The following is a 224,558-nucleotide window of genomic DNA, read 5'->3' as shown; positions in this document are numbered from 1 at the left end:
TTCCATGCCCATGCCGCCTATCTCGAAAAAGCAATGCCGGTGGGCGAGCATGTCGTGGTGTCGGGCCGTATGGAATGGTTCAACGGACGCCCGACCATGGTCCATCCCGACCATATCGCACTCGCCAGCGAAGCCGAGAACCTGCCGCTGGTCGAGCCGGTCTATCCGCTGACGGCGGGGCTCTCCGGCAAGGTTTTGCGGCGTGCGATCGGCCAGGCGCTCGGCCGCCTGCCGGAACTGCCGGAATGGCAGGATGGTGCCTTCATGCGCCGTCAGAGCTTTCCATCCTTTGGAGACGCGCTGACCCGCATCCATTATCCCGCCGATCCGATCGATGTCGCGGTCGAAGGGCCTGCATGGCGTCGCCTCGCCTATGATGAATTGCTTGCCGGCCAGGTCTCGCTGGCGCTGGTGCGGGCGAAGGTGCGACGCCTGTCAGGCCGCCCTCTCGTCGGCGATGGCCGCATCGTCGAGAAACTGCGCACGGCCCTGCCCTATTCGCTCACTCCCTCGCAGGAATTCGCGCTCGCCGAAATCAACGCCGATCTCGCTGACCCCGAGCGCATGCTGCGGCTGCTGCAAGGCGACGTCGGCTCCGGCAAGACGGTGGTGGCGCTGCTTGCAATGGCACGCGCCGTAGAGGCCGGCGGCCAGGCGGCGCTGATGGCGCCGACCGAAATCCTGGCGCGCCAGCATCTGGCGACGATCACTCCGCTTGCAGCCAAGGTCGGCTTGCGCGTCTCTATCCTGACCGGCCGCGAAAAGGGCCGCGAGCGAGCCGAAACGCTGGCTGGTCTTGCCAGCGGCGAGATCGATATTGTCGTCGGCACCCACGCGCTGTTTCAGGAAACGGTCAGCTTCCACGACCTGGTCCTGGCCGTCATCGATGAGCAGCATCGCTTCGGCGTCCATCAGCGGCTCGCCATCACCGCCAAGGGCGATGCGCCCGACATGCTGGTGATGACCGCGACCCCCATCCCGCGCACGCTGGTGCTGACCGCCTTCGGCGACATGGACGTGTCGAAGCTGACGGAAAAGCCGGCCGGCCGCCAGCCGATCCGCACCGTCACGCTACCGCTCGAACGGCTCGACGAACTGGTCGGCCGCATGCTCGATGCCGTCGCGGATGGCCAAAAGATCTACTGGATTTGCCCGCTGGTCGAGGAATCCGAGGAGATAAAACTGATGTCGGCCGAGGATCGCTTCGCTTCGCTGAAGCCACTGTTCGGCGATCGCATCGGCCTTGTCCACGGCCGCATGAACGGTGCCGAGAAGGACGAGGCGATGCGCGCCTTCAAGCAAGGCGAGACGCGCATCCTGATCGCCACCACCGTCATCGAAGTCGGCGTCGACGTGCCCGACGCCACGATCATGGTCATCGAGCATGCCGAGCGCTTCGGTCTCGCCCAGTTGCACCAGCTGCGCGGTCGGGTCGGGCGCGGCGACATCAAGTCATCCTGCGTGCTGCTCTACAAGGACCCGCTTGGCGAAACCGCCAAACGCAGGCTGTCGGTGATGCGTGACACAGAGGATGGCTTCCTGATCGCCGAGGAGGACCTGAAATTGCGCGGCGAAGGCGAGTTGTTGGGTACCCGTCAGTCCGGCACGCCTGGTTTCCAGGTGGCGCGCATCGAGGCACATGCCGACCTGCTGGAGGCCGCCCGAGACGACGCCAGGCTGATTCTGTCGCGCGACCCCGAACTGCAATCGGATCGCGGCGAGGCGCTGCGGCTCCTGCTCTACTTGTTCGGCCGCGACGAGGCCGTGCGGCTCCTGCGCGCCGGATGAGGCCCTAGCGGCGGATTGGCCAGGGTTCCGTTGATCGGCTCACCGTTCAGCGTCACCAATTTCGTCTTCACCTCGGGCGCCACCAACCCGGCCGACACGATCAGCTTGGCGCCGTCCTCGATCGTCATGTCGAGCAGCACGATGTCCGACCTCAGGACATACATCAGGAAGCCAGTCGTCGGGTTCGGCGTGCACGGCATGAACACCGCGATCAGCGGATCGCCTTCCCGGTCGAGCTTCAGGTTGATCTCGGTTTCCTTCTCACTGGCGACAAACACCAGCGACCATACGCCCTTGCGTGGATATTCGACCAACCCAACCTGGCGGAACATGTCGCCCTTGTTCGACAGCACGGTCTCGAAAATCTGCTTCAGCGAGCCATAGATGCCGCGCACCAAGGGCATGCGGCCAAGCAGGCGCTCGCCAAAGCCGACGATGGCGCGGCCGACGATGTTGGCGGTCAGGAACCCGATCAGCGTGATCAGGATCAAGGCGACGATCAGCCCGAACCCCGGCACCGGGAACGGCAGGTAGGTGTCGGGGCTGTAGCGCAACGGAATATAGGGTTTGACCCAGGAATCGACCCAGCCGATGAAGGACCAGGCGATGTAAGCGGTGATCGCCAGCGGCGCGCAGACGACGAAGCCCGTGAGGAAATAGTTCCTCAGCCGGGTCATGCCGGAAGTCTTCGGAGCGTCTGACATGGTTCACCGGGCGCGGGTTGCAGCGCGACACTAGTGAACCGGAAGGCGCTTTGGAACTGCGAAGTTTTTAAAAGTTTTTAAAGGTTCTGTTATGCGGCTGCTTCCAGCGGCGCGATCTTCTCAAGTTCCGGCGCCAACTTCTTCGCCTCGGTCTCAAGCTCGTAAGCCTGCTGAAAATTCATCCAGAATTCAGGCGTGGTATTGAAAAACCTCGCGAGGCGAAGGGCCGTGTCGGGAGTCAGGCCGATCTCCTCCTTGACGATGCGTTCAATACGGGTGCGCGGAAGATTGAGCTTTTTCGCCAGCGCGCCTGCACTCATGCCGAGCGGGACGAGATATTCTTCACGCAGGAATTCTCCAGGATGAACTGGACGTGCGAATTTCGATGTCACTCGGCTCGACCTCTCAATTTGGGAGGCAAAACTTACTCCACCGTCACCGATTTCGCCAGATTGCGCGGCTGGTCGACGTCGGTGCCCATGAACACGGCGGCGAAATAGGCGAGCATCTGGATCGGCAGCGCGTAGATGATGGGCGAGATGATTTCCGGCACATCCGGAAGCACGATCGTCTCCATCGTCTTCACGCTCACCTGTGCCGCGCCCTTGGCGTCGGTGATCAGGATGATCTTGCCGCCGCGAGCCGCTACTTCCTGCATGTTGGACACGGTTTTCTCGAAGATGCGGTCGTGCGGCGCAATGACGATGACGGGCATGTTCTCGTCGATCAGCGCGATCGGCCCATGCTTCAACTCGCCCGCGGCATAGCCCTCGGCATGGATGTAGGAGATTTCCTTGAGTTTTAGCGCGCCTTCCATGGCCAGCGGGAAATTGGTGTCGCGGCCGAGATAGAGCACATCGGAGTAGCGCGATATCTCACGCGCGACCCGCTCGATCTGCTCTTCGAGCTTCAGCACCTGGTTGGCATAGCGCGGCGCTTCGGAGAGCTCCCGCACCAGGGTTTTCTCCTGCTCTTTCGAGATCGTGCCGCGTGCCACGCCCGCCCGCACCGCGAGCGAGGCCAGTACTGAGAGCTGGCAAGTAAAAGCCTTGGTCGAGGCGACGCCGATCTCGGGGCCGGCCAGCGTCGGCAGCACGACGTCGGATTCGCGCGCCATGGTCGATTCGCGCACGTTGACGACGGCGCCGATCTTCATGCCGGCCTTGCGGCAATAGCGCAGCGAAGCCAGCGTATCGGCGGTCTCGCCCGACTGCGAGATGAAGAAGGCGGCATCGCTGGCCGACAGCGGCATCTCGCGGTAGCGGAATTCCGACGCGACATCGATATCGACCGGGAGCCGCGCATAGCGCTCGAACCAGTATTTGCCGATCAGGCCGGCGAGATAGGCAGTGCCGCAGGCCGAGATCGCCAGCCGGCCAATCCTTGCGAAATCGAACGGCAGATCGAGCGGTTTGGAGACGCCGGAGACGAAATCCACATAATGAGCCAGCGTGTGCGAAATCACCTCGGGCTGCTCATGGATCTCCTTCTCCATGAAATGGCGGCGATTGCCCTTGTCGACCATGAAGCTGGTCGACAGCGACTGCTGGCGCTTGCGGTCGACCGTTTTGCCGTCGATGTCGAAGATGGCGACGGCGTCGCGGCGAACCACCGCCCAGTCGCCGTCCTCGAGATAGGTGATCGAATTGGTGAACGGAGCGAGCGCGATCGCGTCCGAGCCCAGGAACATCTCGCCATCGCCATGGCCGACGGCCAGAGGCGGACCGTTGCGGGCGCCAACGATCAGGTCCTCGTCGCCCTTGAACATGATCGCCAGCGCAAAAGCGCCTTCCAGCCTCTTCAGCGCCTTGTGCGCCGCCTCGACCGGATTCAGCCCCTTGGCGAGTTCGCGCGCCACCAGATGCGCCACGACTTCTGTGTCGGTCTGCGACGAGAAAGAATAACCGTCGCGGATCAGTTCGTCGCGCAGTTCGGCGAAATTCTCGATGATGCCGTTATGGACGATGGCGACGCCGTCGGAAAAATGCGGGTGCGCATTGGCCTCATTGGGCACGCCGTGGGTCGCCCAGCGTGTATGGCCGATACCGATCGTGCCGTCGAGCGGCTCATCCTTGAGCCGGCGTTCGAGGTTGACCAGCTTACCCTCGGCACGGCGGCGGCCGAGCTCGCCCTTCTCGATGGTGGCGACGCCTGCCGAGTCATAACCGCGATATTCGAGCCGTTTCAGCGCATCGACGATGAGCGGCGCAACCTGCGAGCGGCCGACGATTCCAACGATACCGCACATGCAGACAGTCCCCGATTGCCCATGGAAAACCAGCGTTATTTTAGGGGTAGCCGGCCCGCCGCGAAAGTCACATTGCATTTCGTCCGGTGTAACGGACGCTTGCGCACGCATGCACTATGACAGACCGCTCTTGCAATCCGGTTACTGCAATCGTTCGGTTTTTCGATTGCTCCAACAAGAAAGCAGACCTGTCTACTATCGCTAATTGTCGGCGCCGGCCGCCTTCTTCTTTGCCGCAGCCGCGGAAGCAAGCCGTTCGCGCAGTTCCTTGCCCTTGCCGGGGATCGTCTTCTGGCGAGCCCGGCCGAAGGCCAGCGCTTCGTCGGGTACGCTTTCGGTGATGACACTGCCCGAGGCGATATAGCCGCCATTGCCGATGGTGATTGGCGCCACGAGCGAGGAATTGGAGCCGATGAAGGCGCCCTCGCCGATGTCGGTGAAGAATTTCGAATAGCCGTCGTAGTTGCAGGTGATGGTGCCGGCGCCGATATTGGCCCTGGCGCCGACGCGCGCGTCGCCAATATAGGTCAGGTGATTGACCTTGGCGCCCTCCTCGATAACGGCCTGCTTGACCTCGCAGAAATTGCCGACCTTGGCCTTGGTCCTGAGGTCGGCACCTGGCCGCAGCCGCGCGAACGGCCCGACATCGCAATTGGACCCGATAGTGGCCCCTTCGATATGGCTGAAGGCGTGAATCTTGGCGCCATTGGCGATCTTCACACCTGGGCCGAACCAGACATTCGACTCGACGATCGTGTCGGCGCCGATTTCGGTGTCGTACGAGAAATAAACCGTCTCGGGGGCAATCAGGGTCACGCCCGACAGCATCGCCGCATGGCGTCGGCGCTGTTGCCAGACGGCCTCGGCCTGCGCTAGGTCGATGCGATTGTTGATGCCGAGCGCGCTTTCGAAGCTGGCTTCGGTGGCAACCACATCGAGGCCCTGGGCTCTGGCGATCTCGACAATGTCGGTCAGATAATACTCGCCCTTGGCATTCTTGTTGCCGACGGCGTCAAGCAGCTTCAGCGCATGCGCGCCGGCCACCGCCATCATGCCGGCATTGCAGAAACCAATCTTCCGTTCCTCCGCGCTGCAGTCCTTTTCCTCCCGGATGGCGGTCAGCTTGCCGCCTTTTTCGATCAGCCGGCCATAGCCGGTCGGATTGGGCGGACGGAAGCCGATAACCACGACAGCCGCACCTTCCGCGAGCCTAAACCGCGCTGCCATCAGCGCATCCGCGTCGATCAGCGGCGTGTCGCCGAACATCACCAGCACATCGTCATAACCCCTTGATATCGCTTCGCGAGCAGCCAAGACAGCATGCGCCGTTCCCAAGCGCTTTTCCTGCACGAAGGTCTCTGCCTTCGGCGCAAACTTCGCCGCCGCCTTGCGCATCTCATCCGCGCCATATCCGATGACCAGCGCCTGGCTGCTGGCGCCAGCGGCCTCGGCCGCCCTCACCACATGAGCCACCATCGGCAACCCCGCGATCTGGTGGAGCACCTTCGGCAGCGCGCTCTTCATGCGCGTGCCTTCGCCGGCGGCGAGGATGACGGACAGGCAGGATCTCTGGCTCATGGAAAGGCAACCATATGAAATGCGTTGGGAATCACGACAGGATAGCAGTGGCCCCATGCTGCACCAATGCGGTTAAATTCCGGTGAGATCGGCGGGAGGAAGAGCAACTGACTTTTAATCAGTAGGCCTACCCCAGCCGCCCCAGCACCGGGAAATTCTCCAGCAGCCAGTAGGACACCGTCTGCACGCCGCCGGTGAGGAAAAACACGCCGGCGACCACCAGCAGCGCGCCGATCGCCTTTTCGACACGGCCGAGATGCACGCGGAATTTGCCGAGGAAGCGCATGAAGGCGCCGGAGAACAGCGCGGCGATCAGGAACGGGATGCCCAGCCCTAGCGAATAGGCGGCGAGCAGCAGCGCGCCCTCGCCCACGGTTTCGCGCCCGCCGGCCAGCGTCAGGATTGGCCCCAGTACCGGGCCGATGCAGGGCGTCCAGCCGAAGGCGAAGGCAAGGCCCATGACATAGGCGGCGACGGCGCTGGCCGGCTTGCCCTGCGACTGGAAGCGCGCCTCGCGTGACAACAGCGGAATGCGCAGAATGCCGAGGAAATTCAGGCCCATCAGGATGATCAGCACGCCGGCGCCCATCGCCAGCGGCTCCTGCCAGACGCGCAGCAGCCGGCCGATGGTCGAGGCGCCGGCGCCGAGCGCGACTAACACGGTCGAAAAGCCGAGCACGAATGCGATCGAGGAATAGAGCAGCGCACCGCGTGCGCCCTGACTTGCGGTCGCGCCCGCATTGCCGCGGAAATCGTCGACCGATATGCCGGCCATGTAGCAGAGATAGGGCGGCACCAGCGGCAGCACGCATGGCGACAGGAACGAGATGGCCCCCGCCCCGACCGCGCTGACATAACCGATATCCAATGCCATTGCGAAAGCTCCGTCTGGTTGGCGACGATATAGCGGCACCGGCGTCTGTCCGCCAATCACCATCGTGTGGCAAGTCATCGCGGGCGGGGAAGAAAGCATCCGCGCAGGACGTTGACACAACGAGGCCGCGATTTCCCGCGCGCCTTCGAATATCAGCCACGGAGATTTCCATGAAAACGATAACCGCAGCGCTGGCCGCGCTTCTGCTCAGCACCGCCGCCTCCTTTGCCGCAGAGGCGTGGAAGGAAGCCGAGGTCGGCGGCACCAAGATTTATACCGATGCCAAAGGCATGACGCTTTACACTTATGACAAGGACGAGAAGGGCAAGAGCAATTGCTACGACAAATGCGCCGCCAACTGGCCGGCGCTGAAGGCCAAGGCCGGCGCCAAGTCCGACAATGAATGGAGCGTTGTCGATCGCACCGACGGCACCAAGATGTGGGCCTATGACGGCAAGCCCGTCTACACCTTCATCAAGGACAAGAAGGCCGGCGACATGAGCGGTGATGGCGTCGCCGGTGTCTGGCACGTCGTCAAGGCCAACTAGGCCCGCCCCTGCTCTGCGCCTGCCGTCGGCAAGCTGGTCGCCGCATTCCTCCACGCAGCCGGCGGCCAGCATCGAACGGCGGCATTGCCCGGCGAGGCATTGAACGGCTTCCACGACTCGGCCGGAGTTTGAAGCGGTCGTTTCCGCCGACTCGCGACCGCTGTCGCCCTGACCGAAATTCTGTGATTTTCTCCATACACTCTAAGAGTGTATTGCTGCCGGCGCCCCCGCAATTTGGCTTCTTCCCCTTGACCGGATGCAAAAGCGCGGCCATGTGAGCGACAAACAGAAACGAGATTTCGTCGCGCGCAGCGGAATTCTTCTGGCGCATTACCGCAGATAAGAGACCTCATGGACGTCGTCGTCGTCGAATCGCCGGCCAAGGCAAAGACAATCAACAAATATCTGGGCAGGAACTACAAGGTTCTGGCCTCGTTCGGCCATATCAGGGATTTGCCGGCCAAGGATGGCTCGGTGCGTCCGGACGAAGATTTTGCTATGTCCTGGGCGGTCGACACCGCGTCCGGCAAGCGTCTCGCCGACATCGCCAAGGCGGTCAAGGATGCCGACGGCCTGATCCTCGCCACCGACCCGGATCGCGAAGGTGAAGCGATCTCCTGGCATGTGCTGGAGGTGCTGAAGCAGAAGCGTGCGCTGAAGGACAAGCCGGTCAGCCGCGTCGTCTTCAATGCCATCACCAAATCATCGGTGCTGGAGGCGATGGCCAATCCGCGCCAGATCGATGCGCCGCTGGTCGATGCCTATCTCGCCCGCCGCGCGTTGGATTACCTCGTCGGCTTCACGCTGTCGCCGGTGCTGTGGCGCAAATTGCCGGGCGCCCGTTCCGCCGGCCGTGTCCAGTCCGTGGCATTGCGTCTGGTCTGCGACCGCGAATCCGAGATCGAGCGCTTCATCCGCGAGGAATATTGGCAGATCGCTGCCATCCTCGGGACACCGCGCAACGAGACTTTCGAAGCCCGCCTGACCGCATTCGAGCGCAAGAAGCTGCAAAAGCTCGACATTTCCAACAAGGCGCAGGCCGACGACATAAAGGCGATGCTCGAGGGTGCTACCTTCAAGGCGCTGTCCGTCGAAGCCAAGCCGACCAGGCGCAACCCCGGTCCACCCTTCACCACCTCGACGCTGCAGCAGGCCGCCTCATCGGGCCTCGGCTTCTCGGCCACGCGCACCATGCAGGTGGCGCAGCGGCTCTATGAGGGCATGGAGATCGGCGGCGAAACCACCGGCCTGATCACCTATATGCGAACCGACGGCGTGCAGATGGCCCCCGAGGCGATCGATGCCGCCCGCGACGCCATCGCAAAGGAATTCGGCCCGAAATACCTGCCGGAAAAGCCGCGCCAATACACCACCAAGGCCAAGAACGCCCAGGAAGCGCATGAAGCCATCCGCCCGACGGATTTCATGCGCACCCCGGCGTCGGTCAGGCAATATCTCGATGCCGACCAGATGCGGCTCTATGAGCTGATCTGGAAGCGCGCAATCGCCAGCCAGATGCAGTCGGCCGAGATCGAGCGCACCACCGTCGAAATCGAGGCGCTGAACGGCGCCCGCACCGCCGAACTTCGCGCCGTCGGCTCGGTCGTCCGTTTTGACGGCTTCATCGCCGCCTACACCGACCAGAAGGACGACGACGCCGAAGACGAGGAAAACCGCCGCCTGCCCGAAATCCGCGCCGGCGAGCAGCTTGCCCGCCGCGCGATCAATGCCACCCAGCACACCACCGAGCCGCCGCCCCGTTATTCGGAGGCGTCGCTGATCAAGAAGCTGGAGGAGCTCGGCATTGGCCGTCCGTCGACCTATACGGCGATCCTGAAGACACTCGAGGACCGCGACTATGTCACGATCGACAAGCGCCGGCTGGTGCCGCAGGCCAAGGGCCGCCTGCTGTCGGCCTTCCTCGAAAGCTTCTTCGAGCGCTATGTCGAGTACGACTTCACCGCATCGCTGGAGGAAAAGCTCGACGAGATCTCCGACGGCAAGCTCGCCTGGAAGGACGTGCTGCGCGATTTCTGGAAGGATTTTTCGGGCGCCGTCGCCGACATCAAGGAGCTGCGCGTCACCGATGTGCTCGATGCGCTCAACGAGGAACTGGCGCCGCTGGTTTTCCCCGCCCGCGAGGACGGCTCCAATCCGCGCATCTGCCCGAAATGCGGCACCGGCAATCTGTCGCTGAAGCTCGGCAAGTTCGGCGCCTTCGTCGGCTGCTCGAACTATCCGGAATGCTCCTTCACCCGCCAGCTCGGCGACGCCGCCAATCCCAATGGCGAGAATGGCGGTGGCGAGGACGGCACCAGGGTGCTCGGCAAGGATCCTTACACGGCCGAGGAAATCACGCTGCGCTCGGGCCGCTTCGGCCCCTATATCCAGCGCGGCGACGGCAAGGAAGCCAAGCGCTCGAGCCTGCCCAAGGGCTGGACGCCTGAATCCATCGATCATGAGAAGGCGCTCGCCTTGCTGGGGCTGCCGCGCGACGTGGGCAAGCATCCCGAAAGCGGAAAGATGATCTCGGCCGGGCTCGGCCGCTACGGTCCGTTCGTGCTGCACGATGGCACCTATGCCAATCTCGACAGCATCGAGGACGTGTTCTCGATCGGCCTCAACCGTGCCGTCACCGTGATTGCCGAGAAGCAGTCGAAGGGCAAGGGCGGCCGCAACGGCGGCACACCGGCAGCCCTGAAGGAGCTCGGCGACCATCCGGACGGCGGCGGCAAGATCGTCGTGCGCGACGGCAAATACGGCCCTTACGTCAATTTCGGCAAGGTCAACGCCACGCTACCCAAGGGCAAGGATCCGCAATCGGTGACGATCGAGGATGCGCTGGCGCTGATTGCCGAGAAGGAAGCCAAGGGCGCCGGCGGCAAGAAACCGTTCCGCAAGGCTGCGGCGGCCAAGGCGCCCGCAGCCAAGAAAACGGCGGCCAAAAAGCCGGCTGCGAAGAAGCCGGCCGCAAAGAAGAAAGGATAGGACGGCGTGGCGCGCAGGATCACCGGACGAAGCCACGGCGATCCGCGCACCGCCGACACCCGGGCCAAGGTCAAGGACGACTACCGGCCCTCGCGTGACGAAATCCTGCGCTACATCGCCGAAAACCCGGATCGCGCCGGAAAGCGCGACATCGCCAAGGCGTTCGCGCTGCGCGGCGACGACCGCATCTGGCTGAAGGATCTCCTGCGCGACTTGCAGGACGAAGGCGTTCTGACCAAGGAGCGCAAGCGGCTGGCCCGGGTCGGCGCCCTGCCCCATGTCGCCGTGCTCGACATTTTTGGCCGCGACGCCGATGGTATCTTGCTGGCGCATCCGGCCGAGCCCGTTGGTCCGGGCGAACCTCCCGTGGTCTCGATCCGCGTTTCGCGTGGGGGCAACGGACCGGCGCCAGGCATTGGCGACCGCGTGCTGGCCAAGACGTTTCCGACCGATGATCCATCAGGCCCCGCCTATACCGGCCGGGTGATGAAGATCTTCGAGAAGCGCGCGGACGCCGTCCTCGGTGTCTTCCGCGTGCTTCAGGACGGCACTTTCCGCATCGAGCCGGTGGAACGGCGCCAGCCGGAATTGATCGTCGACAAGGAATTCCAGAACGGCGCCAAAAATGGCGACCTGGTCGAGGTCGAGCCCGCGCGCGCCTCGCGCTATGGGCTGCCGCGCGCCAAGGTGCTCAACGTGCTGGGTTCGCTGACCAGCGAAAAGGCGGTCTCGATGATCGCCATCCACGCGCATGACATTCCGCACATTTTTCCGGCCGACGTCATCGCCGAATCCGAGGCAGTGAAGCCGGCGACGCTTGCCCATCGCGAGGATTGGCGCGACCTGCCGCTGGTCACCATCGATCCGACCGACGCCAAGGATCATGACGACGCCGTCTTCGCCACCCCTGACCTCGACGAGAAAAATCTCGGCGGCTTTATCGCCACCGTCGCGATCGCCGATGTCGCCGCCTATGTCCGCTATGGCACTGCGCTCGACCGCGAGGCACTGAAGCGCGGCAATTCGGTCTATTTCCCGGATCGCGTCGTGCCGATGCTGCCCGAGCGCATCTCCAATGATCTCTGCTCGCTGCGCGAGGGCCAGGATCGGCCGGCGCTGGCGGTGCGCATGACCTTCTCCGCCGACGGCCGCAAGATCAGGCATTCCTTTCACCGCGTCATGATGAAGTCGGCGGCCAAGCTCGCCTACAGCCAGGCCCAGGCAGCGATCGACGGCGTGCCGGACGACAAGACCGGCCCGATCCTCGACACCGTGCTGAGGCCGCTGTGGGATGCCTATGCGATCCTCAAGCGCGGCCGCGACAGCCGCCAGCCGCTCGAACTCGACCTGCCGGAGCGCAAGATCCTGCTCAAACCGGATGGCACGGTCGACCGCGTCATCGTGCCGGAGCGGCTCGACGCCCACAAGCTGATCGAAGAATTCATGATCCAGGCCAATGTCGCGGCCGCCGAAACGCTGGAGGGCAAGAAGCAGGCGCTGGTCTATCGCATCCACGACGCGCCGTCGCTGGCCAAGCAGGAATCGCTGCGCGAATTCCTGCAGACGCTCAGCCTGTCATTGGCGCGCGGCGCCCAGATGCGGCCCAGCCAGTTCAACGGCATTCTGGAGCGCGTGCGCGGCGCCGACAACGAGGCGCTGGTCAACGAAGTGGTGCTGCGCTCGCAGAGCCAGGCCGAATATTCACCCAAGAACATCGGCCATTTCGGCCTCAACCTCAGGCGTTACGCGCATTTCACCTCGCCGATCCGCCGCTACGCCGACCTGATCGTGCATCGCGGGCTTATTGCCGCGCTCGGCCTCGGTCCAGGCGGACTGACGCAAGATGAGGAGGCTCGCCTCGAAGACGTCGCCGTGCTGATCTCCGGCACCGAACGGCGCGCAATGGCAGCCGAGCGCGACACGGTCGACCGGCTGATCTCCGCCTATCTCGCCGAGCGCATCGACGACCGCTTCGACGCCCGCATCTCCGGAGTCACCAAATCAGGACTTTTTGTCCAATTGCCGCAGTATGGCGCCGATGGTTTCATCCCTGTGTCAACTCTGGGCGGCGATTATTATATATACGACGAAACGGCCCGCTCCCTGTTCGGGGAACGCTCGGGCAAGGGCTACCAGCTCGCTGACCGCGTCGAGGTCCGGCTCGTCGAGGTGGCGCCGATGGCCGGGGCGATGCGCTTCGAGATGTTGACCGACCCAAAGCCCCTGCCAGGCTCCAGCAGGTCGTTTCACAAGGCCAAGGGCCGCGCCCGTGCGTCGCAATCGCGACCGGGGTCGCGCGGCAGGAGACGATGATGGAACAACAGGTTTTTGGTGGCGAACATCACTCGGGCCGGATTGCCCGCCCATTGTGGACGGCGATGAAGCGCGGTCTGCTAGGCCGCTGCCCGAATTGCGGCGAAGGCAAGCTCTTCCGCGGCTTCACCAAGACCGTCGAAACCTGCAGCGTCTGCGGCGAGGAGGTTCATCACCATCGCGCCGACGATCTGCCCGCCTATCTCGTCATCGTCATCGTCGGCCACATCGTTCTCGGTGCCTTCATGGGCGTGGAAGCGACCTCGACGCTCTCCACCTGGCAGCACATTGCCATATGGGTGCCCTTGACCATCCTTCTGTCGGTTGCACTGCTGCAGCCTGTCAAAGGCGCCGTCATCGGACTGCAATGGGCGTTCTATATGCACGGATTTGGTGGCGAAAAGGATGTGATCGAGCCGCATCCTGGGGCCTGAGGTATTGGCTGGCGCAACATGCCAATCGTTAAGGCCACTTTCGCATGCAAGAAGTTTCCGCTAGGTCCTGCGCATGGAAGCTATGACCAAGGCGGATGCCGACAAGCTCGACAAGGGTCTTGCCACGCATGGCGGCCGGCCCTTGCGTCCGCGTGACGCCGCGACCCTGATCCTGCTCGACCGCAAGGGCGACGACGTCCTGGTGCTGATGGGACGCCGCCATGCCGGTCACGCCTTCATGCCCGGGAAATTCGTCTTCCCCGGCGGCCGCACCGACCCTGCCGACAGCCGCATCCCGACGGCGACGGCACTTAACCAGCACGAAGAAGCCAAGCTGACGGCCGGCCCCGGCCGCACCAGTCACGCCCGCGCCCGCGCCATTGCTTTGTCGGCGGTCCGCGAGACCTACGAGGAAGCCGGCCTGCTGATCGGCCGCAAAGGCGCCTTTGCCACGACCAGGCGCGACTGGCAGGGTTTCGTCGAACATGGCGTGGCACCGTCGCTGGAGGCGTTGCGCTTCGTCGCGCGCGCCATCACCCCGCCGAACCGGGTGCGCCGCTTCGATACCCGCTTCTTCAGTGCCTGGCGTGGCGACGTCGCCATCGAATTGCCCGATGGCGGCCCGACCAACGAACTGGAGGAACTGGTCTGGCTGCCTCTCGCCAAGGCCAAGCAGGCTGACATACCCGACATCACCCGAATGATCCTGGACGAGCTTGAAAAGCGGCTCGCCAATGATCCACTGCTGCGTCCGGGCGGCCCTGTCCCCTTCTACAGGCTTGTCCGCAACCGCTTCACCCGCGAACTTCTCTAGAGCAATTCCAGGAAAAGTGTGACGCGGTTTTCCGTCCGGAATTGCGTAAGATCAAACAGACAGAGTATTCAGCATCTCATGACGGTCGATACCCAACCAAAGGGCGACGAACGCGTACACTGGCTGCCGATGGTGGCGGCGATCTCGTCGATCAGCGTCGTCGGCATTGCCATCGGCCTCGGCATGCCGCTGCTCAGCGTCATCCTGGAAACACGCGGCCATTCGGCCTCGATGATCGGCCTCAACACGGCCGTCGCCGGTCTCGCCTCGATCGCCGGAGCGCCGCTCGCCACGCCGCTTGCCATGCGCTTCGGCGTCGCCTGGACCATGATCGCCATGATCGCCGCCGGCGCGCTGGCCTTCGTCGGTTTCCATTTCGCGCCCGATTTCTGGATGTGGTTCCCGCTGCGCATCGTGCTGCACATCGCGCTGACCGTGCTGTTCATCCTGTCCGAATTCTGGATCAGCACGTCGGCGCCGCCACACCGGCGAGGCCTAGTGCTTGGCATCTACGCCACCGTCCTGTCGCTCGGCTTTGCCGCGGGGCCGTGGCTATTCGCCCACCTCGGCAGTTCCGGCTTCCGGCCGTTCGGTGTCATCATCGCCCTGGTGACACTGGCCGCCATACCGGTGTTGGCCGCGCGCAACGAAAGCCCCACCATCGTGGCGAACAGCGAAACCAGCCACTTCCTGCGCTACATCTGGCTGGTGCCGACCGCGACTTTCGCCGTGCTGGTGTTCGGCGCCGTCGAGACGGGCGGCTTCGCTCTGTTCCCCGTCTATGGCAACCGCATCGGCTACTCCGAGGCCGATGCGGCGCTGCTGCTGACCATGATCGGCTTGGGCAATGTGCTGCTGCAGATCCCGATCGGCATGATCAGCGACCGCGTCACGGACCGGCGCTATCTGCTGCTCGCATGCGCCGCGGTCGGTCTCGCCGGCACGATGTTCATGCCGTTCTTTGCCGCGAACTGGCACTTGATGGCTGCCCTGCTTTTCGTCTGGGGCGGTTTCGTCGCGGCCATGTACACGATTGGCCTCGCCCATCTCGGTTCGCAGCTTTCCGGCCACGAACTGGCGTCGGCCAACGCCGCATTCGTACTATGTTACGGCGTCGGCATGGTGCTTGGTCCGCAGGCGATCGGCATCGGCATGGACAGTTTCGGGCCTTCCGGCTTTGGCTGGTCGCTCGGCCTGTTCTTCGCCGCCTACATCGCCCTGGTCTGCTTCAGGCTCGTCCGCAAGATCCTCCTGTAGGCCCAACCAATCGTCTATCGGCACTGTGCAGCGGCAGGCTGCTGACAGAACCGTGTCAGCAGCCACCGGTTAAAAGGGTGTCCTAAAACACCCTGAACCGAGGACACTCCGATGATCGACAGCGGCTTTGAAACCACTTCGCTGCGAATGACGCTCCTGCTGCTCGTCAGCTTCCAGGCTCCGGCTGCCGACGTCGACCGCATCATGGATGCGGTGGTGGCGATCGCACCGCTCGCCATGGGCAAGTATGACCGCAATGCGTATCAGTCGGCGCATGGCATCGAGCGCTACAGGCCGCTGGAAGGGGCCGCGGCCGGCGCCGAGACCGAATTGCGCCGCCGCCCGGGCACGGTCGAGGTTTCATTCGAATTGCCTGATGACCAAGCGCTGGCAGCCCGCGTCGTCGAGGCGATTTTCCAGGCGCATTCCTATCAGGAGCCGGTGATCCGCATCCAGCCGATCCTTGCCAGCCGCTCCAAGGGGCTGGACGACCGCGCCAATCCGAATCGCTGGTGGAACACGACCGGAGACTGGAAGAGGGTTGCGGTATCAGAGGTGGAAACCGCCTGATTTATGTTCCCAGCCTCCTTTGGCTGGCGATAAAAACCGGACAACTCATGTGCTACCTAATCCGGACAACTCATGTGCTTACGACAATGGGGGACGCCGGGCTTGACTTTCCAGGCACGTTCTTTATGTGTCGCGCCAAGTTTCCCGCGTCCGGGTGTTTTCCCCGTGCTCCAGCGGCCAAAACTCCACGAACATAACGGACTGAGATCATGGCCAAAGCCGCAAACATCAAGATCAAGCTTCTGTCGACCGCCGACACTGGTTTCTTCTACGTCACCAGCAAGAACAGCCGTACCAAGACCGACAAGCTGTCGTTCCGCAAGTACGACCCGGTCGCCAAGAAGCACGTCGAATTCAAGGAAACCAAGATCAAGTAATCTGGGTTTTTCCTCTGGAATGCCGAAACGCCGCCCATCGGGCGGCGTTTTCGTTTCGTTTGCAAGGCGGAAGGCTGCGGGCTGAGTTCCCTCGGCCCTGGATGAATTCATTCAGCCGATTCGATCGCCGCTTTTCGGATCGAACAGATGCAGCGACGCCGGATCCGCCGCCAGCCGCACCAAGTCGCCGGGCTTCACGGCCGCGCGGCCCATGGCAAAGACGCAAAGCTGCTGGCCGGCCAGTTTGACGTAGAACTGCGTCGACAGGCCGAGCGGCTCCACCACTCCCACCTCGCCCTGCAGGGCGCCGTCATCGGCGAGCCCGATATGCTCGGGGCGCAGCCCGACGGTGATGACGTCGCCATCCCTGAGCGGCAGGCCGTCCGGCAGCCGAAGCTTCTGGCCATCGGACAACACGGCATCCGCCTGGCCGCCCTTCTCCACCGTCGCCGGCAGGAAATTCATCCCCGGAGAGCCGATGAAGCCGGCGACGAACATGTTGGCCGGCCGGTCATAGAGATCGAGCGGCGCGCCGACCTGCTGGATCAGCCCGTCATGCATGACGACGATGCGGTCGGCCATGGTCATAGCCTCGATCTGGTCGTGGGTGACGTAGACAGAGGTGGTCTTCAACTGCTGGTGCAGCGCCTTGATCTCGGCGCGCATGTGAACACGCAGCTTGGCGTCGAGGTTCGACAGCGGCTCGTCAAACAGGAAGACTTTCGGATCGCGCACGATGGCACGGCCCATGGCGACACGCTGGCGTTGGCCGCCGGACAGTTGTCGCGGCAGGCGTTGCAGGAACGTATCGAGCCCCAGCCGCTTGGCCGCGCCATCGACGCGAGCATCGATCGCTGGCTTCTCGGCCTTCTTCAGCATTAGGCTGAAGCCCATGTTCTTCGACACGTCCATATGCGGATAGAGAGCATAGGACTGGAACACCATGGCGATGTCGCGGTCCTTGGGCGCGACATCGTTGACCACCCGATCGCCGATGCGTATCTCGCCGCCCGAGGCTTCCTCGAGCCCGGCGATCATGCGCAAAAGCGTGGACTTGCCGCAGCCGGACGGTCCGACAAGGACGACGAACTCGCCGTCGGCGATCTCGAGATCGACCGCATGCAGGACGCGGACGGCGCCATAATCCTTACGGACCTTTTCGAGCGTGACAGAGGCCATCGATCTATCCTTTGACGGCGCCGGCGGTCAGGCCGGTGACGAGATAACGTTGCAGGAAGGCGAAGAAGATGCAGACCGGGATCAGCGCCAGGATGGACGCCGCCATCATCTGCCCCCAGTCGACGGCGAACTTGCCGATGAAGGTGAGCAGGCCGACCGCGAAGGTCTTCTGGTCGTCGCTGGAAATCAGCATCAGCGCGAACAAGAGCTCGCTCCAGGCGGCGGTGAAGACGAAGCCCAGTGTCGCGCCCATGCCGGGCAGCGTCAGCGGCACGATCACCCGGCGCATCGCTTGCGCGCGGGTACAGCCGTCGATCATCGCGGCCTCTTCGAGGTCCTTCGGGATGCCGTCGAAGAAAGACTGCATTAGGAAGGTGGCGAAGGCGGTGTTGAAGGCGGTGTAGATGATGATCAGCCCGGTCAGGCTATTGATCAGGCCGATCTGACCCATCACGCGATAGATCGGCGGAATGACCATCACCAGAGGAAAGGTCTGGGTCAAAAGCAGCATCAACGCCAGTGCCGCCTTGCCGCGAAAGGTAAAGCGCGACATCGCGTAGCCGGCGAGCGTGGAGATGATCGTCACCAGGGCCGCCGTCGACACCGAGACGATGACGCTGTTGAGGAAATAGCGCGGGAAATCGGTGGCCTCCAGCACGGTGACGAAATTCTGCAACGTCATGTGCGACGGCCAGAAGGTGATGCCTTCGGAATAGAGCAGCCGCTCCGGCGTGACCGAGATCTTCAGCGTCCAGTAGATAGGGAACAAGGCGAAGACCACATAGGCGGCGATCGCGGCGTAAAGGCCGATGCCGCCGAAGAAGCGCTGCGGGGCTGAGCGTCCAGCGATCATCAGACGTGCCTCACAAGGGAGCGGCGGATCGCGATCAGCCCGATCGCATAGGCGATGAGCAGGACGAGCAGCAGCACGGCCACAGCCGAGGCATAGCCCTTGTCCAGTGACTTGAAGGCGCTGACATAGATGTAGACCGGCACCGTGTTGGTCGAGCCGGCCGGTCCGCCCTCCGTCATGACGAAGATCAGATCGGCGAAGGTGGCGATCCAGATGGTGCGCAACATCACCGTGATGGCGATGGTCGGCGCCAGGAACGGCAGCGTGACCTTGGTGAAACGTTGCAACGGGGAAGCGCCGTCGATCGCCGCCGCCTCATGCAGCTCCGAGGGGATAGACTTCAGCGCCGCCAGCAACGTTATGGCGAAGAACGGAATGCCGAACCAGACATTGGCGATGATCGGCCCCCACATCGCGGTGGCCGGATCGGACAGCACATTGGTCGGTTCGGCTTTCAGCCCCAAGGCGAAAAGCCAGTGCGGCAGCGGCCCGACGATCGGGTTGAACAACCAGGCCCAGGTCAGCCCCGACAGGAAGGAGGGCACCGCCCAGGGCAGGAAGACCAGCGCCTGCACGGCCTTGCGGCCCCGAAACGGCTTGTCGAGCAGCAGCGCCAGGCCAAGGCCGAGGAAGAATTGGAAGAACAGGCTGGCCACCGTCCACCACAACGTGTTGATCAGCGCCTGGCCCAGCACCTGATCCGACAGCATCGCCTGATACTGCCCGAGCCCGACATATTCCGACTTGAAGGCAGAGAATTTGCGGAAGGAGTAGCTGATGCCGATGACCAGCGGCACGAGCAGCACCACGACCAGCAGGATGATCGCCGGGCTGAGATAAAGCCAGGGCTCGATGGCAGCGTGTGTGAGCCACTTACGTCGCGGCTTGCCGACAGATCGTATTTCGGACACGGCATAGGTCATTGGCTGTGGAACGTCCTCTGGGAGTGCGGCGTTGGCGACAAGCGTCCTTCTCCCCGTTCAACGGGGAGAAGATGCCGGTCCACCCTCCGCAGCTGCTGCGGAGGACGGGCAGGCAGATGAGGGGCGGCGCTAGGCTGGCAGAACTTGGCGCTGCCCCTCATCCGGCCCTATCGGGCCACCTTCTCCCCGTGAACGGGGAGAAGGGACGAAAAATTACTTCTTGTTCTTCGCCAGCCAGTCCTGCTGCTCCTTTGTCAGGAAGGCAGCCCACTGGTCGGCGACGTCCTTGGCCGTCTTCTGGCCAAGCAGCACTTCCTGAAAATTCTTGATGGCCACCTGGTCGACGAAATTGCCGAGGTTTTCCAGATGCGTCGGAGGCGTCACCATTTCGTATTTGGAACTGTCGCTGAGCTCGGTGAACCAGCCCTTGAACTGCTCGGTCTTGAAATGGGGATCCTGGTCGGCGCCCTTGTGGATCGGCACGACCCCGACTTCCTTGGCCCATTCCAGATTGTCCTTTGGCGACAGAAGGGTCGCCATCAGCTTCCAGGCATCGTCCTTGTGCTGGGAATTGGCGAACATCGCCCAGCCGGCATAGCCCAGCGTCGGATAGGATTTGCCGCTTGGGCCGACCGGCAGCGGCGCCACGGCGAAATCGTCGGCGCTCATCTTGTCGGCGATGCCGAGCAGCGCGTCCGGATCCTGGTTAAGCATGGCGCAAGTACCGGAATAGAAGCCGGTGACGGTCTCGTTGAAGCCCCAGCTCACGGAATCCTTCGGCGCAAGACCGTTCTTGTACATGTCGGCTAGCATCTGCAGGCCCTTGACCGAGCCCTCTTCATTGATGGTCGAGGTGCCGTCTTCGTTGAAATAGCCGCCCTTGCCGGCGGCGATGTTCATGAACATGTGCATGCCATTGAAGGCACCCGGCCCGCCGCGCAGGCAGTAGCCGTATTTGCCGGGAATGGCCGAGATCTTCTTGGAATCGGCGACGAATTCTTCGAGCGTTGCCGGCGGGCCGTCGAGACCGGCCTCCTTGAACAGCTTCTTGTTCCAGAACAGCGCGTTCACATAGTAGCCATAGGGGATCATGAACTGGGTGTTGTTCACGGTCGAGCCGAACTGTTTGGCACGCTCGCCCAGCGTCTTGGCGTCGTCCCACTTGGCCATATAGGGGCCGAGATCCTCGAGCTGGGCATTGTTGGCGTAAAGCCCCATCCAGCGTTCCGGCATCTCGACCACGTCAGGCGTGTCGCCGGCCTGCACCATGGTCAGGAATTTTTCGAAGGCCTGCCCCCAGGGCAGCGAGACGAGCTCGACCTTGACGCCCGGATTGGCCGCCTCGAACTCGGCGATCTGCTTCTTGAGGAATTCGGTGCGTGGCGGGCTGGTGATCACCTCGACCATTTTCAGGGTCGAATCGGCCAGCGCGCTTCCGGCGGAAATCGCCAGCCCCGCAACGGTGGCAAGCATGACGGTCAGTTTTCTCATGTTCAAGACTCCCATTTTGAACCCGCTTGTTATTTTCTGGCTTTTTCGAAGGCCTGAGCGACATCCGCCCAGAGATCCTCGACATTTTCCAATCCGACATTGAAGCGGATGGTTCGGGGGCTGACGCCGAAGCGCGCCATCGAATTCAGTCCCGGCGTCTGCTCTAGCGACGCCTTGGCCGGTACGACCAGGCTCTCATGCCCGCCCCAGCTGACGCCGATGCGGAAATATCTCAGCGCGTCGACGAAGACGGGAATGTCGATGTCGTCCGTCACCTCGAAGGAGAACAACCCGCCATAGCCGGCAAGCGTCGCCTTGCCCGGATGGTTGGAATAGGCGGGGTGGTTGACCCGCTCGACATTGCCATGCGCCTTCAGCCGCTCGGCGATGGCGAGCCCGCTCTTCATGTGGTGCGGCAGGCGCAGCGGCAGCGTGCGCAGGCCGCGCAGCAAAAGCCAGGCCTCGAAAGGCGATAGCTTGCCACCGAGATAGGAATAGGTCTGCTCGTTGATGTGCTTGATATGAGCGGCCGAGCCTGCGACCACGCCGGCGACCGTGTCGCTGTGGCCACCGAGATATTTCGAGGCCGAGTGCAGCACCAGGTCGACGCCGTGCGTGATCGGCTTCTGGAAAACCGGCGTCGCCCAGGAATTGTCGATGGTGGTGACGATGCCCTGCTCTTTTGCCAGCCGGGTCAGATGCGGCAGGTCCTGGAGCTCGAACACCATCGAGGTCGGGCTTTCCAGGTAGAGCAGCTTGGCGCCGGGCAATGCCGCCGCGACCGCGTCCGGGTCGGAGCCCTCGACGTAGTCGACCTTGATGTCGAGCCGCGGCAGGAGGCGTTCGAACAGCCGGTAGGCATCGCCATAACAATTGCGCACCGCAACGATGCGCTCGCCTGCCCCGACAAAGGCAAGCACGGTGGCGCTGATCGCCGCCATGCCGCTGGAGAACCCACGTGCGGCCTCGGCGCCTTCGAGAGCCGCGACACGCGCCTCGAACTCCATGACCGTCGGATTGTCGCCGCGCGAATAGATCGGCTGCTTTCGCTTGCCGGCAAATGTCTCGGCCATTTCCGCATAATTGGCGAAAGTGAACAGCGAGGTCTGGTAGATCGGTGGCACGACGGCGCCACCGGGGAACGGTTCGTCATGCGCCAAGAGCGTCGCCGCCTCGGCGAGATAGTCTTGATCGAAACCGGCTGGCTGCTCGTTCATCTCAGGTCCGAAAGTTTGAGTTTGGCCGCACCGCGCTTCAGGTCGTCCTCGACGGTGGCGATGAGCTTCAGCGCCTCTGCGCGGGCGCCCTGCGGATCGCGTGCCGCGATGCGCTCGTAGATGGTGCGGTGATAGGGAAAGCTGGCATGGCCGAAATCGCGCACACCGAGCGGATGTTCCCAGAACCGATGGAACAGTTCGTGCATGGCGGCGATGATCTGTTCGAACAGCGGATTGCCGGAGACCCGGTAGATCGCCTGGTGGAATTCCCAGTCCTCTTCCGACGACATGCCGTCAAGGGTGCGAAACGCCTGCTCCATGATATCAAGCTTGCGTTCGATCTCGGCAATGTCGGCCGGGCTTGCCCGCTCGGCGCACAGCGCCGCCGCTTCCGCTTCCAGCGCGCGGCGGATTTCCAGCGTCTGCATCAGGCTGGTGAAGTCGTTGCCGCCCGCCAGCGTCAGCGGCAGATGCAGCATGTCGGGCGAGACGGCCGCCTTGAGATAGGTGCCGCTGCCTTGCCGACGTTCGACCAGGCCCAATCCCTCCCACCGGGTCAGCGCCTCGCGCACCGTGTTGCGGCTGACCTTGAGCCGTTCGGCCAGGATGCGCTCGGTCGGCAATCGCTCGCCAGGCTGCAAGGCCTCGGCGCGGACGAAGCCCACCAATGCCTTCAGCACGGCGTCGTCGCGCGCCGTCGTCTGAATGGGTGGCAGGCTGTTCTGGTCCACATTTCCTCCAAGTGGTCCAATGGTCCAACCAATTTCTGCACAGATGAAGCCCTCCTGTCAATCGCATGTCAGGAGACTTTCAGTCTTCGGCCCAAGGAGGTTGTGAAGCGCCATGTTCGGAAGGATGCACGGCAGCCGGCCCAAACCATCTGGTCAACGCATCGGCCAATCCCTGTTGCGTCCCAACTCCTACCCAGGCCACGTATCCATCGGGCCGGATCAAGACAGCGTCGGGCACAGCGACCGTTCCCAGTACGGGAAGCTCCCAGGCGCCGGCATACCCGGCGTCGATCTGCCGAATCCTGTCGGTCCAAGGCGCAATGTCCAGTCTGCCTGGTTCACCGAAATTGAGGAGCACCGGCCGCGCGTCGTGCAGCAAGGTAAACAGCCGCAACGGCCCGTTGGCGGTGAGCAGGTCGAGGTCAGCCATTCGCCGCCCAAGCAGCGCGTGGCCTTCGCCGAGGTCGTAATGGACACCCAGGCCGGACATGTCCGCGGCGATCCGTTTGCGTGGCCCATCCATGGCGAGCAGTTCGGCAAAGGTGTCGCCCAGAGCCTTGGTGCGTGCATCCATGCGACGGAGCGCAACCTGCGCCAGCGCGTTGCGCAGCACGCGGGCGGCGACCGGATGGCGTTCGGCATGGTAGCTGTCGAGCAGGCTGTCCGGTGATATCAGCTTGACCACCTGTGCCAGTTTCCATCCAAGGTTGACTGCGTCCTGCACACCGATGTTGAGGCCCTGTCCGCCCATCGGGGGATGGATGTGCGCGGCGTCGCCGGCCAGCAGAATACGTCTGTCGCGGTAAGCGGCAGCCTGGCGCGTCATGTCGGTGAACCGCGAAATCCAGGTCGGACTGTGGACCCCGTAATCGGTGCCATACACCGCGACGAGCGCCTCGCTGAGATCGCGCAGTGTCGGTTCGCCACCAATGGTCAGTTGTCTCTCGGTCAGCACGACACCCAGCCGGCCACCTTCCTCGACCTTGCCAATCGCATGAATACCATGGGCGTCGCTGCGAAAGCCCAATGCTGGTTCCTCCGCCATCTCGACCTCGGCGATCATCCAGCTCATCGTCGGATCCCATCCGTCCAACGCGATGCCCGCCGCCTTGCGGATCATGCTGCGTCCGCCGTCGCAGCCGACGAGATACTGCGTCCGCAACCGCTGGCCACCGGACAGCTCGACATCGACGCCACCATCATCCTGTGCAAAACCCGTGACGTCCTGTCCGCGACAGATCGGCACTCCCAACTCGCTGATCCAGTCCGCCAATATCCGCTCGATATGGTTTTGCCGCAGCGCCAGCAGATAATTGTGCCGCGTGGGAAAATCGCTGACGTCCAGCCGGATCATGTGGAAGCCGACGGACGGCGATCGCTGTCCCTGCGATAAGAATCGGTCGGCAATTCCGCGCTGGTCGAGAACCTCGATGGTGCGTGCGTGCAGGCCACCCGCGCGCGAGCCGATGAGTTCCTGGTTCGGGCGCCGCTCGACAATGGCCACATCGACGCTTGCCAATGCGAGTTCGCCAGCCAGCATCAACCCGGTCGGACCGCCTCCGACGATCACCACCGCGTGGTCCCGACGCACTTGGCCTCCTGACAACCATTCCGGCATTTCGCCACTCCCGTTTCCGTTAATTTGGGTCGTGGTTTTACGGGAACAGCCAGGTCTTGCCGCAAGCCCCTTGTGCGCCATATCTACGAAATTGAGGGGATAGCTTTTCTCCTTCCCTTTTTTGTACGGCAGTGAAAAGTCGCGGCGCTGCGAAGTGACGGCTCACGCGGGGCGCAACGGAAGCCGTTACAAGCCAGGAAAGCGTTCCTTCAGACCCTGCCGCGCACAAAATAGCCCCGGCACTTCCGGGGCTTGACGCAGATTCCTAATGTCGTGTCGGACAAAGGGGGCCGGTCGGCGTTTGGCAGCGGTACGAGGAGGCCACTATGTGCCAGCGCCGGCCGGCCGACCCCACGGACCCAGGAGATGCGGCGGACCTGAGCATCATGGGGTATTCCTGAGGGACCGAGCCGGCGATCTACCCTCGTGCCGGCTTCGTCTTGCCTGCACATTTGCGCAAGAGCTTATGAAAATCAACAGTTTCTTAACCAAGGCTCGCGAATCGCTTGGATTAAGGTAAATGGGTAACCCTCTTGGGTTGACGGGCCGGCCCGGCCGTCAGGCCGCCTTGGCAACGACGCGGTTGCGGCCGCCGCTCTTGGCTTCGTAGAGCGCGAGATCGGCGCGCTTCATCAGCGCCGCCACCGTATCCACGCCCTTCAGCACCGATGACACCCCAACGCTGACGGTGACCTCGATCGTCTTGCCGTCGGCACCGATGGCGAACGGCATCTGGGCGATTTCGGCGCGGATGCGCTCGGCCACCTTCTCGGCCACGGTGCCGTCTGTGTCCGGCATCACGACCACGAACTCCTCGCCGCCGAACCGGCAGGCAAGATCGATACCCCTGACGTTCTTGCGCAGCCGCCGCGCGAATTCGCGCAACACCTCGTCGCCGCCATCGTGACCATGCGTGTCATTGATAGACTTGAAGCGGTCGAGATCGGTGATCATCACCGACAGCGGCCGGCGGCGCGCCACGGCGCGGTCGAACAGCGTCTGCAGATGGCTGTCGAGATAGCGGCGGTTGTGCAGACCGGTCAGGCCATCGGTCACGGCCATTTCGATGGTCTGGGTGACGCTGGCGCGCAATTGGTCATTGTAGCGCTTGCGGCGCACCTGGGTGCGCAGCCGCGCCGTCAGTTCCTGCTGGTCGATCGGCCGCATCAGATAGTCGTTGATGCCGAGTTCAAGCCCACGGATGATGCGCTCATCCTCGCCCTCCTCCGCCAAAAGGATGATCGGCACGAAACGGGTGCGGTCGAGCGAGCGCAGTTGCGAGCAGAGCCTGAGCGGATCGAAGTCGGCGAAGGCCGTCGAGATCATCACGCATTCATAGGGGGTTTCGGCGGCCTGGAAGAACCCGGCATGCGGATCGCCGGTGACGTCGACGTCGGCACGTTCGCGCAACATCTTCTGGATGCGCTCGACCGACGATTTGCGCTCGTCGATCAGAAGCACTTTCGGCGTGGTATCCTGGGACGCGAAATTGCGGCTCAAAAGTTCTTCGATGCCGATGTTGCGTGTGGTCGAGGCGCGCAGCCGAAGCTCGTCGGTCAGCGACTTCAGGCGGACAAGGCTCTTCACGCGCGTCATCAGTTGCAGGTCGTTGACCGGCTTGGTCAGGAAGTCGTCGGCGCCGGCCTCCAGCCCGCGCACGCGGTCGGAAACCTGGTCGAGAGCCGTGATCATCACCACCGGAATGTGCGACGTCGCCGGATCGCTCTTCAGCCGCCGGCAGACCTCGAACCCGTCCATATCGGGCATCATCACGTCGAGCAGCACGACATCGATTTTGCCGTTCTCGCAGGTCTCGATCGCGTCGGGCCCGTTGGTGGCGGTCAGCACCTCGAAATATTCGGCAAGCAGCCGGACTTCCAGCAGCCTCACATTGGCAGGGATGTCGTCGACGACGAGGATCCGCGCGGTCATTTCACAAGGCTCCGGCTCGGCTGGAAGGGAACATCAGGCATCGCCCAGATAGGATTTGATGGTTTCGATGAAGCGCGGCACCGAGATCGGCTTCGAAATATAGGCCTCGCAGCCACCTTGGCGGATGCGCTCCTCGTCGCCTTTCATCGCGAAAGCAGTCACGGCAATGACCGGGATGACGTGCAAATCGTCGTCCTCCTTCAGCCATTTGGTCACTTCCAGCCCCGAGACTTCTGGCAGTTGGATGTCCATCAGGATAAGGTCCGGCCGGTGTTGGCGCGCCAGGTCGAGCGCTTCCAGGCCGTTGCGGGTGCGCACCGTCTCGTAACCGCTTGCTTCGATGAGGTCCCGAAAGAGCTTCATATTGAGCTCGTTGTCCTCGACGATCATGACCTTCTTAGGCATCGAAATCCCGTCCCGGCCGTCCTCCGCCCGGAGGTGGCCGTCATGCGCTCTTTCCTTGGACGCACCAAACCCTGCTTCACGATACGGCAATATGATTGACGAAACGGAAACCCGCGGCCTGCAAAGCACCACGAATTCCGCCCTCGCCTCCCACGCGTCCAAAAGGCGCGCCACACTCTAATGGCTTGCCGCAAGCAACTCTTGCCATTACTGCGGGAGAGACTCATTCCACACACCGAAGGTAGTGATGGCAAACGCAGCGTCAATGCGCGAAGAGGCCGAAACCATTGCCGTGAAGGCATTGGGCTTCGTTGCCGCGGATCCGGAGCTTTTGCCGCGCTTTCTGGCGATTACGGGAATAGAGGCGCATTCGATCCGCAGGGCGGCCGGCGAGCCGGGTTTCCTCGCCGGCGTCCTGCAGTTCATCCTCGCCCACGAGCCGACTTTGATGCGCTTCGCCGAGGGAACCGGCATCCCGCCGGCGGCTGTCGGCAAGGCGTTGCGCGCCTTGCCGCTTGGCGACGACAATCACGAGCGTTCCACATGAGCGATGATCCCGAAACCGCGCGGCAGATCGAGGAACTGGCGGCCGACGACCGGCCGCTGCTGGTACTCGACGTCGACGACGTGGTGCTCGAATTCATCCGCCCGTTTCCGCATTTTCTCAAGGAGCGCGGCTATGGCCTGACCCTGGCTTCCTTCCGGCTGACCGGCAACATTGCCGAAACGGCCAGCGGTCGCCTGATCGAACAACCCGAGGTCACGGCACTCCTGGGCGATTTCTTCGACGCGCAAGCCGATTGGCAGGGCATCACCGATGGCGCCGCGGAAGCTTTGACGGAGCTCGGAGACCGGGCGGAAATCATATTGCTGACGGCCATGCCGCACAGGCATCGTGGCGTGCGCCGCGCCCGCCTCGACGCCCTCGGACTAAGCTACCCGCTGCTGACCACCGAAATGGCCAAGGGTCCGGCGGTGGCCAAGCTGCGCGGCAAGACCAGGCGGCCCGTGGTCTTCGTCGACGACCAGCCAGCCAATCTGGCGTCGGTGCGGGACTCGGTCGCCGACGCAAATCTTTTCCACCTGATGGCCGACAATTCGCTGCGCGCGTTCCTGCCGCCGGTCCCGAACGATGTCATCGTCGTCCAGGATTGGCACGAAGCCGCGCCTAAGATCGCTGGCGCGCTGGGGTTCTAATCTAAGCGTTTTGGTGCGATCCCGGACGGAAAACCGGGGCGCAATTTTTCCTGGAATTGCTCGAAGGCAGAACCCTCAAGGCTTGAGCTTCGCCCCTGCCCCGCCGTTAGCGCTGCCGCCATTATCGCTGCCGCCATTGTCGCTGCCGCTCTCGTCCGAGCCGTCACCGTCGTCGACGCTGTCGTCCACCGCCGGGTCGGCGGGCTTCAGCATGACGCCATTGACGGCGACCGATCCGTCGGCCTTGGTGTTGATGACCCATTCCAGCTTGCCGTCCGGCAGCGTCTTGGCAAAACCCTTCGCCATGAGGGCAACAGGCACGTACTGCCCGACCTCCGGCTCCGCTTTCGCCGCTTCCTGCAGGTGCTCCATGATCTTGTCGAAGCCGGCGACGTCGACAGTGAGATTGGCGTCGGGTTTCTGGCCGAAGCTTGTCATCTCACCTTCCAGCGCGATCTCCATGTCCTTGTTCTTCACGGTGCTGTGGCCGATGATAACCTTCGGCGTCTTGGCCAGGAAGTCGGCTTTGAGCTGGTCGCCGAATTCGGCCGGCAGCGGCGGATCCTGATTGAGATCAAAGGCTTCGATCGCCTTCTTCGCCATGCTGTCGAGATCGATGTTGGCGCCGCCGAAATTCAGGTCGATATCGGTGGGCAGCAGGGCCACGCTCCAACTCGGCAAGAGCTGCTGCGGCACGGTCAGCCCCGAAGCCTTGATGCCATAGCTGACCTTGCCGTTCTGGGCGACCCCATCGGAACCGAACGCTATGCCGAACTGGGTTGCCCCGAACGTACCGATCGGGCTGTCGACCGCGAAATCCTTGAAGTCATAGGTTCCGTCGATACGCTCCCACACCGGAAGTGCCGCAAGCAGAAGCGACTTGAGCTGCGCCTGGTTTGCCTTCAGCATCTTCTCGTCTTCATTGGCCACGCCAAACGCCAGGAGGTCGAGCAGAGGCTTGGTCTGGACGCCCTTGCCGCTGGCCTCCACAGAAAATTCCGGCGACTTCACGGTAACGGGAAAATTCAGTCCGCTCTCGGGATCATTGAATTTTATCGCTTCGACGAAGTTCGAAATCTTTTGCGATGTCGTGAAATCGACGCCGCCATTGGCCGCCTTGGTCGCGGAAAGCGTCACGGTGCCGGCACCGGCGCTCGCCTCCATCTGCTGCTTGCTATCCTGCGACGACATCGTCATCCCGGCCATCGAACTTGTGGCGCTGGTGAAGGCCGCCAGCTTGGGGTCATAAACGCCGCTGGCCTTGCCGTCCTTGATCGAGAATTGCGTGCTTTGCTTTCCCTGGGGGCCGTTGAATTCGAAGGACGCGCTCTGCGAAAAATCAATCGAGACATCCCAGGACCCATCACTGCGCGGCTTGACCAGGAGGGCGTAGGGCGCAAAGTCGAATTTCATCAGCTTCTGGTCGGGAAAGCTGCTGGCAAGCGCCTTGAAATCGAACACGATCTTGTAGGCGTCGCCTTCGGCCGAAACCTTCAGAATACCCTTGTCGAGCGCCTGTTTGCCGACATAGCGGGACAGGTCATCGGACAATTGCTTGGCGCCCTGGCTGTCGACGGTCTGGCCGAAAGCAGGCGCACTGAGCAGAAGCGCGGTAAAGGCAACTGGCAACATACGGTTCACGGGAATTCTCCGTTCGATCGAAGGCAAAATTCGTCTCGTATCTCTGGTAGGGAAATACCATCACGACTGCAAGACGATGACAGTCAGGCATTCGGCTTCAACACCAGCCGCGCAATCTGGCGCCGCTGCAGAATCAAGGATTCAGTTTCGCCCCGCCCCCACCGCTACCGTGATCGGACGGCTTCAATATGGCGCCATTGACCATCACGGAGCCGTCGGGCTTGGCATTGATGACCCACTCCATCCTGCCGTCCGGCAACGTCTTGGCAAATCCTTTGACGGCCAATGCGAAGGGGAAATATCGGGCCGCTTCCGGTTCGGTTTTAGCCGCCGTCTGCAGGGTCGCAACGATCTTGTCGTAGCCCGCGACATCGACGGTCATGGTTGCATCTGGCTTCTGGCCGGGGAAGGTCACTTCGCCTTCTAGCGCAATCTCCGTGCCTCCATTCTTGAAAAGGCTGTGACCGACGATGAATTTTGGTGTGTTGGCCATGAAGTCGGCCTTGATCTGATCGCGGAACCCCGCCGGCAGCGGTGGGTTCTTGCCGAGATCGAATGTAGCGATCGTCTTTCTCGCCATGCTGTCGAGGTCAAAGTTGGACCCGCCGAATTTCAGATCAAGCTCGGTGGGAAGTATTGCGGCGATCCAGCCGGGTATGACCTGGGGGAAGGTCAAGCCAGAGGCTTTGATTGCGTAATCGAGCTTGCCATTCCGGGCGACGCCGTCGGCCTCGAACGCGGTGCTCAGTTGCGCCGCGCCCCAATTGCCTGCGTATGTATCAAAGGCAACGTTCTTGAACGAATAGGTTCCGGCCAACCGGTCCCAGAGCGGCAGCGCGGCGAGCAGAAGCGCTTTGAGTTCCGCCTGGTCGGCTTTCAGCCGCGCCTCATCTTCATGGGCTACGGCGAAGGCCAATAGATCCAGGAACGGCTTTGTCCGTATCGCTTTGGCGGTTACATCCACGACGAGGTCCGACGCCTTGATCGCTCCAACAGTCCGGTCGTCGATTTTAACCGTTTCGACCAAGTCGGCTATCGCCCGCGTCACCTTGAGATCGACACCACCGTTCGCCGACTTGCTGGCGCCGAACTTGGAAGTGCTCGAGCCGATGCCGAGTTCCGTTACTTGCCTGGGCATGCGCGACGTCACCGTCATGCCTGCTATCGAACTGGCGCCCTCGGCAAATGCCGCCAGCTCAGGATCATAGACACCCGTGAACTTGCCGTCCTTGATGACGATCTGCGCGCTTGTCTGACCATTCGGATCATCTACTTGAATTGACCCGCTGGTCGAAAAATCCGAGGAGACGTCCCAGTTGCGGTCGCCGCGAGGTTTGACCAGCAGCGTGTAAGGCGGGAAATTGAACTTCGGCGGATTCTGTTTCAGCAAGCCGGCGGCGATCGCCTTCAAATCGAAGGTGATCTTGTAGGCATCGCCTACGACCGAGACCTTCAAAATGCCCTCGTTGAGCACCTGCTTCCCGACATAGCGTGACAGCTCATCGGAAAGCTGCTTTGCGCCCCGATTGTCGACGGTCTGCCCCCAGGCAGGCGCAACCAGAGCAAAACCAAGAACAGCTGGCAGAACACGCTTCACTTTAGTCTCCCCCTTATTTCCTGATGAGCAAAAATCGCTTTGCTGTAGAAAATACTATATACAACTATGAGCTGAAGCTTCCTTACAATATCAGCCGCATCAGCGGCCGGCCGGCCTTGCGCTCCACAAGCCTCTCGAACCCGGCCTTCTCGAAAACCCGCGACGAGCCGACGAACAGGCCGATCGAACGCGAATCGCGGGACAGGTCGATCGGGCAGGCCTCGACAAGCCGTGCCCCGTTCCTGCGGGCGAAATCGATGCCGCCTTCGACGAGGCGGTGCGTGATGCCCCTGCCGCGCGCCTTGGTGCGGATGAAAAAGCACGAGATCGCCCAAACGGCCGGATCGGACGCGTCGGCGGGATCGATCGGCGCCGAACCCCTGCCCTTGTTGTTCCATTCGGGCACGTCGGCTCGTGGCCCGATCTGCATCCAGCCGACCGCCTTGCCATCCTCGAAAGCCAGCACGCCGGGCGGTGGGCCGGCTTCGATGCGCGCCTTGATGTGATCCTTGTTGCGTTCACGGCTGCTCTCGCGCCGCGCCGCCGGAGCCAGCCGGAAATGCGTGCACCAGCAGCCGTAGCAGGCGCCCTGCTTGCCGAAAAGATCCTCGAATTCAGGCCAGAGGTCAGGCGCCAGCGGCACTATGGTCGTGCTCATGCGTTCTCCCCAGGCCAGGCTTGTCGCTGGCCTTGCGCTGTCGTACCATTGCTTCTGTTCTCTTTATGTTCGCAGCGATGGCGGCTCCTGTCAACAATCCCGATCACGGTTTTTGTCGTGACTGCCTGACGTTTCAGCGCGGTGAAACGCGCCGCTGCGAACGCTGCGGCAGCCCTCGCCTTGCCCGTCATCCCGAGCTTTACCGGCTGCATCTGGCCCATATCGATTGCGACGCCTTCTACGCGGCGATCGAAAAGCGCGACAACCCGGCTCTCAAGGACAAGCCGCTGATCATTGGCGGCGGCAAGCGCGGGGTCGTCTCCACCGCCTGCTATATCGCGCGCATCCGCGGCGTGCGCTCCGCCATGCCGATGTTCAAGGCGCTCGAAGCCTGCCCCGAGGCGGTCGTGATCGCGCCCAACATGGAAAAATACGTGGCCGTCGGCCGTGAGGTGCGCGCCATGATGCAGGCGTTGACACCGCTGGTCGAGCCGCTGTCGATCGATGAGGCCTTCCTCGATCTCGCCGGCACCGAGCGGCTGCACGGCCTGCCGCCGGCGGTGGTGCTGGCGCGCTTCGCGCTGGCCGTGGAGAAGGAGATCGGCATCACCGTTTCATCAGGCCTGTCCTATTGCAAGTTTCTCGCCAAGATCGCGTCCGACTTCCGCAAGCCGCGCGGCTTTTCCGTCATTGGCGAGGCCGAGGCGGTCGGCTTCCTGGCGGCGCAACCGGTGACAATGATCTGGGGGGTCGGCAAGGCGTTCAACGCCACGCTCGAACAGGATGGCATCCGCACCATCGGCCAGCTTCAGAAAATGGAGCGTGGCGACTTGATGCGCCGCTATGGGGTGATGGGCGAACGGCTCTACCGCCTTTCGCGCGGCGAGGATGTCCGCCGCGTCGACCCCGACCAGGACGCCAAGAGCGTATCTGCCGAAACCACTTTCGACACCGACATCGCCTCGCTGGAAGAGCTGGTCTCGGTACTGAGGGGGCTGTCGGAAAAAGTCTCGGCACGGCTGAAGAAGTCGGGCATCGCCGGGCGCACCGTGGTGCTGAAGCTGAAAACCCAGGACTTCAAGCTGCGCACGCGCAACCGCCAGCTCGGCGACCCGACCCGGCTCGCCGACCGTATCTTTTCGACCGGTGTGGAACTCCTTCGCAAGGAGACTGACGGAACGAAATTTCGGCTGCTCGGCATCGGCATCAGCGATCTCTCCGACGACGACAAGGCCGATCCACCGGATCTGGTCGATGTCCAGTCGCGCAAGCGCGCCATGGCCGAAGGCGCCATCGATGCATTGCGCGACAAGTTCGGGCGCAAGGCTGTGCAAACCGGCTACACGTTCGGCAAGAGCCGCGATGCCCATCCGCCGGAGCCGCTCGAAGATTGAGCCCGATCAGCTGCGTCGAAGATCGATGCGGCTGGTCACCACGTTTTTGCCAGTCTTGGGATCACGGTCGACCACGGTCAAAACGATGCCATCGGCCCCGTTTTTCTCTACGGTAAGTTGCGCGGCGAGGTCGCCATTGACCTCCTTGGCCCAGCGGATGGCGAGGTTTATCGCATTGCCGGAACGGCGTCCGTTCAGCTGCGCCGGTCCGGTGCGCGATCCCACATAGACGCCGCTGTATTTGCCGCCGCTGACCTTCAGGCGAGCGCTGATGGCGCGTGTCACCAGGATCAGGCCGCGGCAGTTGCCGTCGAGCGACAGCGAGGCTGAGGTCGCGTTCGACTTGAAGCTGCAAGAAACACTGACGTTCGGCACATCCGTGGTTACCTGGACAGTGCCCTTGCCAGCGAAATTACCGTTGAACGACTGGAGAAATTTGGTCTCGTCGGCATGAGCCGCGCCTGCGGCAATCACCAGGCAGCCAGCCAGCGCGACTTGCGCGAATAGTCTCATGAAACTCTCCTTGTCGATATGGGAATGCGCGTTTGCCCGGCACGGACAATAAGAGGCTCAACGCCTGTGGCCGTATCAGGTTCCGCTCGCAGCACGACTGTTCTCAAGGCCTTCGCCGCGACTGGCCCAGAAGAATAGATGGACTAGCGATTGCTCCGGCAACCACGGCCTGCGACATAGCTGAATGGCACCCACCCCTTCGATCCCCAAGGCCACGTTCTGGATGGCGCTGTCGATCACGTCGTTCCTGGCGATGTCGGTCGCCGGCCGCGCCACGACGGCCGAACTCAACGTCTTCCAGGTGCTGGAACTGCGTTCGGTGATCGGGTTCTTCATTCTGCTGCCGCTGGTGATGGCGACAGGCGGGCTTGCCGCGATGCGCACGCAGCGGCCGCTGGCCCATATCGCGCGCAATGTCGTCCACTATAGCGGCCAGGCTGCCTGGCTCTACGCGTTGACGCTCATTCCGCTGGCGGTGCTGATCTCGATCGAATTCACCACGCCGATCTGGACGGCGATCCTGGCGGTCACGTTTCTGGGCGAAAGACTGAGCCGGCCGCGGCTCGCGGCGATCGTGCTCGGGCTGATCGGCGTGGTCGTCATCGTGCGTCCAGGCGTCGGCTCGGCGGATGTGGGCCATCTGGTCGTGCTGGGCGCGGCGGTTTGTTTCGGCGTCTCGCTGGTGCTGGTCAAGTCGCTGACGCGCACGGACAGCGTCGTGCGGATCATCTTCTGGATGCTGGTCATTCAGTCAGTGGTCGGCCTTATTCCGGCCCTTTACGAATGGCGCAACCCCTCGCTTGCACTGTGGCCGTGGATCGTCCTGATCGGTTTCACCGGCATGTCGTCGCATTTCTGCCTCGCCCGCGCCCTGGCCTATGCCGACGCGACCGTGATCTCGCCGATGGATTTCCTGCGCGTGCCGCTGTCGGCATTGATCGGCTGGCTGCTCTATCAGGAGCAGATCGACGCCTTCACCGCCGGCGGCGCGTTGCTGATCCTGACAGGCAATCTGCTCAACTTGCAGCGCAAAACCGTAAAGCCGGCCGAGGTCGCGGCGTCATAGCACTGCCGGTCAGTTCCCTTCGTCTGGAATGTTGAGGACATGGCCGCAGGCCTTGCAGTGCACGGCGTCCGGCTCGTGCCGCCGCAGCCCGCATTGCGGACAGGGAAAGAACACCTTGGCCGGCCGAAATATCGCCTGCGCCAGCCTGACGAACAGCGATATGCCGATGATCATGGTGACGCCGTCAGCTTGCCGGCGATGCCCGGCAGCACGATGTCGCCGAAGCCCGTCGTTGTCACGGTGGCGACGGTGAAGTAAAGCGCGTCGACGTAGTTTTCCAGTCCGGCTCCGTTGCGGAAAAAGAACGTGTAAACGAAGCCGGTGATGACAAGGAGAAAGGTCAACAGGTTGATGACCGCGTGGCTTGCCTCGCGCCAGGGTCGCAGCCCGCGCATTTCGAAATGCCGCCAGATCGAACCACTGCGCGACAGCGACCACAACCGAAGGATGCGCAGAAAGCCGAGACTTGCGAGCGCCGTCGGCATCAGCAGCGTCAGAAGGATGAAGGCATCCACCCAGAAGGTAGGCTGCTTCATCAGGCGCAACATGTCGTTGGAGGCCAGCAGCCTGGCAATCAGATCGGCGGCGACGAGAGCCGCCACGGCATAGTCCAGCCACAGAAAAGAGGCCGACTGCTGGATGACCGGCGTGGCGATGAAAAAGGCGATGATGGCGAGGTCGATGATGACAGCCACCAGTTGGAACCGGAACGCCGCCGGCGAGCGCCCATGGTAGAGCCTGCGCAGCATGTCGCGTAGCCGCGCCGTCGCGGAAAGGTCCTGCGACGCGCGCTTCCCCTTGGCCTTCATGCCGGCATGAGCAGCAGGTGACGGCCCGCGGGCAGCCGCCTGGCAAGCGCGCGGATTACACCAGTTCCACTTCGACCACGCCCGGCACGGCGCGCATTGCCGAGGCGATCTGCGGCGAGACGCGGTAGCCGCCATTCAGGGCAATCTCGACCTCGCCCTGCGCCTCTTCCTTGATCACGATGATGCTCACCTGGCTTTCACCGCGCTGGGTAAGCTGGGATTGGATCATCGAGGCAGGCCCATCGTTCCTGACGAAAATGCGCAGGGCCTTCTGAATGCGGCTTGCCTCGTCCTCCAGCGATTGCACGGAGTTGATGCGCAGGTTGACGCCCTCGGGCCTGTCCTCCGCCGCGACTGTGATGACAACGGAGCGGCCCGCTTCGAGGAGATCGCGGTACTGCGCCAATCCTTCTGAAAACAACACGGCCTCGTACTGGCCGGAGGTGTCGGAAAAGGCCACCACGCCCATCTTGTTGCCGGTGCGTGTCTTGCGCTCCTGCTTGCTGGTAACGGTGCCGGCAAGTCGGCCGGCGGAAGCGCCGCGCTTGACGGCGGCCGAGAACTCCGCCCAGTTCTGAACCCGCATCTTCTGCAGCGCCGCCTTGTACTCGTCGAGCGGATGCGCCGAGAGATAGAAGCCGACGACCTGGAATTCGCGATGCAACCGGTCGGCAGCGAGCCACGGATCGGTCGCCGGCAGATTGAGCGCCTGCGACTGTGCACCGAGCGAGGCGCCGAAGATGTCGGCCTGGCCCGAAACGGCGTTCTGCTGGGCGAGCGACGCCAGCCCCATCATCCGTTCGACGCCAGCCAACATCTGGGCGCGGTCGTGGCCGAAGCAGTCGAGCGCGCCGGCCATGATCAGGCTTTCGAATACCCGCTTGCCGACGATCTTCGGGTCGACCCTTTCGCAGAAATCGGCGAGACTCTTGAACGGCTTTTCGCCACGAACGGCGACGATGTGCTCCACTGCGGCATCGCCGACGCCCTTGAGCGCGGCCATCGAGTAATAGATGCGGTTCTCGCCGACCTCGAAGGCACGGAAACTCGTCATCACCGACGGCGCCAGGACTTCGATGCCCAGGCGCAGCGCATCCTGGCGGAAGTCGGCAAGCTTGTCGGTGTTGCCCATGTCGAGCGTCATCGACGCCGCCAGGAACTCGACCGGATAATGCGCCTTGAGATAGGCGGTCTGGTAGGACACGACGGCGTAGGCGGCGGCGTGCGACTTGTTGAAACCATAGTCGGCGAACTTGGCCAGGAGGTCGAAAATGAAGTCGGCTTGCGGCTTTGCGACGCCGCGCTCGACAGCACCCGTGACGAAGCGTTCACGCTGCTTGTCCATCTCGGCGCGGATCTTCTTGCCCATGGCGCGGCGCAGAAGGTCGGCTTCGCCGAGCGAATAGCCGGACAACTCCTGCGCGATCTGCATCACCTGTTCCTGGTAGACGATGACGCCTTGCGTCTCCTTCACCAGATGATCGATCTTGGGATGAATCGAGGCCATCTCCTCCTCGCCATGTTTTCTGGCGTTGTAGGTCGGGATGTTTTCCATCGGTCCCGGCCGGTAGAGGGCAACCAGCGCGATGATGTCCTCGATGCAGTCGGGCCGCATGCCGATCAGCGCCTTGCGCATGCCGGCACTTTCCACCTGGAACACGCCGACCACCTCGCCGCGCGACAGCATGGCATAGGTATCGGGATCGTCGAGCGGAATCGTCGCGAGATCGATGTCTATGCCGCGGCGACGGATCAGCTTCACCGCCGTCTCCAGCACCGTCAGCGTCTTCAGGCCGAGGAAATCGAACTTCACCAGCCCGGCCTGCTCGACATATTTCATGTTGAACTGGGTGACAGGCATGTCGGAGCGCGGATCGCGGTACATCGGCACCAGTTCCGACAAGGGTCGGTCGCCAATGACGATGCCGGCGGCGTGCGTCGAGGCATGGCGGTAGAGGCCCTCCAGCTTCTGCGCCATGTCGAGCAGCGTCTGGACGATCGGTTCCTTCTCGGCCTCCTCGGCAAAGCGCGGCTCGTTGGCGATGGCGTCGGCGAGCTTGACCGGATTGGCCGGGTTCTGCGGCACCATTTTTGAGAGCTTGTCGACCTGGCCATAGGGCATCTGCAGCACGCGGCCGACGTCGCGCAGCACGGCGCGCGCCTGCAGCGTACCGAAGGTGATGATCTGGCCTACCTGGTCGCGGCCGTATTTCTGCTGGACGTAGCGGATCACTTCCTCGCGGCGATCCTGGCAGAAGTCGATGTCGAAGTCGGGCATCGACACGCGGTCCGGATTGAGAAAGCGCTCGAACAGCAGCGAGAAGCGCAGCGGATCGATGTCGGTGATGGTGGTGGAATAGGCGACAAGCGAACCGGCGCCCGAACCACGCCCCGGCCCGACCGGAATGCCTTGCGCCTTGGCCCATTTGATGAAGTCGGCAACGATCAGGAAGTAGCCGGGGAATTTCATCTTCTCGATGATGCCAAGCTCGAATTCGAGCCGCTCACGATATTGCTCGACCGTGTAGCCCGGTGTCGGTCCGTGCAAGGCGAGCCTTGCGTTAAGCCCCTCGCGCGCCTGGCGCGCCAGTTCCTCGGCCTCGGCCTTTTCGGCCGCGTCCTTGTCGGAGGCATCGCCGCCCGTGAACCGTGGCAGGATCGGGCTGCGGGTTTTCGGATAGTAGGAGCAGCGCAGCGCAATCTCGATCGTGTTGTCGATCGCTTCCGGCAGGTCGGCGAACAATTTCGCCATATCGGCCTGGCTACGCAGGAAATTGTCCGGCGACAGCCGGCGGCGGGTATCGACGGCGACGACCGAACCCTCGGCGATGGCGATCAACGCATCATGCGCCTCATATTCGTCGCGCGAAGAGAAGAAGGCCTCGTTGGTGGCAACCAGCGGCAATTCATGGGAATAGGCGAGATCGATCGAGGATTTCTCGATCATGCGATCGTAGCCCGAAACCCGGTCCAATTCGACATAGAGGCGGTCGCCGAACATCGTCTTGAGAGTGACCAGGCGCGCCTCGGCAAGATCGCGGCGATCTTCCTTCAGGGCTGTGCCGATCGGGCCGCGCGGCCCGCCGCTGAGGCAAATCAGGCCGTCACATTGGCCGTCCATCATTTCGGTGGTCAGGTGCACCGCTTCACCGGGCGGTGTTTCGAGGTACACGCGGCTGACCAGCCGGACGAGATTGGAATAGCCGGCTTCGGTGGCCGCGAGCAGCACGATCGGCCGCATATCGGGGCCTTGCCGACGGCGGTCACGCTGGCCGTCGCTGTTTTCGCCGGAGAAGGCGAGTGCGATCTGGCAGCCGATGATCGGCTGGATGCCTTCCTTCACCGCCTTCTGGGCGAACTCCAAGGCGCCAAACAGATTGTTGGTGTCGGTGACGGCGATGGCCGGCGCTTCGTCTTTCACCGCGTGGTCAACGATCTTGCCGAGTTGCAGCGCGCCCTCGAGCAGCGAATAGGCCGAATGCACGCGAAGATGGACGAACGACCGCGCCGGCACCTCCGGCCGCGCGGCCGCAATTGCTGCTTCGCGCTTCAGGGGATCGCGTGGAAGTCTGTCATCCGCCATGGTTTCTCGCGCTGCCGAAGGTCTTTGAGTCGATGGAAATGTATTGTCCGGGACCGGGCGATACCAGTCCAGCACAAACGACTACTGACCACAGGGATCCAGCCCGCTCACGCAAACTCCATGATTATCGCGTCCACGGCCAGGCTGTCGCCCGGTTTGGCGTTGAGTTTCGCCACGACGAGATCGCGATCGGCGCGCAGCACGTTTTCCATCTTCATCGCCTCGACCACGGCCAAAGTCTCGCCGAACTTGACCTCCTGGCCTTCGGCGACAGCGATCGACACGACGAGGCCGGGCATCGGGCAGAGCAGCAGTTTCGATGTGTCCGGTGCCACTTTCTCCGGCATCAGCCTTTCCAATTCGGCGGTGCGCGGCAGCATGGCGCGCGCGGTCACCGACATGCCCTTCCAGGCGATGCGAAGGCCATTGGCGACAGGCCGGATCTGGGCCGCAACCCTGCGCTTGCCGACCGTGCCGCGCCAGATCAGGTCACCCGGCCGCCAATCGGACGAAACGGTCAGCGCCTTGCCGCCATCGATGGACAGGTCGATTTCCATCGGGATCGAAATCATGCCTTCGAGGATCGAAGCCGGCAGATAGTCTTCGCCGATCTTCACCACCCAATCGCGCTTGAGCGCTCCCGAATGCGGCGCCAGCCGTCCGCCCAGCCGGTCGAGGCGGTCGCGGCGCAGTAGTTCCACCGCCGTGACGATCGATGCCAGCACGGCTCTTTCCTCGCTGTTCGGCACGACGGGGGCAAAACCGTCGGGATATTCCTCCGCGATGAAGCCGGTCGATATCGCCCCTTCCCGCCAGCGCGGATGCTGCATCAGCGCCGCCAGGAACGGGATGTTGTGCTCGATGCCGTCGACGACAAAGCTGTCGAGCGATTCCGACATAGCGTCTATCGCCTCGAGCCGCGTCGGTGCCCAGGTGCATAGCTTGGCGAGCATCGGATCGTAGAACATCGAAATTTCCGAGCCTTCGGTGACGCCGGTATCATTGCGGATGACGATGTCGCCGAACTGTCCTTCCTCCGGCGGCCGATAGCGCGTCAGCCGGCCGATCGACGGCAGGAAATTGCGATAGGGATCCTCGGCGTAGAGCCGGCTTTCCACCGCCCAGCCGTTCAGCTTCACGTCGCTCTGCCTGATGGCGAGTTTCTCGCCGGCGGCGACGCGGATCATCTGCTCGACCAGATCGATACCTGTGACGAGCTCCGTCACCGGATGTTCGACCTGCAATCGTGTATTCATTTCAAGGAAATAGAAGTTCTTGTCCTTGTCGACGATGAATTCGACGGTGCCGGCGCTCTGGTAGTCGACGGCCCTGGCCAGCGCCACCGACTGCTCGCCCATCGCCTTGCGCGTCTTGGCATCGAGGAATGGCGACGGCGCCTCTTCCGCCACCTTCTGGTTGCGGCGCTGGATCGAGCATTCGCGTTCGCCGAGATAGAGCGCGTTGCCATGCGCGTCGGCCAGCACCTGGATCTCGATGTGACGTGGGTCGACGACGAATTTTTCGATGAAGACGCGGTCGTCGCCGAACGAACTCTTGGCCTCGGAGCGGGCCCGGTCAAAACCGTCGCGCACTTCCGACCTGTCCCAGGCAATGCGCATGCCTTTTCCGCCGCCGCCGGCCGAGGCCTTGATCATCACGGGATAGCCGATTTCGCCGGCTATCTTTTCGGCATGGTCGGCATTTTCGATGACGCCAAGCCAGCCCGGAACCGTCGAAACCTCAGCCGCGTTGGCGAATTTCTTCGATTCGATCTTGTCGCCCATCGCCTTGATCGCCTTGGGCTTCGGCCCGATGAAGACGATGCCTTCCGCTTCCAGCGCTTCGCAGAACGTGGCTCGCTCGGACAGGAAGCCATAGCCCGGATGCACGGCCTGGGCGCCGGTCGCCTTGCAGGCGGCGATGATCTTTTCAGGAACGAGATAACTCTGCGCGGCGGGTGACGGCCCGATATGCACCGCCTCGTCGGCCATTTCGACATGCACGGCATCGCGATCGGCGTCGGAATAGACGGCGACCGTGGCAATGCCCATCTTGCGCGCCGTCCTGATGACGCGGCAGGCGATCTCGCCACGGTTGGCGATCAGGATCTTGGTGAACATGCGGGCAGAATTCCCCTCCGGCAGACAGTTCAGTTCTATGGACTATGGCGCCATGTCTCAAGTACCGGCATGGCGCCATGAAAGTCGCCGCTACCGACGCACCATCGCGCCCGCTGCCGGGCCGGTTATCGAATGGTGTGCTATCTGCGTCAACAAAGCCGACATTTCGTCTCATCTGACAGTTGATGAGCAGCCCAAAACCTGAAAACTTGGCTACAAAAATCGCCTCTGGAGGAATTGCCCGATGAAAACCCGCGCCGCTGTAGCTGTTGGAGCCGGAAAGCCGCTGGAGATCATGGAGGTCGACCTCGAGAGACCGCGCGATGGCGAGGTACTGGTCGAGATCAAGGCGACCGGCATCTGCCACACCGATGAATTCACGCTGTCGGGCGCCGATCCCGAAGGCATCTTCCCGGCCATTCTCGGCCATGAAGGCGCCGGCGTCGTCGTCGATGTCGGCAAGGGCGTCACCTCGGTCAAGAAGGGTGACCACGTCATTCCGCTCTATACGCCGGAATGCCGGCAGTGCCCGTCCTGCCTGTCCAGAAAGACCAATTTGTGCACCGCCATCCGTGCCACGCAAGGCCAAGGCCTGATGCCGGACGGCTCGTCGCGCTTTTCGATCGGCAAGGACAAGATCTTCCATTACATGGGCTGCTCGACCTTCTCCAATTTCACCGTGCTGCCCGAGATCGCGGTCGCGAAGGTCAATCCCGACGCCCCCTTCGACAAGATCTGCTACATCGGCTGCGGCGTCACCACCGGCATCGGCGCCGTCATCAACACCGCCAAGGTCGAGCAAGGTGCTACATCAGTGGTCTTCGGCCTCGGCGGCATTGGCCTCAACGTCATCCAGGGCCTGAAGCTTGCCGGCGCCGACATGATCATCGGCGTCGATTTGAACAACGACAAGAAGGAATGGGGCGAGCGCTTCGGAATGACGCATTTCGTCAATCCGAAGGAGATCGAGGGCGACATCGTCCCCCACCTCGTCAACATGACCAAGCGCGGTGCCGACCAGATCGGCGGCGCCGACTACACGTTCGACTGCACCGGCAATACCAAGGTGATGCGCCAGGCGCTGGAGGCTTCGCATCGCGGTTGGGGCAAGTCGGTCGTCATCGGCGTCGCCGGCGCCGGCCAGGAGATTTCGACACGGCCTTTCCAGTTGGTCACCGGCCGCAGTTGGATGGGCACCGCCTTCGGCGGCGCACGCGGTCGCACAGACGTGCCGAAGATCGTCGACTGGTACATGGACGGCAAGATCCAGATCGACCCGATGATCACCCACACGCTGAAGCTCGAGGACATCAACAGGGGATTCGACCTCATGCATGAGGGCAAGTCGATCCGGAGTGTCGTGGTTTACTGAAGACGGCCACACGCCGCCGGCCAACCGGCCGGCGACCCCTGTGGTGAAACATGGGAGGAGAGAAAAATGGCGGAGAAACTGCATCCGAAAATCGACAATGGTTTGCCGAAGGAGAGCGCGAGCTTTGCCGGCGGCACATTGGTCTGCGCCTGCACCAGCAACCCGGTCAAGGTGAGGGTCAAGGGCCAGATCGCCCACAACCACGCCTGCGGCTGCACCAAATGCTGGAAGCCCGAAGGCGCTATATTCTCGGTGGTGGCGGTTGCCGGTACCGGCGATGTCACCGTCACCGAGAACGGCGACAAGCTGAAGGTGGTCGACCCGTCAGCGCTGATCCAGCGTCATGCCTGCACCCAATGCGGCGTCCACATGCACGGACCGGTCGAGCGCGACCATCCGTTCAAGGGCCTGTCCTTCATCCACCCCGAGCGCTTCGAGGAAGACGGCTGGTCGCCTCCGGGCTTCACCGCCTTTGTCTCGTCGATCATCGAATCGGGTGTCGACCCGAGCCGGATGGACGGCATTCGCGGCAGGCTGAGGACAATCGGCCTGGAGCCTTACGATTGCCTCAACCCGGGCCTGATGGACTACATCGCCACCTGGACGGCCAAGAAGTCCGGCGCTTTGCCGGCCTGACCGCTATGAGATTTCAGGCAGGGGCCGGACATGTTTCCGGTCCCTGCGCGTTTTCTGGAGAAACAATGCCCGCACCCGCCATCTACGTCGACGCCGACGCCTGCCCGGTGAAGGCCGAGGTAGAAAAGGTCGCCGAGCGCCATGGCATTGTCGTAACCTACGTCTCCAATGGCGGCCTGCGCCCTTCCCGCGACCCGATGATCCGCAATGTCGTGGTCTCCAAGGGCGCCGATGCCGCTGACGACTGGATCGTCGAGAACGCCAAGTCCAACGACATCGTGGTGACGGCGGACATTCCGCTTGCCGCCCGCACGGTGGCGCTCGGCGCGCATGTGCTGGGACCGACCGGGCGGCCCTTCACACCCGAGACGATCGGCATGGCGGTGGCGATGCGGGACCTCAAGCAGCATCTACGCGAAACCGGCGAAAGCAAGGGCTACAACGCCAGTTTTGCGCCGCAGGACCGCTCGCGTTTCCTCGGCGAACTCGACCGTATCTTGCGGCGGGCGCTGAAATCCGCCACATCAAGCTAGCAACAAAGCGCCATCCAGGTGGAGACCGCCATGGCTGCCGAAACCCCGGTCAAGAATCCGATGCAGCGCCATATGCTGTTCGCAGTCTCGGCTTGTATCGGTGCGTTTGCGCTGCTCGTGGCGTTGCTGCTGCACGCCCCGCTCGCCTACTCGATCGGGGCCAACGCATTTTTCGCCGCTTACGTCATTCTTGTCGTCAGCCAGATGCCCAAACTCACCGGCAAATATCTCAGCAAGAATGCACGCGCCACCGATCAGCCGGTGCTGGTCATCTTCGCTGTGACGCTCGTTGTCGTCGGCGTTGCCGTTATCTCCCTGTTCCTGCTGATCAATCGGAAGGACGGAGGTCACCCGATCGAACTCGGCTTCGCACTGCTGTCGATCCCGCTCGGCTGGTTCACAATCCATGCCATGGCGGCGCTCCATTATGCCCATGTCTACTGGATGGACGGCGACGCGGTCGACACCGACACCAATAAGAAGATCCCGGTCGGCGGCCTGCTGTTCCCGGGCGACAAACGCCCCGAGGGCTGGGATTTCCTCTACTTCTCGACCGTCATCGGCATGACGGCGCAGACCGCCGACACCAACATCTCGACGACGCACATGCGTCGTGTCGTGCTTGTGCACTCGGTCCTGTCGTTCTTCTTCAACACGGTCATCGTCGCCGCGGCCGTCAATCTCGCCGTCAGCCTGGGTGGTCCGTAATAAATCCGTGATCGGATGAAACATCGGTTTGGATCGCGACGTATCAGGAGGACAATGAACGCGTAGGCCAAGCCGCAAGGCACGGGAGACCAGACAAGATGGAATCGGTTGCCAGAAGCCAATCCGAAATTGAACCGGGTGTCCCCGCTTCAAAAGAGAAAACATTGATCTATCGCCAGTCGCGCTGGACGCGGCTGACACACTGGCTCTGGGCCATCTCGTTGTTTTTCATGCTTCTTTCCGGCCTGCAGATCTTCAATGCTCGGCCGCAGCTCTACATCGGCAAGCAATCCGGCTTCGGCTACAACAACACCATTTTCGCCATAGGCGCCGAAAACACCAATGCCGGGCCGCGCGGTTATACCGAAATCTTCGGGCACCGTTTCGACACGACAGGTGTCCTCGGCTGGTCGGGTCCGACAGGCAACGAGACGGCGCGCGGTTTCCCGTCCTGGGCGACGATTCCCTCCTACTATGACCTCGGCACCGCCCGCGTCATCCATTTCTTCTTTGCCTGGATACTGACGACGACCTTGATCGTCTGGCTGGTCGCCAGCCTGATCAACGGCCACATCCGCCGCGATCTGGCGCCGCGCCTGGATGATCTCAAGCGCTTGCCACAGGACATCGCCAACCACGCCAGGCTCAAATTCCATCACACGCGCGAGTACAACACGCTGCAGAAAATGGCTTATGGCGGCGTGCTGTTCGTGCTCTTGCCGCTGATGATCATCACTGGTCTCGCCATGTCGCCGAGCATGGATTCGGTGCTGCCGTTTCTCAACGATCTGCTCGGCGGCCGGCAGACCGCACGCACCATCCATTTCAGCGTCATGGTTCTGCTGGTCGCCTTCTTCGTCGTCCACATCCTGATGATCCTTGCCGCCGGCCCGATCAACGAACTGCGCTCGATCATCACCGGCTGGTACCGCACCGATCCTCCCGTGCATGACTCCAAAACGTCCGAGAGGAGTGTCTGACATGGCGAAATTTGAGATCAGCCGCCGAAAATTCCTCACCGCCGCCAGCCTCGGCGCTTCCGGCATCATGCTGTCGGGCTGCGATGCCTTCGATAGCGGCCTCGGCATCGGTGGCGGCTTGCGCAGTTTCCTCGAAAACGCCAATGGCCTGACCCACAAGGCACAACGGTTGCTCGGCGGCGGCAATTCGCTGGCGCCGGAATTCACCGAGGCCGATATCCGTCAGCCTATGCGGCCAAACGGCGTGACCGCGCCGGATGACGACACATACAAAGCCCTGCTCACCAACAACTTCGCCGATTGGCGTCTGGAGGTGTCAGGCCTCGTCGAAAAGCCGTTGTCGCTCACCCGCGAGCAGCTCATGAACATGCCGAGCCGTACCCAGATCACCCGCCACGATTGCGTCGAAGGCTGGAGCTGCATCGCCAAATGGACAGGTACGCCGCTGGCGCTGGTGCTCGACCAGGCGGTGGTCAAGCCGCAGGCGCGCTATGTCATGTTCCACTGCCTCGACACGATCGACCGCAGCCTGTCGGGCGACATCAAATATTACGGCACCATCGACCTGATCGATGCCCGCCATCCGCAAACGATCCTTGCCTATGGCCTGAACGGCAAGCCGCTGCCGGTCGAGAACGGCGCGCCGCTACGCGTCCGTGTCGAACGTCAGCTCGGCTACAAGATGCCGAAATATCTCTACAAGATCGAACTGGTCGACGGCTTCGCCAATGTCGGCGGCGGCCGCGGCGGCTATTGGGAAGACAATGGCTACGACTGGTACGGCGGGATTTGATGGACGCTCGCATTGCGGCCGAGCACGACCTGTCTCCAGTCGAATTGAGTTCGCTCGAGGAGCGTCTTCATCGTGACAACCGGCGTGTAACGGACCGCGACGATGACCGGAGCCTGGCCTTTGTCATCCGTGATGATGCGGGACACGCGATCGGAGTAGCCGCCGGCTACTCCTGGGCTGGCACGTCCGAACTCACATTGATGTGGATTGACGAGGCTCACCGGGGCCGCGGCTACGCAAGGCAGTTGCTCGACGCCTTTGTCGCCGAGGCCGCGGATCGCGGCGTCAAGAAGATCTGGGTCTCCAGCCACGACTTCCAGGCACCAGGCCTGTATGAAAAGGCTGGCTTCGAACGCATGGCCGAACTGGCGGGATGGCCCGAAGGCCATTCCAATATCATTCTTTGCAGAAGGATAGCAGCAGACGGCGCGGCTTAGGCAACCTTGTCGAGCAACGGCTTCAGCGCCGGATGGATTTCCGGCGACGCGTGCTTGATCAAGGTCAGCAGTGCACGCTCATTCTCGAGTAAAGGCCGATTCACGCCGATATGTCCGACCAGCCATTTGGCTTCGCCGGCATCGATCGTCTCGGCGCGGCGGGCCAGCGCCTCGGCTGCCCTGTTCTTGGCTTCCCATTCGGTCTCGATATCGTCAGGAGACCGGTAGGCCTCGATGATGCCGGCGAGGCCGCCGGAGACCATGCGGCTGTAGAAACCGCCGATTTCCGGATCGGCGTGTTCGAGGAAGGTTTCCTGGCGCAGCGCCACGTCGCGGGTGGGCGCCTCGTAACCGGCCGAGCACATGACGAAATTGGCGATCGCCTTGACGAACAGGTCGTTCCAGGACGGATCGTTGTTGGCCTGGGCTGTCCGCTCGTTGATCCTGAACAGCACCTCGGCCTCGGCCCGGGTGATGGCGATGTTGCCGTCGCCGCCATGGGCATGGAGGATACGGCGCAGAAGCTCGACTTCTGCCTTGGCGATCAATCCGGGCACCAGCGCACCGCCGAGCATCAGCGGTCCCTTGCCGTCGACGACCGCATTGGCGACCTGCTCCAGCGCGTAGACGCAAAGCCGGCTCGGGGAGGATTTCGCCTCTTCCAGCACGTGGACCAGCAATTCGAGTTCGGTCCGGCTGTCGACCATGCCGTCGCGCGAAATCGTGCGGACCAGCCAGTCGGCATTTTCCTGTGAAATGTAACCTTCCGGCCTTTCCTGGCGGACGATGTAGTCGGTGACCGCCTCGACGAAGAACGGTGCCCATTCCGCGCACTTGTCCCGCGCCGTCTGGTCGAGCGCGAACAAGGCCTCGGCTTCGCCCCGGGTCACCACGCCGTCCGCGAACACGTCGCGGCGCAGCATCGCCACATCCTCCGAAGCAATGCGGTTCTTCGACGTCAGCCCCGCCACCGGCGCACTCATGATCAACTCGCCCATCCGTCGTCTCCGTCCGCCCAACGCGTCACATCGGCCTGCTATATCAGGAGTGTCTTGAAAAACCGCCAAATGGCGTGGTTAGCGAAGACTTGTCAGCCAATGCATGTCGCCCAAAAGTGTGCAGCGGTTTTGGGAGAACGACATGCATCAACACAAAGATCTAAAGCGCGACGCGCTTAGATGTCGCTGGGAGGTGACAAGGTGTCGCCGACGGGCTATGGATGGCGCGTCGAGGGCTCAGGGTTTGAGTCCTACCTGTTTGCGGGAGAGAGCAGCGAGAGCTGCCGCCGAAGGGGAAATCGCCCGAAATCTCTCAGGCAAAAGAACCGTAGACGGGAAAGACACTCTGGAAAGTCGGGGCTTGCCCCCGCGCCGAAGGTGTAAGCGCCGCTGACAGAGTTCCGGCTGCGCGAGTCTCTCAGGCTTCAGACAGAGGGGCACGGACTGGTCGCCATCAGCGACCGATTGCGTGCGACTCTGGAGACGACATGACGGGCGATGACAAACACCTTCCCCTCGAAGATATCCATACAGCGGCCGGTGCGCGCTTCGGCGCCTTTGCAGGCTGGTCGATGCCGCTGACCTATCCGGCCGGCGTCATGAAGGAGCATCTTCACACCCGCGAACATGCGGGCCTGTTCGACATCTCGCACATGAAGCTGTTCGAGGTCAGCGGGCCGGATGCCGTCACGCTGCTCGACCGCGCCTGCCCGCTAGATGCCGGCGCGCTCGAAATCTCGCAATCCAAGCTGACCTTCTTCCTCAATGAGGCGGGCGGCATTCTGGATGATCTGATCGTCACCCGGCTCGGCGATACGAGGTTCATGGTGGTCGCCAACGCCGGCAATGCCGTCGCCGACGAAAAGCATCTGCGCGCGCTGGCAGCCGATTTCGATGTGAAGGTCGAGCCGCTCGACCGTGTTTTCCTGGCGATCCAAGGCCCGGAAGCCTGGGCGACGCTTTCCCGAGCCGGCCTCGAAACCGGCTCGCTGCTGTTCATGCACGGCATCGAGCCGCGGAAAAACTGGTTCATGAGCCGGTCGGGCTATACCGGCGAGGACGGTTTCGAGATCGGCCTGCCGGTAGCCGATGCAAGAGAACTCGTCGCCAAGCTGCTGGAAGATGAGCGCGTACTGTGGATCGGGCTTGCCGCGCGCGACAGCCTGCGGCTGGAAGCCGGGCTCTGCCTGCATGGCCAGGACATTACGCCGGAGATCGACCCGGCCGCGGCGGCGCTGATGTGGGCAATTCCGAAAGAGATCCGTGCCTCCGGCACCTTCATCGGCGCCGACGCCTTGCGCGCCGCCGTGGAGCGGGGCCCGGCGCAAAAGCGCGTCGGGTTGAAGGCCGATGGCCGCCAGCCGGTACGAGCGGGCGCAACCCTTTTCGATGCCGACGGCAACCCTGCCGGCCATGTCACATCGGGCGGCTTCGGCCCCTCCGCCGGTCATCCAGTCGCCATGGGCTATGTCGCCGCCCCGCTGGCCAAGCCCGGAACACGGGTTTTCGCCGACGTGCGCGGCACGAAGATCCCCGTCGATATCAGTTCCCTGCCCTTCACCCCTCATCGCTACCGCAAAGGATAGACCCCATGGCAAAGATCTATTTCACCGCCGATCACGAATGGCTCAGCGTCGAGGGCGGCGTCGCCACCGTCGGCATCACCAACTACGCTCAGGAGCAACTCGGCGACCTCGTCTTCGTGGAACTGCCGGAAACGGGAAAGAAGCTCGCCAAGGGCGATACCGCCGTCGTGGTCGAATCCGTCAAGGCGGCCTCCGATGTTTACGCGCCGGTCGACGGCGAGATCACCGAGGCCAATGGCACGCTGTCATCCGACCCTTCGCTGGTCAACTCGGCGGCAACCGGCGCCGGCTGGCTATGGAAGATGAAGCTCGCCGACGAAAGCCAACTCGCCAGCCTCATGGATGAGGCCGCCTACAAAGCCCATATTGGCTGATATCAGGACGCATTGACATGACCACTGGACCTTACCCCTTCTCGGCCCGTCACATCGGCCCCGGCCTTGCCGACGTCAGAGCCATGCTCGCCGTCCTCGGTGTTCCCTCGGTCGAGACGCTGATCAGTCAGGCCGTGCCGAGATCGATCCGCCTCGACCACCCGCTGGCCCTGCCCGCGCCGGCCAGCGAAGCCGAAGCGCTCGCCGAATTGTCGACGATCATGGCAAGGAATGCCGTGCTGAAGAGTTTTATCGGCGCCGGTTACCACGGCGTCCACGTGCCGCCGGTCATCCAGCGCAACCTGTTCGAGAATCCAGCCTGGTACACCGCTTACACACCTTACCAGGCCGAGATCAGCCAGGGCCGGCTCGAAATGCTGTTCAACTTCCAGACGCTGGTCACGGAACTGACCGGCCTGCCGGTGGCATCGGCTTCATTGCTCGACGAGGCAACCGCGGTCGCCGAAGCGGTCGGCATTGCGCTGCGCCACCACCGCGACAAGCGCACCAAGGTGGCGCTCGCCGGCACGCCGCACCCGCAGACGCTGGACGTGGTGCGTACCCGCGCCGAGCCACTCGGCATCGAGATCGACGGCGAGGCGATCGACGACAACACCGCCGCCCTGCTCGTCTCCTGGCCGGATACTTTTGGCGTCTATGGCGACCACAAGGCGGCGATCGAAAAAGCGCGCGCCACCGGCGCCCTTGTCGTCTTCATCGCCGACCCGCTTGGCCTGACACTGACCGACGCGCCGGCGAAACTCGGCGCCGACATTGCCGTCGGCCCGATGCAGCGCTTTGGCGTACCGATGGGCTTTGGCGGCCCGCACGCCGCCTATTGCGCCGTCGCCGACAGACTGACGCGGCTGATGCCCGGCCGCCTGGTCGGTCAGTCGACCGACAGCATGGGCCGTCCCGGCTACCGCCTCGCCTTGCAGACACGCGAGCAGCATATCCGCCGCGACAAGGCAACGTCCAACATCTGCACGGCGCAGGCGCTGCTTGCCAATATGGCCACCGCCTACGCCATCTGGCATGGCCCGGTTGGCCTGCAGGCGATCGCCGGGCGCGTCCATGCACTGGCCAACCGCCTGGCGAGCGGCCTCGAGGGGGCGGGTGTATCGGTGCTCGGCTCCAGCCGTTTCGACACGGTGACGGTGGAGGTCAAAGGCAAGGCCACCCGGATCGCGGCCGCCGCCGAAAAGACCGGCAGGCTGCTGCGTGTGCTCGACGCCGACCATGTCGGAATCAGTTTCGACGAGACGTCGACCGATGCCGATCTCGAGGCGATCGCGGCCCTGTTCGACGCCAAGGCTGCTTCTGCCGCCGACAGCACGGTGCCCGGCAAGCCGCGCGGCAAGGAGTTTTTGACCCAGCCGGTCTTCCACGAGAACAAGTCGGAGACCGAGATGATGCGCTTCCTGCGCCGGCTGGCCGACAAGGACCTGGCGCTCGACCGCGCCATGATCCCGCTGGGCTCCTGCACCATGAAGCTCAACGCCGCGGCGGAAATGATGCCGGTGAGTTGGCCGGAAATCGCCAATTTGCATCCCTTCGCGCCCGCAGCGCATTCGGCCGGCTACCGCGCCATGATCGGCGAACTGGAAGGCTGGCTGTCGGAGATCACCGGCTTCGACGCCGTGACCTTGCAGCCCAATGCCGGAAGCCAGGGCGAATATGCCGGGCTGCTCGCCATTCGCGCCTATCATCGCTCGCGCGGTGAAGGCCATCGCACTGTCTGCCTGATCCCCTCCTCCGCGCATGGCACCAATCCGGCGAGTGCCGCGATGGCCGGCATGAGCGTTGTGGTCGTGCGCTGCCTGGAAGACGGCAACATCGACATGGACGATATGCGCGCCAAGGCCAATGAGCATTCCAGGAATCTCGCGGCGCTGATGTTCACCTACCCCTCCACGCATGGCGTCTACGAGGAAGGCGCGCGCCACCTCTGCGCTCTCATTCATGAGCATGGCGGACAGGTCTATTTCGACGGCGCCAACCTCAACGCCCTGGTTGGGCTTGCCCGTCCCGGCGACATCGGCGCCGACGTCTGCCACATGAACCTGCACAAGACCTTCTGCATCCCGCATGGCGGCGGCGGACCGGGCGTCGGTCCGATCGGCGTCAAGGCGCATCTGAAGCCCTATTTGCCCGGCCATGTCAGCGAAGGCTCGGCGCATGCCGTGGCCGCCGCCCCCTTCGGCAGCGCTTCCATCCTGCCGATCACCTGGATGTACATCCGTATGATGGGCGCTTCCGGCCTGAAGCAGGCGACCGAGACGGCGATCGTGTCCGCCAACTATGTGGCGACGCGGCTCGCCCCGCACTTCCCGCTACTTTACAAGGGCAGGAGCGATCGTGTCGCCCATGAATGCATCCTCGATACCCGCGTGCTCAAGGAGAGCGCCGGCATCGGTGTCGAAGACATCGCCAAGCGCCTGATCGACTATGGTTTCCACGCGCCGACCATGTCGTTCCCGGTCGCCGGCACGCTGATGGTCGAACCGACCGAGTCCGAGCCCAAGCGCGAGTTGGACCGGTTTTGCGAGGCGATGATCGCCATTGCCGGCGAGGCGGCGAAAGTGGCCAGGGGCGAATGGCCTTTGGCCGACAATCCGCTGGTCAACGCGCCTCATACATCAGCCGAGGCGCTGGCCGGTCAATGGACCCACCCTTACTCGCGCCTCGAAGCGGCCTATCCCGCCGGCGACGCGGACACAGCGGCAAAGTACTGGCCGCCGGTATCGCGCATCGACAATGTCGCGGGAGACCGCAACCTGGTCTGCTCCTGCCCGCCGCTGTCGGACTATCTGGGTGCTGCCGAATAGCTACGCAGAGCGCAAGGCCGGCTTGACTGGGTCGGCCTTGCCCATCCTCTTGCGACTGATGACGCAATTTCGCCCCGCGCGTTTGGCGGCATAGAGCATGGTGTCGGCCCTGGCCAGCACCTCGTCGAGGGTGCTGCCGTCGGCTTCGCCGAACCCGATCCCGCCGCTGACCGTGCTGCGCAAGGGACCGAGCGGGGTGGGCACGACTTCCGTGCCGAAAGCAACACCGATCTTGCTGGCAAGATCATAGGCCCGCTCGTCCGTCATGCGCGACATGACGATTGCGAACTCCTCGCCGCCCAAACGAAAGGCGTCGACCCCGGTCCTGGCATATTTCCTGATGACGGCGGCAAAGCGGCACAGGACCTGATCCCCGACCGGGTGTCCATAGATGTCGTTCGTCCGCTTGAAGTGATCGAGATCGAACATGACGATCGCCATGAACGGGCTGAAGGTGCGCTCGCCATAAAGCGACGTCAGGCCCCGACGGTTCATCAGTCCGGTCAACGGATCGGTCATGGTCTCAGCCTTGAGCTCGATCTGCGCCTGCAGATGATGGAGCGAAAGCGTCAACGCGCCGAGGCCGGTCATACAGGCCACCGCAACGACCGAGTTGAGGCGCTCGGCCCAATTGTCGGGCGCGACACCGAGCGTCCACTGTCCTTTGGCCATCAGAACCACGCCGCAAAGGGCAAACGACAGCGCACAAGTGCCGCTCAGGAACGACACCACCAGCAGGATGCGGCGATCGTGACTGCCATTGATCCAGAACATGGCCCCGATCGTCGAGAGCAGCGCGGTAACCGTCGCGTAGGTGATCACGAAACCGATGCCGTCAAGGCCCATGAAGGTCACGGCCGCACAGACAGCCATGGCGGCAAGCGTCGGCGCAATCGCACGCCTGTGGTCCGGCACACCGAGATATTGCATGGCCGAAATGCAGATGATCAGAAAACCCAGGCTGAGCAGCGCCAGCGCGATCTGGCAAAGCAGCGGATCGGGCTCCCTTGTGTAGCGCCAGAACAGGATCACATGCGCGACGAGCACGAGAATGCCGCATGCCACCGTCAGCACGAACCTTGCCCGCGGCGCGGTGGCCCAGATCGCGAACATGGTGACGCTGAGACAGATGCCCGACAGCGCGGCTGCGAGCAGGAGCGAACTGAAATCCAGCATATCGGGCGGAGGCCTCTCGAGCGTCGGCGGTTGCGCCGCATTCTAGGTCGGCGGCAGCCCTCGGACATGGTTTTCAGGCGATCTGTCCGCCCAACCTGCGGATAGGGTTTACAAAGCGTCGATGCCACCTGTCCCGAAACCGCACCCCTGGCCGGCCGAGGATCAAACGGCATCAGCCCTTGTTCAGCAGGGCGAGGTTGGCGTCGACGACCGTGGGATCGGCCATGCCGGCTTTCGCCTCGAGCAGCAGCGCCCTGGCTTTCTTCTTGTTGCCGCGCAACAATTGCGAATAGCCCATATTGTTGACGATCCGCGGTTTGCGGCCGGCGACTTTCAAAAGCTGGCCATAGGCGCGGTCGGCGAAGTCGAAGCGGCCGAGTTCGTCATAGGAAGCGGCGAGCCCCATCCAGGCCTCGGCGTTGTCGGCCTTCAGTTCGACTGCCTTGCGGAAATGCTGTTCGGCAAGACCATAATTGGCATCGCGAAACTGTGCCTTGCCTTCCGCCAGGTCGGATGTGTCGACGTCCTTGGCCGCCGGCTGGATCGCGGTGGTCTTGGTCGTATCGACGTTGGTGTTCGTCGTGCACCCGGTGATCATCAGGACGGTTGCCATCGTAGCCACCGCCGTAAATTTTATCTGACGCATGCCCTGCCCCGTCGCCCGATTTGTCGGGTCGTTCTTCAGGGAAAGACACTACAGCACAGCGATTAAGCTTCGGTGCCGAAATGCAGCCAAGATTCGGTTCCGAAAATACCGGCCGTTAACCACTGGGGCGAAGGCTGCGGGCATTCAACATTTCGCGGCCCGCCCAGCGAGTATCGGACGCCGCTAGTGACCAGTCATTTTGACGATGATGGGAATGACGGCGATCATCAGCACCACCGGCAGGATGCAGACCACGACCGGCACGGACATCTTTGCCGGCAAGGCATGCGCCTTCTCCTCGGCCAGCGACATGCGCTTGTGGCGCATTTCATCGGAAAACACCCTGAGCGCACCCGATAGGCTGGTGCCGAGTTCCTTCGACTGCTGCAGGAGCGTGGCGAAGGAGCGTACCTCGTCCAAGCTGAGGCGATCGGCGAGCGCCTTCAGCGCGTCGTCGAGGCTGCGCCCCGCCCGAAGCTCCAACGATACGAGCTGCAGGTTCTGGCTGAGCGACGGATAGGTCCTGGCGAGCTCTTTCGACACACGCTCGACGCCCGCTTCCATGCTCATTCCGGCGTCGGAGCAGACGATCATCAGGTCCATGAAATCGGGGAAGCCGTTGCGGTATTCGCGCATCTTTTCCCGCACTTTCTGGGTCAGCACCAGGCCCGGCAGGAAATAGCCGGCAGCGCCCGACAGGATGATGAAGGTCCACCGGCTGGTCATGGTCGCGTCCGGGCTGGCCATCCACCGGTTGAGCACGAAGACGGCGAATGCCGTGCCGATCATCGCCGTGAACCGGATGAGGAAGAACATGCCGACGGCGCGCGGCTCCATGTAACCGGCCTGGATGAGCTTCAAACGCAGGCGGGCGACGTTTTCCGGATCGCTCTTGGCATAGAATTCCTGCGCCCTCTTCACCGCTTTTTCGCGCACGACGCCGCTGTTCTTCTTCTGCACCGGTTCGGGCTTGGCCACCACCGGACCGTGGTCGACCTTGAGCCGGCGCTTGACCTCGTTGCGGTCGCCCCTCGCCGCCACCATCGGCCAGGCGACCGCAGCGGCTCCCAGGGCCAGCAACAGCACGGCCACCGGCATCAGAGACGTCGGCGCGAGCGAGGCGAGGAATTCGATGACGCTCTGCATGTCAGAATCTGAAGTTCGACATCTTGAACATGATCAGATTGCCCAGCATCAGCCAGGTAACCGAGCCGCCAATCATGTACCATGTCTTCGGCACACCCCAGACGTCGCTGTAATATCCCGGCATCATGGCCATGATGGCTGTGAAGAGCAGCGCCGGCACGGCCGTCAAGATGTAGGCCGACAAACGGCCTTCAGTGGAAATGGCGCGCACCTTGCGGCGCAGCTTGCCGCGTTCGCGGATCGTCGTCGACAACCCATCGAGGATTTCGCGCAGATTGCCGCCCGAGCTGGTCTGGATCGACACGGCGGTGACGAACAGCGGCAGATCCTCATGGCCGACCCGGTCGAACAACGAATTCAGCGCCGAGACCAGGTCGGAGCCATAGGTCACCTCATCGGCGATGACGCCGAATTCGGTGCCGATCGGATCGGGCATCTCGCGCGACACCATGGCGATGGCCACCGGGACCGGATGACCGGCCTTGAGGCCCCGCGTGATCAGTTCTAGCGCCTCCGGCAACTGCATGCCGAAACGCTTCAGCCTGCGCTTGCGCATGGAGCGCATCGCCATGACCGGCAGCAGCGGCACCAGCATGACGAACAGGATGAGCCCCATCAACAGCGGCAAGCCGCGCGAGATGGCGAACAGGGCCACGGCCATCGCCACGCCGCAGGTGATCATCAGGAATTTCGAGAGCGGCATGACCATGCCCGACTGCGTGCGCAAGGCACGGAACCGGTCAGGTGAAAACAGCGACGTTCCCGCGTCGAGGCCGCGCTCCTTGCGCAGTTGGATCAGCACCTGTTCCTGGCTGATCTTGTTTTCCTGCAGCTTCATACGCCGGTTGATGGCGGTGCGCTTGTCGCTGCGGCCGGCATAGAGCAGGTAGACCGCCTCGGCGACCATGATGCCGGTCAGAGCGGCCCCGGCATAGACGACATAGATCGCGCTGAACCCGTCGAACACGCCGGCTACTCCTGCGGCCGGCCGGGTTCGAAATAACGTCCGGGAAACTCGATGCCCATCGCGCGCAGATCTTCCAGGAAACGCGGCCGTATGCCGGTCGCCTCGTAGTAGCCAAGGATCTTGCCATCCGCCTCCATGCCGGTGCGCACGAAACGGAATATCTCCTGCATCTGAATGACGTCGCCTTCCATGCCGGTCACCTCGGCGACGCTGGTCACCTTGCGCTTGCCGTCGGAAAGCCGGGTCAGCTGGACGATGATGTCGATGGCGCTGGCGATCTGGCTGCGGATCGACTGCACCGTCATCGGCATGCCGGTCATGCCCAGCATCTGCTCGAGGCGCGAAATACAGTCGCGCGGCGTGTTGGCGTGGATGGTCGCCATCGAGCCTTCGTGGCCGGTGTTCATCGCCTGCAGCATGTCGAAGGCTTCCTCGCCGCGGCACTCGCCGAGGATGACCCGGTCGGGGCGCATGCGCAGCGCGTTCTTGACCAGATCGCGCTGTTTGAGCTCGCCATGGCCTTCGATGTTGGCGGGACGCGTCTCCATGCGCGCGACATGCGGCTGCTGCAATTGAAGCTCCGCCGCGTCCTCGATGGTGATCAGCCGCTCGTCTTCCGGAATGAAGGCCGACAGCGCGTTGAGCATCGTCGTCTTGCCGGTGCCGGTGCCGCCCGAAATGATCGTCGTCTTGCGGGCATGCACGGCCGCCGCCAGCACTTCGGCCATGTTCTGTGTGATGGCGCCGAATTCGACCAGCCTGTGCAGGCCAAGTTTGTTCTTGGAGAACTTGCGGATCGACACCAGCGGACCGTCGACGGCCACCGGGCGGATGGCTGCGTTGAAGCGCGAGCCGTCCAGCATGCGAGCGTCGACCATCGGCTGCGATTCGTCGACGCGGCGGCCGACGGCGGCCACGATCTTGTTGACGATCCTGAGCAGATGCGCCTCGTCCTTGAACGGGATATGGACCTGCTGCAGCTTGCCCTTCTTTTCGACGAAACAGTTCTGATGACCGTTGATCAGGATATCGTTGATGTCGGGATCCTTGAGCAGCGGCTCGAGCGGGCCGAGGCCGACCATCTCGTCGACGATATCGTCGACCAGCGCGTCGAGTTCGGCGGTGTTGATCGCCATCCGCTCCTGGCGGGTCTTTTCCGAAACGAAATCATGTACTTGCCGGCGCATCTCGTCCTTGGGCAAGCGCTCCAGCGCGACCAGGTTGATCTCCTCGAGCAGCATCCGGTGGATGCGCACGCGAGCATCGAGCACCTTGTTGGCATTTTTTACCGGTGCTGCTTCCGGTTTCGCCGGCAAAGCCTTTCGGCTGCTCGGGATGACGACGGCATGATGCGCGACCGGTGTTGATTCCGGCGGACGCTGCGGGCGCGCGTCGCGGTTCTGCAGGGTTGAGAAACGGCTGGTCATCCTGCCTTCCTCTTCAAGAGGCCCTTGCCGAGGCCGAACAGCGACTTCGACTTGCTCGCGGTCGCCACCGCCTCTTCCGGAAGGATGATCTTCTTCAGATCGTTGACGACATTGGCGTTGGCGTCGATCTCGTGCAGCGGCACGCCGCGGTCGACCGCCTCACGCACCAGCCGGTAGTTGTTGGCGATGCCGCCGACGAAATGCTCGCCAAGGATTTCCTGGACGTCCGCCTGCTTGATGCCGTTGTCGAACATCTTCTGCTCGAAACGGTTGACGATCACGTTCGGCTTCACTTCCTTGCCGGCGGTCTCGTAGACGGCCTGGATTAGCCGTTGCGTATGGCGCAGGCACGGCACCGTCATCTCGGCAACGATGTAGAGCTTGTTGGAGCCGAGCAGCACCGTTTCGGTCCACGGAAACCAGGTGCGTGGCATGTCGATGACGACATTGTCGAAATAGGCCGAAACGAGGTCCAGCATGCGCACCACGACATCGGTCTTGAACGAGCGCATCTCGGCCGGACGCGTCGGCGCGGCCAGCACGCAAAGTCCGCTGGCGTGCTTGGACAGCATCACATCGAGCAGTTGCCGGTCGAGGCGTTCGGGCTGGTTCTCGATTTCGGTGATGTCGAAACGAGGCTCCAGATCGAGATATTCGGCGCAGGCACCTTGCTGGAAATTGAGGTCGACCACGCAGGTCGACGCGCCGCGCGTCACCGAATGATGCAGCTGGAACGCGGTTTGCAGCGCCAGTGTCGTGGTGCCGACGCCGCCGGCGGCGGGCATGAAGGTATAGATCTGCGACTCGGTGTTTTCCTCGCGCCCGGGCCCCTGCAGCGCTCGCACGACCGAACGCACGAGGTCGGCAGTGGTGATCGGCTTGACCAGGAAGTCGGCGACCTTGAGCTGCACCAGGATGCGCACGGCGGCGGCGTTGAACTCCTGGGTGACCACGACCACCGGTGCCTTGCCCTCGAGCCGGCGCATGACGCGCTGCAGTGACTCGATTTCCTCCAGTTTCGCCGCGTCCATATCGACGATAACGACGCCGAACTCGGCCTCCTGGACCTCGCCGCGCAGCTCCGTGACGTTCTTCTCAACCGTCATGAGCTGGATGATCTCGGAGGCGGCAAACGCCGTCTTCGTGTCCTGCGCGAAGGTCCGGTCTGTCGATACGAGCAGGATCTTCTTGGTGCTGTTTGCCATTCTTGCCGCCTGTGAGGTCGATCGCCGTGTGGATCAGTTGCCGGTGGTCGTTTGCGCTGCCTTGGCACCAGCCGCCTGATCGGGTGTGACAGGTCCGGCAGTTCCGCGCTTGGCGGGCACGAGAAGCCTCGTGTTCTGGACGCCATGCTTCCACGGGTCGACCATCTGCATGACGGTGTTGGCGGCCTGCGCCTCACCGGCGGCTGTCGTCACGCCTTCGCTGCGCACATAGTCGTCGCTGGTGCAGCCGCTCGCCAAACCGGCAAGAAGCAGGGCGATGCTCGAACTCAGGACCAAACGCATGGCTTCAGTCCTTCGGCAGGTCGAGGAAATGGCCGACTTTGGTGGCGCCCCGCGCGGCGCTGCCGTCAGCCAACGCCAGCGCACGGTTGGTGTCCGACGCCTTCACCTCCTCGGTGTTGTTGAGGAAATAGTCGACATTGCTGGCAGGCTGCGTGCCATCGGTCGGCTCAGCCATTTTCTTCGACGGATCGACCGGCTTCACCAGATAGGGCGTGACGATGATGACCAGGTCGGTCTCGCGCCGCTGATAGGATTTCGACGAGAACAGCGACCCCAGCACCGGCATCTTGCCGAGACCGGGAATGCGAGACGTGGTGATGTCGTTCTGGGACTGCAGCAGCCCGGCGATCATGAAGCTCTGGCCGTTCTTCAGGTCGACCGAGGTCTTGGCGCGGCGCACGATGAACCCCGGCACCGAAATGTTGCCGATATTGTAGGACGCCGACGCATCGATCGAGGAGACTTCCGGCGCGATGTCGAGGCTGACCAATCCGTCCTTCAGCACCGTCGGCGTAAAGTCCAGGCTGACGCCGTATTTCTTGTAGCTGACGGAGATCTTGCCATTGTCTTCGGAAACCGGGATCGGGAATTCGCCGCCGGCGAGAAAACTCGCCGTTTCGCCGGAGCGGGCGATCAGGTTCGGTTCGGCCAGCCTTCGGGCAAGGCCGCGCTCCTCCAGCGCCTTGATGGCGATATCGATCGAGACGCCATTGGACAGCAGCCGGCCGATGATCTCGCCGGTGCCGGCTGCAGGCACCGAGCCCGGATCGAGAGAGACATCGCGACCGCCGAAGCCGTAGGCGAAATTGGCACTGTATTTCGCACCGAGGTCCTGCCCGGCCTGGCGGTTGATCTCGACGAAGCGGACATTGAGCTGAACCTGTTGCGACGAGGAGATATTGACCGAATTGATCACCTCCTCATTGCCGGAGAAGCGGGTGGCGATCTTGTTTGCCTTTTCGGCGGCGACCGCGTCATCCGCCTCGCCCGAAAGCACCACACGGCCATTGGCCGAGCCGACCTTGATCTTGGCGTCCGGCACGCTGGCACGGATGGTGCTCGCCAATTGGTCGGTGTCGAGCGTCACTTCGATGTCGACGGTGCCGACGAGCTGCTTCTTCTCGTCGAACAGCGCGATGCCGGTGGTGCCGAGATTGTTGCCCAGCACATAGAAGGATTTGTCGGTCAGCGGGTTGACGTTGGCGATCTCCGGATCGCCGATGACGATCTGATAGAAGGCAGCGCTCGTCATGATCGTCTTGGGCTTGCCCTTGGCGACCTTGATCGACGCATTCTTGGTCGACGAGACATAGACGATGTCGTTGTCCGCCTTGGCCGCGCCTGCGAAGGCGAGCATGCCGCTCGCGACCAGTGAAGCCGCCATCGCCAGGGCGCGCACGAAACGCAATCGATCCGTCATTCGAAATTGGGTGTGCATTACCATGATCCCGTCCCGCCCGGTCCCCACCGGTCCTTACTTCTGGTCCCGCGAAGGGACCTTGTATTCCTCGGCCTGCGTGCCGCGCGTCACGATGACCGTCTTGAATTTCGGCTTCTCCGGTTCCTTGGCGATGGCATCGAACAAGGAGCCGGCCGCGGCCTCGGCCTTGGAAGCCACGGACCCGCCGAAGGAAGAGATGGTGGTGACGCCGTTCTTGCCGTCGCCGCCTTCGCTGGCGGAGCGCAGCGACAGCGACAGCGTCCCGACAGTGCGGGCAAGCGCCACTTTCTGCGCGCCGTCGCTCGTCACCTCGATGGTCACGGAATTGGCCACCTGCGGCGTCGTCTGACGCTCGTCGGCGCCTTGCCCGACGCTCAGCACCTTGGCGTCGGCAACGACGATCTCCGAAGTGATGGTCGAACCGGCCGCGCCTTGCGCGTTCTTGGCGACTTCCTGGATTTCGCCGGCATCACGCGTCAGGACGACATCGACCCGGTCGCCCGGCGTGACGAAGCCACCGACGCCGGCGATCTCGTCGGTGCGGATGGTGACCGCCCGCATTCCGGGCGTCAGCATGTTGGACAGCGTCGCACGGCCGTTCGGTCCCGACAGCTTGGTGAGCAGCACCGGCTCGTTGACCTCGATCGGCGACAGCACGACCCGGCTGCCTTCGCCAAGCAATCCATCGACGGTGGCAAAGGCGCCCTGCGGCAGGGAATCCTGCGGCCACGGGATTTCGCTGAGCTTGGCGCGGTCGAGCTCCATGCCATAACGCAACGGCGCATTGGCCACCACAATGGTCTTGAACTCGATTTTGGGTGCCGCCGGAGCGGCGATGGACGCCGTTTTCTCCTGGGCGTCGGCCTTGGCCTGGCTCTTGACCCAGAAATCCGCGGCAAAGATCGAGATCGCGCCGAAAACGGCGGCGATACCGATCATCGTTATGGCCTTGCCCCTCACGCCGAAATCCCTGATGCCCGTCGTTTCTTGTTATGTAGGGCTCACGCTAGTCCGCATTGTTAAAGAATCGGGAATCTTGTGCGGTTGCATTCGACCTATTTCCGCCTGCTTGGTTATCGAATGGTTTTAGGGTAAGAGGGGTTAAATCCCCGAACGTAACAGGAACCTCCGTCGCTTGGCGCTGAAAAGCGTGGCAGTATCGACGGGGTGATTCGCAGCTTGGGCTCTATGGCAGGCATGGACGACAACAACGATCTTTTCGGCAATCTGGAGAAGCAGCCGCAACCGGTTCGCACGTCGGCGCGCCCGGCGGATCCGCTGGTGCAAGCGGCCGCCAGGCGCCCGGCCGCGGCCAAGGATGGCAGCGAGGGTTACAGCGCCGCCGACATCGAGGTGCTCGAAGGCCTGGAGCCGGTGCGCCGCCGGCCCGGCATGTATATCGGCGGCACCGACGACAAGGCGATGCACCACCTGTTCGCCGAGGTCATCGACAATTCGATGGACGAGGCGGTGGCCGGTCACGCCACCTTCATCGATGTCGAACTTTCGGCCGATGGCCATCTCACGGTCACGGACAATGGCCGCGGCATTCCGGTCGACATGCACCCAAAATTCAAGAAGCCGGCGCTCGAAGTCATCATGACGACGCTGCATTCGGGCGGCAAGTTCGATTCGAAGGTCTACGAAACATCCGGCGGCCTTCACGGCGTCGGCGTGTCGGTGGTCAACGCGCTGTCGGATCATCTCGAGGTCGAGGTGGCACGTGGCCGCCAGCTCTACCGCCAGCGCTTTTCGCGTGGCGTCCCGGTGACCGGCCTCGAGCAGCTCGGCGAAGTGCACAACCGGCGCGGCACAAAAATCCGCTTCCATCCCGACGAGCAGATTTTCGGCAAGGGCGCGGCATTCGAGCCGGCGCGTCTCTACCGCATGACGCGTTCGAAGGCCTATCTGTTCGGCGGCGTCGAGATTCGCTGGACCTGCGATCCCTCCCTGATCAAGGAAAAAGATCAGACACCGGCCAAGGCGGAGTTCCATTTCCCCGGCGGCCTCAAGGATTATCTGAAAGCGTCGCTCGGCGACGAATTCCAGGTGACGCGCGAAATCTTCGCCGGCAAGAGCGACAAGCAAGGCGGCCACGGCTCGCTCGAATGGGCGGTGACCTGGTTCGGCGGTGACGGCTTCATCAATTCCTACTGCAACACCATCCCGACCGGCGAAGGCGGCACCCATGAGGCCGGCTTCCGCAACGTGCTGACGCGCGGCCTGCGCGCCTATGCCGACCTCGTCGGCAACAAGCGCGCCTCGATCGTCACGTCGGAAGACGTCATGATCTCGGCCGCCGGCATGCTGTCGGTATTCATCCGCGAGCCGGAATTCGTCGGCCAGACCAAGGACAGGCTGGCGACGATCGAAGCGATACGCATCGTCGAGACCGCGATCCGCGACCCGTTCGACCATTGGCTGGCCGACAACCCGCAGGAAGCCTCGAAGCTGCTCGAATGGGTGATCGCACGCGCCGACGAGCGGGTGCGCCGCCGCCAGGAAAAAGAGGTGTCGCGCAAGAGCGCGGTGCGCAAGCTGCGCTTGCCTGGCAAGCTCGCCGACTGCACGCAGAACGCGGCGGCAGGTGCCGAACTCTTCATCGTCGAAGGTGATTCCGCCGGCGGCTCGGCCAAGCAGGCGCGCGACCGTGCCAGCCAGGCCGTCTTGCCGTTGCGCGGAAAAATCCTCAACGTCGCCAGCGCCGGCAATGACAAGCTGGCCGCCAACCAGCAGATATCGGACCTGATTCAGGCGCTTGGCTGCGGCACGCGCTTAAAATATCGCGACGAGGATTTGCGCTACGACCGCGTCATCATCATGACCGATGCCGACGTCGACGGCGCCCACATCGCCTCGCTGCTGATCACCTTTTTCTACCAGGAGATGCCGGCGCTGGTACGCGGCGGTCATCTCTATCTGGCGGTGCCGCCGCTCTACTCGATCAGGCAAGGCGGCAAGGTCGCCTATGCCCGCGACGACGCGCACAAGGACGAGCTTCTGCGCACCGAATTCACCGGGCGCGGCAAGGTCGAGCTCGGCCGCTTCAAGGGCCTGGGCGAAATGATGGCCGCGCAGCTCAAGGAGACCACCATGGACCCGAGGAAGCGCACGCTATTGCGGGTCGATGTTATCGACGCCGAGGCGGCGACCAAGGATGCGGTCGACGCGCTGATGGGCACCAAGCCCGAAGCCCGCTTCCGCTTCATCCAGGAACGCGCCGAATTCGCCGAGACGGAAGTGCTGGATATCTAGCCGCCGGCGAGTTTAGCTTGCGTTCCTGACATGGAGACCGGCCTGTGACCTGGGCGCGGCTGAAAATCTATTTCGAGACGAGCCTGGCTGGGCTGACGCAACCGACGCGCTCGGACTGGATTTTTGCCCTGCGCACCGTTTCGGCCGGCATGATCGCGCTTCTCGTCGCCTATGCGCTGAAGCTCGACCATCCGCAATGGGCGATGATGACGGTGTTCATCGTCGCCCAGCCGGTTGCCGGCATGGTGCTCGCGAAAGGCTTCTACCGGCTGCTCGGCACGCTTGCCGGCGGCGTCGCGGCAATCGGCATCACCATGGCGTTCGGCACCGGCCCCTGGATTCTGGTGACGGTACTTGCCGTCTGGATTGGCATTTGCACCTTCGTCTCGTCGCTGCTGCGCAATCCCGAAGCCTATGGCGCCGCACTTGCCGGCTATACCGCCATGATCATCGGCCTGCCCGCCTTCGGACAGCCGCATCTGGTCGTTGACCTCGCGGTCGCGCGCTGTGCCGAGATCGTGCTCGGCATCGTTTGCGCCGGCCTCACCAGCCGGTTGATCCTGCCAAAACTGGCCAGCGACGCCATCATCTCGCGGCTGAAACGCTGCATTCTCGACCTCGCCACTTACGCTGGCGGTGCGTTCTCCGGCGGCGATCGGGCAACGCTCATCGGCCTGCACCGGAAGCTTGTCGCCGACACCCAGACGCTTGGCGAGATGCGCGCCTATGCCAGGCTCGAAGCGCCGAGCTTCGCGCCTCGCGCGCATCCGGTGCGACGCACCATCGGACAGCTGCTCTCGGCCCTTTCGGCGGCGCGTGCGCTCTATTCGCATGCCGCTCCGAAAAACGCAGCCCTCATCCCGGTACGCTCGGAGCTGCAGGCCCTTGTCAGCGAACTGGCAGCCAAGCCGGGAGCTCTGGACGATACCTCGCCCTGGTTGGCGCGACTCGACGCGATCTCGACCAGGGCCCGGCAAATGCCCGATACCTCGGCCGACCAAGGTGAGGACAGGGTCGGGACCATCACGCGCCTCACTATAGCGGCCGACTTCGCCGAGGCGCTGAAACAGGTGTTGCGCGGCCTCGACGCCTTGCGCGCGCCGGTCACCCGCCGGCCAGGTCCCGGCAGCCAGCAGCCGGCACTGGTGGTGCATCGCGACTATCCCGGTGCCGCGCGCAACGCCATCCGCGCGGCCGTTGCCACGCTGCTGGTCGCGGCATTCTGGCTGACGACGAAGTGGTCGGAAGCGGCCGGCACCGTCATCCTCGTTGCCGTCGTGTCGAGCCTGTTTGCCGCACGGCCCGACCCCGTGCAGGTATCCTGGGGGTTCTTCAAGGGAACGCTGCTCGCTTTGCCCTTTGCCTTTCTCGTCGGTCAGGTCGCGCTTCCCGCTTTGCCCGGCTTCGGCTGGTTCATGCTGTTCGTCGTGCCCATCATGGTGCCGGCGGCGCTCGCCATGGCCAATCCGCGCTATGTCGGCGTGGCGACCGCCTTCGCCATCAATTTCCTGGCCTTCCTCAGCCCGCATCAGGCGATGACCTACGATCCCGGCCCCTTCTTCGCCGGCTCGGCATCGATCCTGGTCGGCATATTGCTGGCGATCGGCGTCTTCATTGTCGTATTGCCGGCGGATCCATGGCTCGCGGCCGACCGCATCGTGCGGGCCATGCGCGAGGATTTGGCGCGGCTTTGCCTGCACGAGCGCGTGCCGAGGCGTTCAGCCTTCGAGAGCCTCGCTTATGACCGGGTCAATCAGTTGATGCCGCTGGTGCAGAATTCCGGCAGGAAGGGCGAGGCGGTGCTGGGCGGCGGCGTCGCCTCCGTCACGGTCGGCCTGGAGATCCTGCGGCTGCGCACTGCCAGCCAAAACCATGCCATCCCATCGGAAACGGCGCTTTCAATCGCCAACTTCCTGAGGGGATTGGCGCGCGAGCTGCTTTTTCGTGCCCCTGGCGATCCGCAAACAGCAACCATCGCCGTCGCCCGGCAGTATGCGGCAGGCATCGCCCAGCGAAATGCCACCGGCGACATGCTGCAGATCGCAGCGTCCCTGCGCATCATCGCCGCGGCGATGGAGGATTTCCCGGATTTCTTCGCGAGGGACAAAACCTAAGCTGCGGCGATCGCCAGCGCATGGCCACGTGCGTTCTCGCGCAGGGCATCAAGATGGATCGACTTGACCAGGGCGGCGAGATCGCCTTCGGCGGATTGCCCACCCAATTCCTTGAGCATCAGCCAGCTGACCTCCTGAACGCCGGCGACGCGCTTGCCGTTGGCGACCTCACGCCAGATCTTCAGGGCGCGCAGGATGACCGCATGCGTGGCGGCGGCCAGGCCGGCGCTGCGGAACAACGCCTGCAGGGCCACATCGTGCCCGCCGGCCAGCAGCGCCCTCACCCTTGGCTCGGACTGCTGGCTGAGCGCGACCAGCGCCGAGCCGAAGAAATCGACCTTGCCGTGCGCGATGGTGCGGATCAGGAAGCTCGCGGTCAGATCGCCGCGCAGGCGCAGATGCTCGATCAGTGCGGAATGTTCTTCCTGGCGCGTGCCCTCGATCAGGGTCACCGAGGCCTTGACGCAGGCGTCCCGCATGACGCGGTCGGCTCGCGCCGCGCCCATCAACGCCATGACCAGCGGCGACGTCTTCAATGTCTCGCCGAGCTTGATGAGCAGCATATGCCGGCAGTCGGCAGGCAGCCTGATATCCGATATCAGCGCCTCGCGCACCAGAGGCAGGTGCCCGTGGCGTTCAGCCATGCGGCGAAAGCTGAGGGAGGCAATGTCGGCGCCGGTGTTGGCCAAAAGCACGGCGCAGGCCTCCGCCTCGCCGATCTCGGCGATAGCCGCCGACAGCGCCATCGAGACTAAAGGCCGGTCGGCGATCAGTTTCTGCGTTGCCTTCTGGCACGCCGCCACACGGTTGATCAAATCGGCGTCGGTAAGCAGCGGCGAGCGCGCCAGCACGACACCGGCGACTTCCGGCTGGTCGGCGGCGAGCACGCTGATAATCTGCAGCGGCGCGTGGTGGCTCATCGAGAGCGCTTCCGCCATCGCCAGCCGCACTTTCGACGAGGCATCGTCGAGCAGCAGCGTGAGCGCCGCTTCGGCGGCGCAGCGGTCCTCGAATGGCAATTCTGAATTGACATAGGCCCGGGCCAGCGCATTGGCCGCGGCGGCGCGCTCCGACACCCTGGCCGTGTAGATCCATTTCAGGAAATGCGAAACAACAACCATGCCGTCTGCTTACGCCCCTTGCCGGAAGGTTTCCGGCCCCGCTGACGACGGTAGGCAGAAATGGTTTACGAACGGTTCACCATGTTCATTAACTGGCTTGCGAGCGCTGGAGGCAGCGCCTATCAACCGTCAGACAGCGCAGGAGACAGAAATGGCCGGGCTATATCTCGAGGAGTTTGTCGTCGGCCACGTCTTCCAGCACACGCTGCGCAAGACCGTCACTGAAAGCGACAACATGCTGTTTTCGGTGATGACGCTGAACCCGCAGCCGCTGCATATCGACTTCGACTTCGCCGCCAAGAGCGAATGGGGCAAGCCGCTGGTCAACTCGCTGTTCACCCTCGGCCTGATGATCGGCATTTCGGTCAACGACATCACCGTCGGCACCACTGTCGCCAATCTCGGCATGAAGGAAACCGTGTTTCCGCATCCGGTATTTCATGGCGACACCATCCGTGTCGAAACAACGGTGATTTCGGTGCGCGAATCCAGGTCGAAACCCGATCGCGGCATCGTCGAATTCGAGCATCGCGCCTATAACCAGCATGGCGATCTCGTCGCCAAATGCACGAGACAAGCGATGATGCTGAAGAAGGCGGCCTGATGCGCTCGTTGCTGTTCGTTCCCGGCGATTCCGAGCGGAAGCTGGAAAAGGGATTTGGTGCCGGTGCCGACGTGGTCATCGTCGATCTCGAGGACTCCGTGGCGTCGCACAACAAGGCGCATGCACGCGAGATCGCGGCGCGCTTCATCCTCGAACGCAGGGGGCAAACCAGCTCGGCGATCTATATCAGGGTCAACGACCTCTCGACCGGGTTGACGGACGACGATCTTGCCAAGCTCGTTCCGGCAAGGCCGGACGGCATCATGCTGCCAAAATCGAACAGCGGCCAGGATGTGCAGCAACTCGCGGCCAAGCTCAGGGTCCGGGAGGCCGAGAACGATCTGCGCGACGGTTCGATAAAAATCCTGCCGATCATCACCGAAACTCCGGCGGGCGTGCTGGCGGCATCGACCTATGCCGGAGCGAGCGCGCGGCTTGCCGGTCTCACCTGGGGGGCCGAGGATCTGTCGGCCGCGGTCGGCGCGCGCGCCGCCCGCGACGAGCGTGGCCGCTACACGGACGTGTTTCGCTTCGCCCGCACCATGGCCATCCTTGCCGCGGGCGCGGCGGAAGTCGCGGCGATCGATACCGTGTTTCCGAATTTTCGCGACACGGCGGCCTTCGCCGCGGAATGCGCCGAGGCCGAGCGTGACGGCTTCACCGGCAAGATGGCGATCCACCCTGATCAGGTGCCCGTCATCAACACTGCCTTCACGCCCTCGGCCGAGGCGGTGAAGCAGTCGGCGGCCATCGTGGCGGCATTCGAGGCAGCCGGAAATCCCGGCGTCGTCGGCATCGACGGCAAGATGTTCGACCGCCCGCATCTGCGGCTGGCCGAACGCCTACTGGCGCGCGCAAGGGCGGCCGGTATATCCGTCTGACAGCTACTTTTGTTCCCAGCGCGGCCGGCGCATCGAAAAGACCTCATCGACGCTGGCGTACTCCATGTAGCCGAGACGAGCGACATTGCCGGCCTTGGTGATGTCGAACAGGCCGTCTTTCAGGAAAGCATCGTCGATGTGCACGCCGATCACCTCACCGGCGACGACGAAGGCGCTCGTCGACGATCCGTCCAGCGCCTTTGGGCGAAACACTTCCGTCACCCGGCATTCGAGCGCGGCGGGCGCTGCAGCCACACGCGGCGGCCTGACGAGACGCGAGGGCGCCATGGCGAGATCGGCATAGACGAACTCGTTGACGCCACGCGGTGCGTCGACGGACGTGTAATTCATCTTCTCCGCAAGGTCGCGGCTGACCAGATTGGCGACGAACTCGCCGGTTTCCTGCGCAAACGAGGCGCTGTCCTTCTCGCCCTCGGAGGAAAACCAGACGATGAAAGGCCGGGTCGAGACGGCATTGAAGAACGAGTATGGCGCGAGATTGACCTCACCGGCCTTGTTCAGCGTCGATATCCAGCCGATCGGGCGCGGCGCCACGATCGCCTTCGAAGGATCGTGCGGCAGCCCGTGCCCCTTGGACGGCTCGTAGAACATTCAGCCCGCCCAAGGCCCGGCGTAGTCGGCGTAGAGTTTTGCCGGATCGGGCCGTGGCCGCTCCGGTGCCGGACCGGCATAGGAGCCGATATGGACAAAGCCGACGACGCGCTCCCGAGGTGCCAGTCCGAGAATCGCCCTGCCCTCCGGCACATCGGAATACCAGTTGCTGATCATGTTGGTGCCATAGCCGAGCGCATTGGCCGCGATCATCAGGTTCATCGCCGCCATGCCTCCGGACAGGAACATCTCCCATTGCGGGATTTTTGGGTTCTCCCTGGCAATAGACACGACACCGATCACAAGCGGCGCGCGCGAGAAACGCGCCAGTTCCTGGTTGCGACGGCCTTCCGGCAACGGCCCCTCACGTTGTTCGGCCAGGGCCGCCAGCTTTTTGCCGATCTCGATGCGGGCTTCGCCGCGATAGAGGATGAAGCGCCAAGGTTCGAGCCGTCCATGGTCGGGCACGCGTGTGGCGGCGGCAATCATCGTCGCGATATCGGCATCGCCGGGCGCCGGCTCCCTGAGGTCGGGAATCGGCGCTGAATTTCGGGTCAGCAGGAAGTCGATGATCGGCGACGCCATGGGCGCAAGTCTCCTAAAACGTTCTGTTTTGAGCTGAAGCGCACCATCGGGAATTCGGGCGGCTCGGGCAAAGGCGCGCTAGCGCCGGGCTGAAGAGTCGCGCATCGGACTCTTAAGCCTTGAAATTGCCACCGCCATGGGCTTCAACGCAAGGCATGTTTGAGGGGCGACTGCGTCTTTTCCTGGTCCGGCTCTGCGCCGCGCTGTTCCTGCTGCCGGTCTCCATGGCTGTCGCGCAGGAAAAGGACGGCGTCGGCGACCTGAAACTTCCCGGAATTTCGAGCTATGCGACGCCGAAGAGCGAGACCTCGCTGGCGCTTGGCGGCGGTGGCGCCATCACCCTGTCGGCCCAGTTGACCGACAAAGGCACCGACATCACCCGCGGCCTCGTCTGGCGTGTCTTCAAGCCTGAAGCCGTCAACGGCAAATTGCCGATGGTCGCTTCCGCGCATGGCGGCAGCGCCGTCTTCCAGCTCGAGCCCGGCAGCTATCTGGTCCACGCCTCCTATGGCCGTGCCGGCGCCACCAAGCGCATCACCGTCGGCAAGGATGCCAAGCGAGAAAGCCTGGTCCTCGATGCTGGTGGTTTAAAGCTCGACGCGGTTCTGTCCGGCGGCGTGCGCATTCCCCCGAAGAAACTGCGCTTCTCGATCTATGAGGGCACCGCCGAGGCCAATGGCGACCGCGCGCTGATCATTCCCGATGTCGAACCCAACAGCGTCGTGCGGCTCAATGCCGGCATCTACCATGTCGTCTCGACCTATGGCGCGGTCAACGCCGTCATCCGATCCGACATCCGTGTCGAGGCCGGCAAGCTGACCGAAGCCACCGTCGAACATCACGCCGCCGAGATCACCATGAAGTTGGTGCGCGAGGCTGGCGGCGAAGCGATTGCCGACACCTCGTGGTCGCTGCTCAACGAATCCGGCGATCCGATCAAGGAAACCGTCGGCGCCTTCGCCTCTATGGTGTTGGCCGAAGGCGACTACACCATCATCGCCAAGAACCGCGACCGCATCTACCAGAAGGATTTCACGGTCGTTGGCGGGCAGAATCAGGAGATCGAGGTCCTGGCGACCGAAGCGGCGGCGATGGATCCGGAAGAAGGAGCCGATTAGCCTTTATGCGGCGAGCTTGGTTCGGGCCGGCAGGAAGGGAATGCGCCGACGCGGCAGCTCTGGCGCCAGGTCGAACACGCCGCGATACAAGCGATCGAGCAACGCTTTGCGGTCGCGCAACGGTTCCAGTTCGCTCCAGCTGAGTACATTGCCGACACGCACGTCGATCGCCTTGCCGGACAGCCGCGCGAATTCACGGATGAGCAGCGAGGTACGCAAGGTCAGCGAGGCCTTGCCTACGAATTTGGCCACACGCCCGTCGCGCTCGGCCATGTTCATCGGGCCGCTGACCAGATGGAAAAGTCTACCGTTCTGGCCGGAAAAATGCATGGGAATGACCGACGCCTTGGCTTCCTGGACGAGGCGGGCTGGAAACATCTTCCATGGCAAGTCGCGCGCGCGGCCAAAACCGTTTGGCGCCGTGGCAACGCCACCAGCCGGAAACACCACGATGGTGACGCCCTCCTTCAGCAGCCGCACCGCCTCATGGCGCACCGCCATGTTGTTTTTCACCGCGTCCTTGGTCTCGGAAAAGTCGATTGGCAGCGAATAAGGTCCCATCTCGCGAATCCTGAGCAGATCCTTGTGGATCATCACTCGGAAAGGTCGCCCGAGTTGCTCTGCCAGTGACAGCACGGCGATGCCGTCGCCAATGCCGAAGGGATGGTTGGCGATGATTACCAGCGGCGTGTCGGGCAAGTGCGCGGGCGGCCATTGGTCGGGGGTTCGCACGCCCACATCGATGAGGTCCAGCATGCGGCTGAACACACGCTCACCGGTCGGCACAACCTGATGGCGCCAGAATTCATAGAGCGCGGCAAACCGGTCGCGGCCCGAAAGGCCTTCCACCGAATGAATGAACCAGCGCGCCAGAGCCGGCTGGTGCGGATTGGCGTAGGAAAGCTCGGGGAACGGTCGTTCGCGCGATTTCAGCTTGAGCATGAAGGGCTCGTTACAACGTTGCCGTGACAGGGATATGAAAAACGGCGGTGGATCGCTCCACCGCCATTCGATCGAATACGCTCCGAATCAAGCGGCGCGCTTGCGCCGGCGATCAGGTGTGATCGCTTCTTCGGTCAGCCGTTCGATCGCTTCGGCAAGGCCGAGCGATTCCTGGTCGCGCGAACCGAGCCGACGGACATTGACCGTCTGCTCCTCCGCCTCGCGCTTGCCGCAGACGAGGATGACCGGCACCTTGGCCAGGCTGTGCTCGCGGACCTTGTAGTTGATCTTCTCGTTGCGCAGGTCGGCTTCCGCCAACAGCCCGGCGGCTTTCAGCTTCGCCACGACCTCGTTCGCATAGCTGTCGGCGTCCGAAGTGATCGTCGCCACCACCACCTGCAGCGGCGCGAACCACAGCGGGAAATGGCCGGAATAGTTCTCGATCAGGATGCCGAGGAAACGCTCCATCGAGCCGCAGATGGCGCGGTGCACCATGACGGGCTGCTTCTTCTCCGAGTCCGAGCCGATGTAGAAGGCGCCAAAACGTTCCGGCAGGTTGAAGTCGACCTGCGTCGTGCCGCACTGCCATTCGCGGCCGATCGCATCCTTCAGCACATACTCGAACTTCGGCCCGTAGAAGGCGCCTTCGCCCGGATTGATCGAGGTTTTGATGCGGTTGCCGGAGCGCGTCCTGATCGTCTCCAGCACGCTGCCCATGATCGCCTCGGCATGATCCCAGGCCTCATCCGTGCCAACACGTTTTTCGGGCCGCGTCGACAGCTTGACGCTGATTTCGTCGAAACCGAAATCGGCATAGGTCGACAGGATCAGGTCGTTGATGCGCAAGCACTCGGATGCCAGCTGTTCCTCGGTGCAGAAGATATGTGCATCGTCCTGCGTGAAGCCGCGCACGCGCATCAGCCCGTGCAGCGCGCCCGACGGCTCGTAGCGATGCACATTGCCGAATTCAGCAAGTTTAACGGGCAGATCGCGATAAGACTTCAACCCATGCTTGAATATCTGCACGTGACCCGGGCAGTTCATAGGTTTCAGCGCGAAGACGCGGTCATCGTCGGTTTCGTCGCCGGCGACCGTCACCTTGAACATGGCGTCGCGGTACCAGCCCCAGTGGCCCGAAGTCTCCCACAGGCTCTTGTCGAGCACCTGTGGGGCATTGACCTCCTGATAGCCCTGCTCGTCGAGGCGGCGGCGCATGTAGTTGACCAGGTTCTGGAACATCTTCCAGCCCTTGGCGTGCCAGAAGACGACGCCCGGCCCCTCCTCCTGAAAATGGAACAGGTCCATTTCGCGACCAAGCTTGCGGTGGTCGCGCTTCTCGGCCTCCTCCAGCATCGTCTGGTAGGCTTCGAGCTGCGCCTGGTCGGCCCAGGCCGTGCCATAGATGCGCGTCAGCATCGGGTTGTTGGAATCGCCGCGCCAATAGGCGCCGGCCACCTTCATCAGCTTGAAGGCGTTGCCGATCTGGCCGGTCGAGGCCATGTGCGGACCACGGCAAAGGTCGAACCAGTCGCCCTGCGCATAGATCTTGAGATCCTGATCCTCGGGAATGGCGTCGATCAGTTCGAGCTTGTAGCGCTCGCCCTTGTCGGCGAAGACCTTCTTCGCCTTGTCGCGCGACCAGACCTCCTTGGTGAACGGCTTGTTGCGCGCGATGATCTCGCGCATCTTCTTCTCGATCACCGGGAAATCGTCCGGGGTGAACGGCTCGTTGCGGGCAAAATCGTAATAGAATCCGTTCTCGATCACCGGCCCGATGGTCACCTGCGTTCCCGGCCATATCTCCTGAACGGCTTCCGCCAGCACGTGTGCGGTGTCATGGCGGATGAGTTCCAGCGCACGTGGGTCTTCGCGGGTGATGATCTCGACCTTGCCGGATTTGCCCAGGGGATCACTGAGGTCGCGCACGGTGCCGTCGATGGCATAGGCCACGGCCTTCTTAGCCAGCGACTTCGAAATCGATTCGGCAAGGCCGGCGCCGGTCATCGCTGCGTCGTAGTCGCGCACGGAGCCATCGGGAAATGTCAGGGAAACGGAATTCAGCATATGTATCTCCTATCCAGTCCCGCAAACGAGCGCGGGTGGTAAAATGCAGATATCAGCGGTTCGGGAACTGCGACCTGCCAGGGTGCCGGAGGCGTCCGGCGGCGGCAGTCTTTTATGAGCAGATGCCGCCGCCGTAAAGCCCGGCTCACTTAATCAGCTGCGGCAGGTCTTTCAGGAACGCGGCCCGTGTCGCCAACCCCTTCGGCATGTCGGTCCGCTTCGTATCGACGACGAGCCGGGCGAACACGATCTGGCGGCCGTCTTTCCGCGCCCAGCCGACAAACCAGCCGAGCGAGCGCTTGTCCTTGCCGCCCTCGCCGAGCCTGGTGCTGCCGGTCTTGCCCTGAACGGCCCAATCGCCGGCCTTGAAGCTAGGTATGATGGCCCGCGTCATTTCATGCGCCTTGGCCGACACCGGCATTGTGCCGGCGAGCAGTTGCCGCAGGAAGGCAACCTGTTCGACCGGCGTGATCTCGAGCGAAGAGTTGACCCAGGAATGGGTGAGCCCGTCATCCTTGCCGGGATCGCCGGAAACGTCAGTGTTGCCATAGTTGAACTTAGATATATAGCCGGCGAATTTCTCAGCTCCGAGCTTGCGGGTGATCTCGCGTGAGAACCAGATGATGGAATCGCGTTCCCATATCGTCGGATCGACGGTTTTCCGATCCCGCTTCACCGCGTTGAATTCGGGTTTATAGTCCCAGCTTGGCGTGTGCTCGTCGCTCAGGATGCCGGCATCATAGCCAATCAGCGAAAGTGGCACCTTGAATGTCGATGCCGGGCTGAAGCGCTGGTCGCAGGTACCCTCCTGGTAAAGCATCTTGCCGCTCTGGGCATCGGCGATGAGGGTACAACGCACATCCCCGAGCGGCGCCGATTGAGCGCGCATTGGAAATCCCAACAGCCAGGCGAGCAGGAACAGGACTCCGGCAAAGATGAAGGGAAGACGGTCGATGTTGCGCATGGGATGCTCGCTCCAGGAGGGGGTTCGCGAGCTGGCTTAGCGAGGCCTCTTGTCTCGATTTTGTCTCAAATGCGCAGTTGTCGTGCAGGCTGGCGTTAACCCTACCGGATCGTAAACCCGGCGCGGTGCGACCAGCGCCCTCACCCCCGGGCTTCTCCGCGCTTACGGCCAATCCGCCAGTACCGCCAGGGCATGAACCAGACGTAACGGGACGCCAGCACTTCCGGCACGAGGTCGATGCCGTGCGTGCCGAATGGGCCGCAGCGCAGCACGCGGAACAACCCCATCCAGCCGCCGGCCCAAAGGCCATGGCGGGCGATCGCCTCATGCGCGTATTCCGAACAGGTCGGCAGATGACGGCAGGAATTGCCGACAAAACCGGACAGCGTCAGCTGGTAAAGTCGCACGAGCGACGTGCCGAGCAAACGGCCGGGCGTCTTGCGCCACGGACCAGGCCAGTTGCGGCCGCGCCTCGACGCCGTATGCGCATGCTCGTGTTGGTCGCCCACTGCGATCTCCGCGTTTCCAAGGTGATAGATGTGAGCTTGCGCCAAAGAACGCAATCCCGTTCGCCCTGCCGTCACGGGCGGTAACGGCGAAATGGCTGCCGGTCGGCCGGCGGTGCCCACCGGCCAGGGTGAACCCACTCTTCGTGATGCCTTGCATCGCGTCTTTCATCACGCCATTGAAACGTCGCGACCCGCATGACATCGCCGAGAATGTTCAGGAACTGCATCATGGTCGTGTCTCCATTGACGGGATTAGACCGCTGCTGGCCTTCGCCTTCAAACGAGTATAATTTCCGCTTCGGATAATCCTGGGTTATGCGAAAATGAAGCGTGGACGCCTGCCCCTGACTGCATTGAGGAGCTTCGAGGCGGCGGGGCGGCATTTGAGCTTCAGCAAGGCCGCCGAGGAGCTTTTCGTCTCGCAGGCGGCGATCAGCCGGCAGATCCGCGAGCTCGAAACCTTCCTGCGCCAACCACTTTTCGAACGGCACCATCGCCGCGTCGAACTGACGGATGCCGGCCGGCGGCTGCTTGCTCAACTGGTCAGAAGTTTCGATGCGATCGACCGCCTGCTCGGTGACCTGGCCGTCACGCCGGCCCAGTCCGTGGTTCGCGTCAGCGTCGAACCTTCGCTTGCAGCGGTGTGGCTGGTGCCGAGGCTCAACCGGTTCCGGCAGTTGCGGCCGGACATCGACGTCTCTCTCGAAGTCGACCCAAGGCTGATCGAGTTCCGTGGCGACCAGCCCGAACTTGCCTTGCGTTTCAGCTCGAGCGCGGCGTCATGGCCCCGTAGCGAGGCCGAGCGGCTGGCCTCGACAGTGGATTCGCCGGTTCTGTCGCCGACACTGCTTTCATCAGGCCCAGCCCTCGAGAAGCCGGCCGACCTTGTTCGTTTCACGCTTTTGCATGAGGAAAACCGCCAGGGTTGGGCGCGCTGGTTCGAGGCCGCCGGCGTGCCCGCAGATGCCGTGCCCGCGCGCGGCCCGATGCTTGCAGACGCATCGCTCTCGAAGCAGGCCGCGCTGCTTGGGCACGGCGTGGCGCTGGGCGATCTCCTGCAGATTGGCGAAGAGCTGGCAACCGGGACGCTGGTCAAGCCGTTCGACGTCGATGTCGCGTCCGGCGCCTATTGGCTGGTGGCCAGGCGTTTGAGCGATTTGTCTGAGCCAGCCGCAGCGTTCGCCGATTGGGTCAGAGGCGAGTTCGCCGAAAGCAGGCGCGATTCAGGCGGGCGCTAAGCCGCTTCGTCGGCGCGTTTCTTCTCGATCTGGCCGATGGCGTCGACCACGGCGTCGAAGGTCAGCATGGTCGACGCATGCCGCGCCTTGTAGTCGCGCACCGGCTCCAGATAGCTGAGGTCGGCGAAGCGGCCTTCCGGCGGCGCACCGTTCTCCTTCAGCATCTTCAGCATGGTCTCGCGTACCGCGCGCAATTCCTCGGCACTGGCGCCGACGACATGTTGCGCCATGATCGAGGACGATGCCTGTCCGAGTGCGCAGGCTTTCACGTCGTGGGCAAAGTCGGTGACCACGCCGTCCACCATCTTGAGGTCGACGGTAACGGTCGATCCGCACAGCTTCGAATGCGCCTTCGCGGTCGCGTCGGGATGATCGAGCCGGCCGATGCGGGCGATGTTTCCGGCAAAACCGAGAATTTTCGCGTTGTAGACGTCGTTGATCATTATTTTCCAATCTGTCGCCGCCAAGCGAACAGCGATTGCCGTTGTTGCGTCTTTCATTCGCTCGGCACGACCATATATAATGCTGGCAGTCCGGTATCGACAAGGCGGCGAACGCCACTGTCCTTGCCGGGAAGTTCACGCCGCTTACGGGGCTGGAAACGGGGCGAGTTTCCGACACCGAAAGGTCGTGGTCCGTTCAACTCGTTCCTCCTGAGAGAGGGACTACGGGAGACGCCTTTTATGGATGCCGTCATCAAGAAACTCATGCCCCAGTCCGCCTATATGGAAAAGCCGGTCACCGACCGCCCGAGCGAAGCCGAAGTCGAGGCCGCCGTGCGCACCTTGCTGCGCTGGACCGGCGACAATCCCGATCGCGAGGGTTTGATCGACACCCCCAAGCGCGTGGCCAAGGCGTACCGTGAAATGTTCGGCGGCTATGACATGTGCCCGGCGGACGAGCTCGGCCGTACCTTCGAGGAGGTCGCCGGCTACGACGACCTGGTCATCGTCAAGGACATCACGTTCCACTCGCATTGCGAGCACCACATGGTGCCGATCATCGGCAAGGCGCATGTCGGCTATTTGCCGGACGGCAAGGTCGTCGGCCTGTCCAAGATCGCGCGCGTCGTCGATATCTTCGCCCACCGCCTGCAGACGCAGGAAGCCCTGACCGCGCAGATTGCCGGTGTCATCCAGGACGTGCTCAACCCGCGCGGCGTCGCGGTCATGATCGAGGCCGAGCACATGTGCATGGCCATGCGCGGCATCCGCAAGCAGGGCTCAACCACGCTGACCTCCACCTTCACCGGCGTCTTCAAGGATACGCCCGAAGAGCAGGTTCGTTTTGTCACCATGGTACGCGGCGTAAGCCCCTTACCGACGTCATGGTCAACAGGAAAATAGACCGGCAATGTCGGCACTGGAATTTCCGAAAGCCCCATCAAATAAGAAAAATCTGGAGGAAGGCGCGGTGTTCTCGCCGCGCTTCGATGCCGCCGGTCTTGTCACCGTCGTTGTCACCGACGCCGCCGACGGCATGCTGCTGATGGTCGCGCATATGAATGCGCAGGCGCTGGCGCTGACGCTGGAGACAGGCATCGCCCACTACTGGTCGCGCTCGCGCAACACGCTCTGGAAGAAGGGCGAAACGTCGGGCAATTTCCAGCACGTCATCGAGATGCTCACGGATTGTGACCAGGACGCGATATGGTTGCGCGTCAAAGTATTGGGCCACGACGCAACTTGTCACACTGGCCGACGTTCATGCTTTTATCGGACGGTGGGGCTGATTGACGGCAAGGCGACGCTTGCCGACGACGGCAGTAAACCGCTGTTCGATGCGGAAAACATGTATCGGAAGCCACCAGCTTGAACCTTCTGCCTCACACCGACCACTCAGATTCATCATTTCGATACGGCCCATTCGTATATTAGCCTCGGGACAAGGGAGATCATGATGCTCGAATGGGCGTCATCGCGTAACAGACCAGACGTCAGGGAGGCCAACGGCCTGTCCTCGGCCGGCGGCGCATCCGAAGCAAAATCCCCGAAGAAAACCGGCATTTCGCTCGCGCTCGGCGGCGGTTGCGCCAGAGGCTGGGCTCATATCGGCGTGCTGCGCGCGCTCGATGAAGCCGGCATCGAAGTTTCCATGATCGCCGGCACCTCGATCGGTGCGCTCGTCGGCGGCTGTTATCTCGCCGGCAAACTGGATGAGCTGGAAGAGTTCGCCCGCAGCCTCACCAGACGGCGAATCTTCGGCCTGCTCGATCTCAACCTGCGCGGCAGCGGCCTCTTCGGCGGCATGAAACTGGATGCGCGTCTGCGCGAGCACGTGGCCGGTATCCGCTTCGACGATTTGCGCAAGCCATTCGTCTGCGTCGCGTCGGAAATCCGCACCGGCCACGAGATCTGGCTGTCGAGCGGCTCGCTGATCACGGCCATGCGCGCGTCCTACGCGCTGCCGGGCGTGTTCGAGCCGGTCGATTGCAACGGCCGCGTGCTGGTCGACGGAGCGCTGGTCAATCCGGTGCCCGTTTCGGTCTGCCGCGCCTACGAGCAGCCGCTCGTCGTGGCCGTCAACCTCCACTACGACCTGTTCGGCCGCGCCGCCGTGATCAAGCACAGTGCCGGCGAACTGATTATCGAAAAGGATGCGCCAAGGCCCGACCAAGTCGGCGCCCAGCACCAATCGCACCAGACGCGTCTGGGCATCACCGGCGTGATGGTCGAGGCCTTCAACATCATCCAGGATCGCATTTCACGGGCGAGACTTGCCGGCGATCCGCCCGACATGTCGCTGCAGCCCAAGCTCAGCCATATCGGCCTCACCGAATTCCACCGGGCCGACGAGGCGATCCAGCTCGGCTACCAGGCGACGATGGCGCAGATCGGCGAACTGACGCGGCTGCAGACGGTTCTCGCCTAGACTAGTGCCGACGCGGAGCGGTCGAGAACCACATCAAGTCTAGGAAAACGCATCTCGCCGCCGACCGCACATCCTGCACAAGAGCGACGGCCAACCAGTTCCGGTTGTTCCTGCATACCGGCGCCTATTGGCTGATGTGGGGCCTGCGCTGCGATGAGGCTTGCCAAAAAGCACCGCAACGGCGGCCAGATCACCGCTTCAGGCCGCCAAAAGCTCATCGCCGTGAATCAAGGCGGCTAAGTTTGTCCGTCACATCGATTGCGAGATTTCGATCACCTTCTTAGGATCGATGATGTGCCCATCGGAAGTGCCGGCAGCATTTCATCGGCGGCATTTCCATGAGTCTAGCTCGATGTACCGCTCCCTTCCGGCGGTCACTGAGTGGCTCTGGAGCGAGTGTTGCAGAAAAACAATATTCAGTTTCGGCGGCAAGTGTTACAGGCAAAAAGCCTAGTGGGAATTTTCATGAAATCGATTCTGTTTGCGCTATCTTCGGTGTTGCTCGCCACAGGCACGGCGATGGCTGCGGATTTGCAGGCAGTCGCCCAGTCGATACCGGTCGCGTCGTGGTTCGGTTATGTTGAGGGCGGGTACGTCTTTCGGGCCAACAGCCAAACGCAGGAGTTTGAGACCGGCAACTACGACGAAGCACGCACCGGCGACGGCGGTTATGGGGCGGCGAAGTTGGGATACCGCATCAACGATGCCTGGGACATGGCGGCGAGCTACAGCTATTTGGAGCAGTCCGCTGGTCGGATCAACGACGATCTCTATGGCTGGCAGTTCAGCGGTGGGCGGTACTGGAATGCGGACGTTGAGGCAGGATACCACCTGCAGCAGGACGACTGGTCCCTGCGCCCGTTTGCGGGACTGCGTTATCAGCACTATGGCGCGGACTTTACAGACAACGAACCTCCAGTCTTTACCGCAACCGAGACTTCATGGGGCATCGGCCCGCGTCTCGGCATGGATGTGTCCAAACCTCTAGGCGCTCAATTAAGCTTCTTTGGATCGGCCGACGCTTCCGTTCTGTTTGGAAAGATCAAGGCAAAGAGAGACTATGGTAGTGGCTTGGAAGAGTTTTCCGAAAGTCGCACCTTTGCAACCGTCGGTCTCAAGACCGGACTGGCATGGGAGTTCGCTCCTGGGGTAAAGCTTGGGGCAGGTTATCAGCTCGAATATCTGTACGGCGTCGGCTACAAGAACTTCTATGACGCCAACACAGTACCGGCGGGTAAAGCCAGCCAACTCACCCACGGGCCGTTTGCGCGTATTTCGTTCAACTACTGATCGGACGCCGGGGGCGTCGGGGCGCTTTCACTACGAGTACGATTTCGGCGATCTTTGGGAGCACGAAGGCCAACCGAAGCGGAGTTGCCGATAGCCAGGATTGTCTATTCCATGCTGACGTCGTTGGACGGCTATATCGCCCGATCGGACGAGGACATCGGCTTGCCGGTGCCCGAGACGGAGCTGCACCAGCATTTCAACGACATGATGAGACAGGCCTCCGCCGTGCTCGCGGGACGGCGCATGTACGAAACGATGCGCTTCTGGGACAGCCCTGAGCGCGCGACCGGCGCCGACGAGGTCGGGCGGGATTTTGCCCATGCATGGCGCGAAACGCCGAAGATCGTCTTCTCGACCAGGCTTCGGCAAGTCGGGCTCAATGCCCGCCTGGTGAGTGGCGATGCCGAGAACACGGTACGATCCCTCAAGGAGCAGACCGGTGGCCTCGTCATTCTCGGCGGCGCCGATCTTGCAGCCTCTCTGGCACGGGCCGGTCTTGTCGACGAATACCGGCTCTATATGCATCCTGTGGTGCTGGGTGGCGGCAAGCCATATTTCCAACCCGGCCTGTCGCTGGCGCTGAAACCGCTCGGCACGGAAAGTCTTACCCAGGGCGTGACGTTGCTGCGTTATGCGCCGGCCGGCTGAATTGCCCGGTTTCCGCCGCGGCTACGCGCGTGCGGCGTCGATGATGCGAAACTGCACCGTGCGGTTGCCGTTCCAGTGATTGCCCGACAGCGAGCCGGCGACATGCATCGTCTTGCCGCGGTTCTTGAACAGGAATTCGCCAAGCACGGTGTCGACGGCGCGAAAGGCGATCGCCTGGATGCGGCCGCCGCTCTCCGACTGCAAGTCGGCGCGAATATGGTTGGTGCCGACCGGCCTGATATCGACCAGCCGATGGCGTGGCAGCACGAATACCGGCGCGACATGCCCGGCGCCGAAAGGCCCCGCCTTCTCCAGCGCGTCGAGCAGGCCGAGCGTCGCGCCTTCCGCGGCAAGAGCGCCGTCGATCGCCAGGCTCTCCTCATCCTGCAACCGGAAAACGTCGGCGGCCGCCCGCTCCTCGAAGAAGGCCCTGAGCTCGCCCAACCTTGCGCGCTCCACGGTGATGCCGGCGGCCATGCCATGGCCGCCGCCCTTGATGATGAGCCCGGCATTGGCGGCTTCGCGCACCAGCCGGCCAAGATCGAAACCCGACACCGAACGGCCCGAACCGGTACCGGTGCCGTTGGCGTTGAAGGCGATGGCGAAAGCCGGCCGTCGTGCGTGATCCTTCAGTCGTGAAGCAAGCAGGCCGACAATGCCGGGATGCCAGTTGTTGCTGGCGGTGACGACGATCGCCGGGCCGCTGCCGCCCGCGAGCTCGGCATCGGCCTCGGCGCGCGCGGCGGCGAGCATCTCCTGTTCCATCAGTTGCCGTTCTTGGTTCAGCCGGTCGAGCGTCTCGGCGATGGTCAGCGCCTCGACCGGATCGTCCGTTGCAAGCAACCGGCTGCCGAGCGCCGCATCGCCGATGCGCCCGCCCGCATTGATGCGCGGGCCGATCAGATAGGCGAGATGGAAGGTGCCGATCGGTTCGCCGATGCGCGACACCCGCGCAAGGGCAGCCATCCCTTCATTCTTCTGTTGGCGCGCGACTTGCAGCCCTTTGACGACGAAGGCGCGGTTGACGCCCGTGAGCGGCACCACGTCGCAGACGGTGGCAAGCGCCACGAGATCGAGCAAGGAGAGCAGATCCGGCGGCGTGGCGCCGGTCATCGCGCGCAGCACTTTCGCGGTCTGCACCAGAGCGAGAAAGACCACGCCGGCGGCACAGAGATGGCCCTGCCCGGAAAGGTCGTCGTCGCGGTTTGGATTGACGACGGCATGCGCCGCCGGCAGCGCGCCGCCAACCTGGTGGTGGTCCAGCACCACGACATCGGCGCCCGCCTCGTTGGCTGCCTCGACGGAGGCGGCGCTGTTGGTGCCGCAATCGACGGTGACGATCAACGTTGCGCCGCGCGAGACCAGTTCGCGCATGGCATCGGGATTGGGACCGTAGCCCTCGAAAATACGATCCGGGATATAGATTTCGGACGGCACCGAGAAATGCGCGAGAAACCGCTTCAGCAAGGCCGACGAGGCCGCGCCATCGACGTCGTAATCGCCGAAGATCGCTATTTTCTCCCGGGCAACGACGGCGGCGGCAATGCGGATGGCGGCCTTGTCCATGTCGGTCAACGAGGCCGGATTCGGCAACAGGTCACGGATCGTCGGATCGAGAAACCGCTCGGTCTCATCGGCAGCAACGCCGCGTCCGGCAAGAACGCGCGCGACGATGTCGGGCACGCCATGGCCCTGCGCAATGGCGAGCGCGATCATGTCCTGCCGTTCGGTCAGGCGGTGCTCCCAGGAGAGACCGGTGGCCGACTGCCTGACATCGAGGAAGACGCGCCTTTCGCCCATCATACGCTTTGCCAAGTCATGGTTGGCCGCAGGATAATGCATGTCGCCCAAAAGTGCGCAGCGGTTTTGGGATAACGGCATGCACAAACAACACCCTGAAGCGCCGTGTTAACGCGACGCGCTTCAGGGCCAAAGGCCGGCAAAGCCAAGCGGTTAGCGGCAGTAGGCATCGCAGAAGACTTCAAACTACGCTTTCCGCTTTTCAGCCTGGCGCCGGACCCACTCGTCGGCTGCATCTCCCATAGTCTTCTCCCGACGGTCCTCGAGCCAGGCCATGAAGGGTCGGTCGAACCTGAACATGTCGCCGCATTCGCGGGTGAGAAAGCGGCGCACGTTCTGGGTGTTGCGATAGGATTTCGTGACAGGAGTGGCACGCGAAATCGGATCCGCGTGCCAGTCGAACACCTTCATCGTTAGTCCTTGCGCGGCCAGGTTCAGATGCAGCCAATGGCTAACAACTGACGCACGGCTTCGCAAGCAGGTCTAGAACTTATCCAGATCCTGGTGCCGGGCCTTGATCTCCCGCACGGTGCGCGACGAGGAGCGCAAGACGATCGTGTGCGTGGTGATGTATGTGCGGCCGAACTTGACGCCCGCCAGCATATTGCCGTCGGTAACGCCGGTGGCCGCGAACAGCACATCGCCGCGCGCCATGTCCTCGGCTCGATAAACCCGCTTCGGATCGGCAATGCCCATCTTTGCCGCGCGTGCCACCTTCTCAGGCGTATCGAGGATCAGCCGGCCTAGCATCTGGCCGCCGGTGCAGCGCAGGGCGGCCGCGGCCAGAACGCCTTCCGGTGCGCCTCCGGTGCCGAGATAGATGTCGATGCCGGTTTCTTCCGGGTCGGTGGTGTGGATGACGCCGGCGACGTCGCCGTCACCGATCAGCCGGATCGCGGCGCCGGTGGCACGCACGGCGTCGATCAGCTTGGCGTGGCGCGGCCGGTCGAGGATGCAGGCGGTGATATCGGACACAGTGACGCCCTTCGCCCGGGCGAGGCTGGCGATGTTGTCGGCCGGCGTGGCATCGATGTCGATGACGCCTTCGGCGTAACCCGGACCGACCGCGATCTTGTCCATGTAGACGTCGGGCGCGAACAGCAGGCTGCCCTTTTCGGCGATCGCGATCACCGCGAGTGCGTTCGGCAGGTTCTTGGCGCAGATCGTCGTGCCTTCGAGCGGATCAAGCGCGATATCGACCGCCGGGCCTTGGCCGGTCCCGACCTCCTCGCCGATATAGAGCATCGGCGCCTCGTCCCGCTCGCCCTCGCCTATCACCACCGTGCCCTTGATGGCGAGGCGATTAAGCTCCTCGCGCATGGCGTCGACGGCGACCTGGTCGGCAGCTTTTTCGTCGCCGCGGCCACGCAGCCGGGCGGCCGCGACGGCGGCCCGTTCGGTGACGCGCACCAGTTCCATGGTGAGTATCCGGTCAAGGCCGGCGACGATGTTCTGGGCCACATTCATTTCGGCAAATCCTCGTTTGATGCCGCCTCCCGCCGGAGGCGCGCCTGTTTTGTCAAACGAGCATGACAACGGCAAGACCGGCCGGCAGTTTTATCGAAAGGATAGCAATATCAATCGATTGAACCGCATTCTTGAAACAATGCCGGCCCGGCTTGAAACGAGCCAGGCCGGCTCGAAACAGGAAATTGCCGTCCTTCGCGGCCTAGAATACCGCGAGGTATTTGAGCAGCGAAATAATGCCGATGATGATGACTATGATCTGCACGATCTGCCTCATCCTGGCGTCGAGCGGCAGGCGCTGGACGAGATACAGAACCAGGATAATGACCAGGAATGTAATGAGAATGCCGATCAGCATGGACGACGCCATGATACCCTCCCCGAGACGAACATGTTGAAACGTAGCGAGATGATGCGGCCGGCCAATCTGGCCGCCTTGCAGCTAATGGTACCAGCGGCGCGGCGTGTCGTTCATCGACTGGCCGACGGCAATCCCGGCCAGGAAGCCGAGCAGGCCAATCACGCCAATCACTGCGGTCGTCGTGCCGGGATTTTCGCGCGCGGCTTCTGAAACGGACTGAGCCTGGCTGCGCAACTGCTGCGCTGTCCGCGAGGCGCGGGAAGCGGCTGTATCGTAGAAATCCGACGCTTGTTCGCTGGCGTCATCGAGCATTTCCGCGCTGCGCGCCGAAATGCTCTTGTTGATCTTGGTGATCTCCTTGCGCAGGTCGGCGATCTGCTTTTCCAGCGTCTTCTGGATATCCTCGATGTCAGGAGGGCCGGATTTGTTGGTATCAGCCATGAAGCGGCTCCCTTGGTTGCTGACCAAGAGAACGGTGCCGACGCCAATTCGTTCCGGGCGCAGCGGAATCCTCACAGAACGGAGATGCGTCGCCGGTGGTTATGCTCCGCGACGACGAGGCTGCTGCTACCCTGCCCGCTCGATGCGGATGACCTGCGGCTTGTCGGTCAGATGGCCGTCCTTGGTGATGCCGTCGACGGCCTTGCGCACGGCGGCCTCGGTGGTCTCGTGGGTGACGAGGATCACCGTCTTCTGCGCCGCCGCCTCGCCGCTGACCGCGTGCTGGACGATCGATTCCAGGGAAATATCGTTGTCGGCCATGCGCTTGGCGATCGCCGCGAACACGCCGATACGGTCATGCACGGTCAGCCGGATGAAGTAGCCGCCGGCATGGCTGCGCATCTGCGCCTTCTTGTAAGGTTTCAGCTCCTTCGCCGGCCGGCCGAAGACGGGACCATGCTGGAAGCCGGGCCGGCTCTTGGCGATGTCGGCGATGTCGCCGATGACCGCCGAGGCGGTGGCATTGCCGCCGGCGCCGGGACCGGAGAGCAGCAATTCGCCCAGAATATCGGTCTCGATCGCCACCGCATTGGTGACACCATGCACCTGCGCGATGACGGAAGCCGTCGGCACCATGGTCGGATGCACGCGCTGCTCGATGCCGCTCTCCGTGCGCTGGGCGACGCCGAGCAGCTTGATCCGGTAGCCGAGATCGCCTGCCGCACGGATGTCGGCCTGGGTAATGTTGGAAATGCCTTCCATATAGATGTCGTTCGCCGCGATCTTGGTGCCGAAGGCAAGGCTGGTCAGGATCGACAGCTTGTGCGCGGTGTCGTGGCCCTCGATGTCGAAGGTCGGATCGGCTTCGGCATAACCCAGCCGCTGCGCGTCCTTCAGTACGACGTCGAAGGAGACGCCCTCGGCCTCCATGCGGGTCAGGATATAGTTGCAGGTGCCGTTGAGAATGCCGAACACACGGTTGACCGAGTTGCCGGCCATCGCTTCGCGCATCGTCTTGATGACGGGAATGCCACCCGCCACCGCGGCCTCGTAGTTGAGCAGCACGCCCTTCTTCTCGGCGATTTCGGCAAGCGCCACGCCATGCTTGGCAAGCAGCGCCTTGTTGGCGGTGACGACATGGCGGCCAGCTTCGAGAGCCGCCTTCACTGAGGCGCGCGCCGACCCCTCATCGCCGCCGATCAGCTCGACGAAAACGTCGATCTCGCCGGTCTGGGCCATCTCCATCGGATCGTCGAACCATTTTGCGGCGCTCAGATCGATGCCACGGTCGCGTTTCCGGTCGCGTGCCGAAACCGCCGACACGATGATGTCGCGCCCGCATTGGCGGGTCAGCTCCGCCGCCTTGTCGCGCAACACGCGCGCCACCGATGCACCGACCGTGCCAAGTCCGGCAATTCCAACACGCAGTGCTTCAGCCATGGAAAGCGGCGCCCCTCAAATCAGATCGAATTTGTATTTACCGGTGGGCGGAAAGCGGCACCACATTGTTGGGCTGCTTGGCGCTGGTAGACAGGAAGCGCTTGATGTTGCGCGCCGCCTGGCGGATCCGGTGCTCGTTTTCGACCAGCGCCACGCGCACGAAATCATCGCCATGCTCGCCGAAACCGACACCGGGCGCCACCGCAACGTCGGCATGCTCGATGAGCAGCTTGGAGAATTCGAGGGAACCCAGATGCCGGAACGGCTCCGGGATCGGCGCCCAGGCGAACATCGACGCCGCTGGCGCCGGAATTGTCCATCCAGCGCGGCCAAACGCATCGACCATCACGTCGCGGCGCTTGTGATAGATGTCACGCACCTCGGCGATATCGGCGCCGTCGCCATTGAGCGCGTGCGCGGCCGCCACCTGGATCGGCGTGAAGGCACCGTAATCGAGATAGGATTTGACCCGGGTCAGCGCCGAGATCAGCCGTTCATTGCCGACCGCGAAGCCCATGCGCCAGCCGGGCATGGAGAAGGTCTTCGACATCGAGGTGAACTCGACGCAGACGTCGATGGCGCCCGGAACCTGCAGCACGGAAGGCGGCGGATTGCCGTCGAAGTAGATTTCCGAATAGGCAAGGTCGGACAGGATGATGATGTCGTTCTTCTTGGCGAAGGCCACCACATCCTTGTAGAAATCGAGCGAGGCGACCAACGCCGTCGGATTCGACGGATAGTTGAGGATCAGCGCCAGCGGCTTCGGGATCGAGTGGCGGACGCCGCGCTCGAGCGCGGGAATGAAACCGTCATCGGGCTCGACCTGCAGCGAGCGGATAACGCCGCCCGACATGATGAAGCCGAAGGCATGGATCGGATAGGTCGGGTTGGGACACAGGATCACGTCGCCGGGCGCGGTGATCGCCTGCGCCATGTTGGCGAAGCCTTCCTTCGAACCAAGCGTGGCCACCACCTGGGTGTCGGGGTTGAGCTTCACGCCGAAGCGGCGGGCATAGTAGTTGGCCTGGGCGCGGCGCAGGCCAGGAATGCCGCGCGACGAGGAATAGCGGTGCGTACGCGGATCGCGCACGACCTCGCACAATTTGTCGACGATGGCCTTGGGCGTCGGCAGGTCCGGATTGCCCATGCCGAGGTCGACGATGTCGGCACCTCGCGAACGGGCGCTGGCCTTGAGCCTGTTGACCTGCTCGAACACGTAAGGCGGAAGCCGGCGGACCTTGTGAAATTCTTCCATGGCAGTTCCAGACAGCAAGGGAGCGTTGGGCGCGCGCTATATACTCATTTGCAGGTAGGGTCGAGGGCCGGGTCGCATTTGCCTTCGATCTGCTTCAGCGTCTGCGGACCATGTTTCTTGGCGAGATCGGTCAACGCCGCCTGGTTGCTGACGGCCGCGCCGCCCTTGGCGCCTTGCCCGTTCTCGTCGGCCTTCAGTTGGGCGAGCTTGGCGTTCTTCTCGGCCTCGGTGAATTGTTTCGCCGCCACTTGCGGCGGGATGTTGAGGTTCGGGAAGGTGCCGGTATCCTTCGGACCCGCGTCGGTGGCCATCGGCACCGGACCACCGGTATTCGTGCTCGAGCATCCGGCAACGCCCAGGAGCATGACGGCCGCGCCGATGCGGCAAAAGTGGCCGGCACCGAAAAAAACAGTCTCGCCAAACTTAATCGTCATATTGTTTCCTTGGCAGCCGGGGTAAGCGAGATTGGACCCTGTCGGATGTCCCATGTTAATATGTCAAGAAAACGCTTCCGGAGGAACCCCGCGAACCATGTCCAAAACACCCGATTCGGGCAAAGCGGAAGATGGCGGACCTTCGACGGTCGAGCAATATCTGGTGAAGGACCCGGAACGCTTCGCGCTGAACATGGCGCGGATGATCGAGCAGGCCGGTAAGGCGGCGTCCGCCTGGGCCGAACCGCGCGAAAAAGGTGAGGTGCGCGACCATGTCGCCGAGCCGGTCGTCGACATGGTCAAGACCTTCTCCAAGCTCAGCGAATACTGGCTTGCCGATCCGCAGCGAGCGCTCGAAGCGCAGACGCGGCTGTTCGCCGGCTATATGACGGTTTGGGCGAATGCCATCCAGCGCGTCAGCCCCAACGCCGAGGGTGCCGACGATGCCGTCAAGCCGGAGCGCGGCGACAAGCGCTTCCAGGATCCGGAATGGGGCCGCAACGCGTTCTTCGATTTCCTCAAGCAGGCCTATCTCGTCACCTCGCGCTGGGCGTCCGAGCTGGTCGACCACGCCGAAGGCCTCGACGAGCATACTCGCCACAAGGCGAGCTTCTACGTCAAGCAGGTATCCAACGCTATCTCGCCATCCAATTTCATCCTGACCAATCCGGAACTGTTTCGCGAAACCGTCGCCTCCAACGGCGAAAACCTGGTGCGCGGCATGAAGATGCTGGCCGAGGACATCGCCGCCGGCAAGGGCGACCTGAAATTGCGCCAGGCCGACTATTCGCCCTTCGAGATCGGCAGGAACATCGCCACCACGCCCGGGAAGGTGGTCGGCCGCAGCGATGTCGCCGAGATCATCCAGTATGATCCGGCGACCGAGACGGTACTGAAACGCCCGCTGCTGATTTGCCCGCCCTGGATCAACAAGTTCTACATCCTCGACCTCAACCCGCAGAAATCCTTCATCCGCTGGGCGATCGAGCAGGGCCACACCGTTTTCGTCATTTCCTGGATCAATCCGGACGAGCGCCACGGCGCCAAGAGCTGGGAAGCCTATATTAGGGAAGGCCTGCAATACGGTCTCGACACGATCGAGAAGGCGACCGGGGAACGCGATGTCAACGCCATAGGTTACTGCGTCGGCGGCACGCTGCTGGCGGCGGCATTGGCGCTGATGGCTGGGGAAGGCGACGACCGCATCAAGTCTGCGACCTTTTTCACCACGCAGGTCGACTTCACCCATGCCGGTGATTTGAAAGTGTTCGTCGACGAGGAACAGGTCGCGGCGGTGGAAAAGTCGATGAACGAAAAGGGCTATCTCGACGGCACCAAGATGGCCACCGCCTTCAACATGCTGCGCTCGGGCGACCTGATCTGGCCCTATGTCGTCAACAATTACATGCGCGGCAAGGATCCCCTGCCCTTCGACCTGCTCTACTGGAACGCCGATTCGACCCGCATGGCGGCGGCCAACCATTCCTTCTACCTGCGCAACTGCTATCTCGAGAACAACCTCTCGCGCGGGACGATGGAACTTGCGGGCCACACGATCTCGCTCGGCGATGTCACCATCCCAATCTACAACCTCGCCTCCAGGGAAGATCACATCGCCCCGGCGCTGTCCGTGTTCCTCGGTTCAAAGTACTTCGGCGGCAAGGTCGAATACGTGATGGCGGGATCGGGCCATATCGCCGGCGTCGTCAATCCGCCCGCATCCAACAAATACCAGTACTGGACCGGCGGCCCGCCGAAAGGCGACTTCGACCAGTGGATAGCCTCTGCCACGGACCATCCGGGGTCCTGGTGGCCGCACTGGCAAAGTTGGATAGAGGCCAAGGACAACACCCGCGTGCCTGCCCGCAAACCCGGCAAGCATATGAAAACCTTGGGCGATGCTCCCGGTACCTATGTCAAGGTGCGCGTGTAACGGACTGTAATGTCTGGTGAGTTGACGCCCCTCTAAAAGCGGGCGAAATGGTGTCGTCAACCATCAAGCAGCCGCAATTCGGCAATTGCTGCAAAAATACTTACAGGCTTGCTGATTTGACACAGGTCTCGTTTCCGGATCGGAGACAAGGGCACCCTGACGCGGACATACCAGTCAGCGCCACGGATATACCCGACCGGGCATCGAGGGGGAATTTGACTTTGAAATCAGCAGGATGGAGCCTCGCAAAGGGAGAACGCCGCGCCATTGTGGCAGCGCTCTGCTCGATGCTTCTGGCCTCCTGCACATCGGCTGGCGACCCGACAATGTCGGTCGGAATGCCCGGCTACAATGCTTCCGCATCGGACATCCACGCCGCCTCCACGGGCAAGCCTCTTGCCGCCGATTCGTCATCGCAGGTGGCGACGGAGCAGACGACCGTGATGAGCGAAAGCGACACGGCGCTCCCCGAAACAGTTGCCTACGTGCCGATGGCCAAGCCCGGGGCCACTTTCCCGCTCACCATACCGGCCGGCGCGGAAACGATTGCGGGACAGACGCCGCAGTCCTTGCAGCAGCCGGTACAGACGACGCAACAGACCGACGCGGTCGCCCAGAAGATCGCCGCCGCCGATGCCGCCGCGACAGCGCCGAAGCCGGTCGCGGCACCAGTGATGAACAATCCAGTCTATGTGACCGCTGGTGAGGCGCCGCTAGCCGAGGCGCCGAGGAAAAAAGGCTTCCTGGCCTCGATGTTTGGCGCCACCCCAGCGTCGGCAACACCCGCTCCGCTGGTCAACACCCGATCGGGCGAACAGGCTGCCGCGCAGGCCAAGCCCGCTCCGGCAGCGGCAAAGCCGATCATCACTTTGGCCTCGGCCGATTCCACGGCAAAACCGATACAGTTGGCTTCGACCGGCGGTGACGAGGCCGGTCACATCACGGGTAGCGACGCCCTGCCCGGCGTGCGCCAGACAGCCCTGTTCGAGATCAAGCGCAAATCCGGCCTCGACGACGAAAGCGACGTCGACCTCAATGAGGATGAAGGCTCGGGCGGCAGCTATCAGGTTGCGTCCGCCGCCGGCATGGCCCGCCTGGCGCCCAACGGTCTCTTGAAGCAGAATGAGAGTGTGGACGTCGCCTGCCTGAAGCCGTCCCTGGTGCGCGTGCTGAAGACGATCGAAGGCCATTACGGTCGCAAGATGGTCGTCACTTCGGGCTATCGCGACCCGGCCCGCAATCGCCGCGCCAACGGCGCCAAGAATTCGCTGCACATGTATTGCGCGGCCGCCGACATCCAGGTGCCCGGCGTCTCCAAATGGGAGCTGGCAAATTACATCAGGACCATGCCCGGCCGCGGCGGCGTCGGCACCTATTGCCACACCGAATCGGTCCATGTCGACGTCGGCCCCGAGCGCGACTGGAACTGGCGCTGCCGCCGGCGCAGCGGCGGTGACGACGGCTAACAGCGAAATTTGACGGACCGGAACCTGTTGGCAGACCAGAGTCCTTCCCATGTCGTCACCCCTGGGCGAAGCTCCGTCGCCAAGACCCGAGGATCCATGCTATGCCCTTGGTCGAAGGGCGCAACGAGAGCAGAATTCCGCACGCAGCAACGTGTTGAAGTCGCGGCATGGATCCTCGGGTCTGCGCTGCGTCGCTATGCTCCTTGCTCCGCCCGTGGATGACGAAGCGACTAATGTCGCCGCCGATCGCCAAGTCCTGCCGATGCCTCGCGAAATCGCTGATTTGACAGGCTGGAAAAAAGTTGTCCAAGGCGGCACCTAACGGGTTGCCGGCTGCGCGCAACGCCAGTATAAGCCGCTTCGTCTGAGCGCGCCCATCGTCTAGCGGTTAGGACACCGCCCTTTCACGGCGGTAACAGGGGTTCGATTCCCCTTGGGCGTACCAGATCTTTCAAGCACTTAGCTGATTTTCTGTCGATGCGTCGAATAAGCATCGAATATACGCCCGCGAACGATAGCGGACGGAATCAGCGTCGACGCATCTTGGCCATCTGCAAAAGCAGCCACGCCCAGCAAAGTCGGACCAGTGCCCTGATAAGCCTCATTTCCCCCTCGGCGCCGGTTGCCATCGGCAGTGAAGCGGTCAGCAGACTCGCCAGGTTGGCGACTCTGGCTGTGGCCGCCACCAATGGCCCCATGCTTCGTTTCCGGGGCGCACTTGCAACCTCGTAGGTGCGTCCCCACTAGGTTCCCGTTCCCGATTACGCTCAATCCTGCGGCACCAGCCAAGGAATAGGAAAGGCCGGAAGCCGGCGGCCCTCAGCCCTTCCTCTCCATCCTCTCCCGATCGAATCGGCCATAATCCGGGATACAGGTAAAAAACACCGGGCGCTGGTCCCTGCCCGCCTGCTTGCACTTCTCGCACCGGAACACCTTCACCAGGTCATCGTGCATGGCGCCGTGGTCGAGCCCCAGGCGGGCGCCTAGCGCCTCCAGGTCGAGCTGGGTGGAATGATTGCACATGGGATGCCCGCAGGTGACGTAGAACGTCTCACGGCTGCGAATGGCGTCGGCGATGGTCTTGGACATCCTGTCTCGTTTCGGGACCAGAATGCTGGCATCTGTCTTGCACCGAAGAGATTTGCCGGTTCCTCCACCGGCCTCCTGATGGGGATCAGGACGTAACTTCGCCGGGCTTGAGGCTTGGGGGCTTCGCCCGGCGATTTTTCTTCAACACGAGCATCAGATGCGCTCGAATTAGAAATCGCCCGCGCCGGGAATATGTCCCTATTGGCTGAGATTTGGCAAGCGAGGCTGGCTGGGTGAATGGAAGGCGGCAACCGACGCTCTGCGGCAGGGGGGCGCGGGGAAGTCGTCGGTTGCCTGAGACAAAGGGGCCATATCTGGTGGGAAAATGCGTAGGCCCTGACATGAGAACCAGCGTCCTGGCTTCACGTTCCCCCGTCTCACCGCAAGCGTGAAAAAAAGACCCGGAAGCCGAAGCCGCCGGGCCTTGATACGCTGAGATTTTGCCAGTCAGCCACCCATGATCGCCTTGGCATCCGCCATGATAGCCGGGGCGATCTCGTCATCTTCGAAGTTCCAGCGTTCGAAGACTCGCAGCTTCGACATGAGACCGACCGTGGTCTTCGGTCGCGTATCGCGGATTTGAGCAGCAAGGGCGGTGGCCACCGCGGCGCACCTTGCCTCGGCATCCTCGGCCTCGCGTAGCCGGGCCAGGGTTGACGTCCCCGCATCATATTCCAGCTCGACTGCCGCAGTCACGTCTGTCGCCCGGTCCCACCAGTGCAGCGCGCCGATGAACTGCGCCTCGAGCCGCAGAAGATCCGCATCCCGGGTCTCGTCCGTTTCCGGCACTGTGGCGGCCGCGGCTGGAACGATCGCGGCCAAGCTTGCCGCGGGGATGGCTTTCAGGATGTCTCGTCGGCTTGTCATGGTCATGCCACCTTCTTCGGCGCATCGACACGATTGCAGATAAAGCCCTCCAGTTTGTCCTCCGTCATCACCATGCGGCTGCCTTTCCGCCCGTTGTCTGGAGTGGCGTTGACGGTGAACACGCGTTTTCCGTCCTGTAGACCATCCTGGAGCCTGACTTTGTAGCGCCCACAATACTTGGCCTCATAGATCCCGTCGCCTTCGTATCGCCCGGTGCGCCACATGGCTACGATGGCCACCGGGCAGCCGGAGGTGCCGTTCCCTCCAAGGTCGCTGATGTCATCCCAGTAGGCGATCCGGGGATTGATCTCCTCGGCGGCCCTGTGCAGTTCCGCCAGATGGAAGTCGTAGCGCTCGCGCGCCGTCATGGACTTCTCGGGTTTTGCCTCGCCAGATGTGGCGATTGCTGCCGTGGCGGCTCCGGTGGCCGAGATGGAGGCTATTGCGCCAAGGGCGGCGCGGCGTGTCAGGAGCGCGCTCATGAGGTATGCCCCACATTCAATCCCGCTATCATCAAACGCGAGCGGGCGCCGTGCAGGACGTCATGCAGTGCATCGATGCGTTCTGCTGCTTGGGCGATCCGTTCATACATTTCGACAGCCATCGTCTTGTCTTCGTCGGCGCCTTTTTCGTTGTCCAATCCGCCGAGCATTTCGATCAGCTCTGCCTTGGTCTTGTACATGATGGTCCAGGCAATCCGAATGGAGATAAGCGTCGGATTGACCTCGTCGTACCATTGCTGGTTCGTGGGAGGGACGAATTCCCCTTCCTGATGCTCCCATGGTGCCCAATCGAGCGCCATGAATTCATCGTCGGTCATTTCTGGCTCAATGATGGCCGCTGTAGCGCCTCCTATGGCTGGTATGGACGCAAGGCCGGCGAGCATGGCGCGGCGTGAAAATCGTCCGGTGATGATGCCCTCGGCTACGGACGGATTTATGGTATCAGGTCGGTTGGTCATGATCGAAGGTTCCTTCTTCGGTTTGGCAAGTGCCGGTCGGAAGCGCCAACTTCCGACCGGCGCGCATATATAAAATGTTTGCTCGAATAAACGCAAGGTGTATATTGATGTCCTAGTCATTCATAAGGAATACCGACGTTCCATGATCACGCCCCAACAGATTCGCGGCGCCCGGGCCATGCTTGGCTTGACGCAAAAGCAATTGGCCGATGCATCCGGCGTTTCAGAGATGAGCGTCAAGAACATCGAGCGAGGCTCGACGCCCGATCCCAGGGTCAGCACTATGTTGGCGATGAAGAAATCTCTCGAATCCGCCGGCGTCGAGTTCATCCCGGAAAACGGCGGCGGCCCTGGTGTGAGGCTGAGGAAGGTGGAATCATGACGTCCCGCGAATTTGTCGTTTCCGTCCGTCGCCATCCTAGCGATTGGCAGACGGCGAAATATCCATTCCTTTCCGTAACCGGCCTCCATTGGGACTCGGTCAGCGGCGGCGTCGGTAAGAGCACATCGCACGCTGGACTTGCCGGCTACGTCCTGTGCACAGAAGCGATCGAGGGCGAAACCGCCCATTCATGTTCGCATGGCCCGGCGCCGCACCGGATAAAGGTCTTCCTGCCCAAATCGCTCAACGCTGAGAACTGGTCTGACATTTTGGCTTTTGCTCCCCCTAAGCCGCCGTCCGGGAGGGAGAGTGTGGAAGCTTTGGCTAGAGGCCTCGCTAGATCGGGTCCGAAGCGCTAAAGGACAAAGCCCGCCAGCGCGCGTTTCCCGCCGGCCTCTGAAATCGTCTAGCACTCCCTTCGGGGACCGGCTTGCGTTCAGATGGTCCTGAGGTTCTCGAAGAGGACCTCAGCATGCGCTGCAGGCAATACGAAGAGGCCGCCGCGGATCATACTGACCATCGCGGTGGCAATAGTTGTGCTGATGCGATCGAATTCTCTCGCGTCGTCGAGCTCGAACGTAGGATGTTGCACGACCCGCGACAGATCGAGGAAGCAGTCTTTGGTCACCAAAGGATGGCAACCAGCTTTCAGAGGCATTTGATCTTTGCCGTGCGGCCGCGGCTTTGAGTTGATCCAGACAAAGAACCCGTTCGCCGGGCAGACGCAAATGGCGAATTTGCTCTTGGGCGGTTTCGTCAGGACTGTCGGGACAATGTAGACGTGGCCGAGCTTACAGTATGCCATAGGCGGCGAACTCTTCCGCGCTCTCGACAATTTCGGAGCTAGCGCCGTCCAGCATATCGTCGACGGCTATCGGTGCGTTGAGATTCGCCTTTTTCCATCCAGTATGCTGATGCGTTTCGTCCGAGATAGAGCCGAAGGATCTGCCTTTGACATGCTCTATAGCCTTATCCAAGCATTCGATGTCCGACTTGCTGAAGAGACCCAGATTGGGCTCTCTGCCGGCCTTATACTTGGGATAGGTGCCTTGATTGTCGACCACGAAAGCGCCTTCGATTAAGGCCCTGTCGTCAGGCCCTACCGTGCCCTTCAGGGCGTCATAGGCGAAGGATGGCACAGGGCCATTATCCATAGCGATATAGCGGTCGCCGAATACCGGCCTGCCGTAATGGTGCAGGTGATCAAGCTCGGCGAAATAAAGCGCCTTCGAAGCATGGAAGCGACCTATGCCGGGCATACGGCTGGCCACATAGACGAGCGACTCGACCGCCTTCTGCTTGTCAATGTTGAAGTTCATGAGACGCGATATAGCGGAAATCGGTGAATTTTTCCATAGCGTGCATGACGGGGAGACGGTGGACCCAGCGCGCGATTCCCGTTTCCGCTCTCCTACACCGCCGAAGCGCCGTTCGGGTCCTGGCGCCTCGCTGTGGCCGCAAGGCAACGCTCTGTCGCCGCCGCCCGATATCGCGCCAGCGCCTCTTGCTTCACGCGTTCACGCTCGAGGCGATAGACCTCGGGCAAGGGCTGCCAGCCGGCGGGTTTTTTCTTCATCGTCCACTTTTCGGGCCGATATCCCCAATGGATGATGCCGACCAGATCGGAGCCCGAGAAATGGCAGCTGACATTCAGCTGTGCGAAGTGCAAGACCCTGGCATCCCACCACACCTTGTCGATGTGGGCTTCGCCGTCGCCGTCAAACTGCCACGGCGTCCAACCGCGGCCAGGCCGCTCGATAAGTTCATGATCGCGCATGGGACCGATTTTGCATAAGTCTCGGCTTATAGGCAAGATCGGCCCGCTATAGGCCCAAAGCTACCCAGGCCAAAACGCTGCTGTCCCGAAGATCACGGCAATCCCGAGTGCCGCCAATGCCATGATCACGACCATAACGGCCTCGAACAGGCCGCCGCCATTGCCTTTGTCCGACATTATGGATGATCCCCAACCACACACACCAATCGTCGTGCGCCCGCCGCGTGAGGGCACTTACATATGTTAATCCTCTACCCGAAAATCCTGCAGCGAAGCGTGCCGCAAGTCTTCCTCGCCGCGCAAGTGCTTCGCATCGGGGCATGGGCGTATTCGGGAACAATTTCCCGCCCGCGCGAGTTGCTTTCCTGGGAGGACGCGGACCAGATAAGGCGGCCCTTGTCATGCAACACATCGATAGCACCAAAAAGCTGGTTAACCGCTTGGATGAAACGGAGCGTCGCATCAGGGAAACTCAGCAAATCATCGAGCGGAACCGCCGGCTTATTGAGCGGTCCCGTGAAATTCTTTCCAGTGTAGCGCTGCAGCGCTTCCCGCGACCACGCTGAGGCGATAATCCACCAAAGGTGTATTTGCGCTGCGGCTAATATAAGCGCATGGTAAGCCGCCGGGAGGAATACCGGCATGACCCGGCTGCCGTGCATGATCCCCCAGATCCCCCTGGCAGCCGGGTCGCCTCAAAGGCACCACCTCACATTAGCGATCGCTTGACGAAGCCTCCGGCCGCCCCAGACTCATGGGCATGGCAAAGGGCATCAACATCGGCGATGAGGTCGCAATTACCGCAACCGTGCGCAGACGCGTCACTGAGGACCGCGTGAGCGTTTCAATCCCGTCCTATGGGCAGCCGCATTCGATTGTCGATCGAACAACGGAGGTTCGGAAGGGGCAGCACATCGAGCTGATTGGCAACGTCACCCACCTACTCGACAAAAACCGCGTTACGGTGAACTTGGGGATTCCCGTCACCGTAGATGCCGCTGTCGTCAGGCTGGTGAACGCGTACAAGCCGCCGACGAGAAAGAAGCCGCTGGTCGACAAGCCGACATGAGCAGAGCCGCGAAAAAAGCCCGCTACCTTTCGGGCAGCGGGCCAGTCAACAGTCGTGGGAACGCACTGTAATGGGAGTACAACAGTGCAACCGCCTAAGTTTTTCGACGCAACAATGTTCCATGTGCTCCCGCGACGGCTGACGGATCGCGCGCATAGTACGAAAGGCGTTCGTCGCGCCGGCCCTCGTCCTTTTCTGATCAGGTGATCCGGAACTCAGTTTCGAGGTTGATCTGCGTGGACGTCGAGCCCGAGGTCTGCCGCAGCTTGTAGTATCGGTAGGCCGTGGAATTCGACCACGTCACTTCCGTTATCAGCGCACCGCCAAGCGTGAAGCTGCTGCCCTGCCCTGTATAGGTGCTGTCGTCGTTGGAACCTTCAAACACCCAGGTTCCGTGTGACTGGGTGCCATCCTGAAGCCAGTGGAGCCCGGTCAGGATCTTCCCGGTTCCCAGGTCGAACTTGATCTCCTTGGTCGACTCGCCGCCCGAGAATTGAACACCGCCCGACGGGTCTGTGAGGTCACCATTGATCAGGTGATTGATGGCGCCGCCGGTGATCGACGCAGTCGTGGATATGGTGATGAGCGCAGTGCGATCGTCATACTCCCGGGTGTCTCGCGCTGCATCACCAGACGCCGCAATACGGAATTCTATTTCCTCCAACCACGGGATGTTCGACGTCGTCCCGGCGGTCTGGCGCAGCCGGTAGTATCGATAGGCTGTGCTGTTGGTGCCCGTGAAGTCGGTTAAGGGAAATGCACCCAGGGTGAATAAGCCACCGATCTGCGTGTAGGAGCTATCGTCGTTCGAGCCCTCGAACACATAGGTGCCTTGGCTGGTGCCCTGGTTCTGATACCACCGGAAGCCGTCGATGATCTTGGCGGTTCCGAAATCGAATTTAACGACTGTCGCCGTCTGTCCGTTGCCGAAGACGAGTGAGTCCGTGGTGTTGGTCCCCATTCCGCCATTGACAAGATTGCTTATCGATCCGGCGATTATTGAACCCGCCACCAGAGTTGCGGTGATTGAGGCGGTCCGATCGCCGCGCCCGCCGGTGTTGAAATATGAGGTTGGGGAGCCGCCACCGCCGCCAGAGATGGGCGGGCTGGGGACCGGAAAAGGAAACGTCATGCTGCCCTCCTTACGTTATGGCTGAGTGGATCGATCTTCATGCCGACCTTGTCGGGCCAGCGATGCAGCTGGGTGATCGTCACGCCGCTGGGGCTAACGACCGTCATATCGAGAACCCCGCCGATCAGATGCTGCCGATCGGTGTTGTCGTCAAACGGATCGACGGCGACCTTGATGCGACGGAAGTTCTCGAAGATCGCGACCGCGTGGCGGGCAAGCCAGGCCTGCATGGTCTCTCCCTTGCGCGGTGGCGCGATACCCATTGCTTGCAGGCTGATGGCCTCGCCGTTGGTGCCGAACCCCCAATGCATGGGTCCCGGATCGATCAAGGTCGACGGCGCACACCCGAATTCCACCGGCCTGTTCTGGAACATCCGGTGCACCGGGCCGGCACTCTCCGAAACTCCTGCGATCAGGATTTCGAGGTTCGGCGATTCAGGCATGCCGGGCAGCGCTGCATCGAGGTCGAGCAGCATCCGGTCGAAGCCAATGGCCTCGGCTGAGAGGATGATCCTCTGAGAGACGGTCTCCCCGAAGGCGACATTGCCGCGGAAAGCAACGGCCAGCGGCAGACGATCCGAGACAGCGACTTTTCGCTGTACCCCGAGCAGCACACCGTCACGATCGTAGAGTGCCCCATCGGTTAGCACGATGACGGCGCCGCCGTCGAATGACTTTGCGGAGAGAATGCCCGACATTTATGCGGCCTCCATGATTTCGGAAGTGATCTGCGATGCTGCGCAGGACAGGCCGGCCAGCGTGCATTCCTCCTCGAGCACATCGCGCACGGCAACCGGCTGGCGACCCGCCCGCTTGAGGAAGAAGAACGAAACACTCGACACACTCGACACACCAAAGGCGACGCCGAGATCGGGGCCGAGCGCGAGCCCGCTTTCGCTGTAATAGCCGTTGTTGACGTAGCCGACGGCATTCGGCTGGAACGAATCCAGCAATTGCAGATCGCTGATCCGATATATCCACCAGGTCGCCCCGCCTCCGGTGTTGGGCGTCCCGCTGTGCACCAGGATCTGGTCCGGCGCGCATTTCATCCTCCGGTTGAAGGAGCTGCTTGGCAAGACCGTGAGGCTGTGCCCTGTCGAAGAGCGCAGCAGCGTCGACAGGTCCGGCGTGTAGATGAAGACGTCGCCGTTCACGGTCACGATGATGACGCTGTCTGAATCGTCATCGTAGTAGCAGCCGGCGATCGCCGCGGTGAGGCCTGCCGGCGTGATCGATGTATCGACCAGGCCAGCGGCCTCAGTCTCGACACGGATGATCGCTGTGTGGGAACTGGCGACCATGTAGCCATATTGCGGGCCGACGCTGATGCCGTAGGAAACATCAGGCGTATATGCCGTGACCGCCGTCCAAACGATCTCATAGAGCGTGCCGCTCAGGCCGCAGGAAAGCAGCGTGAAGACCTTTGCGCCCGCCTGCAGATATTCGAGGACATAGGTGGTGCCGTTGATCGAGACGTCATCGGAAGGGCTGCCCGCATAGACGAGGTCCGAATAGGTCACCGGCCGCGCGAGTGCCTGCAGGAAGGCGCCGGTCGCGGCATCGAAAATCGAGAACCCGCTGCCATCCGACTTGATGATGTTGTTGCGACCGTCGATCAGAACGGACCTGTTAGACCCAGCCCACGCAAAGGTGCGATGCGTGCCCGACGGAATATCCCAGATACTGTTGACGGCCACGGCATACTTACCGCGGACGTCGACCGGGCATTGCGCACCAATCACCACCGCCGGCGACAGCGCCTTGCTGATATAGCTGTCGATCGCCGACTGGGTGATCTCGCCCTCGATGTTGGGAACGCGAATGCCGAACTCATCGAGTGGCAGGTTCTTGATGACGACGTAAACGATGCCAGGCCATGCCGGGACCATGCCGGCGCCGCGGTCGGCCTCGATATCAGGATCGGGCTTCTGAGTATCGGTGCCCAGATAGACCCGGATGATGGCACCCTTGGCGACGCCGATCGCCGTGCTGCCATGGTCGATGGCGTCTTGCAGTGCTTCGGCGGAAACATCGAAGATCAGCTTGTCGTCGGCCCAGATGCGGATGACACCGCTTGCCGGGCCATTCCAGGCGAAGGCGACGGCGAACGTCGCGGTGTAGGAATATTCGGTGACCTCGGGGCCGAGCGCCTTGCCCTGGCGGTACTTCTTGACGTGTTCGTCGACATGGTCGCCCTTGAGCCAGATCACGGCACCGGCGGTGCGGATCGCACCATGCCAGCGGGTGAGCTGTTCTCCATAGCGTGAGGTCTGTGCCTTGAGGCTTTCGGCGCGGGGGCCCGTGATCTTCTGCGGGAAGAAATAGGCGATGGCGAGGTTGATCCCGATGCCGACCGCGGTCGTCGCGATTGAGCCAAGCAGACCGCCGCCGACAGCGGCACCGACAAGCGGGGCTATGAAGGCCATCTACGCGGCCCTCCGCCCGATTGATTTGGCCAGGCTCGGGCGGCGCCGGAAGATCGCTTCGAGCTCGAGATCATCCTTTGCCTGGGATGCTCGTGTCGGATGCAACAGGGCAGCCCAGGAAGGGCGGCCGAAACGACGTTCGATTTCGGTCTGGTCGAGCGGCGTCCTGCCGCCTTCGCGTGCGGGCCAGAGCGCGTCACGCCAAGCCTCATCAGCGTCGCTTTGGTCGGTTGCCGCGATCTGCTCGACGACTTCCTCCACTTGCGGGAGAGGTTCCTCGAGGCGCTTGGCGCCAGCGAACAGCCGTTGATGCAACCGGCGCCGCTCTGCCACGGCATTGTTCAAAGCCCTGGCCTGAGCAAGCCTGACATCGGCGCTGCCCTTCGCTTGCGGCCGCAGACTGGCGATCGTGGTCTCTGCGTCCACGAAATCGGAGATGAGTTCGGTACGCGCGGAAGGGTCGAGACCATGTCGCACGAGGTCATCAGCCACTCGGAGCCAATGCTCGCGTGCTCGCTTTGACTTAAAGCGCGGTGGTACATGAGGAATTTTCACATTTTTCCCCTGCGAAATCGTACAATCTGTCCGTGCCCCCAGAGCGGTTGGCGCCCATTTCGTCGATTTCCGGACGTTCCGGCCCCCCGGAGGGTGAAGGATTGATCACGATGACACCACGCGTATGCTTTCGCGCCGGTCGGCATAGCTGGCGTTGCTCCGGCCGACTGATGCGGCAAGCAGCCTGAACACCTTGGCGGCCAGCTCATCGATCTGGTGCTCTTTGGCGCCGCCGATGGCCTGCAATGCCGCGGCATGCGCGATGCCGTGCAGTCGGCTGGCTTCGTCCTGGTCCATCATGATCGGCATGCCCTTCGAGGTATCCATCTCGGCCGCGTCGATCGCCTTGACCAGCAACCGACGAATCGAGCTCGGCGAGGTGCCTATTTCCGTTGCGATTTCCTCGATGGTTGGGGTCATCGTGCGTCCTTTCCGTCTCGGCCGCGCTTCACTGCCAACCGCCAGCCTGCGGTGCCGTCACCTGGCACCAGGCCGGTCGCCGTATCCAACTCGCAATGCCACACGCTCCCATCATGGCTCACCATCGCACCGCGCTGATATTGCTGCGCAGCTCGCCACACGCCCTTGTATTCTGGTGTTGGCCTTTTCTCGAGTTCGGCGATGCGCTCTTCTGCCTCTGCTAAGCGCTGGCTGAACCAGGCTTCGATTCCTGCGATCGTACCGATAGCGGTCATAAGCATTTCGGCGGTGATAACCTCGTCAGGGCTGCGGAAGATCTTGGCGCCTAAGCCAAGCGCCTGGTCGATGTGCCAATCCCGCATTGCGACATAAGCCGCTTCAATTTTGGCATGGTCGCCAACCTTGCGGGCACCATGCGGATAGTCTGGCTCTGGGAGATTGCTTGCGCTGGAAGCCGGTGCGTCCTCTTCGACGACGGTGGCGCTTAGATTTCCCGACGCATCGCGCTCGGTATGAATGCGTTTCACTTTTTTGGCCGGTTGCTGCGGGCGTTCTCTGTCCCATGAGCGCATGGCTTTGGCTGCCGGCCTGGAAGTATCGGCTTCTCCGAGTTCGGTCTTGAAGCGGCGCTCCCTCTGCTTGGCGAGCAATTGGTTTATGTCGCTGATCTCGCCTTTGAGGCGCTGCTGCAGGTCGACATTCTGGTCCAATGCGTGCTGGCGCTTGTCGGCATCGAACGCCGATTTCTTTTGGGTCAGCAGCTTTTCCAGCCGCGCGATCTCGGTGTCGATCTTGCCCAGATCGATGGCGAGATGATCGGTGGCAGGATGGGACGGGCGCTTAGCCATGGCTCAGTTGTGGCTCATGCTACGGGTGAGATAGCCGTTGGTCGTCTTCCGGCCGTCGCGGCTCGCCTTCACAGGCGGAACTGTCGAGACGCGGCGCCAGAACTTTTCCGAAAGATGACCGACAGGCTTCAGGCCGCGGGTGAGGTCAAATTTCGCTTCCCAGATTTGGCCGGCGTATCGGCAGCGCTCGTTTTCGCGGTAGCTCACCTGCGAATGCCAATCTTGGACTTTCATGCTCGGGATCCTTTGCCAATCATTTTGTCGATGGTGCTGCCGACGGCGGCTTGGAGAAACTGCTTGGCGGCTGGCGCGCCACTGACAAGGCCGGGCATCTCGACGCGATATTCTCGGGCTTCGGCACCGAGAGCTGAGGCGATGTCGAGCAATTCGAAAACCCGGCCGATGTGACAATTGATCAGCGCGCCAAGGCCTTCGATGTCGGCGGCTAGATAGGTGCGGACGTGCTCGTGATAAGTCGACCGCTTCTGGTTGAACTCGGCGCGTGCATCGCGGTCGAGAGCTTGGGCAGCGACGATCTGCGCTTCAAGGTCCTCGAGCGTGCGGCGGGTAATTTCTGTCGGCTGGATTGTCTTGGTGGGGTTCTCGACGGTGGCTTCGACCCTCATGGTCTCCCGGCGGTTAACCAGGTTGGCCAAATTGGCTGAAGCTTCGCGCGATGCCTTCTCTGCAGCGAGATATTCGGCACCCGGCTTTGGAAGCTTCAGTGCGCGCCGGAAACAGGCGGCATCGGGTTCGGCGGCTTTCAGGCGGGCAAGCATTCGTCGCTCCCAAAGGGTGAAATCCAAATCAGGCGGTGAGTCTAACCCAGGCCAGCTATCCGTAACCGGCGAGGCTGTTACGCTTAGGCGAACCTATCGGCGAAGCTTCTGCACATGGCTTCGAACGCCTCTCTGACCTTGGCCGGATCGTGTTCGTCCTGCATGCTGAGTTCGCCGACCTCGATCAACGCATCACGCATAGGGCGATCGATGACGACATCGGCCCGGATGCTCTCGACTCGGCCCACTTCTTCGCGATGAGAACCGACGCGGCACGCGGCCGAGCAGAACCGCGCATCACGCCGTTTGCCGCTGAGACTGGCACCGCAGCGCCTGCATTCGACAGCCGGCGCCATCATGGCAGCGCTCCGACGACGAGGGCCAGGAGGAAACCGACGGCGGCGATGGTCAGCGCGACTTGACCGGCATACGTCGTTTTGCTGCGCCGGCTATCTGTTTGATGACGTCGTAGGAACGAATGACGTCCGCGCGAGTTGATGCTGCTAAGATTTTCGCTCTCTAAGGAGCCGGCACCATGTTGTTTGAGCCGTTGAATTCGGACGGTCACCTCCGCAGCCTGGTTTACCATGGCGCCCGACTGCAGTTGTTGCATGATCGCGTGCTGAAAAAGTTCGACAAGGTGGCCGCCTCGGCGGACAAGGTGGAGGCCGCGGCAGAACTGTTCGCTAATGCTGCCCGGCCAGCCGAAAGCCATGTGACGCTGGGGATCTGAAGCCATCAGCCAGCGCTCGACCTCGCAGAAAAACCAGATTGACCATCTCAGAACATCAATGTGGTTTCGCGCGAATTTTCGGCCCCAGCGGTCTAGGCGCTTGATCAGGGTCGGAAGCGTCAGCCCCGCCCCGATCATGACGGGTCGTCCTCTCGGCCTTCCGGGAAGCGTCGCCAGTATTCGCGCTCGAGCGTAGCGGCCACCAGATCGCCCGACGGCGACCGCGTCGCGTCGTGCGCGGCCTGGTGCTCAGCCAGGAAGCGATCATCCGGCATCCGCTCGATTGCCTCGGATAGGCAGGCGAGCGCCTGGTCGATCCAGACGGCTGCGGCGCGGAAGGCCAGCGTCATGCCGCGCTGCCTCCCGGCCGCTGGCCCTGACCGGCGAGCGTCCAGAGTTCCCGCTGCACTGCGTCGTGGAAATCGCGCAGTTCGCTGTTGATGGCGTCGTGATCGATACCGGCGCGCTGCATCTGCCCGGCAATGGCAGCGATGGTCTGCTTCCAGTAATTTGTCGCCGCGGCACCATGCTTGGTCGACAAGACCTCAGCGACCCGGCGGACCTTGCCGGAACGCTTTGCCAACGGGAAGGCGACAACTTTGCAGGGTGGGGTCCAATCCAGGAGGCTGAGTTGCTTCACGCTGCCCTCCCCTTGGCTCGCGCGTATGCACTACCTTCACAACCTTCGGAGCCCTTTGAATGAAGGTGTTCTTCTAAGGTAGTTCCCTTAAGGTGTTTGGGTGGTAAGTTTGCCACCTCAAAAGAGGGTGGATTTGCCACCTCAAATCCCCCTCGATTTGCCACCTCAACCGGCTTTTGAGGTTGTAGATTTGCCACCTCAACCTTCTCGTTTTCGAACTCCTCCATGCGCAAATGCATGGCGTCCAGAACCATGTTCGCGCGATCGCCCAGGAAGCTGTATTCGTTCGACGCTCGCTTGTGCGGACGGCTCTTCTGCAGCCACGCCAGCCGCGGGCGACCGTCCCTGTGAGCAACCGCGCAGAGCCGCTTGGTCGTGGCCATGATGGCATCGCGGGAACGAAACAGCTGCGCGGCCAGCCTGTCGACTGATGGCCACGCTACACGAGACACGCTGTTGACGTGTTGCATCACCCGGAAGGCGACACGAAACTCGGCATCGGTCATATCTTCATCGACTGACATGGCGTCGAGCATGTCGAGCTTCCACGAGGTGAACGCGCGTTGGTCGGTGTCTTTGCTCATGCGGCGCGCGCCCGGCGCAGCGTGGTTTCACGGATGACGACAACGGCTTGGTGCGACGTCAAGCCGAAGCGTTGCCGCAGAGCCGGCACGATCGGCCGCTCACAGGTGCCATAGTTTGCGCAATACCATTCGACGGCATGGTCGACCGCCGCTGAGTGCTCGTGTTCTGCCGGCGTGAGGTCGATCATGCGGCCGCCCTCCCGTCCGGCAAGGCGTCACGCCATGCAGCCGCATCCTTTGCCAGGATGATGGTGCGGCGCCCGACCTTCCGACATTTCAGCCGGCCGGCCGCAATTTCCTCATAGACCAGCGACCGACCAATGCCATGGTCAGCGCCGAATTCCGGTATTGTATAGGCGGCCTTTTCGGGCCCTACCGTTGCATGTCCTACCTCGCTCATCCTTCACTCCTTTCGAAATCGAGGCATAAAAAAAAGACCGCGCCGAACACCCTGCGTTTGACAGGGAATCCGGCACGGTCTTCGGATTGGTTACGACTTCAAACTGTTGCTTGTTTCCCAACCCAAGGAAACGCGCAGCCTCCGGTCCGTGCAACCTTTGGCCCAGCTCTCAGTCGTTATCTAGCGATAGTCAGGTTCGTCGGCCTGTGTGAGCCCCTCTTGGGCTCGCCCCTTCCGTGTCGAGTCGATGCGGTACCCGACGGCGCGACTTGCTGCGATCTCTTAGGGGAATCTAATTCGCTTCGGCTTGGTCCGCAAGTGTCCGTCAACGGCAGTCAACGGTTTCACAGGGTTAAAATGAGTTTTCCCCCAAACTTGCTTTCATCTCTGGCCGCCCATCTGAACAATGTTGCTGCCTTCCTGCGGAACTAGTGGCACGACGGCCGCAGCGGCGAGATCCTCAAGTCCGTCGACAATCCACCGGCCATAATGCCTTTCTATCATCGGAACAGAGGTGTCATGGAGAGCAGCAACAAGCCTGATCGGCAGGTTCGCCCGGATGCCTCGCACGATCGAACTATGCCTCAGGCCGTAGGGGATCACCGCCGGCATTCCTGCGCGCTGCCGGACATCGTTCCAAGGCCGCTGTAATTCGCTCGGCGACTGCCATCCAGCACGGCCAGCGCGTTCCCAGCCAATCGTGCCGGCAACCTGTTTGCTGCGCCACCGCTCTAGCAGCGTCTCACCATCCATACGGCCCGCCGTGGCCGGCAAGAGCGCGTCCAGCACGTCCTTGCCGACTGGATAGGGCACGCTGGCAATCTTGCCTCCCCTACCCTTGCGCGAGCTTGGGATTATCAGGCGCCCTTGGGCTCGCTGCACGTCGCCAACCTTCATGCGGGCAATCTGCGAAAACCTCGCTCCGGTCGCCGCAAGCACCACGACGAAACGATATAGGTCACCATCCCAATCTTGTTCGGCATCGATCTCACGGGCGGCGCTGATCACCGTCCCCACTTGGGCGGCGGTTAAAATCTGATTGTCGCGCGCAAGCGGTACAGCATCGTCACTGTCCGACTTTTCAGCCTTAAGGCCATGCTTGATGATCGCCGGCAGTGTCGGATCCAGCCGCTCCCGATGCGTGGAATATGCCCCGTTGAGCGCCGCCTTCAGATCATTGATCAGCCGCTGTTCGGTCGATCCTTTCAATTCTTGTGGCAAGCCGCCCCGCCACGTCAGAAGGTCGCTTTCCTTCAGCATGTGCAAGGTCACGGTGGCCAGCGCCTCCTCGGGAACAGCCTCCTGATTGCCGCGCTTGTCCTGCCCTAACACATACCGCCGCAACCGCTGCCCGGCATCGGAACGCACTGTGCGGCCTTTCCTGCGGCTGTCTCTGGCGTCACGTTCGGCAACGTAGGTTTCCACGGCAAGGCGAACGGTGAGCACCGGCCCGGCGCCGGCGGCCTTCGCATCCTGCCTGGCCTTGGCGACGATCTGGCGAGCATTAGTTTCCGCCTGGGCGAAAGTCAGCAGGCCGTCAGTCGACTTGTCGTTGACGTCGTTCGCAGGGCCGACGGGCGATTGCAGGTAATTGGCGCCTTCTCCCCAATTACGCCAGCGGGCAAACCAAACCCCTCCCCGCTTGCCGCGCCGATACCAGATTGCGGCGTCTGCATCGAGCCGGCGTGCGTACTCCCCGGCCGGCAGCTTGGAACGCGCGCTTGCCGTAGTGATTGGAGCTTCCTTGAGGGTCTTTGCCATCGTGCTTTCCCGCCTTCCGCTTGGAACACGTCGAATATACGTCGAATAAACGTTCGTGTACACCAGCGGACGTTAGAGAACGAAAGCCTTGCGCTACATGGATTTACACGGACAACAGCGGACGCGAGAACGTCGAAAAGCCAGCCCTTTCACGGCGGTAACAGGGGTTCGATTCCCCTTGGGCGTACCAGATCTTTCAAGCACTTAGCCGATCTGCATTTCCCGTCCAACGTTTGGCCAATATCTCACAGCGAATCCGGGCAGTGTCTCCGTGCGATACCGACCAGGAGCTGCCGCCAGCACGATCGCTAACAGACGGCTGGTGGCCGCGAGCAATGTCGTGGCCGCCGCTTTCGGAGTTTTTGTTGGTCTGACCTTGGTGGACTTCCCAGACTTCCATGGACACTGATGATGTATCAGAAGGGCGAGCTTCTTGGAAATCAACTTGCCCCCTTTGAGGAGCGCCTTACGAAGTGAACACTATCAAGGGCTGGTGGTCGACTGAGCGCCTTTAAGGTTTTTTCAATATAGCTAAATTAGCATTTGCGAATGCGCTTCTCCGTTCTGCTGTTATGCTGGGCAGGATTCTTCGGTTGGGACTTTGCTACCAACGAAGGAGAGTTCACGATTGGTCTTGGTACGCGAGTTGCCCACCTGATCCACATGATTTCGCGACTTCTGTGAAGACGTGTGCCTGGCCGGCGCCAGGATGACTGGCATGCGGTCGTGGATCGGCGCCACGTCTCCTTCATCACCAGCCCTTTCCGCCTCTGCGCGAAAAGCGGTGGACCGTAACCAACCGTGATCTTCATGCATACGCACTAATGTAGTCTTTGTTTCAGCCGGCTCCCCACCCGAGTCGGCTAGGCCCGGCGGTTCATCCCAACACTACCCCAACGAGGAACTGTCGGGCCGCTAAGGGCAAGTGTCCAGCCTTCCGCTTCTCAGGCGTCAGCGCGTGGTTCGTGAACCGCAGGTTTCGTCATCGCGGCTGGCTGCACGGCATTCGTGACAGAAGACTCCCTTGATCAATCCCCAATGCATGCAGGAATGATCCGGCCCGAGCCTCCGACCATGACCCAAGTTGGGTCCGTTTGTTGGCCCCGGAATTGCAAGTCCTTATATTTATCGGACGGAAGGACAAGAGATGAGGATTAGGGTGGTCCCGCTAAGCGGGAAGGCGATTCACGGACAATCTTTCATCGACCTTTGGGTTCTGGCGATTTCAAATCCGGAACAAACGGAGGCGTTACCCACCTAATCGACGGAAACCGCGTGACGGTGAACCTGGGCATTCCCGTCACCGTAGATGCCGACACCGTCAAACTGATGACGCCCTACAAGCCGCCGACGCGGAAGATACCCCTGGTCGACAAGGCCACATGAAGCGCCCCACACGCGCTATCTTGCGCTAACGGTTAGATGACTGCCGGCGTCTAATTTAGACGACGCTTGCACTCCTCCCTTGATCACGCGATGCTCAGTTTGGGCAATAAAGGGGCGGGGTTTTGCGTAGATACCGACACGTCGTGTCATCGCGCACCGCATGGAGCGCATGATCACAGACTTATTTCTCGCTGGCGTCGCCGGTTTCTCAATCCTCATTCCGCTTTACTTCATCCTCAAATGACAACCCGCCTGGCTCTCTCGGTCATGTCGGGATCGTGGATCGGCGCGACGCAGGCTGATACAACGCTGAGAGACAGGGGGTCGAGGGGCGGCACCGCGTCGGCAATATTGCGGGATGCGGCGCCCACTGCAGCCGATGCATATGCCTTTCACCAGCCGCTCGGCTCCTCGATCTTGTCGAGCAGACGGGCCGGTGGTTAAATGGAATGCGAAGGGAGCGCTAATATGGCATTTGACCTTTCGGCGAATACACGCGCTCCTGCGGCAACGCCCCCGAAATATCTCTTTGGTCCGCTCGCGGACTTTCTGATGCTTGGCGGCAGCGCGTTCCTGATCTTGCCGGCGCTGTACTTCGTGCCACTGAGGTACGAAGGGCTGGTGGCGGCGGCGATGCTTTTCCTGGCTTATCTGATCAACTATCCGCACTTCGCCCACTCATACCAGCTCTTCTACCGCAATTTCGGGCGGAAGTTGCGCGGCGACGGATACGACAGGACCCTCCAGATCCGCTACATCTTCGCCGGCATCGTCGTTCCCCTGCTCATGGGCGCATTTTTTGCCTACAGCTCGATAACGGCGGACGCCCGGCTGCTGGGAAACGCAACCAATGCGATGTTCTTTTTCGTGGGCTGGCACTACGTCAAGCAAGGCTACGGCATATTGATGGTGGATGCCGTCCTGAAGCGCAGGTTCTTCTCCGATCCGGACAAAAAAATCCTGCTGATCAACAGCTATGCCGTCTGGCTGTTCGCATGGCTTCAGACGAACACGGCTGTCAGCCAGGGAAAATACCTGGGGCTGGAATATTATACGTTTGCCACCCCTGCATGGCTCAATACGATTGCGCTGTCGGCCGCGGCCGCTTCCACGGCAGCCGCTGCCGTGATGCTGATCAATCGTTGGAGCAGGAGTGGCGGCAGCCTGCCGTATAACGGCATCATCGCCTACATCGCGTCGCTATACCTTTGGATTCTGATCGTAAGAACAAATCCACTCTGGCTGCTCGTGGTGCCGGCGCTCCATTCCTTGCAATATCTGGCGGTGGTCTGGCGTTACCAGAGCAATGTCGAGCGTGACGGGCGTGGTGCCGAAGAAGTGTCGCCATCCAGAATCCTGTCCATCCTTGGTCCGGCCTACAGGGTGCGGCTTCTGGAGTTCATCAGTGCTGGCCTCCTCCTTGGCGGTCTGGGTTTCTGGCTTCTCCCGACCGCGCTGACGGCCCTTGTACCCTATGACCGGGACGTCCTGGGATCGTCGCTGTTCTTCTTCATCGTGCTGATTTTCATCAACGTGCACCACTACTTCCTGGACAATGTGATGTGGCGCCGCGGCAATCCCGAGGTGTCGAAATATCTGTTCCGTTAGAGCTTTTTGCGCTCAAGCGGAATCGCCTGGCGTAATGCGGAAATGGACCGGGGAAGGGATCCAGTCCCGCCCGATCCACCGGTCCATCAGCTTTGGAATTTTGGAGGCCTCGCCTCGGAATCGAACCGAGGCTTCCGAGATTTGCAGTCTCTAGCGTAGCCGCTCCGCCACGAGGCCATACGTGCTTTGGTAACGGGCGAAAGTTTAAAGATTCTTGATGTCTTGGGTAAAAATTTCGACAACAACCGTTGCGGAAAAGAGCCGGCCCAGGACCCCTTTGCCAGATTTGAATTGAATGCCCTCGACGAGGGGAACTCATGCAGCCTGACCACGGACCTCGAGGCCAGCAGATTCTCGGCCTGGCAGACTACGTGGCTAACTGCCGACCAGTGGCACGGTAACGGTGGTCGCGTAGTTGATCGGGTAGGCGTTGAAATATGGGAAATCTATCACGAACGCATAGGCAGCGGTCAGGTGCGCCATGCGAAAGCCGCCGCTCGCCGGGTCGGTGGCGATCGTGACGTTCACATTCCTCAGACCCAGCGCAAGCAGTTTCTGCGTCGCGATCGCCTGGATGTCGGCCTGGGTCAGCGTGTTGTTAAGCTGCAGGGACCGTGCGGACGCCTCCAGCGTGTAACGAACGCTGGAAGCCGAATTCATAGACCAGCCGAAGGCGAAGATTCCGAATAGCAGCATGATAAGGAACGGTGCGATCAGCGCGAATTCGAGCGCGGCTCCGCCCGATCGATCGGCCCTGAAGCCTCCCGCATTACCGAACACGGATCAGCTCCTGCTGGCCGATCGTGCTGGGGGCGGAAAAGACGCCGAAGGTGAAGGGCGGAGTCCACGTCGCCGATGCGTCGATCTGGACAAAGACCGACGGTGCCTTCGGCCCGCTGCACAAGGTCGAAGCGACGACCACGGTCGTCCCGCATTTGTAGATCCGGCTCAGCGTAACCTGACCGTCGTCCGGCATCCTCTCCCAGTTCGCCAGTGCCGCGGCCCGCGTCGCGCTGTCGTCGGCGGAGCCCGCCAAGACCATGTTCGCTGCCGTCTTCACGCCGGCGCGCATCGACAGCGAACTCGTGACGTATGACCAGCCGTCGGCGATGCCGAGCAGTACCAGACACAGGATCGGCAGGACCATCGCGAACTCAACCGCGGCACCGCCCGCGTCCTCGCGAATGGCTGAGGTCAATCGGTGGGCCCCGCGCTTCATTCGACAATCGCCACTGACGCCGCCGCGGGGATGTCCTTCATTCCCAGACTCGAGCAGTCCTGGTTGATCGTGGAATTGCCAGACCACTGGATAGTGTCGGCCACAATCTGCGTGCAGCCATTCTTGCCTGAGAAGTTGCCGAGGTAGTTGACCTGCTGCTTGGGGAAATAGATGGCGCCGGTCAGCAAGGATGTTGCCGTACCGTTGAAGGTGCTCTGCGCCGCCGCGCCTGTCCTGTCGCCGTAGAACAGCATGCCGGAATAGGTGCCCGACTGCGGCGCGCTGAGCGTCACGTTGGCGTTTCCGTTCATGCTGACGGTGCTGCTGCCGGCCATGAAGATGGTTACGCCGTCGCCCTGGATGACCGCGCCCGCGTTGATTTTCAAATTGCCCTGCACGACATAGACGCCGGGCGAAAGCGTGACATTGCCGGAGAGGTCCATGCCACTGCAATAAGTCCCGGGCTGGATTGTTTGCGTTGTCTTATTGCCTTTGAGATTCTGGCATGGGTTGCTGGCGGCGGGCGCTGGCACGCTGGCGAACGGATCGGATACGGGCAAGGCCTGGGTGATCGGAGAGTTGCAGACCGTCGTCACCGGATTGTTCAGCACGACGCCGCCCGCCGATATCAGGCAATCGACCTGGAGGGCCGCCGAGCCCTGAAGCCGGATGGCGTCCGGGGCGATCGAATTGGACGTCACCACGCAACCAGTGACCTTCACGCTGGTATTGCCGGAAAACAATACAGCCTGCGAGGCGGTCGGATCGAGCGCGGTCATGCAGGCCTTCGAGGCGTTGGTGATGAGCGCCACCGCCCTCGCCCGCTCCGGCACCTTGCCCTGCGTGAAGACGGAGGTGAACATCCGGTCGAGGTTCTGGTCGAGGATCACCTCGACCGCCTTTTTGGCAGCATTCGGCCCTGATGTCGGCGGCGTGTTGACGACGATGGTGCCGTTCCCGAGGCCGTTGTCGGTCGCCGACTGGGTCGCGGCCGCCGTGATCGATGCCGTGTCGGACCCCGCGAGCTTTTCCAGCGCACCGGCATAGGCGGCCGCGTCGGCCGTGGCCTGCAGTTTTAGGCTGCTGTAATACCAGTAGGAGGTCTCGACGCCGAAACCCGCCGCACCGACGACGATCGGCAAGGCTAGGGCGAAGATCGTGGCGACATTCGCGTTCCTACCCCGGCGGATGCCGTCCGCCAGGTGCCGAATCCGGGTGAAGCAGTTGAAGCCCATAGCATAAATTAGTAAGCACGCATGTATGAAGGAACGGCTAAAAAGTTCGGTCGATTTTTGGTGAGGATGTACAATCGCCTCGACAAGGCCGACAGGCAGGCATCATCGCGGCCGATTGGACCGCGGCAACCAAAGGCCCCGTAGGAGCGCATAGCCGGCTGACAATAATTTTTTCAGGCGGACAGGCTTGGCCTAGCCGGCTGACAATAATTTTTTCAGGCGGACAGGCTTGGCGTCGCCTCGACCGTCGGGGCAGCCAAAAGCTCGCGCTGCACGGCTAGGAAGAACCTGCGAACTTCGTCACTGGCTGCCGTTCTGTCCCTGCCGGATCCGACCACGAAATCGAGCAGCTCCGCCGCTTTTGCCTTCCAGAACGAGGTGGCGGTCTCACCATGCAGATTGCCGAGCTTGGCGGCAACTTCCCTGACCAGGAACAGCTGACGATCGATCGGGAACGCACGGACTTTTTCTGGGGACATCTTCCGAACCATGAGACTGACGCAACGAATCAACCATTGCAGAACAAGCAATGGCTAACCGCGAAGGTGGAAACGGAAGCTTAACGGCGCCGGCTGATGCATCACCGCATGAGAATTGTCAGGCGCACTCGAAGCTGAACTGGTTCACCCCATTCGAAGCGGCCTTCAGGCCTGCAGTGCTCTCGCCTCGCCGCCGCGCTTGCGCGGCGCCATCATGTCGCCGGCCATCAGTCCGGTGACGCGGCAGAACGCCATGAACGCCCGGCAGGCGTCTTCGGTCTTGACCACATCCACCGTCGCGCCAAAACAGGCATTGAAGGCTCTCTGATACACCGGTCCCTGCCGGCGTGCCGGACAATCCTGCAGAAAATCGAGCGCCTGTTCGACGCTGTAGATTTCCTCGACGGGCAAGCCTGGGCCTGGTGCGATGCGTACCGGCACCTCGAATTGCAATCTGTCCATCCGACATCTCCCGACCGGCATCGCCCAGCAACGCCGCTCGTCGTCAAAAGTTGCTTTGTCCGCTTTGTGCCGCGGAAATGTGTCGTCACTGCGGAAAGCTGCCTCCTTTGCCGCAGCTGGCAAAGGCAAGGCCTGCCGTCATCGGCCATTCGGCGCACCCGGTTGCATTGGATTGATCCGAAAAACGACGCGCCGCACCACCAATGCGCGGCCCTCGACCGCCGCACGGGTCGCGACGCGAAATAGTTTGGAATGGGGATGAACGTGCGGTCCAGGATCGCCTCGGCGAGCGAAAATCCGGGCGGCTCGGGCCACATCAGGCAGTTCGTCCTTGAACCTTTCGCCCCCAAGTGCCAAATCTGATGGCATCTTCGCGGCTGCACTCCTGCGGCGCGTCACCTTCTATACGGACAAAATGGTCACCTATCTCGACGCCGCCACGGCACCGCTCAGAAACACCGGCCAGATCCGTCTCTATGGCGAGGAAGGCTTTGCCGGCATGCGCAAGGCATGCGACCTCACCGCACGCTGCCTGGACGAGCTGGTGCCGATGGTCGGTCCCGGCGTCACCACCGACACCATCGACCGCTTCGTCTTCGAATTCGGCATGGACCACGGCGCACTGCCGGCCACGCTCAACTATCGCGGTTACACGAAATCGTCCTGCACCTCGATCAACCATGTCGTCTGTCACGGCATTCCCGACAACAAGCCGTTGAAGGATGGCGATATCGTCAACATCGACGTGACCTACATCCTCGATGGCTGGCACGGCGATTCCTCGCGCATGTATCCGGTCGGCACGATCAAGCGGGCTGCCGAACGCCTGCTCGAGGTCACCCACGAATGCCTGATGCGCGGCATCGCCGCCGTCAGGCCAGGAGCGCGTACCGGTGCCATCGGCGCTGCCATCCAGACTTACGCCGAAGCCGAGCGCTGCTCGGTGGTGCGCGATTTCTGCGGCCACGGCGTCGGCCAGCTCTTCCACGACGCACCCAACATCCTGCACTACGGCAATGCCAATGAAGGCGTGGAAATGCGCCCCGGCATGATCTTCACCATCGAGCCGATGATCAACCTCGGCCGGCCGCATGTGAAGGTCCTGTCGGATGGCTGGACGGCAGTGACACGTGACCGCTCGCTGTCGGCGCAATATGAGCACACGATCGGCGTGACCGACGCCGGCTGCGAGATTTTCACACTGTCGCCCAAAAAGCTCGACCGTCCCGGCTTGCCGGCTTAGCAGGCCGCAGCGAGGTCTTGGCCTCTATTGCCTGAGTCCGCTCGGTCAATAGCGGCCTATTTCCAGCGTTTGCGTGGCCGCCAGTCTTCGTCCTCGTCCTGGTCTCGGAACCACCGCATTATTTCCCGGCAACTGCGCGGACGGCCATCGCTGACCCTGCCATCGGTGCAGGGATCATAGCGTTCGCGCGGGTAATAGTCGTGACGCTCCCGATAACGCTCCCGCCGATCCAGCATGCGCAGGAGCTCCCGGCAGTTATGCGGCCTCCCGTCGCTGTAACGGCCGTCCGTGCAGGGATCATCATATTGGATCAAATGGATCGGCAGGTTCCGACCAGGACGGCTACCGGCGGATACGGCATCGATCACCGGGGCAGCCATTGCGGGACTGAAGCTCAAAAGCAGCCCGGCTGGCAGCAGGATACGAATGAGCCTGGGCATCTTGGTTGTCTCCGAATGTGGCGTCATCGACGACGACACCGGGAACTTGCGCCACTCCCATTGCCGCAACATTGCGCGATAGGCGGAGCCGCTCATTCCTTGCCGCCGAAAAGACCTCGACCGCCCCTGCCCGCCGTCCTAGTATTTCGCGGGGATCAGCGATCATTGCCAGCTGCGGGCTGGATATGGGCGGCACATGGCGACACAAGGCGACGACGACGAGCGGAGTTTTTTCTCCGAGGTGCCGGTTCGGCCGGCGGCGAGAGCCAAGGCGGCAATCGATGAAAAGCCGACAGTCGTTGAAAAGCCGCATTATCTCGGCCATCGCGATCGTCTGCGCGAGCGCTTTGCCTCGGCCGGTCCGGATGCCTTGCCCGACTATGAGCTTCTGGAGCTCCTGCTCTTCCGCCTGATCCCGCGCGCCGACACCAAGCCGGTCGCCAAGGCGCTGCTGGTCCGCTTCGGCACCTTCGCCGAAGTGCTTGGCGCGCCCGTCGGCCTGTTGCAGGAGGTCAAGGGCATCGGACCGACCGTAGCGCTCGAGCTGAAGGTCGTCGCGGCGACCGCACAGCGCATGGCGCGCGGCGAGGTCCATGGCCGCGAAGTGCTGGCCTCATGGCAACAGCTTCTCGACTATTGCCGCTCGGCCATGGCGTTCGAGGCGCGCGAGCAGTTACGCATCCTGTTCCTCGACAAGAAGAACGCGCTGATATCAGACGAGGTGCAGCAGACAGGCACGGTCGACCACACGCCCGTCTATCCCCGAGAAGTGGTCAAGCGCGCGCTCGAACTGTCGGCCACCGCGATCATCCTGGTCCACAATCATCCCACTTGCCCCTTTTCAATCACGCACGATCACGCTTTAGCACATTGATACATATCACTTTTCCGACTTGTCGTAGAGTCGGACATTGTGGCATATTGGGGTCGGTTTTAGGGGGATCGAAGCCCGTTTTGAGCCCAACCACAGACCCCTACTACCCGTCAGCCGATCCCACTCGAAAGCCTACGGGAGACCCCAGTGCCAAGCCTTACCGATGGAGAGATTCGCCGCACTTTGAAGCGGGTCGACGAGACCGGAAAGCAGCAGAACCTTGTCGATGGCGAGGGCCACGGAACAGGCCGCCTCGTTCTGGTGATAAAGCCAATGCCTACCCGTGTGACTGCGGACTGGATGGCCCAACAGTGGCGAGACCAAAAGCGTCTCAAGAAAAAGCTCGGCTCGTATCCGTCAATGGGCCTCAGCCAGGCCCGCGAGACTTTCAGACGCGACTTCGCCGACATGATCCAGAAGGGACGCAGCATCAAGATTGCGGGCGACACGCGACCCGGCACGGTCGCCGATCTGTTCGAGGCTTACGTGGCGTCGCTCAAGGCGGATGGAAAACCGTCCTGGAAGGAGGCCGAAAAGGGGTTGAACAAGATCGCCGATTCGCTCGGTCGCAACCGCCCTGCCCGCGATATCGAGCCTGATGAGATTAGGGACATCATTCGCCCTATTTATCAGCGAGGCAAACGGTCCATGGCCGATCACGTTCGGAGCTATGTTCGCTCAGCCTACAGTTGGGGGCTGAAGTCCGAACATGACTACCGCTCAACCTCGGTCCGTCGCTTTCGTCTCGTCTACAATCCAGCTGCAGGTATTCCGACCGAACCGAAAAACGTTGGAACGCGTTGGTTGGACGAAGAGGAATTTATCCGTCTTTATCGTTGGCTCGAATCTCCCGATGCGCCGGTTCACCCCCCTTACACGCGTGCCGTAAGAATTCTTATGCTGACGGGCCAGCGCGTCGAGGAGATCGCTCGGCTACACGTCGATCAATGGGATGCGGCCGAACGCATCATCGATTGGTCCAAAACAAAGAATGGAAAGCCTCACGCCATCCCCGTGCCTAAGATTGCGGCGGAGCTTATCGGGTCGATCAAGCCGAATGAATTTGGCTGGTTTTTTCCATCCGCAACCGACCCGTCCAAGCCAGTCAGCCATGGCACGCTCTACTCATTCATGTGGCGCCAACGCGATCGCGAGGTCATCCCCGTCGTGACGAACCGCGATCTCCGGCGAACCTGGAAGACGCTTGCCGGCAAGGCAGGTCTCTCGAAAGAGATCCGAGACCGATTGCAGAACCACACCCTGCAGGACGTCAGTTCCAAGAGCTACGATCGCTGGAATTATATGCCGGAAAAACGTGCCGCCATGGCGCGATGGGACAAGTTTGTCCGCGATATGCTCGTGAAGAAGAAGCGTAAAACCGCATTCAAGGAAGCTGCCTGACGATTTATATTCCTCGCCGGCATCACATCTGTGATCGCTGGCAGAGGTTGGGAGCTCCTCCTGGGGAACAGACTCCGAAGGCAGAGGTCACAGGTTCGAATCCTGTCGGGTGCGCCAATTTTATATCGTAAAAACAGTCGGTTAGCAAGACCTTGTTTCTCTGCGAAGGGGCCAAGAAACACGTGGCGGAAGCACCACGGAAGCAGTCGGCAGGATGTTCGGGTTAGCGATAGCCCGGACGCTATCCGGGCAGCCGCCGGATTCCCTTCAAACAAACCAGCGATTTCGGCAATAGCTACGCGTATGGCTGTGACGATGCTTTTGCACAGCGGCCAGTTTCAACATGCCCACATTAGGGAACTTGGCACCGTGCCAAGCCTTGGACAGCCTCGCGAGATTTATAAAGCGGATTGGTTAGGCCGAGCATCCTCGTCCGCAAGCGCCCTGACGAGCTTGCAAGCATCCTGCCAATAACGCGCTGCATCAGTCCTTGTCGAGGCGCGGTCCGGCCGATAAGGAGGCAATTCGCCCGCAACGGCTTTGAGGTCACGTAGCACCGAAGCAATATGCGGCCACGGGAAGTCAGTCGGGTCACCGATATCTCGATCTGCGCCGACGATCATCTCCAACTTGGCTATGACACCGGCGAGCGACGAAGCCGCCACCTCGGGGATATTATCTTGAAGCTTTAGAGTTTCGGTCATCGCTAAGACCTCAGCCTCCCGCGCAATCGCATACGTCCTTGGATCAGTGAGAATGTGCTTTGCTCGGCCTTTCGTTCGCTGCAGGGAATCTCCAGTCAATCCCTGAATACCGGGATTGACCATTATTCGGCTCTCCAGCCGCTGCTGCGCGCGGCATAGCGCCAGGGAGACGTACCGAGCCATCTGCCAACTGTTCATCAGCTGGAGCGCGTCGTCGTGTAGCACTGCATGTTGCGGCTGCTTGTCATGGCAGGTTGCGACCAGAACATTCGGCTTTGTCGTCGACACGGTATGGCCTCCTTCAATAGGCGAATTTAACCCACGGTGAATACATATTATAGTTGATAAACTTAAAGTGTGTAAACCTCGATTGTCGACGCATGGACATGCGTCAGCTTGTTGGAAAAAACTTCGCTCGTATTCGGCGAGAGAAAGGCCTGACGCAGGAGGAGGTCGAAGCGCGCTCCGGATTCAGTCAGCAGTATCTAAGTAGCCTTGAGCGCGGTCGGCGAAATCCCACCGTGATTACTCTCTACGAACTTGCCCAAGCGTTAGGAGTAAGTCACTTGGAATTGGTCAAGCCAGACGGCTCCTAGTCCTTGCATAGTTGCGAGCCGTTCGCGAGCGCGCGTTGAACGGCCTGTAGCGAGCGAGCGGCAGCTTCGCGCATCTCAGACATTCGAGGTCGTTCCAGGTGCGCCCAGAAGCTGCCGTTTACACGCTGGGGTCGAATGACTGCCGTCGTCCCTGTTCTGTTGAAAACTGGCCCTTGCCGGCGGAGAGGGCTTCGCGGTCGACGCAAGCCTCATCCGTGCCGATGTTCACCGCCAGCGCTGGGTGTCCATCTGGCCGCCGCTGCCCATTGGCTCATCGTTGGACTCGTGCCTGCGCTTGTGCCGTCCTATGCGCAGCTTCCTCGCCTAGCTTCGTGAGGGCGGCAATCGGCCGGATCATCACAATGAGGTCGGTGATCCGCCCAGCTTGATCGAAGCGGATCAGATCGATGCCGGTGAACGAGGCATCGCCGACCCTGCCACGGAATTCCAGACCATAGCCATCAGCGCCGGCAAAGCTCCGGGATGTATTCGAAATCCGCGAAGATGCCGAAGACGAGCTGCAACGTACCGATAAGCGCGTCCTTGCCGTGCAGCGGTTCGGCCTGCGCCGGATTGTGGTAAGTGACGTCGTCCGTCAAAAGATCTGGCAGCCTTTCCCAGTCGCGCTGGAGTATGATGCGATGCCATTCATTGAGAGCGGCTTCTTCTGCCGAGCGTGCATTGGTCACCGGTCTCTCCTGGATTGCTGAAATCTGAAGGGGTAAATGGGATGGCGTGATGGGATCGACGGCGATTTCCGTCACTCCGTCAGGTCATGCGCCGGCGACAACGACCAGCTTGCGGTTGACGAATTCCTTGATGCCGACATCCCCCAGTTCGCGGCCGTAGCCAGAGCGCTTGACCCCGCCGAAGGGCAGTTCGGGCCGAGAGATGGTGGGCGTGTTGATGAAGACCATGCCGCTTTCGATGCGAGAGGCCAGCGCCCGTGCCCGTGCAATGTCGGCAGAGTAGATCGCGCCGCCCAAACCGAACTTCGAGTCATTGGCGAGGGCAACGATCGCATCGTCATCATCGGCGACGAAGAGCAGCGCGACCGGCCCGAAAAACTCCTGATAGAAGGCAGGATTGTCAGGCATCACGTCGGACAGCACCGTCGGCTCGTAGAAAAAGCCAGTCCGCTCCGCGCGCTTGCCCCCGGTCAGCACGGTTGCACCGTACCCGACGGCCTCCTCGACCTGGCGGCTCAGGCTCTCCAGCCCCTCACGCGAGGCCATTGGCCCAAGCAGGGTTTGCGGGTTCTTCGGGTCGCCCATGGGTACGGCCTGCATCGCCCCGACGAAGGCCTGGGTGAAGGCGTCGGCAATGCCGCGCTGGACAATGAACCGCTTGGCGGCGGTACACATCTGACCCGCATTGCCGAGCCGGGCGAAGATGCCCCCCTCGACCGCCTTGGCAAGGTCGGCATCGTCGAGCACCACGAACACATCGCTCCCGCCCATTTCGAGGGTCGACTTCTTGAGCATCTCGCCCGCACGCGCGCCAATCTTGCTGCCGGCCCCTTCCGAGCCGGTGAGGGCCACACCCCGTACGCGGTCGTCGCCGATCAATTCGGCCACCTTGGCTGCCGAGATGTAGAGATTGGTGACGGCGCCCTCCGGTGCGCCGGCCCGTCGGACCAGATCCGCAAACAGCGCGGCAGATTGCGGCACGATGCCGGCGTGCTTGTAGATCACCGGGTTGCCGAGGGCGATGGCGGGGGCGACAACCCGGATCAGCTGATAGATCGGGAAGTTCCAGGGCTCCACGGCAAGCAGGACCCCCACAGGGTGATACTCGATCCATCCCTCGCCGACATCGCTGGACACCGGCTCCGGTTTCAGGATGTCGTCGGCCTTGTCGGCATAGTAGCGCGCGATGTCGGCGCACAGGTCGGCCTCCATCTGGCCCTGGGAAAGCGGCTTGCCCATTTCTTCGGCCATCGTGTTGGCCAGCGCATCCCGGTTTGCGGTGATCAGATCGGACAGGCGCGCCAGGATCGCGAGACGCAGCTCTCGCCCACCCTTGGACCAGTCGGCGCGGAACAGCGCATCGGCTTTGGCCAGCGCTGCCTCGACTTCGGAATCGGTGTGTTCCGCGAACTCCTGGATCGTCTGTTCCGTGTACGGATTGACAGTTCTGTAAGCCATGACCTTCTCCTTCTGCGAGCAGCCTGAACAGCGGGGCGGGCTGAACAAGCCGACGACGCCAGCGCCGACGCGTTCCTTCAAACGCGATAGCGCTCTGCCGGCCTCGCGTTGCTGAAGCCTCGGGCGAGCACCATGCGCGCTTGTTCAAAGGCCTCCCAATCGGCGACGTCGGGCACAGGCGGAACGGTGACGAGTTCGCGGCGGTCGAATCCGACAAGCGCTGCATCGACGAGATCGTCGACTTCCATGACGTCCGGCACCTTGCTGATGTCGCCGCCCGAGCGCTGGTAAATTTCCGTCCGGGTGGCCGCGGGCAGGACGGCTTGAACATAGACACCCTTCGAGCCGACTTCCGTATGGAGACTCTGCGACAGCGTCAGCACATAGGATTTCGTGGCCGCGTAGATACCGTGCGAATATTCCGGCAGCAGCCCGAGCACAGAACCGATGTTGATGATCGAGCCCTGACCTCGCTGGAGCATCCCCCGCAGCACCGCAACAGCCAGCAGGGTCGGCGCAAGAGAATTGAGGCGCAGCAGGTTTTCCAGCGCTGCCGGGTCGGCATCGGAGAAGCCGCCGCTGACGCTGGCGCCAGCATTGTTGACCAGGATGTCGATCGGCGGATCGTCGCGCAAGCGCTGTGTCACCGCTGCCAATTGCACAGCGTCCGTCAAGTCGGCCGTGATCACTTCGACGGAAACGCCATGCTCGCCACGGAGTTCGTCGGCCAACTTTTTCAGCCGATCTGTTGCCCGGGCAACAAGAACCAGGTCGTGGCCGCGCGCAGCGAGACGGCGCGCATAGACAGTGCCAATGCCGCTGGAGGCGCCGGTGATAAGTGCAACAGTCATAATGATTTACCTTGTGTTGGGTGAACCGGATCAGGCGCCATCGAGGAACTTGTCGACCTCAGCGGTGAAATCAGCGGCGTACTGGAAGAGGAAGGCGTGGCCCGCGTTGGGGTAGAGCAGCGCCTTTGCATTTGGCGCCTCGTGCGCGATGACGTAGGTGCCGAAGGCGGGCATCAGCACGTCGTGGACGCCATTGGCGACCAGGACCGGCAGCGTCAGTCGCTTCAACCGTGCCCGTGCCCCTTGCCACCCACCCATTGCCATCCCTTGCGCCTGCACCGCGGCCATCGTCGGCAGCGGGCCGATATCCTTCTGGCCCTTCAGGCGGTCGAGATAGGCGCGTCCGGCGGCCCGACCGGCATCGCTGTCGGGGAAGAACAGGGTCAGGTAATCCTCGTCCACATTTACCGGCTTGCCGGCGATCTGGATGAATTTCGGATCGGTCGCAGGCACCTCGTTGAGCCCGCCTGGCCCAGCGCCAGCCACGATCAGGCGGCGGACCTTGGCGGGAGCCTGGAGCGCCAGTTCCTGCCCGACGAACCCGCCCATCGACCAGCCGAGAATGTCAGCGCGCGCTACGTTGAGCGCGGCCATCACCTCGCCCGTGATCGATGCCATGTCCTCGATCGTCGCTGCCGGTGTGCCGTCAGAGCGGCCGACGCCGGCGCTGTCGAAGCGGATCGTCTGGCGGTTGCGGCTCATCAATGCGATGAACTGCGGATCCCAGTCGGCGATTGTGCCACGGAAACGATGAAGCAGGATCAGCGGCGGCTGGCCGCGCCGCTTGCCGTCGATCGCATAGGCGATGCGCCCGTGCGGCGTCTGGACATAGCGGACGGCTGTGTTGGCCGCGCTTGCTGTGGACGCTGAGAGGCCCAGGCCGATGACGGCCGCGGACGCAGCGGTAACGCGAAGCAATCCCCGGCGTGACAGATAGGCAGGCACAGGGCCGCCTTGCCCGGTGCCATCATCGGCACTCGGGGATTCCAAAATCACGGTCATGGAACGTCCTTCCGAAAATGGCCTGCCGGGCGTCAGTCGCGCGTACGCAGCTGCAACATCGGGAAATGCTCGTAATGGCCGACACCGGCCTTCACGATCGGGTCTTCAGCAGTCAGCGCGGCGATGTCGGTGTCGTCCTCGACTTCCCACAAGACGACGCCATAGGGGCCTGCCGGATCGGCGACCGGGCCATGCGCGACGATCTGACGGGTCTTGCGCAGCTCCGTCTGCCAGTCGCCATGCTGCCGAAAGAGAGCCGCCTCTTCATCGGTGATGGTTTGGAGAAAGTCCGCACGAGGCGGGATCCACTTGGACAAATAGGCTTTCATAGGGGCAATCCTTGATGATCTGCATTGACGCGCGGCTCACGCCGTCCGCTGCAAGGTGCACACGATACGGCCCGGGATATCCGTTAAGGCTGGATCGACCGCAGGCCCGCCAGAGACGCGATAATTAAGTAATTCAAGCGTCTCTTCTGGCGAATTCTTTGTACCGTCAGGCTGCGTTCGCCACGCTCTTGAGAATCGACCCCTCGAACATCCTGGGCGCATAGTTTTGGAGGAAGAGGAACATGCCGGTCATCTTGCCCACCGGATTGCTGAACTTCGGGTCCTTGGCAGCAATCAGCTCGGCAATCTTCTTGACGACGGCATCCGGGCTTTCCGCATCGTCGATACCCTTCTTCGTCTCGGCATCGGCCTTGCGGCGATAGGTATCGTAGTCGCTGATCGTCCCAGACGCCGCCTTGACGGCGTTGGCACCGAGGTTTGTCTTGAACCACACGGGCTCGACCATGCTGACCTTGATGTTGAACGGGTTCAGCTCGAAGCGCAGCGACTTGAAATAACCCTCAACCGCATGCTTCGACGCCGAGTAGAATGACAGATTGGGCGGACCGATCAGGGCAACGATCGAGCTGACCGTGATGATCTTGCCCGACCTCTGCCGCCGGAAATGCGGCAGGATGGAATTGGTGACCTTCACGGTTCCCCAGAAATTGGTCTCAAACTGTTTCCGGGCCACATCGAGCGGGGTCTCTTCGGCCAGACCGGTCACCATGTACCCGGCGTTGTTGACCAGGACATCCAACTGTTTGACGTGTCGAAACAATTCATCCGGCAAGGCCTTGATGGAGGCATCGTCATCGATGTCGAGACGCAGGAGCTTGAAAGGGACTTTCCCGGTGTACTTTTCCGGATTCCGGCTGGTGCCGATGACGTTGAAGCCCTGAGTGTGTAGCCGATTTGCGAGCATCAAGCCGAAACCTGACGACGCACCAGTGATGAGAACAGTCATTGTCATGTCATTGCATCCGTCGCATCATCGCGGTGAAAGTATTGGGGTGAGACAATATATGCCTCGTGGGGCCCCCGCTTTCACTAGCGGAACACGCCAAAGGAAATGCGGATCGCGCCAATCTGAGGCGCGGGAATCACGTCGATGCGTCCTTCTTGCGAAGCGTCGGTAGCACAGCATCCGGCGCAGATTGGCGCCATCCGCGATTGTTCTGGCGTGATCCGCAGGATACAGTCGCGCGATGACGAAATCAGACACCGGTCGATCGGTTACCATCCTGGATTATGCCGTCTGGCCGGGTTGGCGCTTGCTCATGCAGGATGCGGGATTGGCCACGGCCCCGGTTCTGCGCCGCGCCGGCCTGCCCGGCGATCTGTTTGCACGCGACCAGGTTCGCCTGACGTCTCACAATTTTTTCAAGCTATGGGTAGCGATCGAGGAGGAAGCCCGATCGCTGGACGCGGCGTTGCCTGCCCCCTTGCGAATTGCAAAGGTGATGACGAGCGACTGGTTCGATCCAGAACTGTTCGCCGCCCTGTGCAGCGCCAATCTCGGCAGCGCGCTCGAACGCCTGGCCAAATATGCAAGGCTGATCGCGCCGATGACAATCAAGGTCGCGCGAGTGGCTTCGAGTGCCACCGTTACGATCGATTTTCTGGACCAGACCAAACCGCCGCCGGACGTATTCCTTGCTTTCAAGCTGGTGTTCTTTGTCCAGCTTGCGCGCCTCGCCTCGCGCACGGCCATCACCCCGCTCAAAGTGACATGGCCGTCGGCTGCCGATGCAGGTGAGAACGATGCCATTTTGTACAAGGACTTCTTTGGCGTCAGCGTTGAAGAGGCGCCGCTGGCGACACTGGTCTTTCGCGCCGAGGATTTTGATCGCCCGTTCCTGACCGAAAACCACAAGCTGTGGCAGTTTTTCGAGCCATCCTTGCGGCAAAGGCTGGCGGACCTTGATCGAACCGCCAGCATGGTCGAGCGCGTCCGCAGCGCTTTGCTTGAAGCTTTGCCCGCAGGTGATGTCTCCATGCAGTCAGTTGGAAAGCGGCTTGGCGTGGGCACGCGCACACTCCAGCGCAGGCTTCAGCAAGAGGGCACCTCGTTTCAACTGACCCTTGACGCCGTACGATCCTCGCTTGCCGAGCACTATTTGCGCAAGACGATGATGTCGAGCGCTGAGATCGCCCTGTTACTTGGTTTCGAGGATGCAAATTCCTTTGTTCGCGCCTTCCGTGGATGGGCGGGGACAACGCCGCAAACCTTTCGACGCGGCGCCAACGCCGATGAAAGCCAGCAGCCGCGCCGAGCAGCTGGCCGGTAGGCGTCGCCCAGATCGGCGTTGAAGGCGACGTCCAAAGGAGAACCGCGCGAACATCGGCCCGTGGCGTTATTCGAAGTCGGCGCGCGAAAATTAGCGCCCAAATAGTCTGGCGAAGCCCGGTCAGCTTGCCATCGCAGCAGATGTCCGCAAAGCGTTGACGATTAGCAAAAACGGCCAGTCCGCTGTCGGCCCCATGTGCACGAACCCGCTGCGCGGGAGGGCCGCCTCCTTCTGAGATGGCGTGCATGTCATAGGCCTTGAGCGGGTAGAGGCGTCGATCTGACGATGGAGTTCCCTTCAACGAGAGGAACTCGCCATGGCTACCCCATCGACCGATGCACCTATTAGCCCGCTTCGCCAGCGCATGCAGCACGACATGCTGATGCGGGGCCTGGGCTCGCATACCCAGCAGGATTACGTTCGTCACGTCCGGCGCTTCGCCGCGTTCCTCGGCCGCTCGCCCGATGCGGCGTCGTCTGAGGACATCCGCCGCTTCCAGCTTCATCAGCATGAGAGTGGCGCCGGACCTGCGACGATCAACGGCGCGGTCTCGGCGTTGCGGTTCCTGTTCCTGGTGACGCTGAAGCGGCGGGATCTGGCGCGTGCGCTGGTGGTCATGCGGTATCAGCGCAAGCTTCCCGACGTGCTGAGCGTGAGGAGGAAGCGGCGCGGCTGCTCGAAGCCGCACCTGGCATCAAGTACAAGGCCGCGCTCGGCGTCGCCTATGGCGCGGGCCTGCGCGTGTCCGAGGTCGCGCATCTCAAGGTCGACGATGTCGATAGCACGCGCATGCTGCTCCGCGTCGAGCAGGGCAAGGGCCGCAGGGACCGCAACGCGATGCTCTCGCCGCAGCTTCTGGAACTCCTGCGGCTGTGGTGGCGCGAAGGCAGGCGGCGCGGGGTGATGCTTCCGCATGGCTGGCTGTTCCCGGGCCGCAGTTGCACGGCGCCGATCTCGTCGCGGCAACTGCACCGCGCCGTCCAGGAGGCGGCCGAAGTCGCCGGCATCCGCAAGCGCGTCAGTCCGCACACTCTGCGTCACAGCTTCGCCACCCACTTACTCGAACAGGATGTCGACATCCGCGTCATCCAGGTGCTGCTCGGGCACAGCAAGCTCGATACGACCGCGCTCTACACCAAGGTCTCGACCCGGACGATCCATGCGGTCGCCGGGCCGCTCGATCGGTTGATGGCGCTGATGGAAGGCAAGACGCCGCCCGGTTGAGCCGTGCGCACCTCGATCGAGGTCGCCGACATCTTCCGTGCTGCTGGGCCACCCTACCGGGCCGCCCATGCAGGTCATCTGAGCCTTGGCCAGATCAAGGTCATGTCGGCGATCGAGCACTGCCGCACCGCGGCCCTTGGCGGTCACGTCGAGGCCTGCGAGGACTGCGGCCAATGGCGGATCGCCTACAACTCCTGCCGCAACCGGCACTGTCCGAAGTGCCAAGGCGCAGCGGCGCGGACATGGTTGGCCGAGCGCCAGGCCGACCTGCTGCCGGTCGGCTACTTCCATGTCGTGTTCACGCTGCCCGCCGAGGTCGCCGACATCGCCTTCCACAACAAGGCGCTCGCCTACGACCTGCTGTTCAAGGCAGCGTCGGAGACGATGCTGACCATCGCGGCCGATGCGAAGCACCTTGGAGCCAGGATCGGCATCACCGCCGTGCTCCACACCTGGGGCTCTGCGATGACTCACCATCCGCACGTGCACATGATCGTACCGGGGGGCGGCATCGCGCCCGGCGGGAAGCGCTGGGTCTCGTCGCGGCCGGCCTTCCTGCTTCCGGTGCGCGTGCTCGGCAAGCTGTTCCGCCGGCTCTTCCTCACCCGGTTGATGGCGCTGCACGACGCCGGACGGCTCAGCTTCTTCGGATCAATGGCGTACCTCACCGGGCGGCGAGCCTTCCTGCGGCACCTGTCGCCAGTCCGGAAGAAGCGCTGGGTGGTCTATGCCAAGGCACCGTTCGCGGGACCGGAGGCGGTGCTCGCATACCTGTCGCGCTATACTCACCGGGTCGCGATATCGAACAGCCGCCTGATCGCCTTCGACGAGAGCGGCGTCACCTTCCGCTACAAGAACTACCGCCGCGACGGCGCCGACCGCCAGCAGGTCATGACGCTCGCCACAGACGAGTTCATCCGCCGCTTCCTGCTCCACGTGTTGCCGCGAGGCTTTCACCGCATCCGCCACTACGGCCTGCTCGCCGGCTCCGCCCGCAAGGCCAGCCTCGCGCTCGCCCGCGAACTGCTGAGCGTCGCTGCGCCACCCGATGACGACACACCAGGCGAACCGGAGGACTTCCGCCCGTCATGCCCGTGCTGCGGCGGACGCATGATCGTCGTCGAGGTACTCGAACGCTGGAGGCAGCCACGCGGACCGCCGGACGCTACCGCGACGAACCGGGAGACCGCTCTATGACCCGGCATGGAATAGTCGAGACTTCAACCGCAGGCCCTCAGCCTCCGGTAACGGACCCAAACGCGTCCATGGTGATCGTCGACGCCGACGGGGCCGCCTTCAGCCGCTTACCGTGCCGACAACATCGCGCGGAGGCGCAACGAAGCCGCCTGTCCGCATCCATCCCGGCGCTTCCCGGCGACGGTCGCGCTATCGCCGACATCAGCCGCAAATCGAAATCCCCATAGACATCGACTGTAGCCCGCGGGTTCCTGCATGAGAGGCTTTCGTACGCCTGACGGCACCCGAAACCCTTCCCATATTGGACATCCATCAATCGGCAGATCGGTGGTCACACCAGCCGGTCGGACTCTCAACCCATCGATTGACATCGGATTCACGCCAGCCCGCCCCGTTGATGCTGATCTTGATCTGAGCCGGGAAAGTGCCTTCGGCGATCTTGCGATATATGGTCGAGCGGGACAGGCCCGTCCGGTCAAGGACGGTTTTGAGGCGTATGATGCGATCCGGCTCGGACATAGCTCGCCCTGCTTCTCAGTGGTTGTTGCTGGTATCTACTGGGACAGACAGGACGGACCGAAAGCTGGACGCAATCAGGTTTGTGGCTTCAGCCGCCTGCGGCGTGGAAACGGCGGCAAATCGGAGGGGGGCTCAGAGCCCAAGGCCCCGTCCCCTGCCGATGCCATGGCTGAATGCGAGTTCCGCACCAAGGCGCCGGCCGGAATCGATGTTGATGCCAAGCTCGCGCTTGCGGTTGGCGAGAAGAGATTCCAATTGCGGATCGCGTTCGAGGCTCTTGGCCATGTCGGACATGGCCGAACGCGTTGACTTGTAGCCGGACATGTCGCCGGACTGATATTGCTCCCGTCCGGTACGGTCGAGCTTTTGCCAGCGTTCCACGAAACGGTCGGCCCTGCGGCCGGGATCGAGGTCCATCCCAGTGCGAATTTCCGTTTCAAGCTGGAGAGCACGCACGACGCGGCTGACGCGGCCGGCGCCCGCCTCGCGGACAAGTTCGGGATTTTTCACATAAGCCGCTTCGGCATCGCGCCAGCCATGCGGCCGCACCTTCTCGAAAGCGCTACGGGCATCCCTCAATTCGCGCATCTGGTCGGGACTGCCCTGCCCGTCCGCATTTCCAGTACTGAGGATCGCGTCGAGCGCGCGCCCGTGACGCACAAGCGCCTTCGTGCGAGCGCTGCGCAAGGCCACTTCCGGGTCCATCGGCATATCTGTGTCGCGCGCCACTCCCGTGGTGAAAGGGTGTCTTTCAGGCGCAGCGCCGCCATCTCCGATTTGCGCCCCAACACTCTCTCTTCCCGGCCCAGGTCCACGTTCCTGCATGGGCTCGCCGTCTCCGGGCGAGCGCAACCCGTCGAACAACCCGCCGATCCTGTCGCGCAGCTTCTCCGGAACGATCCGACGCACGATCTCGACCACGCGCCGTCGGAAGCTGATCCCGCGCCGTTCGGCATAGTGTTGCGCCGGGTCTACATGCTCGTAATCCGACGCCATGTCCTTGGCGCGGTCCCGTGACAGTGTGCGGACAAGCCGGTCCGGCGTACTGAAGTCATCGCCGCCATAATGCAGGTCCATCCGGTCTCGATGCCGCGAAAGTGCGACGTAGCTGCCATGTGCATCCATGCCCGGCGTGGCAAGCACATGGGTCCGGTCGACCGTCATGCCCTGCGCCTTGTGAATGGTCGCGGCATAGCCGTGGTCGATGTGCGCGTAGTCTTTCAGGTCGAAGCGGACCGACCTGCCATCGTCGGTGCGAACGGTCATGCTCTGTGTGCTGACTTCTTCCACGATGCCGAGCGTGCCGTTCTTGACGCCAAGTCCGCGTTCGTTGCGCAGGAACATGACGCGATCGCCGCTGGCGAAGTTTCTTACACCGCGTTCTACATCCACCTGAACATCGTCGCCGAGGTCGCCGGCAGCGCGCATGCGCTCGCGCGCTGCCTGGTTCAGCGCACGCACCTCGTCGTTCGTGTGGGTGAGAATAATTCGGCTTGCTTCGGGTTCTGCCTGCCGGTCGCGATCCCAACGCTCGACAAGATCGCTCCGCGCCTGATCGCGCGACGCAGCCTGGTGCACCATGCCTTGGGCGTCATAGGCGCGGATCGCAGCGCCAATCCTGCCGGTTGCAAGATCGCGCGTGGCGTCACGCTGCCAGTCGTCGCGCTGCCGGCGTACCTGGCCGATCTCGACGCCGCCGTGGCGTTCGTGGATCGAACGGAATGCAGCACCCGCCTCGATCGCCTGCAACTGCTGCGGATCGCCAAGCAGAACAACCTTCGCGCCAGCGTCGGCGGCATGGGAGAGCACGCGCTCCAACTGGCGCGTGCCGACCATGCCGGCCTCGTCGATCACCAGCACATCGCGGCCGGTGAGCAGATCGCGGCCCTGTCCCCACCCATGTTCCATGCTGGCGATGGTGCGCGACGAGATGCCGGAACCGCCTTCGAGATTCTCGGCTGCAATGCCGGATAGTGCCGCGCCTCGAACCTCGTAGCCCGCTGCTGCCCAAGCCTGGCGCGCAACGCCCAGCATTGCGCTCTTGCCCGTTCCGGCAAAGCCGACAACGACACCAAGACCGCGGGCATCGGTGATGTGATCCAGTGCATCCGTCTGCTCGCCTGACAGGTCAAGCCCGCGCTGTCTTGCGTGCGCCAGGGCTGCTTCGCGATGTGCCTCAAGAACTGTATGACGCTCCTCCCCGGCCATGCGTTCGGCCGCGTGATGCAAACGCTGTTCGGTCTCGATCATCTGCCGGGTGGTGAAGCGATTTTCGCCGCGTCCGTCCTTGCCGAGTTCGATCAGATCTGGCGCATTGCCGATGGCTCCCATCACTTCGTTGAACTGTTCGATCCCCTCGCTCTGGCGATGCGCAAACTTCGCGATGTCGTTGCGCGTGAAGGTCGATTGCTGATGCGTCATGGCATCCAGCGCCACGGATGGATCCGCGATGATGCGCGCGCCATTGTTGCGCGCGATCTCGCGATGCAGTTCGGCGCGATCGGCTTCACTGCCGGCAGGTTCGAGGCCGCCGGCCCCGATGCGTTGAGCCGGTGCACCGATCTGCGTTTGCGGCTCCAACGCAATACCCTGCGCCTCTAGACTGCGATGATCGATGCGGGCGTCGATGTCGAGCTCGGCCAGGCGCTCATTGGCAAGTTCGGCCCAGCGCTCGCGCCAGCGCTCGACCATCTGGGTAGGATTCCAGTCTCGAACCTTTGGCCCGAAACCGTTCGCATCGACCGACCGCATGGTGAGCATGACATGGGCGTGAGGTTTTGGACTGCCATCCTCTGCCCTGTCCCAATGCACATTGAGATCAGCGACCATGCCCTGGCTGACAAACTCGGCCTGAACAAAGTCCCGGGCCAGTTCGATGCCTTGCGCCTGGCTGAGTTCACGCGGCAGGGCGAACTCCACCTCGCGGGCAAGCTGCGCATCCTTCCGCACCTCGAACGCCTCGACATCGTTCCACAGCCGTTCGCGGGCGCTCCAGGCTTCCGGCGCATTCTCCGGCAGCATCACCTCGGAATGGACGACACCGCGCTTGGCCGAGAAGTCATGCGTGCGTTCGATGCGCTCATCGCGCAGCCGCGAAGCCGAGCGGTAGGCAGCAGACGCCACGGCACTTGATCCTGCCTTGCGGCCAATGACCTTGACGTGAAGATGATAGATCGCCATCGCGACCAAATCATTTGCACGCCAAAGCGTACGTCGGCACGACGTATAAGCGCGCCCTCCCTCGAAAAATTCTCGGGATGGACCAGCCCGTCCCGGGCTGTCTCGGCAACCCTGAAGCCTTCCGGCAGGCGCTCCCCTATCATCGCCGCATTGACGTCAGATGGAGACAGTCATGCGCAAACCAAGGGACTTTGACGCCGAACTGAAGGCGCTGGACGACAAGGCGCGAGAACTCAAAACGCGAAAGGTGCAGCAGCTTGGCGAGCTGGTGATCGCCACCGGCGCCGATCAACTCAGCACTGACGAACTGGCCGGCGCATTGGTCACAATCGCTGAAACGAAAGACACCGCACAGCGCGAAGCATGGGCTAAGCGTGGGGTGATGTTTTTCGAGAGCCGGTCCCGGCGAACTGCTCCAGCATCTCAGCGCAAAATTCGCAGCGCTCCGGCGCAGCCGGGCAGCTCACAATCGCCGGCAAGCGGCACAGGCTCGCAATGACATGCGCACCTGGCAGGTCGAGCGACGCCAGCGCACCCGACATTTGATTGAGCTCGGTGGACTCGTCGTCAAAGCAGGCATTGTCGAGCTCACCAATGACCATCGCACTACCATCTACGGCGCGATGCTGTGGGTCGCTGCCAAGCTGCAAAACCATGAAGGCGAGCATGCGCGGAAATTGTGGGCCGAGAAGGGAAAGGACGCCTTTGTTGTGGAACCGTATGTAGGGCAAGAGGATGAGTCAACGTAGCGTTGGTCGGCGAGCGGCGGCGATGCAAAGCGGTCCATTTAGTCGCACTCGGCCACTGAAAGAATCTACCGGCAGCGTTAGAATGCCGCTCTCTCCGCCAGTCAAGCTACTAGCGGGTTGAAAAAGTTGGAAATTCGACAGCGCCGATCATGTCATCCCTCAATTTGCCCCACATTTGCATGGAATGGGCGGACACTCGTCGGCGTATTGGGGGAGGATACCCCTGCCTAGGCGACCCTGTATTGATCGCTCGTGCGGTTGGGCGGTCATGTTCTCAAGGATCATAATGATTCTGAGCTGCCGAGCATAGACCGTACTGCGGAGGCGAGCCGCGGCGATGTCGTACCAAGCGAGCTGGCCGAAGCGATGGCCTAAAGGCTGATTGCCTGACTACATGCTTCGCGGTGAAGAAGTGTTGCGGCCGTAATGCCGAAGAATGGCACAAGGCGATCCGCACCCTAATGGGAGAGCGAAGGTACGAACTGAAGAAGGACCAGCGGGGTGCTCGGTGGTTGACCGGCATACAGGGAAACCGGTCACGACTGAGGTCACCCTGCGGTGGGTCTTGATCTGACCTGGGCGACCGATTTGGTCACCGTTCTGAACGCCGCCGACATGAAGCGAAGGATCAAGCGGGAACAAATCATGTGGGCCTCCACTGGTGCTCCTCAGTGTTCCCCGTTATTCCCAGCCATATTAGACTGCTATAATGTGGTAATATGGAATCTCGAAGGTACGGCCTCCGGACTGAAATCGACGGTACCTGGACGGTGTTCGACGTGTTCACCGGCCTGCCGGCAGAAATTGAGGGCCAGCCCTATACTGACCTGATCGATATGGATTATGCGGTCGAGGTCGTTGACTTACTCAATGCAGAAGACTTCGCAAGAAGGCTGCCGGGAGGCCGATAACCGTCGACCACCGGCTTCGGCATCAACGCGGCCCTGGTGTTGTTGAAGTGCAACCGATTCGCATCCCGACGTATCGGCGCGAAGCCGCTCTGTCGAGGATCCCCGTTCGGAAGCGCTGGACCTCATCGGGCCAGCCCTCCCTACTCCTCCCAACAATTCGCACACGTCTGCACGCAAAGGCGGGCCCTGTTTGATCCACACGCGAGCCCCCTTTTCTCAACTCGCGTCGGGAGATCGACGCCTGCCGGCAGACGCCCCGTCCTCGGCCAGGATAGGTCTCCTAATGAAACCTATATCCAGGTCGCCAGCAACGGCTGGTGCCTGCCGGTTGAACCTCTTCGCATTGCGATTGCCGGGAGCGAGACCCTTCGCCCGTCACTGCTTCGCTACGCCCACGAATTCCTGATCCAGTCGTCGCGAACGGCGCTGGTCAATGGCCATTCGAAAATCGAGGAACGGCTGGCCCGCTGGTGCTGATAGTCAACGACCTCAACCGCCAATTAGAGGAGATGTTGGCGGCGGCATCCATCGTTCACGGTGTGGCTGTGGCGTTCGATAAAACGACAGCCGACAGCGTAGCACCCCAGCTCCATTCCTAGGTGGCCGGATGCTTGCGTCCGTCCAGAAGCCTGCTTCTTCGGACGTTCGCCAAGCGATCGTCCGCCAGCTGATCGACGACATCGGCAGGCCGTGCATCTCCATAGCAGAGGTTATTCAGGCAACCAGACGGGCTTTTCCGCTTTGCGAACTGACGGATTGGGAGCTCGGCAACTTCGTCGCGCGAAGCGCGATTGATGCGGGATTTGCGATTGAATTCGACGCGGCCGTTCCGTGATCGCGAGTGTCGGCTGCGCGAGCCCCCGAACGCGTCTGCCAAGAAGCACTCGCAGCATTCTCTTGTCGGCGCTGTTCATGTCGCGGCTACCGACGACCCCAAGGGCCTGCCAAGACATCAGCTGCCTCACTCCGTGTCGGGCACGTCGCCGCCGACATAGAGGGTCATGGGTTCCCCGTAGGCGCGACCGTCCGAACAGCTCACCTCTCTTGTTCCGTTCCGAAATCGTTTCTGGGTGGCCGGGCAAAGTCCGCGGGAGGGCCATGTACGTCTATCTGGTGTCAAGCCTCTCCTAGGCTCAATCAGGGGTGTAGGGCCAACGGCGATCCGTTTTTGCTTTGCGTCGAATCTCCAACTGAGATTAGTTTTTAGGTAATCCATGGAGGGAGGGAACATGCCAATTTATCAACGAGCCAAAGAAGCTGGGGTGTTCGACTCCTCCGAAGTCGCTCTGCTAGGCCGAGTGTTCGAGAAGTTGAAAACCGAGGGCCAATCGTCAGAGGGACGCGAAGCGCTCGCATCCCGCGTCATAGCAAACTATCAGGCCGGGATTAGAGACGAGGAAGAACTGGCGACGGTGTCCAAACTACCTCTGGGGCGGTGAAGTCCATCTTATGCCGTAGGCGCATCTGCCTTGTCGAAATAGAGCAAAAAGCCCGTCATAGCCGACGGGCCTTCTGACTTGCCGGGCGGGCGCATGCCAACCAGCCGCGACGGCTGGTCGGCACTTCGATCCGGTATGTTGCACTAACGGCGGGCGATCAGCAGACAAAGCTGGCGCAAGTCGCGGTCGTAAGAATCTTGGCTGCTGAGCACATCCACGCAGCGCTTCTTCATCCGTGTCAGCTGTGCACCTGACATGTCAGCGGCGGCGTTAGCCAATCTCGTCCTATTGGAATTGGACTGGCTACTACTCGGGACGGATTGACCGCTTAGGACGGATGGGCTGCTTAGGACGGATTGACCTAGCATAGATGGGCTGCTTAGGGCGGATGGGCTGCTTAGGATGTTTGCCGTCCCATCGCCCGAGTTGATGCCGCTTCTGGAAGCCACGGCGGTCCTGCCGCCGGTCCCGGATGGCCCGCCCAGCGTTGCATTCACTCCGGTCGTCACGCCGTCGGCCCCATCCACTGTCGCACCGGCTCCGGCTTTCAGCGAATTCGGGCCGCTTACTGTTGCGCCCAATGCTGCCACCGCCCCATCGGACCCACCGGCCGTTGTGGATACTCCGGCTCGCAGGGTGCTGGGACCGCCAGCCTTTGGCGCAATTCCGGCCCTCAAGATTTTGGCGCTGCCCACCGCCGCGCCGACGCCCGTGTCGATGCCGCTCTCGCCCCCCACCGACGCCCCGAGACCCGCGCCGACACCGCTCGATCCGCCAACCGATGCTCCCAGCCCGGCATTGACGCCGCCAGCCCCACCGATGGAAGCACCGGCCCCGGCGCTGGTGCCGCCAGAGCCACCAACCGAAGCACCGCCCCCAGCATCGATGCCGCCGCTCCCCCCAACGGAAGCGCCGACGCCTGCGCTAATGCCTGCGGCGTTTGCGGGCGCACAAAGAGCTGCAATGATGACACCACCCGCCAATGTGCGGGCGGCTCTCGCGACGATACTACCCATGACACTCTCCTGTGGCTGGCTAGCCAAGTGCAACAAGTGCTTGGCCTGCTATCCACATTAGAACGGGCTCACGTGCCACCTCGTTTCACAAGCGGCAGAGTGTTCGACTGACATGGTTTGTTTCGAGTGCGGAATAACCGTAAAATACAATATTTTATTCTTGATGCGGCCCTGCGGTGGCTTTAGCCATAGTGAAGACGCGGCTTCGGCAACGTCCCTGTGAATTGGACGCCGATCCGATCATTCCTGCGCCACCGCAGAACAGCTTGATACGCAACACCGTCGGTCGGAACATAAAGGAGAAACCGTTCGGGCACACGCGCTTCAACGGCCACCTTGAGTTCAGCCCCGCCGCTGTTCTGGTTCCGAATTGTGCAACTGACTTCGGAGTTGGTGATTCCGTTGATAATCGCCGCGCCTTTCAGCACACGCTGCCGCCGCTCTCGGCGATTCTCGGCTTCTGCAACCATTGTGACCTCCGTCAGGTCACCCCGCCCCATTGTACAGCTTGGCCCCATGGTACTCGTTTTGGCGAGCCAAACAACGCTGTCTTCGAGGCAGCCGAGGAGGGGCATCCTGCTGGAACGATGCGAGATGCCATATCGCGTCGAGTGTTCTGTTATTCCGACTGGAGCGGAACAGAGAGCCTGCTTGTGCTCTCAGATGGGGCTCTTTCTTGATCAGCGGAGCGACCATCGTCAGAACGTAGGCTCAACTTCAATGGGAACCATTAGGTGATTGAACCCTTCCTCATACAAGGAGCCCGTCATGAACCATGCCAAAATCGACGTACTGGAAGCTGGCTGGCTGCTGGCCGTTCCATTTTCCCTCGCTATGGTCGTCTTGATGGCCGGGCTGGTGTTGAGTTAATGGGCCACAACGCTCGACCACACACGCCTCACCTGACGACTCTCGCTGGCCGGCAGAGAACCAAGGCCGCGCGTCTTTTGCGGTGCAAGACCACGGCGGGCGTTACCGACGTGCCTTTCGGCATCCTTCGGATCGGGCATCGGCTTCGCTGCAGAACCAGCGCTCCCCGCTGCCAGTTGAGATCGCGGTGCGGCCGTGAAACTGGCACGCCCGCTTAGTGCTCAGCAGAAATTCTGCTCAGGAGAAATTCTGCCTCTCCCCGAATAATACGGATTGGCCCCGAGCTGACGCAACTGGTGGGCTTCATGGGACCATCCGGCTATTAGCCGACCTCATCTGCCTTTCATCCACTTTGCAGCAGTAAGCCCTGCTCCTTGGCCGCTGCCTCAAAGGCGATGCGAGCGTGATCAGGTGTCAGTTCCCCGGCCAGCGCTGCCAGACAAACCCGCACTGCTTCGTTCCACGCAGGTCCGCGGTTGGGCCACTCAAGCAGGTTCTCGGCGGCCGCCTGCACGTTATTTACCTCATAACGCGCATCAGCACTGCCCTTCACAGCGACCGGAGGGGCGAACCACAGGATGCCGTGAGTGCGCATCTATTCGTGCAGATCGAAGACGACGCAAAAGCCCATGCTTGTTGCCGCAACGACGATGAGCTCGGTAAGCTGGCAGTCCGTCTCGGGCAAATCAGGGGCGGCTTTGCGAACGTATGCGATGACTTCCTTCACCGAGATCAGATCGCCAACTTGCGCCTTTTGGAGTGCACAACGGACGAGCTCTTTCCCGGTGCCCGTCGACCTGTGATTGACCTGAACGTCCATTAGCCCCCACTCCAAGGCCAGAACCGAACGGCTCATCGTTGGAGCAGTGCCCAAAAAAATCAAGAGCTGAATTCGTACGGTTTTCAATATTTTTTGGGAGACATAAGTCTACAAAAGTTTCCGTTTCGTCTCCGGCGCAGCCAGCTTAAAACCTGCCACGAGCCCGGGATTAACCAACGACTGACATATGTCCAACCTGCGGGCTAATCGCTTAAATTGGGGCAAGTCATCCGGCACCGGCAGCTTGATCATGATCCGCTGAAATTGAATGGTTAAGGCCGTTTTTTCGCCTGATTCAGCTCCCTAAGTAGTTTTTTGAAGCGGTCGGGAGTGTCGGGATCAACCCGAAAGATCGGCAAGGCGCGCACAAAACGCCTTGTCGCCTTGGTGCCCAGCTGGTGCCTGACATGGCTGGTAAGTACCGCCCGCCCGTCAAACTTGTCACCAGGTTTCATTTTGATGATCCTTGTGCCCACGTCTCACGAAACCCTCTGGGGTGGCGATGGTTCCCCGTCCAGTCAGCTCATGCCTGAGGATTTCGCGCGTTACGGCCATCGATGCCGCACAAACTGGCCCTCAGCGCGCGGTCGGAGCGGGAACCTTCAACTCTAACCCCAAGAACAAGTATTCGCACGCTCTGCTGGGAGTGGACATCATGCGCGGCGGACTGTGCAGCTGCAGCCCCGCCGTCGCCTGCATCGGCATTGCTCATGAACTTGCTCCTCCGGTTAGAGCAAACGCTTCGTTGTCGTTGTCCTCGCGCCGTTTGCTGACTTTCGCCTTCCTGGGTGTTTACGGTCGAGCATGCCGGACCTGGCCGAGCGACAGCGTGTCCGGCTAAATGATTTTTCCTGCTATCCTTTCGTGTCGCTGGGTGAGCACTACTTCAGGCCTAGTCGCGAGGGCGCCAAGCTGGCGAGATCAAGCGGCGCACCGAGGTCGTCGGAATCTTCCCGAACGACGATGCGATCGTGCGCCTCGTCGGCGCAATCCTGCTCGAACAGAACGATGAATGGGCAGTGCAGCGGGCCAGATATATGACTCTGGAAACGATCAGCCAGATGAGCGATGATCCCCTGATCAGCCTGCCAGCCGTGGCGCGCTGATCAGCCCGGCCCATGCCGGAGAGCACGGCGACCAATGCCGCCAGCTACACCACCCAGAGGGACACGATCCCAGCGCGGCCGCCAGGAAAGTCATCGACGCTATAAGCAATCTGATCGATCGCGGTTAATCGTAGGTTTGACTACTGATGGCACAAAACGATCGGAAGCCGGCTGCGAAGCTTCCGCTTGTGGCGCTACCTCGACTTGGTGGTTGGCGCTCCCAATGTCGGCTTTGAGGAACCTCGAAATCGGTCTTGATGACCGACCATCGTCGTTGGAGGCAAGGCAGCAGGAAAGGCTCTGAGCTGTAGTTGCCTTGGGCCCACACCACAATCTGATAAGAGGCGTCTGGCACTGAAATCCCGTGCTGCACAAAAGTTAAATGGACTTCAGGAGTACTTTGAGGGCATTGACGAGTGCATCCTGGTCGGCTGGTTTTCCAATCACCTGGCAGTTGGGCCAACGTGCTTCGATGGACGCCGGCAGGGCTTGACCACTGTAAAAGATAAAGGGAATCCCGCGATCGGCCAGAGCGGCCGCAACGGCCTCCGTAGTTTCACGACCAAGCCTTATGTCGAGTGTTGCCGCCGATAGTTCCTCGTGTTGAGCGAATTTCAGAGTTTCGGCAAGAGTCGTACAAGGCCCCACGACCTGAGCTCCCGCGTCAGCAAGGATATCAACAATGTCCAGGGCAATCAGGATTTCGTCGTCGGCAACAAGAATGCGCGCACCGCTCAAACCATTTCTGTACCGGGGGTTAAGGGTGTTCTCCATTGTTCTTTTGGCTCCGCGAGCGGCAGTTCGATCGTACATACGACGCCATCAGGCAAGAATTGGTGCTGAACCGTCGCCCCTGGAATGCCCTTTTCGATTAGAAGGCTGCCGAATCCGGCTCTTTCCGGCTTTATGACCCGGGGGCCATCGACTTCCTGCCAGACAACGTTGACTTGTCGGTTATCGTTCCCCCCTGTTATCGACCATGTAAGAAGAACATATCCCTCGGAAGACGACAGCGAACCGTACTTGGCGGCGTTGGTCGCAAGTTCATGCAGGACCAGCCCAAAAGGAGTTGCCTGTTCGGCCGTCAGCATTACGGGCTTTCCTTTAATGCGGATACGTTTGGACCCTCCCACGAGGTAGGCCTGCAACTGGCTTTTTATCAAGGCGCCGAGTTCTGCGCCCTGCCAATGCGTATCCAAAAGCAGTTTGTGTGCGTTCGCCAGCGCCGAAAGCCTGCCTTCGAAGGTGATGACGAAGGCCTCTGTAGATGTCGTGTTCCTTAGCGTCTGACGTACCATCGACTGAACGACCGTCAATGTGTTTTTAACCCGATGGCTGAGTTCACCCAGCAGCAATTTCTGCCGCTCTTCCAAGCGCTTGCGATCGGTGATGTCGCGGGTGCTTTCGAGAACCAGACGCCTTTGGTTCACAGCAACGAGTTCGATCTGGCTGTCGACGATCAACTCTCGGCCGTCCTTGGCGTGGTGAACAATTTCGCCCGACCACATGCCGTTCTTGAGAAGCGAGTCCTGCAGTTCCTTGAACGAAGATCCTGGGACCTCGGGCCGCAGCAATTCCTCCTTGTGCCGCCCGATTGCCTCGTCGCGACTGTAACCGTAGAGTTCCTCGCTGCCGCGGTTCCATTGCACGACACCGTCATCGAAATCCCACACGAAAATCGGTGACCGGGATAGCTCGACGAGCCGAATCTCCTGGCGCAGATGAGCCTCGCTGTCGCGAAGCGCCTGTTCGACCCGGCGCCGTTCGGTGATGTCGATGAAGGTTGCAACCACGCCGTCAATTTTGTCTTCGATCGTACGATAGGGGCGCATCCGCACGAGATACCAGCCGCCCTTGCGACTGCGGATTTCCCTTTCGATCGGTGCCAGATCCTTAAGCACGCTACGCGCCTGCTCGGCCATGTCATCGAATTCGAGAGCATGGGTGAAATCGGTGATCGGCCGACCTTCGTCGCTCTCGGTAACGTTGAATAGTTCGGAAAGGCGCGGCGTGAACCGCTTGATGCGCAAGGCTGTGTCGACGAACAAAATCCCGAAATCCGTCGCCGCCATGAGGTTCTGCAGATCGCTGTGCGCCCTTGAGACCGTATCGAGCTTTAGCTTCAACTCGTTGTTGACCGTTTCGAGTTCCTCGTTGATCGATTGCAATTCCTCACGACTGGTCTCGAGTTCCTCTGACGTCGAACGATATTCCTCGTTGATCGACTGCAACTCTTCGTTGGTCGCCCGCAGTTCTTCGGTCGCGGCTTCAGAATCCTCTCGCATCGCCCGAAGCCGACCCTGCGTCTGTTGTAATTCAACCTGCAAACGCCTGATCGTGTCGGCAGTCTGCCGTGAATCAATTTCTTCAGAAGAGCCTTCGACCGGAGTCTGATCGAGCGCATCGCCTTCAATGAACATCACCAGAGCGAAACGCGATGAATTTCCCTCTTCGACCACAGGTTTGACTTGTACGTACACCCGCCGTTGCGCTCCATCCATGGAGAGAAGAACTGGAATGCTGAGCGAAGATTCCCCCGTATCGAAAGCGCGATGAAGGGCGGTTCGCAAGTCAAAACGGAGCTCCTCGCGAACTTGATCAACGATGTCGACGGTGAGCGGTCCGGCGGAGGGCTGCATGAAGCGCCCGGCATTGTGCGAAAGGTGCAGCGCGCGATGGCTCTCATCAACGAGGATGCTGGGTGGTGCTACTCGCTCCAGCATTTGGCGGTGCACTGCTGCGGCATCGCCATAATTGGTCGTGGGCAGCGTCTCGCGCGGCGGTGCCGCGCGCTTTTCGACTGCGAAATGGGGAGAGAGGATCATCGGCAGAAGGGGCGGCCGATCGCCGGCATGCTGCTTTGCCCTGTAGATGCGCGCGTCGCGGTCGACAGTTGCGAACAACCCATTGGCCTGGTCCGCATTTTCGGACGAGCCGAGAAAGAGAAAGCCACCCGGATTGAGGGCATAGTGAAATGTGCTGCTGACCTGCTGCTGCAAATCCCTGTCGAGATAGATCAGCAGATTGCGGCACGATATCAAATCAAGCCTTGAGAAGGGTGGGTCCTTGAGCAGGCTGTGGCTGGCGAACAGGACGATGTCACGAAGTTCGCGCCGCACCCGGTAATGATCGCCTTCCCTCAGAAAAAACCGTCGAAGCCGCTCTTCACTGAGGTCGCTTTCGATGGTGGCGGGATAGCGGCCTTCGCGCGCGATCGCGAGTGCGCCAACGTCGAGATCGGATCCAAAGACCTGGATCTCGGGCCGCAAGTCATGCTTGGCGGCCTGTTCGAGAAGAAGGATGCCTACGCTGTAGGCCTCTTCGCCGGTTGCGCATCCGGGAACCCAGATACGGATAGGAGCGGCGGTTTCCTTTCCCTCGAAGAGCTTCGGAATGACGTGTTCGGAAAGGGATGCGAAGGAATCGGCATCCCTGAAGAAGGTCGTGACAGAGATCAGGAAGTCGCTGAAGAGCGCTTGGGCCTCCTCGACGTTATCGCGTAGATAGGAATAGTAGTCTTCCAGCGTCTCCTTGCGATTGACCTGGGCCCGGCGGGCTATGCGGCGCAGCACCGTCGCGCGCTTGTACTGGGCAAAATCGTGCCCGGTACGGGCACGCACATGCGCCAGGATCCGCCGCAAATGGTCTTCATTGCTCGCTTTCAAGAGTTGGGGAACGACGTGCTCCCGAGCTTGCAGAAGTTCTACCAGCCGATCGACCAACGGCTTGATCGGCAGAACAAAATCCGCCACCTCAGTCGCGATGGCGCTGCGGGGCATCGAGGCGTACTCGGCCTCGCGCGGATCCTGGATCAGGACGATACCGCCGGCTTCCTTCACCGCTTTGACGCCAAGCGCGCCGTCGGCTCCCGCTCCGGTTAGCACGATTGCAAAAGCATCACCGTGCTGGTCGGCTAAAGACCGGAAGAACGTATCGATTGGCGCCCGCAACCCTCTCGGTTCATCGAAGGGAAGAGCTGAAATCATGTGATCGGCAATTCTGAGATGTGTGTTCGGCGCGATCACGTAGACATGGTCAGCCTTCAGATGCGTAGTGTCCTCGACCTGCATCACCGGCATGGCGGTACGGGCCGTCAGAATGGCAGCCATCTCGCTGCGCGCCTCTGGATCGAGATGCATGATGACGACGAAAGCAGCGCCGACCTGATCGGGCAACGCCTCGAAGAATTCCTGCAATGCCTTGACGCCGCCGGCCGAGGCGCCGATGCCAACGATATGAGGATTTGCCTTGTCCAGCATTGAGGCTCCTGCACCCACCACCTGACGGCGGGTTCTAACGCCGGTATGCCCTCAATCAGAACTATAGCAGCTTATGGACGGCGGGATAGCTGGCGGGCGATCACGGAAAAGGGCTGTCTCTCAACGGTTGCTCGTAGCGAGTTCGTCGATTTCGACGGTGGTCCTGTAACGTCCGCTTTCAGAAAGTCGCGGAAGCCGTCAGCACGACCGAAATTGAGGCGGATGGGCGCTGTTCAGCCCCCCAGGACTTCAGGAGCTTTCGTGCTGACGCTCCGACAACGACACTCCTCCCGAATCTACGTCCCAATTTGTCCCATCAGCCCGCGCAATTCGGGCTGCTGACGGATGCCCTGTGGAGGATTTCGCTCCTGTGGCATTGCTTGATGCCGTTGCATCTGGCGATTCTGCAAGCAGTGAAAAGGTTGCCTGAAGTTTGCGCGAACCTCGACGCGATCCCATTCGCAGTTCTACAGCACTGACTTCAGGAGCCGCTTTTCCTCGTTTGAGTGGCTTGGCCTGCGCTCCGACCTGCTGGGCTTTTCGCAACGGTGTGCTTGCCGACGGCACAGCGCGCGACCTCATTCGCAGATCCAGATGGCAGGCGCAGAATGAGTTTGCACAAACTTTCAATTTGCGACGGTTGCTCGCGCTGCGCAATACGAAGGGCTCCGCGCCAGCGTTCTGTCGCTTCCGCCGTCCATCAGGGCAAATCCAACACCGGAAACGAATTCAAAACTGGATAGAAACTGCAGGCAACGTCAACGCCGATGGGCGCGGTGTTGGCAGCAGGCGGAAACCGACGCTTTATTTTTTTGCCAGCGTGACCGCAATCCGGCGCGTGCAAGGGGAGTACGCGCCTTCAAGAGACCACAGATACATTCGGCGGGAGCGACCCAGTCGGATCAGATCACCACCTGGGTGCCGATCTCGACCACGCGCCCGGTCGGTATCTGGAAATACTCCGTCGCATCGGCCGCCGTTCGGGCCAGCCCGATGAACAGCTTGTCCTGCCACACCGGCATGCCAGAATTGGGCGAGGCCTTGAGCGAGCGCCGCGACAGGAAGAAGGATGTCGACATGATGTCAAACTTCCAGCCCTGCTTGCGGCAGATCGCGAGCGCACGGGGGATATTCGGCTGCTCCATGTAGCCGAAGGTCAGCGTCACTCGCATGAACAGCTCGTTGACCGTCTCCATCTTCACCCGCTCGCTGTCGGGCACTACCGGCTGTGGCGCCGTCACCACCGAAAGGATGACGTTCTGCTCGTGCAACACCTTGTAGTGCTTGAGACTGTGCATCAGCGCGGTCGGCGCACTCAGCGGATCGCTGGTCAGGAACACCGCCGTGCCCGAAACCAGATGGGGCTTCTTCTTCAACAGATTGCCGGCAAGGAAATCGAGCGGGATCTCATTGCGGCGCGTCTTGTCGAACAGGTAGCGGCCGCCGCGCACCCAAGTCCAGATAATGAGGCACATCACCAACGCAATGGTCAGCGTAACCCAGCCTCCTTCGATCACCTTAATGATGTTCGAGCCGAGGAATACCAAGTCCACGATCAGAAACAGTGCCGACGCTGCAAGGGCGCCGGTAACTGACCAGTTCCAGATTCGGCGCATGACGATGAAGAGAAGCAGGTCCGTGACCACCATCTGACCGGTGACGGAGATGCCGTAGGCCGATGCGAGGTTGCCCGACTTCTGGAACCCGAGCACCAGCATCATGACGCCGATGCCGAGCAGCAAATTGACCCTCGGAAGATAGATTTGGCCAACTTGCGTCTCGGATGTGTGCAGGATGCTGAATCGCGGCAGAAGATTCAGCTGAACGGCTTGACGCACCAGCGAAAACGCCCCGGAAATCACAGCCTGACTGGCGATGATCGTCGCGGCGGTGGCCAAGACGACCATCGGCACCAGTGCCCAGCGAGGCTGCATGTCGAAGAAAACATTCTCCGGCAATTCGGTGCGGTTCAAAACAAAGGCGCCCTGCCCAATGTAGTTGAGCAGAAGGCACGGGAACACGATCCACAGCCAAGCCATCACAATCGGTCTGCGGCCAAAGTGGCCAAGATCGACGTAAAGCGCCTCAGCGCCGGTCACAGCTAGAAAAACAGCGCCGATTGTACCGAGCGCAAGTGCTGAATTGGCCACGAGATAGTGGACGGCGTAGTAGGGATTGACGGCCCACAACACTCCGGGATTGGTGACGATGTGGCTTACTCCGGAAACCCCCAGCGCGAGAAACCATGCGAATGTAATCGGCCCGAAAACGCCTCCAATGGCGCCGGTCCCGAATCGTTGGACCGCGAAGAGCCCTGCAAGAATGACAAGCGTGACTGGCAAGACGTATGGCTCAAGGGCTGGCGTGACGGTCTCAAGACCTTCCACTGCAGCGAGCACCGAGATCGCTGGCGTGATCATAGAGTCGCCCGTAAACAACGCCGCGCCAAGCACGCCCAATACCAAAATGGCAGCCGAGCGAGCCGGAAGACTACTGCCGGCCAGGGACATCAGGGAGAGTGTGCCGCCTTCGCCCTTGTTGTCCGCTCGGAGAACAAATGTGACGTATTTAACCGTTACGATGAGGGTCAGCGCCCAAATGATCAACGAAAGAATGCCAAGCACATCCTCACGTGTCGCCGATCCGTCCGATGCCGCAACAAACAGGGCTTCGCGAAACGCGTAGAGAGGACTTGTTCCGATATCGCCATAAACGACGCCGAGAGCGCCCAGAACCAGTATTCGCGCGCTCTGCTGGGGGTGGACATCATGCGCAGCCGACTGTGCTGCTGCAGCCCCGCCGTCGCCTGCATCGGCATTGCTCATGAACCTGCTCCTCCGGCTAGAGCAACGTTTCGTTGTCGTTGTCCTCGCGCCGTTTGCTGACTTTCGCCTTCCCGGCTGTTTACGTTCGAGCATGCCGGAAATGTTGACGATCAAGGGCCAGGGCCAGGAAGCGACTCACGATATCGACCGACGTCGAAGGCGTCGCAGGACGTTCATCGGGGTCGAATGCGAGCCCAATGGCCGCGCGCGGGCCCCCTGCCGTTGTTTTTACGGGCCAGAAGTCAAAGCGCGAGGTCAACGCCGGATAGACTCCGGCGCTCACGACAAGTCCTGTTGCCAATGACGATTGCGCCGCCTCTATCTCTGCTTCCTGGGGCTCTACATTGCCGACTTTCTCGACGGAAACCCTTCTGCCGTCCAAAACGAGAATGACGACAGGAACTTGGAAGAGCGCTGCAAGCATGTGGCAAGTGATCGAGACGATCGCCTTCGCATTGTCGATCCCCGCGACGTCGCGACTATAGTTTTGCAGCATCGTTGCCTGCCTCCTCAGGAGCGCCGCTTCAATTGCGCGGCGCCGGGAGGTAAAGGCCACGCCACTGCCGATAAGTCCGACGACGAAAAGCAGTCCAATGGCCCAGACGTTTGCCGGGTCATCGACGATCAGCGTGTAGCGAGGCTCGGTGAGGAAGAAATTGTAGGCGAGTGCACCAAGTATCGCCGAAAAGAGCGAGGGGGCCAAACCTAGGCCGACGGCCCCTATGATCACCGGCACCACAAATATGAGCGAGATGTTCGGGATCGCCACCTGGCTGTCGACACCGGCAGCCACCACCGTCGCGAAGGCGGTCATTGCAAACGAAGCAAGATAGCGTACCGCGGCGGGAGCATCGGCCAAGCCGAAAAGCGAATCGGCACCCGGCGACGCAGTAATGTCCTGTTGCAGCCTCGGATTGACATCGGCCATCGGTTCACTCCCGCCGGCGTTGCCGCATGCCCAAAGCTAGGCCGATACACATAAAGATTCCATTCGTGCGGCAGGCCAAAGATATAAAGATTCCATAGTCGAAAGGCGGCGGATCCGGGAACTCTGTGCACGCTTGCCGCCTTCGGCCCTGATCATTCCCTGATCATGTCGGCTCTTGATCTGCAGCGCGATACGCGCCATAGCCGACCTTGATAAGCAGGCCCTCGTTGCACATCCGGGTCAGATAGCAACGCGGAACACCGATGTTCGTGAGGTCGCGCGTTCGCATTACCCCCTGTTGTTGGGCGAGCGCTACTGCCCGTTGCCTCAGAGATGGCTTTGGGCCGTCTGCCCAATGGATTCGCTCCGCGCACTCGCGATCCCGCTTGCGAGTCTTGAGGGAAGGCTCCGGCGTGGTTTTGAGGGAGATCGGCAGCTCATAGTTCGCAGTTTCGTGCGGCCCGGGGAGCCAGTGTCACGTCAAACTGCGAACGTCGTATATGGCCGCCTGCGCTCCACAGTGCCTCTCGTTCCGACAAGCGTCTGGAAAAGCCTTAAGTTTCGATCGCCTGATTCCAATTCGCCGACTCTCGCGTCTACCCCAAGCACGAACGCGTCGAGGCAATGTTGCCGGAGACCGCCCTCTTCATTTCCGGCTGGCCCGGGTCGACCGACCTTGCACTTTGTTGGCAGTCGATCCGATTTCTATCCATCCATATCCGCTGCTTCTACTCCCTCGCTTAGCGGCTTCTATTTCTTATGCACATACCCACTCATGGCCGCGCAACTGCATAATCCAGGGTTTGGGAGCGTGCTTGAGCCTGCTCACATGCTCCCGAGGTCGGACATTGGGAGAGCCTGATGGACAACAGGAAGTTTTTGACAGCTGAGGAAGTGTCGGAACGCTATCGCGGCAGCATCTCTCTTGGAACGCTGCGAAATTGGCGAGCGAAAAGGATCGGACCGGCGTACGTCAAGCTCGGCAAAGCGGTGTTGTATCCAATTGAGGAACTCGAGATGTGGGATCAAAAGAATACAGTGGCGTGCCGTGCGTCAAAGGGGTTCAGCAGGAATGACGGTGAGTGAGCGTGATTGGTGACGAAGGAGCATCCAATTTCGCCTCCAGAAGCCGCTCCTCATGCTCTTAGAGGGCTAGACTTTTGCACGGCATTTCAATAAGATAGCTTACGACAGGAGGAAGCTGCGCCCAGTCTCGGAGGCGAGGCCGTAATGTTCCAAACGCTTTGCCCGATCGATGGCGATTGGCGCGCAGCGTGTAGCTCTCACTTGCGGTGTGAGGATGGCTTGTGTTGTAGCGGTCGACGGCAATCCAGTCGAGCCGGGATTTGTCGCATGAGATCGCGGGTTAGGGAACGCATCTCTTCATCTCGACGGCATCCTCCGGCACACTGATGAAGCGGAACTGATGCCGGTCGCCCCGGCAGCGCTCGACGAACGCCCTGCCCTCGTCGCTGTCGCGACCGTCATCGAGCGCAGAGGACGGGGAGACGGACCCAGTCCCGGAAGGAAGGGCTCGCAAGAACTTTCGTGCCGTGCCAAACACCGGCATCGATAGAGCGGAAAGTGGAGAACTCATGGGGCTTGTGACGCTGGAGGATTTCGCCGGGTGCATCGGCAGTGCGTTCGACCTCGATATGGGGGAGAGTTCGCTGCCCATGACGCTGTCGGAGGCGCGGCCGCTGCCGGAAAGCGGATTTCCAGGAATGCGGCGATCGCCCTTTTCCCTGATGTTTCGAAGCGGCTCGCAGGTCGTGCTGCCGCAAAAGCTCTACAGGCTGAAGAATGGGACACTGGGCAATCTGGAAATATTTCTTGTCCCTGTCGCCAGGGACAAGGAAGGCATCGTTTATCAGGCGATCTTCAATTGAGGCGACAACGCCAGCGGTTGGGAAGAAGAGCCAGTCTGTCAGATGGTCGACCACTCCATCCCGACATGTGTATCCGTAGCCTCGACTTCTTGAAACTGAAGCCGGCTGTAGAGAGCCTGCGCGCGAATGTTGCGCCGCTCAACATGCAGGAAGACGCTTGATGCCGAACAGCTTTGCGCCTGGCGTTGAATTGCCTTCAGCACGGCGAGCCCTCGGCCGCGATCGCGATACTGCGGCAGGAAACCTATATCGATGACATGCCAACGCTCGGCGCTTGTATCGACATAGAGCCGTCCGATCATCTTGCCCTTGTCCTGCAGTATCAGGAATTCGGCGTTTGAAAATACGCTGACATAGTGGCGATGCTGAAGGTTGAATTGCCCGTCGATGAACGAGCGTTTCATCTCCTGCAGCCACGGCACGGGTTCCATTTCCTCCATTCGGAATGTCCAGTAGAGCTGGCGCAGAAATGGAATGTCCGCGAGCCTCGCGCTGCGGGACGCGCCACGCGCAAAGCCCAGCCGAGAGTTTTCGCCGGCAGGAAATGCCGGCAGCGCTTCTGCTTCGATCGAGACCATCAACCGAACGACGGATAGGCCCCCGACATCGCTATACTGTAATTCAACGCGAGGTAAGGCTGGCGATTCTCGTGCGGCTGACTGTTCCCGGTAATGCCAAGCATTGTGGGCAGGAATTGCGCGTTCGCCTGCGCGTTGGCCACAAAAGGACTGGTGCTTCCCGGCGGGGCCAATGAACTGCCGGCAGAGGGCGACCCCGTTTTCTTGGCCAGATCCGGCTGGTTGTATATTGTGAACTGATGCATGTGCGCCGGCATTTGCGCTACCGTCATCGTCTCACTGCTTGCGCCAAACGTCTCGCCGATGGTGCGGCTTGAAAGCCCAGGGCCTGTGCCTTGGTTGCAGCCGGCGCGGTTGGTAAAATTGGGCAGTTGAAAGGTGGTTGTGCCATTGCCGCCGTAATTGGTGCCAAGCAACGAGAACAGCGCCGAATATTGCTGGATCGGAACAACGGCGCCATTGCAGGACGCCCACCCGACCGGAGCGAAGCTGAAGCCGAAGACCTGTATCTCACCGAGGAAGGGCTCAGTCATTGGAATGTCCTTGCGATCTGGATGGCGAACCGGTTTCCGTAAACAATCCCGAGCGCGGGGCTCAACCCTGCGATGGGTAAATTCCCGCCCATGCAATGCAGAACTGCACTGTCAGCGTCGGCATTGTGTTGTCGTGCGGCGAGGTCCCGCCGACATTTTGCGTCGATTGTAGGGCAGTGACATAAGGCGTCGCGCCGGTAATATCGGTCACATACATGGTGTCGCTTGAGATGGCACCAAGTTCGGCCGTCGTGTTGACCGATTTTCCATCGGCGCTCGACGTGGTCGCGGTCATCGAATGATTGTGCTGCGGCATCTGCTGGGGAAGCAGTGTGACGTTCTCGCTGCCAGCCACCTGGCCCAGGACATAGTTCGAAAGGCCAGACCCGGTGCCCTGATGGATGGGCACACGACCGGAGAGACTGGGCACGGCGAACGTAGACTGGCCATCGCCGCCATAGGTGGTGCCGATCAGTGTAAACAACACCTCATATTCCGAGATGGGATACAGCCCCCCGTCGCAGGCGAACCAACCGTTCGGCACGCGCGAAAACCCGAACATGCGGATCTCTCCGACAAAGGGCGTGGTCATCGATGGATCTCCTCCGGGCAGTAACTTGGCGGGCAGTGATTGGTGTGCAGTGATCTGACGATGGCTCGCAGGCGTCAGCTGCGTGACGGGAATATCCCGGTCATCGCGATGTTGTAGTTGATGGTCTCGTAGGGCTGTATGTTCGGGTGTGGCTGGTTGCCGCCGACATAGGTGACGGTCGGAGCCGCAAGTGGAACCAGACGGCCATTCGGCGTGGCATAGATGGCATTTGTGGTGGTGCCATAGAGCGCACCGCTGGGATTGCGCGCCGCACCCGCTGCAGTGGTTGCGTTGCCAACATGGTTGTGGGCCGGCAGTTGCTGAGACAGCAGCGTGACGTTTTCAACGCCGCCGGTTTCACCCCACTGATAGGCTGATGGGTTCCAGTTCGGATCGGCGGATGGGCCAAAGCCGACCGGGGTGCGGCTCCGCAGGTCGGGCAGGCCGAAGGTCGTTGTGCCATTGCCGCCATAGGTGGTGCCGAGCAGCGAAAACAGTGCCTGGTTCTGAGCGATGGCGATTATCGAGCCATTGCAAAAGGCGAAGCCCTTTTGCGCGAACCCGAACCCCGTCATCATGATTTGCCCGAGGAAATATTCGGCCATTAGCTCCCCCTAATATTGTGCAGCAAGTTCGTTGAATTCATCATTGCTCATAAACCATGGATTCTGCAAGGTGATTTTTTCTACATAGTAGACATAGTGAAGACTGTGTGATTTACTTTGCTTTTGAATCCGACGGGGATGATCGCACTCGGATTCTGCGTCAGCTAAAGATTTGATCGGTCGATATTTTTCGCTTCGTCACTAAAGTGTATCGATTGGCGGCACGAGGGGCATGCATTGGATCGGACTGTAAAGTATTGCGTCGAGCGTTCGGATGCGCTTGCCAGCAGGTTCCTGCTGTGGGTTGCCTTGCTTGCGTTTGTTGGCATGGCTGCCTTGGCGCCGTCCGGGGCGCTGGCCTCCGGACCATCCGCAGGCTGCCCCGCCCCGATAACGTTTACCGTGGCATCTGGCGGCTCTCACCAGATCGACGCGTCGTCATGCGATCCTTTCGGAACAAACCCACAGAGCCAGGTGGTGCAACCTGCACACGGCCATGTCACCATCGACAACCCATCCGCCGGCCTCCTGACTTATGTCAACAATGGCGATGGCGCCCTGTCGGACAGCTTCACCTTTGAAGATGCCTCCGCTGGTGTCGTCACCGTCAATGTGACCGTCTTGCCTGCCAGTTCGCCCATCACCGTCACCCCCGCTAGCCTGCCAACGCCGGCCGTCGGCGTTTTCTACGACCAGACACTTTCATCCAGTGGTGGCGTGGCGCCCTATGCCTATACGTCGGGTGGCGGCAGCTTGCCGCCGGGGCTCAGCCTTGCGCCCAATGGCAGGATTTCAGGCACGCCGACGGGCTCGGGCCCTTACAACTACACTGTGCATGTGGTGGATTCCACGGCCGGCACGCCCCTGACAACCGACAAAAGCTACAGCTTCAGTGTCGCCGGCCCCACCCTGGTCGTTTCGCCGACCAACCCGCCCGCAGGCGCGGTAGGCTTTGTATACAGCCAGCAACTCAGCACCAGCGGCGGCACCGCGCCCTATACTTACAGTGTCGAGATTGGCCCCCTGCCGGCTGGACTGAGCTTGTCCTCCAGCGGCCTGATTTCCGGAACGCCGAGCGCCCAGGGCACCGTCACATTCAAGGTCAAGTCGCAGGACAGCACGACGATTTCGACCGGCGGCGTCTGGTTCGGCACCCAGGACATAACAGTCGTCATCAATGCCGCTCCGACCATCGTCGTCAACCCCGCCACCGTGCCCGGCGGTACAGTCGCGGTCGCCTACAGCGGCGCGACCATGACCGGCAGCGGCGGCACGGCCCCCTATACATTCACCATCAGCGCGGGATCGCTTCCAGCCGGGCTGACGTTGAACGGGACAACAGGCGCGCTTTCAGGCACGCCAACCGCCGGCGGCACATTCAATTTCACCGTCCAGGCAACGGATAGCAGCACCGCGCCCGGACCATTCAGCGGCACACGGGCCTATACGCTGACGATTGCCGCGCCGACCATCAGCTTGCCGGCGACGACATTGGCAGACGGCACGGCCGGCAGCGCCTATTCGGCGTCCCTCAATCCGGCGACCGGAGGCACTTCGCCCTACACATATGCAGTGACAGGCGGAGCCCTGCCGCCGGGCGTGGCGCTATCGGCTTCAGGCAACCTTTCCGGCACGCCAAGCGCGGCCGGTAATTTCAACTTCTCGGTAACCGCGACCGACAGCAGCACGGGCACGGGACCCTATTCGAGTGCGCCGCAGGCCTATACGCTCAACGTCGTCAACATTCCGCCGGTCGCCAACGCAGTGTCGGCCACGGTCGCCTACGACAGCAGCGCCAATCCGATCACGCTCAACATAACCGGCGGCACACCGACATCGGTTGCGGTTGGCACAGCGGCCACCCACGGCACGGCCACGGCCAGCGGCACAACGATCAGCTACACGCCCACCGCCGGTTACGCCGGTCCCGACTCTTTTACCTACACGGCAACGAATACAGCCGGAACATCCGCACCGACGACGGTCACCATCACGGTCAGCAACCCGACGATCACCGTCGCGGCAGCCGGGGCATTGGCCGCGCAGGTTGGCGTGGCCTACACGCAGACCTTCACCGCATCGGGTGGCGCTGCGCCATACACACTGTCGGTGAGCGGTTTGCCGGCAGGTCTTTCCACCACGGGGACCAACAGCGTGACCGTTTCGGGAACGCCGACAGAAGCGGGCAGCTTCGCCCTCAACGTCACGGGCAATGACAGCAGCACCGGAAATGGCCCCTTCGCGATTGCGCAGCCCTTCACGCTCACTGTCGCTGCGCCAACGCTTTCCATGACGCCGGCGGCGGGAACGCTTAGCGCCGCCTATGGCGCGGCCTTCAGCCAGCAGTTCTCGGCGTCCGGTGGCACGGCGCCCTACAGCTACACTGTCAGCGCCGGTGCGCTTCCAGCGGGCCTCGCGCTTGATCCCGGGACCGGGCTGCTCTCGGGAACACCCACCGTAACCGGCTTGTTCACCTTCTCGGTCCAGGCAGCCGATAGCAGCACCGGCACCGGCGCACCGTTCGCCAGAACGCAAAACTATGTCCTGCAGGTCGGCGCACCGACCATCGCAATCACGCCGGCTTCGCTGGCGGATGCGACCGCGGGGGCTGCCTACACGCCCGTTTCTCTTGTCGCATCCGGCGGCGTCGGCCCCTACAGCTTCACTGTATCTTCCGGTCCGCTGCCGAATGGCATGTCGCTCACTTCAGCAGGCGTTCTTTCGGGAACGCCGACGCAGTCCGGCACATTTCCGATCACGGTTCAGGCGCAAGATGCCAATGGCCAGACGGGCACCCAAAGTTACAGCCTGCAGGTCCTGGTGCCCGGCCTGACGGTGTCGCCCGCCAGCCTTCCCGGCGGTGTGGCCGGAACCTCCTACAGCCAGACTTTTTCGGCGAGTGGCGGCACCAGCCCGTACAGCTTTGCGGTGACGTCGGGCACGCTGCCCGCAGGATTGACGCTTGCGGCCGGAGCGCTCACGGGCGCGCCGACGGTTGCCGGCTCCTTCTCCTTCACCGTGACGGCGACCGACAGCACGACGGGTACTGCCGCGACCGGGTCCCGGCCCTACACGCTGATCATCGCCGCGCCGACCATCACGCTGGCGCCGGCCACCTTGCCTGCGGGTCAATTCGGCGTTGCCTACAGCCAGACGCTGACGGCCAGCGGCGGCACCGGCCCTTACACCTACGCGCTGACGGGCACGCTACCAGCTGGAACAACGCTGTCCTCAGCGGGCGTGCTTTCGGGCACGCCGGCAGAGTTCGGCTCGTTCAACATCACCGCCACGGCGACCGACAGTTTCGGTTTCACCGGCACGGCAAATTACACGCTGGTGATCGGCAACAACCCGCCGGTCGCCAACCCGGAGACGGCTGAAACGCTTGAAGGGCAGCCCGTGACCATCCACGTCACGGACAACGATACCGGGACCATCACCTCCGTAGCGATTGCCACGGCGCCCGCGCACGGCACCGCGTCGGTCAGCGGCACCGACATCGTCTACACGCCGGGAGCGTCCTTTAACGGATCGGACACACTGACATACACAGCTACCGGACCAGGCGGAACCTCGACACCCGCCACCGTCACGATCAACGTCAGGCCCCTTCCCGCCCCGGTCGCGCAGCATGTAACGACGGTGTCGGGCAAGGCCGTGGTCGTCGACCTGACCAAGGATGCAGTCGGCGGGCCTTTCACCAGCGCAAGCCTGGTTTCGGTGCCGCCGTCTTCGTCCGGCACGACGGTGCTGAACGGGTTCCAGATGACTTTCACGCCGACGGCGACGTTCAAGGGCACGGAAACGGTAACCTTCACCCTGAGCAACGCCTATGCGACGTCGGCGGTGACGGCGATCACCATCGAGGTCGTCGAGCGTCCAGATCCGACGCTGGACAGCGAGGTCATGGGCATCCTCAACGCGGAGACCGCCGCAACGCGCCGTTTCGCCACCTCGCAGATTGGCAACTTCCAGCAGCGCCTGGAGAGCCTGCATGACGGCGACAATGGCCAGGAACCCACGGATAGCCTGGCCTTCGTCCAGGGCATCGTGCTCTCCTTCGACAGCACCTGCGGCGAAGCCGAACAAGCGGCAAAAGGACCTGACTGCGGTCGCAGCAAGGCGTCCGACCCGAACTGGCCGTTCAAATCGTCCCCCGACGACACCACGACATCGGGCACGCCTGGCGGCTTCGGCACCGGCAGCTTCGGCCACAGCAAGGTAACCATCTGGACCGGCGGCTCGATCAATATCGGCGAGCGTAACGGCAATGACGGCTACAAGTTCGAGACCACGGGCCTCAGCGCTGGCGTCGACTATCGCTTCAGCCACGCTTTCGCGATTGGTCTCGGCATGGGCTACGGCCGCGATGTCAGCGACATCGGTGACAATGGCAGCCGCAGCACCGGCAAGGCCTACACGGCGGGTCTCTACGCCAGCTATCATCCAGGCCAGGACTACTTCATCGACGGTCTTATGGGATATCAGTGGCTGTCGTTCGACTCGAAGCGTTATCTGACTTCCGGTGGCGGCTTTGCCAATGGCGAGCGCGACGGCGGCCAGTGGTTCGCCTCGGTTTCAGCCGGCAAGAAGTTCGAGATCCAGGAATGGCAGGTCTCGCCTTATGCACGTCTTGACGTTGCGAAGGCGAAGCTGGATGCCTTCACCGAAAGTGGTGATCCGTCTTCGGCCCTGCACTATGGCGAGCAGGACATCAGCACCACCACGGGCAATCTCGGCCTGACGCTCGCCTACAAGTTCACCGCTGACTACGGCGTGGTTTCGCCGCAGGTGAGGCTGGAGTACCAGCACGATTTCCAGGGCGACAGCGCGATCACCATGAACTACGCCGACATGTTCGGCGGGCCGATCTATCACACGTCGATCGGCGGGCTGGGGAACGATCGCTTCATGCTCGGCCTCGGGGTGAATGTGCAGACGGCGCAGGACTTCAACATGCGGCTGGAATATCGCGGCCTGTTCGGCAGCGATGGCGATACCGACAACGGATTCCTGGTCAATCTGGGCAAAACGTTCTGACCTTCAGGCTTGCCCGAAAGACCTATGGCGCACCCTCCTCATCCTTGCGGCTTCTCGGCCGCAGGAGTGCCTTTGGCGTTGCGGAAAACGGCTGCGGACGCCGTGGCCGACGATGTACATTAGCGAGAGAAACTGAAAGAGAAACCGCAGTCCTCAGAGATCGTTTGTCGCGTTTAAACTCGTATGTGTTTCGGTATGGAATAAGGACGAGCAGCATGGCCTTTGCGTGAGAACGCGACAGGAGCATGAGCGGCGTGGATCTCCCCGTGGCAGCCCCCTTCTCAATGCCAGAAGCGCACCGATAGCAAGCTTGGCGGCGCGCATGTTGAAATGTGAATCAAAAGCCGTGTCGCGCCGTGCGTCAAAACGACTCGTCATGACCGCAAGTGACTGAGCGTGATGATCGCATTGCAGCACATAAGACAGACCCCAACAACCACACCCTTCTTTCCGATAGTCTTAATTTTATCCTGATTTTCCAAATAATTAGCGAGATGGCTATGCTTCTCCACAACCATCCTTCCGGCGACCCGACGCCATCGCGCGCCGATATCGAGATGACGAAAGAGATCATCGAAGCAGCCAAGCGGCTGGGTATTTCCGTGCACGACCACATCATCATCGGGCGAAAGGGCTATTCCAGCATGAAGGGGTTGTTGCTGATCTAGGCCGTGGTAACGATTTAGCTATTTGAGCCAGATAGCGATAGCGGCGAGTTTGACGAAGCCCATGAAGTTGGCAAGCAGTTTGTCGATGATGAGCACCCGCGGTAACAATTAACGGGCTCTTCCCATTCAACGGGACATGCTTTTGATCATGCTCCGTTGATCAGCGCCTTGAAAACTCCGTCACGATATCCAGAAATAGCTGGCCACTGGCAGGCAATGCGGGTCCGCGCCAGGCCACAGCCAATGGCAAGGAGGGTGGATCCGGGAGAACCGGGCGGAACGTCACGCCGGGCCGCGCCACCTTCGCGATGCCCGCGGTCACGAAACCAAGACCCGTACCGGCGGCCACCAGCCCTATCAGCGTCGTCATGGGTGTCACCTCCTGGACGATTCTCGGACTGATGCCCTCGGCTTGGAACAGGGCAATGACGCGGTCGTAGATGCTGGGGCCGATGCTGCGCGGCGCTAGCAGGAATGGCTCCCCCTCCAGATCGGCGATCCTGATCGCCGGTTGGCCGGCAAGCCGGTGTGTAGCCGGCAGCGCCAGGAAAAGAGCTTCGTCGGGCAAATCGAGAACGGCGAGGTCCGGCGCGGAAAGCGGCGGATGGAGGACGCCCAGATCGATCTCGCCGGCCGACAAGGCGGCTTCCAGCGATGGTGAGTTCATTTCGATGAGGTCCACCTCGACATCCGGATAGCGCCGGTCTTGCGGTTTTTCGCGTCATCAAGGGCGACCGGCCGGCACTAAGGCAAATCGGGCGCATCCCTTTGCCCCACGGCGTCCATCATGTCGATCTGGTACGGTAGGGGCAAGCGCGAAGGAATTTTTCGGATCAATCTTCCGGTGGCGATAGCCTAAAAGGCTGCCCCTTTTCGCAATCACGGCGGATCGGTCCTGCAACTGCCTGCAATCTGGCTGACCGCCTCACCGAAGCCGGCCAGGTCGAAATCGGCCTGACCGCGCCCGGACAGCAGTCCGAAGCGCCACGACAGCAGCAGGCGGTTTGCCGGAACGAGGCGTTTGATGCCGTCGGCGCCGTCGCGCATCAGCAGCCTGCCGCGTGTGCCGACGGACCAGCTTTCGTCGAATTTGCTGTCCCTGTCGATCGTGACCGACATGGTGATTTTCCGGCTGGCGGAGACCGCGTCGTTCAATTGCAGCCATTCGGTCCAGGCCGGCTCGCCGTCCGCGCGGCAGGCAATGGTCAGCACCGGGCTGTAGCTCAGCGCGCCGCCCCCGGTGATCAGCTTGTTGGTGGCATAGACCGACGCCGTGACGAGGCCGTCATTGCCGGTGGCGAAACGCCAATTGTCCGTGCCGGCCCCGGCAACGCCGCAGGCCAAGGCAAGGAAAAGCACCGTGGCGGCAGCGCGCCTCATTTCCACGAACACCCGCAACGACATCACCAATTACCTCTGGTCTTCCAACCAACCAGATAATGATCGAGGCTTCGTACCGCCACCGGTGCCCATCAAGAACGAATCCGATGTTGCAGTTTCGCAACGAAAAAGGCCGCCCGGAGGCGGCCTTTCGAAATCCGTTGGAACGTCCGGTCTATTCGGCGTCCTTGGCCGCCTTTTTCTTCGGTGCGGCCTTCTTCTTCGGCTCTTCCGCGTCGTCGGCTTTCTTGTCGTCAGCCTTCTTCGCGGTGGCCTTCTTGGCCGGCTTCGCCTTGGTCGCGGTTTCGGCCTCCTCGTCGTCGGCCATCAGCTCTTCCTTGCTGACCTTGACGTCGGTGACCGAGATCTGCTCGAGCAGGTGGTCGACGACCTTCTCCTCGAACATCGGCGCCCTGAGCGCGTTGAGCGCCTCGGGGTTGCTGCGGTAGAACTCGAAGGCTTCCTGCTGCTGGTTGGCCGGGAAGCGGCGAACCTGCTCGAACAGGCCGCGCTGCAGTTCCTCGTCCGACACGGTGACGCCGGCCTTCTCGCCGATCTCGGCCAGCACGAGGCCAAGGCGCACGCGGCGCTCGGCAAGGCGCATATATTCGGCGCGCGCCTCTTCCTCGGTCGTTTCTTCGTCGGCGAAGGTGCGGCCGGCGGCTTCCAGGTCACGGTTGACCTGTGCCCAGATGTTGTTGAATTCCGCCTCGACGAGCTTCGACGGCGCTTCGAACGAATAGGCAGCATCGAGCTGGTCGAGCAACTGGCGCTTCACCTTCTGGCGCGTCATCGAGCCGAACTGGTTCTCGATCTGGCCGCGCACGATGTCACGCAGGCGCTCGAGCGATTCCAGGCCAAGGTTCTTGGCGGTCTCGTCGTTGATTTCCAGTTCGCCGGGCTTCGACACTTCCTTGACGGTGACGTCGAAGGTCGCTTCCTTCCCGGCCAGATGCGCCGCCTGGTAGTTTTCCGGGAACGTTACGGTGACCTGCTTCTCGTCACCGGCCTTGGTGCCGATCAGCTGTTCCTCGAAGCCCGGAATGAACTCCTTGGAGCCCAGCACCAGCGGCTGATCGTTGCCGGCGCCGCCAGCGAAAGCCTCGCCGGCGATCTTGCCGACATAGTCGATCGAGACGCGATCGCCCTCGGCGGCCTTGCCGGTCTTCGGCTCATAGCTGCGTGCCGATTCGGCGACGCGCTTGACCTGGTCGTCGATTTCCGAATCCGGAACGTCGAACACCTGGCGCGTCACCTTGATGTCGGAGAAATCCTTGATTTCGATCGCTGGAATGACCTCATAATTGAGGCGGAACTCGAAGTCGGCGCCGCCGGCCAAGATCTTCTCAGCTTCCTTCTCGTCCTCGGTCATGATGACCTCGGGCTGCATGGCGGCCTTTTCGCCGCGCCCGGTGATGATCGAACGGGTCGAGTCGTTGAGGATCTCGTTGACCACCTCGGCCATGAACGACTTGCCATAGACCTTGCGCAGGTGCTGCACCGGCACCTTGCCCGGACGGAAGCCGTTGATGCGAACCTTGTTGCGGGCGTCCGACAGCCGCGCCATCAGCTTGGCCTCCATGTCACCGGCCGGCACGGTGATCTTGATCTCGCGCTTGAGACCGGAATTGAGTGTTTCGGTGACCTGCATCGTAAAACCTTTGTTTTCACCAATGAGGCTGCCAAACGGCTCCCTGCCGTTTACAGCCTGCCGGTAATTCTTGCCGGGAATGGCTTTTGGTACGGAACCTGGCGATTTGACCGGAAATGCGGCTCAAACTCTCCCAAACTGCGTTCCAAAATGTGAATAAGTTCTTGTTTTTCCTACTTCTTATCACATCTTGTAGAAGCGGATCGTCGCGTCCCGTCACATTTGACACGCCTTTTGTCACAGGCGAGCCCAATTTTCAACAGTCTTCGCGTTTAGGCGAATAACCACATTTCGGCCCTGACCCGACATGTTGTCTCCGACATTGACAGAATGATGGCTACATGGGATTGCCGGGTCACGCGGGTATGGCGGAACTGGTAGACGCACCAGATTTAGGTTCTGGCGAGAGATCGTGGGGGTTCGAGTCCCTCTACCCGCACCACCCTTCGCTCTTCGAGCTTCGGGTGGCAGGCCACACCAAGCTCGTTAGATGGATAAGGGAGTATCCTCCGAAGCCTTGGCGAAGGAGGATCGTGCGTCCCTAATAAAGCGGCTCCTCGAACAGTGTCTTGTCGCCATCCACCAACGCCTTGATCTGTGCCGTGCCATCGGCGGCGAGCGCCAGCTTGATGCCGAACGGCCGCACCCGCATGTCGTTCTGGATCGCCAGCCCCTCGCCTTCCGGCAGATAGAAGCGTTCGATGCCGTAATCCGGCGCGATCGTCATGCCTTCGCCGCGAAGGTCCCAACCGGCGGCGACATGGCCCGAAATGTCGGCCTCCTCTGCACCGGCCGGCGCCGGCGCCTTGCCGAACCAGGCTGTGGTCGGGGTCCAGTACCCATCGGCGCCCTTCTTCAGCCGGACCACGATCGGCGTGTCGTCGCTCGAGAATTTGCCCTCGGGAATGTTAGCGATCATCTTCACCGGCATGCGCGAGATGTCATAGCCGAGGATGATATAGTCGCCGCGCAAGAGATCATGAGGGTCGACCGGTTCGATCTTCAACAGCACTTCCTTGCCGTTGCGCAGGATCGCCGCCCGTCCGGCGATGATCCAGCTCAGGAATCCGATCTGGACGAGCGCCAGCACGAGTGCCGCGATGACAAGCCTCTTTCCAGTCATCATGCCGTGGCTCCCGCGGTGACTGGACCCTTCATGCGTTTTTCGACGCGGATGATGACGATCGCAAGCGCGCCGAGGAGCACCGCGGCGGCCAGGAAGAAGCCGGCCGTATCGAGCATCGACTGCAAGGTCACGACATAGATGACGGCGAGTTCGAAGGCGAAGCCGAGATAGGCGAGCCAGCGCAGCCCACGGATCTCACGCCCTGCGAACACGATAGCCGCGACGATGCCGGCGAGAGCTACGACCGAGGCAATGGTGAAGCCGCTGTTGTAGATGCTTTCGTCGGCCAGTTCGAACTGGATGATGGCCAGGCCGGTGAGGAAGCCCAGCAATGCGTGCAACGGCAAGCGGCCGCCAAGCTGCACGATCCTGTCGACCGGTTCCGGTGCAAAGACGGCGGCAGCGAAAAGCACGACAGAGACAATGACCAGCGGGATCGCCACCGGCAGCGTCTCGTGGTCCATCGCCAGCAATACGAGATAGAAGAGCAGCGACAGGATGATCAGGTGCCGCGCTGGCTGGCTGCGGGTCCAGAACGAGACGGCAAACAGCACGACCGCCATGACGACGAAGGCATGCGGAAATTCGCTACGGCTGTAATAGTCGAACCCTTTCAGGAACAGCCAGGCGTCGGCGATACCGACCGCTGCCACGGTCAGCGGGTTGGAGCGCAGCGCTACCGCCGCCAGCGCCGTACCGCCGCCCCAGGTGACCAGCGCGGAAGCCTCGTCGCCGGACAAATGGTACATCTGGCCGATCAGCGCGATCGAGCCGCCGAACGCGGCCGCGGCAATGATCCACAGCGCTTCGCCGATTGCCGCGTGGTCGCGCGTCTTCAGCACCGCGCCGCCGACATAGCCGCCGAGAATGACGGCAAAGAGTGCTGTCACCCGCGCCAGGCGCGGGATCGCATCCCAGTTGGCAGCGACGAAGATCAGGACGGCCGCTCCAAAGAGAAGGGCCGCCAGCATTGCGAGGATCGAGCCGAAGCTGAGCGACTGGCGGGCGTTGACTTCGACGTCGCGCCTCAGCACATCAGCCGTCGAGGCGTCGATCAGTCCGGCCTGTCGCCATCGCTCAATGTCGGCCCTGATCCGTGTCGAGTACCCCGCCATGCCCTCTCTCCCCACCCGGTCGTCATTTTAGCCGACGCACCCAAGCCGTTGACGTCACGGCACTTTCTGATTCTGGCTTCTTTGTGTCAGGTCCGTGAAGCCGCGTTAATGCTGCATTGCACAATTTGCATTGCTGCCATGCAGCCATAGCGCTTTTAAATCGATATGGGTCCCCCTATTTATGGTTCGTACACAAACGGAATGATCCGCAAGAAAGACGAAACGAGAACTACCATGAACTTGATCCGCAACTACCGCAACTGGCGCCGCTACCGGGACACCGTTTCCGAGCTGAGCCGCCTGAGCAACCGTGAACTGACCGACCTCGGCATCAGCCGCAGCGACATTCCTTACGTCGCTCGCAAGGCGGTCTAATTCTTCGGACCGCGAATGGTCCGAATCAGTTTTGAGAAGAGCATGACAATGAACCTGATCCGCAACTATCGTAACTGGCGCGTTTATCGCGAGACGGTTACCGAGCTGGGTCGCCTTTCGAACCGCCAGCTGCATGATCTCGGTATCGTCCGCGACGAAATCAAGATCGTCGCCCGCAAGGCGATCTAAACGACGGAATTTCGTCCGGGTCGACCTCCTCCCCGACCTCGACGAATACGGTTAGCCCTTACCTCCTCCCAAGGGTTGACCACCAAAACGGCGCCCGCCGCACCTCCTCCCGCGGCGGGCGTTGTTCCCCAAAAAGGGTTTTGCCCCTTTTGAAAGATAGCAAAAGAGATTTCGTCAAAGCCGACCTCCTCCCCGGCAATGACGAATAGGTCCAACCTTCACCTCCTCCCGAGGGTTGGCCACCCAAACGGCGCCCGCCGCACCTCCTCCCGCGGCGGGCGTTGTTTCCCCAGGGCAAAACGAATTTTGCCCCAGAGGCTTCGCCCTCTTTAAAGATGCGAAAAGAATTTCGTCTGAGCCGACCTCCTCCCCGGCGATGACGAATATGGTCGGCCTTCACCTCCTCCCGAGGGTCGACCCCCAAAACGACACCCGCCGGACCTCCTCCCCCGGCGGGTGTTGTTGTTTTCAGGGGCGGGCTTTCCCGACCAGGCGTTTCGCGCGCGCGACAATTGCAATCGCCGCGGCAAGCGATTATTCCGGCGCCATGAGCAAAAATCCCATCCATATCATCGGCGGCGGGCTCGCCGGTTCCGAAGCGGCATGGCAGGCCGCCGAGGCCGGCGTGCCCGTCATCCTGCATGAAATGCGCCCGGTTCGCGGCACCGACGCCCACAAGACCGATGGCCTGGCCGAACTCGTCTGTTCCAATTCCTTCCGCTCCGACGACGCCGAAAACAACGCCGTCGGCCTGCTGCATGCCGAAATGCGGCTGGCCGGCTCGCTGATCATGAGCGCCGGCGACGCCAACCAGGTGCCGGCCGGCGGCGCGCTGGCCGTCGACCGCGACGGTTTTTCCGATGCGGTGACGAAAAAGCTTGAAGCACATCCGCTGATCACCATCGAGCGCGAGGAAGTTCCCGGCCTGCCACCGGCGGGGTGGGATCAGGCGATCATCGCCACCGGGCCATTGACCGCGCCCTCCCTTGCCCAATCGATCGCCGAGGCGACCGGCGCCGACGCGCTGGCCTTCTTCGATGCCATTGCGCCGATCATCCATTTCGACACGATCGACATGGACACCTGCTGGTTCCAGTCGCGCTACGACAAGGTCGGGCCTGGCGGCACCGGCAAGGACTACATCAACTGTCCGATGGACAAGGAGCAATATTTCGCCTTCGTCCAGGCCCTGGTCGACGGCCAGAAGACGGAGTTCAAGCAGTGGGAAGGCACGCCCTATTTCGACGGTTGCCTGCCGATCGAGATCATGGCCGAACGCGGCGTCGAGACGCTGCGCTACGGACCGATGAAGCCGATGGGCCTGACCAATGCGCACAACCCGACGGTGAAGGCCTATGCCGTCGTCCAGCTGCGCCAGGACAACGCGCTGGGCACGCTCTACAACATGGTCGGCTTCCAGACCAAATTGAAGCATGCCGAGCAGGTGCGCATCTTCCGCACCATTCCGGGCCTCGAAAACGCCGACTTCGCCCGTCTCGGCGGCCTGCACCGCAACACCTACATCAACTCGCCGACCTTGCTCGACGGCTCGCTGCAGCTGAAGTCGCGGCCGGGCCTGCGCTTTGCCGGCCAGATCACCGGTTGCGAGGGCTATGTCGAGAGCGCCGCGATCGGCCTGCTCGCCGGACGCTTCGCGGCCGCCGAGCGGCTTGGCCACGCACCGTCGCTGCCGCCGCTCACCACGGCGTTCGGCGCCCTGCTCAACCACATCACCGGCGGCCACATCGTCTCCGACGATGAGCCCGGCAAGCGTTCCTTCCAGCCGATGAATGTCAATTTCGGCCTGTTCCCACCGGCCGAAGCGCAGAAGATCGAAGGCAAGCGCCTGCGCGGCAAGGACAAGACCATAGCCAAAAGGCATGCCATCACGTCGCGCGCACGGGCCGATTGCCGGCAATGGTTGGGGCTGCCCGCGCGGGCCGAGGCAGCGGAGTAGCCCATGCCCATTGCAGACAGTCTCGTACTGGCTCTACCTTCAAGGTGGAGGTCCAATGAGCACCACGTGGCGAGAGATAGCTTTCCAATTTGAGCCGGATATAGCGCAGGCGGCAGCGAGAGCGTGGTCCTGGCTTTTGCCGGAGCCTTGGACCCCGCTTGTCTGCTCAATGGTGGGAGGCATGTTTGTCGAGCGGCCGAACAATGAGGTTCACTGGCTCGATACCGGGACCGGCTTGCTCGAGCGGGTGGCTCACAATCGGGCGCGTTTTGAAGAGATGATTAGGATTTCTCCCGATCTCGTTGACGAGTGGTTCCTTCCGCCGCTTGTGGAACGCCTTCACGCCGCGGGTAAGAAACCGAAGGTGGGAGAATGCTACGGCTTCACCGTCTTGCCCGTCTTTGCTGAGGGCAAATTCGAGGTCGAGAACATGTTCGTGGTGCCAGTTACCGAACAATTCATCGGCATGGCTGACATTCACCGCCAGCTAAACGAAATTCCCGACAGCTCTAGGGTGCGGATCAAGGTCGTCGACTAGGCCTTACACTACTCCGCCGGCTCAGCCCCTGCCATCGGCAACCCCGGCTTGCCGGCCTCGCCGGGATTTCTCCGGACATAGGCAGCCTTGAGCGTCTCCGATGTCTCGCGCGAACCGTCATGGCTCCAGCCTGGCGGCTTGATCAGGTAGTTCAGACGCCGGCGCGGCGTCAGATCGGGTGCGAAGGCATCCCTGAACATGCCGATCCATTCGTGGAATGCCACCTTCAGCGGGTTGAAGGTGCCCAGATTCCTGACGATGCCGTAGCGCGGCCGGTCCTCTTCCAATTCCTCGACGAAGGTGCCGAACATGCGATCCCAGATGATCAGCGTGCCGGCATAGTTGGCGTCGAGATAGCGCGGGTTGGTGGCGTGGTGGACGCGGTGGTGCGAGGGCGTGTTGAAGATGAACTCGAACCAGCCCCACATCTTGCCGATCGTCTCGGTGTGGATCCAGAACTGCCAGACGAGGTTGAAACCGAAGGTGAAGGCAATCACCGCCGGATGGAAGCCGAGCAGCACCAGCGGCGCCTGCAGCACGAACATGAAGGTGAACAGCCCGGTCCAGCTCTGCCTGAGCGCAGTCGAGAGGTTGTAGTGCTGGCTGGAATGGTGGTTGACGTGCTCGGCCCAGACCCAGCGCACCCGGTGCGCAATACGGTGATAGACGTAGTAGCGCAGGTCATCAAGCAGGAACGCGGCCAAGAAAACCCAGAGCGACAGGCCGAGATTGAAAACACGGAACTGCCAGAGCCAGAGCAGCGCCCAGTAGGAGACGATACCAAGCAGCAGCCCGGCGACGACATTGCCGGTGCCCATCATCAGGCTGGTCAAGGTGTCGCGCGTCTCGAACGAGCCCTTGGCGCGACCTGTGCGCACCAGCCATAATTCGATCAGGATCGCGGCGACGAAAAACGGAATGGCCAGCTGGGTGACCTGCGGAAAATCGTAGCTGTCCATCACGCGGCCTCCCTCGCGGAACTCGTGTCTCGCGGCTCAAGAGCGTTCAGCAAGGCCCGTGCGTCGACGTCACTGGCAAAGCGGAAGCGGCCGCCCTTCCAGGTGAAGTCCGTCAGCCGCATCAGAATTGTGTTCGTCTCGTCAGCTTCTGACACCGCGACGTCCGCGGCGGTGACGATACGCGTCAAGAAACAGTCGCCGATGCCGTGAACGATACCGACGCGGCCTCGCCCGATATCCAGAAAGGCCGTCCGCGCATCCGCCGTCAGACGGACTGCCGTCGCTGCCTCATCAGGAAAATCCTCGGCGAAACGGCGCAGGGTTTGATCTCGGCTGGTCAGAGTGGCCATCTTGCTGCCGCCGGTGAAATGCACGGCGGCGACCGACAGAGCAATGCCAAGGACGACGATCGCGACCAGCACGGGCAGGCTCATGGATTTCCTCCGGGCCAGCCTGTCGTCTTCTGCGACAGTTCTCGGCAGGCGGACTCCTTAACACAATTGACGTTTACGTCAAAGTGCGGGCCAGCCCTTGCCTGCGCGACGCAGCAGCAACCAATGCCGGCGCAACGCCGACAGCCGCGCCGCGCCGCCGAGCGGTGAGTGGCGCGAGCCTTCCATCTTGTCGAGGTAGGCGCGTGACAGCGCCAGCGGCAGGAATGCCGGACGCAACGACCCCGGCAGAGCGGCGGCACCCCGCTCGAAGGCGGAAAAATGTTCGCGCGCCAGCGCGATCATCGCGGCCACGGCGCGCTGAGCGCCAGGCCCGCCATCGCCGGCAACAAATTCTTCCGGCGACGAGCCCGCTGCCGCCAGAATATCGGCCGGCACGAAGCATTGCCCTCGCCTGCGGTGCAGCGGCAACAGAAGCAAAAGGCCCGTCATCGCCTGGGCGCAGCCCGCCCTGCCCGCCAGTTCGGCAAACCCCGGCGCCTCGACAGGATCGAGCACCATTGCCGCGAGCTGGATGAGCGCGGCTGCAGTCTCGCCGCAATAGCCCTCTAGATCGGTGCGCGATGGCATCGGGTCGTCGTAGAGATCGAAGATACGTGCTTCGAGCATGTTCTCGAAGGCCGGTTTCGGCAGGTTGAATGCCGCAATGGTAGCGTTCAAGGCTTCGGCAACGGGATGGCCCGCGCCGGCCTCGCCGCCGGCGGCAATGACATCGCGCCACCATTGCAGCCGCACCTCACCGGGCAACGGCTCATGGATGCGGTCACGGATGCCCGCGATCTCGGCATTGAAAGCGTAAAGCGAAAACAGTGCGCCGCGCTTGTCGGCAGACGCGTAGAGCGCGGTGAGATAGCGATCATGATCGGCCGCGCGCACCGCCTCCATGACGATTTTGGCATTCTGCGACATATCAGTCGACGGCGATGAGCGCGGCAGCCACGGCGCGGTTTTCCGCCAGAAGGACGTTGTAGGTCCGCACTGCTGCCCCGGTCGACATCGGGTCGGAGGCTATGCCTGCATCCTTCAAGGCCCCCCGCAGTGCCACCGGCAACGGCCGCAGATCCCTGCCCATCCCCACCAGCAATATCTCGACCTTGTCGGCCTCGACCAGAAGCCTGTCGAAATCCGCTATCGTCAGCGCCAGGGGATTTGCCGGCTCCCAGCCATGGATGCCGGACGGCAGACATAGGAGCGAGCCGCGATGCGACATGTCGGCAAAGCGGAAGCCGCCATTGCCATAAGCCTCGATCGGCGCGCGGCCGGGGAAATGCGCCTCGCGGATGACGATGCCCTTGCCGGTCACCACTCCGTCACCCCTTCGGGGCCGCACATCAGGTCGCGACCGCCTTGCCACCGTTGACCGGCTTTTCCTCATCGGCCGAAGCTTGCGGCCGCAGCTTGAACAGGATCAGCAACGGCGCCGCGATGAAGATCGACGAATACGTGCCGAACACGACGCCGAACAGCATCGCCAAGGTGAAGGAGCGGATCACTTCGCCGCCGAACAGCACCAGCGCCAGCAGCGCCAAACTGGTCGTCACGGACGTCAGCGTCGTTCTCGACAACGTCTCGTTGATGGCGTTGTTCAACAGCTGCGGCAACGGCATTCGCTTGTATTTTCGCAGATCCTCGCGGACGCGGTCATAGACCACTATCGTGTCGTTCAGCGAATACCCGATGATGGTCAGGATCGCCGCAAGTGACGACTGGTTGAATTCGAGCCCGCTGATGACGAAGAAACCGAGCGTCATGACCACGTCGTGAACCGTCGCGACGATCGCGCCGACCGCGAACTGCCATTCGAAGCGGAACCAGACATAGACCAGGATGCCGACCAGCGCGACGATCATGGCTATCGTGCCTTGCTTGGCCAGTTCGCCGGAAACCGTCGGGCCCACCACTTCGACGCGGCGGAAATTATACTGGTCCTGCAACTCGCCGCGCACCTTGTCGATCACGGTCTGCTCGGCATTTTCACCCCCGTCCTGTGTGCCGACGCGGATCAACACGTCGTTGGGCGCACCGAACTGTTGCACCTGCACTTCGCCGATGTTCAATTCCGTCAGTCGGCTGCGGATATCGCCGAGATTGGCATCGCCGCTCTTGGATTGGACCTCGATCAGCGAGCCGCCCTTGAAATCGATGCCGTAATTGATGCCGACGCTCATGAACAGCACGACGGACAGTATCGACAATGTGCTCGACAGCGCGAACGTCCACCGGCGGATACCCATGAACGGAATTTTCGTGCCCGGTGGAACGAAGGTCACCGGTGCTTTCGGCAATTCCTTCGGACGGGCACGCCGCAGCCAGATCGAGACCAGCAGGCGGGTGAAGGTGAAAGCGGTGAAGACCGTCGTCAGGATGCCGATGGCATAGGTGATGGCAAAGCCCTTCACCGGCCCGGTACCGAGATAGAACAGCACCACCGTCGCAATGAGCGACGTGACGTTGGAATCGACGATGGTCGCCAGCGCCTTCGAGAAGCCGGTATCGATCGCCTGGATTACCGAGCGACCGGCGCGTCGCTCCTCGCGGATACGCTCGTAGATCAGCACGTTGGAATCGACCGCCATGCCGATGGTCAGCACGATACCGGCAATACCCGGCAAGGTCAGTGTGGCGCCAAGTAGCGACAGCAGCCCGACGATCATCGCCACGTGCACCGCCAGCGCGATGTTGGCGAGGAAGCCGAGGAAACCGTAGGACACGAACATGAACGCCACGACGAGGATCGAACCGATGATGCCGGCGACCTTGCCCGCATGGATCGAATCCTGGCCCAGACCCGGCCCCACGGTGCGTTCCTCAATAACGGTCAGCGTCGCCGGCAGCGCGCCGGCGCGCAGCAGCACGGCCAGGTCGTTGGCGCTCTGGGCAGTGAAATTGCCGGAGATCTGGCCTGTACCGCCGAGGATTGGCTCGCGGATTTGCGGCGCCGAGATCACCTGGTTGTCGAGGATGATGGCAAACAGCTTGCCGACATTCTGCGCGGTGGCCTGGCCGAAGCGGGCAGCGCCCTTCGAATCGAAGCGGAACGAAACCACCGGCTCGTTGTTCTGCGAATTGTATGTCGCCTGTGCGTCGACGAGGTTTTCACCCGATACGATGACGCGGTTTTCGATCAGGTAGGGAACGGGCGGATCGTCCTGCGAATAGAGCACCGAATCGCCGGCCGGCGGGCGTCCCTTGAGGGCGTCCTGCACCGGCATCGACTGGTCGACCATCTGGAAGGTCAGCTTTGCGGTCTGGCCGAGGATTTCCTTCAGCCGCTGCGGATCCTGCAGGCCAGGCACCTGGACAAGGATGCGGTCGTCGCCTTGCCGCTGCACGATAGGCTCTGTCGTGCCGAGTTCGTTGACGCGGCGCTGGACCACTTCGATCGACTGTTCCAGTGCGGTCGATGTTCGGTATTTGATGCCGGCGTCGGTAACGGTGAACTTGAGCAGGCCGGGCTCCGAATCGTCCAGTGACATTTCCTGGATGGAGCCGCCTGTGAACAGGCCGGCGGCAACGGGATCCGTCAAGCTCTTCAACGCCTTCTTGGCGGCATCGAGTTGGGCCAGATCGGTGATGCGGACCTGCAGGGTCCGGCCCGTGCCGGCTAGGCCGGTATAACCGATCTTGGCATCGCGCAGCAGTGTGCGGATTTCATCGCGCGCCGTCTCCAGCCGATCCTTGATTAGGTCGTTCTGGTTCATCTCCAGCAGGATGTGCGAACCGCCCTGCAGGTCGAGGCCGAGCGTCATCTGCCGCTTCGGCACCCAACTGGGGAGCTGGGCCAGCGTGCTGGCGGGGAACAGATTGGGCGCGGCGAGGATCACTGTGGCGGCCACGGCCAGCCAGATCAGGATCATCTTGAAGCGCGAGAAATAAAGCATATGGCGTCGTCCGTCAGAGCGTGTCCGCGGATCGCTCCGCCTTGAATCTGGTTATTTCTTGGCGTTCTGGTTGGCGACCGGTTCGCCCTTGACGCGCACGTCGGCGATCGTCGAGCGCAGCGCCGTCACCTTGGTGCCGCCGCCAAGATCGATCTCCAGTTCGTTGTCGTCGATCACCTTCGTCACCTTGCCGACGAAACCGCCGCCGGTGACGACCGTGTCGCCGCGACGAACCGCCGCCAGCATCTCGCCGCGCTTCTTCAGCTGCGTGCGCTGCGGGCGGATGATGAGAAAATACATGATCACGAAAATCAGGACAAACGGCAAAATGCTGATGAACATATCGGGAGAGGCGCCGCCGATGCCTTGGGCGTATGCCGGTGTCACGAACATCGAGGTACTCCTGAATTTTGAAAACAGCCGCCAAACCGTCTTGTGGAATTTGGCGGCCCCTAGAAATTTGGCCGGAATATAGTCGGTAAAGTTGTCAATGCAACTGCGCGGCCGGGCAAATCCGCTGCTTTTCCGGCCTGTTTAGCCGTGTTAGAGCAGGATCACGAGAAGCGCGAGCCAGTTTTCGGAAAAGATCACGTTCGAACAAATGGTTGCAACCGGTTTCGAAACCGCCGGAATTGAACCGGGTCCGCCTGCCACAGCAAAAACCAAAGCAAAAAGACCTGATATGACCGATACCAGCATCGACGCCCTGAATCAGAAACTCGACCGCCTGATCGAGGCGGTCAGCCGGCTCGCTCCGCCGCCGGTGCCTGAAACCGACCTCAATACGGCAGATTGCTTCGTCTGGCAGGCCGATCCCGGCTATCTGGAGCCGGTGCGCAAGGTCAATCGCGTCGACATCGGCCTGATCCGCGGCGTCGACCGCGTCCGCGACATCCTCGTCGACAACACCGAGCGCTTCGCCGCCGGCTTCGCCGCCAACAACGTGCTGTTGTGGGGCGCGCGCGGCATGGGCAAATCGTCGCTGGTCAAGGCCGTGCATGCGCAAATCAATGCCAAGGCCAAATCCGGCCTGCCGCTGAAGCTGATCGAAATCCACCGCGAGGACATCGACACGCTGCCGAAGCTGATGGGCTTGCTGAAGGCGGCCCCCTTCCGTGTCATCCTGTTTTGCGACGACCTCTCCTTCGATCATGACGACACGTCCTACAAGTCGCTGAAGGCGGCACTTGAAGGGGGCGTCGAAGGCCGCCCGGCTAACGTCATCTTCTACGCCACCTCGAACCGCCGCCACCTGTTGCCGCGCGACATGATCGACAATGAGCGCTCGACCGCCATCAACCCGTCCGAAGCGGTCGAGGAAAAGGTCTCGCTGTCCGATCGTTTCGGCCTGTGGCTCGGCTTCCACAAATGCTCACAGGATGAATATCTCGACATGGTCAACGGCTATGCCAGCCATCATGGCCTCGGCATCGATCCTGAGCAGTTGCGCGCCGAAGCGCTGGAATGGGCAACGACGCGCGGCAGCCGCTCGGGCCGTGTCGCCTGGCAGTTCACGCAGGATCTGGCTGGCAGGCTCGGCAAACCGCTGCAGGATTGATGCGATCATTTGGGCGGTTGAGACCGTCGCAGGTCGCGCGGCGTTTGGCCGATCTCGCGACGCATCCAATGCGCCAAGTGTGACTGGTGCGCAAAGCCCGTCATTTCAGCCACTTCGCTTGTGCTGAGATCGCCTCGCTGCATCAGAACGCGTGCGCGTTCGACGCGACGTCGCAACACATAGCGGTGCAAGGTGACGCCCGTCGCCGCCTTGAACCATGTCCGCAAATGCGAGCTGCTCGCGCCGGCAACTCGGCTTAGTCGATGGATCGAAAGCGGCTCGTGGAGAGCCGCCTCGATGTACTCCAGCACGCGTGTCAGCTGGGTATCCGACAAACGGTTCGTTCGACCGATATCAGGTTCACCGAGGCCAAGCAGCCTCACCGCCAGTGCAGCGCCAATGCTGTCGGCAAACAAAGGGTCACTCGGCGAGTTTGCATTCAGTTCGCTCTCGAGCGCTCGAGCGAGATGTTCGATGCGCTGGTCACGAAGCAGGTGCCGCGTGTCGAGCCGCAATGCTTGCGCCTTGCCGCCAAGCTCCTCCGCCACCCTTTCCATCAAGGCTGGCTGCAACGCGATCTCCAGCGTGTCGAACGAGGTTTCGGCCTCGAAGCCGCCCTCCTGGCCGGCCGGCACCAGGTCGATATCGCCGGCGCGCCTGACGAAATATCGTCCGACCTGATTGCAGTAGGAGCGCGTCGCCGCACTGGCATGCACCATGATGCGATGGTGTGACGCCGGGGGCAGGCGGTGGACGCCAGCTTCGATATGCCGGGAGGCCATTGTTACGTCGGACGCGGCTTGGGCCGGAGCGTATTGCGAACGCATGCTCTCTCGATTCGTGGCAAAACCTGTTCAAAATTTGGCAATTCCCGCGCGATTTTCAATGCCGTGGACCTGTACTCACGCCTCTCCATCAAACTTGGACGAGAGGTTATGCCATGAGTTTCTATGTTGTTGTCGGAGCGGGGCCGGTCGGTCGCGAAACCGCTCGCCTTCTTGGCGAGGAAGGACATGATGTCGTTCTCACCAGCCGGAGCGTCGGTTCGAACGCGTTGCGGAATGTGCGGGCCGTACAGGCCGACGCCACCGATGCCTCGGAACTCGCGCGTGTCTGCCAAGGCGCCGACGCCATTTTCATGTGCGCCATGGCCACCTATCACAGGTGGCCGACCGACTTTTTCCCCATCATCGACGGCACCGTGCGCGCCGCGGAGGCGGTTGGCGCGAAGCTCATCGTCCTTGGAAACCTGTATGGCTATGGGGAAAATGCCGACAGCCCGCTTCGCTCCGACCTTTCCCTGGACCCGACTTCGAAGAAAGGAACCGCCAGGACGATCATGTGGCAGCGGGCGGTCCGTGCCGACGTACCGGCACTCGAAGTGCGATCCAGCGACTATCTCGGACATGGCGCCATCAGCTACTTCTCGCTGGTCGCGCTGCCCTCCATCATCGAGGGGAAACCCACAGCTTTCATTGGAAATCTCGATGCGACGCACGCCTGGGCCTTCACCAAGGACGTCGCCAGGACGCTTGTCGCGGCTTCCCGTTACACGGGCGAATGGGGGCGAGCGTTTCACGTTCCCTCGCAATACGCCTCACCCCGCCAGCTCATCCAGAAAACCGCTGCGATGCTTCGGCAAGAGGTTTCACAGATCCGTTCCTACTCCACTGCCGAGATGGAAGCATTGGGCATGCATGAGCTCATCGAGATGAGCTATCTTTTCGAGAATCCCTTGCTGGTCGATTCTTCCGACGCCGAGATGCTTCTCGGTATCAAGGCCAGCAGCCTTGAGGTGATGATCGCCGACACGCTGCGCGATCATCTTTGAGCCTTGAGAAACCGGCATCTAAGAAACTGAAAAAGCCCGCTCCTTGCGGGGCGGGCCTGAGCCGGCGGGCCGGACTGGAGGTCAGGCGGCCCGCGAATCGCTTTTTTTATTCTATTCGAGATAACCTGACGGATCGACCGGAGCCGAGTTCTTGCGCACTTCGAAGTGCAGCTTCGGCGAGTCCGTCGTGCCGCTCATGCCCGAAAGTGCGATTTCCTGGCCGCGCTTGACCTTCTGGCCGCGCTGCACCTCGATCGAGCTGGCATGACCATAGACGGTGACCAGACCGTTCTCGTGACGCACCAGCACCGTGTTGCCGAATTCCTTCAGCCCGTCGCCGGCATAGATGACGACGCCGTTCTCGGCCGCCTTGACCGGCGTGCCCGTTGGCACGGCGATGTCGACGCCGTCCTTGCCGGATCCGAAACTGGAAATCACCCGGCCGCGAACCGGCCAGCGCATCTTGCCGATCCCAGTGGCACCCGGCGCCACCGCGTCGTCGTCCTCGGCCTGCTGGATGACCTTGGCGTCCTTCTTCGGCGGCGTGTAGGATGCCAGCGTTTCCGACGGCGTGGTCTTTGCCGGAGCTCGCGTGGTTGCGGTGGTCACCGGATCGACTTTGGCCGGCTTGGCACTGGCGACTGTCGCTGTTCCGCCGGCCGGCACCTGCAGGGTCTGGCCAATCTTGAGCAAGCCATCCTTCATGCCATTGGCCTGCTTCAGCGCCACGACGCCGACGCCGGTCTTCCTGGCAATCGAGGACATCGTGTCTCCCGACTGGACCGTATAAGTGCCCGCAGCGCCGGTTGCCTTGGCCACCTGCGCCGGCTTTGGCTCCTTGGGCTGGCTCGCGGCGGCCGACGCGTCGACCTGGGCCGCGGACTTGCCCTCCTTGAGCTTCGGCTGCTGCGGCAGCACGGCGACCTTGTCCGGCGCGGTGGCCGGCAGATCGTGCTTGCCGTCCTTCGCCGGCTTCGCGTCGGCAACCTTCGGCTCGCCCTTGCTTGAATAGGCATAGGCCGGGATGACGATCTTCTGACCGGTCCTCAGCCCCTTGGTCGGGCTCAGGCCGTTCACCTTCATGATGACATCGGCCGGCACCTTGTAATGTGCCGCAAGGCCGGAAAGGGTCTCGCCGTCCCTGACAACGATTTCTGTCGCGTGCGGCGTGCCGGCCTGGGCCATCTTCGGCTCGTCCGGCTGGGCATTCTTGAAAGGCTTCGCGGCCGGCGCAACAGTGCCGGTCGTCGCCCTGTCGAGATGCGGCGCCGGGCGAACCAGGGCCGGCGCCGATGCGACTCGCACCGGATTGGTGGCGGGCGCGAGCGCTGGAGCCGGCTGCGCCTGCGCGGAAGCCGGTGGCGGCAATGGCCGGCTGGAAACCGGTTCGAGACTGGAGCGGCTCACCGACTGCGTGTGGCTGCCGTCGAGCGGAGCGGCCGAGACATCGCCCGGATAGGGCTGAACCGCATCCTGCTTGTTGATGATGGCGCGCTGATTGTTTGTCGAGGAAGTGAAGACGTCGTCGACACTGTTGAACCGCGAAGCCTGGGAACTGCACCCTGCCGCCGCGCCCGCAATCATCAGAACAGCGCAGCCCCGCGCCAGATTGCGACTATTTGCCTTCAAAACACTGAGTTGCATCGCACTAACCCGCACAAACGCTGCACCAACTGGACAGGATTAAAGCGCGTTAATGTTACTGGGCGGTTAACCCATTAGAATCCGACGAAAATTTTCTTAAAACATTTGAGGATGGTCGGCGATACCGATAGCTGGGTCCGAAAGAGATCCGGCAGCCGGCCTGAAACTAGATAACCGCTGCCAAACTGCGTAGGATCGGTTGCAGCCGCACCATGCCGATATCCTCGCGTTCGAAACGGCTGCCGACCTTGGTGAGCTTGGCCAGCACCTGCTCGCCCTCCTCCGGCCCGATCGGTGCGATGACGATGCCGCCGCTCGACAATTGGTCGAGCAGGAAGCGCGGCAGGCTGTCGAATGCCGCCCAGGCCACGATGCGGTCGAACGGCCCTTCATTGGGCAATCCGTTGGAACCATCGGCCTGGCGCACAATGGCATTGCCCATGCCGAGCGCCTCGAAACGCTGGCGGGCTTGCTCGACCAGCGTCTTGTAGCGATCGACGGTCACGACGCGCGCCGCCAGCCGCGACATCACGGCCGCCGTGTAACCTGAGCCGGTGCCGATTTCGAGCACGCGGTTTCCCGTTTCGATGGCGAGTGCGGCGATCACCGCCGCCTGCATGTCAGCCCCTTCGATCGCCTCACCGCATTCGATCGGCAGCATGCGATCCGACCAGGCGATCGGGTGGAACTGCGCCGCCAGGAAGCCGCGTCGCGGCGTTGCTTCGAAAGCCGCGATCAGCGCCTTCGGGACCATTCCCCTGCCGCGCAGGCGCAGCAGGAAAGCTGCAAATCCTTCGCGATCATCGATTGGAAAGCCTTGATTCATGCAAGCGCCTTGCTCAATTGGTCACGGATCTCATGCGCGGTGAGGTCGAGCTGCAACGGCGTCACCGACACCAGCCGGTTGCGCAGGGCAAAGAGATCGGTTCCCTGCTTGCCTTCGACCGGCTCGCGGCCGAAGCGCAGCCAGTAATAAGGCAGGCCGCGCCCGTCGCGGCGCTCGTCGACCCACAGGCTGTGCACCAGCTTGCCCTGCGTGGTGACCACCGTGCCGGCCACTTCCTCGGGAAGGCAGTTCGGAAAATTGACGTTGAGCAGCACGCCGTCCGGCAGCGGCGCCGCGACGAGCTTCTTCAGCAGCGCCGGCGCCAAAGCCTCGGTGGTCTCATAGGGAACGACACGGTCTTCGCCGACATAGCTGTAACCCTGGCTGAGCGCGATCGAGCGGATGCCGAGCAGTGCGCCTTCCATGGCGCCGGCGACGGTGCCCGAATAGGTCACGTCGTCGGCGATGTTGGCGCCCGAGTTGATGCCGGACAGGATCAGGTCGGGTGCGCCGGGCAGTATCTTCCTGACGCCCATGATGACGCAGTCGGTCGGCGTGCCGCGCACGGCAAAATGCTTCTCGCCGATTTTTCGCAACCGCAGCGGCTCCGAGATCGACAGCGAATGCGCATAGCCCGACTGGTCCTGCTCCGGCGCCACCACCCAGACATCGTCGGACAGTGTGCGGGCGACGCGCTCGAGTGACGCCAGGCCCTCGGCATGAATGCCGTCGTCATTGGTCAGAAGAATGCGCATTATTTCGATTCGATCTTTTCCAGACCGCCCATGTAAGGCCGCAGCACTTCAGGAATGGTTACGCTGCCATCCTCATTCTGGTAGTTTTCGATGACAGCAATAAGCGCGCGGCCGACAGCGGTGCCCGAACCGTTGAGCGTATGGACGAAACGGTTGCCCTTGCCGTCCTTGTCCTTGTAGCGGGCGTCCATGCGGCGCGCCTGGAAATCGCCGCAGACAGAGCAGGACGAGATTTCGCGATAGGCGTTCTGGCCAGGCAGCCAGACTTCGATGTCGTAGGTCTTGCGCGCGCCAAAGCCCATGTCGCCGGTGCACAGCACCATGGTGCGGAACGGCAGGCCGAGCCGCTTCAAGACTTCCTCGGCGCATTGCGTCATCCGTTCATGCTCGGCGAGCGAGGATTCCTGGTCGGTGATCGACACCAGTTCGACCTTGTAGAACTGATGCTGGCGCAGCATGCCGCGCGTGTCACGTCCCGCCGAGCCTGCCTCCGAGCGGAAGCAGGGCGTCAGCGCGGTGTAGCGCAGCGGCAGCTTTTCATGCGCGGTGATCTCTTCGCGCACGAGATTCGTGAGCGGCACTTCGGCGGTAGGGATCAGGCCAAGCCTGCCCTCCCCGTGCGGCGTGAAGAACAGATCCTCCTCGAACTTCGGCAACTGGTTGGTGCCGAACAGAACGTCGTCCTTCACCATCAGAGGCGGGATGACCTCCTCATATCCGTGCTCGGTCGTGTGCAGGTCGAGCATGAACTGGCCGAGCGCGCGTTCCATCCGCGCCAGACCGCTCTTGAGCACGGTGAAGCGCGAACCCGACAGTTTCGCCGCGCGCTCGAAATCCATCATGCCGAGCGCTTCGCCGATCTCGAAATGCTCCTTCACCCAGTTCGGCCGCGTCGGCGCCTTGCCGACGATATGCCTGACGACATTGTCGTGCTCGTCCTTACCGACCGGCACGTCGTCGAGCGGCACATTGGGCAGCACCGCCAGCGCGTCGTTCAGGGCCTTGTCAAGCTCGCGTTCGCGCGCCTCGCCGTTCTGGATGAAAGTCTTGATCTCGCCGACTTCGGCTTTCAGCTTTTCGGCAAGGGCGGCATCGCCCGAACGCATGGCGTTGCCGATCTCCTTCGAGGCGGCGTTGCGGCGCTCCTGCTTGGTCTGCAATTCGGTGACATGCTCGCGCCGCGCCTCATCCCGGGTGATCAGATCATCGACCGTGGACTGCGCCTCCTCGGACGACCACGAGCGCTTGACCAGCGCCTCGACAAGGGCCTTCGGGTTGTCGCGAATCCATTTGATGTCAAGCATGGTCTATCCGTCCTCAAGCTAGGCTTGAGGGGCGTAAACCGCATCCTTGATCGATGCAAGATGAGGCGGGGCGGCGGTTGTCGTTTTCCGCCGCCGCTGATGCCTTACGAGGCAGCAGGCGCGGGAGGCTCGTCCGGCGCCTTGTCCGCCACGGTCTCGCCCGCTTCCTGCTTCTCGCGTGCAAGCCGCTGTTTTTCCTGATCCCGCTCGATCCACCGCGCGGCCCAGATGGAGACCTCGTAGAGAAGGATGGTCGGAAGGGCCAGGCCGATCTGGCTCATCGGATCCGGAGGTGTCAGCACCGCTGCAACGATGAAGGCGATGACGATCGCCCATTTGCGTTTCTCGGCCAGCGCCTTGGACGACAGCATGCCGACGCGCGTCATCAGGCTGGTCACCACCGGCAGCTGGAACACCAGGCCGAAGGAGAAGATCAGCGTCATGATCAGGCTGAGATATTCCGACACTTTCGGCAGCAGCGAAATCTGTACCTGGTCGTCCGTGCCGGTCTGCTGCATGGCGAGGAAGAACCACATCACCATCGGCGTGAAGAAGAAATAGACCAGCGAAGCGCCCATCAGGAACAGGACGGGCGACGCGATCAGGAACGGCAGGAAGGCGTTGCGCTCGTTCTTGTAGAGGCCGGGCGCGATGAATTTGTAGATCTGCGTGGCGATCAACGGAAAGGCGATGACCATGCCGCCGAACATGGCGAGCTTGACCTGGGTGAAGAAGAACTCCTGCGGCGCGGTGTAGATCAGCTCGACCTTGTGCGGGTCGAGCCCCGCCCATTTCGTCGCCCATTTGAACGGGACGACCAAAAGGTTGAACAGCCTTTTGGCGAAGAAGAAGCAAACCAGGAAGGCTACGAAGAAGCCACCGAGCGACCAGATCAGCCGCTTGCGCAGCTCGATCAGGTGCTCCATCAGCGGCGCCGACGATTTTTCGATCTCGTCCTTTTCCTTGTCCGAAACGCTCACTTGGCGGCTCCAGCCGTCTTTTTGGCTGCCGGCTTCTTCGCCGGAGCAGGCTTCGGTTCGGCTTTCGCCCCAGCCTTGGCGGCAGTCGACTTGACGGCAGCCGGCTTCGTCGCAGCCGCGGTGGCAGACGCTGCCGCTGTCATGGCCTTTGTCGATGCCTTGGGGGCGGCTTTTGCCGCCAGCGCGGGTGCGGCCTTTGCCGTCACCGCCTTTGTGGACGCCGAGGCCTTGGACGGCGCTTTTGCAGCCGGTGCCGTCCTGGAGGTTTTCTTAGCTGCCTTCGGCGCAACTGCGGATTCCGTGGATGCCGTCACCACCGATTCATCGGTCATCGCCGGGAAAATCGGGGCTGGTGTCGTGGCTTCAGGGCCGTTGACGCCAGGCATGGTCGTTGCACCGTTCTTCAACGGCTCGGCCACCTGTGGCGTCGAAGCGACGGGCGCCGACGGATCGGCGGCTGGTTTCGGCTTCATCGCGGCGTCGACGCCGGCGCGTACATCGGCCGCGGCCTGCTCGAACGGATTGAGCTGCTTCTTGATCTCGGCGACCGGGCTCAGGCCCCTGAGTTCGTCGACTGACTTTTTGACGTCGTCGAGCTCGGCTTCCTTCAATGCCTCGTTGAACTGCTTCTGGAAATCGCCCGCCATGGCGCGTAGCTTCGCCGTCGTGCGGCCGAAGGTGCGCAGCATGTTGGGCAAATCCTTTGGCCCGACGACCACGATCATGACGATCGCGATCACCAGCATTTCGGTCCAGCCGACTTCAAACATGGCAATCTGTTCCGACTAGAACTCTTTGGCTCAGCTCTTGCTGGCCTTTTCCTTCGCGGCCGAAACGGTCTCATCGGCACGGTGTTCGACGGTGCGCTTGTCGTCGGCGACGTCGTCGTCGGCCATGCCCTTCTTGAAGCTCTTGATGCCCTTGGCCATGTCGCCCATCAGCTCCGGGATCTTGCCGCGGCCGAACACCAGAAGCACGATGACCAGTACGATCATCCAGTGCCAAATCGAAAATGAACCCATAGCAAATCTCTCTCGAATGGTTTCCCTGGCGATGATCTATGCGTTTTCGCGTTGGGATTCAAACACAACCGCGACAGAGTTTATGAAAGGGTGTCGGATGTCACGCATTTTCGGCGATGCCGCCCGCTACCAAACGGCGCATGTAAAGCCGCAAGACGGCTTTTGATAGGCGCTCGTGGTCAATCTTCCGTGACGCGCGGCGTCAGCAGACCGAGCTCCTCGAGATCGATGTCGGTCAACGGATCCTCGTCCTCGGTCAGCACGTCGGGATCGGCCGGCGGCTGCGGGATGGAGAAGTTCGACGGCATGCGGCCTGAAAGCAGACCGGCGCCCTTCAGTTCCTCCATACCCGGAAGATCGCGGATCTCCTCGAGCGCGAAATGATCGAGGAAGGTTTCGGTGGTGCCATAGGTGACGGGACGGCCGGGCGTTTTGCGGCGGCCACGCATGCGCACCCATTCCGTCTCGAGCAGCGTATCCAGCGTCCCCTTCGAAGTCTCGACGCCTCTGATGTCCTCGATCTCGGCGCGAGTCACCGGCTGGTGATAGGCAATGATCGCCAGCACCTCGAGCGCCGCCCGCGACAGCTTGCGCTGCTGCACCGTATCGCGGCTCATCAGGAAGGCCAGGTCGCCGGCGGTACGGAACGCCCAAGCGTCGCCCACTCGCACCAGATTGACACCGCGCCGGGCGTAGATCTGCCGCAGCTCTGTCATGGCGAGGGCAACGTTGATGCCATCGGGAAGCCGTGCGGCGAGCTGCTTTTCGCTGACGGGCTCGGCGCTGGCGAACACGATCGCCTCGGCCATGCGCACGGCTTCCGCCATATGCAGCCGCTCGGCCGGATTCTGTACCGAAATCTGGTCGATCTCACCCTCTTCCGGCCCATCGTCCATCTTGAAAGGAATAACCGAAGCGTTGGCGCGTTCGCTCATGATGCCGCCTCGACTGCCTTGATCGTCTGAGCGCGGTGGTCGCGCAGATAGATCGGCGCGAACACCTCGTCCTGCCGCATATCCACCCTGCGCTCGCGCACCAGTTCCAGTGTGGCCGCGAACGAACTGGCGATCGCGGTGCGCCGCTCTTGCGGGCTGGTCAGATATTGAATGAGAAAGCTGTCGAGCGTCGTCCAGTCGCGCAGCGAGCCGATCAGCCGGGTCAGGATGTCGCGAGCGTCCTTGAGTGACCAGACGCCGCGCCTGGCAATCGTCACATTTGTGATCGCCTGCTTCTGCCGCTGCTGGGCATAGGCGGTCAAGAGATCGTAAAGCGAAGCCGAATAGGTGTTGCGCTTCTCGATGATGACCATTTCCGGCATGCCGCGCGCGAACACGTCGCGGCCGAGCCGGTTGCGGTTGACAAGGCGCGCCGACGCATCGCGCATGGCTTCGAGCCGCTTCAGCCGGAATTGCAGCACCGCCGCCAGTTCCTCGCCGCTTTCGCCCTCTTCGCCCGGCTGCTTGGGGATCAGGAGCTTCGATTTGAGGAAGGCCAGCCACGCCGCCATCACCAGATAGTCGGCGGCAAGTTCGAGCCGCAGCGCCCGCGCCGTCTCGACAAAGGTCAAATATTGCTCGACCAGCGCCAGGATGGAAATGCGCGCCAGATCGACCTTCTGGGTGCGGGCAAGATGCAAGAGAAGATCGAGCGGGCCTTCGAAGCCGGCCACATCGACGACCAGCGACGGGTCGCCCGTCAGCCGTGACTCATCGTTCTCGGCCCACAGACGGTCCATCGGTGCAGCCTTCGCGGCCTTGCTTTCCAATGCTTCCGCCACTGCCTGTCACTTCCTCTTGCTAGGCCACCGCATCGAAATAGGTGGCGAATTCGGCACGGATTTCGGTTTCTTCGGCCGCGTCGCGTTTGCTTATATAGGTCATCGCCCGCTTGGCGCGCTCCAGCGACTTGCCCTCAAGCCCCGTGGTGCGCGATGCGATGCCCGCCATCTCCTCGAAAACACCATTGCAGTGAAGGACCAGATCGCAGCCCGCCGCAAGGATCGAGGTCGCCTTTGTCGGGAAATCCCCAGAAAGTGCCTTCATCGAGGTGTCGTCGCTCATCAGCAGTCCATCGAAGCCGATCTCGCGGCGGATGATCTCGTCGATGACTTTGCCGGAAGTCGTCGCCGGGTTCTTGGGATCGATCGCGCTGTAGACGACATGTGCGGTCATTGCCATCGGCAGATGGTTGAGCTCACGGAACGGAGCAAAGTCGTGCCGCTGCAGATCGCCGAACGAGGCGTCGACGACGGGCAGCTCGAAATGCGTGTCGGCAAAGGCGCGGCCATGCCCCGGAATATGCTTCATCACGGGCAGCACGCCACCCGACATCAGGCCCTCGGCGGCGGCGCGGCCGAGTTCGATGACCGGACGCGGATCCTTGCCATAGGCGCGCGCGCCGATGACATCGCTGGCCCCTTCGATCGGCACGTCGAGCACCGGCAGGCAATCCGCCGATATGCCATAGCGCAGCAGATCGAAGGCATGCAGCCGCGCCATCAGCCAGGCGGCGCGGACACCGGCGTCGTGGTCATCGCGCCACAGCGCCCCAAGCGCGCCGCCAGCCGGATAGTTCGGCGCCAGCGGCGGCCGAAGGCGCTGTACCCTGCCGCCCTCCTGGTCGACGAACACCAGCGCGTCCGGGCGCCCGATACAATCGCGCATCTCGGCGACCAGATCGCGGATCTGCTCGGCCTCACCGATATTGCGGGCAAACAGGATGAAGGCCCACGGGCATTCGTTGCGATAGAAATTGACTTCTTCGCGGGTGAGCGATTTCCCGGCACAGCCGAGGATCATGGCTTTTGATTCGGTCATTTCAGGAGTCTAGGGCTTCGCGCGATCAAAGGGAATCGTCCCTGACCGCATGCGGCGGGCTACAAGACACGCTTCCACATGAAAAAGTCAGACATATGAATATCGCCACATGAAAAAGCCGGCGCGGCCTTGGGCCGCGCCGGCTTTGAAGGATTGGATCGAGGTCTAACGCGATACGAAGCAGTTGCCGCCCGCAGCCTTGTAGCTGGTGCACAAATTGATGGCATCGTTGCGCGACTGGGCCGGAACGCGGACACGGTAGAACGTGCCCTTGCCGGCAATCTCGGCCTTGACGATGTTGGCCGTACGGCCGGAAAGCACGCTGCCATAGCGGCGCTGCAGATCCTGATAGGTCGACTGGGCGCTGTCCACCGTCGGCTGCGAAGCGATCTGTATCGACCACGAACCGCTGCCGGTCGCGGTCGAGGCCGGATCGATGGAAGCGACCTGATCGGGCTTGACCTCGCCGACCACATCGACGGGCTGGTCGGACGGGCGCTGTGGCGCGATCGCAACCTTGGCTGGCGTGTTGGCCGACTGCGCCTTGGCTTCAGCCTTGGCAGGTTTGGCGGCGGGCTTCAGAGCCGGCTCATCGTCGGCCTGCGCGGCGGCGGACGCCACGGTGCCAGTCTGATCGGTGCCAGTCTGGTCGGCGCCAGCCTGGTTGGCGTTAGCCTGGCCGGCAGGCGCCACATGCTGTGGCGCCGGATCGGTCGGCTCCGCCGCGGCCACTTGCGGTGCCGCCGGTGCCGGGTCCTCGCGCGCCACCAGTGAGCCGTCGGACTTGACCACCATGGTCCTGACCTTGCGCGGCGCAACGGCAACGACATCGTTGTTGGTGCCCTTGTCGGCCTCCTGCAGGACCTGCGCGATGCGATCCTCCGACTTCGGCGCGGGCGCCGCATTGTCGGCCGGGGCCGCGCCAGCGGTCGAAACCTCGCCACCGCCATCCATGCCGGCTGCAGCGTTCTGATCGGGAGAAAGATCGACGGCGCGGGCCGGGTCCTTCGCCTGCACGTCCACCGGTTCCTCGACGTTGGTGACAAGCTTCTGCTGGACCGGCTCGGCGGGCTTCGCGCCCTTGACCACCGCGTCATAGACCTTGTTGTCCTGGTTCGGCACCACGGTGCCGCCCGGATTTTCCGGTTTGACCTTGATCGGCGAATTGTCGGCCTTGACGATCACCGGAGCTTCGCTGCCGCCCTTGCCGCCCAAAGACAGCGCGAAGGCGCCAAGACCGCCAGCGACCGCCACGGCGCCGACAATCGCGGCAATGAACAGGCCGCGCCGGCCCGACGGCCGTGCGGCTTCCCGCTCGCCGAAGCCCGGAACCGACATCGCTTCGTCCAGTTCGGGATCGTAGTCGAGTTCATCGACGGTAAAATCGTCCGCCTGCGAGACCGGCTGGCTACCAGGCAGTTTGTCGAGGTCGAAGCCTTCGGCAGCATCGGCATAGGCCGAAGCCGAAGCCCGAGCAGGCATTTCCGCCGGCCGTGCCGCATAAGTCCGCGCTTCCGGTTGATAGGCCTGCCTGGGCTCTTCATTGGCCCCGCCATATCCCGGATTGATCCTATCATATCCCGGATTGGCAGCGTCATATCCTGGATTGGCGGCGCCATATCCCTGGTTGAACCCGGCATTGTAGGATTCGTCGGCATAAGCGGCAGCGCTGGCGGCAGCAGGCGCGACCTCCACGGAATTCATTTCAGTCAGAAGGCTGGCGAATTCGGCGTCGAGATCGTCATAACCGGATGCTGCCGGCTCATCTTCCTCGAAATGCAACTCTGGAATGTCGAGATCGTCGGCCAGCGCCACGACGCGCTCCGGCACATCGACCGTCTCGACATCGGGCATCTCTTCATAAGGCGAGGACTGCGGTGCCGAGACCGGAGCCAAATAGGGAGCAGCTGCAACCGGCTCGGCCGAATGGTAGGAGGGCACTGTGGCCACTTCGGGTGCTGCCGTCCTGCCCCCCATAGAGGCGGCAGGCTGCGCGGCAAATGCCGGCTGTTGGGGAACCGGTGTCACGCGGCTCCAAGAACGGGCCGGCTCCGACTGTGCGGAGCGATCCGCCAGCCAATCGAGTGAATCGGCCTGATCCCGCCGGGACACTGTTTCGTCACGCGGATCGATGCTTTTGGCCAGGGCGGCGTCGAGGGCATCGTTGTCGATATCGACATCGCCCTGTTCATGCGAGCCGAAATCCTGCTCCTGAAGTTCATCGAGCAGCAGGTCGTCGAGGTTGGCGTCGGCGGCCTGGGCAGAGCCGGAGTGATGCACATCCTCGGATCCTGGTTCATCGAGGTCCCAGTCGAGGTCACCAACAAGATCGGCGGGTTCCTCCGCGGCCTTCGCGGTCGCGGCGAGAGGCGGTTGAACGGGCGTCGCGGTCCACTGAGTGACGACTGGCTGAGCCATGGCCAACTCCTTGGCCGGCGGCACCGCGCGCGCGGTCATGGCGCCAAGAAGCGCGTTCAACTCATCTTCGAGGCTTCGTTCGTCCTCGATGGGTGCTTGCACAGGCGGCGCAATGGTTGCCACGGGCGCTGCCGGCTGCGCCGGAGCCGTGGCGATTTCAGCGACGGGCTCTTCGGCAGGCTGGGCAAACGCCTCCTCCAAATTCAGGTCGGAAGCGTCATCCGAAACGGCGTCTGGATTCTGGTCCTTCGTGTCGACGGCATCGGCAAGCAACTCGTGCGCTTGCGTCTCGTCAAAAGCCCCTGGCTCATCCGCCTGAACGTCAAAATCCACGTCGACATCGGCCATGGCATCGTCGAAGTGGCCCACGAAATCCTCGTCGGAGATCGCCTGGGTTTCATTCGCTGCGGCCAGTACAGGGTCCGGATATTCGACAGCAGCCTCTTGGCGCTGATCCGCCGGATGGTCGTCGAGCATCAGCTCGTCTTCGAGCGAGATCGCGACCGCATCGTCGAATTCATCATCGGAGGCCGGCTCGACGGCCACCGGCACTTCGGCAACCGGCGCTCCGGCAACCGGCGATTCAACGGCAGACCGGGTCTCGGCGGCCTCGTCCTCGATATGGAAATCCTGGTCGAGGGAGGCGGCAAGCTCGTCCTCCATCGGCAGATCGTCGTCGAAGGGCGAAACGTCTTCTAGAGAACTGGCGACGGCATTGTCGAAATCAGCGTCGAAGGCAGGCTCGACGGACGACACAGCTTCCGAGGCGCCAGGTTCCGCATGGCTGGCGACGACTGCCTGGTCATCGGCATCCGACATGTCCAGGCGGAAATCGTCATCGAGCGACAGCGCAAGATCGTCGTCCGCCACATCGACGGCCATCGGCTCGAATGCCGGCTCATGAGCCTCGACAACTGGAGCAGCAACGCTTTCGGCGGCGTCGAACTCGCCCATCAGTTCCTTCTCGAGGTCGATGTCGAAATCGCCCTCTCCCGCAGTCTCGTCGGTGACAGCGGCTTTCGGCTCTGCCGGCGCCTGCGGCTTGACCGGCTGGCGCGGGTCGAATCCCATGATCCTGGTCAGTTCCGCGAACGGATCATCGTTGGCGATGTCGTTGTTGTCGGCTGCTCTCAGCTGGGTTCTGTCTGCCATTGTTGTTCCCGAACTCGCACTCATTCGGACGCCTTGGACGTCGCGCAGGGTTGGCCCTTACCAGCGCAATGTGGGCAAAAGGTGACAGGTTTTTTAGTCAAACCTAACGCATTTCGGTGGGCGCGGCGGCCCCGATCAACGTCAGGCCGGACGTCAGAACATCCGAAACAGCCTGCACCAGCCCTAGTCTGGCATGCGTCAATTGTCGGTCGTTAACCTTAACAAAACGTAAGTCAGGATTATCCGTGCCACGGTTCCAGTGTCCGTGGAAGCTGGAAGCCAGATCATAGAGATAAAATGCCAGCCGATGTGGCTCGAGCGCAAGAGCGGCGGACTCGATCAGGCGTGGATATTCGGCGAGTTTCCGGATCAGGCCGATTTCACCTTCGTCGGTCAGCGACGTTGCCGCGGCCGCCAGGCTGTTGCGATCGAAATTCGCCTCCCCCAACTGTTCGCTCGCCTGCCGGAACACCGAATGGCAGCGCGCCGAGGCGTACTGCACGTAGAACACCGGATTGTCCTTGGACTGCTCGGTCACCTTGGCGAAATCGAAATCGAGCGGCGCATCGTTCTTGCGATAGAGCATCATGAAGCGGATCGGATCGCGTCCGACCTCCTCCACCACCTCGCGCAGCGTCACGAAGTCGCCGGACCGCTTCGACATACGCACCGGCTCGCCATCGCGAAACAGCTTCACCAGATTGCACAAGAGGACAGTGAGCTTGACGTCGTCGCCGGCAATCGCCCGCGCCAAGGCTTCTAGGCGCTTGACGTAGCCGCCATGGTCGGCGCCGAGAACATAGATCAGGTCGACGAAGCCGCGATCGACCTTGTCCTTCAGATACGCGACATCGGCGGCGAAATAGGTGAACGAGCCATCGGACTTGACCAGCGCCCTGTCCATGTCGTCGCCGACGGCCGTCGAGCGGAACAGCGTCTGTTCGCGGTCCTCCCAGTCGTCCGGCTTCTCGCCCTTGGGCGGCGGCAGCTTGCCCTTGTAGATATGGCCCTTCAGCGTCAGGTCGTTGATCGCCGAGCGGATCTTCCTGGCATTGTCGGCATGCAGCGTGCGTTCGGAAAAGAACACGTCGTGATGCACGTTGAGCAGCGCAAGATCCTCGCGGATCATCGCCATCATCGCATCGATGGTCCGGTCCTTGACGATGGCCAGCGCCTCGTCATCCGGCATCTGCAGCAACGAACGGCCGAACTCCCTGACCAGAGCCTCGCCGACGGAGACAAGATAGTCACCGGGATAAAGCCCCGCCGGAATCTCGCCGATATCTTCTCCAAGCGCTTCGCGGTAGCGCAGCATCGCCGAGCGCCCAAGCACGTCGATCTGGGAGCCGGCGTCGTTGATGACATATTCCTTGGTCACGTCGTAACCGGCGAACGCCATCAGATTGGCGAGCGCGTCACCGACGACGGCACCCCGGCAATGGCCGACATGCATCGGCCCGGTCGGGTTGGCCGAGACATATTCGACATTGGTTTTGTGGCCGGCGCCGATCGTCGAGCGGCCGTAGTTGCGCCCCTCGCCCAGAAGCGCCGACAGATGCGCTTGCCAGAAACCGTCCTTGAGCCGCAGATTGACGAAGCCGGGACCGGCGACGTCAGCGGCGGCGATATCGCTGTCGGCCCGCAGCGCTTCCGCCAGTTTCTCGGCCAGCGCACGCGGGTTCTGGCCGGTCGGCTTGGCCAGCACCATTGCCGCATTGGTCGCGAGATCGCCATGGCTGGTGTCGCGCGGCGGCTCGACGGCGATGCGCGACAGATCAGGCGAAACGCCGTCCTTGTCTTTCAGGTCAAGCGCTTCGACAGCCTTTACGACTCGGGCTGTGAAATCGGCGAAGATGTTCATGGTGTATGCTCTGGTGGCTTTATGACGAATCCGGCCCTTTGGCCGGCAAATCGAGCCCGCCCTAGCTCAAATCCGGGGTGCGGTCAAACAAACGCCTGTGTTCCTTGAGCGCGTAGGTGTCGGTCATGCCAGCCAGGAAATCGGCGACGCTGCGTGCCTTGATGCGATCCTCGGCGCGGTCCAGCCCTTCACGCCAGCCGTCGGGCATGGCGCGTGGGTCGGCGAAATAGACATCGAACAGGTCCCTGACGATCTGCTCGGCGTCCGCGCGCACTCGCATGACCTCCTCGTGCCGGTAGAGATGCTTGTAGAGAAAGGCCTTCAGTTCCTTCTCGGCTTCCGCCATTTCGGCCGAAAATGTCACCATCGTCTCGCCCGCCGCCCTCACCGCATCGGCGCTCAGCGGCCCGATCCGCTCCAGATTGGCGGTCGTTGACTTGATCACATCCTCGACCATGGCCGTGATCTGCCGTCGCATCAATTCGTGGCCGGTGCGCACGCCATCGAGCCTGGGATAGCGCTCGCGCACGCTCTTCAGGATCGTTCCAGGCAGCGAAACGGCCTTCAGCATGTCCAGCGTCAGCAGCCCTGACCGCAGCCCATCGTCGATATCATGCGTGTTGTAGGCGATATCGTCGGCAATCGCCGCGCATTGCGCTTCGATGCCGGCGAACCGGTCGAGTTCGAGATCCTGCAATTGCGAGTAATCTCGGATCGCCTGCGGTACCGGCCCTTTCAGGCCCTTGCCGCCGCTGTCGGTGAGCGGACCATTATGCTTGACCAGGCCTTCCAGCGTTTCCCAGCTCAGATTGAGCCCATCGAATTCAGCGTAGCGCGCCTCTAGCCTCGTCACGATGCGCAGGGATTGTGCGTTGTGGTCGAAGCCGCCCCACGCCGCCATCTTTTCGTTCAGCGCGTCCTCGCCTGTGTGGCCAAAGGGCGTGTGGCCGAAATCATGCACCAGCGCCACCGCCTCGGCGAGATCCTCGTCACCGCGCAGCGCCCGCGCCAGCGCACGCGCGATCTGCGCCACTTCGATCGAATGGGTCAGCCGCGTGCGGTAATGGTCGCCTTCATGGGCGATGAAGACTTGCGTCTTGTGTTTGAGCCGGCGGAAGGCCGTCGAATGGATGATCCGGTCGCGGTCGCGCTGGAACGGCGTGCGGGTCGGGCTCTCGGCTTCGTCGAAAAGCCGGCCGCGCGAGCGCGCGGGATCCGTCGCATAGGCCGCGCGCGGCCGATAGCCGAATCCGATGTCGCCAAGCTCATTTGTCATGGCTGATGCCGCCGCAGTTGACTTGCCCCGTCGCGCTTCATACCTATCATGTGAAACCGAAAGCAAGGTGACGCCAATGGGCGCGGATGCCAAGACCGCCATGAAAGTCGAGATGACCGAGGCTGCCGCCAAGCGGATCGCCAGGATTGTTTCGGCCGAAGCCGGCAAGACAGCGCTGCGCGTCTCGGTCGAAGGCGGCGGCTGCTCCGGCTTTTCCTACAAATTCGATCTGGTCGATGCTCGCAACGACGACGACGTCGCCATCGAGAAGGATGGCGCAACGGTGCTGATCGACGATCTGTCCCTGGTCTATATGGGCGGCTCGGTCATCGACTTCGTCGACGATTTGATGGGCCAGTCGTTCCAGATCAGAAACCCGAATGCGGTCGCCTCCTGCGGCTGCGGCACCAGCTTCTCCATCTAGGACCGATATGCCCGCAACTGGCGCGGTTCGTCAGGTTGCGCTCTCCGCCGGTCGCGACCTCGACGCGACGCTGGCCTTTTGGCGTGATGTGCTCGGCATGAAGGTGCATGCGCGGTTCGATCCGCCCGGCATCGCCTTCATCATGGCCGGCGATGTCAGGCTGCTGTTCACCGACGGCATCCCGGCCGGCACCATCTATCTCGACATCGCTGGCCTCGAAGCCTTCCACGCCGAGGCAAAGGCAGCCGGCATTCCCTTCACCGCGCCGCCAACATTGGTCCATCGCGACACCGAAGGCCAGTTCGGTCCGTCGGGGGAAAGCGAATGGATGGCCTTTATAAAGGACCCCGCAGGCAATACGGTCGGACTCGTCGAACGCCTTCCGCCGCAGGAACAATGAGACCGTCATGAAAATCGTCACCTGGAACATCAACGGCGTGCGCGCCCGCATCGGCAACCTTACCCATTGGCTGACCGAAAGCGCGCCCGACATCGTCTGCCTGCAGGAGATCAAGACGGTCGACGACCAGTTCCCGCGCGCCGAGATCGAGGCGCTTGGCTACAATGTCGAAACCCATGGCCAGAAAGGCTTCAATGGTGTGGCGCTGCTGTCGAAATTGCGCTTCGACGAGGTTATCAAAGGCCTGCCGGGCGACGATGCCGACGAACAGGCGCGTTTCATCGAAGGCGTGTTCTCGACCGACAAGGGCGCGCTTCGCGTCGCCTCGCTCTATCTGCCGAACGGCAACCCGATCGATGACGAGAAGAAGTTCCCCTTCAAGCTGTCGTGGATGGCACGGCTGGAGCGGTGGGCGCAGGAGCGCCTGAGGCTGGAAGAGGCGCTGGTGCTGGCCGGCGACTACAACGTCATTCCCGAGCCGATCGACGCGCGGTTTCCGGAGAACTGGCTGGGCGATGCGCTGTTCCAGCCGCAGACGCGGCAGGCCTTCCGGCGGCTGCTGAACCTCGGCTTCACCGAAGCAGTGCGCGCGGTCACCGATGCCCCGGATACCTACACCTTCTGGGACTATCAGGCCGGCGCCTGGCAGAAGAACAACGGCATCCGCATCGACCATCTGCTGTTGTCGCCGGAAGCCGCGAACCGGTTCTCGTCGGCGTCGATCGAAAAGCATGTGCGCGCCTGGGAAAAACCGTCCGATCACGTCCCGGTGGCGATCGACCTCGCGCTGCAGCCCGCCTGACGCAGGCCCTCCTGCCGCCGAATCGTCCCGGACCTCATATCGCCACATTCCGACGCATGATGGGAGTTCATCATGGCGGCCGGGGTTCCCATGACCATTCGATTTGCTCTTTGTCCGATCGGCTTGGCATTCGCTACGGCCGCGATCGTGCCTGCCTTCGCCGCGCAGGAATGTCTTGCCAATGGAAAATCCTATGCCGTCGGCCAGGTCGCCTGCCTAACGGTTGCCGATCAGAGTCATTTGGCGCGCTGCGATATGGTGCTGAACAACACATCCTGGACCAAGGTTGGCGATAGCTGCCCCGCAAACACAATGGCGCCGCACCTGCACGTGAGGCCGATCTCGACACCCGCGCCAAGCATGGCACCGACGGAGCCGACCGAGAAATGAGTGCCTCGAGTGGCGGGCGGTGTTGCTTTGCAAGCGACCGCTCGGCCAGGTTTCCAGATTGAAGAATTTCCGCGACGGCCGTGAAGAAATAGGGTTGTCGACCCTACTCCTGATCGGCGTTGTTGCCCTTGGTCAGGATGTCGTCCGCCAGCGAGATCGCGGTGCGGCGGTCGGCTTCGCCGGCCGCGGCGAAGGCCTCTTCCTGCATGCCGCGGATCCAGGGCTGATCGGCCGGCGAGGCACGCTCGAGGGCCGCGGTCATCATCGCCAGGCCGCGCACGATCTTGCCGCTCTGGAACAACAGGTGGCCAAGCGTCGCTTGCGCACCGGCATGGCCCTTCTCGGCGGCGAGCTGGAACCAGCGCCCGGCCTGCCTGACGCTGGCCTTCACGCCGCCCTCGCCCTTCAGGAACATCTGGCCCATCTCGAACTGGGCGTTCGGATTGCGGTAGTTGGCGGCGGCGCGCATGTAGTATTCCTGCGCCGCCACTTCGTTCTCGGTGACCGGGCTGCCGGGAATGCCCTTGCGCAGATAGTCGCCCAGCGCCACCAGCGCGTCGGAGACGTAGCTTTCTTCCGGAGAGCCGGGCTCGACGTCCTGGTCGACGATCTCCGAGAAGAACTTGAACGCCTCATAATCGTCGCGGGCCACGCCGTCGCCTTCGGCATACATGCGGGCAAGCTTCCAGGTGGCGCCGATCTGGCCGTTTTCGGCGGCGTATTTATAGGCCTCGGCTGCCTGCTCCTTGTGGCCGCTCTTGTAGGCGGAGAAACCGAACTGGAACACCGCCCAGGGGCTCGACTGCGGCTTGACGCCGGTCTTGTCGTCGAACACCTTGTCGTCGAAGGCCATGGCCTGGCCCACGGCGCCAAAGATCGCAACCGCGACCAGTGCCGAAAGGACGGATGACCTCAACAACTCTGGTGTTGACTTCAACAACTCAGATATCCGCATAGCAGTGTGTTTCTTTCGCACCGCCCGGATGGGTGACCGCGCCATCCCTGGCGGACCCTACCGTCTGTGCGTATTTCCATATCGCGCCCGACTGATAGTCGGTCGTGCGCGCCTTCCATGTCTTCGCCCGCGCCGCCAACTCGCTATCGGACAGTGCTACCTCGATCGTGCCGTTCACCGCGTCGATCGAGATCACGTCGCCATCCCTGATGAGACCGATCGGACCGCCAACCGCCGCTTCCGGGCCGACATGGCCGATGCAGAAGCCGCGTGTCGCGCCCGAGAATCGGCCGTCGGTGATCAGCGCCACCTTGCCGCCCATGCCCTGGCCGTAGAGCGCCGCGGTCGTCGACAGCATCTCACGCATGCCCGGGCCGCCGCGCGGTCCCTCATAGCGGATGACCAGAACCTCGCCTTCCCGATAGGCGCGGTTCGTCACCGCCTCAAAACATTCCTCTTCCGAATCGAAGCAGCGCGCCGGGCCGGAGAATTTCAGCTCCGCCATGCCCGCGACCTTCACGATCGCGCCTTCGGGAGCAAGGTTTCCCTTCAACCCCACGACACCGCCGGTTTGGGTAATTGGTCTGTTGGCCGGGCGAACCACATCCTGGTGTTCATTCCAGGCAACGTGCTCCATATTTTCGGCCAAAGTACGGCCAGTGACCGTCAGGCAATCGCCATGCAGATAGCCGTGATCGAGCAGCGTCTTCATCAGCAGCGGAATGCCGCCTGCCTCGAACATGTCCTTGGCGACATATTTGCCGCCTGGCTTGAGATCGGCGATGTAAGGCGTCTTCTCGAAGATTTTCGCCACGTCGAACAGGTCGAATTTGATCCCCGCCTCATGCGCGATCGCCGGCAGGTGCAGCGCCGCATTGGTCGAGCCTCCGGTGGCTGAAACCACGGTCGCCGCATTTTCCAGCGCCTTCAGCGTGACGATGTCGCGCGGCCGGATGTTTTTGGCGATCAGCTCCATGACCTTTTCGCCCGAGGCGAAATTGAAGCGGTCGCGCATTTCGTAGGGCGCCGGTGCGCCGCAGGAATAGGGCAGCGCGAGACCGATGGCCTCCGCGACGGTGGCCATGGTGTTGGCGGTGAACTGTGCGCCGCAGGAACCAGCCGACGGACAGGCGGCCTGCTCGATTTCGAGCAGTTCGGCATCGTCGATCGTGCCGACCGAGTGCTGGCCGACCGCCTCGAACACATCCTGCACGGTGATCTGGCGGCCGCGATAGCTGCCCGGCAGGATCGAGCCGCCATAGATGAAGATCGACGGCACGTTGAGCCGCACCATGGCCATCATCATGCCGGGCAGCGACTTGTCGCAGCCGGCGAGACCGACCAGCGCGTCGTAGCAATGGCCGCGCATGGTGAGTTCGACCGAATCGGCGATGACCTCGCGCGACACCAGCGACGACTTCATCCCCTGGTGACCCATGGCAATGCCGTCGGTGACGGTGATGGTGCAGAACTCGCGCGGCGTGCCGTTGGCGGCGGCCACGCCCTTCTTGACCACCTGTGCCTGGCGCATCAGCGAGATGTTGCAGGGTGCTGCTTCGTTCCAGCAGGACGCGACGCCGACCAGCGGCTGCGCGATCTCGGCCGCAGACAGGCCCATGGCATAGAGATAGGAGCGGTGCGGCGCACGCGCCGGACCGACAGTCACATAGCGGCTAGGGAGCTTAGCCTTTGAGATGACCTTGGCGTCCATTCTCTTCCTTGCCGCGGGCGGTGCGGCCTGTCCCATCGCCGGGCCTTCTGGCGCGTGTCCCGAGACGAGTTCGAGGTGCGCCGGGTTTATGGCGGGAAATGGGCAATTTTCTCGGCCTGACCTTTAGCGGAGGGGTTGTTCAAAAAGTGTTGCCAAAACGTCACATTTATACGATGCGGCCGAGGTGCGGCTTATATGCAACTTAGCTTGGATAACAGACTTGTCGGCAAGGCCGGCTCAAACAAAAAAGGCGAGCGATGCCCGGCCTTTTCTTATAATATTCAGGAGTTTAGAACTTGATCTTTACGCCGCCGGAAATCGCGGTGACCAGATCGTTGCCGAAGTCGTAGCTGGCATCCTCGCCGGCAATATAGCCGTTTTCACCAACCAATTCTCCTGAGTGACCGCTGGTCAACACGCCGACCGCTCCCGCCAAACGAATTTCGACGTTCGGCGACGGCGTATAGGCCACGCCACCACCCAGCGTCCATGTATCAGTCTGCGCACCATAACCATGCGAGGTGCCACGATCCCACGAAAGCTGGCCGGCGGCACTCCACTGATCGTTGAACTTGTGGCCGAGACCGCCTGTGACGGTCCAGCCGTCACGATACATCAGATCGAGCGAAGTCACCGCGGCCGGCGAACCGGTGAAGCATGACGAAGCGGGGAAACCCACAGGGCAGATCGGAACGCTTTGCAGCAGGCTCCAGTTGACCCACTTGACCGAGCCAAAGGCGAGCCAGCCGGGCGCGATGCCTGACTGAAGTTTCAACTCCAGGGTATCAGGCATGTACTGCGTTGAGCCAAAGATGGGGGTAATGCCCCTGCCGATACTGGTGAGATCCAGCGTTCCCTCGATATTGTCGAGCTTGACTTTCGAATTGTAGACCAGGCTTGCGCGCAACGCGATGTCGGGGATCTCGTAAGCGATGCCCGCGCGCCAGCCCCAGCCGCTGGTTTTCAGGTCGACACGACCCGTCAGTGCCGGAAAAACATTCACCAGGCTTTCCTTAAAGCCCGAGATATCCTGGTAGAACAAGCCGCCGATAAAGCGGAGCTGGCCCTTGCCGGCATCCATTTTGTAGGAGCAGGTACCTGCGTAGTTGTCGCTCTTGATATCGGTTTCGATATTAGAGAGCGCTCCGTTCCATATACCTGGCGCCGTGTGCGCGCCCCAGGGTTGCGAATAGTCGACCATGCAGTCGACGCCTTGCACAATTTGGACCTTGGCCCCTATGCGCGGAACCCAATAACCCTCGGCACCATCGGCTGAGGTGCCCAAGCCTAGATTAGCTCCGCCAGGACCACGCGCATTCTCGTACTTGCGATCTGGCATCACATAGGTCGCTTCAGCTTCCGTAGTGAATGGCGCCGGATCGAACAGCAGGTCGATATCGTAGCCGCCGCGCTCCAGACCGCCGGCTTGCGCCGGATGAATAACCGAGCCCATCAAAGCCAGCGAAAAGCACCCTGCCCCCAGCAGTGCTTTCAGACGCAAATTGGTCATGGATGTCCTCCCCGAATAACTAGTGGGTCAAGCTAGAACCAATTCAGGTTAACGGCGCAACAACGAAGTGCCGAGGCGTACATGTACATGCTCGCCAAACCCATTTTCGAGAAAATGCAGAACCGTGCCACAGGAGCAAAAATGGCCCGCGGCACGTCCAGCCAGCCGACAAAATGAACAAAAATAGCCCTAAAAGGCTCAAAAACTGCTAGTTTTGAAGGGAGTTAGCCCCATTGTTACATTATGGCAACAATGGGGCTAAAAGTTTCCGTTTACGTCAATATTAACGCAACGGAATGCCTATTTTCGAGGCAGGTGACGCATGGGAATTCGCCCCGGCGTCATAGGCGAATCTGCCCTTCAGCCGGCGTCGCGAACCCTGGTCAACGCCACTGAAAGCTTGTCCTGGGCGTCGCGATATTCGGCGAGCTTTTCCCGCTCGGCTTCCACGATCTCGGCCGGCGCGCTGGCGACGAATTTCTCATTCGACAGCTTCTTGTGCAGGCGCGCGATTTCCTCGGTCACCTTGACCAGTTCCTTCTGCAACCGCGCGGCCTCCGCGGTGAGGTCGATCAGGCTGCCAAGCGGCAGGCAGATCGTCGCCTCGTTGAGCACCATCTGCGCCGAGCCCTTGGGTGCCGTATCGGCGAGCGAGATGTCACCGACACGCGCCAGCCGCTTGATCGCGGACTCCTCGCGAACCAGCCGTTCGCGCGTCACGTCATTGGCGCCGACCACCACGAGCGGCGCAATGGCCGCCGGCGGCACGTTCATCTCCGAGCGCACCGAGCGGATGCCGGAGACGAGATCGACCAGCCAGTTGATGTCGGCAGCCGCTTCAGCGTCCTCGAAATCCGGCGACGGCCACGCGGCATGGCACAGCAGCGAGGCGCGTTCCTTGCCCTCGCCCGCGGTCTGCGCCCACAGTTCTTCGGTCATGAACGGCATCATCGGATGCAGGAGCTTGTAGATCTCGTCGAGCACGAACGCTACGCAGGCGCGGCTTTCGGCCTTGGCGGCCTCGTCCGTGCCCATGAACACCGGCTTCAGCAGTTCCAGATACCAGTCGCAGAACAGGTTCCAGACGAAGCGGTAGGCGGCTCCAGCCGCCTCGTTGAAGCGATACGAGGTGATGCCGTCGGTGACCTCGCGCGCGGCGCGCGTCAGCTCGGTCAGGATCCAGCGGTTGACCGCCAGCTTGGCGTCGTTCAGCCAGAAATCGTCGTTGCGCGCGACTTCGTTCATCTCGGCAAAGCGCGTCGCGTTCCACAGCTTGGTGCCGAAATTGCGATAGCCGGCGATGCGCGCCGGGTCGAGCTTCACGTCGCGCCCCTGCGCCGCCATCACGGCAAGCGTGAAACGCAGCGCGTCGGCGCCATATTCGTCGATCAGGTCGAGCGGATCGATGACGTTGCCTTTCGACTTCGACATCTTCTGCCCGTTCTTGTCGCGCACCAGTGCGTGCACATAGACGGTGTGGAACGGCTCCTCGTCCATGAAGTGCAGGCCCATCATCATCATGCGGGCAACCCAGAAGAAGATGATGTCGAAGCCGGTCACCAGCACGTCGGTTTGGTAATAGGTCTTCAGCTCCGGCGTTTGGTCCGGCCAACCCAGCGTCGAGAACGGCCACAGCGCCGACGAAAACCAGGTGTCGAGCACATCCTCGTCGCGGGTCAGGATCTCGCCGGGCTTGAAGGTCTCGAGCTTGTCCTCGACCCAGGCCTTCCACGGCCCTTCGAGCGCCAGATAATATTCGATGGCGGCACTCAGCGCCTCTTCCTCGGATTTCTCGACGAAGACGTGCCCGTCCGGCCCATACCAGGCCGGGATCTGATGCCCCCACCAGAGCTGGCGCGAAATGCACCAGGGCTGGATGTTCTCCATCCAGTCGAAATAGGTTTTTTCCCAATTCTTCGGGACGAAATTGGTGCGCCCCTCGCGCACCGAGGCAATCGCCGGCTTGGCGAGTTCGGCCGCGTTGGCATACCACTGTTCGGTGAGGAACGGTTCGATCGGCACCCCGCCGCGGTCGCCATGCGGCACGGTATGGCGATGCGGCTCGACCTTGTCGAGGAAGCCGCCGGCCTCCATCAGTTCGACGATCTTCTTGCGCGCGACGAAGCGGTCGAGGCCGTCGAGCCCGTCCCACACGGCTTGACGCTCCGGCGTCACATCGATGCCGGCGAGGAAGTCCTCATTATCCCTGAGCGTAACGGCGGCCTCGACGGTCAGGACGTTGATCGCCGGCAGCTTGTGGCGCTTGCCGACCTCGAAGTCGTTGAAATCATGCGCCGGCGTGATCTTGACCGCTCCCGACCCCTTTTCCGGATCGGAATACTCGTCGGCCACGACAGGTATCTTGCGCCCGACGATAGGCAGGACGACGTTCTTGCCGACGAGATGCCGGAACCGCTCATCGTCGGGATGCACCGCGACAGCCGTGTCGCCCAGCATCGTCTCGGGGCGCGTCGTCGCCACGGTGATGAAGGTCTTCGGGTTTTCCGTATCGAAAGTCGCGCCTTCGATCGGATAGCGGAAGTGCCAGAGATTGCCGTTGACCTCCTGCTGCTCGACCTCGAGATCGGAGATCGCGGTCAACAGTTTCGGGTCCCAGTTCACAAGGCGCTTGTCCTTGTAGATGAGCCCTTCCTTGTAGAGCGTGACGAACACTTCGAGCACGGCCTTGGACAGGCCCTCGTCCATGGTGAAGCGTTCGCGCGACCAGTCGGCGGAGGCGCCGAGACGTTTCAACTGGTTGAAGATCAACCCACCCGATTCGGCCTTCCACTCCCACACCTTCTCGATGAATTCTTCGCGGGTGAGATCGCGGCGATGGATCTGCTTTTCCATCAGCCGGCGCTCGACCACCATCTGCGTGGCGATGCCGGCATGGTCCATGCCGGGCTGCCACAGGACGTTCTTGCCACGCATGCGCTCGAAGCGAACCAGGATGTCCTGCAGCGTGTTGTTGAGCGCATGGCCCATATGCAGCGAGCCGGTGACATTGGGCGGCGGAATGACGATAGTGAAGGCCTCGGCCCCCTCCTCCGCCCCCGCGCCGGCGCGAAACGCGTCGGCTTCCTCCCACACCTTGGCGATCTTGGGCTCGACGGTCTTGGCGTCGTAAGTCTTTTCAAGCATGGGGAAACGGTCCGCGCTGTCGGGAATTTTGCTGGTTCGGTGTAAATCGGAAGGTCTTGGCCAAGTCAACCGCGAGGGCCGCCTGGGCCTTTACAAGCAGATAGGCGCGGCCTTGGTCATTTCAACGAAAGGCGCGCGGCAACCGCATCTTGAGCCCGAGGCATCGCTACGAACCGAGCCCTGGGGTTCCCGCACGTTCATTGTCAGCGACCCCGACGGCAATTTGATCGCCTTCGCCAGTTCTGCGACCAGCGGCTGACCGCGCCACAACGAGAAACGCCGCCTCGACGGCGGCGTTTTTTCAGGAATGCAGGCCTGGACGCTATTGCCCCCCGCGTGCCACGCGCTCGATCTCTTCGCGCACCAGTCTTTCGACCAGCGTCGGCAGATTGTTGTCCAGCCAGTCCTGCAGCATCGGCCGCAGCATTTCTTCGGCCATCTCGTCGAATGTCTTCTTGCTGCGGCTTGCAAAGGCGTCGGACAGTTCGCCGAAGGCGGCCGCAACCTGCCGGCCGGCATGTTCGGAAAGAATCGCGGGACGCACCGCATGCGCTTCGTTTGCCGCCGCGCGCCCCTGAGCCGTGCCCGTTGCAGCATCGATCGACGAAGATTGCTCTGTCGCAGGTTCCGCCGCCGTTTCGCTCGCCGACACCTCCGGCTGTGCCGCTGGCTTGCGGATGCTCCGGTCCGGCATCGCCTTGGCTTGCTCGCCAACCGCGGCGATCTCGCGACGCCAATCGGCGACGATAGCCTCACTTGTCGCAACCTCCGCGGGAGCCGCCGGCGCGTCGCGGCTGGGCATCGGCTCGGCGGCAATCCGGGCGCTGACCTCGGCCAGTGTCGTCGGCGTCCTGTCCGCGGCCGGGTCGGCACGCGGCGGCGCTTCCGTGCGTGCGATCACCGGCTGTGCGGCTGGCGCCTGGACTTCCGCCGTCGCGGCCGGTTTCCTGACCTCGGGGACAGCATGCAGTTCGGCGCGGAACGCGTCGATGTCCGCAGCCGCAACAGCACTCGGCGCGGGCTCCAGGTCCTGCTGCAACTCGTCGGTCTCGCCGGGCTGCTTGCGGCCGTTGTCGCTGTCTTCGATGATCCTCCTGATGGAAGCCAGTATCTCTTCCATGGAGGGTTCGCGCTGTGCGCTGCTTGCCGTTGCCATCGTCACATCCGCCGCCCTTGTGACCCGTTGCAGGTTTCCGCTCCGGCAAAAGCCGGATTCGAATCATGGCGACAGCGTAACCGACGGATCGCCGCACGAGAATCCCCAATCTGGGGACATGTGGGATTTCAACAGATTAGAGCGATTCCGCCAAAGCCGTATGACGGCTCCCCGTCAGCAATCAACCGAGGGACAACGACAGTCCCGCGTTTCCGGTCGAATCGCCCAGCCCGGAAACGCCGTTCGAACGAAGCGCCTAGCGGCCATCCGGCGTGCGCAGGCCGATCCACTTGTCCTTGACGGCGTTGTAGTGCTCTTCAGGCCTGTACTTCGTCACCTGCAGCGCAAGCCGGTCGACCGACAGACGGCCGACCGCCGAGAGGATGGCATAGCTCGCCACGACCACGTCGTGTTCGGAATTGGCTTGGTTGATCTTGGCGGTGATGAGGGTAGCCTGCGCATTGAGCACGTCGAGCGTCGTGCGCTGGCCGACATTGCGTTCCTCGATGACGCCGTTCAGCGCCAGCTGTGCGGCTTCGATCACTTGCCTGTTGGCGGATACGCTTTGCTGCGCGGCGGTGTATTGCGACCATGCCGTGGCGACGGCCTGGCGCACCTGGTCGCGGCTGACGTCGACCTGGATGCGCGCTTGCCCGAGCGACTCCTTGTCCTGCCGGACGACCGCCGAGGTCCGTCCGCCGGAATAGATCGGGATGGTCAGCGTCGCGCCGATATTGGCCGAGGTCGAATTGCCGTTGGAACCCGTCACGTCGGGGATGGCTTTGCGGTAGTTTTCCGAAATACCGGCCGACGCCGACAACTGCGGCAACAGCGCGCCCTCGGCCGATTTCACCGAGAACGCCGCGGCGTCGACCAGATGCTGGGTGGCAAGGATGGCCGGATGTTCGGCCGAGCCGATGGCGATCGCGGCGTCGAGGCTCGACGGCAGCAACCGTCCCAACGGCGCGGCTGGCTTGAGCTTGCCCGGCTCGTCGCCGACAACCTGGTGATAGGTCGCGGCACTGGCCAATGCCTGCGCACGGGCAGCACTGAGCGAGGCCACAGCCGAGGCGCGCTGGGCATCGGCCTGCGCGACATCGGTGCGCGTACCTTCGCCGACGTCGAAGCGCGACCGCGCGGCGCGCGCCTGTTCGGTCAGGAACTGCAGGTTCTGCTGGGTCAGCACCGCGATCTGCCGGTCGCGAATCACGTCCATATAGGCGGTGGCCGCGCTGAACAGCGTGTTCTCTTCGGTGTTGCGCAGGCTTTCGACCGACGCCTTGACCTGGGATTCGGCCGCCGCGACATTGTTCCTCGTCTGGAAACCGTCGAACAGCAACTGGTTGATCTGGATGCCGTAGCTGCCGCTTGTCAGCTTCGAATTGCCGCCGCCATTTGCCTGGCGCGTGTTCGTATAGTCGATGTTGGCCGACCCGGTAACCGTCGGGCGCCAGCCCGACTTGGCGATGGCCACGCTCTCGTCGGTGACGCGCACACCGGCACGCGATGCATTCAGTGTGGAATTGTACTGGTAGGCTTTTGCAAGGGCACCGGTGATGGTTTCAGCCGATGCAGCCAGTGGGGATAGCGCGGTCGCCGACACGAGGACGGCGGTGAAAAGTGATTTGCGTACTGACGGCACGTTATATCCCTCATTCGTTTTCCATGGGAACCGCGCCGCGCCGACTTCTCCTTCTGGAGCAGCCGGCGTGGCGTGTTTCATGTTCCCTGTCGCTCGGCCCAAAGTGCCCCCAGTCTGGGATCAGCAACGATCGTTCAAATGCAAGCGAACATGACAAAGCCTTTGCTGCAAGGCCAAATCATTCAGAATTCGAAAGCATGCTCACGTTCGAACCCGGGTAGTGGCTTAATTGCCGCATTAAATGCCCTTCTACCGGTTACAACCCCCCCAGCCTTGAAAAAAAGCCGCGCCACGCCCGCATTGCCCTGGCCCTCGACCGCAACCAGGCGGCCGCCTTCGGCGAGCTGGTCGAGCAGCGACGCCGGCACTTTGCCGACACTGCCGCCGATGAAGATGACATCGTAAGGGGCTTTTGCCGCATGGCCTTGCGCCAGTGCGCCCTGAGCCACGGTCACATTGCCGCAGCCCAGGCTGGACAGGGTCGACCCGGCGGTTTGCGCCAATGCCGAATCGCTTTCGAGCGCCACGACGGATCTCGCCAGGCGCGACAGGATCGCCGAGGCGTAGCCGGTGCCGCAGCCTACATCGAGCGCCGAATCGGCCACGCTGATCTCGGCCAATTGCATCAGCTTGGCCAGCGGCGAAGCTTCCATCAGGTATCGCGGGCCATCGGCACCGTCGGCGATGCGGATGTCCCCGTCGATATAGGCGAGATCGCGCTGGCGATCGCCGACGAAAACCTCGCGCGGCACGGAAAGCATCGCGTCGAGCAGCGGCGCGCTGGTCACGTCGGTGGTGCGGACCTGACCATCGACCATCTTGACGCGAAGTTCGGAAAAATCAGCGCTCATGTTCCAACCAATCTGCTTGCCGCGTCAGAATCGCGGTTCATGTCGACCGGAACTTCAGGCTCCGGCGCTGACGCGCGGGAGCCCGGGCATTGGAGGCCTCGCCCGGAATCGAACCGGGGTGCAAGGATTTGCAGTCCTCTGCGTAACCACTCCGCCACGAGGCCTCATTGCTCCCGGCGTTCCACCCGGTTCCAATAGGTTGCGGCGAAAATGCCGTCAAGCGGCCACGACGCATTCCGAACGGTTTCCTTGGCGCCGGCTCCGCCCCTGTCAGATCGCCGTCACAGTCGCTCACTCACATTAGCAATCCGTTAAGCATGGCGGATGATCGAGCGAAACGCCGCGCACCGGCTTGCGTTGAAAAACAGGGAGGACCGCGCCATGGCCCTGGCAAAACCAAAGGACGAAACGCAAGAAACCGAAAGCGTGCCGCTGCTCGGGTGTGAGGAATTGGTGCGTTACGCCATCGACTGCCTGAGAATCGAAGGCACCGGCAGGCTTTCACCGCGTGACCGCGCGCGTCTGGCATCGGCTTCCGCGGTCCTGAAGGAGATCAGCGAGGATTTGAAGGCATGCGCGCAACCGGATTCGGAGGAATCCGGCACTGGCACGGAGAGACAGCGCCAGGATTGATTCTCTTCGAAGCACAGCAATGCGAGACGGATCGGCCGACGGCCGCTCAATCCGGCCGGCGCCGCCGCTCCCACCAGACGACCAGGCGGCGCCGGTGCCGGCGCACCATGGCGAATTCATAGGAGAGCACCAGCAGCCCGAGCGGCACCATCCAGAAGCCAAGGATCGGCAAGAACCCGAGGATGCCGCCAATCGTCAAAAGCGCGCCGATCGTGATTCTGAGACCGCGCGACTGCGGCATGGTGAATTCGCGCCCGAAAACCAAGATCTTTCGTACGGGTATCCGGTTTTGGTCCGCAGTCGTCATCGCGAAGAACTGCCTGTCTGAGGGGTCGATAATGTCATTTTACGGAAGCCGCGACCGCCCTTTCGGTTCCACACCTGTCGCCAAGACGGCTAATATGAGGGTGGGCAAGGCCGATTGCGAGAAACCGCCGCGCGAAAAAGTCTCGGAAAAATGCGAAATGCTGCTTTGCAAAGCCGAAACGGGTTTGCTATAGGCTGCGCCACTTGCTCAAAGAGCCTCCGTTCCCCGGTAGCTCAGTGGTAGAGCAACCGGCTGTTAACCGGTTGGTCGCTGGTTCGAATCCGGCCCGGGGAGCCACGGCCTCTTCTACGCCATGGCGCGATGCTGCGCGCCAGCGTGCAATTTCTCCCATACTCTTTGATCTCGATAGTCCTGCTTCCAGAGTGTCAGAACATCGAGGATCCTCGTCTAGGCTGTCCGCCCGCGTGGTCGTTGCCACCGTGCGCGGCGACGAACATGGCGACGGCCGACCGGCAATAGGATTCGATTTCGTTGTCGTTCTCTGCTCTCGCCTCATCGAAGCGTGCGATAATCAGGAGATCGCATCCTTTGAAAAGCGCGGCAAACAAGCGGGCGGATTGGAGAGGATCGGGCACGTTCAGCATCGCCTTCGCGTGCAACTGACGCAACAGGGCCTCGATCTGGGCGATGATATGGGCGGGGCGGGCTTCGTAATGGAGCTCGCTTAACGACTTCTGATTGGTCGTGTCGGCCATGATCATGGCTTCGACATTGCGGACGTCCGGCCTCAACAGGGTGCGAAGCAGGGATGATCCCACCGCCATGAGCTGATCTTCGGCCGAACCGTCGACACCTTCAAAAAGGGCCTGTGCAAACCCATGGCAGCCGGCCGCCATGGCCGCGCTGAACAGCGCTTCCTTGTTCTCGAAGTGCCTGTAGATGCTGAGCTTGGAGATCTTCGCCCGCTGGGCGACCTTGTCCAACGTCGTCGCCTGAAAACCCAATTCCACAAAGAGTTCGCTCGCGGCGTCGAGGATCGTTTGGCCAAGCGCCTCGTTGGCGGGCCGGCCGCGCCGGCGGTGGCTATTTTCGGTCACGACAATTCAAGTCCTTGACAGTATCCTAATTCTTGAATTACGATACCATGCAGTGTCCGAAATATGCAAGCCATTGGATGGGTTCAACCTGTCCTGCAACGGAGCCCATCATGGATGACGTCATCATCATCGGCGGCAGCTTTGCCGGTCTCGCCGGCGCCCTGCAGCTCGGCCGTGCCCGCCGCAAGGTCACCGTTCTCGATACCGGCCTGCCGCGCAATCGCTTCGCCGGCCACTCGCATGGCCTGCTCGGCCACGATCACAAGCCACCGCTGGACATCCTGGCCGAGGCGCGGCAGCAACTGGCGCGTTATCCCACGGTCAGGCTGGTCAATGCCCGGGCCGTCAGCATCTCCGGCGCCATCGACGATTTCTCCGTCCTCACGGGTGATGACGAAAGCCTTGCGGCGCGTCGCCTGATCCTGAGCTATGGCGTCACCGACCAGATGCCTGATGTTCCGGGCTTTGCCGAAGGCTGGGGCAAGTCCATCGTGCCCTGCCCCTATTGCGACGGCTTTGAAGTCGCCGGCCAGCATTGGGGCCTCGTCTGGTCCGGCCGGCAGTCGCACAATCAGGTCAGGCTGTTCCACGATTGGACCGACAGGTTGACGGTCTTCGCCGATGGTCATGACATTCCGCCCGATATCCGGGCCGATCTGGCGCGCCGCAACACACCTGTCGTCAATGGCCGGATCATCGAGATCGCGCATCACGGGGCCCATAACGCCACCGTCAAGCTCGATACCGGCCCAAATGTCGCGGTCGACATCCTGTTCGCGCATCCGCGCAACAAGCCGGCGGCAAGCCTGCATGAATCACTGGACCTCGCCACGGTCGATACGCCCCTCGGCATCATCCTCAAGGTCGACGAGCGCCGCGAAACCAGCACGCCCGGCATCTACGCCGCCGGCGACCTCGCCAACCCCCTTACGCCGCCATCGGTCACCCTGGCATCATCGCACGGCGCGATGGCAGGTATCTTCGCCCAGCAGTCGATGCTGGTTTGAGAGCAGAATTTGCGTTCTCCGGTCCCAATTAGCCAACCCGAGCGGCGGCGCTCCAATCTAAAGCAAGAAGGGAAGTGACCCTCATGAATACGACCAGTCCTGGGATGAGCGTCAAACTTTATGGCACGGCAGGTAGTCCCAACGTGCGGGGGGCGATGCTTGGCCTCGCCGAGAAAGGTGTGGAATACGAGTTCGTCAGCTTGATGCCGCCGGCATGGAAAACGCCGGAGCATCTTGCGCGGAATCCGTTCGGCAAGGTTCCGGTGCTTGAGCATGATGGCTTCGAAGTCTTCGAAACCCAGGCCATCTTGCGCTATCTGGACCAGACGTTTCCTGGTCCGGCGCTCCAGCCGACGAACGCGCGCGAAGGGGCGCGTATGAATCAGATCATCGGCATTATCGACTGCTACCTGGGCCCATCCTGGGGCGGCATTGGGTTCGAGCGAGTGGTCGCGCCAACCTTCCTCGGCCAGCCCACCAACATGGAACGGGTCAACGCGGCCGTGCCCATGGCACGTAGCTGCGCTGAGGCGCTTGAGCCTCTGATTGCGGCACCCTACCTCACCGGCGAAACCTTTAGTCTGGCCGACATCCGCCTCATGCCGCATTTCGACCGGCTGCGTATAACGCCAGAGGGCGAAGCGATCCTCGATGGCAAGAACAAGCTCGTCCAGTGGTTCGCCCATGTGAGCGGACGCCCGAGCGCCAAACAAGTCCTGCAGTAGTAATTCGAGGCGTTGATTCTGGGGCCGCCGTTTTGAAAGCACAGATTGGAGATGAGCATGGCCGTCGAACCGGACAGCGCGGGTGTGCGCTTCCCTCCGCCCTTCATCTATCTGGGAGCGCTGCTGTTGGGGTTGGCGGCGGAGCGGTTCGTCGCCCTGCGCTCTTTCGGCATCGACTGGCGGTTGCTGGTCGCAGCAGGCGCGCTGCTGTTCGTTGCCGGCGCGGCGGTGATGCTTGCGGCGGCGGGCCTATTCCGGCGTTTGGGCACCAACGTTCCGCCGTCGCGGCCGACGACCCTCATCGCAACGACCGGTCCTTATCGGTGGACCCGCAATCCCATGTATCTCGGTATGGCGCTTGTCTATGCCGGCCTTGCGATCGGCTTTGACGGGCCGATCGCGTTCGCCATGCTCCCGTTGGTGCTGATCGCGATTCAGACGCAGGTGATCGCCCGCGAGGAGCGCTATCTCGAAGCGAAGTTCGGCGACGACTACCGCCGCTACAAGGCCGAGGTTCGCCGCTGGCTCTGACCGTCGCGAGATCACCGCACAAGACGGCGACGGGATACGCATCAAGCAGCATCACGTTTGGCGGCCCGATATACTCCATAACCGACTTTGATGAGCAAGCCCTCATCGCACATCCGGGCTAGGTAGCAGCGGGGAATGCCGATTGCTGTCAGTTCAGCCGTTCGCACCTCGCCACGTTCGCGAGCGAGGGCCGCAGCTCGGTCTCTCAGCGTCGGCTTTGGCCCGCCAGCAAGGCGTAGGGCTTCTGCGCGGTCACGATCACGTTTGCGCATCTTCGTCACCGAGGGCGCATTCTGGCGTAGGGGAATCGCGAATTCGAATTTCTCAGCTTCGTCGATCCCGGGGAGCCAACATCTCAAAGAACTTAGCCTCGCCAATCCCCGTCAACGTGGCTGACAAAACTCGCGTTCGGCTACAACACGGGCTACATCTGTGCTGTGGAGCAGGCCGCAACGCTCCTTGAGCCGCTACCCTTTTGCGCGCCAGAGCGCCCCAATGAAAGGAGCGATTCGGCATGGGGTTCGAGGTGGAAGACCTGTCTAAGATCGCCAAAGGCCTCGCCCTGCTCGTCCCGGGCCTCCTCCTCTATGTCCGCGCTCAATTTCTCACTGGTCGATTATGATCAGAGGCGCAATCGCCGGATGCTTGCTGGTTCTCATATCGCTGCCGTCAATGGGCTGGCGATTTCGGCGCGCTGACACCTACCTCGACCTGCGACCAATATAACGGGTCATCGGAATCGAACCGTCTTGGCTTCGTCTCAGACTTGATCATCGGAACAAGTACCGCGACGGGCAAAGACTACGACGCCCATAACACTGACATACAAGCCTGTGTTGCGTCTACATTCGCTCCACCGTGCGCAACGGAAACAACGACCATCCGCGATGTGTTGGCGGCATGCATGTTGATGGTAGGCCAATGATTGTCTAAAGGCCGGGAAGCCGAAGCCGCCCGGGCCGTGACGCCCCTGAAGTAAAGAAAACGCCCGCCACGTTTTGCGTAGCGGGCGCTAGTTCATGGGAGGAAATGACACGTGCGTGCGGTCAACGGCCCCCTTTACCCAAGATGACGATACGCCTCGCCTAGCTGGATAATAAGCGCGCGCCAGTTGCAGCGCTTTATATCCGGGTTGCGTGACTTTTCTGCCACAGACGAAGAAAGCCCGGCCACCTGAGCAGCCGAAAGCCGCCGGGCCTATAGCGTGAGCCGATTTCTCGCCGGCAGGCTTGCACATGGGGAATCTCCGGAGCAATGCTGCGGCCGTGGAGGAATCATGCGAAAAATCCTGGTAGCGCTGCTGCTGGCCGCGGCTGCACTTTATGCGAATTGTGCCCTGGCACTGGACAGCAGCGACGCCCCCGTCATCGTCACCCCGCTGGCATCACGCACCACCACGGCATCCGGTCAACCGATCACGCTGCCGCGGAAGAACGTGCAGGTGCTGGTCTCGACCTATGACATCGCACCCGGCGCGACCTTGCCGGTCCATCGCCACCCCTTCCCGCGCTACGCCTATGTCGAGGCTGGAACGCTGAAGGTCACCAAATGTCGAGACCGGCAACAGCAACACCTACAAGACAGGCGATTTCATCATCGAGATGATCGGGCAGTGGCATCAGGCCACCAACATTGGCGACGGGACGGTCAAGCTCCTGGTGATCGATCAGGTCGAGGAAGGCGTCAAGAATACGGAATTGCGCCAGTAGCCACCAAGGCTATGCCCCGCCCGGTGGGCGGAAAGGCAATGCCCCCCGCCCTTGCCTCGCGGACCATTCGAACCAGGCGCTTAGCCCCAGGCGCCAACCGGCTGCCGGGTCGTTGCGTTCAGCCTGTTGAAGGCATTGATCAGGGCGATCTGGATGACCAGTGCGGCAAGCGCCTTTTCGTCATAATGGCGGGCCGCTTCGTCCCAGACATCGTCCGGCACCGCGTCCGGCCGGTCGGCGAGCCTAGTGCCGGCTTCTGCCAACGCCAATGCCGCGCGCTCGGCATCGGTGAAATACGGGGTCTCCCGCCATGCCGCCAGCGCAAAGATGCGCTCGTCCTTTTCTCCGGCCTTCTTCAATTCGCGCGCATGCATGTCGACACAGGCGCTGCAGTTGTTGATCTGGCTGGCGCGCAGATGAATGAGCTTGCGCGTCACATAGGGCACGTCGGCCGCCTCGGTCGACTTGTCCAGCGCCAGCAGCGCCTGCACCGAACCGGGGATGAGCATCACCGGGTTCTTGATCCTTGCTCGCATGATTCTTCTCCTTTTGAATTGTTTCTCCGGGCGTGTTTTCCCGGCCCGGACGCCTCGCATCCAGGGTTTCGAACTTGATGAAACTGTTGGCTGCCTGCCGCGTATCAGGCCTGTTTTGCGGTAATCTGTTCGAGCCGTTCGAGAATGCGCGGCCAACCACTTCCCATGCCGACATAGCCACGCTCGTCGGCCGGCTGGAATCCCGACTGCTCCATTCGCACCCGGGTCGCCACACCCTCGGGCGTCAGTGACCACGTCACCACGGTTTTCAACCCGCTGTCCGATTCCGTCCCATCGCCCCAACTGTAGGCCAGCAGCCGCGGCGCCTCGACTTTCAGCACCACGCAGTTCGTCACGCCAGACCATCCGGGAACTGGTATCGCACGGAATGTGAAGCGATGCCCCTCTTGCGCAGCGAAGTCATTCTGCATGAGCCATTCGCCGACGAGTGCCGGCACGGTCAGCGCGCGCCATATCTTTTCCGCCGAATATGGAATCAGCCTTTCGACGACGATCGATTTGGTTTCCGTCATGCCTTGCTCCTCTCGTTGTTGTCGTCGTGCCACGCACGCGCAATCAATAACCCGCCAGCTATACGTAATTCATAACCTTTCGGTTATGCGACTGTCAAGAAAGGAATCTGCCAACTGGTCCAAATGGCGACGTGGCGTTCACGCTTTCGCGTCAGCCGTCCTGGTGCTAGGGCTCTCGATAGCATCGTGAACTGGATCACCCCTTGACCACAAAAACTCGCCCGCCGCTGATTGAAATCTGTGTCGAAGGCATCGATGGCCTGCTGGCCGCGCAGGCCGCGGGCGCCGACCGGGTCGAACTCTGCGCCAGCCTGGTCGAGGGCGGCATTACGCCGAGCCTCGGCACGGTGCGCGCCGCACTCGACCAGGCGACCGTGCCGTTCCACGTCATGGTGCGGCCGCGTGGCGGCGATTTTCTCTACAGCGAGACCGAATACCGCTCGATGCTGGCCGATGTCGCCGCACTCGGCGAGCTCGGCGTGCCCGGCGTGGTGTTCGGCTGCCTGAATGCCGACGGTACCATCGACGAGAAGCGCATGGGCGAATTGACAGAGGCCGCGGGCTCGTTGAGCGTCACCTGCCACCGCGCCTTCGACATGACGCGCGATCCGGCCGAGGCGCTGGAAGCGCTGATCCGCTGCAAGGTCGGCCGCGTGCTGACCAGCGGCCAGCGCGACACCGCAGTCGAGGGCTTGCCATTGCTGGCGGAGCTGGTCCGGCAGGCCGGCGAGCGCATCATCATCCTTGGCTGCGGCGGGCTCGATCTCGGCAACATCGCCGAGGTGCGAGGAAAAACCGGATTGGCCGAAATGCATTTCGCGGCCCTCAAGGACGTGCCGAGTGCCATGCGCTACCGCAATCCCAAGGTCGGCATGGGCGGCTCCGATCTCGACCGCGAGTATCGCAACACGTTGACCGATACACCGCTGGTGGCGGCGACAATCGCGGCGGCCAAGGCATGACCTCTCCGATAGACAGCATAGCGCAGCACGACGAAGCCGCCATTCTGGCGCTCAACAACGAACACGCCGCCGAATTGTCGTGGCTCGAAGCCGAACGGCTGTCCTTCCTGCTCGGCGAGTCCTTCTATGCACGCCGCATTGGCGATCTCGAAGCCTTCATCATGACCTTCGACCAGGACGCAAACTACGACAGCCCGAACTTCGTCTGGTTCCGCGAGCGATATGAACGCTTCATCTATGTCGACCGCGTCGTCGTCGCGGCGCACGCAAGGGGCCGCGGCCATGCTCGCCGGCTCTATCGGGACCTGTTCGACCATGCGGAGAGCGCCGGCCATACGCTGGTCACCTGCGAGGTCAACATCGACCCGCCCAACCCCGCCTCGGATGCCTTCCACGCCGCCCTCGGCTTCGCCGAAGTCGGCGACGCGGTGATCCATGGCGGCAAGAAGGCGGTGCGCTACTACGTCAGGCAGATCGCCGCCTGATCCGGTGGCGCTCGCCGCTTGAAGAAGCAGAAACTCACATGGCGTTCCGCCAATCCGGCCGTGCGGCCTCTCGTCTGGCCACATGGAAAAATCGGCGACGCTCATTCACCAGTTGCGGTTGAGCCATTCGCGCGATGGGCGCTCGATGAGGTAGTAGCTGCAGAGCGCGCAGGCAAAAACCCCGGCCAGCATCGGCCATGGATTGCTGCCCTGCTCGTAGACGAATTTGTAGAAGGGCTGTTGCCACAGATAGAGCGAATACGACCACAGCCCCAGTGTCGTCATCGGTAAGGATGACAGCCATCCGGAAAAGAACCGCGTGCTGAAATCCAGCGCGTTGACGGCAATCGCAAGCAATGGCACCGCGATCAGGTAGTGGATCGGTGTCGGCACCGAGTCGGTGAACAGGAAAACCGCCCCGACGGCCGCCGCAACGGCGACGTAGGGACCCGTCACCAAGGCCGGCAGCTTGCCGTCGGCCTTGAGCAGGCAGGTCGCGGCCGACAGCAGGATCGAGGCGATGTGTACGTCGGTGCGCCAGTACGTGGTTTCATAATCCATGTGCAGGAACCAGTAGGAAGCCGCGCCATTGGCCATGGCCAGCAGAGCCAGGATCAGCAGCAGCGGGATGACACGGCTGCGGCTGGCAACGATTGCGCTGACCGCCGCCAGGATGATGTAGGCATGCTCTTCGATGCAGAGCGACCAGATGTGGTCGAGTGCGCCGGCCCGGTTCAGGAGAATTCCGGCATAGTTGTAGGTGAATGTCAGCGCCGTCAGAGCAGCCTTCCATTTGAAGGCGATGAACGTGCCGGAGAGCGCGATCATGCCGACGACGACGAAGATCAGAAGCGCCGGATAGATGCGCGAGAAGCGGCGTTTGAAGAATTTCTTCAGCGGGTAGCGTTCGATAAACAGGATTTCGGCCATCAGCCGGCCGCTGAGCACGAAGAAGAATTCGACGCCCAGCACGCCCAGATTGATGCCGGGAACGGGAAAAAAATGCCCGATCAGCACCAGGGCGATCGACAGGCCGCGCCAGCCATCGAGATAGGCCAGTCTTATCCTGGCCGATCGGTCGGCGATCGCTCGGGACGGAACCAATTGGGCCGCGGAAATTTCGGACATGCCGATCCTTTCGCATTGGCATGCGAAAGGGCACGGCGGTACGCAATCCGAACCCGGCTCGCATTCCCGCCCCGCCCCATACTGCAGTGCAATATAAGTTTGTGCAAGTGCGAGATTGGCGCCGGTGCAATTCCGAGGCAAGCAGGGCCGCAATTGCTTCAAGCAAGGATGGGACGCGGCCGCCGCCGGGAACTGGGCAGCCACAGCGCCAGGAACGAAAAAGGGCCGTGACAGCCCCTTTTCGTGTCCGCAATGATCTTGCGTCAGGCGTTGGCTGCCGCCACCGCGCGCTTGGCTATGACCGCGATAAGGTTGGCGCGGTAGTCGGCGGAAGCGTGGATGTCGCTCATCAGGTTCTTCGCCGGCACTTTCACGCCATTGAGCGAAGCCGCGTCGAAGCTCTTGGCAAGTGCGGCCTCGATCTCCTTCGAGCGGAAGACGCCGTCGTCGCCTGCGCCGGTCACGGCGACACGGACGCCGTCCTTGCCCTTGGCGACGAACACGCCGACGATCGCGTAGCGCGAGGCCGGGTTGCGGAATTTTTCGTAGGCTGCCTTCGCCGGCGCGGTGAAGCGGACCGCCGTGATGATCTCGCCGTCCTTCAAGGCGGTTTCGAACAGCCCCTTGAAGAACTTGTCGGCTGACATTTCGCGCTTGTTGGTGATGATGGTGGCGCCCAGCGCCAGAAGTGCGGCCGGATAGTCCGCCGCCGGATCGTTGTTGGCGATCGAACCGCCGATCGTGCCCTTGTGGCGTACCGCCGGGTCGCCGATCAGCGACGCCAGATGGGCAAGCGCCGGGCAGGCCTTGCGCAGCTTCTCGTCATTGGCGACGTCGAAATGCGTGGTGGCAGCGCCGATCGTGATCGTCTTGCCTGACACCTTGACGCCCTGCAGCTCCTTGATGCGTGACAGGTCGACCAGATCGGAAGGCGCCGCCAGCCGCGTCTTCATGGCGGGGATCAAGGTCATGCCGCCGGAGAGCAGCTTGGCGTCGCCGCTCTTCACGAGCTTGGCGGCTTCAGTGACCGAGGCGGCGCGGTGGTAGTTGACTGCGTACATGGGATCCTCCCCTAGGTGGTTAGGCAGTAGTCAGTAGTGAGTAGGGAATGGCCGCCGCAGGAGCTGGACCCTTTTCGCTACTCACTACTCCCTACTCACTCATTCGCCGCACGGATCGCGGCCCACACGGTCGACGGTGTGGCCGGCATGGCGATATCGGCGATGCCGATGGCGTCAGTGATGGCATTGATCACCGCCGGCGGCGAGCCGATGGCACCGGCCTCGCCGCAGCCCTTGATGCCCAGTGGGTTGCTCGGACATGGCGTGTTCGACGTCGAGACCTTGAACGACGGCAGGTCGTCCGCACGCGGCATGGTGTAATCCATGTAGCTCGCCGTCAGCAGTTGCCCGCTGGCGTCATAGTGAGCGCCTTCCAGCAGCGCCTGGCCGACACCCTGGGCGATGCCGCCATGCACCTGGCCTTCGACGATCATCGGATTGATGATGTTGCCGAAATCGTCGGCCGCTACGAACTGGACGATCTCCGTCGTTCCGGTTTCCGGATCGATCTCAACCTCGCAGATGTAGCAGCCCGCCGGAAAGGTGAAGTTCGCCGGATCGTAGAACGCCGTTTCCTTCAATCCTGGCTCCATGCCGGCCGGCAAATTGTGCGCGGTATAGGCGGCCAGAGCCACCTGGAACCACGGCAGGCTCTTGTCGGTGCCGGCGACCTTGACTTCGCCGTTCTCGATGACGATGTCGCCCTCGTCGGCCTCGAGCAGGTGGGCGGCGATCTTCTTGGCCTTGGCCTCGACCTTGTCGAGCGCCTTGGCAATCGCGGACATGCCGACCGCGCCCGAGCGCGAGCCGTAAGTGCCCATGCCCATCTGCACCTTGTCGGTGTCGCCATGTACGATCGAAACCGAATCGATCGGCACCCCGAAACGCTGGTTGACCAGTTGCGCGAAGGTCGTCTCGTGCCCCTGGCCATGGCTGTGCGACCCCGTCAGCACCTCGATGGTGCCGACGGCGTTGACCCTTACCTCAGCCGATTCCCACAGGCCGACGCCAGCGCCGAGCGAGCCGACCGCGGCCGACGGCGCGATGCCGCAGGCCTCGATGTAGCAGCTCATGCCAATGCCGCGCAGCTTGCCCTTTTTGGCCGCGTCCGCCTTGCGCTTGGCAAAGCCTGTATAATCGGCGGTCTTCATGGCCGCGTCGAGCGAAGTCGCATAATCGCCGGCGTCATAGTTCATGATCACCGGCGTCTGGTGCGGGAAGGTCGTGATGAAGTTCTTGCGGCGCAGTTCGGCCGGAGAGACGCCGAGTTCGCGTGCCGCGGCTTCCATCGTGCGTTCCAGAAGATAGGTGGCTTCCGGCCGCCCTGCCCCGCGATAGGCGTCGACGGGTGCCGTATTGGTGTAGACGGTGCGCACATTGGCGTGGATGGCGGGAATGTCATACTGCCCTGACAGCAGCGTCGCGTAGAGATAGGTCGGCACGCAGGACGAGAACAGCGACATGTAGGCGCCGAGATTGGCGATCGTGTCGACCTTCAGCCCGGTGATCCTGTTGTCCTTGTCGAATGCCATTTCCACGGTCGAGACGTGGTCGCGGCCATGCGCGTCGGTGAGGAAGCTCTCGGTGCGATCGGCGACCCATTTGACCGGCACGCCGGTCTTCTTGGAGGCCCACAGGCAGACGATCTCTTCCGGGTAGATATAGATCTTGGAGCCAAAGCCGCCGCCGACGTCCGGCGCGATCACGCGCAGCTTGTTTTCGGGTGCGACATTGTAGAAGGCGCTCATCACCAGCCGCGCGACATGCGGGTTCTGCGATGTCGTCCAGCAGGTGTAATGATCCTCGGCCTTGTCGTAATGGCCGAGCGCCGCACGCGGCTCCATGGCGTTCGGCACCAGCCGGTTGTTGACGATCTTCATGCGGGTGACGTGCGCCGCCGCCTTGATGGCGGCATCGGTCGCCTTGGCGTCGCCGATCTCCCAGTCGAAGATCAGGTTGTTCTCGGCCTCGGCATGGACCTGCGGCGCGCCCTTTTCGAGCGCCTTTGTCGCGTCTACGACGGCCTTCAGTTCCTTGTAGGTGATGTCGATCGCCTCGGCCGCATCGCGTGCCTGGCCCTTGGTTTCGGCCACCACCACCGCGACCGCATCGCCGACATAGCGGACCTTGTCGACGGCCAGCGGCGACCATGCGCCCATTTTCATCGGCGTACCGTCCTTGGAATGGATCATCCAGCCGCAGATGAGGTTGCCGATACCGTCGGCCTTGAGTTCCTTGCCGGTCAGCACGCCGATGACGCCCGGCATGCCCTGAGCCATTTTCACGTCGATCTTCTTGATCTGCGCATGCGCGTGCGGGCTGCGCACGAAAGCCGCGTGCTTCATGCCGGGAACCACCATGTCGTCGACATAGCGGCCGGCGCCGGTGATGAACCTTTTGTCTTCCTTGCGCGCGACCCGAGCGCCAACACCTTCGATGCCCATCAGAATTCCTCCCGAATTTAGGGGATAGGCAGTAGGGGTTAGGCAGTAATGGGAGGGCTCGTGGTCATATCGATGTTTGCCCCACTCACTATTGCCTACTGCCTACTGCCTATGCTGCTTGTTTCGCCTTGCCCTTGGCCCCCTTCGACATCGTCTTCGATGCGGCCAGGATCGCCTTCACGATGTTGTGGTAGCCGGTGCAGCGGCAGATATTGCCTTCGAGTTCTGCCCGCACCGTCGCCTCGTCGAGGCCTTCGGGATGACGGTTGATCATGTCGGTTGCAGCCATGATCATGCCTGGCGTGCAAAAGCCGCATTGCAGACCGTGATGTTCCTTGAAGGCCGCCTGGACGGGATGCAGGTCGGCGCCGTCGGCGAGGCCCTCGATCGTAACCACGTTCGACCCGGACGCCTGGACCGCCAGCATGGTGCAGGACTTGACCGCCTTGCCGTCGACATGGACGACGCAGGCTCCGCACTGCGAGGTGTCGCAACCGACATGGGTTCCGGTCAGGCCGAGATTCTCCCGCAGGAAATGGACGAGCAGCGTTCGATCCTCGACGGCGCCGCCGACGCGCTTGCCGTTCACCATCAACGAAACGTCCGACATAACCCCTCCCTGGGTGTCAATCTTGGTCATCACGCTGCCGATGCGCCGCTGGCACTTCGGCCATGCGTTATTCGTACACCGCACAACGCACAAAAAACAACACAAGGGAAAAGGCGGATCATTGTACTTTCGATCATGGCCAAGGCACCAAAGTGCATTCCTGCGGCCCCATTGCCAAAACGCCTCTTGGCGGCAACAATACCTTCGTCGCCCGCGCGCCAGAAGCACTGAAAAGCCGCGCACAAGAAGGCGTCGGAGGAAATGCGGGAGAACGCCGCTGACCAGTTCACTGACGCGTTACGCATGCGGTTTGTCGGCGCTCACCACGGACGAGCCCGACCCGGATGTCTTCGCACGCGCGGTGGCCGCCGAGGCCGCCGCCATCGATGCCGGCTTTGCCCTCGTGTTCTTTTCCCAAAGCCTCGTCGAGGCCGGCGCCCTCTCGCAGGCGCTCACGACGCGCGCGCCTGATCTCCACCATGCCGGCTGCTCCACCGCGGGCGAGATCACGCCGCAGGGGCTCGAGGAAGGTCATATGCTGGCGATGCTGCTGCCCTCGGCGTCCTTCACGGCGGTCAGCACCATGGTCAACAATTTGTCGACATCGGGCATGGACAGGATCACCGAAGAGGTCGAGGCCCTGCGGCGCATGCTGCGCGCCCGGCTCGGCGGCGAGCGGACCAAGAACACCTTCGCACTCTGCTTCATCGACGGGCTGTCCTATGCCGAGGAAGCAGTGAGTTCGGCAATCCACTGGGGTCTTGACGACATACCGCTGCTCGGCGGCTCGGCCGGTGACGATTTGAAATTCGAGACGACGCGTCTGATCTCGAACGGCGCGGTCACTTCGGACAGCGCCATCATCGTGCTGGTCGCCACGGAAATTCCGTTCCACGTCTTCAAGACCGACAATTTCGTTCCCACCGACGAAAAGCTGGTGGTGACCGCGTCCGATCCGGATCACCGCATCGTGCGGGAGTTCAACGCCACCAATGCGGCGGAGGAATATGCCGCCTCGGTCGGGATCGTCCCGCAGACCCTGACACCGCTGAGCTTCGCCTCGCATCCCGTGGTGGTGAAGGTGGGCGGCGAATATTACTGCCGCTCGATCCAGAGGATGCATGCGGATGGCTCGCTGTCGTTCTTTTGCGCCATCGACGACGGCGTCGTGCTGTCGATCGCCCAGCCCAAGGACATGGTCGAATCGACACGCGCGGCATTGCGCGAGGTCGAGGAAAGGCTGGGCGGTATCGATATGATCCTTGGTTTCGACTGCGTGCTGCGCCGGCTGGATGCGCGCAATCGGCAGGTCTTCCGCGATATTTCGGAGCTCTACCGGGTCAACAACGTCGTCGGCTTCGGCACCTATGGCGAACAATACCGGTCGATGCACCTGAACCAGACTTTCACCGGCATCGCCTTCGGCGATCGCCAGGCGGCTGAGTAGGCGGCGAACCGGGATGCCGCTCAGGGACATAAACGATCTCGACAGGCTGAAGAAGATCAACGCCGCCCTGGTCAGCCGCGTCGAGCGCTCGATGGACCAGCAAGGCAATGCCTTTTCGCTGTTCCAGACCGCGATCTCGCTGGAAAACCGGGTGCGCACGCGCACCGAGGAACTGCATTCGACCTTGCGCAGGCTGGAACAGTCGAACATCGACCTCAGCGCCGCCAAGGAAAACGCCGAGCTGGCGAACCTGTCCAAGACAAGGTTTCTCGCCGCCGCCAGCCACGACGTGCTGCAGCCGCTGAACGCCGCCCACCTGTCCGTCTCGGCGCTCGCCGAGGTGCAAACCAGTGACGAGGGAAAAAAGCTGGTGCGGCAGGTCGAGCGCTCGCTGGAGACGATGGAAGACCTGCTGCGCACCTTGCTCGACATTTCCAAGCTCGACGCCGGCGTGGTCCAGCCCGACATCGGCGACGTCAGCCTGGAGGCGTTGTTCTCGTCGCTGCGCTCGGATTTTCAGCCCGTGGCGGAATTGAAGGGGCTGTCGCTGAAATTCCGGCCGGTCAATGCGGTGGTCCGCTCGGACAGGACGCTGTTGCGCCGCATCCTGCAGAACATCCTCTCCAACGCGCTGGTCTATACACGCTCGGGCGGCGTCCTTGTCGGCACTCGCCATCGCGGCGACACTATCCGCATCGATGTCGCCGACACGGGCTGCGGCATTCCCGAGGACCAGCGCGAGGCGGTGTTCGAGGAGTTCCATCGCGGCACCTCGCCGGCCAATGCCGAGCTCGATGGCGGCGGGCTTGGGCTCGGGCTCGCCATCGTGCGCCGCATGGCCGGCGCGCTCGGCCACCCCGTGACGTTTTCATCCAAGGTCGGCCGCGGCACCATCTTCCATATCGATGTTCCCGTCGGCCTCGGCGCACCGGCCGATGCCATCGCCAGCGCCGCCAGCATGGAGCGACCGCGCGGCTACGGCCTGTTCGGCACCAAGGTGCTGCTTGTCGAGAACGACGCCGAGGTGCTGGACGCCATGACCTTCCTGCTCGAACGCTGGCAGTGCCTAGTGCGCGCCGCGACCTCGACCGACGATGCGCTCGACATGCTCGGCGATACCGACTGGGTGCCCGACATCGTCATCGCTGACCAGCATCTCGACGGCGGCGACCTCGGCACCGCCACCATATCGGAGGTCCGCGACTATCTCGGCCGCGCCGTGCCGGCGCTGATCGTCACCGCCGACGGCTCGGAGGCCGTCGCCAAGGCCGCCCGCTCGGCAGGCATCGAACTGATGCGCAAGCCGCTGAAGCCCGCGCAACTGCGCGCGCTGCTGGCGCATCTGCTGGCTTAGGGTCCCCAGCGGAGAGTTAATGGCTCAAAACCCAGCCTGATCGCGAAACAACTCGGCATTGTCCAGCTTCGATACCTCGATCACCGCCTGCGTGCGGCTGTAGACGTTGAGCTTGCGCAGGATCTCCGAGACATGCGCCTTGACCGTGGTCTCGCCGACCTGCAGCTCGTAGGCGATCTGCTTGTTGAGCAGGCCCTGGCGCAGCATCTGCAGCACCCGCAATTGCTGCGGCGTCAGCTTGGAAAGGCGCTGGAGCATGTCGGCGCGATCGGTGCTGTGAGCGCCCGGCGGCATGCCCTCATAGGTTTCCGGCACATAGATCGCGCCCTCCATCACCGACCGGATTGCAGCGGCGAGATCGCTCTTGCGCGCCGATTTCGGAATGAAGCCGGCAGCCCCATAGGACAGGGCCTCGGAGATGATCCTCGGCTCCTCATAGCCCGATACGATCACCACCGGCAGCCGCGGATAGCGGGTCCTGAGCTGCAGCAGCCCGTCGAAGCCGTGCACGTCGGGCATGCTGAGGTCGAGAAGCGCAAGGTCGAAAGGCTTTGCGTCGGCCAGCAGATCCAGCGCCTCCGCAATCGAGCGCGCCTCGACCGTATCGACCTCGGGATAGGCCATTTGGACGGCGCTGTGCAGCGCCTCGCGAAACAGCGGATGGTCGTCGATGATAAGAAACCGGGCACGATCGGTGGGAGGGGTCATAGGGCTCGTTCCGGTTTACCGGGCACACCATAGTCTCCAGACTGTGACCGGATTATTGGCAAATAGTCTATCGCCTGTTGACGGATTCATTGCTGTAAAAATGATGGGAAGCCCGAATTCCTTATCCAGCAGCGGCAAAGCCCGTGCTTTACGAAAAGCGACGCCTTGCCCGCCCCCCGAAATCGGCCGAATGTGCCGCCATCAAACGCAGAGACAGCCATGACCGCCTTCGTCCTTCCCGTCCCGCCAACGCCTTCTGTCGCCATTGCGGATTCCGGCGAACGCTTTGCCGTGCGGCGTATTTTCTGCGTTGGCCGCAACTACGCGGCGCATGCGCGCGAATTCGGCAATGACGAGCGCGATCCGCCCTTCTTCTTCACCAAACCGGCCGACGCGGTGGTCGATTCCGGCGCTGAAATCCCCTACCCGCCGCTGACGCAAAACCTCCACTTCGAGATCGAGCTGGTGGTGGCGATCGGTACGTCAGGCTTTCGCATATCCCGCGACAAGGCGCTGGACCATGTCTGGGGCTATGCCGTCGGCATCGACCTCACCCGCCGCGACCTGCAGGATGCCGCCAAGAAGGCGGCCCGGCCCTGGGATTGGTCGAAGGCGTTCGACCGTTCCGCGCCTTGCGGCCCGCTGGTCCCGGCACAAAAAGCCGGCCATCCAGCCAAGGGGCGTATCTGGCTCGCCGTCGACGGCGCGGTGAAACAGGATGCCGACCTCGCCGAGCTGATTTGGCCGATCGCCGATATCGTTTCGATCTGCAGCGAAGGCGTGGAATTGCAGGCCGGCGACCTGATCTTCACCGGCACGCCCGCCGGTGTCGGCGCGATCAAGCCAGGCGAGACGATATCAGGCGGGGTCGACGGCATCGGCACGATCGAAGTGACCATCGGCCAGCCGAAGTCATGAGCGACATTGTCCTGCACAACTACTTCCGCTCGTCTACTTCGCACCGGGTGCGGATCGCCCTGGAGGTGAAGGGGGTGGACTATGACTACATCCCGCATCACCTACGCCACGGCGAGCATCTGGAGGCGGCCTATCTCGCGGTCAATCCGCAGGGGCTTGTGCCGGCCCTGGTCTGGAGCGACGGCATGCTCCTGACGCAATCGCTGGCGATCATCGAATTTCTCGACGAGACCATACCTGAACCCCCGCTGTTGCCGAAAGACCCGCCAAACAGGGCACGGGTAAGAATGCTGGCGCAGATCATCGCCTGCGACATCCACCCTGTGAACAATCTGCGCGTGCTGACCTCGCTGCGCACCCTGTTCGGCGCCGGCGACCAGGATGTCGCCAACTGGTTCCGGCATTGGGTCAATGAGGGTTTTGCGCCGCTCGAGCAATTGCTGACGGCTTCGCCCGAAACCGGCGCATTCTGTCACGGCGACACGCCGGGGCTGGCCGACATCTGCCTTGCCGCGCAAGTCACCAGCAATGCCCGTTTCGGCGTCGATATGACGCCTTATCCGACAATCGCGCGCATCAACGCCGCCTGCATGGCGCTACCCGCCTTCCAGAAAGCCGCGCCACAGAACCAGATCGATGCCGAATAGAGAAGCCACCGATGCCGGCGAGGCAAAGGCGCTGGCCGATATCGAGGCGTATGGCTGCCACATCCCCTATGTGCTGGAGGAAAACGACGAACCGCCATTCGCCTACTCCGTTGGCGTCGCGGAAACGATTTCCGCTTGACCGGTCAAGGAATCGGCTATCGTTTCTCACAATGCGCGCCGTCTCAAGGGTGGAGTGACCGATGAAAGCCGTGGTCTTCGAGAAATTCGGCGAAGCGCCGACCATCCGGACCGTGCCCGATCCGAAGCCGGCTGCCGATGGCGTCGTCATCAAGGTCGAAGCGACCGGGCTCTGCCGCAGCGACTGGCACGGCTGGATGGGCCATGACGCCGATATCCGCCTGCCCCACGTGCCGGGCCACGAACTGGCCGGAATCGTTGTCGCCGCCGGCAAGCACGTCACCCGCTGGAAGGCGGGCGAACGCGTCACCGTGCCGTTTGCCGTCGGTTGCGGCCACTGCTTCGAATGCACATCAGGCAATCATCAGGTCTGCGAGCACCAATCCCAGCCTGGCTTCAACGCCTGGGGCTCATTCGCCGAATATGTCGCCATCGAACACGCCGACACCAATCTGGTGCGCCTGCCCGACGAAATGGAATTCGCCACCGCCGCCAGCCTCGGCTGCCGTTTCGTCACCTCGTTCCGCGCCATCGTCGACCAGGGCCGTGTGACGCCGGGTGAATGGGTGGCGGTGCATGGCTGCGGCGGCGTCGGCCTGTCGGCGATCATGATCGCCAGTTCGGTGGGCGCCAATGTCATCGCCATCGACCTCACCGAGGAAAAGCTGGACTTCGCCAAAAAGATCGGTGCCGTGGCGACCATCAACGCTTCGACGACGCCGAACGTGGTCAAGGCGGTCAAGCAGATCACCAATGGCGGAGCCCACATGTCGATGGACGCGCTGGGCCACCCCACGACGTCCTTCAACTCGATCGCCAATCTGCGCCGGCGCGGCCGTCACGTGCAGGTCGGCCTGATGCTGGGCGAGCACGCCCGCCCGCAAGTGCCGATGGACAAGGTGATCGCCTTCGAACTCGAAATCCTCGGCAGTCACGGTATGCAGGCCTATCGCTACCCCGCGATGATGGAGATGATCCGCCACGGCCAACTCAAGCCCGAACTGCTGGTCGGCAAGAAGATCAGCCTTGACGAGGCGCCCGCAGCCTTGATGGCGATGGGCGGTTTCGAGGGCATCGGCATCGGCGTGGTGACGAAGTTCTAGCACTACTTTGGCAGATCTTTAGCAGAGAGGGTTCTGCGGCAGTGGGGACAACGGATTGGGGGCGGCTGCGCGAGCGCGGTGAGGATGGCTTGCCTGACGGCGGGTAGGCTCGGTTGGGGCGGCGGGCCAAGGATTCTTTTTTCCCCCTCCCGCTTGTTTGAGACGGCGAGATTGCAGGAAAGCGTAGGCGATCATAGTCATCAGCGCGTGCCGGTGCAGGCCCGTCCATGAGCGCCCCTCGAAGTGGTCGAGGCCAAGTTCCTCCTTGAGCTGCTGATGCGCCTGTTCGCAGACCCAGCGCGCCTTGATGGCGCCTGCGATCTGCTTGAGCGGGGTGTCGGCGGGCAAGTTGGAGAGGTAGTATTTGCGCTCGCCGGTCGAGCGGTGCTCGCCGATCACCCAGACCTCCTCGCCGGGCAGATGCTGAGCGCCCATG

At 62.1% G+C, this 224,558-nt stretch carries 216 protein-coding genes, 5 tRNA genes, 7 pseudogenes and 1 riboswitch (2 of these 229 running past the window's edge); of the genes and pseudogenes, 84 read left to right on the top strand and 144 right to left on the bottom strand.

Annotated elements, in window-relative coordinates:
- Window positions 1–1,788, top strand: partial view of an ATP-dependent DNA helicase RecG gene (recG, locus tag FJ970_RS18510; RefSeq protein ID WP_140757585.1) — the 3' portion only. 321 nt of this gene lie to the left of the window's left edge; the window shows 1,788 of its 2,109 coding nt (coding positions 322–2,109); the start codon falls outside the window, past its left edge; the stop codon is at window positions 1,786–1,788.
- Here the strand turns inward: recG and FJ970_RS18505 are convergent.
- The 5 genes from FJ970_RS18505 to FJ970_RS18485 form a co-directional block, all read right to left on the bottom strand.
- Entirely contained in the window at window positions 1,740–2,492 is a 753-nt protein-coding gene (locus FJ970_RS18505) for a DUF502 domain-containing protein (protein ID WP_140757586.1), read from the bottom strand. The two genes, recG and FJ970_RS18505, sit on opposite strands and share 49 nt — an antisense overlap.
- A gap of 89 nt (window positions 2,493–2,581) precedes the next feature.
- Window positions 2,582–2,884: a HigA family addiction module antitoxin gene (locus FJ970_RS18500; protein WP_140757587.1), complete on the bottom strand. Its 303-nt coding sequence runs from the start codon at window positions 2,882–2,884 to the stop codon at window positions 2,582–2,584.
- 32 nt (window positions 2,885–2,916) lie between these two features.
- A complete protein-coding gene (glmS, locus tag FJ970_RS18495; RefSeq protein ID WP_140757588.1) occupies window positions 2,917–4,740 on the bottom strand; it encodes a glutamine--fructose-6-phosphate transaminase (isomerizing) in 1,824 nt (607 codons plus the stop codon).
- A 201-nt stretch (window positions 4,741–4,941) separates the two neighbouring features.
- The gene (gene glmU / locus FJ970_RS18490; protein WP_140757589.1) at window positions 4,942–6,318 is read right to left on the bottom strand and encodes a bifunctional UDP-N-acetylglucosamine diphosphorylase/glucosamine-1-phosphate N-acetyltransferase GlmU; all 1,377 of its coding nucleotides are present in this window, start codon (window positions 6,316–6,318) and stop codon (window positions 4,942–4,944) included.
- Between the two features lie 127 nt (window positions 6,319–6,445).
- Window positions 6,446–7,192: a cytochrome c biogenesis CcdA family protein gene (locus tag FJ970_RS18485; protein ID WP_140757590.1), complete on the bottom strand. Its 747-nt coding sequence runs from the start codon at window positions 7,190–7,192 to the stop codon at window positions 6,446–6,448.
- Window positions 7,193–7,362: 170 nt separating this feature from the next.
- On the opposite strand from FJ970_RS18485, the gene FJ970_RS18480 reads away from it, so the two are divergent.
- The 8 genes from FJ970_RS18480 to rpmG all read left to right on the top strand — a co-directional run bounded on the left by FJ970_RS18480 (window position 7,363) and on the right by rpmG (window position 16,493).
- On the top strand, window positions 7,363–7,740 hold the full coding sequence (locus FJ970_RS18480) for a hypothetical protein (RefSeq protein ID WP_140757591.1): 378 nt from the start codon (window positions 7,363–7,365) through the stop codon (window positions 7,738–7,740).
- 351 nt (window positions 7,741–8,091) lie between these two features.
- On the top strand, window positions 8,092–10,728 hold the full coding sequence (gene topA / locus FJ970_RS18475) for a type I DNA topoisomerase (protein WP_140757592.1): 2,637 nt from the start codon (window positions 8,092–8,094) through the stop codon (window positions 10,726–10,728).
- Window positions 10,729–10,734: 6 nt separating this feature from the next.
- Entirely contained in the window at window positions 10,735–13,041 is a 2,307-nt protein-coding gene (rnr, locus tag FJ970_RS18470; RefSeq protein WP_140757593.1) for a ribonuclease R, read from the top strand.
- Window positions 13,041–13,475: a DUF983 domain-containing protein gene (locus tag FJ970_RS18465; RefSeq protein WP_181178409.1), complete on the top strand. Its 435-nt coding sequence runs from the start codon at window positions 13,041–13,043 to the stop codon at window positions 13,473–13,475. The genes rnr and FJ970_RS18465 overlap by 1 nt, the downstream gene beginning before the upstream one ends.
- A 73-nt stretch (window positions 13,476–13,548) precedes the next feature.
- The gene (locus FJ970_RS18460) at window positions 13,549–14,289 is read left to right on the top strand and encodes an NUDIX hydrolase (protein ID WP_140757595.1); all 741 of its coding nucleotides are present in this window, start codon (window positions 13,549–13,551) and stop codon (window positions 14,287–14,289) included.
- A 78-nt stretch (window positions 14,290–14,367) separates the two neighbouring features.
- Entirely contained in the window at window positions 14,368–15,546 is a 1,179-nt protein-coding gene (locus FJ970_RS18455) for an MFS transporter (RefSeq protein WP_140757596.1), read from the top strand.
- 111 nt (window positions 15,547–15,657) lie between these two features.
- Entirely contained in the window at window positions 15,658–16,116 is a 459-nt protein-coding gene (locus FJ970_RS18450) for a hypothetical protein (RefSeq protein ID WP_140757597.1), read from the top strand.
- 209 nt (window positions 16,117–16,325) lie between these two features.
- Window positions 16,326–16,493 (top strand): 50S ribosomal protein L33, encoded by a 168-nt coding sequence (rpmG, locus tag FJ970_RS18445; protein WP_006201775.1) that lies wholly within the window; start codon window positions 16,326–16,328, stop codon window positions 16,491–16,493.
- Between the two features lie 111 nt (window positions 16,494–16,604).
- On the opposite strand, the gene FJ970_RS18440 is transcribed toward rpmG, so the two are convergent.
- The 9 genes from FJ970_RS18440 to FJ970_RS18400 form a co-directional block, all read right to left on the bottom strand.
- The gene (locus FJ970_RS18440) at window positions 16,605–17,672 is read right to left on the bottom strand and encodes an ABC transporter ATP-binding protein (protein ID WP_140757598.1); all 1,068 of its coding nucleotides are present in this window, start codon (window positions 17,670–17,672) and stop codon (window positions 16,605–16,607) included.
- Between the two features lie 4 nt (window positions 17,673–17,676).
- On the bottom strand, window positions 17,677–18,525 hold the full coding sequence (locus FJ970_RS18435) for a carbohydrate ABC transporter permease (protein ID WP_140757599.1): 849 nt from the start codon (window positions 18,523–18,525) through the stop codon (window positions 17,677–17,679).
- Window positions 18,525–19,448, bottom strand: a complete 924-nt coding sequence (locus tag FJ970_RS18430; RefSeq protein ID WP_140757600.1) for a carbohydrate ABC transporter permease — start codon at window positions 19,446–19,448, stop codon at window positions 18,525–18,527. Before FJ970_RS18430 ends, FJ970_RS18435 begins: the two co-directional genes overlap by 1 nt.
- Before the next feature lie 213 nt (window positions 19,449–19,661).
- Entirely contained in the window at window positions 19,662–20,939 is a 1,278-nt protein-coding gene (locus tag FJ970_RS18425; protein ID WP_140757601.1) for an ABC transporter substrate-binding protein, read from the bottom strand.
- 29 nt (window positions 20,940–20,968) lie between these two features.
- The gene (locus FJ970_RS18420; protein ID WP_140757602.1) at window positions 20,969–22,156 is read right to left on the bottom strand and encodes a PLP-dependent transferase; all 1,188 of its coding nucleotides are present in this window, start codon (window positions 22,154–22,156) and stop codon (window positions 20,969–20,971) included.
- Window positions 22,153–22,887, bottom strand: a complete 735-nt coding sequence (locus FJ970_RS18415; RefSeq protein WP_140757603.1) for a FadR/GntR family transcriptional regulator — start codon at window positions 22,885–22,887, stop codon at window positions 22,153–22,155. Before FJ970_RS18415 ends, FJ970_RS18420 begins: the two co-directional genes overlap by 4 nt.
- Before the next feature lie 79 nt (window positions 22,888–22,966).
- On the bottom strand, window positions 22,967–24,505 hold the full coding sequence (locus FJ970_RS18410) for an FAD-dependent monooxygenase (RefSeq protein WP_227791838.1): 1,539 nt from the start codon (window positions 24,503–24,505) through the stop codon (window positions 22,967–22,969).
- Between the two features lie 558 nt (window positions 24,506–25,063).
- Window positions 25,064–26,437, bottom strand: a complete 1,374-nt coding sequence (locus tag FJ970_RS18405) for a PleD family two-component system response regulator (protein ID WP_140757605.1) — start codon at window positions 26,435–26,437, stop codon at window positions 25,064–25,066.
- 33 nt (window positions 26,438–26,470) lie between these two features.
- Window positions 26,471–26,842: a response regulator gene (locus FJ970_RS18400; protein ID WP_006334976.1), complete on the bottom strand. Its 372-nt coding sequence runs from the start codon at window positions 26,840–26,842 to the stop codon at window positions 26,471–26,473.
- Between the two features lie 247 nt (window positions 26,843–27,089).
- On the opposite strand from FJ970_RS18400, the gene FJ970_RS18395 reads away from it, so the two are divergent.
- Window positions 27,090–27,389: a DUF3572 domain-containing protein gene (locus tag FJ970_RS18395; protein ID WP_140757606.1), complete on the top strand. Its 300-nt coding sequence runs from the start codon at window positions 27,090–27,092 to the stop codon at window positions 27,387–27,389.
- Complete coding sequence (locus FJ970_RS18390; protein WP_140757607.1) at window positions 27,386–28,039, top strand: hypothetical protein; 654 nt, start codon at window positions 27,386–27,388, stop codon at window positions 28,037–28,039. Before FJ970_RS18395 ends, FJ970_RS18390 begins: the two co-directional genes overlap by 4 nt.
- A 75-nt stretch (window positions 28,040–28,114) precedes the next feature.
- On the opposite strand, the gene FJ970_RS18385 is transcribed toward FJ970_RS18390, so the two are convergent.
- From FJ970_RS18385 to FJ970_RS18375, 3 genes are all read right to left on the bottom strand, one after another.
- Complete coding sequence (locus FJ970_RS18385; protein WP_227792183.1) at window positions 28,115–29,671, bottom strand: hypothetical protein; 1,557 nt, start codon at window positions 29,669–29,671, stop codon at window positions 28,115–28,117.
- Between the two features lie 142 nt (window positions 29,672–29,813).
- A complete protein-coding gene (locus tag FJ970_RS18380) occupies window positions 29,814–31,277 on the bottom strand; it encodes a hypothetical protein (RefSeq protein ID WP_140757609.1) in 1,464 nt (487 codons plus the stop codon).
- A gap of 82 nt (window positions 31,278–31,359) precedes the next feature.
- Window positions 31,360–31,935, bottom strand: a complete 576-nt coding sequence (locus FJ970_RS18375; RefSeq protein ID WP_140757610.1) for a GNAT family N-acetyltransferase — start codon at window positions 31,933–31,935, stop codon at window positions 31,360–31,362.
- 65 nt (window positions 31,936–32,000) lie between these two features.
- Here FJ970_RS18375 and FJ970_RS18370 point away from each other — a divergent pair, with 65 nt between their 5' ends.
- Window positions 32,001–33,329, top strand: coding sequence for a DNA polymerase IV (locus FJ970_RS18370; protein WP_140757611.1), 1,329 nt, complete (start codon window positions 32,001–32,003; stop codon window positions 33,327–33,329).
- 6 nt (window positions 33,330–33,335) lie between these two features.
- Here FJ970_RS18370 and FJ970_RS18365 read toward each other — a convergent pair whose 3' ends face one another.
- Window positions 33,336–33,842 (bottom strand): hypothetical protein, encoded by a 507-nt coding sequence (locus tag FJ970_RS18365; protein WP_140757612.1) that lies wholly within the window; start codon window positions 33,840–33,842, stop codon window positions 33,336–33,338.
- Window positions 33,843–34,026: 184 nt separating this feature from the next.
- On the opposite strand from FJ970_RS18365, the gene FJ970_RS18360 reads away from it, so the two are divergent.
- Window positions 34,027–34,908: a DMT family transporter gene (locus FJ970_RS18360; RefSeq protein WP_140757613.1), complete on the top strand. Its 882-nt coding sequence runs from the start codon at window positions 34,027–34,029 to the stop codon at window positions 34,906–34,908.
- Between the two features lie 9 nt (window positions 34,909–34,917).
- Here the strand turns inward: FJ970_RS18360 and FJ970_RS18355 are convergent.
- The 3 genes and pseudogenes from FJ970_RS18355 to FJ970_RS18345 all read right to left on the bottom strand — a co-directional run bounded on the left by FJ970_RS18355 (window position 34,918) and on the right by FJ970_RS18345 (window position 41,420).
- Window positions 34,918–35,717, bottom strand: a pseudogene (locus FJ970_RS18355) (potassium channel family protein).
- A 55-nt stretch (window positions 35,718–35,772) separates the two neighbouring features.
- A complete protein-coding gene (gene dnaE / locus FJ970_RS18350) occupies window positions 35,773–39,300 on the bottom strand; it encodes a DNA polymerase III subunit alpha (protein ID WP_140757614.1) in 3,528 nt (1,175 codons plus the stop codon).
- Window positions 39,301–39,407: 107 nt separating this feature from the next.
- Window positions 39,408–41,420 (bottom strand): acetyl/propionyl/methylcrotonyl-CoA carboxylase subunit alpha, encoded by a 2,013-nt coding sequence (locus FJ970_RS18345; protein ID WP_140757615.1) that lies wholly within the window; start codon window positions 41,418–41,420, stop codon window positions 39,408–39,410.
- A gap of 244 nt (window positions 41,421–41,664) precedes the next feature.
- Between FJ970_RS18345 and FJ970_RS18340 the strand changes: the two genes are divergently transcribed.
- The 7 genes from FJ970_RS18340 to FJ970_RS18310 all read left to right on the top strand — a co-directional run bounded on the left by FJ970_RS18340 (window position 41,665) and on the right by FJ970_RS18310 (window position 46,879).
- A complete protein-coding gene (locus FJ970_RS18340) occupies window positions 41,665–42,792 on the top strand; it encodes an S-(hydroxymethyl)glutathione dehydrogenase/class III alcohol dehydrogenase (protein WP_227791837.1) in 1,128 nt (375 codons plus the stop codon).
- Between the two features lie 66 nt (window positions 42,793–42,858).
- Window positions 42,859–43,428: an S-(hydroxymethyl)glutathione synthase gene (gene gfa, locus FJ970_RS18335; protein ID WP_227791835.1), complete on the top strand. Its 570-nt coding sequence runs from the start codon at window positions 42,859–42,861 to the stop codon at window positions 43,426–43,428.
- A gap of 65 nt (window positions 43,429–43,493) precedes the next feature.
- Entirely contained in the window at window positions 43,494–43,961 is a 468-nt protein-coding gene (locus FJ970_RS18330; protein WP_140760622.1) for a YaiI/YqxD family protein, read from the top strand.
- A gap of 30 nt (window positions 43,962–43,991) precedes the next feature.
- Window positions 43,992–44,669 carry a DUF1345 domain-containing protein gene (locus FJ970_RS18325; protein WP_140760620.1) on the top strand — a complete coding sequence of 226 codons (678 nt, stop codon included), beginning with the start codon at window positions 43,992–43,994 and terminating at the stop codon, window positions 44,667–44,669.
- 98 nt (window positions 44,670–44,767) lie between these two features.
- The gene (locus FJ970_RS18320; RefSeq protein ID WP_140760618.1) at window positions 44,768–45,649 is read left to right on the top strand and encodes a cytochrome b/b6 domain-containing protein; all 882 of its coding nucleotides are present in this window, start codon (window positions 44,768–44,770) and stop codon (window positions 45,647–45,649) included.
- A gap of 1 nt (window position 45,650) precedes the next feature.
- On the top strand, window positions 45,651–46,442 hold the full coding sequence (locus FJ970_RS18315) for a molybdopterin-binding protein (RefSeq protein WP_140760616.1): 792 nt from the start codon (window positions 45,651–45,653) through the stop codon (window positions 46,440–46,442).
- Window positions 46,442–46,879, top strand: coding sequence for a GNAT family N-acetyltransferase (locus FJ970_RS18310; RefSeq protein WP_140760614.1), 438 nt, complete (start codon window positions 46,442–46,444; stop codon window positions 46,877–46,879). Before FJ970_RS18315 ends, FJ970_RS18310 begins: the two co-directional genes overlap by 1 nt.
- Here the strand turns inward: FJ970_RS18310 and FJ970_RS18305 are convergent.
- Window positions 46,876–47,877, bottom strand: coding sequence for a hypothetical protein (locus FJ970_RS18305; RefSeq protein WP_140760612.1), 1,002 nt, complete (start codon window positions 47,875–47,877; stop codon window positions 46,876–46,878). The genes FJ970_RS18310 and FJ970_RS18305 overlap by 4 nt on opposite strands.
- Before the next feature lie 252 nt (window positions 47,878–48,129).
- A riboswitch (glycine riboswitch) is annotated at window positions 48,130–48,216 on the top strand.
- 149 nt (window positions 48,217–48,365) lie between these two features.
- Between FJ970_RS18305 and gcvT the strand changes: the two genes are divergently transcribed.
- The 3 genes from gcvT to gcvP are packed head-to-tail and all read left to right on the top strand — an operon-like array spanning window position 48,366 to window position 52,665.
- Window positions 48,366–49,463, top strand: coding sequence for a glycine cleavage system aminomethyltransferase GcvT (gene gcvT, locus FJ970_RS18300; RefSeq protein ID WP_140760609.1), 1,098 nt, complete (start codon window positions 48,366–48,368; stop codon window positions 49,461–49,463).
- A 5-nt stretch (window positions 49,464–49,468) separates the two neighbouring features.
- A complete protein-coding gene (gene gcvH, locus FJ970_RS18295; RefSeq protein ID WP_140760607.1) occupies window positions 49,469–49,837 on the top strand; it encodes a glycine cleavage system protein GcvH in 369 nt (122 codons plus the stop codon).
- Between the two features lie 17 nt (window positions 49,838–49,854).
- Window positions 49,855–52,665 (top strand): aminomethyl-transferring glycine dehydrogenase, encoded by a 2,811-nt coding sequence (gene gcvP, locus FJ970_RS18290; protein WP_140760605.1) that lies wholly within the window; start codon window positions 49,855–49,857, stop codon window positions 52,663–52,665.
- On the opposite strand, the gene FJ970_RS18285 is transcribed toward gcvP, so the two are convergent.
- From FJ970_RS18285 to cpaB, 9 genes are all read right to left on the bottom strand, one after another.
- Entirely contained in the window at window positions 52,666–53,841 is a 1,176-nt protein-coding gene (locus FJ970_RS18285) for a GGDEF domain-containing protein (protein ID WP_140760602.1), read from the bottom strand.
- 172 nt (window positions 53,842–54,013) lie between these two features.
- Window positions 54,014–54,487, bottom strand: coding sequence for a hypothetical protein (locus tag FJ970_RS18280; protein WP_140760600.1), 474 nt, complete (start codon window positions 54,485–54,487; stop codon window positions 54,014–54,016).
- Between the two features lie 183 nt (window positions 54,488–54,670).
- The gene (locus tag FJ970_RS18275; protein ID WP_140760597.1) at window positions 54,671–55,633 is read right to left on the bottom strand and encodes a type II secretion system F family protein; all 963 of its coding nucleotides are present in this window, start codon (window positions 55,631–55,633) and stop codon (window positions 54,671–54,673) included.
- A 1-nt stretch (window position 55,634) separates the two neighbouring features.
- Window positions 55,635–56,600, bottom strand: a complete 966-nt coding sequence (locus tag FJ970_RS18270) for a type II secretion system F family protein (RefSeq protein ID WP_140760595.1) — start codon at window positions 56,598–56,600, stop codon at window positions 55,635–55,637.
- Between the two features lie 5 nt (window positions 56,601–56,605).
- A complete protein-coding gene (locus FJ970_RS18265) occupies window positions 56,606–58,027 on the bottom strand; it encodes a CpaF family protein (protein WP_140760592.1) in 1,422 nt (473 codons plus the stop codon).
- Entirely contained in the window at window positions 58,024–59,232 is a 1,209-nt protein-coding gene (locus FJ970_RS18260) for an AAA family ATPase (RefSeq protein ID WP_140760590.1), read from the bottom strand. The genes FJ970_RS18265 and FJ970_RS18260 overlap by 4 nt, the downstream gene beginning before the upstream one ends.
- Before the next feature lie 33 nt (window positions 59,233–59,265).
- Window positions 59,266–59,535 (bottom strand): hypothetical protein, encoded by a 270-nt coding sequence (locus tag FJ970_RS18255; protein ID WP_140760588.1) that lies wholly within the window; start codon window positions 59,533–59,535, stop codon window positions 59,266–59,268.
- A 4-nt stretch (window positions 59,536–59,539) separates the two neighbouring features.
- Window positions 59,540–60,919 (bottom strand): type II and III secretion system protein family protein, encoded by a 1,380-nt coding sequence (locus FJ970_RS18250; protein ID WP_227792182.1) that lies wholly within the window; start codon window positions 60,917–60,919, stop codon window positions 59,540–59,542.
- Window positions 60,920–61,009: 90 nt separating this feature from the next.
- Complete coding sequence (gene cpaB, locus FJ970_RS18245) at window positions 61,010–61,936, bottom strand: Flp pilus assembly protein CpaB (protein ID WP_227791834.1); 927 nt, start codon at window positions 61,934–61,936, stop codon at window positions 61,010–61,012.
- 237 nt (window positions 61,937–62,173) lie between these two features.
- Here cpaB and parE point away from each other — a divergent pair, with 237 nt between their 5' ends.
- Together parE and FJ970_RS18235 are read left to right on the top strand one after the other, a co-directional pair.
- Window positions 62,174–64,231: a DNA topoisomerase IV subunit B gene (gene parE, locus FJ970_RS18240; protein ID WP_140760584.1), complete on the top strand. Its 2,058-nt coding sequence runs from the start codon at window positions 62,174–62,176 to the stop codon at window positions 64,229–64,231.
- A 44-nt stretch (window positions 64,232–64,275) separates the two neighbouring features.
- A complete protein-coding gene (locus tag FJ970_RS18235; protein ID WP_140760582.1) occupies window positions 64,276–66,345 on the top strand; it encodes an FUSC family protein in 2,070 nt (689 codons plus the stop codon).
- Here the strand turns inward: FJ970_RS18235 and FJ970_RS18230 are convergent.
- A complete protein-coding gene (locus FJ970_RS18230) occupies window positions 66,342–67,466 on the bottom strand; it encodes a DUF2336 domain-containing protein (protein WP_140760579.1) in 1,125 nt (374 codons plus the stop codon). The two genes, FJ970_RS18235 and FJ970_RS18230, sit on opposite strands and share 4 nt — an antisense overlap.
- Before the next feature lie 151 nt (window positions 67,467–67,617).
- On the opposite strand from FJ970_RS18230, the gene FJ970_RS18225 reads away from it, so the two are divergent.
- Both FJ970_RS18225 and FJ970_RS18220 read left to right on the top strand, forming a co-directional pair.
- A complete protein-coding gene (locus FJ970_RS18225) occupies window positions 67,618–68,070 on the top strand; it encodes a MaoC family dehydratase (protein WP_140760577.1) in 453 nt (150 codons plus the stop codon).
- Window positions 68,070–68,951, top strand: coding sequence for an HpcH/HpaI aldolase/citrate lyase family protein (locus tag FJ970_RS18220; protein ID WP_140760574.1), 882 nt, complete (start codon window positions 68,070–68,072; stop codon window positions 68,949–68,951). Before FJ970_RS18225 ends, FJ970_RS18220 begins: the two co-directional genes overlap by 1 nt.
- 3 nt (window positions 68,952–68,954) lie before the next feature.
- Here FJ970_RS18220 and FJ970_RS18215 read toward each other — a convergent pair whose 3' ends face one another.
- Together FJ970_RS18215 and FJ970_RS18210 are read right to left on the bottom strand one after the other, a co-directional pair.
- Window positions 68,955–69,563, bottom strand: coding sequence for a flavin reductase family protein (locus tag FJ970_RS18215; protein WP_140760572.1), 609 nt, complete (start codon window positions 69,561–69,563; stop codon window positions 68,955–68,957).
- Window positions 69,564–70,148 (bottom strand): nitroreductase, encoded by a 585-nt coding sequence (locus tag FJ970_RS18210; RefSeq protein ID WP_140760570.1) that lies wholly within the window; start codon window positions 70,146–70,148, stop codon window positions 69,564–69,566.
- A gap of 155 nt (window positions 70,149–70,303) precedes the next feature.
- Between FJ970_RS18210 and FJ970_RS18205 the strand changes: the two genes are divergently transcribed.
- A complete protein-coding gene (locus FJ970_RS18205) occupies window positions 70,304–71,266 on the top strand; it encodes a hypothetical protein (protein WP_140760568.1) in 963 nt (320 codons plus the stop codon).
- 3 nt (window positions 71,267–71,269) lie between these two features.
- Here the strand turns inward: FJ970_RS18205 and FJ970_RS18200 are convergent, their stop codons facing one another.
- The 5 genes from FJ970_RS18200 to FJ970_RS18180 all read right to left on the bottom strand — a co-directional run bounded on the left by FJ970_RS18200 (window position 71,270) and on the right by FJ970_RS18180 (window position 75,975).
- A complete protein-coding gene (locus FJ970_RS18200; protein WP_140760565.1) occupies window positions 71,270–72,208 on the bottom strand; it encodes a lysophospholipid acyltransferase family protein in 939 nt (312 codons plus the stop codon).
- 87 nt (window positions 72,209–72,295) lie between these two features.
- Entirely contained in the window at window positions 72,296–74,272 is a 1,977-nt protein-coding gene (thrS, locus tag FJ970_RS18195; protein WP_140760563.1) for a threonine--tRNA ligase, read from the bottom strand.
- A gap of 145 nt (window positions 74,273–74,417) precedes the next feature.
- Complete coding sequence (gene blaOXA / locus FJ970_RS18190) at window positions 74,418–75,236, bottom strand: class D beta-lactamase (RefSeq protein ID WP_140760561.1); 819 nt, start codon at window positions 75,234–75,236, stop codon at window positions 74,418–74,420.
- A gap of 140 nt (window positions 75,237–75,376) precedes the next feature.
- Entirely contained in the window at window positions 75,377–75,745 is a 369-nt protein-coding gene (gene yidD, locus FJ970_RS18185) for a membrane protein insertion efficiency factor YidD (RefSeq protein ID WP_140760559.1), read from the bottom strand.
- A 71-nt stretch (window positions 75,746–75,816) separates the two neighbouring features.
- Window positions 75,817–75,975 (bottom strand): hypothetical protein, encoded by a 159-nt coding sequence (locus tag FJ970_RS18180; protein ID WP_181178689.1) that lies wholly within the window; start codon window positions 75,973–75,975, stop codon window positions 75,817–75,819.
- Window positions 75,976–76,068: 93 nt separating this feature from the next.
- Between FJ970_RS18180 and FJ970_RS18175 the strand changes: the two genes are divergently transcribed.
- Window positions 76,069–76,983, top strand: coding sequence for a LysR substrate-binding domain-containing protein (locus tag FJ970_RS18175; RefSeq protein ID WP_140760557.1), 915 nt, complete (start codon window positions 76,069–76,071; stop codon window positions 76,981–76,983).
- Here FJ970_RS18175 and FJ970_RS18170 read toward each other — a convergent pair.
- Window positions 76,980–77,426 (bottom strand): iron-sulfur cluster assembly scaffold protein, encoded by a 447-nt coding sequence (locus FJ970_RS18170; RefSeq protein WP_140760555.1) that lies wholly within the window; start codon window positions 77,424–77,426, stop codon window positions 76,980–76,982. The two genes, FJ970_RS18175 and FJ970_RS18170, sit on opposite strands and share 4 nt — an antisense overlap.
- Window positions 77,427–77,666: 240 nt before the next feature.
- On the opposite strand from FJ970_RS18170, the gene folE reads away from it, so the two are divergent.
- The 6 genes and pseudogenes from folE to FJ970_RS18140 all read left to right on the top strand — a co-directional run bounded on the left by folE (window position 77,667) and on the right by FJ970_RS18140 (window position 81,792).
- Complete coding sequence (folE, locus tag FJ970_RS18165) at window positions 77,667–78,329, top strand: GTP cyclohydrolase I FolE (protein WP_140760553.1); 663 nt, start codon at window positions 77,667–77,669, stop codon at window positions 78,327–78,329.
- A gap of 7 nt (window positions 78,330–78,336) precedes the next feature.
- Window positions 78,337–78,798: a phosphoribosyl-AMP cyclohydrolase gene (gene hisI / locus FJ970_RS18160; RefSeq protein WP_140760550.1), complete on the top strand. Its 462-nt coding sequence runs from the start codon at window positions 78,337–78,339 to the stop codon at window positions 78,796–78,798.
- An 84-nt stretch (window positions 78,799–78,882) separates the two neighbouring features.
- Window positions 78,883–79,854, top strand: a complete 972-nt coding sequence (locus FJ970_RS18155) for a patatin family protein (protein ID WP_140760643.1) — start codon at window positions 78,883–78,885, stop codon at window positions 79,852–79,854.
- 5 nt (window positions 79,855–79,859) lie between these two features.
- Window positions 79,860–80,003 (top strand): annotated as a pseudogene (locus FJ970_RS18150) (transposase); the annotation flags it as partial.
- Window positions 80,004–80,253: 250 nt separating this feature from the next.
- Window positions 80,254–81,144: an Lpg1974 family pore-forming outer membrane protein gene (locus FJ970_RS18145; RefSeq protein ID WP_140760548.1), complete on the top strand. Its 891-nt coding sequence runs from the start codon at window positions 80,254–80,256 to the stop codon at window positions 81,142–81,144.
- A gap of 90 nt (window positions 81,145–81,234) precedes the next feature.
- Window positions 81,235–81,792 carry a dihydrofolate reductase family protein gene (locus tag FJ970_RS18140; protein ID WP_140760640.1) on the top strand — a complete coding sequence of 186 codons (558 nt, stop codon included), beginning with the start codon at window positions 81,235–81,237 and terminating at the stop codon, window positions 81,790–81,792.
- 21 nt (window positions 81,793–81,813) lie between these two features.
- Here the strand turns inward: FJ970_RS18140 and recJ are convergent, their stop codons facing one another.
- From recJ to FJ970_RS18100, 8 genes are all read right to left on the bottom strand, one after another.
- Window positions 81,814–83,595 carry a single-stranded-DNA-specific exonuclease RecJ gene (recJ, locus tag FJ970_RS18135; protein ID WP_140760546.1) on the bottom strand — a complete coding sequence of 594 codons (1,782 nt, stop codon included), beginning with the start codon at window positions 83,593–83,595 and terminating at the stop codon, window positions 81,814–81,816.
- A gap of 183 nt (window positions 83,596–83,778) precedes the next feature.
- Complete coding sequence (locus FJ970_RS18130; RefSeq protein ID WP_140760543.1) at window positions 83,779–84,003, bottom strand: DUF6434 domain-containing protein; 225 nt, start codon at window positions 84,001–84,003, stop codon at window positions 83,779–83,781.
- Between the two features lie 72 nt (window positions 84,004–84,075).
- Window positions 84,076–85,059 carry a class II fructose-bisphosphatase gene (gene glpX, locus FJ970_RS18125; RefSeq protein ID WP_140760541.1) on the bottom strand — a complete coding sequence of 328 codons (984 nt, stop codon included), beginning with the start codon at window positions 85,057–85,059 and terminating at the stop codon, window positions 84,076–84,078.
- 202 nt (window positions 85,060–85,261) lie between these two features.
- The gene (locus tag FJ970_RS18120; RefSeq protein ID WP_081293949.1) at window positions 85,262–85,429 is read right to left on the bottom strand and encodes a Thivi_2564 family membrane protein; all 168 of its coding nucleotides are present in this window, start codon (window positions 85,427–85,429) and stop codon (window positions 85,262–85,264) included.
- A gap of 72 nt (window positions 85,430–85,501) precedes the next feature.
- The gene (locus FJ970_RS18115) at window positions 85,502–85,861 is read right to left on the bottom strand and encodes a hypothetical protein (protein ID WP_140760539.1); all 360 of its coding nucleotides are present in this window, start codon (window positions 85,859–85,861) and stop codon (window positions 85,502–85,504) included.
- A 126-nt stretch (window positions 85,862–85,987) separates the two neighbouring features.
- Window positions 85,988–87,301, bottom strand: coding sequence for a homoserine dehydrogenase (locus FJ970_RS18110; RefSeq protein ID WP_140760537.1), 1,314 nt, complete (start codon window positions 87,299–87,301; stop codon window positions 85,988–85,990).
- 37 nt (window positions 87,302–87,338) lie between these two features.
- On the bottom strand, window positions 87,339–88,556 hold the full coding sequence (locus tag FJ970_RS18105) for an LL-diaminopimelate aminotransferase (RefSeq protein ID WP_140760535.1): 1,218 nt from the start codon (window positions 88,554–88,556) through the stop codon (window positions 87,339–87,341).
- Window positions 88,557–88,600: 44 nt separating this feature from the next.
- On the bottom strand, window positions 88,601–88,990 hold the full coding sequence (locus FJ970_RS18100; protein WP_140760532.1) for a hypothetical protein: 390 nt from the start codon (window positions 88,988–88,990) through the stop codon (window positions 88,601–88,603).
- Window positions 88,991–89,087: 97 nt separating this feature from the next.
- Here FJ970_RS18100 and phaC point away from each other — a divergent pair, with 97 nt between their 5' ends.
- The 3 genes from phaC to FJ970_RS18085 all read left to right on the top strand — a co-directional run bounded on the left by phaC (window position 89,088) and on the right by FJ970_RS18085 (window position 92,834).
- The gene (gene phaC, locus FJ970_RS18095) at window positions 89,088–90,923 is read left to right on the top strand and encodes a class I poly(R)-hydroxyalkanoic acid synthase (protein ID WP_140760529.1); all 1,836 of its coding nucleotides are present in this window, start codon (window positions 89,088–89,090) and stop codon (window positions 90,921–90,923) included.
- A gap of 215 nt (window positions 90,924–91,138) precedes the next feature.
- Window positions 91,139–92,389 (top strand): YcbK family protein, encoded by a 1,251-nt coding sequence (locus FJ970_RS18090; protein WP_140760526.1) that lies wholly within the window; start codon window positions 91,139–91,141, stop codon window positions 92,387–92,389.
- A 370-nt stretch (window positions 92,390–92,759) separates the two neighbouring features.
- Window positions 92,760–92,834: transfer RNA gene (locus FJ970_RS18085), tRNA-Glu, on the top strand.
- 374 nt (window positions 92,835–93,208) lie between these two features.
- Here FJ970_RS18085 and FJ970_RS18080 read toward each other — a convergent pair.
- From FJ970_RS18080 to FJ970_RS18065, 4 genes are all read right to left on the bottom strand, one after another.
- On the bottom strand, window positions 93,209–93,478 hold the full coding sequence (locus FJ970_RS18080; RefSeq protein ID WP_140760523.1) for a hypothetical protein: 270 nt from the start codon (window positions 93,476–93,478) through the stop codon (window positions 93,209–93,211).
- Window positions 93,479–93,925: 447 nt separating this feature from the next.
- Complete coding sequence (locus FJ970_RS18075) at window positions 93,926–94,351, bottom strand: hypothetical protein (protein ID WP_140760520.1); 426 nt, start codon at window positions 94,349–94,351, stop codon at window positions 93,926–93,928.
- Window positions 94,348–94,827 (bottom strand): hypothetical protein, encoded by a 480-nt coding sequence (locus FJ970_RS18070; protein WP_140760517.1) that lies wholly within the window; start codon window positions 94,825–94,827, stop codon window positions 94,348–94,350. The genes FJ970_RS18075 and FJ970_RS18070 overlap by 4 nt, the downstream gene beginning before the upstream one ends.
- On the bottom strand, window positions 94,824–95,306 hold the full coding sequence (locus tag FJ970_RS18065) for a hypothetical protein (RefSeq protein WP_140760515.1): 483 nt from the start codon (window positions 95,304–95,306) through the stop codon (window positions 94,824–94,826). Before FJ970_RS18065 ends, FJ970_RS18070 begins: the two co-directional genes overlap by 4 nt.
- 97 nt (window positions 95,307–95,403) lie before the next feature.
- Between FJ970_RS18065 and FJ970_RS18060 the strand changes: the two genes are divergently transcribed.
- Window positions 95,404–95,688, top strand: a complete 285-nt coding sequence (locus tag FJ970_RS18060) for a helix-turn-helix transcriptional regulator (protein WP_227791831.1) — start codon at window positions 95,404–95,406, stop codon at window positions 95,686–95,688.
- A 436-nt stretch (window positions 95,689–96,124) separates the two neighbouring features.
- On the opposite strand, the gene FJ970_RS18055 is transcribed toward FJ970_RS18060, so the two are convergent.
- The 3 genes from FJ970_RS18055 to FJ970_RS18045 form a co-directional block, all read right to left on the bottom strand.
- Window positions 96,125–96,493, bottom strand: a complete 369-nt coding sequence (locus FJ970_RS18055; RefSeq protein ID WP_140760512.1) for a hypothetical protein — start codon at window positions 96,491–96,493, stop codon at window positions 96,125–96,127.
- On the bottom strand, window positions 96,480–97,007 hold the full coding sequence (locus FJ970_RS18050; protein WP_140760509.1) for a Panacea domain-containing protein: 528 nt from the start codon (window positions 97,005–97,007) through the stop codon (window positions 96,480–96,482). Before FJ970_RS18050 ends, FJ970_RS18055 begins: the two co-directional genes overlap by 14 nt.
- A gap of 92 nt (window positions 97,008–97,099) precedes the next feature.
- Window positions 97,100–97,465: a hypothetical protein gene (locus tag FJ970_RS18045; RefSeq protein WP_140760506.1), complete on the bottom strand. Its 366-nt coding sequence runs from the start codon at window positions 97,463–97,465 to the stop codon at window positions 97,100–97,102.
- A gap of 401 nt (window positions 97,466–97,866) precedes the next feature.
- Between FJ970_RS18045 and FJ970_RS18040 the strand changes: the two genes are divergently transcribed.
- Window positions 97,867–98,031 (top strand): hypothetical protein, encoded by a 165-nt coding sequence (locus FJ970_RS18040; RefSeq protein ID WP_181178688.1) that lies wholly within the window; start codon window positions 97,867–97,869, stop codon window positions 98,029–98,031.
- A 194-nt stretch (window positions 98,032–98,225) separates the two neighbouring features.
- Window positions 98,226–98,534, top strand: a complete 309-nt coding sequence (locus FJ970_RS18035) for a hypothetical protein (protein ID WP_140760503.1) — start codon at window positions 98,226–98,228, stop codon at window positions 98,532–98,534.
- A gap of 199 nt (window positions 98,535–98,733) precedes the next feature.
- Here FJ970_RS18035 and FJ970_RS18030 read toward each other — a convergent pair whose 3' ends face one another.
- The 16 genes from FJ970_RS18030 to FJ970_RS17955 form a co-directional block, all read right to left on the bottom strand.
- Window positions 98,734–99,666 (bottom strand): hypothetical protein, encoded by a 933-nt coding sequence (locus FJ970_RS18030; RefSeq protein ID WP_140760500.1) that lies wholly within the window; start codon window positions 99,664–99,666, stop codon window positions 98,734–98,736.
- Window positions 99,663–100,364: a hypothetical protein gene (locus tag FJ970_RS18025; RefSeq protein WP_140760497.1), complete on the bottom strand. Its 702-nt coding sequence runs from the start codon at window positions 100,362–100,364 to the stop codon at window positions 99,663–99,665. Before FJ970_RS18025 ends, FJ970_RS18030 begins: the two co-directional genes overlap by 4 nt.
- On the bottom strand, window positions 100,365–102,092 hold the full coding sequence (locus tag FJ970_RS18020) for a hypothetical protein (protein ID WP_140760494.1): 1,728 nt from the start codon (window positions 102,090–102,092) through the stop codon (window positions 100,365–100,367).
- The gene (locus FJ970_RS18015; RefSeq protein ID WP_140760492.1) at window positions 102,093–102,647 is read right to left on the bottom strand and encodes a hypothetical protein; all 555 of its coding nucleotides are present in this window, start codon (window positions 102,645–102,647) and stop codon (window positions 102,093–102,095) included.
- A gap of 105 nt (window positions 102,648–102,752) precedes the next feature.
- Window positions 102,753–103,067 (bottom strand): hypothetical protein, encoded by a 315-nt coding sequence (locus tag FJ970_RS18010; protein ID WP_140760490.1) that lies wholly within the window; start codon window positions 103,065–103,067, stop codon window positions 102,753–102,755.
- Window positions 103,064–103,915 carry a hypothetical protein gene (locus FJ970_RS18005; protein WP_227791830.1) on the bottom strand — a complete coding sequence of 284 codons (852 nt, stop codon included), beginning with the start codon at window positions 103,913–103,915 and terminating at the stop codon, window positions 103,064–103,066. Before FJ970_RS18005 ends, FJ970_RS18010 begins: the two co-directional genes overlap by 4 nt.
- Before the next feature lie 3 nt (window positions 103,916–103,918).
- A complete protein-coding gene (locus FJ970_RS18000) occupies window positions 103,919–104,149 on the bottom strand; it encodes a hypothetical protein (RefSeq protein WP_140760488.1) in 231 nt (76 codons plus the stop codon).
- On the bottom strand, window positions 104,146–104,694 hold the full coding sequence (locus FJ970_RS17995; protein WP_140760486.1) for a hypothetical protein: 549 nt from the start codon (window positions 104,692–104,694) through the stop codon (window positions 104,146–104,148). The genes FJ970_RS18000 and FJ970_RS17995 overlap by 4 nt, the downstream gene beginning before the upstream one ends.
- Window positions 104,695–104,777: 83 nt before the next feature.
- On the bottom strand, window positions 104,778–105,053 hold the full coding sequence (locus FJ970_RS17990; protein ID WP_140760483.1) for a hypothetical protein: 276 nt from the start codon (window positions 105,051–105,053) through the stop codon (window positions 104,778–104,780).
- Window positions 105,050–105,565, bottom strand: coding sequence for a hypothetical protein (locus tag FJ970_RS17985; RefSeq protein ID WP_140760481.1), 516 nt, complete (start codon window positions 105,563–105,565; stop codon window positions 105,050–105,052). Before FJ970_RS17985 ends, FJ970_RS17990 begins: the two co-directional genes overlap by 4 nt.
- Window positions 105,562–105,777 carry a hypothetical protein gene (locus FJ970_RS17980; protein WP_140760480.1) on the bottom strand — a complete coding sequence of 72 codons (216 nt, stop codon included), beginning with the start codon at window positions 105,775–105,777 and terminating at the stop codon, window positions 105,562–105,564. Before FJ970_RS17980 ends, FJ970_RS17985 begins: the two co-directional genes overlap by 4 nt.
- The gene (locus tag FJ970_RS17975) at window positions 105,774–106,067 is read right to left on the bottom strand and encodes a DUF6074 family protein (RefSeq protein WP_181178687.1); all 294 of its coding nucleotides are present in this window, start codon (window positions 106,065–106,067) and stop codon (window positions 105,774–105,776) included. The genes FJ970_RS17980 and FJ970_RS17975 overlap by 4 nt, the downstream gene beginning before the upstream one ends.
- The gene (locus FJ970_RS17970) at window positions 106,064–106,651 is read right to left on the bottom strand and encodes a hypothetical protein (protein WP_140760478.1); all 588 of its coding nucleotides are present in this window, start codon (window positions 106,649–106,651) and stop codon (window positions 106,064–106,066) included. The genes FJ970_RS17975 and FJ970_RS17970 overlap by 4 nt, the downstream gene beginning before the upstream one ends.
- Complete coding sequence (locus tag FJ970_RS17965; RefSeq protein ID WP_140760476.1) at window positions 106,648–106,839, bottom strand: hypothetical protein; 192 nt, start codon at window positions 106,837–106,839, stop codon at window positions 106,648–106,650. The genes FJ970_RS17970 and FJ970_RS17965 overlap by 4 nt, the downstream gene beginning before the upstream one ends.
- Entirely contained in the window at window positions 106,836–107,051 is a 216-nt protein-coding gene (locus tag FJ970_RS17960; protein ID WP_227791829.1) for a DNA-binding protein, read from the bottom strand. Before FJ970_RS17960 ends, FJ970_RS17965 begins: the two co-directional genes overlap by 4 nt.
- Before the next feature lie 381 nt (window positions 107,052–107,432).
- On the bottom strand, window positions 107,433–108,812 hold the full coding sequence (locus tag FJ970_RS17955) for a tyrosine-type recombinase/integrase (protein WP_140760474.1): 1,380 nt from the start codon (window positions 108,810–108,812) through the stop codon (window positions 107,433–107,435).
- Window positions 108,813–110,666: 1,854 nt separating this feature from the next.
- Here FJ970_RS17955 and FJ970_RS17950 point away from each other — a divergent pair.
- The gene (locus FJ970_RS17950) at window positions 110,667–111,806 is read left to right on the top strand and encodes a hypothetical protein (RefSeq protein ID WP_140760472.1); all 1,140 of its coding nucleotides are present in this window, start codon (window positions 110,667–110,669) and stop codon (window positions 111,804–111,806) included.
- Between the two features lie 101 nt (window positions 111,807–111,907).
- Here the strand turns inward: FJ970_RS17950 and FJ970_RS17945 are convergent.
- The 6 genes from FJ970_RS17945 to FJ970_RS17920 form a co-directional block, all read right to left on the bottom strand.
- Window positions 111,908–111,983 (bottom strand) — tRNA-Cys (locus FJ970_RS17945).
- Window positions 111,984–112,181: 198 nt separating this feature from the next.
- Window positions 112,182–112,586, bottom strand: coding sequence for a TadE/TadG family type IV pilus assembly protein (locus FJ970_RS17940; RefSeq protein WP_140760469.1), 405 nt, complete (start codon window positions 112,584–112,586; stop codon window positions 112,182–112,184).
- Window positions 112,576–113,025, bottom strand: a complete 450-nt coding sequence (locus FJ970_RS17935) for a TadE/TadG family type IV pilus assembly protein (RefSeq protein WP_140760467.1) — start codon at window positions 113,023–113,025, stop codon at window positions 112,576–112,578. Before FJ970_RS17935 ends, FJ970_RS17940 begins: the two co-directional genes overlap by 11 nt.
- Window positions 113,022–114,260, bottom strand: a complete 1,239-nt coding sequence (locus FJ970_RS17930; RefSeq protein ID WP_181178686.1) for a pilus assembly protein TadG-related protein — start codon at window positions 114,258–114,260, stop codon at window positions 113,022–113,024. The genes FJ970_RS17935 and FJ970_RS17930 overlap by 4 nt, the downstream gene beginning before the upstream one ends.
- A 215-nt stretch (window positions 114,261–114,475) precedes the next feature.
- Complete coding sequence (locus FJ970_RS17925; protein ID WP_140760465.1) at window positions 114,476–114,739, bottom strand: DUF6074 family protein; 264 nt, start codon at window positions 114,737–114,739, stop codon at window positions 114,476–114,478.
- A 165-nt stretch (window positions 114,740–114,904) separates the two neighbouring features.
- On the bottom strand, window positions 114,905–115,201 hold the full coding sequence (locus FJ970_RS17920) for a DUF982 domain-containing protein (protein WP_140760463.1): 297 nt from the start codon (window positions 115,199–115,201) through the stop codon (window positions 114,905–114,907).
- 415 nt (window positions 115,202–115,616) lie between these two features.
- Here FJ970_RS17920 and map point away from each other — a divergent pair, with 415 nt between their 5' ends.
- A complete protein-coding gene (gene map / locus FJ970_RS17915; RefSeq protein ID WP_140760627.1) occupies window positions 115,617–116,444 on the top strand; it encodes a type I methionyl aminopeptidase in 828 nt (275 codons plus the stop codon).
- Window positions 116,445–116,500: 56 nt separating this feature from the next.
- Here map and FJ970_RS17910 read toward each other — a convergent pair whose 3' ends face one another.
- A complete protein-coding gene (locus tag FJ970_RS17910; protein ID WP_140760461.1) occupies window positions 116,501–116,980 on the bottom strand; it encodes a hypothetical protein in 480 nt (159 codons plus the stop codon).
- Between the two features lie 100 nt (window positions 116,981–117,080).
- On the opposite strand from FJ970_RS17910, the gene FJ970_RS17905 reads away from it, so the two are divergent.
- Together FJ970_RS17905 and FJ970_RS17900 are read left to right on the top strand one after the other, a co-directional pair.
- Window positions 117,081–117,758 carry a JAB domain-containing protein gene (locus FJ970_RS17905; RefSeq protein WP_140760459.1) on the top strand — a complete coding sequence of 226 codons (678 nt, stop codon included), beginning with the start codon at window positions 117,081–117,083 and terminating at the stop codon, window positions 117,756–117,758.
- 147 nt (window positions 117,759–117,905) lie between these two features.
- A complete protein-coding gene (locus FJ970_RS17900; RefSeq protein ID WP_140760455.1) occupies window positions 117,906–119,159 on the top strand; it encodes a tyrosine-type recombinase/integrase in 1,254 nt (417 codons plus the stop codon).
- A gap of 398 nt (window positions 119,160–119,557) precedes the next feature.
- On the opposite strand, the gene FJ970_RS17895 is transcribed toward FJ970_RS17900, so the two are convergent.
- Window positions 119,558–120,151, bottom strand: coding sequence for a hypothetical protein (locus FJ970_RS17895; RefSeq protein ID WP_227791828.1), 594 nt, complete (start codon window positions 120,149–120,151; stop codon window positions 119,558–119,560).
- Window positions 120,152–120,243: 92 nt separating this feature from the next.
- Between FJ970_RS17895 and FJ970_RS17890 the strand changes: the two genes are divergently transcribed.
- Window positions 120,244–120,459 (top strand): helix-turn-helix domain-containing protein, encoded by a 216-nt coding sequence (locus FJ970_RS17890; protein WP_082525684.1) that lies wholly within the window; start codon window positions 120,244–120,246, stop codon window positions 120,457–120,459.
- Window positions 120,460–120,920: 461 nt separating this feature from the next.
- Here FJ970_RS17890 and FJ970_RS17885 read toward each other — a convergent pair whose 3' ends face one another.
- The 6 genes from FJ970_RS17885 to FJ970_RS17860 all read right to left on the bottom strand — a co-directional run bounded on the left by FJ970_RS17885 (window position 120,921) and on the right by FJ970_RS17860 (window position 125,761).
- On the bottom strand, window positions 120,921–121,148 hold the full coding sequence (locus tag FJ970_RS17885; RefSeq protein WP_181178685.1) for a nuclear transport factor 2 family protein: 228 nt from the start codon (window positions 121,146–121,148) through the stop codon (window positions 120,921–120,923).
- Window positions 121,149–121,232: 84 nt separating this feature from the next.
- Complete coding sequence (locus FJ970_RS17880) at window positions 121,233–122,606, bottom strand: NAD-dependent succinate-semialdehyde dehydrogenase (RefSeq protein WP_140760451.1); 1,374 nt, start codon at window positions 122,604–122,606, stop codon at window positions 121,233–121,235.
- 77 nt (window positions 122,607–122,683) lie between these two features.
- Entirely contained in the window at window positions 122,684–123,457 is a 774-nt protein-coding gene (locus FJ970_RS17875) for an SDR family NAD(P)-dependent oxidoreductase (RefSeq protein ID WP_140760449.1), read from the bottom strand.
- A gap of 30 nt (window positions 123,458–123,487) precedes the next feature.
- Window positions 123,488–124,459: an alpha/beta fold hydrolase gene (locus FJ970_RS17870; RefSeq protein ID WP_140760447.1), complete on the bottom strand. Its 972-nt coding sequence runs from the start codon at window positions 124,457–124,459 to the stop codon at window positions 123,488–123,490.
- A gap of 32 nt (window positions 124,460–124,491) precedes the next feature.
- Entirely contained in the window at window positions 124,492–124,788 is a 297-nt protein-coding gene (locus FJ970_RS17865; protein WP_140760445.1) for a YciI family protein, read from the bottom strand.
- A 166-nt stretch (window positions 124,789–124,954) separates the two neighbouring features.
- A complete protein-coding gene (locus FJ970_RS17860; protein WP_140760442.1) occupies window positions 124,955–125,761 on the bottom strand; it encodes an SDR family NAD(P)-dependent oxidoreductase in 807 nt (268 codons plus the stop codon).
- 235 nt (window positions 125,762–125,996) lie between these two features.
- Between FJ970_RS17860 and FJ970_RS17855 the strand changes: the two genes are divergently transcribed.
- From FJ970_RS17855 to FJ970_RS17845, 3 genes and pseudogenes are all read left to right on the top strand, one after another.
- Window positions 125,997–127,079: an AraC family transcriptional regulator gene (locus tag FJ970_RS17855; protein ID WP_140760440.1), complete on the top strand. Its 1,083-nt coding sequence runs from the start codon at window positions 125,997–125,999 to the stop codon at window positions 127,077–127,079.
- A 316-nt stretch (window positions 127,080–127,395) separates the two neighbouring features.
- Window positions 127,396–128,303 (top strand): annotated as a pseudogene (locus FJ970_RS17850) (tyrosine-type recombinase/integrase).
- Window positions 128,304–128,306: 3 nt separating this feature from the next.
- Complete coding sequence (locus FJ970_RS17845; protein ID WP_140765937.1) at window positions 128,307–129,500, top strand: IS91 family transposase; 1,194 nt, start codon at window positions 128,307–128,309, stop codon at window positions 129,498–129,500.
- Window positions 129,501–129,812: 312 nt separating this feature from the next.
- Here the strand turns inward: FJ970_RS17845 and FJ970_RS17840 are convergent, their stop codons facing one another.
- The gene (locus FJ970_RS17840; protein ID WP_140765636.1) at window positions 129,813–130,019 is read right to left on the bottom strand and encodes a helix-turn-helix transcriptional regulator; all 207 of its coding nucleotides are present in this window, start codon (window positions 130,017–130,019) and stop codon (window positions 129,813–129,815) included.
- 132 nt (window positions 130,020–130,151) lie between these two features.
- The gene (gene traA, locus FJ970_RS17835; protein WP_140765638.1) at window positions 130,152–133,199 is read right to left on the bottom strand and encodes a Ti-type conjugative transfer relaxase TraA; all 3,048 of its coding nucleotides are present in this window, start codon (window positions 133,197–133,199) and stop codon (window positions 130,152–130,154) included.
- 172 nt (window positions 133,200–133,371) lie between these two features.
- Here traA and FJ970_RS17830 point away from each other — a divergent pair, with 172 nt between their 5' ends.
- From FJ970_RS17830 to FJ970_RS17815, 4 genes are all read left to right on the top strand, one after another.
- Window positions 133,372–133,698: a conjugal transfer protein TraD gene (locus tag FJ970_RS17830; RefSeq protein ID WP_140765640.1), complete on the top strand. Its 327-nt coding sequence runs from the start codon at window positions 133,372–133,374 to the stop codon at window positions 133,696–133,698.
- 1 nt (window position 133,699) lies between these two features.
- Window positions 133,700–133,948: a conjugal transfer protein TraD gene (locus FJ970_RS17825; protein ID WP_140765642.1), complete on the top strand. Its 249-nt coding sequence runs from the start codon at window positions 133,700–133,702 to the stop codon at window positions 133,946–133,948.
- Between the two features lie 770 nt (window positions 133,949–134,718).
- Window positions 134,719–134,859 (top strand): hypothetical protein, encoded by a 141-nt coding sequence (locus FJ970_RS17820; protein WP_227791827.1) that lies wholly within the window; start codon window positions 134,719–134,721, stop codon window positions 134,857–134,859.
- A gap of 607 nt (window positions 134,860–135,466) precedes the next feature.
- A complete protein-coding gene (locus tag FJ970_RS17815) occupies window positions 135,467–135,694 on the top strand; it encodes a hypothetical protein (RefSeq protein ID WP_140765646.1) in 228 nt (75 codons plus the stop codon).
- A gap of 1,802 nt (window positions 135,695–137,496) precedes the next feature.
- Here FJ970_RS17815 and FJ970_RS17805 read toward each other — a convergent pair.
- The 4 genes from FJ970_RS17805 to FJ970_RS17790 form a co-directional block, all read right to left on the bottom strand.
- Window positions 137,497–137,784, bottom strand: a complete 288-nt coding sequence (locus FJ970_RS17805; RefSeq protein ID WP_140765652.1) for a PilZ domain-containing protein — start codon at window positions 137,782–137,784, stop codon at window positions 137,497–137,499.
- 743 nt (window positions 137,785–138,527) lie between these two features.
- Window positions 138,528–138,779: a DUF982 domain-containing protein gene (locus FJ970_RS17800; protein WP_227791826.1), complete on the bottom strand. Its 252-nt coding sequence runs from the start codon at window positions 138,777–138,779 to the stop codon at window positions 138,528–138,530.
- The gene (locus FJ970_RS17795) at window positions 138,780–139,004 is read right to left on the bottom strand and encodes a hypothetical protein (protein ID WP_140765654.1); all 225 of its coding nucleotides are present in this window, start codon (window positions 139,002–139,004) and stop codon (window positions 138,780–138,782) included.
- A gap of 272 nt (window positions 139,005–139,276) precedes the next feature.
- Window positions 139,277–139,459: a hypothetical protein gene (locus FJ970_RS17790; protein WP_140765656.1), complete on the bottom strand. Its 183-nt coding sequence runs from the start codon at window positions 139,457–139,459 to the stop codon at window positions 139,277–139,279.
- A 450-nt stretch (window positions 139,460–139,909) separates the two neighbouring features.
- Here FJ970_RS17790 and FJ970_RS17785 point away from each other — a divergent pair.
- Window positions 139,910–140,110 (top strand): annotated as a pseudogene (locus FJ970_RS17785) (transposase); the annotation flags it as partial.
- 378 nt (window positions 140,111–140,488) lie between these two features.
- On the opposite strand, the gene FJ970_RS17780 reads toward FJ970_RS17785, so the two are convergent.
- The 5 genes from FJ970_RS17780 to FJ970_RS17760 form a co-directional block, all read right to left on the bottom strand.
- Window positions 140,489–140,884 (bottom strand): response regulator, encoded by a 396-nt coding sequence (locus tag FJ970_RS17780; protein ID WP_140765658.1) that lies wholly within the window; start codon window positions 140,882–140,884, stop codon window positions 140,489–140,491.
- Window positions 140,845–144,369 carry a chemotaxis protein CheB gene (locus tag FJ970_RS17775; protein WP_140765660.1) on the bottom strand — a complete coding sequence of 1,175 codons (3,525 nt, stop codon included), beginning with the start codon at window positions 144,367–144,369 and terminating at the stop codon, window positions 140,845–140,847. The genes FJ970_RS17780 and FJ970_RS17775 overlap by 40 nt, the downstream gene beginning before the upstream one ends.
- Window positions 144,370–145,271: 902 nt before the next feature.
- Entirely contained in the window at window positions 145,272–147,194 is a 1,923-nt protein-coding gene (locus FJ970_RS17770) for a potassium transporter Kup (protein WP_227791824.1), read from the bottom strand.
- Window positions 147,195–147,273: 79 nt separating this feature from the next.
- A complete protein-coding gene (locus FJ970_RS17765) occupies window positions 147,274–148,122 on the bottom strand; it encodes a DUF4118 domain-containing protein (RefSeq protein ID WP_227791823.1) in 849 nt (282 codons plus the stop codon).
- Window positions 148,123–148,285: 163 nt separating this feature from the next.
- The gene (locus tag FJ970_RS17760; protein ID WP_265336177.1) at window positions 148,286–148,411 is read right to left on the bottom strand and encodes a type IV toxin-antitoxin system AbiEi family antitoxin domain-containing protein; all 126 of its coding nucleotides are present in this window, start codon (window positions 148,409–148,411) and stop codon (window positions 148,286–148,288) included.
- Between the two features lie 572 nt (window positions 148,412–148,983).
- On the opposite strand from FJ970_RS17760, the gene FJ970_RS17755 reads away from it, so the two are divergent.
- Both FJ970_RS17755 and FJ970_RS17750 read left to right on the top strand, forming a co-directional pair.
- Window positions 148,984–149,208 carry a helix-turn-helix domain-containing protein gene (locus tag FJ970_RS17755; RefSeq protein ID WP_140761331.1) on the top strand — a complete coding sequence of 75 codons (225 nt, stop codon included), beginning with the start codon at window positions 148,984–148,986 and terminating at the stop codon, window positions 149,206–149,208.
- Window positions 149,209–149,717: 509 nt separating this feature from the next.
- Complete coding sequence (locus FJ970_RS17750; RefSeq protein WP_140761334.1) at window positions 149,718–150,011, top strand: DUF6916 family protein; 294 nt, start codon at window positions 149,718–149,720, stop codon at window positions 150,009–150,011.
- Between the two features lie 38 nt (window positions 150,012–150,049).
- On the opposite strand, the gene FJ970_RS17745 is transcribed toward FJ970_RS17750, so the two are convergent.
- From FJ970_RS17745 to FJ970_RS17730, 4 genes are all read right to left on the bottom strand, one after another.
- Window positions 150,050–150,451, bottom strand: coding sequence for a GNAT family N-acetyltransferase (locus FJ970_RS17745; protein ID WP_227791821.1), 402 nt, complete (start codon window positions 150,449–150,451; stop codon window positions 150,050–150,052).
- 137 nt (window positions 150,452–150,588) lie between these two features.
- Window positions 150,589–151,122: a phage tail protein gene (locus tag FJ970_RS17740; RefSeq protein WP_140761339.1), complete on the bottom strand. Its 534-nt coding sequence runs from the start codon at window positions 151,120–151,122 to the stop codon at window positions 150,589–150,591.
- 61 nt (window positions 151,123–151,183) lie between these two features.
- The gene (locus FJ970_RS17735; RefSeq protein ID WP_140761341.1) at window positions 151,184–151,714 is read right to left on the bottom strand and encodes a phage tail protein; all 531 of its coding nucleotides are present in this window, start codon (window positions 151,712–151,714) and stop codon (window positions 151,184–151,186) included.
- Window positions 151,715–151,788: 74 nt separating this feature from the next.
- On the bottom strand, window positions 151,789–152,319 hold the full coding sequence (locus tag FJ970_RS17730; RefSeq protein ID WP_140761344.1) for a phage tail protein: 531 nt from the start codon (window positions 152,317–152,319) through the stop codon (window positions 151,789–151,791).
- Window positions 152,320–152,796: 477 nt separating this feature from the next.
- Here FJ970_RS17730 and FJ970_RS17725 point away from each other — a divergent pair, with 477 nt between their 5' ends.
- The gene (locus tag FJ970_RS17725) at window positions 152,797–157,359 is read left to right on the top strand and encodes a putative Ig domain-containing protein (RefSeq protein ID WP_181178707.1); all 4,563 of its coding nucleotides are present in this window, start codon (window positions 152,797–152,799) and stop codon (window positions 157,357–157,359) included.
- A 503-nt stretch (window positions 157,360–157,862) separates the two neighbouring features.
- Window positions 157,863–158,027, top strand: a pseudogene (locus FJ970_RS17720) (JAB domain-containing protein); the annotation flags it as partial.
- Between the two features lie 160 nt (window positions 158,028–158,187).
- On the opposite strand, the gene FJ970_RS17715 reads toward FJ970_RS17720, so the two are convergent.
- The 3 genes from FJ970_RS17715 to tig all read right to left on the bottom strand — a co-directional run bounded on the left by FJ970_RS17715 (window position 158,188) and on the right by tig (window position 161,058).
- On the bottom strand, window positions 158,188–158,709 hold the full coding sequence (locus FJ970_RS17715; RefSeq protein ID WP_227791819.1) for a LysR family substrate-binding domain-containing protein: 522 nt from the start codon (window positions 158,707–158,709) through the stop codon (window positions 158,188–158,190).
- Between the two features lie 197 nt (window positions 158,710–158,906).
- Window positions 158,907–159,407 (bottom strand): hypothetical protein, encoded by a 501-nt coding sequence (locus FJ970_RS17710; RefSeq protein ID WP_415752007.1) that lies wholly within the window; start codon window positions 159,405–159,407, stop codon window positions 158,907–158,909.
- A gap of 175 nt (window positions 159,408–159,582) precedes the next feature.
- Window positions 159,583–161,058: a trigger factor gene (gene tig / locus FJ970_RS17705; protein ID WP_140761349.1), complete on the bottom strand. Its 1,476-nt coding sequence runs from the start codon at window positions 161,056–161,058 to the stop codon at window positions 159,583–159,585.
- A gap of 359 nt (window positions 161,059–161,417) precedes the next feature.
- Here tig and FJ970_RS17700 point away from each other — a divergent pair.
- Window positions 161,418–161,500 (top strand) — tRNA-Leu (locus FJ970_RS17700).
- Between the two features lie 99 nt (window positions 161,501–161,599).
- On the opposite strand, the gene FJ970_RS17695 is transcribed toward FJ970_RS17700, so the two are convergent.
- On the bottom strand, window positions 161,600–162,184 hold the full coding sequence (locus FJ970_RS17695) for a GDYXXLXY domain-containing protein (protein WP_140761352.1): 585 nt from the start codon (window positions 162,182–162,184) through the stop codon (window positions 161,600–161,602).
- On the bottom strand, window positions 162,181–163,299 hold the full coding sequence (locus FJ970_RS17690; protein WP_140761355.1) for a DUF2157 domain-containing protein: 1,119 nt from the start codon (window positions 163,297–163,299) through the stop codon (window positions 162,181–162,183). The genes FJ970_RS17695 and FJ970_RS17690 overlap by 4 nt, the downstream gene beginning before the upstream one ends.
- 234 nt (window positions 163,300–163,533) lie before the next feature.
- Here FJ970_RS17690 and FJ970_RS17685 point away from each other — a divergent pair, with 234 nt between their 5' ends.
- The 4 genes from FJ970_RS17685 (at window position 163,534) to FJ970_RS17670 (ending at window position 166,358) form a co-directional block, all read left to right on the top strand.
- Complete coding sequence (locus tag FJ970_RS17685) at window positions 163,534–163,674, top strand: DUF1127 domain-containing protein (protein ID WP_013531315.1); 141 nt, start codon at window positions 163,534–163,536, stop codon at window positions 163,672–163,674.
- A gap of 48 nt (window positions 163,675–163,722) precedes the next feature.
- The gene (locus tag FJ970_RS17680) at window positions 163,723–163,863 is read left to right on the top strand and encodes a DUF1127 domain-containing protein (protein WP_135904405.1); all 141 of its coding nucleotides are present in this window, start codon (window positions 163,723–163,725) and stop codon (window positions 163,861–163,863) included.
- A 547-nt stretch (window positions 163,864–164,410) separates the two neighbouring features.
- On the top strand, window positions 164,411–165,820 hold the full coding sequence (trmFO, locus tag FJ970_RS17675; RefSeq protein WP_140761359.1) for a methylenetetrahydrofolate--tRNA-(uracil(54)-C(5))-methyltransferase (FADH(2)-oxidizing) TrmFO: 1,410 nt from the start codon (window positions 164,411–164,413) through the stop codon (window positions 165,818–165,820).
- 55 nt (window positions 165,821–165,875) lie between these two features.
- A complete protein-coding gene (locus FJ970_RS17670) occupies window positions 165,876–166,358 on the top strand; it encodes a T6SS immunity protein Tdi1 domain-containing protein (RefSeq protein WP_181178708.1) in 483 nt (160 codons plus the stop codon).
- 8 nt (window positions 166,359–166,366) lie between these two features.
- On the opposite strand, the gene FJ970_RS17665 is transcribed toward FJ970_RS17670, so the two are convergent.
- The 6 genes from FJ970_RS17665 to yajC all read right to left on the bottom strand — a co-directional run bounded on the left by FJ970_RS17665 (window position 166,367) and on the right by yajC (window position 172,043).
- The gene (locus FJ970_RS17665; protein ID WP_181178709.1) at window positions 166,367–167,317 is read right to left on the bottom strand and encodes a sterol desaturase family protein; all 951 of its coding nucleotides are present in this window, start codon (window positions 167,315–167,317) and stop codon (window positions 166,367–166,369) included.
- Window positions 167,317–167,751: a hypothetical protein gene (locus FJ970_RS17660; RefSeq protein WP_140761368.1), complete on the bottom strand. Its 435-nt coding sequence runs from the start codon at window positions 167,749–167,751 to the stop codon at window positions 167,317–167,319. Before FJ970_RS17660 ends, FJ970_RS17665 begins: the two co-directional genes overlap by 1 nt.
- A gap of 78 nt (window positions 167,752–167,829) precedes the next feature.
- Complete coding sequence (locus FJ970_RS17655) at window positions 167,830–168,678, bottom strand: phytoene/squalene synthase family protein (protein ID WP_181178710.1); 849 nt, start codon at window positions 168,676–168,678, stop codon at window positions 167,830–167,832.
- A gap of 1 nt (window position 168,679) precedes the next feature.
- Window positions 168,680–169,072, bottom strand: a complete 393-nt coding sequence (locus FJ970_RS17650; RefSeq protein ID WP_140761371.1) for an Mth938-like domain-containing protein — start codon at window positions 169,070–169,072, stop codon at window positions 168,680–168,682.
- A 28-nt stretch (window positions 169,073–169,100) separates the two neighbouring features.
- The gene (secDF, locus tag FJ970_RS17645) at window positions 169,101–171,650 is read right to left on the bottom strand and encodes a protein translocase subunit SecDF (RefSeq protein ID WP_140761374.1); all 2,550 of its coding nucleotides are present in this window, start codon (window positions 171,648–171,650) and stop codon (window positions 169,101–169,103) included.
- A 51-nt stretch (window positions 171,651–171,701) separates the two neighbouring features.
- The gene (gene yajC, locus FJ970_RS17640; protein WP_010909882.1) at window positions 171,702–172,043 is read right to left on the bottom strand and encodes a preprotein translocase subunit YajC; all 342 of its coding nucleotides are present in this window, start codon (window positions 172,041–172,043) and stop codon (window positions 171,702–171,704) included.
- A gap of 289 nt (window positions 172,044–172,332) precedes the next feature.
- Here yajC and FJ970_RS17635 point away from each other — a divergent pair, with 289 nt between their 5' ends.
- Window positions 172,333–173,208: an ATP-binding protein gene (locus FJ970_RS17635; RefSeq protein WP_140761377.1), complete on the top strand. Its 876-nt coding sequence runs from the start codon at window positions 172,333–172,335 to the stop codon at window positions 173,206–173,208.
- A gap of 5 nt (window positions 173,209–173,213) precedes the next feature.
- Here FJ970_RS17635 and FJ970_RS17630 read toward each other — a convergent pair whose 3' ends face one another.
- Window positions 173,214–174,035 carry an AraC family transcriptional regulator gene (locus FJ970_RS17630; RefSeq protein ID WP_140761379.1) on the bottom strand — a complete coding sequence of 274 codons (822 nt, stop codon included), beginning with the start codon at window positions 174,033–174,035 and terminating at the stop codon, window positions 173,214–173,216.
- Window positions 174,036–174,148: 113 nt separating this feature from the next.
- Between FJ970_RS17630 and FJ970_RS17625 the strand changes: the two genes are divergently transcribed.
- Window positions 174,149–175,039 (top strand): NAD-dependent epimerase/dehydratase family protein, encoded by an 891-nt coding sequence (locus FJ970_RS17625; protein ID WP_140761382.1) that lies wholly within the window; start codon window positions 174,149–174,151, stop codon window positions 175,037–175,039.
- Between the two features lie 111 nt (window positions 175,040–175,150).
- Here the strand turns inward: FJ970_RS17625 and FJ970_RS17620 are convergent, their stop codons facing one another.
- The 13 genes from FJ970_RS17620 to FJ970_RS17560 form a co-directional block, all read right to left on the bottom strand.
- Window positions 175,151–176,683, bottom strand: coding sequence for a peptidoglycan DD-metalloendopeptidase family protein (locus FJ970_RS17620; RefSeq protein WP_140761385.1), 1,533 nt, complete (start codon window positions 176,681–176,683; stop codon window positions 175,151–175,153).
- A gap of 166 nt (window positions 176,684–176,849) precedes the next feature.
- Entirely contained in the window at window positions 176,850–177,509 is a 660-nt protein-coding gene (locus FJ970_RS17615; RefSeq protein WP_140761388.1) for a protein-L-isoaspartate(D-aspartate) O-methyltransferase, read from the bottom strand.
- Complete coding sequence (surE, locus tag FJ970_RS17610) at window positions 177,506–178,264, bottom strand: 5'/3'-nucleotidase SurE (protein ID WP_140761390.1); 759 nt, start codon at window positions 178,262–178,264, stop codon at window positions 177,506–177,508. The genes FJ970_RS17615 and surE overlap by 4 nt, the downstream gene beginning before the upstream one ends.
- Window positions 178,264–179,568 (bottom strand): serine--tRNA ligase, encoded by a 1,305-nt coding sequence (gene serS, locus FJ970_RS17605; RefSeq protein ID WP_140761393.1) that lies wholly within the window; start codon window positions 179,566–179,568, stop codon window positions 178,264–178,266. Before serS ends, surE begins: the two co-directional genes overlap by 1 nt.
- Window positions 179,569–179,672: 104 nt before the next feature.
- The gene (tatC, locus tag FJ970_RS17600; protein ID WP_140761396.1) at window positions 179,673–180,548 is read right to left on the bottom strand and encodes a twin-arginine translocase subunit TatC; all 876 of its coding nucleotides are present in this window, start codon (window positions 180,546–180,548) and stop codon (window positions 179,673–179,675) included.
- Window positions 180,545–181,318 carry a Sec-independent protein translocase protein TatB gene (gene tatB, locus FJ970_RS17595; RefSeq protein ID WP_140761399.1) on the bottom strand — a complete coding sequence of 258 codons (774 nt, stop codon included), beginning with the start codon at window positions 181,316–181,318 and terminating at the stop codon, window positions 180,545–180,547. The genes tatC and tatB overlap by 4 nt, the downstream gene beginning before the upstream one ends.
- A gap of 30 nt (window positions 181,319–181,348) precedes the next feature.
- Window positions 181,349–181,570 (bottom strand): twin-arginine translocase TatA/TatE family subunit, encoded by a 222-nt coding sequence (locus FJ970_RS17590; RefSeq protein ID WP_015317533.1) that lies wholly within the window; start codon window positions 181,568–181,570, stop codon window positions 181,349–181,351.
- 179 nt (window positions 181,571–181,749) lie between these two features.
- Window positions 181,750–182,505 carry an SMC-Scp complex subunit ScpB gene (gene scpB, locus FJ970_RS17585; protein ID WP_140761402.1) on the bottom strand — a complete coding sequence of 252 codons (756 nt, stop codon included), beginning with the start codon at window positions 182,503–182,505 and terminating at the stop codon, window positions 181,750–181,752.
- A complete protein-coding gene (locus FJ970_RS17580) occupies window positions 182,502–183,305 on the bottom strand; it encodes a segregation and condensation protein A (RefSeq protein ID WP_140761516.1) in 804 nt (267 codons plus the stop codon). Before FJ970_RS17580 ends, scpB begins: the two co-directional genes overlap by 4 nt.
- A 61-nt stretch (window positions 183,306–183,366) precedes the next feature.
- Entirely contained in the window at window positions 183,367–184,386 is a 1,020-nt protein-coding gene (gene nagZ / locus FJ970_RS17575; RefSeq protein WP_140761405.1) for a beta-N-acetylhexosaminidase, read from the bottom strand.
- A 165-nt stretch (window positions 184,387–184,551) separates the two neighbouring features.
- Window positions 184,552–187,956, bottom strand: a complete 3,405-nt coding sequence (locus FJ970_RS17570; RefSeq protein ID WP_140761407.1) for an SPOR domain-containing protein — start codon at window positions 187,954–187,956, stop codon at window positions 184,552–184,554.
- A gap of 103 nt (window positions 187,957–188,059) precedes the next feature.
- On the bottom strand, window positions 188,060–189,817 hold the full coding sequence (argS, locus tag FJ970_RS17565) for an arginine--tRNA ligase (RefSeq protein WP_140761410.1): 1,758 nt from the start codon (window positions 189,815–189,817) through the stop codon (window positions 188,060–188,062).
- Window positions 189,818–189,878: 61 nt separating this feature from the next.
- Entirely contained in the window at window positions 189,879–191,093 is a 1,215-nt protein-coding gene (locus FJ970_RS17560; RefSeq protein ID WP_140761412.1) for a deoxyguanosinetriphosphate triphosphohydrolase, read from the bottom strand.
- A gap of 76 nt (window positions 191,094–191,169) precedes the next feature.
- On the opposite strand from FJ970_RS17560, the gene erpA reads away from it, so the two are divergent.
- The 4 genes from erpA to FJ970_RS17540 all read left to right on the top strand — a co-directional run bounded on the left by erpA (window position 191,170) and on the right by FJ970_RS17540 (window position 193,109).
- Window positions 191,170–191,517 carry an iron-sulfur cluster insertion protein ErpA gene (gene erpA / locus FJ970_RS17555; RefSeq protein ID WP_140701617.1) on the top strand — a complete coding sequence of 116 codons (348 nt, stop codon included), beginning with the start codon at window positions 191,170–191,172 and terminating at the stop codon, window positions 191,515–191,517.
- Window positions 191,518–191,524: 7 nt separating this feature from the next.
- Window positions 191,525–191,917: a VOC family protein gene (locus FJ970_RS17550; RefSeq protein ID WP_140761415.1), complete on the top strand. Its 393-nt coding sequence runs from the start codon at window positions 191,525–191,527 to the stop codon at window positions 191,915–191,917.
- Between the two features lie 7 nt (window positions 191,918–191,924).
- Window positions 191,925–192,719 (top strand): exodeoxyribonuclease III, encoded by a 795-nt coding sequence (xth, locus tag FJ970_RS17545; RefSeq protein ID WP_140761417.1) that lies wholly within the window; start codon window positions 191,925–191,927, stop codon window positions 192,717–192,719.
- A 72-nt stretch (window positions 192,720–192,791) separates the two neighbouring features.
- Window positions 192,792–193,109, top strand: a complete 318-nt coding sequence (locus FJ970_RS17540; RefSeq protein ID WP_181178711.1) for a hypothetical protein — start codon at window positions 192,792–192,794, stop codon at window positions 193,107–193,109.
- 103 nt (window positions 193,110–193,212) lie between these two features.
- Here the strand turns inward: FJ970_RS17540 and FJ970_RS17535 are convergent, their stop codons facing one another.
- The 8 genes from FJ970_RS17535 to FJ970_RS17500 all read right to left on the bottom strand — a co-directional run bounded on the left by FJ970_RS17535 (window position 193,213) and on the right by FJ970_RS17500 (window position 204,242).
- A complete protein-coding gene (locus FJ970_RS17535) occupies window positions 193,213–194,064 on the bottom strand; it encodes a tetratricopeptide repeat protein (RefSeq protein ID WP_140761419.1) in 852 nt (283 codons plus the stop codon).
- A complete protein-coding gene (gene ilvD / locus FJ970_RS17530; protein ID WP_140761422.1) occupies window positions 194,051–195,775 on the bottom strand; it encodes a dihydroxy-acid dehydratase in 1,725 nt (574 codons plus the stop codon). The genes FJ970_RS17535 and ilvD overlap by 14 nt, the downstream gene beginning before the upstream one ends.
- Window positions 195,776–196,064: 289 nt before the next feature.
- A complete protein-coding gene (locus FJ970_RS17525) occupies window positions 196,065–197,285 on the bottom strand; it encodes an OmpP1/FadL family transporter (RefSeq protein WP_140761425.1) in 1,221 nt (406 codons plus the stop codon).
- 360 nt (window positions 197,286–197,645) lie between these two features.
- Window positions 197,646–200,429 (bottom strand): valine--tRNA ligase, encoded by a 2,784-nt coding sequence (locus FJ970_RS17520; protein WP_140761428.1) that lies wholly within the window; start codon window positions 200,427–200,429, stop codon window positions 197,646–197,648.
- Between the two features lie 322 nt (window positions 200,430–200,751).
- Entirely contained in the window at window positions 200,752–201,585 is an 834-nt protein-coding gene (locus FJ970_RS17515; protein ID WP_140761430.1) for a PopZ family protein, read from the bottom strand.
- A gap of 256 nt (window positions 201,586–201,841) precedes the next feature.
- Window positions 201,842–203,227, bottom strand: coding sequence for a TolC family outer membrane protein (locus FJ970_RS17510; RefSeq protein WP_140761433.1), 1,386 nt, complete (start codon window positions 203,225–203,227; stop codon window positions 201,842–201,844).
- A gap of 182 nt (window positions 203,228–203,409) precedes the next feature.
- Window positions 203,410–204,078, bottom strand: coding sequence for a protein-L-isoaspartate O-methyltransferase family protein (locus FJ970_RS17505; RefSeq protein WP_140761436.1), 669 nt, complete (start codon window positions 204,076–204,078; stop codon window positions 203,410–203,412).
- Window positions 204,079–204,168: 90 nt separating this feature from the next.
- Window positions 204,169–204,242: transfer RNA gene (locus FJ970_RS17500), tRNA-Cys, on the bottom strand.
- Window positions 204,243–204,459: 217 nt separating this feature from the next.
- On the opposite strand from FJ970_RS17500, the gene FJ970_RS17495 reads away from it, so the two are divergent.
- The gene (locus FJ970_RS17495; protein ID WP_140761439.1) at window positions 204,460–204,711 is read left to right on the top strand and encodes a hypothetical protein; all 252 of its coding nucleotides are present in this window, start codon (window positions 204,460–204,462) and stop codon (window positions 204,709–204,711) included.
- A 46-nt stretch (window positions 204,712–204,757) separates the two neighbouring features.
- Here the strand turns inward: FJ970_RS17495 and FJ970_RS17490 are convergent, their stop codons facing one another.
- Window positions 204,758–205,018, bottom strand: coding sequence for a hypothetical protein (locus FJ970_RS17490; protein WP_140761441.1), 261 nt, complete (start codon window positions 205,016–205,018; stop codon window positions 204,758–204,760).
- Window positions 205,019–205,240: 222 nt separating this feature from the next.
- On the opposite strand from FJ970_RS17490, the gene FJ970_RS17485 reads away from it, so the two are divergent.
- A tRNA-Asn gene (locus FJ970_RS17485) sits at window positions 205,241–205,315 on the top strand.
- Window positions 205,316–205,404: 89 nt separating this feature from the next.
- On the opposite strand, the gene FJ970_RS17480 is transcribed toward FJ970_RS17485, so the two are convergent.
- Entirely contained in the window at window positions 205,405–206,076 is a 672-nt protein-coding gene (locus FJ970_RS17480; RefSeq protein WP_140761444.1) for a TetR/AcrR family transcriptional regulator, read from the bottom strand.
- A gap of 110 nt (window positions 206,077–206,186) precedes the next feature.
- Here FJ970_RS17480 and FJ970_RS17475 point away from each other — a divergent pair, with 110 nt between their 5' ends.
- From FJ970_RS17475 to FJ970_RS17465, 3 genes are all read left to right on the top strand, one after another.
- Window positions 206,187–207,083: an NAD(P)/FAD-dependent oxidoreductase gene (locus FJ970_RS17475; RefSeq protein WP_140761446.1), complete on the top strand. Its 897-nt coding sequence runs from the start codon at window positions 206,187–206,189 to the stop codon at window positions 207,081–207,083.
- A gap of 83 nt (window positions 207,084–207,166) precedes the next feature.
- Complete coding sequence (locus tag FJ970_RS17470) at window positions 207,167–207,808, top strand: glutathione S-transferase family protein (protein WP_140761449.1); 642 nt, start codon at window positions 207,167–207,169, stop codon at window positions 207,806–207,808.
- Between the two features lie 57 nt (window positions 207,809–207,865).
- Entirely contained in the window at window positions 207,866–208,339 is a 474-nt protein-coding gene (locus tag FJ970_RS17465) for a methyltransferase family protein (protein WP_140761452.1), read from the top strand.
- 41 nt (window positions 208,340–208,380) lie between these two features.
- On the opposite strand, the gene FJ970_RS17460 is transcribed toward FJ970_RS17465, so the two are convergent.
- Window positions 208,381–208,611, bottom strand: coding sequence for a type IV toxin-antitoxin system AbiEi family antitoxin domain-containing protein (locus FJ970_RS17460; RefSeq protein WP_140761456.1), 231 nt, complete (start codon window positions 208,609–208,611; stop codon window positions 208,381–208,383).
- Between the two features lie 1,004 nt (window positions 208,612–209,615).
- Here FJ970_RS17460 and FJ970_RS17455 point away from each other — a divergent pair.
- Window positions 209,616–210,048 (top strand): annotated as a pseudogene (locus tag FJ970_RS17455) (cupin domain-containing protein).
- 80 nt (window positions 210,049–210,128) lie between these two features.
- Here FJ970_RS17455 and FJ970_RS17450 read toward each other — a convergent pair.
- Complete coding sequence (locus tag FJ970_RS17450; RefSeq protein WP_140761459.1) at window positions 210,129–210,584, bottom strand: carboxymuconolactone decarboxylase family protein; 456 nt, start codon at window positions 210,582–210,584, stop codon at window positions 210,129–210,131.
- 104 nt (window positions 210,585–210,688) lie between these two features.
- Entirely contained in the window at window positions 210,689–211,117 is a 429-nt protein-coding gene (locus tag FJ970_RS17445) for an SRPBCC family protein (protein WP_140761462.1), read from the bottom strand.
- A 203-nt stretch (window positions 211,118–211,320) separates the two neighbouring features.
- Between FJ970_RS17445 and FJ970_RS17440 the strand changes: the two genes are divergently transcribed.
- Both FJ970_RS17440 and FJ970_RS17435 read left to right on the top strand, forming a co-directional pair.
- Window positions 211,321–212,079, top strand: a complete 759-nt coding sequence (locus FJ970_RS17440; protein ID WP_227791817.1) for a copper homeostasis protein CutC — start codon at window positions 211,321–211,323, stop codon at window positions 212,077–212,079.
- On the top strand, window positions 212,076–212,564 hold the full coding sequence (locus FJ970_RS17435; protein ID WP_140761467.1) for a GNAT family N-acetyltransferase: 489 nt from the start codon (window positions 212,076–212,078) through the stop codon (window positions 212,562–212,564). The genes FJ970_RS17440 and FJ970_RS17435 overlap by 4 nt, the downstream gene beginning before the upstream one ends.
- 105 nt (window positions 212,565–212,669) lie before the next feature.
- Here FJ970_RS17435 and FJ970_RS17430 read toward each other — a convergent pair whose 3' ends face one another.
- From FJ970_RS17430 to FJ970_RS17415, 4 genes are all read right to left on the bottom strand, one after another.
- Window positions 212,670–213,692, bottom strand: a complete 1,023-nt coding sequence (locus FJ970_RS17430; protein WP_140761471.1) for an acyltransferase family protein — start codon at window positions 213,690–213,692, stop codon at window positions 212,670–212,672.
- 263 nt (window positions 213,693–213,955) lie between these two features.
- Complete coding sequence (locus FJ970_RS17425; protein ID WP_140761474.1) at window positions 213,956–214,753, bottom strand: FAD binding domain-containing protein; 798 nt, start codon at window positions 214,751–214,753, stop codon at window positions 213,956–213,958.
- Between the two features lie 95 nt (window positions 214,754–214,848).
- Window positions 214,849–217,197 (bottom strand): xanthine dehydrogenase family protein molybdopterin-binding subunit, encoded by a 2,349-nt coding sequence (locus FJ970_RS17420; RefSeq protein ID WP_140761477.1) that lies wholly within the window; start codon window positions 217,195–217,197, stop codon window positions 214,849–214,851.
- A gap of 109 nt (window positions 217,198–217,306) precedes the next feature.
- Window positions 217,307–217,807, bottom strand: a complete 501-nt coding sequence (locus FJ970_RS17415; protein ID WP_140761480.1) for a (2Fe-2S)-binding protein — start codon at window positions 217,805–217,807, stop codon at window positions 217,307–217,309.
- Window positions 217,808–217,869: 62 nt separating this feature from the next.
- Here FJ970_RS17415 and FJ970_RS17410 point away from each other — a divergent pair, with 62 nt between their 5' ends.
- From FJ970_RS17410 to FJ970_RS17400, 3 genes are read left to right on the top strand one after another with little or no spacing between them, the layout of a single operon-like run.
- Window positions 217,870–218,088 carry a hypothetical protein gene (locus FJ970_RS17410; protein WP_140761483.1) on the top strand — a complete coding sequence of 73 codons (219 nt, stop codon included), beginning with the start codon at window positions 217,870–217,872 and terminating at the stop codon, window positions 218,086–218,088.
- Window positions 218,089–218,117: 29 nt separating this feature from the next.
- The gene (locus FJ970_RS17405) at window positions 218,118–219,254 is read left to right on the top strand and encodes an FIST signal transduction protein (protein ID WP_140761486.1); all 1,137 of its coding nucleotides are present in this window, start codon (window positions 218,118–218,120) and stop codon (window positions 219,252–219,254) included.
- A 13-nt stretch (window positions 219,255–219,267) separates the two neighbouring features.
- On the top strand, window positions 219,268–220,608 hold the full coding sequence (locus FJ970_RS17400; protein WP_140761488.1) for a hybrid sensor histidine kinase/response regulator: 1,341 nt from the start codon (window positions 219,268–219,270) through the stop codon (window positions 220,606–220,608).
- Window positions 220,609–220,632: 24 nt separating this feature from the next.
- Here FJ970_RS17400 and FJ970_RS17395 read toward each other — a convergent pair whose 3' ends face one another.
- Window positions 220,633–221,316 (bottom strand): response regulator, encoded by a 684-nt coding sequence (locus tag FJ970_RS17395; protein WP_140761491.1) that lies wholly within the window; start codon window positions 221,314–221,316, stop codon window positions 220,633–220,635.
- 219 nt (window positions 221,317–221,535) lie between these two features.
- Between FJ970_RS17395 and FJ970_RS17390 the strand changes: the two genes are divergently transcribed.
- The 4 genes from FJ970_RS17390 to FJ970_RS17375 all read left to right on the top strand — a co-directional run bounded on the left by FJ970_RS17390 (window position 221,536) and on the right by FJ970_RS17375 (window position 224,122).
- Window positions 221,536–222,234, top strand: a complete 699-nt coding sequence (locus FJ970_RS17390) for a fumarylacetoacetate hydrolase family protein (protein ID WP_140761494.1) — start codon at window positions 221,536–221,538, stop codon at window positions 222,232–222,234.
- A complete protein-coding gene (maiA, locus tag FJ970_RS17385) occupies window positions 222,231–222,881 on the top strand; it encodes a maleylacetoacetate isomerase (RefSeq protein ID WP_140761497.1) in 651 nt (216 codons plus the stop codon). The genes FJ970_RS17390 and maiA overlap by 4 nt, the downstream gene beginning before the upstream one ends.
- The gene (locus tag FJ970_RS17380; protein ID WP_181178712.1) at window positions 222,871–223,020 is read left to right on the top strand and encodes a hypothetical protein; all 150 of its coding nucleotides are present in this window, start codon (window positions 222,871–222,873) and stop codon (window positions 223,018–223,020) included. Before maiA ends, FJ970_RS17380 begins: the two co-directional genes overlap by 11 nt.
- Before the next feature lie 61 nt (window positions 223,021–223,081).
- Window positions 223,082–224,122 carry a zinc-dependent alcohol dehydrogenase family protein gene (locus FJ970_RS17375; protein WP_140761499.1) on the top strand — a complete coding sequence of 347 codons (1,041 nt, stop codon included), beginning with the start codon at window positions 223,082–223,084 and terminating at the stop codon, window positions 224,120–224,122.
- Between the two features lie 18 nt (window positions 224,123–224,140).
- Here FJ970_RS17375 and FJ970_RS17370 read toward each other — a convergent pair.
- Window positions 224,141–224,558 (bottom strand): annotated as a pseudogene (locus tag FJ970_RS17370) (IS701 family transposase) (it continues 933 nt past the right edge of the window).

Origin of the sequence: Mesorhizobium sp. B2-1-8, from assembly GCF_006442545.2 — a bacterium.
In the GTDB taxonomy this organism is placed as follows: Bacteria; Pseudomonadota; Alphaproteobacteria; order Rhizobiales; family Rhizobiaceae; genus Mesorhizobium.
Note: the sequence above shows the minus strand (reverse complement) of the source record. Positions and strands in the feature narration are given on the sequence as shown.

Bases quoted from the DNA above. Each gene is read 5' to 3' on its own strand.
- FJ970_RS18115 (WP_140760539.1), bottom strand. From the start codon at position 85,861: ATGGCTGATACCAACAAATCCGGCCCTCCTGACATCGAGGATATCCAG.
- FJ970_RS18110 (WP_140760537.1), bottom strand. From the start codon at position 87,301: ATGGCTGAAGCACTGCGTGTTGGAATTGCCGGACTTGGCACGGTCGGT.
- FJ970_RS17570 (WP_140761407.1), bottom strand. From the start codon at position 187,956: ATGGCAGACAGAACCCAGCTGAGAGCAGCCGACAACAACGACATCGCC.
- FJ970_RS17410 (WP_140761483.1), top strand. From the start codon at position 217,870: ATGCGTTATTCGTACACCGCACAACGCACAAAAAACAACACAAGGGAA.
- FJ970_RS18200 (WP_140760565.1), bottom strand. From the start codon at position 72,208: ATGCTCAAGCTGAAATCGCGCGAACGACCGTTCCCCGAGCTTTCCTAC.
- FJ970_RS18070 (WP_140760517.1), bottom strand. From the start codon at position 94,827: ATGAGCGCGCTCCTGACACGCCGCGCCGCCCTTGGCGCAATAGCCTCC.
- FJ970_RS18435 (WP_140757599.1), bottom strand. From the start codon at position 18,525: ATGATCGCTGGACGCTCAGCCCCGCAGCGCTTCTTCGGCGGCATCGGC.
- FJ970_RS18225 (WP_140760577.1), top strand. From the start codon at position 67,618: ATGGCCGGGCTATATCTCGAGGAGTTTGTCGTCGGCCACGTCTTCCAG.
- FJ970_RS18030 (WP_140760500.1), bottom strand. From the start codon at position 99,666: ATGACGTTTCCTTTTCCGGTCCCCAGCCCGCCCATCTCTGGCGGCGGT.
- FJ970_RS17765 (WP_227791823.1), bottom strand. From the start codon at position 148,122: ATGGCCGATGTCAATCCGAGGCTGCAACAGGACATTACTGCGTCGCCG.
- FJ970_RS18260 (WP_140760590.1), bottom strand. From the start codon at position 59,232: ATGGCAAACAGCACCAAGAAGATCCTGCTCGTATCGACAGACCGGACC.
- FJ970_RS17620 (WP_140761385.1), bottom strand. From the start codon at position 176,683: ATGCAACTCAGTGTTTTGAAGGCAAATAGTCGCAATCTGGCGCGGGGC.
- FJ970_RS18215 (WP_140760572.1), bottom strand. From the start codon at position 69,563: ATGTTCTACGAGCCGTCCAAGGGGCACGGGCTGCCGCACGATCCTTCG.
- FJ970_RS17630 (WP_140761379.1), bottom strand. From the start codon at position 174,035: ATGCGTTCGCAATACGCTCCGGCCCAAGCCGCGTCCGACGTAACAATG.
- scpB (WP_140761402.1), bottom strand. From the start codon at position 182,505: ATGAGCGAACGCGCCAACGCTTCGGTTATTCCTTTCAAGATGGACGAT.
- FJ970_RS18025 (WP_140760497.1), bottom strand. From the start codon at position 100,364: ATGTCGGGCATTCTCTCCGCAAAGTCATTCGACGGCGGCGCCGTCATC.
- FJ970_RS17805 (WP_140765652.1), bottom strand. From the start codon at position 137,784: ATGGTTGCAGAAGCCGAGAATCGCCGAGAGCGGCGGCAGCGTGTGCTG.
- FJ970_RS17825 (WP_140765642.1), top strand. From the start codon at position 133,700: ATGCGCACCTGGCAGGTCGAGCGACGCCAGCGCACCCGACATTTGATT.
- FJ970_RS18430 (WP_140757600.1), bottom strand. From the start codon at position 19,448: ATGACCTATGCCGTGTCCGAAATACGATCTGTCGGCAAGCCGCGACGT.
- FJ970_RS17755 (WP_140761331.1), top strand. From the start codon at position 148,984: ATGGACAACAGGAAGTTTTTGACAGCTGAGGAAGTGTCGGAACGCTAT.
- FJ970_RS17710 (WP_415752007.1), bottom strand. From the start codon at position 159,407: ATGAGGCGCGCTGCCGCCACGGTGCTTTTCCTTGCCTTGGCCTGCGGC.
- FJ970_RS18310 (WP_140760614.1), top strand. From the start codon at position 46,442: ATGGACGCTCGCATTGCGGCCGAGCACGACCTGTCTCCAGTCGAATTG.
- FJ970_RS17420 (WP_140761477.1), bottom strand. From the start codon at position 217,197: ATGGGCATCGAAGGTGTTGGCGCTCGGGTCGCGCGCAAGGAAGACAAA.
- FJ970_RS18315 (WP_140760616.1), top strand. From the start codon at position 45,651: ATGGCGAAATTTGAGATCAGCCGCCGAAAATTCCTCACCGCCGCCAGC.
- glmU (WP_140757589.1), bottom strand. From the start codon at position 6,318: ATGAGCCAGAGATCCTGCCTGTCCGTCATCCTCGCCGCCGGCGAAGGC.
- FJ970_RS18375 (WP_140757610.1), bottom strand. From the start codon at position 31,935: ATGAGCACGACCATAGTGCCGCTGGCGCCTGACCTCTGGCCTGAATTC.
- FJ970_RS17430 (WP_140761471.1), bottom strand. From the start codon at position 213,692: ATGTCCGAAATTTCCGCGGCCCAATTGGTTCCGTCCCGAGCGATCGCC.
- surE (WP_140761390.1), bottom strand. From the start codon at position 178,264: ATGCGCATTCTTCTGACCAATGACGACGGCATTCATGCCGAGGGCCTG.
- erpA (WP_140701617.1), top strand. From the start codon at position 191,170: ATGGGCGCGGATGCCAAGACCGCCATGAAAGTCGAGATGACCGAGGCT.
- FJ970_RS18210 (WP_140760570.1), bottom strand. From the start codon at position 70,148: ATGGCGTCGCCGATCATCGACTTCCTGCTGACCCGAAATTCAGCGCCG.
- serS (WP_140761393.1), bottom strand. From the start codon at position 179,568: ATGCTTGACATCAAATGGATTCGCGACAACCCGAAGGCCCTTGTCGAG.
- FJ970_RS18405 (WP_140757605.1), bottom strand. From the start codon at position 26,437: ATGACCGCGCGGATCCTCGTCGTCGACGACATCCCTGCCAATGTGAGG.
- FJ970_RS17855 (WP_140760440.1), top strand. From the start codon at position 125,997: ATGACGAAATCAGACACCGGTCGATCGGTTACCATCCTGGATTATGCC.
- gcvP (WP_140760605.1), top strand. From the start codon at position 49,855: ATGACCACTGGACCTTACCCCTTCTCGGCCCGTCACATCGGCCCCGGC.
- FJ970_RS17865 (WP_140760445.1), bottom strand. From the start codon at position 124,788: ATGAAAGCCTATTTGTCCAAGTGGATCCCGCCTCGTGCGGACTTTCTC.
- FJ970_RS17735 (WP_140761341.1), bottom strand. From the start codon at position 151,714: ATGACCACGCCCTTTGTCGGAGAGATCCGCATGTTCGGGTTTTCGCGC.
- secDF (WP_140761374.1), bottom strand. From the start codon at position 171,650: ATGCTTTATTTCTCGCGCTTCAAGATGATCCTGATCTGGCTGGCCGTG.
- FJ970_RS17780 (WP_140765658.1), bottom strand. From the start codon at position 140,884: ATGGAGAACACCCTTAACCCCCGGTACAGAAATGGTTTGAGCGGTGCG.
- FJ970_RS17395 (WP_140761491.1), bottom strand. From the start codon at position 221,316: ATGACCCCTCCCACCGATCGTGCCCGGTTTCTTATCATCGACGACCAT.
- FJ970_RS18220 (WP_140760574.1), top strand. From the start codon at position 68,070: ATGCGCTCGTTGCTGTTCGTTCCCGGCGATTCCGAGCGGAAGCTGGAA.
- FJ970_RS17560 (WP_140761412.1), bottom strand. From the start codon at position 191,093: ATGACAAATGAGCTTGGCGACATCGGATTCGGCTATCGGCCGCGCGCG.
- FJ970_RS17615 (WP_140761388.1), bottom strand. From the start codon at position 177,509: ATGAATCAAGGCTTTCCAATCGATGATCGCGAAGGATTTGCAGCTTTC.
- FJ970_RS18205 (WP_140760568.1), top strand. From the start codon at position 70,304: ATGTTTGAGGGGCGACTGCGTCTTTTCCTGGTCCGGCTCTGCGCCGCG.
- FJ970_RS17745 (WP_227791821.1), bottom strand. From the start codon at position 150,451: ATGGAGGAAATGGAACCCGTGCCGTGGCTGCAGGAGATGAAACGCTCG.
- nagZ (WP_140761405.1), bottom strand. From the start codon at position 184,386: ATGACCGAATCAAAAGCCATGATCCTCGGCTGTGCCGGGAAATCGCTC.
- FJ970_RS18105 (WP_140760535.1), bottom strand. From the start codon at position 88,556: ATGGAAGAATTTCACAAGGTCCGCCGGCTTCCGCCTTACGTGTTCGAG.
- FJ970_RS17955 (WP_140760474.1), bottom strand. From the start codon at position 108,812: ATGGCAAAGACCCTCAAGGAAGCTCCAATCACTACGGCAAGCGCGCGT.
- FJ970_RS18280 (WP_140760600.1), bottom strand. From the start codon at position 54,487: ATGCGTCAGATAAAATTTACGGCGGTGGCTACGATGGCAACCGTCCTG.
- FJ970_RS18345 (WP_140757615.1), bottom strand. From the start codon at position 41,420: ATGTTCACCAAGATCCTGATCGCCAACCGTGGCGAGATCGCCTGCCGC.
- FJ970_RS17770 (WP_227791824.1), bottom strand. From the start codon at position 147,194: ATGAGCAATGCCGATGCAGGCGACGGCGGGGCTGCAGCAGCACAGTCG.
- FJ970_RS18050 (WP_140760509.1), bottom strand. From the start codon at position 97,007: ATGAACTTCAACATTGACAAGCAGAAGGCGGTCGAGTCGCTCGTCTAT.
- FJ970_RS18120 (WP_081293949.1), bottom strand. From the start codon at position 85,429: ATGGCGTCGTCCATGCTGATCGGCATTCTCATTACATTCCTGGTCATT.
- FJ970_RS18305 (WP_140760612.1), bottom strand. From the start codon at position 47,877: ATGGGCGAGTTGATCATGAGTGCGCCGGTGGCGGGGCTGACGTCGAAG.
- FJ970_RS17980 (WP_140760480.1), bottom strand. From the start codon at position 105,777: ATGACGCTGGCCTTCCGCGCCGCAGCCGTCTGGATCGACCAGGCGCTC.
- FJ970_RS17590 (WP_015317533.1), bottom strand. From the start codon at position 181,570: ATGGGTTCATTTTCGATTTGGCACTGGATGATCGTACTGGTCATCGTG.
- FJ970_RS17375 (WP_140761499.1), top strand. From the start codon at position 223,082: ATGAAAGCCGTGGTCTTCGAGAAATTCGGCGAAGCGCCGACCATCCGG.
- FJ970_RS18505 (WP_140757586.1), bottom strand. From the start codon at position 2,492: ATGTCAGACGCTCCGAAGACTTCCGGCATGACCCGGCTGAGGAACTAT.
- FJ970_RS18265 (WP_140760592.1), bottom strand. From the start codon at position 58,027: ATGACCAGCCGTTTCTCAACCCTGCAGAACCGCGACGCGCGCCCGCAG.
- FJ970_RS17495 (WP_140761439.1), top strand. From the start codon at position 204,460: ATGGCCCTGGCAAAACCAAAGGACGAAACGCAAGAAACCGAAAGCGTG.
- FJ970_RS17390 (WP_140761494.1), top strand. From the start codon at position 221,536: ATGACCGCCTTCGTCCTTCCCGTCCCGCCAACGCCTTCTGTCGCCATT.
- FJ970_RS17750 (WP_140761334.1), top strand. From the start codon at position 149,718: ATGGGGCTTGTGACGCTGGAGGATTTCGCCGGGTGCATCGGCAGTGCG.
- glpX (WP_140760541.1), bottom strand. From the start codon at position 85,059: ATGAATGTGGCCCAGAACATCGTCGCCGGCCTTGACCGGATACTCACC.
- folE (WP_140760553.1), top strand. From the start codon at position 77,667: ATGGATGCCGTCATCAAGAAACTCATGCCCCAGTCCGCCTATATGGAA.
- FJ970_RS17920 (WP_140760463.1), bottom strand. From the start codon at position 115,201: ATGGACAGATTGCAATTCGAGGTGCCGGTACGCATCGCACCAGGCCCA.
- FJ970_RS18480 (WP_140757591.1), top strand. From the start codon at position 7,363: ATGAAAACGATAACCGCAGCGCTGGCCGCGCTTCTGCTCAGCACCGCC.
- xth (WP_140761417.1), top strand. From the start codon at position 191,925: ATGAAAATCGTCACCTGGAACATCAACGGCGTGCGCGCCCGCATCGGC.
- FJ970_RS17515 (WP_140761430.1), bottom strand. From the start codon at position 201,585: ATGGCAACGGCAAGCAGCGCACAGCGCGAACCCTCCATGGAAGAGATA.
- FJ970_RS18230 (WP_140760579.1), bottom strand. From the start codon at position 67,466: ATGGTTGTTGTTTCGCATTTCCTGAAATGGATCTACACGGCCAGGGTG.
- FJ970_RS18440 (WP_140757598.1), bottom strand. From the start codon at position 17,672: ATGGCCTCTGTCACGCTCGAAAAGGTCCGTAAGGATTATGGCGCCGTC.
- FJ970_RS18425 (WP_140757601.1), bottom strand. From the start codon at position 20,939: ATGAGAAAACTGACCGTCATGCTTGCCACCGTTGCGGGGCTGGCGATT.
- FJ970_RS17930 (WP_181178686.1), bottom strand. From the start codon at position 114,260: ATGGGCTTCAACTGCTTCACCCGGATTCGGCACCTGGCGGACGGCATC.
- FJ970_RS18250 (WP_227792182.1), bottom strand. From the start codon at position 60,919: ATGGCGGCTTCACTGGTCGCGAGCGGCATGCTCGCCTTCGCAGGCGCG.
- FJ970_RS18400 (WP_006334976.1), bottom strand. From the start codon at position 26,842: ATGCCTAAGAAGGTCATGATCGTCGAGGACAACGAGCTCAATATGAAG.
- tatB (WP_140761399.1), bottom strand. From the start codon at position 181,318: ATGTTTGAAGTCGGCTGGACCGAAATGCTGGTGATCGCGATCGTCATG.
- rpmG (WP_006201775.1), top strand. From the start codon at position 16,326: ATGGCCAAAGCCGCAAACATCAAGATCAAGCTTCTGTCGACCGCCGAC.
- FJ970_RS17800 (WP_227791826.1), bottom strand. From the start codon at position 138,779: ATGCGCACTCACGGCATCCTGTGGTTCGCCCCTCCGGTCGCTGTGAAG.
- FJ970_RS17425 (WP_140761474.1), bottom strand. From the start codon at position 214,753: ATGTACGCAGTCAACTACCACCGCGCCGCCTCGGTCACTGAAGCCGCC.
- FJ970_RS18020 (WP_140760494.1), bottom strand. From the start codon at position 102,092: ATGGCCTTCATAGCCCCGCTTGTCGGTGCCGCTGTCGGCGGCGGTCTG.
- FJ970_RS17690 (WP_140761355.1), bottom strand. From the start codon at position 163,299: ATGGCGGGGTACTCGACACGGATCAGGGCCGACATTGAGCGATGGCGA.
- FJ970_RS17960 (WP_227791829.1), bottom strand. From the start codon at position 107,051: ATGAGCGAGGTAGGACATGCAACGGTAGGGCCCGAAAAGGCCGCCTAT.
- FJ970_RS17415 (WP_140761480.1), bottom strand. From the start codon at position 217,807: ATGTCGGACGTTTCGTTGATGGTGAACGGCAAGCGCGTCGGCGGCGCC.
- FJ970_RS17935 (WP_140760467.1), bottom strand. From the start codon at position 113,025: ATGAAGCGCGGGGCCCACCGATTGACCTCAGCCATTCGCGAGGACGCG.
- FJ970_RS17950 (WP_140760472.1), top strand. From the start codon at position 110,667: ATGGCATTTGACCTTTCGGCGAATACACGCGCTCCTGCGGCAACGCCC.
- FJ970_RS17460 (WP_140761456.1), bottom strand. From the start codon at position 208,611: ATGCGCAAACGTGATCGTGACCGCGCAGAAGCCCTACGCCTTGCTGGC.
- FJ970_RS17580 (WP_140761516.1), bottom strand. From the start codon at position 183,305: ATGGACCGTCTGTGGGCCGAGAACGATGAGTCACGGCTGACGGGCGAC.
- FJ970_RS17830 (WP_140765640.1), top strand. From the start codon at position 133,372: ATGCGCAAACCAAGGGACTTTGACGCCGAACTGAAGGCGCTGGACGAC.
- FJ970_RS18285 (WP_140760602.1), bottom strand. From the start codon at position 53,841: ATGCTGGATTTCAGTTCGCTCCTGCTCGCAGCCGCGCTGTCGGGCATC.
- FJ970_RS17880 (WP_140760451.1), bottom strand. From the start codon at position 122,606: ATGGCTTACAGAACTGTCAATCCGTACACGGAACAGACGATCCAGGAG.
- FJ970_RS17970 (WP_140760478.1), bottom strand. From the start codon at position 106,651: ATGAGCAAAGACACCGACCAACGCGCGTTCACCTCGTGGAAGCTCGAC.
- thrS (WP_140760563.1), bottom strand. From the start codon at position 74,272: ATGCTGAATTCCGTTTCCCTGACATTTCCCGATGGCTCCGTGCGCGAC.
- FJ970_RS17475 (WP_140761446.1), top strand. From the start codon at position 206,187: ATGGATGACGTCATCATCATCGGCGGCAGCTTTGCCGGTCTCGCCGGC.
- FJ970_RS18080 (WP_140760523.1), bottom strand. From the start codon at position 93,478: ATGTCCAAGACCATCGCCGACGCCATTCGCAGCCGTGAGACGTTCTAC.
- gcvH (WP_140760607.1), top strand. From the start codon at position 49,469: ATGGCAAAGATCTATTTCACCGCCGATCACGAATGGCTCAGCGTCGAG.
- recJ (WP_140760546.1), bottom strand. From the start codon at position 83,595: ATGATGGGCGAAAGGCGCGTCTTCCTCGATGTCAGGCAGTCGGCCACC.
- FJ970_RS17775 (WP_140765660.1), bottom strand. From the start codon at position 144,369: ATGCTGGACAAGGCAAATCCTCATATCGTTGGCATCGGCGCCTCGGCC.
- FJ970_RS18040 (WP_181178688.1), top strand. From the start codon at position 97,867: ATGCAACACATCGATAGCACCAAAAAGCTGGTTAACCGCTTGGATGAA.
- FJ970_RS18340 (WP_227791837.1), top strand. From the start codon at position 41,665: ATGAAAACCCGCGCCGCTGTAGCTGTTGGAGCCGGAAAGCCGCTGGAG.
- FJ970_RS18450 (WP_140757597.1), top strand. From the start codon at position 15,658: ATGATCGACAGCGGCTTTGAAACCACTTCGCTGCGAATGACGCTCCTG.
- FJ970_RS17520 (WP_140761428.1), bottom strand. From the start codon at position 200,429: ATGCTTGAAAAGACTTACGACGCCAAGACCGTCGAGCCCAAGATCGCC.
- FJ970_RS17665 (WP_181178709.1), bottom strand. From the start codon at position 167,317: ATGGACAGCTACGATTTTCCGCAGGTCACCCAGCTGGCCATTCCGTTT.
- FJ970_RS17840 (WP_140765636.1), bottom strand. From the start codon at position 130,019: ATGTCCGAGCCGGATCGCATCATACGCCTCAAAACCGTCCTTGACCGG.
- FJ970_RS17790 (WP_140765656.1), bottom strand. From the start codon at position 139,459: ATGAAACCTGGTGACAAGTTTGACGGGCGGGCGGTACTTACCAGCCAT.
- FJ970_RS18000 (WP_140760488.1), bottom strand. From the start codon at position 104,149: ATGAAAGTCCAAGATTGGCATTCGCAGGTGAGCTACCGCGAAAACGAG.
- FJ970_RS18485 (WP_140757590.1), bottom strand. From the start codon at position 7,192: ATGGCATTGGATATCGGTTATGTCAGCGCGGTCGGGGCGGGGGCCATC.
- FJ970_RS17965 (WP_140760476.1), bottom strand. From the start codon at position 106,839: ATGATCGACCTCACGCCGGCAGAACACGAGCACTCAGCGGCGGTCGAC.
- parE (WP_140760584.1), top strand. From the start codon at position 62,174: ATGGACGACAACAACGATCTTTTCGGCAATCTGGAGAAGCAGCCGCAA.
- FJ970_RS18410 (WP_227791838.1), bottom strand. From the start codon at position 24,505: ATGCCGGAATGGTTGTCAGGAGGCCAAGTGCGTCGGGACCACGCGGTG.
- FJ970_RS18330 (WP_140760622.1), top strand. From the start codon at position 43,494: ATGCCCGCACCCGCCATCTACGTCGACGCCGACGCCTGCCCGGTGAAG.
- FJ970_RS17525 (WP_140761425.1), bottom strand. From the start codon at position 197,285: ATGACCAATTTGCGTCTGAAAGCACTGCTGGGGGCAGGGTGCTTTTCG.
- FJ970_RS17535 (WP_140761419.1), bottom strand. From the start codon at position 194,064: ATGCGGATATCTGAGTTGTTGAAGTCAACACCAGAGTTGTTGAGGTCA.
- FJ970_RS18255 (WP_140760588.1), bottom strand. From the start codon at position 59,535: ATGCGTTTGGTCCTGAGTTCGAGCATCGCCCTGCTTCTTGCCGGTTTG.
- FJ970_RS17910 (WP_140760461.1), bottom strand. From the start codon at position 116,980: ATGAGCGGCTCCGCCTATCGCGCAATGTTGCGGCAATGGGAGTGGCGC.
- FJ970_RS17550 (WP_140761415.1), top strand. From the start codon at position 191,525: ATGCCCGCAACTGGCGCGGTTCGTCAGGTTGCGCTCTCCGCCGGTCGC.
- hisI (WP_140760550.1), top strand. From the start codon at position 78,337: ATGTCGGCACTGGAATTTCCGAAAGCCCCATCAAATAAGAAAAATCTG.
- FJ970_RS18010 (WP_140760490.1), bottom strand. From the start codon at position 103,067: ATGACCCCAACCATCGAGGAAATCGCAACGGAAATAGGCACCTCGCCG.
- FJ970_RS17905 (WP_140760459.1), top strand. From the start codon at position 117,081: ATGGCGACACAAGGCGACGACGACGAGCGGAGTTTTTTCTCCGAGGTG.
- FJ970_RS18365 (WP_140757612.1), bottom strand. From the start codon at position 33,842: ATGAGACTATTCGCGCAAGTCGCGCTGGCTGGCTGCCTGGTGATTGCC.
- FJ970_RS17815 (WP_140765646.1), top strand. From the start codon at position 135,467: ATGCTTGCGTCCGTCCAGAAGCCTGCTTCTTCGGACGTTCGCCAAGCG.
- FJ970_RS18170 (WP_140760555.1), bottom strand. From the start codon at position 77,426: ATGATCAACGACGTCTACAACGCGAAAATTCTCGGTTTTGCCGGAAAC.
- FJ970_RS17990 (WP_140760483.1), bottom strand. From the start codon at position 105,053: ATGATGGCGCCGGCTGTCGAATGCAGGCGCTGCGGTGCCAGTCTCAGC.
- FJ970_RS17400 (WP_140761488.1), top strand. From the start codon at position 219,268: ATGCCGCTCAGGGACATAAACGATCTCGACAGGCTGAAGAAGATCAAC.
- FJ970_RS17435 (WP_140761467.1), top strand. From the start codon at position 212,076: ATGACCTCTCCGATAGACAGCATAGCGCAGCACGACGAAGCCGCCATT.
- FJ970_RS18395 (WP_140757606.1), top strand. From the start codon at position 27,090: ATGGCAAACGCAGCGTCAATGCGCGAAGAGGCCGAAACCATTGCCGTG.
- FJ970_RS17380 (WP_181178712.1), top strand. From the start codon at position 222,871: ATGCCGAATAGAGAAGCCACCGATGCCGGCGAGGCAAAGGCGCTGGCC.
- FJ970_RS17490 (WP_140761441.1), bottom strand. From the start codon at position 205,018: ATGACGACTGCGGACCAAAACCGGATACCCGTACGAAAGATCTTGGTT.
- FJ970_RS18320 (WP_140760618.1), top strand. From the start codon at position 44,768: ATGGAATCGGTTGCCAGAAGCCAATCCGAAATTGAACCGGGTGTCCCC.
- FJ970_RS18385 (WP_227792183.1), bottom strand. From the start codon at position 29,671: ATGTTGCCAGTTGCCTTTACCGCGCTTCTGCTCAGTGCGCCTGCTTTC.
- FJ970_RS17635 (WP_140761377.1), top strand. From the start codon at position 172,333: ATGACCGATACCAGCATCGACGCCCTGAATCAGAAACTCGACCGCCTG.
- traA (WP_140765638.1), bottom strand. From the start codon at position 133,199: ATGGCGATCTATCATCTTCACGTCAAGGTCATTGGCCGCAAGGCAGGA.
- glmS (WP_140757588.1), bottom strand. From the start codon at position 4,740: ATGTGCGGTATCGTTGGAATCGTCGGCCGCTCGCAGGTTGCGCCGCTC.
- FJ970_RS18075 (WP_140760520.1), bottom strand. From the start codon at position 94,351: ATGACCATGACAAGCCGACGAGACATCCTGAAAGCCATCCCCGCGGCA.
- FJ970_RS17445 (WP_140761462.1), bottom strand. From the start codon at position 211,117: ATGACGGAAACCAAATCGATCGTCGTCGAAAGGCTGATTCCATATTCG.
- FJ970_RS18390 (WP_140757607.1), top strand. From the start codon at position 27,386: ATGAGCGATGATCCCGAAACCGCGCGGCAGATCGAGGAACTGGCGGCC.
- blaOXA (WP_140760561.1), bottom strand. From the start codon at position 75,236: ATGCGCAACATCGACCGTCTTCCCTTCATCTTTGCCGGAGTCCTGTTC.
- FJ970_RS17875 (WP_140760449.1), bottom strand. From the start codon at position 123,457: ATGACTGTTGCACTTATCACCGGCGCCTCCAGCGGCATTGGCACTGTC.
- FJ970_RS18055 (WP_140760512.1), bottom strand. From the start codon at position 96,493: ATGGCATACTGTAAGCTCGGCCACGTCTACATTGTCCCGACAGTCCTG.
- FJ970_RS18460 (WP_140757595.1), top strand. From the start codon at position 13,549: ATGGAAGCTATGACCAAGGCGGATGCCGACAAGCTCGACAAGGGTCTT.
- yajC (WP_010909882.1), bottom strand. From the start codon at position 172,043: ATGTTCGTGACACCGGCATACGCCCAAGGCATCGGCGGCGCCTCTCCC.
- FJ970_RS18455 (WP_140757596.1), top strand. From the start codon at position 14,368: ATGACGGTCGATACCCAACCAAAGGGCGACGAACGCGTACACTGGCTG.
- FJ970_RS17760 (WP_265336177.1), bottom strand. From the start codon at position 148,411: ATGCGAACGCGCGACCTCACGAACATCGGTGTTCCGCGTTGCTATCTG.
- FJ970_RS18045 (WP_140760506.1), bottom strand. From the start codon at position 97,465: ATGCGCGATCATGAACTTATCGAGCGGCCTGGCCGCGGTTGGACGCCG.
- FJ970_RS17685 (WP_013531315.1), top strand. From the start codon at position 163,534: ATGAACTTGATCCGCAACTACCGCAACTGGCGCCGCTACCGGGACACC.
- FJ970_RS17470 (WP_140761449.1), top strand. From the start codon at position 207,167: ATGAATACGACCAGTCCTGGGATGAGCGTCAAACTTTATGGCACGGCA.
- FJ970_RS18155 (WP_140760643.1), top strand. From the start codon at position 78,883: ATGCTCGAATGGGCGTCATCGCGTAACAGACCAGACGTCAGGGAGGCC.
- FJ970_RS17985 (WP_140760481.1), bottom strand. From the start codon at position 105,565: ATGATCGGGGCGGGGCTGACGCTTCCGACCCTGATCAAGCGCCTAGAC.
- FJ970_RS18175 (WP_140760557.1), top strand. From the start codon at position 76,069: ATGAAGCGTGGACGCCTGCCCCTGACTGCATTGAGGAGCTTCGAGGCG.
- FJ970_RS18275 (WP_140760597.1), bottom strand. From the start codon at position 55,633: ATGCAGAGCGTCATCGAATTCCTCGCCTCGCTCGCGCCGACGTCTCTG.
- argS (WP_140761410.1), bottom strand. From the start codon at position 189,817: ATGAACATCTTCGCCGATTTCACAGCCCGAGTCGTAAAGGCTGTCGAA.
- gcvT (WP_140760609.1), top strand. From the start codon at position 48,366: ATGACGGGCGATGACAAACACCTTCCCCTCGAAGATATCCATACAGCG.
- FJ970_RS17625 (WP_140761382.1), top strand. From the start codon at position 174,149: ATGAGTTTCTATGTTGTTGTCGGAGCGGGGCCGGTCGGTCGCGAAACC.
- dnaE (WP_140757614.1), bottom strand. From the start codon at position 39,300: ATGGCGGATGACAGACTTCCACGCGATCCCCTGAAGCGCGAAGCAGCA.
- tig (WP_140761349.1), bottom strand. From the start codon at position 161,058: ATGCAGGTCACCGAAACACTCAATTCCGGTCTCAAGCGCGAGATCAAG.
- FJ970_RS18420 (WP_140757602.1), bottom strand. From the start codon at position 22,156: ATGAACGAGCAGCCAGCCGGTTTCGATCAAGACTATCTCGCCGAGGCG.
- FJ970_RS18065 (WP_140760515.1), bottom strand. From the start codon at position 95,306: ATGACCAACCGACCTGATACCATAAATCCGTCCGTAGCCGAGGGCATC.
- ilvD (WP_140761422.1), bottom strand. From the start codon at position 195,775: ATGGACGCCAAGGTCATCTCAAAGGCTAAGCTCCCTAGCCGCTATGTG.
- FJ970_RS17465 (WP_140761452.1), top strand. From the start codon at position 207,866: ATGGCCGTCGAACCGGACAGCGCGGGTGTGCGCTTCCCTCCGCCCTTC.
- FJ970_RS18005 (WP_227791830.1), bottom strand. From the start codon at position 103,915: ATGGCTAAGCGCCCGTCCCATCCTGCCACCGATCATCTCGCCATCGAT.
- FJ970_RS17890 (WP_082525684.1), top strand. From the start codon at position 120,244: ATGGACATGCGTCAGCTTGTTGGAAAAAACTTCGCTCGTATTCGGCGA.
- FJ970_RS17680 (WP_135904405.1), top strand. From the start codon at position 163,723: ATGAACCTGATCCGCAACTATCGTAACTGGCGCGTTTATCGCGAGACG.
- FJ970_RS18465 (WP_181178409.1), top strand. From the start codon at position 13,041: ATGGAACAACAGGTTTTTGGTGGCGAACATCACTCGGGCCGGATTGCC.
- map (WP_140760627.1), top strand. From the start codon at position 115,617: ATGGTCACCTATCTCGACGCCGCCACGGCACCGCTCAGAAACACCGGC.
- FJ970_RS17655 (WP_181178710.1), bottom strand. From the start codon at position 168,678: ATGTCGCAGAATGCCAAAATCGTCATGGAGGCGGTGCGCGCGGCCGAT.
- FJ970_RS17660 (WP_140761368.1), bottom strand. From the start codon at position 167,751: ATGAGCCTGCCCGTGCTGGTCGCGATCGTCGTCCTTGGCATTGCTCTG.
- FJ970_RS17730 (WP_140761344.1), bottom strand. From the start codon at position 152,319: ATGGCCGAATATTTCCTCGGGCAAATCATGATGACGGGGTTCGGGTTC.
- FJ970_RS17450 (WP_140761459.1), bottom strand. From the start codon at position 210,584: ATGCGAGCAAGGATCAAGAACCCGGTGATGCTCATCCCCGGTTCGGTG.
- phaC (WP_140760529.1), top strand. From the start codon at position 89,088: ATGTCCAAAACACCCGATTCGGGCAAAGCGGAAGATGGCGGACCTTCG.
- FJ970_RS17925 (WP_140760465.1), bottom strand. From the start codon at position 114,739: ATGTCCCCAGAAAAAGTCCGTGCGTTCCCGATCGATCGTCAGCTGTTC.
- gfa (WP_227791835.1), top strand. From the start codon at position 42,859: ATGGCGGAGAAACTGCATCCGAAAATCGACAATGGTTTGCCGAAGGAG.
- FJ970_RS18035 (WP_140760503.1), top strand. From the start codon at position 98,226: ATGGCAAAGGGCATCAACATCGGCGATGAGGTCGCAATTACCGCAACC.
- FJ970_RS17795 (WP_140765654.1), bottom strand. From the start codon at position 139,004: ATGGACGTTCAGGTCAATCACAGGTCGACGGGCACCGGGAAAGAGCTC.
- FJ970_RS17740 (WP_140761339.1), bottom strand. From the start codon at position 151,122: ATGACTGAGCCCTTCCTCGGTGAGATACAGGTCTTCGGCTTCAGCTTC.
- FJ970_RS17540 (WP_181178711.1), top strand. From the start codon at position 192,792: ATGGCGGCCGGGGTTCCCATGACCATTCGATTTGCTCTTTGTCCGATC.
- FJ970_RS17695 (WP_140761352.1), bottom strand. From the start codon at position 162,184: ATGATGACTGGAAAGAGGCTTGTCATCGCGGCACTCGTGCTGGCGCTC.
- FJ970_RS18360 (WP_140757613.1), top strand. From the start codon at position 34,027: ATGGCACCCACCCCTTCGATCCCCAAGGCCACGTTCTGGATGGCGCTG.
- FJ970_RS18370 (WP_140757611.1), top strand. From the start codon at position 32,001: ATGTTCGCAGCGATGGCGGCTCCTGTCAACAATCCCGATCACGGTTTT.
- FJ970_RS17670 (WP_181178708.1), top strand. From the start codon at position 165,876: ATGAGCACCACGTGGCGAGAGATAGCTTTCCAATTTGAGCCGGATATA.
- FJ970_RS17870 (WP_140760447.1), bottom strand. From the start codon at position 124,459: ATGACCGTGATTTTGGAATCCCCGAGTGCCGATGATGGCACCGGGCAA.
- trmFO (WP_140761359.1), top strand. From the start codon at position 164,411: ATGAGCAAAAATCCCATCCATATCATCGGCGGCGGGCTCGCCGGTTCC.
- topA (WP_140757592.1), top strand. From the start codon at position 8,092: ATGGACGTCGTCGTCGTCGAATCGCCGGCCAAGGCAAAGACAATCAAC.
- FJ970_RS18130 (WP_140760543.1), bottom strand. From the start codon at position 84,003: ATGAAGGTGTTCGACTGGCACGCGGATCCGATTTCGCGTGCCACTCCT.
- maiA (WP_140761497.1), top strand. From the start codon at position 222,231: ATGAGCGACATTGTCCTGCACAACTACTTCCGCTCGTCTACTTCGCAC.
- FJ970_RS17995 (WP_140760486.1), bottom strand. From the start codon at position 104,694: ATGCTTGCCCGCCTGAAAGCCGCCGAACCCGATGCCGCCTGTTTCCGG.
- FJ970_RS17860 (WP_140760442.1), bottom strand. From the start codon at position 125,761: ATGACAATGACTGTTCTCATCACTGGTGCGTCGTCAGGTTTCGGCTTG.
- FJ970_RS18325 (WP_140760620.1), top strand. From the start codon at position 43,992: ATGGCTGCCGAAACCCCGGTCAAGAATCCGATGCAGCGCCATATGCTG.
- FJ970_RS18180 (WP_181178689.1), bottom strand. From the start codon at position 75,975: ATGATGCAGTTCCTGAACATTCTCGGCGATGTCATGCGGGTCGCGACG.
- FJ970_RS18100 (WP_140760532.1), bottom strand. From the start codon at position 88,990: ATGACGATTAAGTTTGGCGAGACTGTTTTTTTCGGTGCCGGCCACTTT.
- FJ970_RS17505 (WP_140761436.1), bottom strand. From the start codon at position 204,078: ATGAGCGCTGATTTTTCCGAACTTCGCGTCAAGATGGTCGATGGTCAG.